At 44.9% G+C, this 162358-nt stretch carries 171 protein-coding genes and 1 riboswitch; of the genes, 79 read left to right on the top strand and 92 right to left on the bottom strand.

Features of this window, described 5'->3' with window-relative positions; translation table 11 throughout:
• Positions 1-60 precede the first annotated feature (60 nt).
• On the bottom strand, positions 61-471 hold the full coding sequence (locus Q0307_RS10350; protein WP_298660210.1) for a type II toxin-antitoxin system VapC family toxin: 411 nt from the start codon (positions 469-471) through the stop codon (positions 61-63).
• On the bottom strand, positions 468-710 hold the full coding sequence (locus tag Q0307_RS10345) for a hypothetical protein (RefSeq protein ID WP_298660208.1): 243 nt from the start codon (positions 708-710) through the stop codon (positions 468-470). Before Q0307_RS10345 ends, Q0307_RS10350 begins: the two co-directional genes overlap by 4 nt.
• 178 nt (positions 711-888) lie before the next feature.
• Between Q0307_RS10345 and Q0307_RS10340 the strand changes: the two genes are divergently transcribed.
• Positions 889-4326 carry a DNA methyltransferase gene (locus Q0307_RS10340; protein WP_298660206.1) on the top strand — a complete coding sequence of 1146 codons (3438 nt, stop codon included), beginning with the start codon at positions 889-891 and terminating at the stop codon, positions 4324-4326.
• 71 nt (positions 4327-4397) lie between these two features.
• Here the strand turns inward: Q0307_RS10340 and Q0307_RS10335 are convergent, their stop codons facing one another.
• Positions 4398-4811 (bottom strand): hypothetical protein, encoded by a 414-nt coding sequence (locus tag Q0307_RS10335; protein ID WP_298660205.1) that lies wholly within the window; start codon positions 4809-4811, stop codon positions 4398-4400.
• Between the two features lie 94 nt (positions 4812-4905).
• Positions 4906-5784 (bottom strand): DMT family transporter, encoded by an 879-nt coding sequence (locus Q0307_RS10330; RefSeq protein WP_298660204.1) that lies wholly within the window; start codon positions 5782-5784, stop codon positions 4906-4908.
• A 245-nt stretch (positions 5785-6029) separates the two neighbouring features.
• Between Q0307_RS10330 and Q0307_RS10325 the strand changes: the two genes are divergently transcribed.
• From Q0307_RS10325 to Q0307_RS10305, 5 genes are read left to right on the top strand one after another with little or no spacing between them, the layout of a single operon-like run.
• The gene (locus tag Q0307_RS10325) at positions 6030-6809 is read left to right on the top strand and encodes an ABC transporter substrate-binding protein (RefSeq protein WP_298660203.1); all 780 of its coding nucleotides are present in this window, start codon (positions 6030-6032) and stop codon (positions 6807-6809) included.
• Complete coding sequence (locus tag Q0307_RS10320; RefSeq protein WP_298660201.1) at positions 6806-7795, top strand: iron ABC transporter permease; 990 nt, start codon at positions 6806-6808, stop codon at positions 7793-7795. Before Q0307_RS10325 ends, Q0307_RS10320 begins: the two co-directional genes overlap by 4 nt.
• Positions 7792-8574: an ABC transporter ATP-binding protein gene (locus Q0307_RS10315; RefSeq protein WP_298660199.1), complete on the top strand. Its 783-nt coding sequence runs from the start codon at positions 7792-7794 to the stop codon at positions 8572-8574. Before Q0307_RS10320 ends, Q0307_RS10315 begins: the two co-directional genes overlap by 4 nt.
• 41 nt (positions 8575-8615) lie before the next feature.
• Positions 8616-9752, top strand: a complete 1137-nt coding sequence (locus tag Q0307_RS10310; protein WP_298660197.1) for a diguanylate cyclase — start codon at positions 8616-8618, stop codon at positions 9750-9752.
• A 26-nt stretch (positions 9753-9778) separates the two neighbouring features.
• Positions 9779-10546, top strand: coding sequence for a DUF1287 domain-containing protein (locus tag Q0307_RS10305; protein ID WP_298660195.1), 768 nt, complete (start codon positions 9779-9781; stop codon positions 10544-10546).
• Here the strand turns inward: Q0307_RS10305 and Q0307_RS10300 are convergent.
• Positions 10535-12085, bottom strand: a complete 1551-nt coding sequence (locus tag Q0307_RS10300; RefSeq protein WP_298660193.1) for a hypothetical protein — start codon at positions 12083-12085, stop codon at positions 10535-10537. The two genes, Q0307_RS10305 and Q0307_RS10300, sit on opposite strands and share 12 nt — an antisense overlap.
• Before the next feature lie 320 nt (positions 12086-12405).
• On the opposite strand from Q0307_RS10300, the gene Q0307_RS10295 reads away from it, so the two are divergent.
• The 3 genes from Q0307_RS10295 to Q0307_RS10285 are packed head-to-tail and all read left to right on the top strand — an operon-like array spanning position 12406 to position 14696.
• Complete coding sequence (locus tag Q0307_RS10295) at positions 12406-13878, top strand: hypothetical protein (protein WP_298660190.1); 1473 nt, start codon at positions 12406-12408, stop codon at positions 13876-13878.
• A gap of 28 nt (positions 13879-13906) precedes the next feature.
• A complete protein-coding gene (locus tag Q0307_RS10290; protein WP_298660188.1) occupies positions 13907-14284 on the top strand; it encodes a roadblock/LC7 domain-containing protein in 378 nt (125 codons plus the stop codon).
• A gap of 34 nt (positions 14285-14318) precedes the next feature.
• Positions 14319-14696 (top strand): CZB domain-containing protein, encoded by a 378-nt coding sequence (locus tag Q0307_RS10285; protein ID WP_298660185.1) that lies wholly within the window; start codon positions 14319-14321, stop codon positions 14694-14696.
• A gap of 1 nt (position 14697) precedes the next feature.
• Here the strand turns inward: Q0307_RS10285 and Q0307_RS10280 are convergent, their stop codons facing one another.
• Positions 14698-15213, bottom strand: coding sequence for an anti-sigma factor (locus Q0307_RS10280; protein WP_298660183.1), 516 nt, complete (start codon positions 15211-15213; stop codon positions 14698-14700).
• A gap of 313 nt (positions 15214-15526) precedes the next feature.
• Positions 15527-16189, bottom strand: coding sequence for a GMP/IMP nucleotidase (gene yrfG, locus Q0307_RS10275; RefSeq protein ID WP_298660181.1), 663 nt, complete (start codon positions 16187-16189; stop codon positions 15527-15529).
• Between the two features lie 133 nt (positions 16190-16322).
• Here yrfG and nudE point away from each other — a divergent pair, with 133 nt between their 5' ends.
• The 4 genes from nudE (at position 16323) to Q0307_RS10255 (ending at position 19724) form a co-directional block, all read left to right on the top strand.
• Positions 16323-16874 carry an ADP compounds hydrolase NudE gene (gene nudE, locus Q0307_RS10270; RefSeq protein WP_298660178.1) on the top strand — a complete coding sequence of 184 codons (552 nt, stop codon included), beginning with the start codon at positions 16323-16325 and terminating at the stop codon, positions 16872-16874.
• Positions 16875-16890: 16 nt separating this feature from the next.
• On the top strand, positions 16891-17691 hold the full coding sequence (locus tag Q0307_RS10265; protein ID WP_298660176.1) for a DUF2279 domain-containing protein: 801 nt from the start codon (positions 16891-16893) through the stop codon (positions 17689-17691).
• A 17-nt stretch (positions 17692-17708) separates the two neighbouring features.
• Positions 17709-18329 (top strand): LysE family translocator, encoded by a 621-nt coding sequence (locus Q0307_RS10260; RefSeq protein WP_298660174.1) that lies wholly within the window; start codon positions 17709-17711, stop codon positions 18327-18329.
• Between the two features lie 123 nt (positions 18330-18452).
• Positions 18453-19724: an O-acetylhomoserine aminocarboxypropyltransferase/cysteine synthase family protein gene (locus Q0307_RS10255; protein ID WP_298660172.1), complete on the top strand. Its 1272-nt coding sequence runs from the start codon at positions 18453-18455 to the stop codon at positions 19722-19724.
• Here Q0307_RS10255 and murI read toward each other — a convergent pair.
• Positions 19687-20529 (bottom strand): glutamate racemase, encoded by an 843-nt coding sequence (gene murI, locus Q0307_RS10250; RefSeq protein ID WP_298660171.1) that lies wholly within the window; start codon positions 20527-20529, stop codon positions 19687-19689. The genes Q0307_RS10255 and murI overlap by 38 nt on opposite strands.
• Entirely contained in the window at positions 20522-21322 is an 801-nt protein-coding gene (locus Q0307_RS10245) for an inositol monophosphatase (RefSeq protein ID WP_298660170.1), read from the bottom strand. Before Q0307_RS10245 ends, murI begins: the two co-directional genes overlap by 8 nt.
• A 35-nt stretch (positions 21323-21357) precedes the next feature.
• Here Q0307_RS10245 and hemH point away from each other — a divergent pair, with 35 nt between their 5' ends.
• From hemH to Q0307_RS10230, 3 genes are read left to right on the top strand one after another with little or no spacing between them, the layout of a single operon-like run.
• Positions 21358-22467 (top strand): ferrochelatase, encoded by a 1110-nt coding sequence (gene hemH / locus Q0307_RS10240; RefSeq protein ID WP_298660169.1) that lies wholly within the window; start codon positions 21358-21360, stop codon positions 22465-22467.
• Positions 22467-23231, top strand: a complete 765-nt coding sequence (locus Q0307_RS10235) for a molybdopterin-binding protein (protein WP_298660168.1) — start codon at positions 22467-22469, stop codon at positions 23229-23231. Before hemH ends, Q0307_RS10235 begins: the two co-directional genes overlap by 1 nt.
• A gap of 8 nt (positions 23232-23239) precedes the next feature.
• Positions 23240-24181 carry a lysophospholipid acyltransferase family protein gene (locus Q0307_RS10230; protein ID WP_298660167.1) on the top strand — a complete coding sequence of 314 codons (942 nt, stop codon included), beginning with the start codon at positions 23240-23242 and terminating at the stop codon, positions 24179-24181.
• Here Q0307_RS10230 and Q0307_RS10225 read toward each other — a convergent pair.
• From Q0307_RS10225 to Q0307_RS10190, 8 genes are all read right to left on the bottom strand, one after another.
• The gene (locus tag Q0307_RS10225; RefSeq protein ID WP_298660166.1) at positions 24158-24568 is read right to left on the bottom strand and encodes a GNAT family N-acetyltransferase; all 411 of its coding nucleotides are present in this window, start codon (positions 24566-24568) and stop codon (positions 24158-24160) included. The genes Q0307_RS10230 and Q0307_RS10225 overlap by 24 nt on opposite strands.
• 47 nt (positions 24569-24615) lie before the next feature.
• A complete protein-coding gene (gene sctJ, locus Q0307_RS10220; protein WP_298660165.1) occupies positions 24616-25221 on the bottom strand; it encodes a type III secretion system inner membrane ring lipoprotein SctJ in 606 nt (201 codons plus the stop codon).
• Between the two features lie 24 nt (positions 25222-25245).
• Positions 25246-25812 (bottom strand): hypothetical protein, encoded by a 567-nt coding sequence (locus Q0307_RS10215; RefSeq protein ID WP_298660164.1) that lies wholly within the window; start codon positions 25810-25812, stop codon positions 25246-25248.
• A gap of 19 nt (positions 25813-25831) precedes the next feature.
• Entirely contained in the window at positions 25832-26197 is a 366-nt protein-coding gene (locus tag Q0307_RS10210; RefSeq protein WP_298660163.1) for a tetratricopeptide repeat protein, read from the bottom strand.
• Positions 26198-26284: 87 nt separating this feature from the next.
• Complete coding sequence (locus tag Q0307_RS10205; RefSeq protein WP_298660162.1) at positions 26285-26488, bottom strand: hypothetical protein; 204 nt, start codon at positions 26486-26488, stop codon at positions 26285-26287.
• Positions 26489-26595: 107 nt separating this feature from the next.
• Positions 26596-26805 (bottom strand): EscE/YscE/SsaE family type III secretion system needle protein co-chaperone, encoded by a 210-nt coding sequence (locus Q0307_RS10200; protein ID WP_078921954.1) that lies wholly within the window; start codon positions 26803-26805, stop codon positions 26596-26598.
• Positions 26805-28142: a type III secretion system inner membrane ring subunit SctD gene (sctD, locus tag Q0307_RS10195; RefSeq protein WP_298660161.1), complete on the bottom strand. Its 1338-nt coding sequence runs from the start codon at positions 28140-28142 to the stop codon at positions 26805-26807. The genes Q0307_RS10200 and sctD overlap by 1 nt, the downstream gene beginning before the upstream one ends.
• A gap of 70 nt (positions 28143-28212) precedes the next feature.
• Positions 28213-28863 (bottom strand): DUF4124 domain-containing protein, encoded by a 651-nt coding sequence (locus Q0307_RS10190; RefSeq protein WP_298660160.1) that lies wholly within the window; start codon positions 28861-28863, stop codon positions 28213-28215.
• A 333-nt stretch (positions 28864-29196) separates the two neighbouring features.
• Here Q0307_RS10190 and Q0307_RS10185 point away from each other — a divergent pair, with 333 nt between their 5' ends.
• From Q0307_RS10185 to Q0307_RS10135, 11 genes are all read left to right on the top strand, one after another.
• Positions 29197-30426 (top strand): hypothetical protein, encoded by a 1230-nt coding sequence (locus tag Q0307_RS10185; RefSeq protein ID WP_298660159.1) that lies wholly within the window; start codon positions 29197-29199, stop codon positions 30424-30426.
• A 164-nt stretch (positions 30427-30590) separates the two neighbouring features.
• Positions 30591-31661: a type III secretion system cytoplasmic ring protein SctQ gene (sctQ, locus tag Q0307_RS10180; protein WP_298660157.1), complete on the top strand. Its 1071-nt coding sequence runs from the start codon at positions 30591-30593 to the stop codon at positions 31659-31661.
• 5 nt (positions 31662-31666) lie between these two features.
• Positions 31667-32326, top strand: a complete 660-nt coding sequence (gene sctR, locus Q0307_RS10175; RefSeq protein ID WP_298660155.1) for a type III secretion system export apparatus subunit SctR — start codon at positions 31667-31669, stop codon at positions 32324-32326.
• Between the two features lies 1 nt (position 32327).
• Positions 32328-32597: a type III secretion system export apparatus subunit SctS gene (sctS, locus tag Q0307_RS10170; RefSeq protein WP_298660153.1), complete on the top strand. Its 270-nt coding sequence runs from the start codon at positions 32328-32330 to the stop codon at positions 32595-32597.
• Positions 32594-33382, top strand: a complete 789-nt coding sequence (gene sctT / locus Q0307_RS10165; protein ID WP_298660151.1) for a type III secretion system export apparatus subunit SctT — start codon at positions 32594-32596, stop codon at positions 33380-33382. The genes sctS and sctT overlap by 4 nt, the downstream gene beginning before the upstream one ends.
• A complete protein-coding gene (locus Q0307_RS10160; protein ID WP_298660148.1) occupies positions 33369-34415 on the top strand; it encodes an EscU/YscU/HrcU family type III secretion system export apparatus switch protein in 1047 nt (348 codons plus the stop codon). Before sctT ends, Q0307_RS10160 begins: the two co-directional genes overlap by 14 nt.
• Positions 34416-34460: 45 nt before the next feature.
• Complete coding sequence (locus Q0307_RS10155; RefSeq protein ID WP_298660146.1) at positions 34461-35042, top strand: NfeD family protein; 582 nt, start codon at positions 34461-34463, stop codon at positions 35040-35042.
• Positions 35039-35362 carry an STAS domain-containing protein gene (locus Q0307_RS10150; RefSeq protein WP_298660144.1) on the top strand — a complete coding sequence of 108 codons (324 nt, stop codon included), beginning with the start codon at positions 35039-35041 and terminating at the stop codon, positions 35360-35362. The genes Q0307_RS10155 and Q0307_RS10150 overlap by 4 nt, the downstream gene beginning before the upstream one ends.
• Positions 35363-35373: 11 nt before the next feature.
• On the top strand, positions 35374-37428 hold the full coding sequence (locus tag Q0307_RS10145; protein ID WP_298660142.1) for an FHIPEP family type III secretion protein: 2055 nt from the start codon (positions 35374-35376) through the stop codon (positions 37426-37428).
• 8 nt (positions 37429-37436) lie between these two features.
• Positions 37437-38768 (top strand): type III secretion system ATPase SctN, encoded by a 1332-nt coding sequence (gene sctN / locus Q0307_RS10140; protein ID WP_298660140.1) that lies wholly within the window; start codon positions 37437-37439, stop codon positions 38766-38768.
• Complete coding sequence (locus Q0307_RS10135) at positions 38765-39205, top strand: YscO family type III secretion system apparatus protein (protein WP_298660137.1); 441 nt, start codon at positions 38765-38767, stop codon at positions 39203-39205. The genes sctN and Q0307_RS10135 overlap by 4 nt, the downstream gene beginning before the upstream one ends.
• Positions 39206-39221: 16 nt before the next feature.
• Here Q0307_RS10135 and Q0307_RS10130 read toward each other — a convergent pair whose 3' ends face one another.
• Complete coding sequence (locus Q0307_RS10130; protein WP_298660135.1) at positions 39222-39896, bottom strand: Fe2+-dependent dioxygenase; 675 nt, start codon at positions 39894-39896, stop codon at positions 39222-39224.
• Positions 39896-40762, bottom strand: a complete 867-nt coding sequence (locus tag Q0307_RS10125) for an SDR family oxidoreductase (protein ID WP_298660132.1) — start codon at positions 40760-40762, stop codon at positions 39896-39898. The genes Q0307_RS10130 and Q0307_RS10125 overlap by 1 nt, the downstream gene beginning before the upstream one ends.
• Before the next feature lie 12 nt (positions 40763-40774).
• On the opposite strand from Q0307_RS10125, the gene Q0307_RS10120 reads away from it, so the two are divergent.
• Positions 40775-41083, top strand: coding sequence for a non-heme iron oxygenase ferredoxin subunit (locus Q0307_RS10120; protein ID WP_298660130.1), 309 nt, complete (start codon positions 40775-40777; stop codon positions 41081-41083).
• Here Q0307_RS10120 and Q0307_RS10115 read toward each other — a convergent pair.
• Positions 41080-41430 (bottom strand): DUF5329 family protein, encoded by a 351-nt coding sequence (locus tag Q0307_RS10115; RefSeq protein WP_298660128.1) that lies wholly within the window; start codon positions 41428-41430, stop codon positions 41080-41082. The genes Q0307_RS10120 and Q0307_RS10115 overlap by 4 nt on opposite strands.
• Before the next feature lie 100 nt (positions 41431-41530).
• Here Q0307_RS10115 and Q0307_RS10110 point away from each other — a divergent pair, with 100 nt between their 5' ends.
• On the top strand, positions 41531-41983 hold the full coding sequence (locus Q0307_RS10110; protein ID WP_298660126.1) for a flavodoxin family protein: 453 nt from the start codon (positions 41531-41533) through the stop codon (positions 41981-41983).
• Here the strand turns inward: Q0307_RS10110 and Q0307_RS10105 are convergent.
• The 3 genes from Q0307_RS10105 to Q0307_RS10095 all read right to left on the bottom strand — a co-directional run bounded on the left by Q0307_RS10105 (position 41980) and on the right by Q0307_RS10095 (position 44592).
• Entirely contained in the window at positions 41980-42789 is an 810-nt protein-coding gene (locus tag Q0307_RS10105) for a sulfite exporter TauE/SafE family protein (protein ID WP_298660123.1), read from the bottom strand. The two genes, Q0307_RS10110 and Q0307_RS10105, sit on opposite strands and share 4 nt — an antisense overlap.
• Entirely contained in the window at positions 42782-44077 is a 1296-nt protein-coding gene (gene bioA / locus Q0307_RS10100; protein ID WP_298660121.1) for an adenosylmethionine--8-amino-7-oxononanoate transaminase, read from the bottom strand. The genes Q0307_RS10105 and bioA overlap by 8 nt, the downstream gene beginning before the upstream one ends.
• 86 nt (positions 44078-44163) lie before the next feature.
• Positions 44164-44592 carry a hypothetical protein gene (locus Q0307_RS10095; RefSeq protein WP_298660118.1) on the bottom strand — a complete coding sequence of 143 codons (429 nt, stop codon included), beginning with the start codon at positions 44590-44592 and terminating at the stop codon, positions 44164-44166.
• Positions 44593-44798: 206 nt separating this feature from the next.
• Here Q0307_RS10095 and Q0307_RS10090 point away from each other — a divergent pair, with 206 nt between their 5' ends.
• Positions 44799-45926, top strand: a complete 1128-nt coding sequence (locus Q0307_RS10090) for a CaiB/BaiF CoA-transferase family protein (protein ID WP_298660116.1) — start codon at positions 44799-44801, stop codon at positions 45924-45926.
• On the opposite strand, the gene Q0307_RS10085 is transcribed toward Q0307_RS10090, so the two are convergent.
• Positions 45923-46843, bottom strand: coding sequence for a LysR family transcriptional regulator (locus Q0307_RS10085; protein ID WP_298660113.1), 921 nt, complete (start codon positions 46841-46843; stop codon positions 45923-45925). The genes Q0307_RS10090 and Q0307_RS10085 overlap by 4 nt on opposite strands.
• A gap of 102 nt (positions 46844-46945) precedes the next feature.
• On the opposite strand from Q0307_RS10085, the gene Q0307_RS10080 reads away from it, so the two are divergent.
• On the top strand, positions 46946-47815 hold the full coding sequence (locus Q0307_RS10080; RefSeq protein WP_298660111.1) for a DMT family transporter: 870 nt from the start codon (positions 46946-46948) through the stop codon (positions 47813-47815).
• Here Q0307_RS10080 and Q0307_RS10075 read toward each other — a convergent pair.
• Positions 47787-49004 (bottom strand): MFS transporter, encoded by a 1218-nt coding sequence (locus tag Q0307_RS10075; RefSeq protein ID WP_298660109.1) that lies wholly within the window; start codon positions 49002-49004, stop codon positions 47787-47789. The genes Q0307_RS10080 and Q0307_RS10075 overlap by 29 nt on opposite strands.
• A 100-nt stretch (positions 49005-49104) precedes the next feature.
• On the opposite strand from Q0307_RS10075, the gene Q0307_RS10070 reads away from it, so the two are divergent.
• Both Q0307_RS10070 and Q0307_RS10065 read left to right on the top strand, forming a co-directional pair.
• Complete coding sequence (locus Q0307_RS10070) at positions 49105-50010, top strand: LysR family transcriptional regulator (protein ID WP_298660107.1); 906 nt, start codon at positions 49105-49107, stop codon at positions 50008-50010.
• A gap of 26 nt (positions 50011-50036) precedes the next feature.
• Positions 50037-50564 (top strand): hypothetical protein, encoded by a 528-nt coding sequence (locus Q0307_RS10065; protein WP_298660105.1) that lies wholly within the window; start codon positions 50037-50039, stop codon positions 50562-50564.
• Between the two features lie 348 nt (positions 50565-50912).
• Here Q0307_RS10065 and gorA read toward each other — a convergent pair whose 3' ends face one another.
• From gorA to purD, 8 genes are all read right to left on the bottom strand, one after another.
• Complete coding sequence (gorA, locus tag Q0307_RS10060; protein WP_298660103.1) at positions 50913-52277, bottom strand: glutathione-disulfide reductase; 1365 nt, start codon at positions 52275-52277, stop codon at positions 50913-50915.
• A 74-nt stretch (positions 52278-52351) separates the two neighbouring features.
• Positions 52352-53089 (bottom strand): glutathione peroxidase, encoded by a 738-nt coding sequence (locus Q0307_RS10055; protein WP_298660101.1) that lies wholly within the window; start codon positions 53087-53089, stop codon positions 52352-52354.
• A 174-nt stretch (positions 53090-53263) separates the two neighbouring features.
• A complete protein-coding gene (locus Q0307_RS10050; protein WP_298660098.1) occupies positions 53264-54832 on the bottom strand; it encodes a HAMP domain-containing sensor histidine kinase in 1569 nt (522 codons plus the stop codon).
• A gap of 62 nt (positions 54833-54894) precedes the next feature.
• Positions 54895-55587 carry a response regulator transcription factor gene (locus Q0307_RS10045; RefSeq protein ID WP_298660096.1) on the bottom strand — a complete coding sequence of 231 codons (693 nt, stop codon included), beginning with the start codon at positions 55585-55587 and terminating at the stop codon, positions 54895-54897.
• Between the two features lie 5 nt (positions 55588-55592).
• Positions 55593-56114: a M23 family metallopeptidase gene (locus Q0307_RS10040; protein ID WP_298660094.1), complete on the bottom strand. Its 522-nt coding sequence runs from the start codon at positions 56112-56114 to the stop codon at positions 55593-55595.
• 127 nt (positions 56115-56241) lie between these two features.
• Positions 56242-56883, bottom strand: coding sequence for a hypothetical protein (locus Q0307_RS10035; protein ID WP_298660091.1), 642 nt, complete (start codon positions 56881-56883; stop codon positions 56242-56244).
• Between the two features lie 298 nt (positions 56884-57181).
• Positions 57182-58246: an MBL fold metallo-hydrolase gene (locus tag Q0307_RS10030; protein WP_298660088.1), complete on the bottom strand. Its 1065-nt coding sequence runs from the start codon at positions 58244-58246 to the stop codon at positions 57182-57184.
• A 70-nt stretch (positions 58247-58316) separates the two neighbouring features.
• Entirely contained in the window at positions 58317-59612 is a 1296-nt protein-coding gene (gene purD / locus Q0307_RS10025; RefSeq protein WP_298660086.1) for a phosphoribosylamine--glycine ligase, read from the bottom strand.
• Positions 59613-59835: 223 nt separating this feature from the next.
• Here purD and Q0307_RS10020 point away from each other — a divergent pair, with 223 nt between their 5' ends.
• The 5 genes from Q0307_RS10020 to Q0307_RS10000 all read left to right on the top strand — a co-directional run bounded on the left by Q0307_RS10020 (position 59836) and on the right by Q0307_RS10000 (position 64371).
• Positions 59836-60183, top strand: coding sequence for a hypothetical protein (locus Q0307_RS10020; protein WP_298660084.1), 348 nt, complete (start codon positions 59836-59838; stop codon positions 60181-60183).
• An 89-nt stretch (positions 60184-60272) separates the two neighbouring features.
• A complete protein-coding gene (gene hemC, locus Q0307_RS10015; RefSeq protein ID WP_298660082.1) occupies positions 60273-61205 on the top strand; it encodes a hydroxymethylbilane synthase in 933 nt (310 codons plus the stop codon).
• 3 nt (positions 61206-61208) lie between these two features.
• The gene (locus Q0307_RS10010) at positions 61209-61976 is read left to right on the top strand and encodes a uroporphyrinogen-III synthase (protein WP_298660080.1); all 768 of its coding nucleotides are present in this window, start codon (positions 61209-61211) and stop codon (positions 61974-61976) included.
• A complete protein-coding gene (locus Q0307_RS10005) occupies positions 61973-63106 on the top strand; it encodes a uroporphyrinogen-III C-methyltransferase (protein ID WP_298660078.1) in 1134 nt (377 codons plus the stop codon). The genes Q0307_RS10010 and Q0307_RS10005 overlap by 4 nt, the downstream gene beginning before the upstream one ends.
• Positions 63103-64371, top strand: a complete 1269-nt coding sequence (locus tag Q0307_RS10000) for a heme biosynthesis HemY N-terminal domain-containing protein (protein ID WP_298660075.1) — start codon at positions 63103-63105, stop codon at positions 64369-64371. Before Q0307_RS10005 ends, Q0307_RS10000 begins: the two co-directional genes overlap by 4 nt.
• Positions 64372-64573: 202 nt before the next feature.
• Here the strand turns inward: Q0307_RS10000 and Q0307_RS09995 are convergent, their stop codons facing one another.
• The 7 genes from Q0307_RS09995 to Q0307_RS09965 form a co-directional block, all read right to left on the bottom strand.
• Positions 64574-64819, bottom strand: coding sequence for a type B 50S ribosomal protein L31 (locus Q0307_RS09995; protein ID WP_298608115.1), 246 nt, complete (start codon positions 64817-64819; stop codon positions 64574-64576).
• A 154-nt stretch (positions 64820-64973) separates the two neighbouring features.
• A complete protein-coding gene (fabA, locus tag Q0307_RS09990; protein WP_298660073.1) occupies positions 64974-65489 on the bottom strand; it encodes a 3-hydroxyacyl-[acyl-carrier-protein] dehydratase FabA in 516 nt (171 codons plus the stop codon).
• Positions 65490-65556: 67 nt separating this feature from the next.
• Complete coding sequence (gene ubiA, locus Q0307_RS09985; protein ID WP_298660070.1) at positions 65557-66420, bottom strand: 4-hydroxybenzoate octaprenyltransferase; 864 nt, start codon at positions 66418-66420, stop codon at positions 65557-65559.
• A gap of 6 nt (positions 66421-66426) precedes the next feature.
• The gene (locus tag Q0307_RS09980; protein WP_298660068.1) at positions 66427-66738 is read right to left on the bottom strand and encodes an NAD(P)H-dependent oxidoreductase subunit E; all 312 of its coding nucleotides are present in this window, start codon (positions 66736-66738) and stop codon (positions 66427-66429) included.
• A 126-nt stretch (positions 66739-66864) separates the two neighbouring features.
• Positions 66865-67074, bottom strand: coding sequence for a hypothetical protein (locus Q0307_RS09975; protein WP_298660066.1), 210 nt, complete (start codon positions 67072-67074; stop codon positions 66865-66867).
• 164 nt (positions 67075-67238) lie between these two features.
• On the bottom strand, positions 67239-67601 hold the full coding sequence (locus Q0307_RS09970) for a polymer-forming cytoskeletal protein (protein ID WP_298660064.1): 363 nt from the start codon (positions 67599-67601) through the stop codon (positions 67239-67241).
• Positions 67602-67650: 49 nt separating this feature from the next.
• Complete coding sequence (locus Q0307_RS09965; RefSeq protein WP_298660061.1) at positions 67651-68040, bottom strand: ABC transporter permease; 390 nt, start codon at positions 68038-68040, stop codon at positions 67651-67653.
• A gap of 207 nt (positions 68041-68247) precedes the next feature.
• Here Q0307_RS09965 and Q0307_RS09960 point away from each other — a divergent pair, with 207 nt between their 5' ends.
• The 11 genes from Q0307_RS09960 to Q0307_RS09910 all read left to right on the top strand — a co-directional run bounded on the left by Q0307_RS09960 (position 68248) and on the right by Q0307_RS09910 (position 76431).
• A complete protein-coding gene (locus Q0307_RS09960) occupies positions 68248-68967 on the top strand; it encodes a hypothetical protein (protein ID WP_298660059.1) in 720 nt (239 codons plus the stop codon).
• Between the two features lie 25 nt (positions 68968-68992).
• A complete protein-coding gene (locus tag Q0307_RS09955) occupies positions 68993-70390 on the top strand; it encodes a hypothetical protein (RefSeq protein WP_298660056.1) in 1398 nt (465 codons plus the stop codon).
• Positions 70391-70395: 5 nt separating this feature from the next.
• Entirely contained in the window at positions 70396-70938 is a 543-nt protein-coding gene (locus Q0307_RS09950) for an ATP/GTP-binding protein (RefSeq protein ID WP_298660054.1), read from the top strand.
• Positions 70938-71588, top strand: coding sequence for a hypothetical protein (locus Q0307_RS09945; protein WP_298660052.1), 651 nt, complete (start codon positions 70938-70940; stop codon positions 71586-71588). Before Q0307_RS09950 ends, Q0307_RS09945 begins: the two co-directional genes overlap by 1 nt.
• An 84-nt stretch (positions 71589-71672) precedes the next feature.
• Positions 71673-72035, top strand: coding sequence for a roadblock/LC7 domain-containing protein (locus Q0307_RS09940; RefSeq protein ID WP_078922466.1), 363 nt, complete (start codon positions 71673-71675; stop codon positions 72033-72035).
• 98 nt (positions 72036-72133) lie between these two features.
• The gene (locus tag Q0307_RS09935) at positions 72134-72580 is read left to right on the top strand and encodes a PAS domain-containing protein (RefSeq protein ID WP_298660046.1); all 447 of its coding nucleotides are present in this window, start codon (positions 72134-72136) and stop codon (positions 72578-72580) included.
• Positions 72577-72768: a hypothetical protein gene (locus Q0307_RS09930; protein WP_298660044.1), complete on the top strand. Its 192-nt coding sequence runs from the start codon at positions 72577-72579 to the stop codon at positions 72766-72768. Before Q0307_RS09935 ends, Q0307_RS09930 begins: the two co-directional genes overlap by 4 nt.
• Entirely contained in the window at positions 72740-73327 is a 588-nt protein-coding gene (locus Q0307_RS09925; protein WP_298660042.1) for a PhnD/SsuA/transferrin family substrate-binding protein, read from the top strand. Before Q0307_RS09930 ends, Q0307_RS09925 begins: the two co-directional genes overlap by 29 nt.
• Positions 73328-74896: a FimV/HubP family polar landmark protein gene (locus Q0307_RS09920; protein WP_298660040.1), complete on the top strand. Its 1569-nt coding sequence runs from the start codon at positions 73328-73330 to the stop codon at positions 74894-74896. It begins immediately after the preceding gene.
• 120 nt (positions 74897-75016) lie between these two features.
• Complete coding sequence (locus Q0307_RS09915) at positions 75017-75766, top strand: OmpA family protein (protein WP_298660038.1); 750 nt, start codon at positions 75017-75019, stop codon at positions 75764-75766.
• Between the two features lie 2 nt (positions 75767-75768).
• Positions 75769-76431 carry a hypothetical protein gene (locus tag Q0307_RS09910; protein ID WP_298660035.1) on the top strand — a complete coding sequence of 221 codons (663 nt, stop codon included), beginning with the start codon at positions 75769-75771 and terminating at the stop codon, positions 76429-76431.
• A 13-nt stretch (positions 76432-76444) separates the two neighbouring features.
• Here Q0307_RS09910 and Q0307_RS09905 read toward each other — a convergent pair whose 3' ends face one another.
• Together Q0307_RS09905 and Q0307_RS09900 are read right to left on the bottom strand one after the other, a co-directional pair.
• A complete protein-coding gene (locus Q0307_RS09905; protein ID WP_298660033.1) occupies positions 76445-76954 on the bottom strand; it encodes a hypothetical protein in 510 nt (169 codons plus the stop codon).
• Complete coding sequence (locus Q0307_RS09900; protein ID WP_298660213.1) at positions 76955-77716, bottom strand: TatD family hydrolase; 762 nt, start codon at positions 77714-77716, stop codon at positions 76955-76957.
• 87 nt (positions 77717-77803) lie between these two features.
• On the opposite strand from Q0307_RS09900, the gene Q0307_RS09895 reads away from it, so the two are divergent.
• Positions 77804-79456, top strand: coding sequence for a mucoidy inhibitor MuiA family protein (locus tag Q0307_RS09895; RefSeq protein WP_298660031.1), 1653 nt, complete (start codon positions 77804-77806; stop codon positions 79454-79456).
• 4 nt (positions 79457-79460) lie between these two features.
• Positions 79461-80252, top strand: coding sequence for a metallophosphoesterase (locus Q0307_RS09890; RefSeq protein ID WP_298660029.1), 792 nt, complete (start codon positions 79461-79463; stop codon positions 80250-80252).
• Here Q0307_RS09890 and tmpT read toward each other — a convergent pair.
• Positions 80249-80905: a thiopurine S-methyltransferase gene (tmpT, locus tag Q0307_RS09885; RefSeq protein WP_298660026.1), complete on the bottom strand. Its 657-nt coding sequence runs from the start codon at positions 80903-80905 to the stop codon at positions 80249-80251. The two genes, Q0307_RS09890 and tmpT, sit on opposite strands and share 4 nt — an antisense overlap.
• Before the next feature lie 70 nt (positions 80906-80975).
• Between tmpT and bioD the strand changes: the two genes are divergently transcribed.
• Positions 80976-81623: a dethiobiotin synthase gene (gene bioD / locus Q0307_RS09880; RefSeq protein ID WP_298660024.1), complete on the top strand. Its 648-nt coding sequence runs from the start codon at positions 80976-80978 to the stop codon at positions 81621-81623.
• A gap of 3 nt (positions 81624-81626) precedes the next feature.
• On the opposite strand, the gene Q0307_RS09875 is transcribed toward bioD, so the two are convergent.
• Genes Q0307_RS09875 through Q0307_RS09865 form a run of 3 tightly spaced genes read right to left on the bottom strand, consistent with a single transcriptional unit; the run spans position 81627 to position 85046 of the window.
• A complete protein-coding gene (locus Q0307_RS09875) occupies positions 81627-82811 on the bottom strand; it encodes a PilT/PilU family type 4a pilus ATPase (RefSeq protein ID WP_298660022.1) in 1185 nt (394 codons plus the stop codon).
• Between the two features lie 3 nt (positions 82812-82814).
• Entirely contained in the window at positions 82815-83975 is a 1161-nt protein-coding gene (locus tag Q0307_RS09870; RefSeq protein WP_298660020.1) for a PilT/PilU family type 4a pilus ATPase, read from the bottom strand.
• Positions 83976-84011: 36 nt separating this feature from the next.
• Positions 84012-85046 carry a type IV pilus twitching motility protein PilT gene (locus tag Q0307_RS09865; RefSeq protein ID WP_298660017.1) on the bottom strand — a complete coding sequence of 345 codons (1035 nt, stop codon included), beginning with the start codon at positions 85044-85046 and terminating at the stop codon, positions 84012-84014.
• A 52-nt stretch (positions 85047-85098) separates the two neighbouring features.
• Here Q0307_RS09865 and Q0307_RS09860 point away from each other — a divergent pair, with 52 nt between their 5' ends.
• Positions 85099-85785 carry a YggS family pyridoxal phosphate-dependent enzyme gene (locus tag Q0307_RS09860; RefSeq protein WP_298660014.1) on the top strand — a complete coding sequence of 229 codons (687 nt, stop codon included), beginning with the start codon at positions 85099-85101 and terminating at the stop codon, positions 85783-85785.
• Here Q0307_RS09860 and Q0307_RS09855 read toward each other — a convergent pair.
• From Q0307_RS09855 to Q0307_RS09835, 5 genes are all read right to left on the bottom strand, one after another.
• Positions 85778-86380, bottom strand: a complete 603-nt coding sequence (locus tag Q0307_RS09855; RefSeq protein WP_298660012.1) for a DUF4124 domain-containing protein — start codon at positions 86378-86380, stop codon at positions 85778-85780. The genes Q0307_RS09860 and Q0307_RS09855 overlap by 8 nt on opposite strands.
• Before the next feature lie 132 nt (positions 86381-86512).
• The gene (locus Q0307_RS09850; RefSeq protein ID WP_298660009.1) at positions 86513-88303 is read right to left on the bottom strand and encodes an acyl-CoA dehydrogenase C-terminal domain-containing protein; all 1791 of its coding nucleotides are present in this window, start codon (positions 88301-88303) and stop codon (positions 86513-86515) included.
• A gap of 2 nt (positions 88304-88305) precedes the next feature.
• Positions 88306-90627: a 3-hydroxyacyl-CoA dehydrogenase/enoyl-CoA hydratase family protein gene (locus Q0307_RS09845; protein ID WP_298660007.1), complete on the bottom strand. Its 2322-nt coding sequence runs from the start codon at positions 90625-90627 to the stop codon at positions 88306-88308.
• Positions 90627-91751, bottom strand: a complete 1125-nt coding sequence (locus Q0307_RS09840) for a thiolase family protein (protein ID WP_298660004.1) — start codon at positions 91749-91751, stop codon at positions 90627-90629. The genes Q0307_RS09845 and Q0307_RS09840 overlap by 1 nt, the downstream gene beginning before the upstream one ends.
• Before the next feature lie 50 nt (positions 91752-91801).
• A complete protein-coding gene (locus Q0307_RS09835) occupies positions 91802-92200 on the bottom strand; it encodes a MerR family DNA-binding transcriptional regulator (protein ID WP_298660002.1) in 399 nt (132 codons plus the stop codon).
• Between the two features lie 340 nt (positions 92201-92540).
• Between Q0307_RS09835 and Q0307_RS09830 the strand changes: the two genes are divergently transcribed.
• Entirely contained in the window at positions 92541-93461 is a 921-nt protein-coding gene (locus Q0307_RS09830) for a porin (RefSeq protein WP_298660000.1), read from the top strand.
• 72 nt (positions 93462-93533) lie between these two features.
• Here Q0307_RS09830 and Q0307_RS09825 read toward each other — a convergent pair whose 3' ends face one another.
• From Q0307_RS09825 to Q0307_RS09770, 12 genes are all read right to left on the bottom strand, one after another.
• A complete protein-coding gene (locus Q0307_RS09825) occupies positions 93534-94715 on the bottom strand; it encodes an O-succinylhomoserine sulfhydrylase (RefSeq protein ID WP_298659997.1) in 1182 nt (393 codons plus the stop codon).
• A gap of 193 nt (positions 94716-94908) precedes the next feature.
• Complete coding sequence (locus tag Q0307_RS09820; protein WP_298659995.1) at positions 94909-95520, bottom strand: L,D-transpeptidase; 612 nt, start codon at positions 95518-95520, stop codon at positions 94909-94911.
• Between the two features lie 16 nt (positions 95521-95536).
• Positions 95537-97042, bottom strand: coding sequence for an amidophosphoribosyltransferase (gene purF / locus Q0307_RS09815; RefSeq protein ID WP_298659994.1), 1506 nt, complete (start codon positions 97040-97042; stop codon positions 95537-95539).
• 105 nt (positions 97043-97147) lie between these two features.
• Positions 97148-97702, bottom strand: a complete 555-nt coding sequence (locus tag Q0307_RS09810; protein ID WP_298659992.1) for a CvpA family protein — start codon at positions 97700-97702, stop codon at positions 97148-97150.
• Positions 97703-97723: 21 nt separating this feature from the next.
• On the bottom strand, positions 97724-98953 hold the full coding sequence (locus Q0307_RS09805) for an SPOR domain-containing protein (protein ID WP_298659990.1): 1230 nt from the start codon (positions 98951-98953) through the stop codon (positions 97724-97726).
• A 59-nt stretch (positions 98954-99012) separates the two neighbouring features.
• Positions 99013-100311 carry a bifunctional tetrahydrofolate synthase/dihydrofolate synthase gene (folC, locus tag Q0307_RS09800; RefSeq protein WP_298659988.1) on the bottom strand — a complete coding sequence of 433 codons (1299 nt, stop codon included), beginning with the start codon at positions 100309-100311 and terminating at the stop codon, positions 99013-99015.
• Positions 100308-101195, bottom strand: coding sequence for an acetyl-CoA carboxylase, carboxyltransferase subunit beta (accD, locus tag Q0307_RS09795; protein WP_298659986.1), 888 nt, complete (start codon positions 101193-101195; stop codon positions 100308-100310). The genes folC and accD overlap by 4 nt, the downstream gene beginning before the upstream one ends.
• 19 nt (positions 101196-101214) lie before the next feature.
• Complete coding sequence (trpA, locus tag Q0307_RS09790) at positions 101215-102018, bottom strand: tryptophan synthase subunit alpha (protein WP_298659984.1); 804 nt, start codon at positions 102016-102018, stop codon at positions 101215-101217.
• Positions 102015-103199: a tryptophan synthase subunit beta gene (gene trpB, locus Q0307_RS09785; RefSeq protein ID WP_298660212.1), complete on the bottom strand. Its 1185-nt coding sequence runs from the start codon at positions 103197-103199 to the stop codon at positions 102015-102017. Before trpB ends, trpA begins: the two co-directional genes overlap by 4 nt.
• Positions 103200-103330: 131 nt before the next feature.
• The gene (locus Q0307_RS09780) at positions 103331-103960 is read right to left on the bottom strand and encodes a phosphoribosylanthranilate isomerase (RefSeq protein WP_298659981.1); all 630 of its coding nucleotides are present in this window, start codon (positions 103958-103960) and stop codon (positions 103331-103333) included.
• Positions 103960-104523: a chalcone isomerase family protein gene (locus Q0307_RS09775; protein ID WP_298659979.1), complete on the bottom strand. Its 564-nt coding sequence runs from the start codon at positions 104521-104523 to the stop codon at positions 103960-103962. The genes Q0307_RS09780 and Q0307_RS09775 overlap by 1 nt, the downstream gene beginning before the upstream one ends.
• Positions 104524-104647: 124 nt before the next feature.
• Positions 104648-105226 (bottom strand): hypothetical protein, encoded by a 579-nt coding sequence (locus Q0307_RS09770; RefSeq protein ID WP_298659976.1) that lies wholly within the window; start codon positions 105224-105226, stop codon positions 104648-104650.
• 421 nt (positions 105227-105647) lie between these two features.
• On the opposite strand from Q0307_RS09770, the gene Q0307_RS09765 reads away from it, so the two are divergent.
• The 4 genes from Q0307_RS09765 to Q0307_RS09750 are packed head-to-tail and all read left to right on the top strand — an operon-like array spanning position 105648 to position 108622.
• Positions 105648-106541, top strand: a complete 894-nt coding sequence (locus Q0307_RS09765; protein ID WP_298659974.1) for a zinc ABC transporter substrate-binding protein — start codon at positions 105648-105650, stop codon at positions 106539-106541.
• Positions 106534-107259 (top strand): ABC transporter ATP-binding protein, encoded by a 726-nt coding sequence (locus tag Q0307_RS09760; RefSeq protein ID WP_298659971.1) that lies wholly within the window; start codon positions 106534-106536, stop codon positions 107257-107259. Before Q0307_RS09765 ends, Q0307_RS09760 begins: the two co-directional genes overlap by 8 nt.
• Positions 107260-107279: 20 nt before the next feature.
• Positions 107280-108131, top strand: coding sequence for a metal ABC transporter permease (locus Q0307_RS09755; protein WP_298659968.1), 852 nt, complete (start codon positions 107280-107282; stop codon positions 108129-108131).
• Between the two features lie 32 nt (positions 108132-108163).
• Positions 108164-108622: a phosphate-starvation-inducible PsiE family protein gene (locus tag Q0307_RS09750; RefSeq protein WP_298659966.1), complete on the top strand. Its 459-nt coding sequence runs from the start codon at positions 108164-108166 to the stop codon at positions 108620-108622.
• Here Q0307_RS09750 and Q0307_RS09745 read toward each other — a convergent pair.
• Positions 108619-110673 carry a molybdopterin oxidoreductase family protein gene (locus tag Q0307_RS09745; protein ID WP_298659964.1) on the bottom strand — a complete coding sequence of 685 codons (2055 nt, stop codon included), beginning with the start codon at positions 110671-110673 and terminating at the stop codon, positions 108619-108621. The genes Q0307_RS09750 and Q0307_RS09745 overlap by 4 nt on opposite strands.
• 63 nt (positions 110674-110736) lie before the next feature.
• Complete coding sequence (locus Q0307_RS09740; protein ID WP_298659962.1) at positions 110737-111339, bottom strand: hypothetical protein; 603 nt, start codon at positions 111337-111339, stop codon at positions 110737-110739.
• A gap of 433 nt (positions 111340-111772) precedes the next feature.
• Between Q0307_RS09740 and Q0307_RS09735 the strand changes: the two genes are divergently transcribed.
• Positions 111773-112243, top strand: a complete 471-nt coding sequence (locus Q0307_RS09735) for a hypothetical protein (RefSeq protein WP_298659959.1) — start codon at positions 111773-111775, stop codon at positions 112241-112243.
• Between the two features lie 15 nt (positions 112244-112258).
• Positions 112259-112909 (top strand): hypothetical protein, encoded by a 651-nt coding sequence (locus Q0307_RS09730; protein ID WP_298659957.1) that lies wholly within the window; start codon positions 112259-112261, stop codon positions 112907-112909.
• A 74-nt stretch (positions 112910-112983) separates the two neighbouring features.
• Here Q0307_RS09730 and Q0307_RS09725 read toward each other — a convergent pair whose 3' ends face one another.
• Both Q0307_RS09725 and Q0307_RS09720 read right to left on the bottom strand, forming a co-directional pair.
• Positions 112984-114390, bottom strand: a complete 1407-nt coding sequence (locus Q0307_RS09725; protein ID WP_298659955.1) for an ammonium transporter — start codon at positions 114388-114390, stop codon at positions 112984-112986.
• Between the two features lie 11 nt (positions 114391-114401).
• A complete protein-coding gene (locus tag Q0307_RS09720; RefSeq protein ID WP_298659952.1) occupies positions 114402-114740 on the bottom strand; it encodes a P-II family nitrogen regulator in 339 nt (112 codons plus the stop codon).
• Between the two features lie 227 nt (positions 114741-114967).
• On the opposite strand from Q0307_RS09720, the gene Q0307_RS09715 reads away from it, so the two are divergent.
• A complete protein-coding gene (locus Q0307_RS09715; protein ID WP_298659950.1) occupies positions 114968-115243 on the top strand; it encodes an accessory factor UbiK family protein in 276 nt (91 codons plus the stop codon).
• A gap of 1 nt (position 115244) precedes the next feature.
• On the opposite strand, the gene Q0307_RS09710 is transcribed toward Q0307_RS09715, so the two are convergent.
• Positions 115245-116816: a flotillin domain-containing protein gene (locus Q0307_RS09710; RefSeq protein WP_298659947.1), complete on the bottom strand. Its 1572-nt coding sequence runs from the start codon at positions 116814-116816 to the stop codon at positions 115245-115247.
• Positions 116817-116916: 100 nt separating this feature from the next.
• Here Q0307_RS09710 and Q0307_RS09705 point away from each other — a divergent pair, with 100 nt between their 5' ends.
• Positions 116917-117693 carry a YdcF family protein gene (locus Q0307_RS09705; protein WP_298659945.1) on the top strand — a complete coding sequence of 259 codons (777 nt, stop codon included), beginning with the start codon at positions 116917-116919 and terminating at the stop codon, positions 117691-117693.
• Between the two features lie 16 nt (positions 117694-117709).
• Here the strand turns inward: Q0307_RS09705 and Q0307_RS09700 are convergent, their stop codons facing one another.
• From Q0307_RS09700 to Q0307_RS09690, 3 genes are all read right to left on the bottom strand, one after another.
• Positions 117710-119689, bottom strand: a complete 1980-nt coding sequence (locus Q0307_RS09700; protein ID WP_298659943.1) for a U32 family peptidase — start codon at positions 119687-119689, stop codon at positions 117710-117712.
• A gap of 86 nt (positions 119690-119775) precedes the next feature.
• The gene (locus Q0307_RS09695) at positions 119776-120774 is read right to left on the bottom strand and encodes a nuclease-related domain-containing protein (RefSeq protein ID WP_298659940.1); all 999 of its coding nucleotides are present in this window, start codon (positions 120772-120774) and stop codon (positions 119776-119778) included.
• Between the two features lie 89 nt (positions 120775-120863).
• Positions 120864-121706, bottom strand: coding sequence for an isocitrate lyase/phosphoenolpyruvate mutase family protein (locus Q0307_RS09690; RefSeq protein WP_298659938.1), 843 nt, complete (start codon positions 121704-121706; stop codon positions 120864-120866).
• Between the two features lie 148 nt (positions 121707-121854).
• On the opposite strand from Q0307_RS09690, the gene Q0307_RS09685 reads away from it, so the two are divergent.
• Positions 121855-124155, top strand: a complete 2301-nt coding sequence (locus tag Q0307_RS09685) for an FG-GAP-like repeat-containing protein (RefSeq protein WP_298659935.1) — start codon at positions 121855-121857, stop codon at positions 124153-124155.
• Positions 124156-124193: 38 nt separating this feature from the next.
• Here Q0307_RS09685 and Q0307_RS09680 read toward each other — a convergent pair whose 3' ends face one another.
• On the bottom strand, positions 124194-126062 hold the full coding sequence (locus Q0307_RS09680) for a TonB-dependent receptor (RefSeq protein WP_298659933.1): 1869 nt from the start codon (positions 126060-126062) through the stop codon (positions 124194-124196).
• A 62-nt stretch (positions 126063-126124) separates the two neighbouring features.
• A riboswitch (cobalamin riboswitch) is annotated at positions 126125-126312 on the bottom strand.
• 212 nt (positions 126313-126524) lie between these two features.
• Here Q0307_RS09680 and Q0307_RS09675 point away from each other — a divergent pair.
• Entirely contained in the window at positions 126525-127226 is a 702-nt protein-coding gene (locus tag Q0307_RS09675) for a DUF3108 domain-containing protein (protein ID WP_298659931.1), read from the top strand.
• A 63-nt stretch (positions 127227-127289) separates the two neighbouring features.
• Here the strand turns inward: Q0307_RS09675 and cysN are convergent, their stop codons facing one another.
• The 6 genes from cysN to Q0307_RS09645 form a co-directional block, all read right to left on the bottom strand.
• Positions 127290-128567, bottom strand: a complete 1278-nt coding sequence (gene cysN / locus Q0307_RS09670; RefSeq protein WP_298659929.1) for a sulfate adenylyltransferase subunit CysN — start codon at positions 128565-128567, stop codon at positions 127290-127292.
• A complete protein-coding gene (cysD, locus tag Q0307_RS09665; RefSeq protein WP_366936775.1) occupies positions 128568-129494 on the bottom strand; it encodes a sulfate adenylyltransferase subunit CysD in 927 nt (308 codons plus the stop codon).
• 226 nt (positions 129495-129720) lie between these two features.
• The gene (locus Q0307_RS09660; protein WP_298659925.1) at positions 129721-130287 is read right to left on the bottom strand and encodes an HD domain-containing protein; all 567 of its coding nucleotides are present in this window, start codon (positions 130285-130287) and stop codon (positions 129721-129723) included.
• Positions 130288-130305: 18 nt separating this feature from the next.
• Complete coding sequence (locus Q0307_RS09655; RefSeq protein WP_298659922.1) at positions 130306-131613, bottom strand: FAD-binding oxidoreductase; 1308 nt, start codon at positions 131611-131613, stop codon at positions 130306-130308.
• A complete protein-coding gene (locus tag Q0307_RS09650) occupies positions 131613-132977 on the bottom strand; it encodes an aspartate aminotransferase family protein (protein WP_298659920.1) in 1365 nt (454 codons plus the stop codon). The genes Q0307_RS09655 and Q0307_RS09650 overlap by 1 nt, the downstream gene beginning before the upstream one ends.
• A gap of 13 nt (positions 132978-132990) precedes the next feature.
• Complete coding sequence (locus tag Q0307_RS09645) at positions 132991-134370, bottom strand: glutamine synthetase family protein (protein ID WP_298659918.1); 1380 nt, start codon at positions 134368-134370, stop codon at positions 132991-132993.
• 352 nt (positions 134371-134722) lie between these two features.
• Here Q0307_RS09645 and Q0307_RS09640 point away from each other — a divergent pair, with 352 nt between their 5' ends.
• The 4 genes from Q0307_RS09640 (at position 134723) to Q0307_RS09625 (ending at position 138801) form a co-directional block, all read left to right on the top strand.
• Positions 134723-135838, top strand: a complete 1116-nt coding sequence (locus Q0307_RS09640; protein WP_298659916.1) for a polyamine ABC transporter substrate-binding protein — start codon at positions 134723-134725, stop codon at positions 135836-135838.
• 113 nt (positions 135839-135951) lie between these two features.
• Positions 135952-137091: an ABC transporter ATP-binding protein gene (locus Q0307_RS09635; RefSeq protein ID WP_298659914.1), complete on the top strand. Its 1140-nt coding sequence runs from the start codon at positions 135952-135954 to the stop codon at positions 137089-137091.
• A gap of 10 nt (positions 137092-137101) precedes the next feature.
• Positions 137102-138010, top strand: a complete 909-nt coding sequence (locus Q0307_RS09630; protein WP_298659911.1) for an ABC transporter permease subunit — start codon at positions 137102-137104, stop codon at positions 138008-138010.
• Positions 138007-138801, top strand: a complete 795-nt coding sequence (locus Q0307_RS09625; protein WP_298659909.1) for an ABC transporter permease — start codon at positions 138007-138009, stop codon at positions 138799-138801. The genes Q0307_RS09630 and Q0307_RS09625 overlap by 4 nt, the downstream gene beginning before the upstream one ends.
• 57 nt (positions 138802-138858) lie before the next feature.
• Here Q0307_RS09625 and Q0307_RS09620 read toward each other — a convergent pair whose 3' ends face one another.
• The 5 genes from Q0307_RS09620 to Q0307_RS09600 are packed head-to-tail and all read right to left on the bottom strand — an operon-like array spanning position 138859 to position 142964.
• Positions 138859-139344, bottom strand: a complete 486-nt coding sequence (locus Q0307_RS09620) for a MarR family transcriptional regulator (protein WP_298659907.1) — start codon at positions 139342-139344, stop codon at positions 138859-138861.
• Complete coding sequence (gene maiA / locus Q0307_RS09615; protein WP_298659904.1) at positions 139331-139987, bottom strand: maleylacetoacetate isomerase; 657 nt, start codon at positions 139985-139987, stop codon at positions 139331-139333. Before maiA ends, Q0307_RS09620 begins: the two co-directional genes overlap by 14 nt.
• Positions 139984-140688 carry a fumarylacetoacetate hydrolase family protein gene (locus Q0307_RS09610; protein WP_298659901.1) on the bottom strand — a complete coding sequence of 235 codons (705 nt, stop codon included), beginning with the start codon at positions 140686-140688 and terminating at the stop codon, positions 139984-139986. Before Q0307_RS09610 ends, maiA begins: the two co-directional genes overlap by 4 nt.
• Positions 140689-140717: 29 nt before the next feature.
• Positions 140718-141767 (bottom strand): gentisate 1,2-dioxygenase, encoded by a 1050-nt coding sequence (gtdA, locus tag Q0307_RS09605; protein ID WP_298659899.1) that lies wholly within the window; start codon positions 141765-141767, stop codon positions 140718-140720.
• A gap of 12 nt (positions 141768-141779) precedes the next feature.
• Positions 141780-142964: a 3-hydroxybenzoate 6-monooxygenase gene (locus Q0307_RS09600; RefSeq protein WP_298659896.1), complete on the bottom strand. Its 1185-nt coding sequence runs from the start codon at positions 142962-142964 to the stop codon at positions 141780-141782.
• Positions 142965-143116: 152 nt separating this feature from the next.
• On the opposite strand from Q0307_RS09600, the gene folB reads away from it, so the two are divergent.
• The gene (folB, locus tag Q0307_RS09595) at positions 143117-143470 is read left to right on the top strand and encodes a dihydroneopterin aldolase (RefSeq protein WP_298659894.1); all 354 of its coding nucleotides are present in this window, start codon (positions 143117-143119) and stop codon (positions 143468-143470) included.
• Positions 143470-143994, top strand: a complete 525-nt coding sequence (gene folK / locus Q0307_RS09590) for a 2-amino-4-hydroxy-6-hydroxymethyldihydropteridine diphosphokinase (RefSeq protein WP_298659891.1) — start codon at positions 143470-143472, stop codon at positions 143992-143994. The genes folB and folK overlap by 1 nt, the downstream gene beginning before the upstream one ends.
• Here folK and Q0307_RS09585 read toward each other — a convergent pair.
• The 3 genes from Q0307_RS09585 to rpmB form a co-directional block, all read right to left on the bottom strand.
• A complete protein-coding gene (locus Q0307_RS09585) occupies positions 143972-144478 on the bottom strand; it encodes an SRPBCC family protein (RefSeq protein WP_298659889.1) in 507 nt (168 codons plus the stop codon). The two genes, folK and Q0307_RS09585, sit on opposite strands and share 23 nt — an antisense overlap.
• 181 nt (positions 144479-144659) lie before the next feature.
• The gene (gene rpmG, locus Q0307_RS09580; protein WP_078920598.1) at positions 144660-144830 is read right to left on the bottom strand and encodes a 50S ribosomal protein L33; all 171 of its coding nucleotides are present in this window, start codon (positions 144828-144830) and stop codon (positions 144660-144662) included.
• A gap of 17 nt (positions 144831-144847) precedes the next feature.
• Positions 144848-145084, bottom strand: coding sequence for a 50S ribosomal protein L28 (rpmB, locus tag Q0307_RS09575; protein ID WP_298659886.1), 237 nt, complete (start codon positions 145082-145084; stop codon positions 144848-144850).
• Between the two features lie 299 nt (positions 145085-145383).
• On the opposite strand from rpmB, the gene Q0307_RS09570 reads away from it, so the two are divergent.
• From Q0307_RS09570 to Q0307_RS09560, 3 genes are all read left to right on the top strand, one after another.
• Complete coding sequence (locus Q0307_RS09570) at positions 145384-145809, top strand: toll/interleukin-1 receptor domain-containing protein (protein ID WP_298659884.1); 426 nt, start codon at positions 145384-145386, stop codon at positions 145807-145809.
• A gap of 94 nt (positions 145810-145903) precedes the next feature.
• On the top strand, positions 145904-146350 hold the full coding sequence (locus Q0307_RS09565) for a hypothetical protein (RefSeq protein WP_298659882.1): 447 nt from the start codon (positions 145904-145906) through the stop codon (positions 146348-146350).
• Entirely contained in the window at positions 146331-147572 is a 1242-nt protein-coding gene (locus tag Q0307_RS09560) for an SUMF1/EgtB/PvdO family nonheme iron enzyme (RefSeq protein WP_298659879.1), read from the top strand. Before Q0307_RS09565 ends, Q0307_RS09560 begins: the two co-directional genes overlap by 20 nt.
• A gap of 146 nt (positions 147573-147718) precedes the next feature.
• On the opposite strand, the gene Q0307_RS09555 is transcribed toward Q0307_RS09560, so the two are convergent.
• The 6 genes from Q0307_RS09555 to Q0307_RS09530 form a co-directional block, all read right to left on the bottom strand.
• Positions 147719-148291, bottom strand: a complete 573-nt coding sequence (locus tag Q0307_RS09555) for a Uma2 family endonuclease (RefSeq protein ID WP_298659877.1) — start codon at positions 148289-148291, stop codon at positions 147719-147721.
• A gap of 21 nt (positions 148292-148312) precedes the next feature.
• A complete protein-coding gene (locus tag Q0307_RS09550) occupies positions 148313-148843 on the bottom strand; it encodes a hypothetical protein (RefSeq protein ID WP_298659874.1) in 531 nt (176 codons plus the stop codon).
• A complete protein-coding gene (locus Q0307_RS09545) occupies positions 148840-149202 on the bottom strand; it encodes a hypothetical protein (protein ID WP_298659871.1) in 363 nt (120 codons plus the stop codon). The genes Q0307_RS09550 and Q0307_RS09545 overlap by 4 nt, the downstream gene beginning before the upstream one ends.
• Positions 149203-149262: 60 nt before the next feature.
• Complete coding sequence (locus tag Q0307_RS09540; RefSeq protein WP_298659869.1) at positions 149263-150114, bottom strand: DUF72 domain-containing protein; 852 nt, start codon at positions 150112-150114, stop codon at positions 149263-149265.
• A gap of 63 nt (positions 150115-150177) precedes the next feature.
• Positions 150178-150555 (bottom strand): Hsp20/alpha crystallin family protein, encoded by a 378-nt coding sequence (locus Q0307_RS09535; RefSeq protein WP_298659867.1) that lies wholly within the window; start codon positions 150553-150555, stop codon positions 150178-150180.
• Positions 150556-150582: 27 nt separating this feature from the next.
• The gene (locus Q0307_RS09530) at positions 150583-151023 is read right to left on the bottom strand and encodes an Hsp20/alpha crystallin family protein (RefSeq protein ID WP_298659865.1); all 441 of its coding nucleotides are present in this window, start codon (positions 151021-151023) and stop codon (positions 150583-150585) included.
• Positions 151024-151229: 206 nt separating this feature from the next.
• Between Q0307_RS09530 and Q0307_RS09525 the strand changes: the two genes are divergently transcribed.
• The 6 genes from Q0307_RS09525 (at position 151230) to Q0307_RS09500 (ending at position 161873) form a co-directional block, all read left to right on the top strand.
• Positions 151230-152174: a DnaJ C-terminal domain-containing protein gene (locus tag Q0307_RS09525; RefSeq protein WP_298659863.1), complete on the top strand. Its 945-nt coding sequence runs from the start codon at positions 151230-151232 to the stop codon at positions 152172-152174.
• 261 nt (positions 152175-152435) lie between these two features.
• Positions 152436-154532 (top strand): elongation factor G, encoded by a 2097-nt coding sequence (gene fusA / locus Q0307_RS09520; protein WP_298659861.1) that lies wholly within the window; start codon positions 152436-152438, stop codon positions 154530-154532.
• A 299-nt stretch (positions 154533-154831) separates the two neighbouring features.
• Positions 154832-158830, top strand: a complete 3999-nt coding sequence (locus Q0307_RS09515; RefSeq protein ID WP_298659859.1) for a ribonucleoside-diphosphate reductase subunit alpha — start codon at positions 154832-154834, stop codon at positions 158828-158830.
• Between the two features lie 14 nt (positions 158831-158844).
• Positions 158845-159801: a hypothetical protein gene (locus tag Q0307_RS09510; protein WP_298659857.1), complete on the top strand. Its 957-nt coding sequence runs from the start codon at positions 158845-158847 to the stop codon at positions 159799-159801.
• A gap of 19 nt (positions 159802-159820) precedes the next feature.
• Positions 159821-161188, top strand: a complete 1368-nt coding sequence (locus Q0307_RS09505; protein ID WP_298659855.1) for a ribonucleotide-diphosphate reductase subunit beta — start codon at positions 159821-159823, stop codon at positions 161186-161188.
• Between the two features lie 238 nt (positions 161189-161426).
• The gene (locus Q0307_RS09500) at positions 161427-161873 is read left to right on the top strand and encodes a hypothetical protein (protein WP_298659854.1); all 447 of its coding nucleotides are present in this window, start codon (positions 161427-161429) and stop codon (positions 161871-161873) included.
• Positions 161874-162358 lie beyond the last annotated feature (485 nt).

Here is a 162358-nt window from a genome sequence, read left to right as displayed (position 1 = left end):
TCGCTTAAGTTACTACCGCTTTAGTGGCTCTTCAACTCCTCTGGTGCATGACCATGGTTTTTAGTGACTGAGTACTTTAATACCTAGCTGGTTTGCTAATTGACTTAATCGCTTATCTTTAGTTAATAAACCAGCCGCACAACGACGCGCTAAGACTAAATAAACAGCATCATATACAGGATGCTTAGTTTGGCTAGCTAAAGATAAGGCTTCTAGCATAAGCGTTTGATCTTGGACAATTTCATCGGGCAATATCATCAATTCCTCTAGGCGATTTACCACCGTATCTAAATCTAGTAATTGATGGCTCACATATTTCCATAAAGCATTGGTGCACTCTGCAAAATACAGATGCGGTACAAAAATACGCTCACTTTCCTCTAAGGCGGCTAAAAATAGCGCTGCATCAGGCTGGCGCAGGACCAAGGACACAGCCGCCGAAGCATCTAATACCCAACGCTGACCGCTCATCGTAAGCGATCTTCAGCAATCAAAAACTCAGGACTAAGCTCTGCTGGTAATGCTGAATGGCTTAACTCATTGCGAATCTTAGCTAGCACTTGCACTCTGGCTGGATTCCGCCCAGTACGTAAAGATTTAATCAGCTCCACTAAAGCCTGTTGGGTCAAGCTACGATGCTCGGAGATAGCTTTGGCGCTTAAAGCTCGATAAATGTCTTCCGGCATATCTCTGATTTGTAAAGAGGCCATTGGAAACCCTCATGCAACACAATGCATGCATTATGCATCAATCTGAAACTTAACGGCAATTAAAACTAATTTAGCACCAAGCCAACAATCCCCCCTGTTAGCTCCACCGAGTTTTCTAGCCCCTCGTGCATAAATCAGTTAAATTCCCTATTTTCTATTTTTTGCGCAAGGGCTATTCATGAGTATTGCAACTGAGGCAAGCACCGCTTTTATTCAACGCTGGCAAGGTAAAACAGGTTATGAAAAAGCCAATTACCAACTGTTTCTAACCGAACTATGCGATCTATTAGCCGTCGAAAAACCCCAGCCTGCCCAAGCGGATAATCAACAGAATGCTTATGTGTTCGAGCGACGGGTGGATCTATTTGATTCCAGTGGCAAATCGAATCCGGGGTTTATTGATTTATATAAGCGCGATAGTTTTGTATTAGAGGCGAAATCCACCGGGAAAAAAGTAGGTTCGGGTGGTTTAGATGTGGCTTTAGAACGGGCTTATAACCAAGCCGAAGGTTATATTAAAAACCTGCCGCAGTTTGAGAAAAAATCACCGTTTTTAATTGTGACCGATGTTGGGCATGTGTTGCAGGTGTATAGCGAGTTTAGCTGCTCAGGTTCGACTTATACGGCGTTTCCCGATCAGAATTCGTATCGGATTAAATTAGAAGACTTAGCCAAAGCTGAGATTCGTGAACGTTTACGCGCCATTTGGCTCGACCCGCATAGCCTCGACCCATCAAAGAAAGCCGCTTTAGTCACCCGCATCATTGCCACGCATTTAGCCGAATTAGCCAAATCTTTAGAACAGCAGCACAGCCCCGAACAAGTGGGTACGTTTTTAATGCGCTGCTTATTCACCATGTTTGCCGAAGATGTGGGCTTATTACCAGAAAAGATTTTCACGCAGCTTTTAGAAAAGCTCAAAGACAAACCAGAAAGCTGTGCACCAGCCTTAAAAAACTTGTGGACTTTAATGGATACAGGGGGCTTTGAAGGCGTGTCCATGGAGCAAATCAAGCGCTTTAATGGTGGCTTATTTGCCGAAGCGAATGCCCTCGCTTTGAATAAAGCACAAATTGCTTTATTGCTGGAAGCTTCCTTGGCCGATTGGCGGTTTGTTGAACCCGCTATTTTCGGCACATTGTTAGAACGTGCGTTAAACCCCAAAGAGCGACATAAATTGGGTGCACATTATACACCACGTGCTTATGTAGAGCGCTTGGTGTTTCCGACCGTGATTGAACCCTTGCGTGAAGAATGGAAAAACATTCAAGCCGCTGCGGTGTTATTGGAACAGCAAAAACCGAGTAAGAAAGGCAAAAAGACCAGCGATGCGATTAAGTTAGTGCAAGACTTTCACACCCACCTGTGCAGCTTGCGCATTCTTGACCCTGCTTGTGGCTCAGGGAATTTCTTGTATGTGACCTTGGAACACATGAAAAAGCTAGAAGGTGAAATCCTCGACTTTTTGCAGCAATTGGGCTTTGTGCAAACCTCTTTGGAAATGGAAAGTGTCTCGGTTAGCCCGCAACAGTTTTTAGGGATTGAAGTGAATCCACGTGCGGCAAAAATTGCCGAGATGGTGTTGTGGATTGGTTATTTGCAATGGCATTTCCGCACACATGGCAATGTCTCGCCGCCTGAGCCAATTTTGCGAGATTTTCATAATATTGAGTGTCGGGATGCAGTGTTGGCGTGGGAGGCGATTGAGCCAGTATTGGATGAATCGGGCAAGCCGGTGACGCGCTGGGATGGGGTGACGATGAAAGTGCATCCGGTGATGGGTAAGGATATACCGGATGAGGCGGCACGTGTACTGATGCAGCGGTATGTGAAGCCGCGTAAGGCGGTTTGGCCGAAGGCTGATTTTATTGTGGGAAATCCGCCGTTCATTGGTAACAAACGAATGCGCACTGCATTAGGTGATGGCTATGTGGATGCGCTGCGGGCGACTTGGCTAGATGTGCCAGATTCAGCAGATTTCGTGATGTACTGGTGGCATCAAGCGGCTGAAATTGTGCGGACTACAGAAACGCAGCGCTTCGGATTTATTACCACGAACAGTTTACGGCAGACGTTTAACCGTAAGATTGTTCAAAATCATTTGGAAGCTCAACCGCCACTTTCGTTGATCTTTGCAATTCCTGATCATCCTTGGGTTGATAGTTATGATGGTGCATCTGTACGAATTAGCTTAACTGTAGGAGATGCCAAACAACCTGCAGTTATAGGAAAAGTACAGAGTATTACTTCCGAAACTGAAACTTCTGAAGAAGCTCCAGAAATAGTGCTAAACAGTAAAGAAGGGATCATACACGCCGATCTTACTGCAGGAGCTAATGTAGCTTCAGCTAAAACACTCCTGTCCAATACCAGCTTGTCTTTCATGGGCGTAATTTTAGTGGGTACAGGTTTCTTAGTTGAAGCTGATAATCCTATTATCAAATCTGAACCAGATTCAGTAAAAAAGTATTTAAATGGTCGGGATTTAACACAAACATCTAGAAATACTTTTGTCATAGACTTTCATGGTTTAACGCAACAGCAAGCTCTCGAAAAATTCCCTAATGCGTACCAAAAAATCCTTACAGAAGTTAGGCCGTTTAGAATGCAAGTGCAACGTTTAGCTCATCAGAAAAATTGGTGGATATTTGGAGAGTCACGCTCCGAGATGCGTGCAGCACTAAATAAGTTGAAATATTACTTTGCTACTCCTATGACTGCTAAACATAGGTTGTTTGTACAAATTTCAACAGAGTACTTAGCTGATCAAGGACTAATATCAGTTACCAGTAGCGATACATGCTTATTGGGTATTTTAAGTAGTCGCTTACATATACTATGGTCACTAGCTCTGGGGGGAACACTTGAAAATAGACCTCGTTACAATAACTCAACCTGCTTTGAAACCTTCCCCTTCCCGAACCCCACCGAAACCCAAAAAACCAAAATCCGCGATTTAGCTGAACGACTAGACAGCCACCGCAAACGCCAACAAGCCGCCCACCCCGAACTCACCCTCACCAATATGTACAACGTCCTCGAAAAACTCAGAACAGGCGAAACCCTCAACGACAAAGAAAAAATCACCCATCAACAAGGCTTAATCACCATCCTCCAAGAACTCCACGACGACCTCGACCGCGCCGTATTTGACGCTTATGGCTGGAATGATCTCGCCGAACAACTCGTGGGCAAAGCCGGAGCCACTAACCCACTCCCCGATAAACCCGAAGCGCAAGCTCAAGCCGAAGAAGAACTGCTTAGCCGTTTAGTCGCCTTAAACACCGAACGTGCCAATGAAGAAGCTCAAGGTCTGATTCGCTGGTTACGCCCCGAATTCCAAGCGCCACACACACAAAGTGTGCAACAAACCGAATTAGCCGTCGACGTGGATGAAACGGAGACAGTGAGCGTGGCGGTGGCGAGTCAGTTGGCTTGGCCGAAAGCCTTACCAGAACAAGTCAAATTAGTGCGTAGCCTCCTAACTCAATCTAGAACCTTAAACGAGTTAAACCAGCAATTCAAAACCAAACCTAAAGCACTCGAAGAAGTCCTCGAAACTTTGTGTGTGCTAGGGAATGTGCAGTGTGCGCAAGGCGCTTACCGCTTGATTTAAGGTGCGTACACCTGCTCAAGCCCTTCCCTCTTTGCGGGGGAAAGGGCTAGGAATGGGGGGAGTCTAAGCAATTATCCCCGCACCGCACGACAACAACCCGTCAATGAAGTCTGGTTAAAATTGCCCTTTGCATGAAAAGTCATGAGCTTGCCGTTCACACTACTGCGGCAATTTTTCGTAAAGGTTAAAGTTAAATCGAGGCGATCCGTTTGATTCCTACTGCGGATTTGAGTTTTGATTGCAACTTTATTCCGGTTACCGTGTGCTTGGCGTTTACTCAAAATCGGGAGCATAGCGTTTTTGCCTGCTACACGGGCTTTTAAGGCTTTGGGGTATACCTCCACACTCCAAGCGGGAGCACGTCCAGCACATTCTAAGCGCCAACCTGCTTGCGCTGAGTTTAGGCTACTAGCCACTAGCACCACACTAATTAGACTGACTTGAGCGATCAGCCGCTTAACTCCTGTTAATTCTTGGGTTTTCATACTCTATCCTTAGCTTATTTATTTTAATTAACCTTCCTAATAGTTGAATTGTAGCTAAGACTACCCCAGAAACCCTGCACCATTTCTAAACAAACTAGCCCTTTAGTAGCTGCCAAATAACCTTCCAGCGGCTCATGAGTACGGCTGCAAAAATTAAGGCACAGCCCATAAGCTGTAAGGCGCTCATACTCTCCCCAAACCATAACGCCGCCATCAGCGCTACCCACACCGGCTCTAAACTCAGAATTAAAATCGCATGACTGGCTGGCGCTAAGCCTTGTCCTTTAATTTGCATCAAAAAGCGTCCGCTGGTTGAAAGCACAATACTTAAAACTAGCCAAAGCCATAAACTAGGCGGCGGCTGAAAATTCCAAGTTTCCAAACCCGCCGAAAGCCCTAAGCTCACCACGCCCACGGTCATTAATTGAATTGCCGTCAAAGCCAACACCGGCAAGCGATACGCGGCTTGGCTAGTTAAAGTAAAACTCAGTGCAAACACAATTGCAGCCGCTATAAAGGCCAGTTCACCCATGCCGAGCGCAAAATGGCTTTCTAAGAATAAGCACGCCATCCCCACCATTGACAATGGTAAGGCTAACCACACCAACATATTTGGACGCTCGCCATAAGCCATGGCAATCACCGGCACCAGCACAATCGCCAAGGTATTTAAAAATGCCCCCACCCCCAAATGCTGCGCATGGGTTAATCCCCACATCCACAGCACCATCCCGAGTGAAAAGATACAGCCCACGCGTAGCATGATTTTAAACTCAAGCAGTTTTAATTGCTTAAGCGCCGGACAAGCAAACGGCAGTAGCAACGCCCCACCTAATAAAAAGCGCACGCCTAAAAATAATAACGGCGGCCAAATCGAAACTACTTCTTTAGAAAAAATCCAACCTAAACCGGCTAAGCCAGTAGCCATAAGTAAATATAAATCAGCTCGCCAAGTATAGGCATGCGTGGGCATAGGAATCCTGTTCTGCGTTTTGGGAAGGGGGCTAGCTTGCTCTTTTCAAGTGCTAAATACTAGCTCCACTAAACTGCTTGCCACTAAGACTTAGCCCATGCCACTATGCTGTGCTCTCCCATGAATACAGGCAAGATTTAAAGTTTATGCGTTCTCGCTGTTTCCCTTATTTTTTCCTTCTTTGGCGCTGGATATTAAGTCTACTACTTTGCTTGGTCTTATCGAGCTATACGGCTGCAGACAAAGTGCCAAAACGCATTGTGTCGATCAATCTATGTGCTGATGAACTCTTATTACTCCTCGCTGATCCTGAACAAATTAGTGCTTTAACCCATCTTTCCCATGATGAAGGCGCATCTTACTTTCAAACCAAAGCGCTGAATTACCCAACTACGACCGGTTTAGCGGAGGAAGTTTTACCGTTTAGGCCGGATTTAGTGATTGCTGGTGAATGGGGTGGGATTCAAACCGTCACCTTGCTGAAAAAGCTTGGCCTACGTGTCGAAACCTTGCCGCTAGCGAATAATATGCAGCAAGTGTTTAGTAATATTGAACTCATGGCCAAGCTTACTGGGCATCCAGAACGTGGTGCTGCTATCGTCAAAACCATGCAAGCTTATCTAGCTAGTTTGCCAGCCGCTGAAGCTAGCGCACCTTTAGCCGCCGTCTATGACCCCAATGGTTATACGGTGGGTGCGGAATCTTTACGTGGGCAAAGCATGACTTTAGCCGGCTGGCACAATGCCGGGGAATTAGCCGGAGTTCGTGATTATGGTGCACTCGATTTAGAAACTATGGTACGCCTACAACCCGATGCCTTGATCGACTCACCCTATACGCTCAACACCTATTCACGCGCTGAAGCCTTAGCTCAACATCCCGCTTTACGGGGTTCACGCTTAAACCCCAAAATGATTAGTGTGCCAAGTAATAGGACGATTTGTGATGGCCCGTGGATCATAGACACGATTGCAAGCCTTCAAAGTGAACGCCTCAAGCTCGAAACCCAAAGGCTACTTCAATGAAGTATCGCACCCTGTTAATGAGTTTGAGCTTGCTGGTTTTCGGTTTGTTTTGCTTATCCTTGGTGGTCGGACGTGACCCTTTACCGATATGGCAAGCAGCGAATGAAGTGTTTACCGATCACAGTTCAGTATTTGCCATTATTCTCACTGAAATTCGCTTACCCCGCACCTTAATTGCTTTATTGGCAGGTGCGACCCTCGGTTTAGGTGGTGCTGCGATGCAGGGTTTGTTACGTAATCCCTTGGCGAGTCCTGATTTAATTGGCAGTAGCAGTGGTGCGGCGCTCTGTGCAGTGATAGTGCTGTACTTCGGCTGGCAAAACGTTTCGTTACAAATGTTACCTCTATCCGCGATGTTAGGCTCTTTAGTCGCCACGGCCTTAGTTTTTGCTCTAGCAGGACGTGATGCGAGTATCACCACCCTTATTCTTGCCGGTGTCGCAGTGAATGCGCTTGCTACCAGTGCGATGTCTTTATTATTAAATCTTGCCCCCAGCCCTTATGCGATGCGTGAGTTGGTGCTGTGGACGATGGGGGATATTACCGACCGCAGTATGGATGATTTCTGGCTAATGTTACCCTTCACCTTGATCGGTTGGGCTTTGATGTTAGGGGTCGGTAAGCAATTAAATGCGCTCACCCTTGGCGAAGAAACAGCAGCTTCTTTGGGGGTTAACCCTAGTTGGATACGCTGGCGAATTTTTATTGCCATCGCCTTTGCAGTCGGTGCTACCGTAGCAACTACGGGTATGATTGGCTTTATAGGTTTAGTTGTCCCCCACTTGCTGCGTCCCTTGGTGAACTATGAGCCGGGTCGTTTGTTACCTGCAGCCGCTTTAGGTGGTGCAGCCATGTTACTGGCGGCAGATATTGGGGTACGTTTAATTCCGACCGATGCGGCGATTAAAGTCGGCGTCCTAACTGCTTTAGTAGGTGCACCCTTTTTCCTGTATTTGATCCTGCGCAATCGCAAGGAGCACCTATGAGCTTATTAGTAGCGACGGGAATTAGCTTTAAGCGTAAGCAACAGTTACTTTTGCAAGATGTACAGCTAGAACTTAAAGCCGGTGAACTGCTTGGTTTAATTGGCCCCAATGGTGCGGGTAAATCAACTCTGTTGAAAATTTTAGCCGGTTTACAAAAACCGACTAGCGGTTCTGTGCAATTCCAAGCGCAAGCCCTACACAAACTTTCGACCCAAGAACGCAGTCAAAAACTCGCATGGCTAGCCCAAGGTGGCATGATTCATTGGCCGCTCACCGTAGAGCGTCTAGTCGCACTTGGACGCTTGCCGCATTTAGCCGCTTGGCAGCAAGCGAATGCAAAGGATCAAGCTGCGATTGATCAAGCCATTCAACAAAACGGTATTGAGCAGTTAAGACATCGAGATGCGACGACTCTTTCTGGAGGTGAACGTACACGCGTCTTATTAGCACGGGCTTTAGCGGCAGAGCCTACTGTTTTGCTGGCGGATGAGCCTATCGCAGCACTCGACCCCGGTTATCAGCTCCAGACTTTAGAATTATTACGCCAGTTTGCTCAAGGCGAACGTGCTTGCATTGTAGTTTTGCATGAACTTTCACTCGCGGCACGTTATTGTGATCGCTTGTATTTATTAAAAAGCGGTTGTATTGTCGACACAGGTAGCGCCGCTACAGTCTTATCATCTGAAAATTTAAAAAATGTTTATCATATAGAATGTGAAATAGGCTGTACCAGTGTACCGTGGATTATTCCAAGCCGTTTTATTAATGATCAAAATTAAAATAAAAAGCTTTGCACTAACGACTAATAATTTGAATAAATATGTTAAAAATTACACGTCATGTTCGAGCTATTTATCAGTGGTCATTAGTACCACTGACTTTAGTACTGATTTATGTCTCTGCGCTGCATGTCGTCTCAACTTTTTTTGCTTTAGAAAAATATCGCCATGAAACTATTTGGAGCTTAGAGTATTTAAATCGTGAAATTGACAGCACCATTCATGAAAGCCGCCTCTATTTAGCGAACGCTAGCACTCGTCATCAACTACACAGTCAATACCAAGCATTGCGCAATCGTTTACTGATAGTACGTAGCAATTTAACTCAAGACCCGAATTTATCTAGTGTACCTAACTTAGACCTGATGTTGCACGAATTAGAAAGGTATGTACAGTCGATAAATGAAGACTTTATCAATGGAAAGGACTTAACTGCTGCACACTTGAAGCTCTGGATTAGTAGTCTTGAACAACATCGTGAAAACATCAGCTATTGTTTAATTAACAATATTTCTGCCAGTAAGGGGGATTATACTAGGGCATTTTGGCAAGATTTACTAAACGCTCTATGGCTTGTTGGTTTAGCAATATTGTCACTATTGATCATTGTGGGTCAGCTTATTTATGTATTAATCCAAGAGCAGAACCGGCAACGTAATCAAATTGAAAAAGATTCCTTGACTGGTTTGTACAGTCGTCAGTTTATGATGAATAAACTCAATGAGTTTTGTCAGAAAAAGTCTGATTTTTGTATTGTATTTTTGGATTTAAATAAATTCAAAAGTATTAATGATAATTACGGCCATCCAGCAGGTGATCAGCTACTGATACAGATTGCCCACCACTTTAAAAGTAGTTTAGAAAAGTTAGGATCTGTAGGTAGAATTGGTGGAGATGAATTTCTTTGGCTAATTCCTTATGCCAGCCCTACTGAAATTAATGAGCATTATCAGCAGATAGTGCATAATTTATCGACACCTTTAAGGTTTAATGACCAACAATTGCCTACTAGTCTAAGTGCGGGTGCAGTATCTGCCGCAGCTTGTAATTATAATCCTAGTCTCATCTTAGAATATGGTGATACCGCTATGTATTGGGCTAAAACAACCCATAGCAGCAGCATTGTCTGGTATGGGGAAATTCATCAATCCAAGACCTTAGCTGCTAGTATCGGTTAAAACTCTCAGATCATTATCATCAGGTTATGCGCTTAATTTCACTATTTTATGACTTGCTGCTGATTTTATTGTTCGCGCTGCTCAGCTACTGGGTGGCTCAACAGCTCTTGCGACCTCTGCCTATAGAAATTCCGCCGCAAACTTCTATTCCTTCGACGCCACCAACACAGATCGAGCCTTTACCCTTTCCTTGGCCGTTTGAACCAAGTCGACCTAAATTACGCCCCAAGCCACCTGAACATATCGCTAAACTCGTTAGTTCAGTTTACGAGCAAACTAAAGTCACCCGTTCCTATGATCCAGCCTATATAAAACTGGCTTATCCGAATGGTGATGTAGATAACAGTACCGGCGTTTGTACAGATGTTGTGATCCGCGCCTTTCGAGCCCAAGGGATTGATTTACAAAAACAAGTCCATGAAGATATGCGCAAAGCTTTTAAAACTTACCCGAAGAAATGGGGGTTGCGCTCACCTGATCCGAATATTGATCATCGGCGCGTACCGAATTTAATGACCTATTTTGATCGCCAAGGTAAAAGTCTAATCATTACCGATAACCCCGATGACTATCAATCGGGAGATTTAGTCGTGTGGGAGTTACCCAGTGGGCAAGAGCATATTGGGGTAGTCTTAGCAGAACGCAGTGCTGATGAAGCTCGACCTTTGATTGGGCATAATGTCGGTGCAGGTACAAATGTTGAAGATGTCTTATTGGCTTGGCCAATTCGTGGACATTACCGCTACTTTGCACCCAAACTAGCGGATCATATCGGTAAGCGCTTAAGTCATTGATTCAACTAAATCTTGCTGACTAGTTTTTTCTTGCCATAGATAACTGCTTAAACCCACACCAATATCGGGTTGTAAACGATCTACTACACGACTAATCGAATAGGTGCAGGTTTTGCAATCACCTGCCTGACAGTGATTGACGAAGCGCCCAAATTGTTCCCAACCGCCTAGATCAGTAAAACCCGCCTCAGTGCTAGCATGGCTAATGTAGCGCCCGCGCCGGAAATAATACAAGCAAGGTACAGCACTTAAAGGGTCAGGATAGCTAAATTCAGCTAAATTGCTTTCTTTGACTAAACGAAAACATTTATCCCAAGCGCGTAAAGCACATAGACCGGTTGCAATTAAACGCTCACAGCCAACATCAAAGGGATTCGATTTGCGCGCAATGTCAATCTCTACCCGCGCTAGCTCCTTCTCACCCCGTGCATAACAATTCACTGCAAAAATCGCATGTGCTAAGGCGTTACCCGGATTAAGCTCTATAGCCGCTAAGGCTTGACGCTGCCATAAATCCTCTAGGCTTTCATCTAACTCACTGTTAAGCATATGTGCATACAAACAAGCAATAGCATAGTGTAAGTGAGCTAAAGCATCATCATGATATTGACGGGTGCGCTTTTGACAAACTTGCCAGAGAGCCTGAAAGCTGCTGTCAGATACTTCCGCCTGTAAAAAACGCACATGCGCTGCTAACACTTGGTAAGCCTCAGGCATGGAAGGTTGCTGATACCAATAGTGACTCCAAAAAGATAAAGCGCTGCCTTGATAGAGACTGAAGACCTCAGTTACCAAACGCCTGTACATCTCATCTAAAAGATGTTCGCCATCACTATTTGTCAGCACAAACTCTGTCGACCAGACAATTTCGCGTGATAGAGTATGAATCAATACGTAACGTAACTTGGGAGCCTCGTTTTGCGAAACTGCCTCAGAATAGAGTAAGAACTCTGCTTGATGCTGACGCCAAGCATATTCTAAGGCATGGTCGGCATAACTAACCGCAAAGCTCGGATCAGCTAAAGCAATCTGTACCGTCTTAAGCTTCCCCAGAATAACGGGCATGCTAGAGCGAATTTTATATACAACACTGCGTAAGCGATCGTCACGAATTGTTGCAGGATTCTGAAAAGCTATATACACCTTAGGGCCTGAAGACTGTACCCGCTTACCCCCTAAACGCCGCCATTGTATACGTGTATGATCAACAGGCTTAAAAACCGGCGTATACCCCCCCACTGGTAAAGTAATGTGGCAGGCGTGTTGACTGCTGATACTTTCGTTAGCGTAATATTCCTCAAGTAATTTTCTGACACGTCCCGCTTCGACCCGCACAGCAGGACTTTCAGTGGGACAATAATCCATGGGCTTACCCAAGGCTTCAATCGCGATACCGTATTGAGTAATACGTTCCCCACGTCCTTCGAGGGTTTCGTTGACAATATACTGAAGGAATTTTCCGGCTTGCTTCTTGCCATCAAATAATTCGCTCGCCAGTATCCGCTCCAATTCCTGTTGGATGCTTTCCTTGCTGACCATATTTCTCTTCTTACACAGGCTTACTGCCCATAAGCTGGACATTGGTTGTTCGACACTTATTGAGAGTGTCATCTTTTAGGTTATTGTGAACAATTCATCAGCACGAGTCACGAATAATTTTGTTACTCTCAAAAAACAGCGTTTTTCTTTAAAAAAAATAAGCTTAGAAAAGACTGATCCATAAAAAAACCATAATAACTAGTCAGCTACATCAACCCTAGCGTTACGGGTAACAAGGTGTGACTTACTTTTTTACTTAGAGAATATTTCTAAGATGAAAATAAACCGAATATGAATAACATGAGCAAAGGGCGAGAGTTATGAGCACATCCGGTAGGGGCTATAAGATACTGGACGAACGTTATGCATTGTTAGACTGCCTAGCGGTATCCAGCATGGGTGAGGTTTATCGTGGCCGTGACCTAGAACTGGCGCAAACTGAACATGCACCTTCACGCGTCTTAATTCATATTTTACCCAGTCACTACAAGCTACCTAGTCTAGCGGCCAGTACACAACAAATTCAGCAGTTGACAAAAACCTTAGATAAAGCGTGGCTCCTAGCTATCCTCGCTCATGGTGACCTCGGGGATCGACAATACTTTGTACTGCAAAGCCCCGAGGGTTTAGGTGCGCATAGTGTCATGAGCCTACCCAACCAGCAGTTGCCTACCCTCAGTAAACTCATGCAGCAATTCGGGAGCCTAGTTAAAAACAAGCAGCTACCTGAGATCATAGACAGTGCTTTACTCATCAGCTTGCCTAATCAACAACTGTATTTATTGGCAACGGCTTTGATTCAGTCCCTACAGACTCTAGGCACGCACGCCACAGGCTTGAGTCTTTACAAACGCCCAACCTTGAAGCTTGCTTTAGCACTCAGCAGCATTATGGTGATTGCGGTCAGCACATTTGCGATTGAATATCGCAACCATACAAAAGCGACAGTAACGATACAGGCTGAGAATGCAAATTTAGCTTTTCCCCAAAGACTACTGGATCAAACAGAAACAAGTGAGAAGGATCGCCCAGCACAGACCGAATTGTTAGCTTTGCCTTTAAACTTGCAGGAACCACTACCTAAAATTGAAGCTAATTTAGTTAAATTGAGCGCAGCCGAACCGATAGAGCGCCAACCCAATACACACACTCAAACAGATCCTAACCACGAGGCTACATCTCAATTAGAATTAGCTGAAGCGGCAACAACTTCTGAAAACTCTGAAAAAAATCGAGTAATAGAAGCTAAAACTTCATTCAAAAAATCAGCCAATCCGCCGCAAGCACCGATTAAAGCTAAGGAAATTGATAAAGCCACTGCTGCAGTGACTCCGAGTAGCTCCGCGCCTAATGTTGTGCCAATCCCTAAACTTGATACCAGTGAAGCGGTCTATTACACAGCCAGCATAGAAACCACACCTGTGGCAGCCCCACCCAAAAAATCAGTTACAGTGGCTTTAGAGTTAAGTATTGAAGACTTGATTGAACGAGCAAATCGCGCTTTAGACCTAAAAAATTTTAGCACAAAAAATGGTGTGCTTTTCTACGCACGCCAAATTAAAATTCGTGACCATTTACACCCACAAGTTGAGCGTTTGGGGCGCTTTGTTGTGATGTATCAGCATGAAATAGCGCGCAATAATCTGAAGTCGAATGAGCTAGTACAAGCGCAGCAGTTACTAACCAATAGTAAAAACTTGATTCAAGAGTTTAACTTGAAAAGCCTTAACGCAGCGCAGCAAGTTCTAGAGCACAAGTCTAATCAATACCATTCAACACCAAGTAACCACTAGTTTTCTCAACGACCATAGGTCTATAACTATGCTAAACCAGCAGTACTTATCTGCATTTGCCCAGCATTTGCAGGCAAATTTACCTGATATTCAAGCGATGCAAATTCTGACAACTGAAGGACTTACACTTTTGTCAGCAGTCAATAAAGCTGATGAAGATCAAATTTCTGCCCTCAGCGCTATGCTCTTAAGTGGCGCAAGTCAACTGACTAAATCTTTAGGCAGCAACCGAAGAACACAAGGCTTGATTGTTTGTTATGAACCTTCTGCTTATGTAGTCACTGCCATGAATGAAGACTGTATGCTAGGCCTACAAATCCCGGCTGAAATGGGGCAGCCGAGTTTATTAACTAAAGTGAGTTTGTTGATTAGTGATCATGCTTCAACTTTAAAAATCACTCACTAAACTTTGCATTAATACAATTTAAGGGCTGTCAACAATGAAAAAACAAGCATTCTTCTTGCAGCGCATGAACGATCATGTGCAATACTTAAGCAAAATTAAAGCAACTTTAAATCATCGGGGTAATTTTCAAGGTACGGATTGCCAACATTGTGCTTTGGGCCGATGGCTCTACGGAACAGGTGCTCAAGAGGTACAGACCTTAGGTGCTGAGGCGCACAAGCTATTTGAGCAATTGCTTGAGCCACATGAAAAATTTCATGAAGCGAGTGCACGTGCTTTAAGTCACTTTCAAGCCGGTGATGAAGTCGGGCAATATCGCGCCATGACCGAAATGCACCAACTCTCTAGCTATCTGATTAAAACCTTATTGGATTTAGACCGTTCGGCACTTAAGCAAGTCCAAACGGCTTAACTCAAAACTGTACCATCAACAAAACTAAAGGGTTAGCGGTTTGCTGAGTATCCACAGGCTCCAGAGTCAATTCAAATTTATAGGGGCTAAGAATTGACTCATTAGCAGTGAGTGGCAAATACCACTCCTGCTGACCCGAACCGCGATCTAAAACTAACACTGAAATTGGTTGATCAGACGGGCGATGTGAATCATAAGCCCAAAGATGATATTGATAACCTACTTTAGGATTAGGCAGATTTTTTAAGCGCAGCATCCCCGTTTGTTGTTCACTATTCCAGAGCAAATCCCCTTGTACTTCTTGCATATTGGTATTTAAGGTACGTAACCAACTCCCCGCCTTAGTATTCACTTGTTGCTTCAGCACTGAATAAGCCTGTGCAGTGCCTTCTGTTAAGGTAGACGAGCGGGGTATCCACCAGCGATAGGCCATTTGCAAAACTAGCAGCAGCAAAATTAAAATCAATCCTGTGATTAAGGTATATTGGTACTTATCGAGTACTTGCTTCCAGCTCACGCCTCATCCTTGCTTAAGTAATAAGTAAATTTTTTATAAATTATAGACATTAACTGCAACAATTTCTCTGAGCTTGCTTTAAAACAGCACGTACACTCACCCCAGAACCTGTTTGCTGATCAAAAGGTGCATTCTGAACTTAAATAGGTGCATAATAGGCGGCTGAAACGCTGATTAACCTGACCGGTCAGCGTGGAGTAAAAGCTATAGCGATGAGTAAGCTGGAAACCATTGTTGCAACCTTGGGGGTGGAAAAGGCAGCGAGTCTTTTCCACTCCATTCTTCCGCGTCAGTTTATCAACCTATCTAAACTTTACTTCATTAACTCCTGATAACAACTGACTGCCGCAAACTCTGCAGTTTCTTTAGGGGGCAGCTTAGAATCAGGCTCACGCACTGCTAACAAATATTTCAAGCCGTATTGTTGAGCGGCGCGTAATACCTGTAAATTATCGTCAATGAACAGACTATGATTTTTGTCAAAATTTTCAGTTGCTAATAAGCGTTCCCAAAATCCACCCTCTTCTTTCGCTAAGCCAATCTCATGTGAGGTAATAATGCGGTCAAAATAGGGCTCTAAATTTACATATTCAAATTTGAGATTAACACTTTTACGGTGGGCATTGGTCAATAGAACAATACGCTTATTGAGTTGCCGCAAATGAGTCAGAAACTCCTCTACATGAGCACGCATAGCAATCCGCTCAGCAATCTCATATTTTAAAGCCACTAGATCCATGCCTAAATGGGCTTGCCAATAATCGAGGCAATACCAGTTAAGTGAACCTTCAATCTGAGCACAATGTTCATTCACCATCTGCTCAACCTCAGTGACAGATAGCTGTTTATGCTCGGCCACCCGCTTCGGTAGATGCTCTAACCAGAAATGATTGTCAAAATGCAGATCCAGCAACGTACCGTCCATATCGAGGAAGACGGTGCTAATTTCTGACCAAGGAACAATGAGACTAGGCATAAGGAGTGGGTTGGCGAGTTGAACTAGTGAATAGCATAAACCGAAATACCTCTAAATGCTTAGGAAAACGGATTATTATCTGTTTAACGCGCAAGCAGTACGCATTCACAGAGCCTAGTGCTAAAATTGACAAATGCCTATTTTACCTATTATTCATAAGACCGAACAGGTCGCGAGTAGCCGCTTGTTTCAAGTGGAAGAAGTTCATCTCGAATTTAGCAATGGCGAGCAGCGCGTATTTGAACGTCTTGTGAGTCGTGGTTATGGTGCGGTACTGATTGTGCCGATGCTGGATAATGAAACCGTATTAATGATCCGTGAGTATGCAGCGGGCACTGAACGTTACGAACTAGGCTTGCCTAAAGGCAAGGTAGAGCTGGGCGAAGATTTATTCGTGGCAGCCAATCGCGAACTGATGGAAGAAGTTGGGCATGGCGCACATCATATTCAATTACTCAAGCGTGTCAGCCTCGCCCCTGGTTATATGGGGCATCATACTAACTTGCTGCTAGCGCGTGATTTATATCCAGCTAGCTATCCGGGTGACGAACCTGAGCCTTTAGAAGTCATCCCCTGGAAACTGAACCGGCTTGATGAGTTGGTAGCAGGTGATGAATGTACTGAGGGACGTAGTCTGCTCGCTCTTTATATGGTGCGGGACTTATTTATGCGTTTGCGCCGCTAATCAAGGATTATTCATCATGCGTTTGCCTGCTCTTGGCTTATCTCTATGCATATTGACCACTTTAAGTGCTTGTACGAGTTTAACTCCACAAGACCGTACAGTAGCCCAAGATTTTGGCTTGGCTGCAGGTGCTTTTACGGCTTGGGGCGTCACCAAATGGGATTGGTTTAAATATTCACCTAAATTTAAACAAGAAGGCTGGTTTGGTGCGGACACCCATGCAGGTGGAGCTGATAAGACTGGGCATCTATACATGTCCTATCTACTAACTGAAGGACTGTTGTGGGATTTCAAGCGTAAGCAAGTGACTGATCCTGAGGATAAAGCAGCATTGGCCGCCCTCAGTGCGATGACTTTGATTGAAGTAGGTGATTCCACTTCTTCTAAATATGGCTTCTCAGGCGAAGATTTAATATCGGATGCATTAGGTGTAGGCGCTTCTTGGTGGCTTTCTAAAAACCCCAAATGGGGGGATCGAATTGATTTACGCATGGAATATTGGCCCTCCCCCGGCTTCAGCGGAAAATTTGATGCGGCCGCTGACTACTCTGGCATGAAACATTTGATTGCTCTTAAGGGCGATGGCTTTGAGCCACTCAAAGGTACACCCCTAGAATATTTCGAGCTGCAAGCAGGCTATTATACTAGGGGTTTTCGTAGCTATGACAAGGGCCATTGGGATAAACCTGAACGACATACTTATATTGGCTTAGGTCTAAATCTGCCACGTATTTTTGGCAAAGAAAGCCTAGCTGGTACTGTATTTAAATACTATCAAGCTCCACATACTTATATAGCAACTGATAATCAGTTTTAAAAGGTAAAGGGATTGGCATGACATTAGCCACTTGGTTTTCTTTGCTGTTGGTTTGCTTAATGGGAGCCATGTTCCCCGGTGCAAGTTTAGCAGTCGTCTTGCGCCAAACTTTAAATAACTCGCCTTTACATGGTGTGGTCACTTCCATGAGTCATGCTTTAGGCGTAGGGGTTTATGCTCTACTATCTGTCTTGGGTTTAGGGCTATTGCTACATCAATCCCCCGTACTCATGCAGATTCTCAGCTATGGAGGTGCCCTTTATTTATTGTGGATTGGGATACAAGGGATTCTGGCTAAACCCACTGGCAGTACTGGGCATGCTGAATTACCAACCAAGCAAACCGCTTCACTGTGGGATGCTGCCCGCGATGGCTTCATGATTGCCCTACTCAATCCCAAAATCGGTTTATATTTCCTAGCGCTCTTCAGCCAATTTATTCATGCCGACATGGGTATCGACGCTAAAGCTATTTTTGTGCTCACGATTATTTTTGTTGATGGACTCTGGTATGTGCTCGTCTCACTTGTATTATCACAAGGCTCTGTTTTAGCTTGGTTAAAGCATAATCAGTTGTGGGTAGAGCGAGCTTTAGGCGTGGTATTAATTGCGATTGCTTTACGGATCTTTTTGACTTAGACCAATTTCGCTATCTATGCTTATTCTAAGAAAAGCTAAGCATCTAGGTGGTAGAACCTCGGTAAACCATGCAAAATCGCAAACGTTATTTGACGTAATTCCCGCCTCTGGAGGAGAAGCTTGATGCAAAAAGAAACCCTATCGATTCATGCTGGCTATGAAACTGACCCCACGACTAAATCAGTTGCAGTACCGATTTATCAAACCGTCGCTTATGAATTTGACAATGCACAGCACGGTGCCGACTTATTTAATCTAGTCGTCCCCGGCAATATTTATACGCGAATTATGAATCCCACCAATGATGTGTTGGAAAAGCGGGTTGCCGCGCTAGAAGGCGGGGTTGCCGCTTTAGCGGTTAGCTCAGGCATGGCCGCAATTAATTATGCGATTCTAACCATTGCTGAAGCAGGTGATAATATTGTCACCACGCCACAACTTTATGGCGGTACTTATACACTATTTGCACATATGCTGCCAAAACAAGGCATTGAAGTACGCTTTGCAGAGAATGACAGCCCTGAAGCGCTTGAAAAGCTGATTGATGCGAAAACTAAAGCGGTCTATTGCGAAACCATCGGTAATCCAGCCGGAAATATTGTGGATATTGAAGCGATTGCTACCGTCGCCCACAAACAGGGCGTAGCCGTGATTGTCGATAATACAGTTGCAACGCCAATCTTATGTAATCCCATCGATTATGGCGCAGATGTAGTCGTCCATGCTTTGACTAAATACATTGCCGGACACGGCACTTCAATTGGTGGGATTATTGTTGATTCTGGCAAATTCCCGTGGGCACAGCATAAAGAGCGCTATCCAACTTTGAATAATCCAGAGCCTGCTTATCATGGCGTAGTTTATACCGAGGCATTAGGGCCAGCCGCTTATATTGGCCGTGCGCGTACCGTGCCTTTGCGTAATACTGGCTCTGCCTTATCACCTTTCAATGCTTTCTTGATCCTGCAAGGCATTGAAACTCTAGGCTTACGCATGGAGCGCCACTGCGATAATGCTTTAGCAGTCGCTAAGTATTTACAAGCACACCCTAAAGTCGAGTGGGTGAATTTTGCTGGCCTTGATACTGATAAGTATCACACCTTGGCCAAAAAATACTTCCAAGGCAAACCTGCTTCACTGTTAACCTTTGGGATTAAAGGTGGCTTTGATGCGGGAGTGAAGTTCTATGATCAACTGCAATTAATCAAGCGCTTGGTCAATATTGGGGATGCTAAATCCTTAGCTTGCCACCCCGCTTCCACAACCCACCGGCAATTGACCGAAGCCGAGCAATTGCGTGCAGGTGTGCGCCCTGAAACCATCCGGATTAGTGTGGGGATTGAGCATATCTCCGATATTATTGCTGATCTTGAGCAAGCTTTTGCAGCGGTATAGTTAAATAAGGCTCAGGCAGCATGGCTGTAGTTAATTCATGCTGCCAAAGCAATTGCATACTTTGCCAATGGTTTGGGTCTGCTTTGCTAGAATAAAAACTCACCAAACCTTGCTGCTCACTATGAGCCGTTAACTTGTGCTTATCCAATATGCGTATTACATGCTGGGCTACCGCATTACTGGTTTCTAAGATTGTCATATCGCAGCCGATGATGTCATACAAACTGTTAACTAGGAATGGATAATGCGTACAGCCCAAGACCAGCACATCGCTACCCTGCTCGATTAAAGGTTGTGTGTAGGCAGTCAACAAAGCGCGTAGCTCTTTACTTGCAAAATCGCCTCGCTCTACATGCTCAACTAAGCCGGGGCAACCTTGGGCTACGACTTTCACGCCATTAGCGTATTCGTGAATCAAGCGTTGCAAGCGCTGACTGTTGACAGTCTGCTGAGTAGCCAAGATTCCAATAACACCTGTACGGGTGATCCGCACGGCGGGTTTAACGGCTGGCTCAATCCCAATCACTGGCACAGTCAACTGCTCACGCATCGTTTCAATGGCATGCGCGGTTGCAGTATTGCAAGCCACTACCAGCATTTTAGCCCCCTGCTCTAGCAAAAACTCACTAAGCTGCAAGCAACGTTGTGTGATATAGGCGCTGGATTTACTCCCATAAGGTGCATGCCCCGAATCAGCAATATAAATCAGCTCTTCTTGGGGCAAAAGACGGTGGATTTCGCGCAAGACCGAAATCCCCCCTAAGCCCGAATCAAAAACCCCAATGGGCTGAACAGATTTAGACATTATCATTATAAGTTTGTAGAAAGCTGAGCCATTGTTTAAACAAGTCTGGATCAGGCGAAGCTACCACTGGGTTATTGGCTAATTTCTTTAAATTCACTGGCTTACCATCGATGCCTGAAGAATAACCACCTGCCTCCGCTAAAATCAAAGTACCCGCCGCTAAATCCCAAAGCTTCATACCACCATGTAAATACACATGCCCACGATTCGTTGCCATCCACACCCACTCTAAAGTACTAGCACCCAAATTACGTTGTGAGCCGTAAGGTGTGTGTTCAAGTAATACCCATTGCATCAACTTCGGTAAGCGCTTGAAATCCACTAAAGCCACTGCATGCGCGAGTTGAAAGCCAATCTGACAGCACTGTAGGCGCTGTCCATTTAAGTAAGCGCCCTGACCACGACTAGCGGTAAATAACTCATCACGTACCGGATCATAGGTAATAGCTAAAACGACTTGACCGTTTTGAAATAAAGCCAAGGAGCACGCAAACAACGGAATACCTGAGGCAAAATTACTGGTTCCATCTAAAGGATCTAAACACCAAAACACAGGCGCTTCTTGCAAAAGCTGTTCCTGTTGCGCTGTTTCCATTTCTTCGCTGAGTAAAGGAATCTCGGGATAGCTTGCTTGCAAATAAGCAGTGATACACTGATTAGCCGCCAAGTCCGCCTCCGTGAGTACACTACCATCGTCCTTGAACTCATAACCGACTCTTTCAAAACGCGAAAGAATTTCTGCACGCGCTATCTCACGTATCTTTTGTGCAATTGCTTGCAGGTCAGGCTGCATGGTGTATCCTTCGTGTCGAAAATAAGGATGATACCATGAGCCGATTTGTCAACGAACAAGACTATTTTCACGGAAAAGCTGATTGTGCCGGGGTGCTCTTAGTCAACTTAGGTACACCGGACGCACCGGATGCGCCCTCATTGCGCCGTTATTTACAGGAGTTTTTATCCGATCCCCGTGTGGTCGAAATCCCGCGTTTAGTCTGGTATCCCATCCTGAATTTAGCTATTTTGCCTAAACGTCCCGCAGCGAGTGCCGAGAAATATAAAAAGATTTGGACGGAGCAAGGATCCCCCCTACTGAGTATTTCTCGCCAACAACAAGCCGCGATTCAAAAAGAATTAGAGCGGCGCTTTCAAGGCCCTGTGAAAGTCGAGTTGGCGATGCGTTATGGCAACCCCTCGATTCATGATGGCTTATTAAAACTTAAAGCCGAAGGGGTGCGCCGCTTACTGATTTTACCGCTCTATCCTCAATATTGCGCCGCGACTACGGCAACTAGCTTCGATGCGACCTTCAAGGAGTTACAACGCTGGCGATGGATGCCTGAATTGCGCACCGTTACGCATTACCACGATCACCCCGATTACATTGAAGCCCTGACACAAAGCTTATTTGACTATTGGAATAAAAACTTACGCGGTGAAGTGTTAGTCATGTCCTTCCACGGTATTCCTAAGCGTAACCTAACTCTAGGTGATCCGTATTATTGCGAATGCCAAAAAACAGCCCGTTTATTAGCAGAAAACTTGAACTTACGCCCGCATGAATATCGTGTCACTTTCCAATCGCGCTTTGGTAAAGCGGAATGGCTACAGCCTTATACCGACAAGACTTTAGAAGCCTTGCCCAAAGAAGGCGTGAAATCAGTGGATGTGATTTGCCCCGGATTCGCAGCAGACTGTTTAGAAACTTTGGAGGAAATTCAGCTTGAAAATAAAGAGTTTTTCTTACAAGCAGGTGGGCAGCACTATCAATATATACCTGCTTTAAATACTAACTATCGGCATATTCAAATGCTTTGTGATGTGATTCAGCAGCATACACAGGGTTGGGCAGAAACTTCTCCCGATTGGAATGGTCAGACCCTGCAAAAGCAGGCAGAATTAACCCAAAAACGCGCACAAGACCAAGGGGCAACATAATGAAAACTAGCGGTAAAGTTGGCTTAATCTTGATTGGAGATGAATTATTAAATGGTTCACGCCAAGATAAACACTTACCCGCTGTCTTAGCCATGTTACAAGCACGCGGGTTGGTTTTAGCTTGGGTACGCATGGTTGGTGACGAATACCCGCTCTTACTTCAAACACTACAAGAAACGCTGCAAACCGCTGAGATAGTGTTTAGTTTTGGTGGGATTGGGGCAACCCCTGATGATTTAACCCGCCAATGTGCCGCTGCAGCCTTGGGGCGGCGCTTAATTCGCCATCCGCAATTACAGGCGATTATTGAGCGTCGATTTGGCGAGCATGCCTATCCTAATCGGATTCGTATGGCAGATTTACCTGATGGAGCTAGTTTAATTCCGAATCCGGTGAATCAAATTGCCGGATTTAAAGTGCTAAATCATCATTTTGTACCCGGTTTTCCGAATATGGCTTGGCCGATGATTGAATGGGTTCTGGACACACACTATCGGCATTTTCATGATACCGAGCCTAATATTGATCAACGTTGGATGTTGGAAAATGCCCCCGAAAGTGAACTAATTCCTATGATGGAGGAGTTGCTGATAACCTTTCCTGAAGTACGCTTATCTAGCTTACCCAGTACAGAGAATCGCTTCCAAATTGATTTTGGCTTAAAAGGCAAACGTGCTGCCGTTAAACCCGCAGCTACTTGGTTTGAAACTCGTATGCAAACCGACCAAGTAAGCTGCGCTCGTATTAACACTGAGGCGTTCTAAGTTCAGCAGTGGCAAGCTCTTATCACCTACCAAAAAATCTCTTACATCCACGTTATTGGCTTAGCTGGTGGGCGGTGGCAAGCTTAAGCTTATTAGCTTTTTTGCCTTGGCAAGTTCGGCATGGTTTAGGCAAACAGCTAGGTAGCTTGATGTATAAGCACAACACCAAGCGCCGCCAAATCATTTTGGTAAATTTAGATATTGCTTTTCCCAAACTGACGCCAGCAGAACGTGAACAATTTGCTTTAGCAAACTTACAAGAATATGCCTGTGCCTTACTGGATTACAGCCTACTGTTCTTCCGCTCAAGAAAGCACTTATATAAAAACATTCACCTCAGTGGCCAAGAACATTTACAGCAAGCCATCGCCAAAAATCAAAATATTATGCTGCTGCTAGGACATAGTGTCTGGCTAGAATTTGCACCTGTGGCTATTGGCGAGCATTTCAAAGCTTATGGTTCCTACAAGCCTTTTAAAAATCCTGTCTTTAATTGGCTTATCATGCGTAGCCGCTTGCGTGATGTGCAATTTGTCGTTTCCCGCGAAGAAGGCATGATCAAGCTGGTTCGCTCTTTAGAGCCAGGTAAGCTTCTGTTTTTCTTGCCTGATCAAGATCATGGTGAGAAGCACTCTGTGTTTGCACCTTTCTTTCAAGCTGAAAAATCAACTTTAGCCACGCCGGCACGGATTGCTAAATTAGGCAGGGCTTGTGCCTTTCCGCTTATGAGTTTTTTTGATCATAAAACGGGTAAATATCAGATCCAAATCGAGCCTGCATTGGAGGGTTTTGGGGCTTTGGATGCTCTGGAAGACGTTACGAATATGAATGCTAGTTTTGAGAAACTGATCCGTCAGCACCCTACACAATATATGTGGTTGTTGAAACTCTTTAAAACTCGTCCCAGACAGGATGAAAATCCTTATTCAAAGCTCACGCGTCATGCGTAAGCCTTCTAACATTTGCCCTTGGAAATTAAAACTGAAGGTTGCTTGCTCATGAAAGCCCAATGCTTCATAGCAAGCACGTGCTGCCAGATTAGACTTCACGATAGAAATACGTAGCTGTTTTTTATGCTTTAATTTTTCCAGCATATATTTAAGTAAACGCAGTCCCACTTTCTGCCGATGAACCTTCGGGTCTACATAGAGCCATGCAATATAATCATGCACATAGCCGCCAAAACCTTTAAGCTCGCCTTCCTCTTCTAAGACAAAAACAGTCGATTGCAAGAAGCGCTTTAAGTTGTCTGGCTCGTCTAACAGGCTATAGAACTCAAACTGACTTGTTTCAAAACCTAATTCATAAGGTCTAGCTCGCCGATATATTTCGGACACATGGGTTAAATCTTCTTTCTGGTAAGCACGAATCATAATATGAGGTATTATTTTTCTATTTTATTCAATTGAGCAGGCACCATGACAACTGAAACCTTATCATAACTCAAGCCTTCAATGCTCTTTTCAACAATTAGTTTAATTTCAGATTTCATACTCTCTAAATCATAAGCAGGATGATATTTAATGAAGACTGAAGCAGAGGAAGGTTTTAATTGTTGACCGGAAGCACTATTTTCTGGCAAAACAACATGCACCCGCGCGACTAATACACCATCGATCTGCGTTAATGTCTCTTGTACACTTTGCGAGAGGGCAAAAATAAAACGGGCGCGCTCTTCAGTTGGCGAGGAAATTAAACCATCTTTTTGGAACATCTCATTAACTGAAAAAACTTTCTCTTTCGGATAACCATGCTCCTGCAACAAACGCACTGCGGATGGAATATTCGACTTATCTACACTTAAGGTGTAAGTATTGGTCTTTTTATCAATGATTTTTTCAGCAGAAATGCCCTGGTTGAGCATAATTGCTAACATATTATTGGCATCTTGCTCGCCTAAACCACTGTATAAATCGGTTTTACACCCTACTAACGCGAAAAGTATAAACAGTAAAAGGGCTGGTTTGCTTTTTATTGTCTTCTTATTCATTGCAACCTTCTTAAGATTTTATGATTAACCACTTGCTCTAAAGAGAGTTTGGAAACCTCTAGAGAGTTGCGACACAATTGATGAGGCTAACTCAACACCTGAAGACCACATCTGGAAATTCATTGCCCATGTATTAATATCGCGCTCGTAATTGAGCATAGCGACATTACCTTTGCGCGTGTTATCAAACATTTCCTGTAGTTGATTAGCTTGATTTCCAGAACTAGTAGATACACTCGGGTAGGTACGTAGGTTTTTAGAACTGCTAGGATTAAACTCATCCATATAAGAAGAGAGCTGTGGGCGATTCTTCAGTTGCTCCATAATGGAATGATAAGATTTATCCATCCCCGTCACACGTTCAATCAAAGCATCACTAAACGCGGGTGTACTTGCTTCTGTTGAGCCAACTCTTTGTAGGACTGGTTGATCACGCATCGAGGGGGAATCGATTTGCCCCCCTTGTCCTATATTAGTTAAGAGATCCTGGAAGCGTGTCGAGTCCATAGCCTCTGGTGTAGGCAAAGGTTGCGGACTAACTTGGGCATTAGGGACGGGTAGTTGAATACCTAATAAGCTCGGATCTACCATGACAATATCCTAGTTTTAATTACTTAGACAAATAAAAATCGGCAATGCCTTTTTCGTCTGAGTTACCACGCAACGATACTTCTTCAAATAGGGTACGCGCTTCATCAGTTTCACCAGAAAGATTTAAAGCGATACCTAAGAAACATTTAGCACTCATGTGCTCAGGCTCTTTCGCTAATACTTGGTTACGGAAAATAGAAATAGCCCCATCCATATCCCCCGCATACATTTTCGCTACTGCTACCCCCATTTTGATTGATGACTGTTCTCTAGCAATTGCATCCACGCCCTCCATAATCATTTGAGAACGTACTGAATCGCCTTTAAAACAGGCCATGTAACCTACCTCAGATAATAATTGAAGAATTTCAGTCGTTGCTTTCATTATTTTCTCTTTATTAATGCAATATTTACTATTTAATTATGGCACTGCACCTATTAGGCACAGTGCCAAGCCTTACTTAATTAGCGATTAGCTAGATGAGTTTCTGGCTAGTGTTTGCATGATACCTTGCATCCGCTCAGTTACAGAGGCCTCATGCTCAAGTGTAGTGCTTTCAATACTAAACCTTCTATTCTCTGCTACAGATTGCTCTTGAAACTGTAACATAGCATTATTGGTTGCTTGCATTTTACTAATAGCATCTGAAAATGAGCTAGTATCAAGTACTGACATTATGAATTAACTCCTAATTAAAAATTATAGAATTCCCGATGATTTTTACATCAAACGCAGGGAACAATAAATAGAGAGGCATTGCGCTCCATGCCAAGTCACATCCCTTATTTCTGGGACCAGACCTGTTCCACTACCTCCGAACCCGCCTCTAGTGCCTGCAGAAATTTATTTAATTTTTCATATTCTGCTGGCTCTACCCCCTGGTTTAACTCAAACCGTACTTCTGATGCTACTTGGCTGAATTTTTCAAGAATTTCATTCTTGTAAATACCTGAAATATCATTTTTGAGGTTTTGCTCTATTTGTAAAATCATTATTTATCCTCTACACCATAATACATTGGTATTTCGATACCATTATTTGAAAGAAGCACATGATCTGGAGTAATTTTCTTAATGAAATAATCATTCCCCAGACTAGAACCCTCCATATACTTCTTACCATCTTTGGAAACTAGGAACGGTGTGTCACCTACGCTAACGCTTCTGATCACTAACTTAAGGCGATCACGCACGTTATATAGGTTCTCAACGATAGTCGGACCTGTTCCATTTGTTTGAGTAAATTCATCATATAAAGTAGCCCAACGTTTTAATTCGTTTTGGGTCAACTCGCCGTCAACTTTAATACGAGCCTTTTCGATAGTAACCTTAACGCGGCTAGACAGGCCTTTTTTCTCGATAAACTGCACCAAAGCTTCCTTGCGCTTGATCAAGGTTTGGACAGATCGATCATCAATCGATTGAATACCACTAACATCTGACATGATATTAGCTTTAATCTGTGCCCAATCCGCCTCATCACTCACATAACCATGTGCTGCTAATTTGCCTTGTTCTAAATTGCTAAAAGACAAATCGTTCTGTCCTAAAGCACGAGCTACTTGGGTGGCATTCGCGACTAAATCCTCGCGTACCCAGACACGATAATTAATCCCACTCCCTGCCAATAAGGCCTGATTCATCAACTTACGCTTATCATCACGAGTTTGCACATAACCAGAGATAGCCGTGCGCCCATCGGGATCACGCACTAGGGTTAAATCAGTGGGTTGTAGCTTTTTGAGCAATTCCTGTGCGCGCTGCTCGGCTGATTCACTTAAACCTACTTTCTCGGCTAGACCACTAAGATAAGGTTTTAAAAATAATAAGTTCGCAAGTAGCAGCAACCCTAAGCCTACCAACAACAAACTCCAACCTAAAGCCTTTGATTTAGGCTTTAACTCCATCGGTTCAGAACGCAAGTTTGCAACAGGTGGTATATTCTCAGTAGGTTTCGTGGCTCTAACCGTTGGGGGTACTACGGATTCAGAAGGTCTAGTTTCAGCTCCGCGCCGTCCGGGCTTACGCACATCTGCAACAAAAAAATCAATACTACCTAAACTCACCACTTGATAGGGTTTGAGAGGATGAGAGCCTAAATCAATTTCTTTGTTATCAATTAATAAGGGTTTAGCCAGCACCTCTAAGTTAATAGCTTCTTCTTCAACTCTTAACTTGATATGTGAGTCAGCAATATTTTCATCGTGCAGAATAATATCGCTAGACATCGACTTGCCGATGACTGTGTCGCCCGTCTTTAAGCGAACTAAAGCACCAGCATTGCTGCCACTAAGCACTTTCAATAAGTAGGGGGTGTGCTGCATGCTCATAGGATTTGGGGCTCTTTTTCAAAAATCGTGGTGAGTTAATAATTTCACAGGAAAAACTCCACACGAAAAATTAGCGATTAATGACATCCACCACGTCGAAACCGGGGAACCGCTCCTTAGTAGCCACATCCTTGTTGACATCAGCATTGGTTGCTTCAGGGCGTTCATTGCTGTAATTCACTCGCCCATTAGCATCGACCCACTTATACACTTGTGGACGCTCTAATTTTTGGGTATCCACGATTTTTGCCATATCTAAAACAGCACTCACAAATCGCTCCGGACCTGTGAAATAAATCATATTATCCACTTCAGACACTTCCCAGTGATACTGACTGTCCAAGACATTCAAACGTTTCATGGCTGTGGTAAAGGTTTGAGGAGTCATTTTTTCTAAACTCACTGAGCCGCGCTGTGCTTCATTTTCCTTATAGACATATAGCGTCTCGCCATCAAAGAACCAAATCAGTCCGTAGGTTTTGACTAAATCACTGAAAATCTCTTTAGGGAGTTGTTGCTTATAGTGCAGGCTCACGACATCTTTAATATTGGGGCTAACTACCACCGGTACTTTCTGCGTAGAGGCTAAGGTCTGTAACAAATCCACTAAAGGTTCTTGGTCAGAAAAGTGCGAATAAGGTTTCTCGCTCCAAGTCAAAGGAGCAGCCCACACCGTTTTTGTTAGTAGCAACAAGCAAACTACTAGTAATCTTACTAACATTATTGAATCCAGCCTAAGTATTTTCTATAAGAACAATCATTTCAAAAACAAGGCCACAGGTCGAATTACACCTAGATGAACGCAACAAAACAACGGCATAGAAGGCAATGTCAGAGAGTCGGGAGGTTTAACAAAATACCTCTCTTTTAAAAAAGCATAGCTAAAGTTATGCCTAAGCTCTAGGCAAGCTATCCGACATCCACTACCAGTTATCAACTTACAGCAGGATAGGCTACCCAAAGAGGATTTAGACTAGAAGTTCACAATAAAAATGTCCTGCTTTTGCGAATGCCGGATTAATAACAACCTTAACAGTGGAGCTGGGAACCAGCTATGACAACCAGTATTGCTTTTAACACTAACTATCAAACCACTAAAGTTAGTAGCACTAACCAAACACATAACGCCAATCACGCTTTCAATTGGTCAAATGCACAGAGTTTATTAGCCTCCCCCAATCAGCATCTGCAAATCGTAATGTTGGTGATGCAATTGTTACAACAAATGATGCAACAGCTTAATCAAACCACGACTCAACAGCCTAGCACGCCGCCACCGACTCCTTTGAGTCTAAGCCAAGCCGAACAAGCTATTTTAGATAGCAGTTTTGCTGACACAACAAGCAAAGTGCGAGTTCTAGATGGTAACAGCCAAGACGGTAAATTAAGTGTTGGTGATACTTTGATAGTCGAAAATCAAAGTGGGCAAGAATTAAAGCGTAGTAGCCTGACCACTGCTGATATTTATGAACTCCGGTTTCGCGAAAGCATGTTGAAAAATGGCTTAGCCATTGAATCTGGTTGGGAATTCACTGATCAGCTCATCAGTATCAAAGCGGGTAGTTTAGCAGAACCTGAAACGCGCTTATTTACGGGCGCTAACGGTCAAACCGGCACAGAACGCGTCTTAGAACGTAACCAATTTTGGGAGGTGGTCGAGCGCGATAACAATCGCTATTTGCTCATGCGTACTACTAATGATCAAGGCCAAACCATTCAAGCTGCCGATGCTTTAAATGATATTTTCAACCATCGCGACCATTATGCTTTCGATTGTGCAAGTCCTATGTCATTGCTTAATTTAAAAAGTAGTTTAGACACAATCGGGGTCGACGACTTTAATCGTAATGCTGGGCAATTAATGATTTCCTCATGGTTTGATCAATATGACTCTTCCAATTTTGATGGTGGCTATCTCGCTAAAGTCAGAACGGCTGCTGCCGGCGAAATTACCATTAATGGCATTCGCAATTTAACGGGGGAAACAGCGCTGTTCGATCCTACTAAAGGAGATAAATTGATTGCGGGTAATGCCTATTATTTTGATTTACCCGGTGATACGAATTCATCCGTTCAAGGTTGGAATGCTTTATATCTAGGTCAAAATGTAGATGGCAGTCATGATTTCTGGAGCAATAGCATTGGCAAGATCACTGTTGACTTTGCTAATAACAGTTATCTAACTGCCGGCCTTCTCAGTGGGTATTACTTAGGGGCGGTCATGTCTGAGCCTAATGCTGGACGCTTACAAGCTTGGGATACTGATCAATCGGTAGTGAGTTAATGCAGATCAACGGTGTAAGTTGCAGCTCAGATTGCTTAGCTATACACTCGGTTTATAAAATAATTTATAAGCTACTTGCGCAATCTTTCACAAATGTGCCAGCAAGCTGTGTTCAAGGCAGCTTGGTATGGGTCTGGACATTGTAGGCCATAAAGATAATAACAATGACTGATGAACACCGTCGTATAAAGCTTAAGTCACTTGCTCCACTCTCATGGACACCTGCAGCGGTGCGCATGAATAATTTACTTCTGAATAAAACGCAACCCTTTGCATTTTTTCTCAGCGAAACTAAAGCTTTCCGTCTGCAAGTTTTCCCGACTGAACCCGATACATCAGCCATTTTACCGATTGGTCTTACCTTAGGTATTGGCGATACGACTGCTGGATTATGGTTATCAGATTGGCCTTTACTTGATCAGATTCGCGCCTTTATCCCTGAGGGAATGCTGTCACGTTTACCAGAAAACTTAGGGATTGCCTTAGCTGAAAATGCTCTCGACCCACTAATTACACGGATTGAAAATGGCTTAGGTAGCAAAATCAAAATTCAATCTTTATCAGCTGATAAAAATAATAAGGTTTATACCTTGCCGCTTAGTTTTGAGCTACTTGAAGGTCGGCGCGATGCCCCTCAACAGGAGCAAATGAATCTAATTCGCGGCTTGTTAATAGTTGAGGAACGTCTCTATCCCTTAATTCAAGAGCGCCTACGTTTTTGGCCTTCCGATACTGAAGCACAATGGGAAAGCTTGGAAGCTAATCTCTTTCTGGAAATTGGCACTGCCACTGTTTCCGTACAAGAGATCAATAATTTTGAAACCTCCGACATCATTTTATTAGATGAGCGTGGTTTCCGCAGTGAGGGCTTAATTCGTCTACGTCTCAGTACCCTACTCTATTGTGGGGCACAACTTATTGCTGAACCCAACCGGCAGATCACTATTACGACGGACTGGAATATTATGAGCGACAATGATCAAAAACAAAGCGTCCAACAAATCAATCAATTGCCTGTGCAATTGTCGTTCGATTTAGGACATAAAACACTGTCCTTTAATGAAGTAAAGCAGCTACGTCCCGGCTATGTGATTGACTTAACTCAAAGCTTACCTGAAGTCGTCCAGATTCGTGCACAGAATAAACTGATCGGTACGGGTGAGTTAGTTGATATTAGTGGGCGGATTGGAGTACGCATTCTTAGCCTATTCGGTAATCGCTCAAAAGCAGGTTAGACAGCATGGATGCGACATTTCCGAATCCCATATTACTAGTGGGGCTGCTGACCTTATTAGCGTTAGCACCCTTCCTAGCAATTTTGGTAAGTTCTTTTATTAAATTAGTTGTCGTCATGCAATTAACACGGAGCGCTTTAGGTCTACAACAAGAACCGCCCAATATGGCTATCAGTGGCATCGCGATAATTCTGTCGATTTATATTATGGCTCCTGTGGCGATGGAGACTTATGAAATCTTTCAGAAACAAGGGGTGCAAATCACCGACATTCAAAATCCGAACTTCACCAGTGCTTTAAGCGAGAGTGCCACCCCCTTACAAAACTTTTTAACTAAGCACTCTTCTGAAGCCGAACGTAATTTCTTTGTTAAAACCACTCAACAAATTTGGCCTGAGAAATACTCAAAAGATGTGACTGAACGGCATTTGTTGGTGTTGATTCCAGCTTTTTTAGTCAGTGAATTGACGCTAGCCTTCCAAGTAGGCTTTCTGATTTACCTACCCTTTATTGTGATTGACTTAATCGTTTCAAATATTTTGTTGTCTTTAGGCATGATCATGGTTTCACCCGTGACGATTTCCTTGCCGTTTAAGCTGCTGCTATTTGTGATGATTGATGGTTGGTCTCGCTTAATTCATGGCTTATTACTGAGTTATACCTGACATGGATGAGAATAGTTTCTTATTTTTCACCGCTCAAGCCATGAAACTGGTGTTGTATTTGTCGATGCCAGCGATTGTGGTCGCGACTTTAGTCGGTTTGATCATTGGGTTATTCCAAGCTTTGACCTCGATTCAAGAACAAACTTTACCGCATGGGTTTAAGTTAGTAGCCGTCATGGTCGCAATTGGTATTACGGTACGTTGGTTAGGGCCAGAACTTTACAATTATACCATTGGTATCTTCGATCAGATCGCCTTGGTGCACCGATGATTGATGTCTGGCATACATGGTCACTCGCTTTGATTCTAACCGCACCTAGAATTTTGGTGGCTTTTACGGTCATTCCCGTTTTTTCTCAGCCGATTTTCCCTGCGATGATTCGGAATGGAGTCATGGTAATCATTTCCCTAAGCTTAGTCCCACTTACCAAAGAACAACTGACGGGTATCACTTTAGATATTCCAATGTTTGCCTTATTGATCTTCAAAGAGTCAGTACTCGGTTTATTATTAGGTTATGCCATGAGTTTACCATTTTGGGCAGCACGTGGAGCGGGTTTAGTCATGGATATGCAGCGGGGTGCTATGGCAGGAATGTTTTTCTCGCCCACACTCGGTAATATGGTATCGCCGTTAGGCAATCTGCTAGGCCAACTCGCCATTACTTTAGTTTTTACGAGCGGTGGCTTTATGTTGTTGTTACAAACTTTGATGCTCAGTTATCAAGTTTGGCCTTTGGATAAATTCTTTCCTGATCTCACTCCTGAAACCGCGAGCTTCTTCGTCAAACAATTAGATGTCTTGATGTATACCACGCTTTTGATTGCAGGCCCCTTCATTGGCATCATGCTTATCATTGATATAGGTACAGGTTTGGTTGGCCGCTATTTGCCACAACTAAATATTTTCCTGCTTTCAATGCCGATTAAGAGTGCCTTAGTATTTTTAATTTTAATCGTTTATATCGGCATTATTGGCCGCTACTTACATGATAGCTTTCTAGATTTTGGTGCCAACTTGAACTTTCTCCATAGGCTAGTCGATGGCGGAAAGTAGTAGCGAAAAAACCGAAAAGGCTACCCCCCAGAAAATTCGCGATGCGAAGAAAAAGGGGCAAGTGCCGAATAGTAAAGACATTCCCGGTGCATTGATTCTATTAACTGCTACCATTTACTTGTGGGTGATGGGTGACTGGATGTTAGTCAAAATGACTGAACTCTATATGATCAGTTACCAACTTCCCACGCTGCCATTCAAACAAGCCTTAAGTGCAGCGCTTAGGATTTCTTTAGAAATTGGCTTATATGCGATTGTGTTGCCCTTCGTGGGTTTAGCTGCTGTCATGGGGATTCTTGGGAATATCGTGCAGTTCGGTATTTTGTTTTCCTTTGACCCAGTGATTCCACGCTTAAGTAAAGTCAATCCGGGCGAGGGTTTCAAACGCATTTTTTCCATGAAGCAGTTTGTTAATACCCTACTCTCTTTAGTTAAAACCTTAGCTATTGCCCTAGCGCTGTATATCGTCATGCATGTCGGTTTCTTTCAATATATGAATGAAATCAAACAATGCGATATTCCTTGCCAAAAAGAAATCACCGTTGAGCTTCTAACAAAGCTGATGATGATGATCTTGCCTTTAATCATCACGCTAGCGACGCTGGATTATATTTTCCAAAAAATTCAATTTGAAAAAGATCAGCGGATGACTAAAGAAGAAATTAAACGTGAGATGAAAGACGCCTATGGTGATCCACATATCCGTGGCGCCCGTCAAGGTATGCGCCGTGAGCTAACTGAGCAAGACATTCATTCAAGGATTAAGACAGCTCGTCTGGTGATCATAGACATCGGTTTGGCTGTTGCTCTTTACTATGAGCAGGATGTTACACCTTTGCCAGTCATCGTTGCGATTGGTAAAGCGGGCATGGCGCGTAAGATGATTGAGATTGCTCAGATTGAGAATGTGCCCATTATTAGTGATGCGCGCTTGATAGCTGATTTGATTGAAGAGGGAAAAATTGATCAGTATATCCCTGCATCTACTATCGACCGAGTCGCTAAAGCTATGCGCAATAATAATAAACGATAATTGATAATTCGGTTACTCCCTACACCTGCAGATTAGACAGAGACGATGGATACTCAGGAACAACAAACAGCCAGTGTTAACAGGGATAATACTCTAGCCAAGGACGGAAACAAAACTAGCCAACTTTTAACGAGTACGCTAGACCGCATTCGCTCGGGTGAACTAAAGGCACGCCTACACTATTTCCTTTTTCAGCAAACCCAACAAGCTAAGGAATCAGACAGCTTACTTTCCAAATACAAGCGGCGCTTATTGGATGATTGGCAATTATGGCTCGGCTTAGGCATGTTCTTAACCGCCTTAATGATGTTTGCCAGTCCGCAAAAAACTTGGGTTTGGCAATTACCTTTAGTACTGCTCTCGGTGGTATTAGCACCAATCTTGTTTGAAATTCCTGCTGCCCTAAACAGCCTATTTGGGCATACAGAGCATCAGCATTTGGTGGGTAAAACGATTACTTTGACCCGTCCGATTGTTGATCGGCATGGACAAACCATTTTAGAAGGCCGTGAATGGTTAGTATCAGGCCCAGATTGCCCAACAGGTGCTGAGGTCAAGATTGTGACTTTAGACGCTAAAACCCTGTATGTGATCCCCAAAGCGGGTTTAAGACGAGCAAACACATGAGTATCGCTGAGAATAGCATTCGTATCGCTCGTCAAACCGACCATACGGTAATTACTTTGCAAGGTGTGTTAGATCAGGAGCTAGCGGGTAACTTGGTGCCTTTAGTTTCAAAGGTCTCGCCACCTATCATTTTTGATTTACGCCAAGTCAGCTATGTGACCGCCGCTGGCTCACGGGTGATTTTGGGCTACTACCAAAGCTTTGGTGTTAAACCACTTTTACGTCATGCGAATCAGCATATCATCGACTTGCTAGCGCTGAGTGGTACTTTGAATTATGTCAGCCTCGCCGAAGACGAGCCTGCCCATACAGGAAATTAAGCGAGGTTTCTATGCAAACGATTCAATCGCAAAGCTTACTTCATAAAATCACTCGACGTAGTGATTTGGCCTTGGCTGTTTTGTTGGTCATGGTAATCTTTATGATGATCATGCCACTGCCTACTATCGTGATTGATACCTTGATTGCTTTTAATATGTCACTAGCGATCATTATGTTAATGCTAGCCATTTATTTGCCTTCACCACTTTCCTTCTCCTCCTTTCCGTCTGTGCTGCTTTTAAGCACACTTTTCCGCTTATCTCTAAGTATTGCAACCACGCGGGTTATTCTCAGCGAGGGGGAAGCAGGCCATATTATTCAGACCTTCGGTGAATTCGTGGTCGCCGGTAATATGATCGTAGGGATCGTGGTCTTCCTGATCATTACCATTGTGCAATTCATCGTGATTACTAAAGGCTCAGAACGGATTGCCGAAGTCAGTGCTCGTTTCTCCCTAGATGCGATGCCGGGTAAACAAATGAGTATTGATAGTGACCTGCGTGCTGGGGTTATTAGCATGGCTGATGCGCGCAAACGTCGCTCTAATCTGGAAAAAGAAAGCCAGCTCTTCGGCTCTATGGATGGAGCTATGAAGTTCGTCAAGGGTGATGCAATCGCGGGCTTAATTATTATTATCGTGAATATTATCGGTGGTATTGCCATTGGTAGCTTCCAACGGGGTATGCCGATTGGTGAAGCCATGCAGTTGTACTCATTGCTCACGATTGGTGACGGCCTAGTATCACAAATTCCCGCCCTCTTCGTATCGATTACCTCAGGAATTATTGTTTCACGGGTCACGGTCGATGAAGAAAGTAATTTGGGTGAAGATATTGGCCGCCAACTATTAGGTCAACCTAATGCTCTCTTGATTGGTGCCACAGTAGTCACTCTGATGGGATTAATTCCCGGCTTCCCAACCATTGTCTTTTTCTTCTTGGGTGCTATTTTAGGCTTAACCGGCTTCCTCTTGAAGAAGGTGCAGAATCGCTTTGAATTCGGTGCAGCCGAAGAAGTGACCGTGATTGGTAATCAACGTGCTGAGCTATTAGCAGGTGGTGGTTCTTCTGCTGAAATGGAGGCGTTGGATGTCATGCAACCCTTAGCCCCTGTATTAGTTGAACTCCCCGAAGCGGCACGTGAGAGTATTTCCTTACCTGAACTCAATACTAACTTTATATCAGTGCGTGAAGACTTCTATAAGGATCTAGGTGTTACCTTGGAAGGTATCAGTATCAGTTTATCTAAGCAGATTGAGGATGACACTTACCGTATTTCAGTGCATGGCATTCCTGTGGGTCAGGGTCAGTTAGGGATTAAAAAACCGCTATTAGCCCAAACTGAGACGAACACGTCTAACCAAAATGCTTTGCCACAAGTATTAAGCCGTGGCTTAGATAAACTTAATCCCAGTCAGATTCTGACTCGCCATGTAGCCTATATCCTGCGTCGCCAAGCCCCTGAGTTTATTGGTGTACAAGAAATTCACGCTCTAATGGGCAAATTAGAAGCGGCTGGTTATGCAACGCTCGTGCAAGAAGCACAGCGGGCTGTGAATAAAACGCGCATGGTTGATATTTTAAAACGACTATTAGGTGAAGGAATTTCAATCCGTGACATGCGTCAGATCTTGGGCACTTTAGTCGAATTTGGTGAAACCGAAAAAGATAATGGTGTACTGACCGAACGTGTCAGAGTTGGAATGAAACGTCAGCTATCTTATACCTATACCAATGGCACTGGACGCTTACCCGTTTATCTCTTCGATCCAGAAAGTGAAAAACTTGCACAATCCAGTGTAAGGCAAACGCCAGCCGGTGTGCACCTAGCCCTTACGCCAGATGTGAACCGCAATTTAGTCAATAATTTACATAGAATAGAAGAGAGTAATCGTCAACTTATTAGTGAAGGCCCGCGCCCGGTCATTCTTACTAGTCTTGATTTGCGTCGACATTTACGCACGCATTTGGCAGCAGAGTTTCCTGATCTACCGATTATGTCCTTGCCTGAACTGACCTCTAATGTCTCAGTGCAACCCGTTGGTGAAATCCGTTTGACACAGTAGCTTAACTTATGTCTTTAGAATACATTCCTACACGCATGAAAGCAGCTATTAAAAGCCATAACATGCTAGTTCTGCATGGGCGAATTGTGCAAGTCACCGGAACCATCGTGCGCGCCATTATTCCTAAAGTGAAACTAGGTGAACTCTGCATGCTGCGCAATGGCAGTGATGAACCGCCCGTCCCTGCCGAAGTGATTGGCTTTGAACAAAATATTGCTTTGCTTGCTCCTATTGGGGATATGCAAGGTGTCTCTGTGCATACTCAAGTCACTGCGACTGGGGAAATGCTACGAGTTGGGGTGGGGGAAGATTTAAAAGGCTGTGTGCTAGACGGTATTGGGCGTATCCAAAGTATGGGCGGCAAATCAGATATTGCCATTCAAGAATACTATCCTTTATATGCCTCACCGCCTGATCCCCTGACTCGGCAAATGGTGCATGAGCCTTTAGTTTTAGGTATTCGCGCCTTAGATGGCTTAATTACCTGTGGAGTCGGTCAGCGTATTGGTATTTTCGCGGGTGCAGGTGTGGGAAAAAGCTCACTCCTCAGTATGTTAGTCAAACATGCTGAGGTAGATGTTTATGTGATTGCTTTAATTGGTGAGCGTGGCCGTGAGGTGCGCGAATTTATTGAAGAGTCCTTAGGCCCTGCAGGGATGGAACGCACCATTTTAGTAGTTGCGACCTCCGACCGCCCACCGATTGAACGTTTAAAAGCCGCGTATGTTGCCACGGCAGTCGCCGAATTTTTCCGTGATCAGGGCAAAAAAGTCTTATTAATGATGGACTCACTCACCCGCTTTGCACGCGCCCAGCGTGAAATCGGTTTAGCGGCAGGTGAAGCCCCAGCGCGGCGTGGCTATCCACCATCGGTCTTCTCGGAACTACCTAAATTAGTTGAACGTGCTGGTTGTGGTGCGCAAGGTTCTATCACTGCTTTTTATACCGTGCTGATTGAGGGTGACGATATGTCTGATCCGGTGGGTGACGAAGTGCGCTCCCTTTTGGACGGGCATGTGATTTTATCGCGTGATTTAGCCTCCTCGAATCATTATCCAGCGATTGACTCTTTAGGAAGTCTAAGCCGTTTAATGCAGCGAATTGCAGCTCCGGGTCATCGACAAGCCGCTGCCCATGTGCGCAAGCTGTTAGCTAAGCATAAAGAAATCGAATTCTTAGTGCGTGTTGGTGAGTATCAACGCGGGGCTGATCCACAAGCGGATGAAGCATTGGATAAAATTAATGCAATCCACCAATTTTTGAAGCAAGACCCCGATGAACACTCCAGTTTTCAAGAAACCGTTGGACGTTTAATGCAAATTGCTGGATTTACGGGATGAGCCTTGTTGAGCTACAAAAGATTCGTGAACGCCGCTTGGAAAAAAAGCAAACTGAAGTCATGCAGTGTAAACAAGCGGTAGTAGACGCTGAAAGAAACTTGGCTCAAACCATTGTCAAAGTTGACCAATTTCGGCAGTTTCGCCTGACTCACCAAGAAGAATTATTCAAAAGCCTACAATCACAAACTTGCACTTCCCAAGCGATGCAGGAATATCAAACCAAACTAGTTGCACTCGCGCAACAAGAAGAACAATTACGTGCCGCTATCCCTAATGCCCAAAAATTACTGGAGCAAGCTAATCAAACCCTTGCTAAAGTACGTGCTGAGATGAATGCTTTGGCCATTAAGAATGAGAAAACTAAAGAAATTGTCGAAACTCAGCATAAAGCTGAAGTGCAATTAGCGCTTTATACCGAGCAAAATCAAGACCCTTAATTTAGTACATTCACTCTTAAACCTCACTCCACATTCTTACTAAGTTACTATAAGCGGTGCTGAGTTGAGCAAGCTCTTCACTAACGGGCATTTTCGTCAATAGCCCTTCACGTGCTTGTGCTAATTGATAGAGTAATTCACGCTGCTCTGCATTTTTCACTAAGCTTTGCGCCCAAGTTACCGCCACTAACCGCTCACCTTGAGTGACTGGTGTAACTTGATGCCAAGTATTGGAAGGATAAATTACTGCAGAGCCTGCAGGAGCTTTAATAACTTGTTCACCAAAAGAATTGCGAATCACTAACTCCCCCCCCTGATAGTCTTCAGGGTCATTTAAAAAGATAGTGGTCGATACATCACTCCGATAGCGCCCCGACATGGGACCCATCACAGGATCATCAATGTGAAAGCCATAGCCCATGCCAACTTGATAGCGCACATAAAAGGCACTGGCTACACGCAAAGGCAAAACCGCTGCTTGATAGTGCGGATGCTGAACTAAAGCCGCCATCACAATTGCATCTAAGCGGCGGCGCTGCGGACTATTCGTGGATAATTCTTGATTGTGCTTCACCTGTTGCGCTTCTTTGCCAGCAGATAATTTACCATCTAGAAAATCAGCATGACGCAATAAACCCTGTACTTCCTGTAAGCGTGCTACATCTAAGAGCTTAGGAATCACTAATAACATTAGACCCTCCTCATCGCCTTTAAGCCATCGGCTAGGCTTGGATACAAAAGCTGTATATTTAACTCTTTTAGCAGCTTAGCATTATGAATCCGGCGCGACTCTTGTAAATACGTTAGCATCCCTGCACTCACCGCACGACTTGCCTCAGCTAAACTCACTTGTGGTGGTCTTGCTAGCTGGGCAAAGTCTGCAATCTGATTAAAATAATCTGTCATCGTGGAAGGATGTCCATCACAGGCATTGTAGATGCTGCGTTGAGGAGCAACTTGCATAGCTTGCACACAAATCCGTGCTAAATCATCAGCATGAATCCGATTCGTATACGGCGCCTCAGCTTCTAATAAAACTGGCTCAGCACCTTGCAGACGCTTTAAAGGTAAGCGCTCGGCTGAATAAATCCCTGGAACCCGTAAAATTACCCAGTCACCTTGATAGGTTTCACCCCATTCTTGTAATGCAAGCTCAGCATCCAAACGACGTTTGGCTCGATCAGCCGTAGGCTTAAGCAGTTCAGACTCATCAATCCAACGTCCCTCACAATCGCCATAGACGCCGGTGGTCGAAATCAGCACAATTCGTTTGGGAGCTGTTTGCACGGCTAATAGAAAGCGACGTAAGCGACTATCAATCAAACCCTGATTCGGTGGTGGCATTAACCAAAAAATCTCTGCACCTTCAAAAGCATTGCGCGGGAAAAAACAACCTTGATCCAAATCGCCAAGGCGCATTTCAATACCTTGCTGCTCACCTAAAACCAAAGACTCTTGCCCACGCACCCAACCAGTAGCCTGTACGCCCTGAGTTTGATATAAACGAGCGACGCGGCGGCCTATATCCCCGCAACCCATTATCCATACTCTATTCATGAGCATCCCCCAATGATTGATGTAGGCAGTATAAACGAAATCCCTTTAGGCAAAACTAAGCGTGTAGAGCTAGACCAAGGGCAACGCGTACTGATTTGTAATGTGAACGGTGAATTATTTGCAGTCGATGATCACTGCACCCATGAAGATTCTTCCTTGTATTTAGGCTGTTTGAAAGGTGAGGTTATTCATTGCTCATTGCATGGTGGACAATTCAATGTAAAAACGGGCGCAGCCGTAGCTGAACCCGCCGAAGGTAAACTAAAAACTTATCGCTTGACCCTCAAAGACCAGCGTATTTATCTTGATCTGGACACTTAAAGCTTACGAAAGTTTTTTAGCTCAGTTAATAACCAATCTGCACTCGTTTGCTTAGCCTCATTGGGGCATTGCACTTGATAAGCTAATCCGGTTAATTCACTTTTGGTGGCACATAAACGCACGAAATCTTCAGCGGTTTTAATCTTGTCTTTAAAATAATCGTATTTGCGCTGCACATGCACAACCGCTTCGCTACCCTTATATTTCAGGCCATTGCGCTCATACTCACAAGGCGTAGCTCTGATGTAACTCAACAGATGCTGGATTTCTGTGTTGGCATCGCCCGCCCAAGCCTGCACAGCAAATAAGCTCCACAGTCCAACTAAACCTAAAAAGATACGCTGCATCGATGAAACTCTTATGATTAATAATCTTACACTTAGAAAGTTGCATTTTCGATAAAGTTCAGTACAGGACAGGGTAAATATTTACAGCTAAACTGAAAGTATGAAACCACTGCTGGTTATTGCCAATATACCCTCGCCCAATACCTTACAACTGCGCACTGCAGTTGCTGTGGGTGCTGCCTCCGCAGAAATTGAGCCGATCGTATTGACGCCGTTTGAAGCGCAGCCTGAACATATTTTGCAAGCAGGCGCCTTGATTTTAGGCACGACCGAAAACTTCGGGTATATGAGTGGTGCAGTCAAAGATTTCTTTGAGCGCATTTATTACCCTTGTCTGGAATCTACTCAAGGACTACCGATAGCGCTGTATGTGAAAGCTGGCAATGATGGCACTGGGGCTTTGACCAGTATGGAGCGAATTATTTTAGGTTTGCGTTGGCGGCAAGTCCAAGCGCCCTTAATTATGAAAGGTGAAGTGAAAACCGAATTTTTCGAGGCCTGTACCGAACTAGGCGCAGGCATGGCGGAAGGCTTGAAATTAGGGATTTTCTAGCGAGTTAAAATAGTGTGCAGCATCTTTAAGCTTAAGCCAATCAATAAAACTGCAAATACTTTTTTCAAAGTTGTCACTGGCAATTGATGCGCCAGTTTAGCACCTAAAGGTGCGGTGAAGACACTGACCAAGGCAATCGAAGCAGCAGCGGGCAAATAAATAAAACCGAAGGTGTATTTCGGCAAACCCTCAACCCCCATTCCACTCACTAAATAGCCTAGCGTGCCGGCTAGCGCAATCGGCAAGCCAATCGCAGCCGAGGTAGCAATCGCTTGCTGAATCTTCACATTACACCAAGTCATAAACGGTACTGACAAGGAACCGCCCCCAATCGCCACTAAAGCCGAGACCCCACCAATGATTAAGCCGACTCCACTTAGACCTAACGGGCTTGGTAATTGGCGTGAAGGTTTAGGTTTCACATTCAGCCACATTTGCACAGATACATAAGCCATAAAGACAACAAAGAAAATCGCCAACGGCAAAGAAGGAATATAAGCCGCAAGTAATGCCGCACCAAATGTACCCAGCAAAATCCCGGGGGTAATGCCTTTAACAATAGACCACTGAATCGCACCATGCTTTTGATGCGCCCGCAAACTTGACGCCGAAGTAACCACAATCGCTGCCATCGAAGTGGCGAGGGAAACATGTACCAAATGCTCAAAGGGCAAGCCTTGGACGGCAAACATGGCGGTTAAGGCAGGTACCATAATCCCACCACCGCCAACACCCAACAGACCTGCAAAAAAGCCAACTACTGCGCCCAAGGCCAAATAAGCCATAAACCATTGAACATCAATCATTTAAAATACTCTTCATTCCACGGGTTAATTGGCGTAAATCGACCTCAGACATTAAATAGGCAGGCATGATGTAAACTAATTTCCCAAAGGGGCGAATCCATACCCCCTCTTCGACAAAACGCGCTTGGACTTCAGCGACTTTGACTGGCTCATGCAACTCAATCACCCCAATCGCACCCAGCACACGCACATCCACAACTTTCGGATGATTTAAAACCGGCAATAATTCTTCCTGCAAAATCGCCTCAATCTGTTGAACTTGAGCCTGCCATGGCGACGCTAGTAGTAATTCAATGCTGGCACAGGCCACCGCACAAGCTAGCGGATTCGCCATAAACGTCGGGCCATGCATCAACATTGGGGCTTCACCTTGAGAAATCCCCATCGCGACTTTGCGGGTAGCTAAAGTCGCAGCCAAGGTCATATAGCCTCCTGTCAGCGCTTTACCCACACACATAATATCCGGGCTAATTCCTGCATGTTCTGAGGCAAATAATTTGCCCGTGCGCCCAAAGCCGGTAGCAATTTCATCCAGAATCAACAGTACTTCGTACTCATCACATAAGCACCGCACTTGGCGTAAATACTCCGGCGAGTAAAACCACATCCCACCCGCGCCTTGGACAATGGGCTCTAAAATCACCGCGGCAATTTCCGCTTGATGCGTTTTTAGTAATCGTTCGAATTCGATTAGATCCGCCGGATTCCAAGGCTCTGCAAAGCGAGTTTGTGGACGGGGTGCGAATAGCTGTTTGGGCAGAATACTTTGGAAAATATGGTGCATCCCATTCACAGGGTCGCAAACACTCATGCAGGCAAAGGGATCACCATGATACCCCCCGCGAATCGTAAGTAATTTTTGCTTATGGGCTTGGCCTTGCGAATACCAATACTGCAGTGCCATTTTGATCGCCACTTCAATTGAGATCGAACCCGAATCAGCTAAGAACACATGCTGCAGCGGTTCTGGGCTTAAATCGACTAGGTATTTACCTAAACGCGCCGCCGGTTCGTGAGCAAGGCCGCCAAACATCACATGGCTCATTTTACCCAGTTGAGTTTGGATAGCTGCATTCAAATAGGGATGATTATAGCCATGAATCGCACACCACCAAGAGCCCATACCATCAATCAGTTCGCGCCCATCTGCAAGCTTTAAGCGTACCCCTTGCGCAGACTCCACAGGATAACAGGGCAAGGGATTATGCATAGAGGTATAAGGATGCCAAAGATGCTCACGGTCAAACTTGAGCCAATCCTCGACTGTGTTAAATGTCGATGTATTCATAACAAACTACTGGGTGAGCCACAAAAAAACGGGGAGCAACCTGCTGGTTCTCCCCGCTTAGACTATAACCAAGTTTTAGCTGAGCGTCACTCTTGGCTAGTTGCTTGCCCAGTCACCATCGGTTGAGTGACAGCACCAGCCGCTTCAGGTTCAGCTTCTTCAATCGCTGGCACACCACTTTCTACAGTTTCAATCGCATCGGTTTCTTCTGCAGGCATATTTTCAGCAACACAAGCATCAACGAACTCAGGGATTTTTTCTTCTGCCACTTTTTCATCAGTCGCGAATTCTTCACAAGCAATCCGAATCTCTGCTTGCAGCTCAGCTAGATCCATTTCTGGATTCGCAGCCTCTAACGCATCGGCTGTTTCATCCGTGATTTCTGGCGCTTCTAAAACTTCTGCTGTGGCCTCAGTAGCTACGGGTAGATTAGTCGCACCCGCTGCGAACACGGGTGCTGTGCTTAGGCAAAAGAAAACTGCCGCGAGGACTAAGTTTGTTTTTGTTAATTTCATAATCGGTTTCCTGAATAATATATTTTCTAAATCTAATTAAAGCCCCAATCGGCGTAAAACTGCTACTGGATAGACTGAACCGCTGAGCTTAAGTTCCACACTGTGCTGGCTCTTATACGCCAGTCTATACAGGCTCGCAACAAGATTTCTGCACAGCAAATGCGCTAAACTTTAGGCTTTCCATTCTCTAATAAAAGGCGAAATTTATGACCGCAGCACTGTATCAGCTCAAAGTGATTGAAATGGCAGGCATTGGCCCTTGCCCTTTAGCTGGGCAACTACTGGCTGATTTAGGTGCTGAAGTCATTGTCATTGACCGCGCCTCAACACCCGTTGACCCTACTGAGATTAATCGTCGCCATAAACGCTCCATCGCCCTCAATTTAAAAAGCCCTGAAGGTTTAAAAACCGCCCAACAACTGATTGCCCAAGCGGATGTTTTAATTGAAGGCTTCCGCCCCGGTGTGATGGAGAAACTCGGTTTAAGTCCCGATGTTTGCCTAAGCGCTAATCCGAAACTAATTTATGGACGTATGACCGGCTGGGGTCAAACCGGCCCTTTAGCCCAAACCGCAGGACATGACCTGAATTACTTAGCCATTACAGGTGCGCTACATCCGATTGGAGTAGCCGATCAGCCGCCCGTTCCACCCTTGAATTTAGCCGCTGATTACGGTGGTGGCACGATGTTTTTATTACTCGGCATTTTAGCCGCTTTGTATGAGCGCAATACTTCAGGGCAAGGCCAAGTAATTGACGCAGCAATGGTGGATGGTGTCCCTGCGATGATGGGTTTATTGCATACTTGGTTTGCGCGCCAATGGTGGACAACCCAGCGCGAAGCTAATTTCCTCGACGGCGGTGCACCTTTCTATCGGTGCTATACCACGGCGGATCATAAATATCTGTCGGTTGCCCCCTTAGAGCCACACTTCTTTAAAGAACTACTCGCCAAAGCAAGTATTCCGGCTGAACACCATGCTAGCCAATATCACAAAGATAATTGGCCAGCACGCTCACAAGAATATGCCACTATCTTCCGGCAAAAAACGCTAGCCGAATGGCTGGCAATTTTTGAAGGTAGCGATGCTTGTGTAGCACCGGTTCTGGATTTTAACGAAGTGGAAGCGCATCCGCATAATGCGGCTCGCGGTAGCTTCGTGCGTGTGGAGAATGTCTTGCAATCTGCGCCGGCCCCACGTTTTAGTCGTACACCCGCCAAAGCACCGATTGCGCCGACTGCAGCGGGTGCTGATACTGATAGCATATTAGCAGAGCTAGGCTATAGCCCTGAGCAAATCGCCACTCTGCGAGCAAATGCCGCACTCACCTAAACAACAATAAACGCTGCAGCAAAGCGCTGCTTAATCACAACCTCAATCGCTTGCTGCAGGACTTGTTTAAATACACCAGCTTGTGGGCTAGGCAGATAGCTTAAATATAAAGAAGTTGTGAGTTTCTCTGTGAATTGAGGCAAAACACGCACGAGCTGCCCTGATTGCAATGCCTCTTTTATCGCAAAATCGACTAGTAGTGCTAAGCCCAAACTGGCTTTAGCACCCTCTTCTAAAGCAAAAGTGTTGCCTAAGACAAGTGTGCGATAGTCATTAGTGAGGCTCAAACCCTCACTCGCTAATAACTGATTCCAACTAAAATATTGCCCCAGTCCGCGTACCAATACTTGATGAGATTTTAAATCACTCAAACTATGCGGTGTTGGATATTGAATTAAATAAGTAGGACTTGCAACCACTGACTTATGTGCCTGAGCGAGTAGCTCATGTTGCAAACGCTCAGCATGGCTCACAGTACGAATTGCAAAATCAAAACCATCGGCAAGCAGATCGACCACGGCATCACTGACATCCAGATCAATTTTTAGCTTGGGTGCTTGCGTTTGTAGCTCTCTGAACACATAAGGCAGCACTTTACTCGCAAAATCAACAGGGGCGGTTAACCGTAACGTGCCGGTTAGAGTTTGCGGTTGCAGGCTTTGCAAAACAGACTCTAGGCGCTTTTCACAGGTTTGATATTCAGCTGCTAACTGTAAACCAGCATTCGTCAGGTAAACCCGACTCCCTGATTGCCGCACCACTAACAACACATCCAGTTTCATTTCTAATTGGCGAATTTGATAGCTCACTGCTGCTTGTGAAACGAATAAGCTTTCTGCGGCTAAGGTAAAGCTTTGATATTTCGCTACTGCAGCAAAATAAGGTAAATGCGCAATCAGATGAGCGGGAATCGCCATAAAATAAAATTTCTTTGTTTTTAAAATGAAAAAGATTCGTTTCATTTATTTTAGAGTAACTTGCACACTCGCTGCTATCAATTTTAGTGAAAGAGATAAGTCATGTCTGCTGTAGGTTTAGCCCTGTTAGGGTTTTTTAGTTTTACTTTGATGGATTTAAGTATTAAGTGGTTATTGCACAGCTACAGCCTGCTGCAAGTCACTTTTTTTAACTGCTTATTTGGTTTGTTTGGGTTATTAATTTGGACCTACCCAAACTTTGAGCTATTAAAAACTCGGCATCCGCGCATTCATATTTTGCGGGCTGTACTCGTGCTAATTGCAGATCTCCTAGCCTTTTATAGTTATGGAGAACTGCCACTGGCTGAAGCTTATACCTTGATTTTAACCATGCCATTATTTACGGCCTTGTTTGCTTTCTTACTTCGCCAAGAGCGCACCAAACCACGAGCCTTACTGTTCACTCTATTAGGCTTTATTGGCGTGTATATAACACTGAATCCCAGCTTTGGGAACTTGAAGTTAGCCCTGTTGACTGCTTTGGGTTGTGCAATTATTGAAGCCACTAGCTTTCTATTAATTGCACGCTATCGAGAGCAAGAAACACCACAAAGCTTCGCAGTGTATAGCCTGAGTCTAGTGGTATTAGTAACAGGCATTTATACCCTTTTCCATTACCAAGTTATGAGCTTAAGTGCATTGTCGATTAGTTTGGGTGGTGGCTTTTGCTATGCATTAGCTATGGCATTGGTGGTTTCCGCTTTTCATCGTGGCTCGCCCACAGCGGTCAGTAGTATGCAATATACCCAATTGCTCTGGGGCATGCTGCTGAGCTTTCTCATCTGGCATGAGCTGCCCAGTTGGCATGCCCTATGGGGTGGTTTACTGGTGACACTGGCAGGTTTGGGCCTACTGTATACGCAGCGTTCAAATACTAAAAAGATTAAACAGCAGCCACTACCGGACGCATGACCTTCACTTCTCGAATCGGTAAATTAGCCATCGCCGCCATCGCTGCTAGGGCAATATCCGCATACCACATCCAAGTAAAATCGCCGAAGTGGGTGATTGCCCAACCACCTAAATAAGCGCCGAGGAAGCCACCGATTTGATGAGTAAAAACGGTTAAACCAAATAGAGTTGCCAAATAACGCACTCCGAATAATTTACTCACAATTGCTGCGGTCGGTGGCACGGTTGCAAGCCAAGTGAAACCTAGGCCTATCGCAAAAATATAAAATGTCCACTCAGTGCGTGGCATCATTAAATACCAAGCCACTAATAAAGCCCGCGATCCATACATCGCTGCTAACACATATTTACTACGGTAGCGTGAGACACAATAACCTGCGTATAAACTGCCAAAAATATTCGACAGACCAATGATGGCTAAGGACCAACTCGCGACTGTTGCTGGCAAACCACATAAATTCACCTCACCGGGTAAATGCGTCACCAAAAAAGCGATATGGAAACCACAAGTGAAAAAGCCTAAATGCAACAGCAAATAGCTGGGATCTTTCATCGCTACTTTGATCGCTTGCCAGACACCTCCATCATTAATTTTTGGCGCAGGCACAAACTTCTCTTTACCCATTAAACGCGCAATCAGAGGTAAAGCAGCTAAGGTCAGCAACATCATCATCCACATCGCACCCATCCAGCCGAAGACTTGAATACACTTCTGCATAATCGGGGCGAAGACGAATTGACCGAAAGAGCCACCCGCATTAATCACCCCTGAAGCTTCTGCGCGTGCTTCCACTGGCAGACGTTGTGCGGCCGCACCAATTAATACAGAGAAACTCCCCGCTCCTGAGCCAATCGACATTAACAACCCTAAGGAGATAATTAAGCCAAACCCTGAACTCATGAAGGGGGTAATTCCTACGCCAATTGCTAAGAGAATTAACGCAAACACCAAAATTGCTTGTGGGCCATAACGATCTGAAAGTGCGCCTGCCACAGGCTGAATCGCGCCCCAAGTGAATTGACCAATCGCTAAAGCCAAGCTAATCGTGGTGATTGCCAAGCCCGTGCTGCTAGTAAGTGGATCAACAAATAGCCCTAATGATTGGCGTGTCCCCATCGTGACCATCAAAATCCCGGCTGCTGCTAAAGTCGTGAGTAGGACATCGGGTCTGCGTAAAGCCTGAAACATGGCTAATCCTGCGGTGTGCTTTAAAGTGCAGTTATTTTAGAGAGACAAGTGCGAAGAACATAGCTCATAATCAGCGTCACTCAGTCAACGGATTATTGACATGCAATGGCTTAGTAGTTGGGATAGTTTCGTAAAAACCGTCGAAACCGGCAGTATGAGTGCCGCAGCCTTACGCTTAAATTGTACACGCGCGCAAATTAGTAAACAAATCGGTGACTTAGAGTGCAGCTTCGGCGCGAAACTATTTGAGCGCGCGCATCGAAAATTACAGCTTACACCCGCAGGCGAAGTGTTTTATCAGCAAGCCCGCCAAACCTTAGTGGCAGTGCGCAATACCGAAGTGGCGATGCAAAATTTGGGGACGACTGAGCCGCAAGGCATTTTGCGGATTAGTGCAACGATAACTCTGGGCCGCAAATACTTAACGCCGTTGTTGCCACAATTCACTGAGCGTTATCCGCGCTTACAGTGTGAATTGATTTTGACCGATCAAATCTTGGATTTAGTGGAGCATAATCTCGACATTGCCTTACGCATTACCCGCCAACCGCCTGAAGATGTCGTTGCCAAGCGCTTAGGTGCACTCAGGCGCGCGATTTGCGCAACCCCAGACTATTTTCAACGCTATGGGATTCCCCAAACCCCGCCAGACTTAAGTGAACATCGCTGTTTTAGTTATCTGCTCATGGATAACTATCGTTGGCACCTTACCGATGCAGCGGGCTATGAATTTCATATTCCGATTCAGAATCGCATTCAATTTAATGAGTTGAGCAGCATTTTTACTGCAACGCTTGCGGGCGAAGGGATTGCGATCCTGCCACGCTATCTGTGTGGTGATGCGCTCAAGCAAGGATTGTTACAAGAAGTACTTAGTGACTACACGCCGCATCTGAATTTTGGTCAGTATCTGTATGCTTGTTACTCACCGAGCCGGGTACGTGTACCGAAAGTACAGATATTCTTAAGCGAGATTGAACATTTATTTAAGATAGCGCTCGAATAAACAAGAATAACTAGCGAGGATTTTTCATGTTTAAACCCACTTCCCTATTACTCAGCTGCGTCTTAGTGCTAACGGCTTCAATGGCACAAGCTGAAGCGTCTAACTCAGACAGCAAACTTGAAACTATTCTCACTGATGTCTTGCGCTATGATGCTATTAAAGCCGAGCGCGTTGGTAATTCAGGCAAAGCGATTCAAGCCTACATGCGCGCAGGTATTGTGAATAAAAAGCCGAATATCCGGGTCGATTACACCGACTATTATTTAGTGAAAAAACCTATAAGCTTCATGGGGCACGAACTCTTTATGATCGAAGAAGAGTATATGAGCAAATATATTGGTTGCTGTGTAAGTGAAGGGGCAGGTATTACTGTGCGCTTAAATGGCGATGATAACGCACTGAAACACTTTGCAAAAAACAATGCCTGCTCAGTAGAAAGCAAAGTGGATATGCCCGCGCAATTGAAGTATTTAGGACTCAAAGCAAAAGTCCCAATGGGTGATTATGTGACCCTAAGCTGCCGCGATCGGGATGTAGTCTTAAAAAGCGAATAAGTCTGAGCATTTAAAAACACCAAAGTCACAGACTCTGGTGCGACGGGTATTATCCTTACCACCAAACCTTCGTGGGTTGTGATGATTTGGTTTCAGGATTTTGGTTTTGTTTTAATTGCGGAAGAATCACTGCAAACAATTTTAAGCGGATCTAAGCCAACGTCCAGTTACGGATAAGCAAGGGTTTGGTAATCAGAAGGTAATGTTATGTGTGCTTGGTGACTATTAATTAAACTTTAAGAAAGTTTAGTTAGACCAGCTAGCTGAAGTGTTACTTTACAAAAATGCATAAAAAAAGACTGCGTTTTTAAGGCAGTCTTCTTTTCAAATCCCTTACTAGCGACACCCCTACCTCATCGTCACCATTTCTTCCGCACTCACCGGATGAATAGCAATGGTGTCATCGAAATCTTTCTTAGTAGCCCCCATTTTTAAGGCAACTGCGAAACCCTGCATCATCTCATCCACACCTTTACCCATCGCGTGGCAACCGACAATTTTCTCGTCTTCACCGACCACAATCAGCTTCATATAAGTTTTCACTTTATGCTTCACAAAGGAGTAATACATAGAATTGAAATCGGTTTGATAAACTTTGACTGCATCGCCATATTGCTCGCGGGCAGCCTCTTCAGATAAACCAATCGTGCCAATTGGTGGATGCGTGAACATCACGGTAGGAATTAGATTGTAATCCACTTTGCGCTCTGGCATACCACCGAATAAACGATCTGACAAACGCCGACCAGCAGCAATTGCAACGGGCGTTAATTGCACACCACGCTTATTAATAATATCGCCGATGGCATAGACACCTGCGACTGAAGTTTCCTGATAGTCACTCACATCAATCAGGCCATTTTTGGCAGGTTTCAAGCCAATGGCGTCTAAACCTATATCGTCGGTATTGGGAACACGGCCAATCGCCCACAATAATTGATCTAAGTCCGTCAAGGTGTCGCCACTAGCATAATGCACCGTTATTTTGCCATTCGCTTGCTTTTCAACGCTGGCTATTTTGTCATTATCATGGAAGATCAAACCATCGGCTTCCATTTGCCGCCGTAAACCGCGTTGGATCATTTCATCAAAACCAATCAACACCGGAAAGCCTTGATGCAGCACATAAGTTTCTGTGCCTAAAGCATTTAGCACACCCGCCAACTCCAAAGCGATATAGCCACCACCAACCACAGCAACTTTTTGCGGCTGTTCTTCTAATTTAAAAAAGCCATCGGACGTAATCCCCAACTCTGCCCCCGGAATATCCTTGGGTACAATCGGGCGGCTGCCGGTAGCAATGACGATATGGTCAGCCGTATAGCACTCACCCTCCACTTCAAGCGTATGCGCATCCAGAAAGCGCGCTTGGCCGTGAATTAAATCAATGCCTGCTTTAGCTAGAAAATCATCTTGATACCAGTCATTGATACCACTGATCATGTTTTCGCGCTTCATGACCAACTTAGCCCAATCCAGCTTGCCAGTTTTAATCTCAAAACCATAATCCAGCATCTGCTCTTGCGTATGCGCTAGCTCAGCCGCATACCACATGACTTTTTTCGGCACACAACCACGGTTGACACAAGTGCCTCCTAGATCGTCATTCATTTCAATGACGGCTGCTTTTTTTCCATAAATTGCAGCTTTTTCGACCACGGACAAACCGCCGCTACCTGCGCCAATCGCAATTACATCATAATGCTGGCTCATAAAACTCTCTCGACTGAATCGATGGACATTGTGGCTAGCCTGTGCCACTCGAACAACAGGCTAGCACTCATTGATTAAGCTTTGGCCGCGAACCAAGCTTCTAACTTGTCAGAACCACCAATGTATTCACCATTGATAAAGACTTGTGGAACTGAATCTTGACCCGCCACCGCACGCAGAGTCACGTTGCGATAGTCTTTGTTTAAAATCAGCTCATCGAACGCAATGCCTTTTTCTTTCAGCAGTGCTTTTGCTTTAGCGCAGAATGGGCAACCTAAACGAGTGAATACCGTCACATCTAATGGCTTATTAGCCTTAGGAGCGACATAGTTCAACATGGTGTCAGCGTCAGACACTTCAAAGGGGTCACCCTCTTTTTCAGGCTCGATGAACATTTTTACCACAGTGCCGTCTTTCACCAGCATCGAGTAACGCCATGAACGCTTGCCAAAACCTAGGTTATCTTTGTCCACTAACAAACCCATGCCTTGGGTGAATTCACCATTACCATCGGGAATGAAAGTGATCTTGTCTGCTTCCTGCGCGGCTTTCCACTCATTCATGACGAAAGTATCGTTCACGGACATACAGATAATATCGTCAACGCCATTCGCCTTCAGTGCTTCCGCCAATTGGTTATAACGTGGCACATGGGTAGAAGAACAAGTTGGCGTAAATGCACCGGGCAACGAGAACACGACAACGGTTTTGCCTGTAAATAATTCATCCGTAGTAACATCTACCCACGCATTATCTTTGCGTGTGTGGAAAGTGACCTTAGGAACTTTTTTGCCTTCACTATTCGGTAACATGAGTTTCTCCTTAAAATTAACAACTGAATGTTTTAGTACTTAAACTTGAACAAGTTCTGATGCAGCGCAGTATAGAGATAGTTATCAATAAATAAAAATAAATTGTTTAACTTAAAACATTCTATAAAAACGATTAAACGACGCTCTAAGAAAACGGCCTAGACCCTAGCGAACTTAAGAAGCTAAGGCTAATTCCAGTATAAATTCTGCACCTGTCTGTGCAGAACCTAGCTGGATACGGGCGTTATAAGCCTTCAGGAGTGAGGTGACAATTTCTAAGCCTAAACCTGTGCCACCTGCATTGCGACGGGTTGTAAAGAAGGGAGTAAAGATCCGTTCACGATTGGCTGGTGAAATCCCTTCGCCATTGTCATGGACTGAAAGCACTAGACTATCTTGCCTAGGACTTGGCTGCGCCCTTAAGCGCACTGCTGACGCACCATGATGTAGGCTATTATCAAACAGATTGCCTAGGACTGTTTCCAAGGTATCAGGCGCTATGGCTAAGGGCACATACGGTAAAGCGTCTGCTTCAATCTCTAAACCGCGCTCGTGATAGCGATTTTGCATAGCACGAACTAACTCAGGGAGCTGACTTGTTTGCTTACTCGGCTCTAAAGCGTCCGCGCGGGCTAATTCGAGTAAGCGATTGACCAGATTTTTTAAGCGCTGGGTATCACTGAGTAAATTATCTAAAAACCGCTGCCGACGCTCTGGCGGCATGGAATCGATGTGCTCATTTAATAACTCTAATGCACCCTGCATCGAAGTTAGCGGTGTTTTAAACTCATGTGAGACATGCGAAGCAAAACGACGAATATAATCCGAGCGCTCGGCTAGTGCTTGTGACATGCTTGCGAAACTTTCCGAAAGTTGCGCTAACTCATAGGTCACGGGGCTTTTTAGCGGCTGTACATAAGGCAGCTCACCTTCTGCCACTTGCTGCGTTTGGCGGATCAAATCACGAATTGGACGCGAGAGGGTTGAAGACAAAAACAACACTAATAGTACCGCCAAACTTAGCAAAATACCCGCTGCAAGATAAAGCTTGTCTTGGACTAAATAGAGATGCTTGAGGATATTCTTAGGAGTGCGTGAGATATACACCACGCCCTGTAAGCGATTCCCCTCAATAATCGGAAAAGCAGCAAACACCCGAATATGTGTCCCACGGCTTAAAGAATACAAAGGCGGTGGTGGTTCATCGGAAATGCGCTGGCGAATCACGCTCGAATAATAACCTTTTAGTGCTTGTTTTACCTCAGGTACATGCGCTAAGGACATCCCCATTTCTTCTTTACCCGCAACCACTAAACCTTTCATATCTAAAATACGCACGCCAGCTAGCATGACTTGTTGGGTATTTAAAATCACCGGTGTTAACAAAGCACCGGCTTGCTGAGCAAATTTATCAGCCACTTGCGGTGTAGGAATTGCGTCGGGACGCGGAGCATAAACAGGTTTGACTAAATCTAATTCAGGGGTAATGGGTGTATAATAAGGATCAAGGGTTTCATCACGCATATAAGAACGTCGCTGCCCCGGAATCAAGGGCGAATACCCCAAGACATAGCCATAGTCGACACTTTTAGGATTGGCCAAGCGCATAATCTGCCGATAGCTAGCGGCTAAAGTAGCACCTTGCGCAATCAACTCTAACTCGGTCTGCCGAACTAATTCATTTTCATAAATCCGAAAAAAATACAAAGTGGCTAGCGGCAAGAGTAGCAGCGTCAACATCATAATTAGCAGAATGCTACGCAGACTAAAACGCAGTTTCCTTGGAGAAGATAAACGAGTCTTGGCTAACATGGTGCGAGTTTGTAACCGACCCCATGCACCGTATCAATAATATTCGCACAGCCTACATCCACAAATTTTTGGCGAATATGCCGTATATGGCTATCAATTGTGCGGTCGCTGACATACACATTATTATCGTAGGCTTGCTGCATAATATGATCACGGTTAAATACCCGATTCGGATGGCGTGCGAGCAACATTAAAATCCCGAATTCTGTAGCGGTTAAATGCACCGTTTGCTGATCCCAAACAGCTAAATGTTGTTGTGGGCTAATGTTTAGTTTGCCGCGCACTACATCATCCGATTGTACTACTGGTGCTGCTTGTGTCGGCTGCAAACGCTTCAAAATGGCATTAATCCGTGCAACTAATTCGCGAGGGCTAAAAGGCTTAGTCACATAATCATCGCCACCGATTTCTAAACCTAGAATCCGGTCGATTTCATCATCCCGCGAGGATAAAAATAAAATAGGTACATTGGAAGTTTTGCGTAGTTCACGACAGACCTCCAAACCATCCATTTCTGGCATATTAATATCCAGTACTAATAAGTCAGCGGCTTGCTCACGAAAGCTTTGTACCGCCTCGCGTCCATCACTTGCTTGGCGCACCGTCATCCCTGCTTTTTCGAGGGCAAAACTAATCACTTCACGAATATGCAGATCATCATCTACGACTAAAATTTGCTTGCTCATACTCTTTAGAATGCTATGTGCTGAGTTAGAAACTGATGTGGATTAATATAAAACAGTCTATTCCAAGCTTGGGGCTGATTGGGTTGATACTGCGCTAATTGCGGAAAAAGTGTTTGAATTTGGTAATGTAGATGCGGTGGTTTACCTTTTGCATTTCCCGAATCGCCGACCTTACCTAATACGTTACCGGCTTTTAGCCAATGTCCGCTACTTGTGTCGATGGACTGCAAATGGGCGTAATAGTGAAAGCGCCATTTTGCCCCAAGCACTAAAACATAATTACCGCCTAAGCTATCGAAGCCTGTGCTCAGCACTAAACCATCGGTCGCGCTCAATACTGGAGTACCTAGTTTGGCAAAAATATCAATGCCTTTATGCGTACCGGAACGCCCCCAAGGATAATACCAAAAGGATTGGGGATTCCAGTCAGCGGCTGTTGCTCCACTGACTGGAACCCTTGAAGTCTCTGGGATAAACCACCCCACCATGAAAACGGACAGTAACATTAAAGCAATTATTTTTCTCATCCTCGCGTTTCCAGGCTTTCGGTTGGAGTCAAGTAGTCTCAGGCGCTAAGATTAACGCTTTAGTGTGCAGACCCTACCGATAGCTTGCGGAAACTTCACGAAGATATTTTGCAAAAACCGTGCAGTGTTAAGGCTCGAAATTGAGGGGGTCATCAATCCGGCAAGGCGTCCAAGTTTGGCTGGCTTTAAACTGCTCGACCTTTTTCAGATGCCGTGGACTCGACATGCTCCCTGAAGTGAACTCGCGTTCACCTTGATCTAAATTGATCACTGTTTCATTGAACATGCCAGTCGCCGATTTTACCTTATAACGCTGAAAATGGCTTAACACAAAGCGCCGCCCTTCTGGTTTAAAGGTATAATTCACATAGGAACGCCCTGCATTCGGCGGCTTAAATTGCACCTCAATCAAGCCCTTATTGATAGCCAAATACGCTAGAGGGTCTACGCCTTCATCGCTAGGCAGCGGAATAAAGCGCCAGTATTGTTGGGCAATCTTTAAGCCACCTTCGACTTCTGGATCACTCACCATGATTAATAAGCGACGTTGAGCCGGTTTGGTTTTTGAAGCTGCACGTTCTATCGCAACCGCATAGTCAAGTTTTCCGTCAGTATTTAAGTCACCAGAAGCAAGGCTAAGAACGTTGAAGTTTTTTGGTAGTAAATGCTGGATGGCAGCAAGTTCTACCGTTGCGGGACTTTGCAAGTGTTGTAATTGACTCGCAGCGATTAGACAAGGTAATAAACCGACAATAACTAGAATACGCATGGATTGAATATAGCATAAGCTGTTATTTATGCAGTCTATTCAAATCAACCTCTCTAGCCTGAAGCATTTATCCGACCATCTCTAATCATCCTAGACAACCTGAAACACAGCGTTTTTATCTTGGATCGCTTATCGAAGCTAGAAAATCTGGTAATAATCGAAAAAAGCTTTGAGAAACTTGGGAGAAACGCTAGTAAAGGAATGCGTGACGGAGCAGTATGAACTGATTAGATTCAACTCTGGTGTTCGCCCCTATGAGCATAACAAATATCTGCGTCAGATAGGATTAAGTAATTAGCTAGCGCACGCCAGATGAAACTTGCCGATAATACCCCACGCCTTGCTCATCTAAACTTACCTGCAATTTGCCAGCCTGTACTAAATAATTCAAATGCGCCCGCGCCTCACCAGTTGCAAAAATCAAGGTACGCTTGGTCACGGGATTTTTAAACAACACCGAAAACACATCGACTACACGCTTAGGTTCAGCACAAAATTCATATAAATCTTGTAACGCTTGTTCATGCTCGGCAATCAAGCGTTCTAAGCGCGGATGTGCGCCATAGAAAGGTTTGCCGTGGGCGGGTAGTACTAACACATCTTCCGGCAATCGTTCACGCAGCAGATGGCAGGAATCAATCCAATCTTTCAGTGGATTAGCATTTGGTTCAAGCGGCCAAACGCTCACATTGGAAGAAATGGTTGGTAGCAGTTGATCACCTGCAATGAATACTTTTTTCTCAGCACAATACAGACAGACATGCTCAGGGCTATGACCTTGGCCAATAATCACTTCCCAGTCGACACCATCAATCTTAAACTTATCGCCGTTCACTAAACGTTGATAAGAGTCCGGCAAAGCACCAACAAAGCTGCCATAGCCACCAAAATGAGCGCGATAAATACCAATCGACTCATCATCAAATCCAGCCTGCCGATAAAAATGGATAGCCGCTTCGGGGACTTCTTTATGGGTATCAGAGAGCAAAGTGCGGCAGAGTAAATACTCCGTGCGCGACATATGTAAAGTCGCGCCCCATTGATGCGTCAACCAACCAGCCAAGCCCACATGATCAGGATGGAGGTGAGTCACAATTAAGCGCCTGACGGGAGCATCCCCTAAATAAGTTTCAAAGAGAGTACGCCAATACTCGATCACACTGGTTTCAACTAAACCCGTATCCACCTGTACCCAACTGTCACCATCTTTTAATAACCACAGATTGATATGATCAAGTGCAAAGGGCAGTGGCATGCGCACCCAGTAAACGCCTGCAGCAACTTCAACCACTTCTCCACCCGCAGGTATAGGTAGATCCGGGTAACTGACTGCTGAAGTTGTTTTAGGGTCTGCTGAGTTCATATTGATTTACCTTTACGTTAAGGTTAAAGCATTAAATTAACATGCCTCTAGTCACTCGCTAGTAAAAACCCTATAAACCTTGTGCCTGTTCGCGTGCTATCGCTCGATGACCAATATCCGTCCGGTAGTAAACCTGATCCCATTGAATGACTTTCACTAATTCATAAGCTTGGGCTTGTGCTACGGTGACTGAATCGCCTAAGCCCACTGCACACAAAACGCGGCCACCATTAGTTAGCACTTGTCCCTCTGGATTGGCAGTGCCTGCATGGAATACCTTACCGGCCAGTTGTGCGGCTTGCTCTAAGCCATGAATCACTGCACCCTTCGCATAAGTCTCTGGATAACCACCTGCTGCTAATACCACTCCAACCGCAGCACGACTATCCCAAGCAGCATTAACTTGATCTAAACGCTCATCCAAAGCGGCTTCGAGTAAATCGACGAAATCCGATTTTAAGCGCACCATAATTGGTTGGGTTTCTGGGTCACCAAATCGGCAATTAAACTCTAAAACTTTTGGAGTGCCATCGGCGGTAATCATCACACCTGCATACAAGAAGCCGGTATAAGGAATACCATCGGCCTCCATACCACGTACTGTAGGGTAAATCACCTCCTGCATAATGCGCTCATGCATAGCCGCTGTGACGACAGGCGCAGGCGAATAAGCCCCCATACCGCCCGTATTTGGGCCTTTATCCCCATTATCCCGTGCCTTGTGATCTTGGGAACTCGCCATCGCTAAGACATGCTTACCATCCACCATCACAATGAAACTGGCCTCTTCACCGACTAAAAAATCTTCAACTACCACCCGACTACCCGCAGCACCAAAGGCATTCCCTGCGAGCATATCTTGCACAGTCGCTATCGCCTCACCTTCAGTCTGTGCCAGAATCACGCCCTTGCCTGCCGCTAAACCATCCGCCTTGATCACAATCGGCGCACCCTTAGCCCGAATATACGCAAGTGCAGGCTCCACCTCGGTAAAGTTAGCGTATTCAGCCGTCGCAATCTGATGCCGCGCTAAGAAATCTTTGGCAAAGGCTTTAGAGGACTCTAATTGTGCGGCTTGTTGCGTAGGACCAAAGCAGCGCAAACCGACTGCACGAAAACGATCCACAATGCCTTTGGATAAAGGTGCTTCAGGGCCAACTACGGTTAGGTCAATCTCTTGCTCTTGTGCGTAATACACCAAAGCATCAATATCTTCCGCTGCAATCGGTAAGTTCCGCATTTTGGATTCTCGAGCTGTACCCGCATTGCCCGGAGCAACCAGTACCTCAGTGACACGCGGTGATTGGGCTAATTTCCATGCTAAGGCATGCTCACGCCCACCACTTCCCACAACTAGAACTTTCATATTGGCTCCTGTTTGACACCCAAACTTAAATTGGGCTCATTAAAGCCAGAATGCCAGAGGGTTTCAACCATGAATGACCGATAAGAGGTAAAAACATCGCTTCCATTCCAAAAGCAATTGCCGAAACTCAGCCTCTGAGCCAAATAGAGAAGAAGACTTAGGGAACTGCCCAAAACTTTGTGGTGACCAGCAGGTATATAGGTAAAAAACAAGCGAGTACCGCATGCGAGGCATATTTTATCTCTTCATTATTTTTAGTACTGCCCTACTGACTGCTTGTGCAGATAATGGCAATATTCTAACCATTGCTGATTTGAGTAGCCGCCCAATAGCGACTGTGTATAAAGTCAATACTGCCGCAATCAATTATGCACCCATTGAATGTCGGCGTAGTCCTACAAAAAATGCCGATGTGATGATTCGTTTATATAATGGCAGTTTAGTCGATCTGGTTGCCATTGAAGAAGGTATGCTCAAACGTGATAATCTTTATTGGCTGCATGTTTATCCACCTTTATCCCATCGACCCTCTTGTTATATTGATGTGCGCTATTTAGTACCCCACGCCTAAATCCTTCCCCTTGTCCTTGACGGTGCTGCTGGAAGTCTCAAATTATTTACCGTAAAGTGCGAAAGTTTTAATGGCTTCCCCACGACTTTATGGCTGAACTTATCCGCATTGCCACACGTACTAGCCCACTTGCTTTATGGCAAGCTGAGCATGTCGCTGCCCGCTTACAAGCTTTACATAGTGATTTACACATTGAATTAGTAGGTATGACCACCCGTGGTGATAAAATTCTCGATAGCCCCTTATCCCGGATTGGCGGCAAGGGCTTATTTGTTAAAGAGCTTGAACTTGGCATGTTGGAAGGTAGCGCTGACATTGCCGTGCATTCCATGAAAGATGTACCGATGGAATTTCCTGAAGGCTTGCATCTTGCTGTGATGATGGAGCGGGAAGATCCTCGCGATGCCTTTGTGTCTAATAATTATCAATCTTTAGATGAATTGCCAGCAGGTGCAGTGATCGGTACTTGTAGCTTACGCCGCCAAATGCAATTGCTAGCACGTTATCCTCATCTAAAAACTAAAGATTTACGCGGCAATATTAATACCCGTCTCGCTAAATTAGATAAGGGTGAATACGACGCGATTATTCTGGCAGCGGCTGGACTCATCCGTATGCAATTTGAAGCGCGGATCACCAGCTATTTATCACCTGAACAAAGCTTACCTGCGGTCGGTCAAGGTGCGATTGGGATTGAGTGTCGAGTAAATGACCCACGCATCGAGCCGCTATTAGCACCTTTGATTCACCCAGAAACTTTAATTCGCGTCCGTGCGGAACGTGCCATGAATCATCGCCTACACGGTGGCTGCCAAGTTCCGATTGCAGGCTTTGCTGAACTGGAAGGTGAAACATTGCGTATGCGAGGTTTATTGGGTTATCCAGATGGTTCGGCGCTGTTTAGAGCAGAAGCGGTTGGTGACCCTCAAGACCCAGAAGCTTTGGGCATTTTAATTGCTGACTCTTTACTTACTCAAGGTGGGGGTAAAATCCTGAGTGTTTTAGGTTTAGCTCATCACTGATCTATGAACTTGCCGCTTGCAGGTCTCCAAGTACTCGTCACCCGCCCAGCGCATCAAGCTGGGTGCTTTCATGAACTCTTATTGAATGCAGGCGCTAAACCACAGCTTTTCCCCGTGATGGCGATTGAGCCAGCTAAACAAGCTCCAGATAGTTTACTAGCCATTCACCAGCAAGCCTATGATTGGATTATTTTCATTAGTGCTAATGCGGTGGCATGTGGCTTAAGTTTTTTTCAAGACTTTAGCAGTCTGCAAGCAACTCAACTGGGGGCAATTGGTAAGCAAACGGCAGCCGCTTTAAATAAATATGGTTTACAACCTAGCCTCGTCCCTGAACAGGGTTTTACCAGTGAAGATTTTTTAGCCTTACCGCCAGTACATGATTTGACAGGAAAGAAGGTTTTAATCGTGCGTGGTGACACCGGACGTGAAGTCTTAGCCGAAACCCTTAGTGCTAGAGGAGCTAAGGTGAGCTATGCCAAGGTGTATCAGCGTCGTGTGACCGGATCGGCGTCAGCCTTAAAACAACTCCATGATACTCACAGTATTGATATAATCTGTATAACCAGTAGTGAGACTTTGCGTAACCTCTTGCAAGTTTTAGCAGCAGAAACATGGATATATCACTACCCTATCCTTGTAGGCAGCGAGCGCATCGCTGCTGATGCTCAGCAACGCGGCTTTAAACATAAAATAATTGTTGCCAAAAGCCCAGCCGATGACGCGATGCTGGCGGCCTTAATCCAGTGGCAACAGGACAACGAAGCATGATCGAAAAATCTGAAACCACAGCTTTTACTGAGTCACACTATCTAAGCTCACATCCCAAAGCCAAAAGCGCAAGCTTTGCTTTATTTATAGCTTTTTTAGCTTTATTTTTCACCGTGGTGGGCATTGCTACGGGCTACAAACATTGGCAACGCATGAATACTAAGGCTAATGACAGCCAAGTCCGCATCACTAAGTTAGACAAAACACTTAGCCAAAAAGCGGACAGCAGCGCTTTAGGGTCTTTACGCAAGGACGTGAATCAAACAGTAGAGAAGTTATCTACCGAAGCCAATACAAACTTACAAAAAATGGCACAAATGAATCATGAAACCCGCCAATTTGCTGAAACAGTGACCACACAAGTTCAACAAATCACTACCCTCCAAGCACGTCTACAACAAACGGTAGCACCCAAAACCGGACATGATTGGCAGATTGAAGAAGTTGCCTTTCTGTTACGCATGGCAAATCAAGAGTTGCATCTAACGGCTACCAAAGGCGCTGCTTTAGCAGCCCTAAAAGAAGCCGACTTATTATTAGGTAAATTAGGTTCAGTCAGCTTTTTACCAGTGCGCCAACAATTAGCTAAGGATATTGCTAGTTTAGAAGCCTTTGCAGAGCCAGACTTAATCGACTTATCTCAACGCATTAATACTCTAAGCTTGGAATTGTCTACCCAACTTGCGAAATCATTACCCAGCCCAGCTTCAAGTCCCGCTAAGACGAATGAAGCTAATACGAATGAAGATCACTCACTTTGGCAAGAATATAAACGAAAAGCGCTTAATACCTTGAATGAAGCCGTGATTGTACATCAAGTCGATCAGCCTTTAGCCAATGCCCTAGATACCGAGTCACGGCAAAGCTTGCACCAATTGCTTTTGTTGCGTTTAGAGAATCTACGTTTGATGGCACTGCAACGCCAAGATCAGAGCTATCATCAACAAATCGCTTTGATTCGTGATACTTTGCAAGCTTATTACCCCAAAAACCAAGCCACTACTTTAATAGAACCTCTACTGCAGCTAGATCAATTGAATCTACAGCCTGCTTTGCCCGATATTTCAGCGAGCTTGGCACAATTGGAAAAAGCACGCAATGCTACTTTAGCCGGAGAGCGTAAACCATGATGCGCTTCATTCTCTTATGTGTTTTACTGGGCTTAGGTGGATTTTGGGTCGCTCAGCAAATCTTAGCTCACTCTGGTCCAAGTTTTATTAAATGGGGCAGTCAAGTTTATGAACTCACCACCGCTACCCTAGCTCTCTTAGTATTAGGTGCTTGTACTGTGTTTTATTTAGGCGTCACTTTAGTGCGTGAAGTGCTGGGTTTACGGCAGCGCTATTATCGTTTACGCAATCATCGTTTGCACACCAAAGCCAACCGCTGCCTCAATCAGGGCTTAATTCAATTAACTGAAGGGCATTGGGATAGGGCAGAGCAATTGCTTACCGAACATGCTGAGTATAGTGAAACGCCTTTATTAAACTACTTAGGTGCAGCGAGGGCTGCACATATGCAGGAAGCGCCTGAGCGCCGTGATGAGCTTTTAAGAAAAGCGATTGAAAGTGACCATAGTGCACAAATTGCGGTAGGCGTTTCGCAAGCAGAGATGCAATTGTCGGCCGAACAATTAGAACAAGCCCAAGCTACCCTCTTAAACCTGCGTAGTCTTGCTCCTAAAAATGCCTATGTGACCAAACTACTGGCCAAAGTTTTGTATAAGCAACAAAACTGGGAAGCTTTACTCGACTTACTACCTGATTTACAAAAGCTTAATCTCTTAAACAGTGAAAGCATGGGTCATGTACAAGCAGCTACTTTGATCGGTTTATTTAGTCAGTATGCGGGGCAAAAAAACACCGAAAAGCTGCAAACGCTTTGGAAAAAATTACCCACTGCAATTCGTGATCAAACTGAAGCCATGACAGTATACACTAAAGCTTTACATCAGGCCGGTGGTGACCAACTAGCTGAGCAGTTTATTAGTAATGCGCATGCAAACGCTTGGTATCCCCAATTAGCTGACCTATATGGACGGCTCGATCACCTTAATCTGGCTTTAGCGGTGCGTAAAGCTGAGACATGGTTAGCTCAACAGCCCTCAAATCCAGTTAGTTTATTGTTATTAGCGCGTTTACATCGCCAGCAACAACTCTGGGGAGTTGCTAAATCCTATTATGAAACCAGTTTAAATCAAGCTCCTGACCCAGAAGGCTATTTAGAGCTAGCGGAACTTTTAGAAATCATGGGTGAAACCCGTAATGCCGAACATTGCTATAAACTAGGCTTGCGCTATTGTATTCGCCAACAAGGTGAGCGCCTAGTACTAGCCGCCTCACAACATCCGAAAAAAGCGGTGGAAGGTCGTTATCAACCAGCTCCAACTTTTTAGAAACTAAACTCTACTAGCGAGGAGGATCTGTGATTTGTATCGATAGAAGGCATTTTTAAATTTAAAGGTAACTGCAATTTGAGCAAAAACTTGCCCAGAGCTATTTATCCAGAAACAAAAACGCCCCTAAATTGGGGCATTTTAGAAGCTTAAGTTAAATACTTTGTGTCTTTACTCCTGAAACCTCAGGCAAAACTCGTATTTACTTGCCGCGTGAAAAACGGCGATTAAACTTATCGATCTGACCGGCAGTACTCTTCACAGCTTGTTTGCCAGTGTAGAAAGGATGCGATTGGCTAGAAATCTCTACTTTCAGTAAAGGATAAGTAGCACCTTCATACTCGATAGTTTCACGAGTTTCTACGGTAGAGCGGGTCAGAAAAGTGAAGCCGCTGGCGAGATCTTGGAATACGACTTCTCTATAATTAGGGTGAATTTCGGGCTTCATGCCGAGCGTCCTCAAAATTTATCGGTTAATACGAAAAGGGCGCTATGGTAGCAAACCCCACGCCCTCACCGCAAACACTATTTATGAAACTAACTAAGTGCTGACAAGTGAGATTCATAAATCCAAATTAACTTTATCTAGCTGTTCTGCGTGCTCAGAAATTATCGGTACTCGTAAATAAACCGACCCGTAAGTCTTGCGCCGTATAAATTTCACGGCCATCGACTTCTAGACTACCATCTGCGATTCCCATTACCAGCTTGCGGGTAATCACGCGCTTCAGATTAATTTTGTAAGTGACTTTTTGCGCCTTTGGTAAAACTTGCCCAAAAAATTTCACTTCACCAACGCCCAAAGCACGTCCATGCCCGGGATTGCCTAACCACGCCAGATAAAACCCGACCATTTGCCACATGGCATCCAACCCTAGACAACCCGGCATTACCGGATCACCGGGAAAATGGCAGTCAAAAAACCAAAGCTCCGGTTTAATATCTAGTTCGGCAAGAATTTCTCCCTTGCCATGAGTACCGCCCTCATCACTAATATGCACAATGCGATCCATCATCAGCATGTTAGGTACGGGCAATTGTGCATTCCCGGAACCGAACATTTCTCCACGCCCGCATTGCAATAGCTCTTCGCGGTTAAAACTAGATTGTCTGGACATAACAGGCTCTAAAGCTCCGAACATAAAGATGCCGATTGTAGCGGAATTTACTCAGTGCAGAAAACCGTTAAGCCACGCTATAACTCAAGACAATCCCAATAAACAAGATCAGTCCGACCCAGTTATTGTTCAAAAAGGCACGCAAACTTAACCAACGATCACGATTCCGAATCAAATACTGCTGATAAACAAAAAATCCAGCTGCTACCACAAGACTTAGCCAGAACCAAAGATCTAAGTCAGCCAAGAGGCCTGCCCACAGCAATAAAACTAAAGTGGCTACTTGTAGGACTCCCACTATTAAGCGGTCATGCTCACCAAAGATAATTGCTGTTGATTTGACACCAATTTTTAAATCATCTTCGCGGTCGCACATGGCATACATCGTGTCATAAGCGGTTGTCCAAGCCACATTAGCCAGCAGTAATACCCAAGCGACCAAGGGCGGAAACTGATTTTGGATAGTAGTAAATGCCATCGGAATCCCCCAAGCAAAGGCGACCCCCAAATAGACCTGTGGCCAGTGATGGTAACGCTTCATAAAAGGATAGCTAGCCGCAAGCAGCACCGCTATTAAGGAAAAACCTATCGTCAGAGCATTAAGCTGCAGCACCAACAGAAAAGCTAAGAACACTAAGCCACCAAAAACTCCTAAAGCTTCTTGTACCGAAACAGCACCCGTCGCTAGCGGGCGTAGCTTAGTGCGCTCCACATACCCATCGACTTTACGGTCTGCAATATCATTGATAGCACAGCCTGCAGAACGCATCAGGAAAGTACCCAGACTGAAAATAATAACTAACTTCCAACCTGGAAAACCTTGTTCCGCTATCCATAAAGCCCAATAGGTAGGCCATAATAGCAACAACGAACCAATAGGCCGGTCGAAACGAATCAAGCGACCATAGTGCTTTAAACGCTCAGTTTGCATGCCGGCTTAATCCAATAACAAACGTTCTACTGGCTTACCATTCACTAGATGGCTTTCAATGATTTCATCGATATCAGTTTTATCGACCCAAGTGTACCAAGTAGCCTCTGGATAGATAACTACGACCGGCCCAAGCTCACAACGATTCAAACAACCTGCACTATTGATACGCACTTGCTGATCCTTATGCAAACCTAACTCTTTACAGCGTTGTTTGGCGTAGTCACGCATCTCAGCCGCGTGAAAATCCTGACAACTCGTGTCCCCATTGCTGCGTTGATTAGTACAGAAAAACACATGGTGTTTGTAGTAAGACATAGCATGATCCTTGATAAGCAATTAAGGAATTATGCCAGAGCTGAAAATAAATGCGGGATTTCAAATAAAAACAGGGTGGAAATCCACCCTGCTATTAAGACTCAAGCAAGCTCAATAAACTTAAGCTTATTGTGGCTTTGGAGCTTCGCCAGCGGCTGGAGCAGTTGTTGCAGCAGGAGCCGCTGCTGGAGCAGTTGCGGCTGCATCAGCAGGAGCGGCCGCTGGAGCAGTTGTCGCAGCAGGAGCTGCTTCAGTTTTCGGTGGCTCTTCTTTCTTACCACAAGCAGTCAAAACAAAAGCAGCCATTAAAGTAGCTAAAACAACACGATAATTCATTTTTAATCTCCACAAAAGCAAAAAAACATCAGGAAGAAACTTAATTGATGCACTGCCGCATCATAACTGTTTTTTTTTCACAACACCATGTATGTATAACAGTAAAACCTCATCAAAATAGAGGCTAGCACTATTTTGGTGACATGATGTATTTTTTTAGCTTTTTATAATTTTTGCTCGGTTTGCCCTAAGGATACTAGCATACCATTCACGCTTGCGCCCTGTTCAACCAAAATTTCTGCATAATGAATGTTGCCTACGACATCAGCACTGGATTTTAAAGTAACCCGCCGAGTGGAGTAAATATCTCCAGCAACTCGCCCAGAAACTACCAATGTAGGCGCGCGAATCTCACCATTGACCTCGCTATGCTCCTGCAAAAAGAGAGAGGCTCCTGACTCGCCTGAAGCCATAATATTACCGTTTACGCGTCCCTGCAGATATAGCTCACCTGCAAATGAGATATCACCTACTATCTCGATATCAGCTTCAAACAGAGAAGCTGCGCCCGCTCCCTTTTTAGCCATATAAAATTCCTCAATGTTAAATGTTATGTTATTAGTTCATGTTAATTAATTATGAGCGGGCACGTAAGGTATCAAGCTCTTTTTCAAGTACCGCAATAGTGTCATCACGTACCTGTAAATCATCCAATAACGCCTGAACCCGCCCCTCGGCAGCCTGCAAGCGACCCACCATATCACCCTCACGAGTGAGTTCCTTCGCTTTTTGCAATTGCTCTAGCTGTTCTTCAGTTTCGCGCAAATCGCGACGTAATGCAGCATTATCCCGATGACATTGCTCTAAGCGTGAGCGCGCGCCAAAAGGATCTATTTCCTCTTCATTAGTCGTCGTCGCTTGTGAACGAAAATCTGCCATGAGGCTTCTTGACCACCAACCTAAGCCCAAACCAGCAAAAGTTGCAACTAAAACAATAACTAATATTTGTCCAATTAGATATAACACGCTCCACCCCAGTTTCCGCTATTTGCCTGCCATGCTGACTTAATAAAGCTGTAACATCAAGCTCTGTACCTTAGACCTTAACCTTAGCTGCCATTGATCCAAAAAAATTTTCTGTGACATTTTATAGGTTATTATTCAAAAAGCTGTATCGTCTTTATAGTTAAACACTATAAAATATTAGAGTTTTTTAGCTGCCCTTGGCCTGATATGCTTGAAAAAATTTTTCCGGGTGGAAGTTCGGTTACTTCTGTTGCCTTATCTTTGGCCTTTCGTATTCTGGATGAAAAAACCTTAAGACTCTCGCCAAACTATGATGCTTTACAAACTTGGCGTTTTTTATCGCATCAAATTCGCCGCTACCCTTTAGATCTGCGTGCTCATGTTCAAAGAATTCTATTGACTCATAGTGAGGATCTGACAGACCGCATGGAAGGTAGTTTAATGGACTTGTATCTTGCTTTAGGCAACGAAGCAGGTTTAATGCTCAAAGAGCGTATGCTGGAACAATGCAGCCCTTACCTGTCTCCAGAAGCAGTACAATTTTTTAAGCAATTACAAACTGAAGACTTTTATCAAGGTTTAGATCGAGAGTGGCGTTTAGGCTCTGTATTAGCAACTGGCGAAAACCAAAAAAACCACTCGCTGATTACAGTAGAGCGTCAAGTTGAAACGAGCCATTACGGTTCGGTACTAGAAGAAGCACAGGCTTGTTTAGAATATGGGCAGATCGATATTGCACAGGAGCTGTTAGAGCAAGAAATATTGGCTGGTCACAACAACCCTGCTGTTGAACAAGAACTCTTAAATATTTACCAATATACGCGCAATAAGGATAAACTGAACCAATTGACTTCTGAATTAATAGCAGCAGGTATTGAGCCTTCAGAGACTTGGAAAGCTCAGCAAAGCGAGGCCAACAATTGGTGAGGACTAATTATAACGGGCAGGACGTATGCTGAATTCATCAGGAAATCCTCTACGGATTGCATTGCTTAGTATTAGCCCGCACAACCGTGCAATACTGGAGTTTTTCTTTGCAGGAGCTGGCAAGCAACTGTTTAAAGTCACCTCAATAGCAGATGCTGAAACCTTAATTATTGATTTTGACCATCCAGGTGCTGACCTTGAATGGCATGGACGCACCGATACTAATAAGCTAGGCATTGTCTTATCAGTACGTGAAGTCCAACTGCCCAATACTATTTGGGTACCTAAACCCTTGACTTCGCAAGCACTGACCCATGCCGCTGAACAAGTACGTGCTTTATTACCGCAAGGTAGAGCGTCAGAATCTGAGAGAGAGTATAGTGTTGCTACGCCTCTACACCAATCCTTAGCACAAAAGTCTAATACAGCCGCACAACCTTTTGGTTTAGGCCAACGCAAAGCTCGTCCGTCACTGCTAGTAGATTTTGATAAAGATGACGCAGATACAATCATTCAAGCCAAACAGCCTATGGCTGAAAAGCCGCTGATACCATCCATTCCTAAGGAACCACCTAAACCAATATTCCCTGCGAAAGCTTTAATTCGTGATATTTCTGAACCAGTACTTACAGAAGAAGCAGACAATCATAGCTTCTTACATTTTGGGACTATTGCCACTCCAGAAAAAAATCAAGAACAACAAGAACAGCGCTGGAAACTACTCTGTGGTACACAAGCTGATGTTAATCCCGCCAATGCACAAGCAGCCATACAGCGCTTTACACCCGACAACTATTTACTGAAATTACTGCTGAGTGCTTTACAACAAGCCAAGCAATCAGGTACTGCTATCCAGCTTAAATTTGACACTTATGATCAAATCTTATTGTTGCCTAACTCTAATCTAGCTTATAGCAGTTTTGACCTGAACTCTGACGCCTTTGCAACCCTTTGCAATACTCCCATTCAGGCAGGCAAGATACACTTGTATACGCCAACTGTTGCTGAAATGCCCACGTTAGAACAAACCTATCAAGCTGATAAACAACATACCCACAATTTAGAAAGCCTCCTATGGACTGTAACCCTGTTAGCTGCGCATGGACGCTTGAATCGTGATGTCAATCTTAATCAGCGATGGGTGTTAAAGCATTGGCCAAATTTAACACGAGTTGAAACTATTCCGCATATGATGCGTATTGCGGCAATTTGGCAGCAACGTCCGGGAACTGTGTTTGAAGTCGCGCAAAGGCTCGATATACCACAGCGCCATGTTTTTGCTTTCTTCACGGCAGCTAGCGTATTAGGCCTAATGGCAATGGATGAAGGCAAAGTCGAAATTCAAGAGAAAGAGACACCTAAGAAAAATCGTGGCTTATTCTCACGGCTGTTGAAACGCTTACTCGGAGGGGGCGGAAACTAAGGTTTATGAGTACAACCAACAAAAAGATCATCTTTACTGGACCAGTAGGAGCAGGTAAAACCACTGCGATTGCGTCGATTAGCGATATTGCCATCGTCACTACAGATGAACAAGCCTCTGATATGACCAAAAGCCGTAAACCGCAAACTACGGTAGCAATGGATTATGGACTCATTCACTTAGGTGAGAACGAGCGTATCCATTTATATGGTACACCCGGTCAAGAACGTTTTGATTTTATGTGGGACATCCTGACTAAAGGAGGCATTGGCCTCATTCTGTTGCTAGATAATACCCGTAAAGATCCGTTCCAAGATATGCGCTTTTACACTAATGCGTTTCGTCGCTTCATTGAACAGCAACAGATGGTTGTCGGGATAACACGCATGGACATTCAACGTGCGCCTAATCTATATGACTACCGCCAATGGCTGGATCAATTATCACTGAAGGCTCCGATTTTTGAAGTGGATGCCCGCAGCCGAGCTGATATTACAGCTTTGGTGCAAGCGCTCCTGTACTCACTCGACCCTGGGATTAATACCTGATGAGCGAATACATTCTTAATGAAAATCTCTATCTTGGGGCGACACCGGGTGGTGTTTACTATGCTGTCCAAGATAATACGCCCGAGTCAGGGCGTGATTTCATCCATAAGTTACTCCAGTATCCGCAGACACCGCTATTTAACACCGAAGTTGCTTGTGAGTTAAGCAATCTAAAGAAAAAACGCGCTCTCGAATTTGTACATTGGCTGCAGGAAGCAGGTTTAATTATTGGCTTGGAGCATAGCGAACAAGCTCCACCGGAGACGCTAGAGCGTTTACTACCACAACTACTTCGCACTTTATCTGATGAGGGTAAAGCAGTCTTAGCGGAAAGTCGTGGACTTTATCTAGGAAGTGCTGGATTTCCGCATGAGGCTGCTGAGGAATTAGCGGCTTTAAGCGCGAATCTTACTGCAGTCTATGCACGTCATAAAGAGTTGTTACAAGGTAATCTAGGCTATCGACAACGCGCTTGGGGATTGATTGACGCCAGCGGTAATAGTGAAGTGGGCTTTTGGCCTATTTATATTGGGCAAAATCGTTTCACTTTAATTATCGGCGGCATCCCACAGTTGAACCAACCCGCTTTTAAACAGTTGGTTTGGGCTTTGGAGATGCGTTATGGGAGCAGTGAGCTAGGCTCCTTATAAAAATTAGACGGTTTGCTCAAAAAAACACAAAATATTACAAATTATTGCATATACTTTTAATTAATTACGACTGGAGATTTATCAATGCGCTCTGAAATGCTGCATTCTATACTCAGTGATTTAAATGGCTCGTCTGCAGATATTGAAGCATCAGCAGTCTTATCCACCGATGGTTTAATGATGGCCTCTATGTTGCCTGCTGGCATGGATGAGGATCGCGTAGGTGCGATGAGCGCGGCAATGCTATCTTTAGGGGATCGTACCGCTGAAGAGTTGGCTCGTGGTGGACTCGAACAAGTACTAATCAAAGGCGGCCATGGCTACATTCTAATGACCCACGCAGGCAAAGACGCGGTAGTCACTGTATTAGCTAAACCCAATGCACGTCTAGGTTTAATTTTCTTGGACGTAAAGCGTGCTTCAGAAAGTATTGCGAAGCTTATCTAAAGGATAAGCTTTTTCCTTGGATAGCTTCTAACTATAAGCCATAACTAAAAATAGCATCCATTTCGACTTAGAGAGTCATATCAATGATAAGTCCATTCGTGCAATTGATATATCACGATGGCACTATGCGACAAGTGCTCATCAAAAATGAAGAAGTGCCCTTCCCTGAGGGAAAACTCATTGTGTCGCGAACTGATCTAGCAGGAATCATTACCCATTGTAATCCTTCATTTGTGGAAATGTCTGGTTACGAACAAGCAGAGTTGATTGGTCGTCCACATCATATTCTACGCCATCCTGATATGCCTGCCGCCGCCTTTCAAGATCTTTGGGACACGGTTCAGCAAGGCAAACAGTGGCATGGATATGTCAAAAACCTACGCAAAGATGGTTGTTTCTATTGGGTTTATGCCACTGTTATTCCCAATATCCGTCATGGCATCATCACCGGTTATACCTCAGTACGGCGTAAGCCTTCACGGGCAAAAGTACAGGAATGTATTCAACTTTATGCACAAATGAATACCGAAGGAACTGCCGTATGATGCGCACAGTCATGACGATAAGCCCTGATATTGGTCCTGATCGGATTGCAGGGTGGTATATTTTTAATACTTGGTTACAAAAACAATGGGGTCACCCCATCCGTTTAGAGTTATTCCCTAGCTTCCAAAAGCAACGAGAAGCGATTCAACGCGATCAAATTGGTATTATCCTATGCCAATCCTTTTGATGCAGCCATGTTGGTGCGTGAAAAAGGCTTTAAGGCTATTGCCGCCGCTGTTGGCAAATCTGATGAGGCAGTGATTGCAGTCAATATTGATTCGCCAGTGAAATGTATTGAAGATTTGCCAATGACTTGCCGAGCCGCTGTGACAGAGGCCCCAGATGTAAATACAATAAGTTCTATTCTGTTAGAGCCAGCTGATATCACACGCCAAACTCTACAAAGTGTCACTGCTGATACTTATGTAGTAGTCGCTAAATTAGTTCTACAAGGCAAAGTAGATGTCGGCTTTTTCTTAGCAGAAGCTTATGATGGCTTGTCTCGGGTCGTGCGTAGTCAGTTACGGGAGTTACTTCGTAGCCAAATTCACGACATTCGACATGTTCTGCTGGTAGACTCTCATTTACAAGTAGAGCATGAAACCCTGAAAACAATACTGGCCAATATGAGCTCCGATCTAAAAGGTCGCGACGCCTTGCATAATCTAGGCTTCACCGATTGGGAAATCCTCCAGCAGGAGGATACGGAGTTCATGATCGACTTAATGGATACTTTGGTGACTTAAATGAATAGCCCGCTGCGTGTTCCTGCTTTAACTTTAACAATTAGCTTGCTTGCCTTTAATGCTGTTAATGTAGTGCAGGCTGCAGAAAAAAGTATTGAAGTCAAAGCAGGCGATACCTTAAGCACAATTCTTGCGGAGCATTATCCTAACTATAAAACTAGCAAAGTTTTAACCCAAGCCATTTTTGAAGCTAATTTGGCTAGCTTTAAAAATCAAAGCGTACACCAACTAATCGTTGGTAAAACCTTGCTCTTACCTGATCCGCTTACGATTCCCAACCTACAGACCCCTGAACTAAAACCTGAAACGGCTAGTACCAGTACCCCTAATGATGATAAAGAGCTAGCTAAGTTACAAAGCCAGCTCAAAACCTTAGAAGCAGAAAAAGAACAATTAGCTAAAGAGCTTAAAGACCTAGCTACAACAGCAACCACTACAGCACAAAACGTACAGACAGATGCACCTGATCCAGCGATCTTGATGCAGCAATTAGATGAAATTGAGAGTGCCAACGAACAAATACTAGCTGATAAAAACAAACTGCTGACAGAACAAGAGGAGCTAAAAAAGCAACTACAAACACTTGAAGCTGACAAAAAGCAATTAGAAACTAAGCTCGCTAGCCAAGAGACTTCTACTGTAAATAATGAAACAGCTAGTACCAGTCCAGAAGCCACCTCAACGGACACGTTAGATCCGACAATTCTACAACAACAATTAGATGAAATTGAAAGTGCGAATGAGCAGATTCTTGCTGATAAAAAACAATTAGAACAAGAACGAGATCAATTAAAACAACAACTACAAACTCTGCAAGCGGGTCAGCCGACCGAAGTAACGGCATCATCCCCACCGGTTGCTGCAACTCCTGACACTGCACCTGCCAATTCGGATGCGCCTGATCCTGCCATTTTGCTGCAGCAATTAGACGAGATCGAAGCAGCCAATGAGCAACTCCTTACTGATAAAAATAAGCTCCAAGCTGATTTAGAAACCGCGCAACAACAATTAAAAGAGCGTGATCAAACCATGGCGGCCTTAACAGGACAAGTAAACGAAACTAAAATACAATTAGAAAGCTCTCAAAAAGAATTATTACTTGCTAATGCTGCACGTGCTAATGCTGAACTTAATAAAGCCAGTTTAGAAAAACAGCATGGTTCTTGGTTACCTTGGTTATTAGCTCTTTTCATGCTACCAGTAGGTTGGCTACTGGGACGCCATAGTAAAAATCTAACTACGCCAACTCATGAAACAAAGCAGACAACGACTAATCCACCAATAGTAACGCCAGCTACTGTTGCTGCTACCGATATGCCAATACAGGCTAGCTTTACTGAGTTATCGACTACTAGTGAATTTTCACCTTTAGCACCTAGTGTAGCGGCTCAATCAGTCGCTGCAGCCAATGACGATAACCTTGATGCCGCTATCAAGTTGGATATTGTTCGTGCCTATTTAGACTTGCGTGACTCTACGGCAGCCAGCTCTTTATTAAAAGAAGTGTTACGTGAAGGCGGACAGCGTCAACAACAGGAAGCACGGGAAATTCTCTCATTTTTAAGTTAAATACCCTCAAAGTTGCGATCACAAACCCAGCTTTGTAACCAACCTGACTCAACTGATGGCAAGCTGCTTGATCAGGTTGTTTTGTCTGTCTTCAATAAAGGCTACTTAGTGGAGTTGTTTATGCCTAGCAAGAATGACTATAAGCACCAAATTTTTATGCGCTTATCTATGCGCTTATCTATTTTGGCGCTATTAATGGCTTTTAGCTTGACTGGACTGACTTTACTGTGGAAACAATCAACCATTGAGAATGATTTAGCACAAAAAGCAAGAACCGCTTTAGCTGAAGCTAATTTACCTACGGTTAACGTCTACTTTCAAGGCCGTGATGGCCATATCAGTGGCATTTTAACTCAAGAAACCTCCTTAGAAGCCATTTTAGAAATTGTGGGCGGTGTTGATGGCGTAAGGACTATCCATAATCAAGTGACAATTGCTCCTGCTCCTAAAACTAGTCAAACCACTCAGCCTAAAACCACTGACTTGGCTTTAGGTAAACTATATACACCCTCGAAGAAACATGTACTCGAACAACTTGATTTAAGTAAAGTTTCTTTCATACCTACACAGGCAGTATTAACCGAAGACTCCTATCCGATTCTGGATCAATTAGCAGAGTTGCTCAAAACATACCCGCAAGTACTCGTAGAAATATCCGCACATACCGACAATCAGGGGACTGCGCTCGGTCAAACAGCACTCACTCAGGCAAAAGCAGAAGCTGTGCTTCAATATCTCTTAACAAAAGGTATTGATTTGAATCAAATTAAAGCCCAAGGTTATGGAGCAAGCCGCCCTGTTGCCAGTAATGAAGATGAGGCAGGACGCATGCGTAATCGGAGGGTTGAATTGACCGTCCTAAAGGAGTAAGCATGCATGCGCTCAGTTTCCAGCTCTCAGCCCTTGGTATTGGATTATTTTTACTAGGTTTGGGTCTAGGATGGTGGACAGCACATTTCTTCCAACAGCACTCCCGCACCGCCTGCTATCAACAACTTGTCCGTTTGCGCTATGCACACCAACGCTTACAGCAAGACTTCGCTGAACTCAATCAACACGCTCATTACTGTGAAGTTGAGAAAGAACAAGCACTCAAGCAATTAACCCAATCCGCTGATTTAAAAAATTTTGAGCAGCTACGTTTACAATTAATGCATACCCGTAATCAACTGCGAGAAAGCACTGATTTACTAGCAAAACGCGAACAACAATTACGCCGATTAAGTGACTTAACTCGATTGCTCAAGAAACACGTGCGTATACCTGTCCTAGTTGCTAATCAGGCGAATATCACCCACTTAACTACTCAAGCCCATGACTTAGCTTGTCTCGAGGGAATTGATCAGAGTAGTATCCAAAAGATGCATATGCTCGGTATTCTAAACTGTGAGCAATTAGCCGCTTGCAGTACTGAGCAATTGAAGCTGATTCAACGTCTAATCAGCGAAGAGAGTATTGTACCTGTAGCAAAATGGGTTAAAGCAGCACGTCTATTAGCCCAAGTTCCCCAAACGCCCAATAGTATGGCGAATTAATTTTAGGAGACTGTCAAAAACTATTTTTAGTTTTATCATTGGCCGTCTCTGTAGACTTAACCATTAAGTAGCCTTTTTGCTGTTCCTCATTGTAAATCAATGTCAGGGTACGGTTTTCTGTTTTACCAGAGAAGTAAGTTTCACGCTTTAACTCGGCCGGTTGCCACCAAATGACTGGGGGAGGATTACTGAGCCAAATTGATTGCAGCGCTGTTTGATCCAAATTAGCTTGCTGTAAACGAGCACTCATTACAAATTGAGCAACCGGCTCCCTGTTAGCCTCAAACACTAGCCAACTGGTATGACCCTCATTGGTACGACGGCGAATGGCTTGAGCAGACTTAATTTGCTCCGGCTTCACATCAAACCAGTCAGCCACAGCTTGACGTGCATCATTTGGTTTAGCTTGCTGATAATTAGCAGCATTGACCGGTAATAGCCAATCAGCAAGATACGGTGTCAGTGTCAAACCAAGCCCTAATAAAATGACAATTCCCATTAAGACTGGAAAAAAATATTTCATCTAATTAATTCCAAATAAATTTTGTGCGTTTGTAGTCGTTACTTTCGCTATAGACTCTACAGAACAAGACCGCAATTCTGCCAAAGCCTCTGCAATCACTGGCAAGCGTAAAGGAGTATTACGCTGTCCGCGCCATTGGCTATCTGGCTGATCCGGCGCATCGGTTTCTAGCAGCAAAAACTCTAGGGGGACTGTTTTTAACACATATCTAAGGCGATGGGCACGCTCATAAGTCAAAGTTCCCCCTGCTCCTAGGTAAAAACCTTGCGCAATCAGCTGTTCGGCTTGCTGTAGGCTACCTGCAAAACTATGCACGACTCCCCGTAAACCACCCACCCGCCGAATACAACTCAAAACGGCATCCACTGAACGCCGTGCATGAATAATCACTGGTAAATCAAACTGCTTGGCTAGTTTTAACTGCGCGTTAAAGAATTCAGTTTGGCGCTGCACATCTAAGTCTGGCAGAAAAAAATCTAAGCCACACTCACCTACTGCAATCACTTGCAAACGATTTCCCTGAATAAAATCAGCTAAAATAGTGAGATGCTGCTGAGTGTGTTCTGCCAAATAAAGCGGATGTAGGCCATAGGCTGCATGCAGTCCAGCCTGACTTGTGCATAAAGTTTGAATAGCATCCCAGCTTGCTTGGGTAATCGCCGGAATAATCAAATCACTTACACCTAAAGTTTGCATCTCCTTTAAAAGCTGCAGACGATCAGGCGCAAAACTGTGATCATCGAAATGGCAGTGAGTATCAATTAACTGGATGATTTTCCAAGTCCTATTTTTGTTGCTATGCTAGCAATATCCATTAATGAAGAAAAAATACCTCGGAGTTTTGACAAAATGCGTATTAGCTTAGCAGTGATTAGTGGTCTTTCAGTGGTGTTGTTTTTCCCGCAAACTGCTTATGCCGATCTACAAGCTAACTCCACTATTAGTGCGGTTACAGTATACCCAAATAGCGCACGAATTACGCGTACCGCCACGCTTAACTTAGCTGCTGGAGAGACTAAAATTATTTTGCCCGGACTACCTTTACAAATGGATGCCACATCCTTACGAGTGTCTGGTGCTGGCTCAAATCCAATAAGTTTGGGCAGTGTACAACTCACTGAACAATTAAGTTCAGATGCGGTACAAGTTAAAGAGCGCCAATTAAAAGAAGAAATTCGTCGCTGGCAAGAAAAGCGTCAGGAGGTGGCTGATGCCAAAACTCGTGCCGAGCAACAATTAGCCTTTATTCGTGCCACTGGTATGCAACAAACTAACAAAGATAATTCAGCACAAGGTACAACTGCCCTACCCCTAACTCAATGGCAGCAAGCTTGGCAGACTCTAGAAACAGCAACGGCTGAAGCGCAAGCCAAAGTACGTGCTGCTGACAAAACGCTACAGGACTTTGATAAAGGTTTGACTCAACTCCAAGAGCAGTTAGAGCAAATTGCTACTGGCGAAACGAGTAACCGTACTGCAAGCTTATATGTAAAAGCTACACAACCTAGCAATCTGACTCTCAACTTGAGTTATCAAATTCCGGCCGCTAACTGGTCTCCCGTCTATGAAGCTGAATTAGACAGCAGTACTGGTAAGCTCCAATTTAAAACCCAAGCCGCTATCCAACAGAGTACTGGTGAAGACTGGTCAAATGTCAACGTGAATCTGTCCACTTTACGCCCAACAGCGAGTGCAACCCTGCCTGAACTTAATAGCTGGGTAATTTCTTTGTATGCACCACCCGTCATTTCTGAAGCCTCTGCGGATACGATGCGCAGTATGGTTGCTGCTGAAGCCATGCCAGCGGCTGCTCCTGCACCAACGATGGTAAAAGAGCGGCCTGCGATGAAAATGCTTGAAGAAAACAGCACTTTAGTGACTGGCAGTTATAATGCTGAGTATCAAGTTCCCGGTACTTTGACACTCGCTTCAGGTAGTGATACGCGGCGTGTCACTTTAGAAAATCAAACCTTGGATGCTAAACTGCAATTAAGCAGCGTTCCTCGCCTAGATCCAAGAGCTATTTTAACAACGGAAGCAACTTATTCAGGCCAAGCCCCTCTCATTCCGGGATCAATCGCCTTATATCGTGATGGCAATTTTATTGGTAACTCACAATTAGCTGAACTAAAAACCGGTGAGCTCATAAAACTGGCGTTTGGTGAGGACGATCGAGTAAAAATTCGCTTTCAACCGACCCCTGAAAAAACCACTCAACCCGGCTTATTAAGCAGCCGCAAGCGTTTGGACTACAGCTATCAAGTCACCATCCAAAATGAACATGCGGATACACGTAGCATCAAACTATATGACATGATTCCCGTAGCGAATAACTCAGATATTAGCGTGACGCTAACCGGCGATATTCCAAGTGCAAAAGATGTGGATAATAAGAAAGGTGTGAATACTTGGGTGCGTGAGCTAGCGGCAGGTGCTAAGGTAGAGCTTAACTACGGTTATAGCATTAGCTATCCGCAAGATCAGTCTTTATCTGGGCTTTAAATCAATGGCTGAAACGACTCCGCTACGCATTTGGCAGCTCAGTGATACCCACTGCTATGCTGATGACTCTTCTCATCTTATTTGGTCACCTTTACCGGTCTATCCAAATCAAGCATTGATCCGCGTTCTTAATCATCTTAAGCAACAATCACCCTGTAATGCCTTAGTGCTGAGTGGAGATTTAGCACAAGAAGAAACGGCAGCCACTTATCAGTGGATTAATTGCCAGTTAGACAGCTTCCCAGCGCCTGTCTACGTATTACCCGGCAATCATGATCACCCTGAATTGATGCAAGCAAAGCTCAGCAGTCCCAATATCCATCTGGTAGACCATAAACAATTGGGGGCTTGGCACTTACTCTTTTTAGATAGCAGCCGTCCACTACATGGAGAAGGTTATTTAACTACAGAAAAGTTAGACATTTTAGTCCACAAACTCAAGCAACTGCCCGTTGAAGCACATGCCCTGATTTTTCTACATCATCATCCATTACCCATTGGGAGTGCTTGGATGGATAACATGGGTTTACAACAGCCTGAGCAGTTTTGGGAAATTTTAACTCAGTTTCCACAAGTCAAGGCGGTGGCTTTTGGGCATATTCATGCTGAATTTGTTGGTGCAGTCGCCAATAATCAAAACCAAGCTATTGCTGTGTATGGGACACCAGCAACTTGTGTGCAGTTGACCCACGATGAAGCGCGCTTAGGGTTTAAACACGCCAAACCGGGCTGGCGTGAAATAAGTTTATACGCAGATGGACGTATTGCCACACAAGTGCATTACCTAGAAGCCTAGAATTTGGGTTTCAACAAATAGACCCCCTCATATAACTCTTTAGCCCCTTTAGCCATAATGCCATGTTGAGTGTGGCTAATATCGACGCGCGCTAACAGCTCAATGTAATACTGAGCAGCATAATAGGACTGCACTTCTGCAGGCGTTACTGAAAAGGGTGGCCCACCGGTGATGGTCTGATCGTATTCTAAGGTGATTAAGAGGTTCGGTTTACCAGTTGCGATCTGTTGAAGATGCCCCGCATACTGCTCACGCATATCCGGCGGCAAAGCAATTAAGGAAGCACGATCATAAATAGCCTCGCACTCTGCCAAATCAGTAGTTGTGAGTTGAAAGAAATCACCGAGTAGAATTTTTAAGCCCTCTACTTCCCACAACTCAAAAGCACCTTGTTGAGTAACTTCTGGCTCTAATCCGTGCTCTGCAAAAAAATCTTTGACCGCAATTGGGCTTAGTTCAACTCCTAACACTGGATAGCCTTGTGACCGCAACCAGAGCATATCGCTACTTTTGCCACACAAAGGCACAAATACGCCCCTCCCTGTAGCTAGCTTGAGCTTTGGCCAATAAGTTTGTAGATAAGGATTAATTTCATCTTGGTGAAAACCAATTTGGTTTTGCTGCCAACGCTCATGCCAAAATCGGGCGCGCATCTTAAAGCTCGCTATGCAGTTGAAGAGCCTACAGTATAATAGAAAATTTTCGCGACTCAGAGCTTCTCAATTGAATTCCAGTGTTTTTGCAACATGGCTAGAGCAGATTAGTCAATTACCCGGTCTTTTTATGACAGGCACGGATACAGGTGTCGGTAAAACTTGGATTGGTACTCGGCTGTTACAGCATTTGCGACAACTTGGTGTACAGATTACTCCACGTAAGCCTGTAGAGTCGGGCTGGTCAACTGAGCAAATCACTGAAACCGATACGTGGAAATTAGCCTTAGCGGCTAGCGGTTTTCAAGCCTTAAACCAAGTCTGTCCCAATCGCTTGTTAGCGCCACTCTCACCGCCGCGTGCAGCTCAGTTAGAAGGTAAGCAGTTAAGCATTCAACAACTGGCTGAACAATGTCACAAGAACTACAAACCACCTAGCTTTCTATATGTAGAAGGCGCTGGTGGTTTTTACTCGCCCTTAGCCAATGATGGTTTAAATGCCGATTTGGCGGCTACTTTAAAGCTACCGATTGTCTTAGTGAGTGAAGATCGGGTGGGTTGTATTAATCATATTCTGCTAAGCGTTGAAGCTATTCAAGCACGTCACCTAGACTTAGTCGGTATTATTCTCAATCCGCTTCAACCCGCACCACTGGGGATGGATAACCAGCAAGATTTGCAAGCCTTGCTGGATTTACCCATTATTCGTTGGACATAAACTTTAAGCATCTGCAGAGCCAGTAATTTTATTTTTCGTCGATTCCAGTACTTTTTCATAGACGCTAGGTTCAGCGTGCTTAGTTTTATCGGGGGCGAAACTGCCATTTCCAAAGCTAATTTGCCATTCAAGGTTGTTACGTGAAGTGGCATACTCTAAAGCATGTGCTTTAGTAATCTTCTTATCCCGCAATAGTCGGTATAAGGATTGATCAAAGCTCACCATCCCATCCGAAGTGCCCTTCTCAATAATCTCAGGCAGATCATTGAAATGGCCTTTTCTAATCAACTCAGTCACATACGGGGTATTCACTAAAACTTCTGCTGCTAAGTGAATACCTTCACCATTGGAGGCAGGAATCAAACGTTGAGCAACAATCGCACGTAAGTTCAGCGATAAATCCATCAACACACGGTTTTTATCTTCAGAACTAAACAGGTATAAAATCCGCTCTAGAGCTTGTACAACATTGATCGCGTGCAGGGTTGAAAGTACCAAATGACCGGTATCTGCAAAGCCCAAGACTGCTCCCATTGTGGCACTATCACGTGCTTCTCCTACCATAATCATATCGGGAGCTTCGCGCATCGCTTCACGCATAGCATTAGCATAGCTTAAGGTATCAAAACCGACCTCACGTTGGCCGACAATCGACTGACCGTGACGAAAGGTATACTCAATAGGATCTTCAATCGTCAAAATATGCCCGCAATGGCGCTCATTGCGATATTGAATCAGGGAAGCCATAGAGGTTGATTTGCCGGAGCCTGTCGAGCCTACGAATAAAATCAAACCATCTCGACGCATCACCAATTCTTTCAAAACCGCTGGCAGATCGAGATCATCAGGATTAGCGATATTGCTGCGAATATGCCGTACCACCATTGAAACTTCGCCACGTTGGAAATACAAATTCATCCGAAAGCGGCCAATCCCTTTTAAGGCAATCCCTTTATTAAACTCTCGAGAACTATAAAAGGTTTCCATTTCACTACCGGTCAAAACTTCTTCCGCGAGTTGGCGAATATTACCGGGTTTCATCGGCTCTCTGCTGATTTTGCGCAAAGAGCCACGCACTTTGACTGAAGCATGCGCACCGGTGGTTAAATAAATGTCTGAAGCCTGTTGCTTTACCATCATGTGTAATAATGGTGACAGGCGCATATCCTCTTCAATTAGATTAGCCATGGTTTACCTTCTTACATTATTCGCCACAGGTTCGATTTCAAGCTGATCCGTACCACGGAAGAAATCGTTCTCTTTAGAGAAGCGGCTTTCCAGCTTCAGACGCAAACGCAGATCATTGACTGAATCCGCATTGCGTAAACCTTCTTGTACAGTGATTTTTCGCTTTTCAATCAAGTCAAACAAGGCTTGGTCAAAAGTGCACATGCCATACTCACGTGACTTAGAGGCTAAGGTCTTCATTCCTGAAACATCGCCCTTAAGAATCAGATCAGCCATCAAGGGTGTATTGATAATGACTTCCACCGCTGGAATCCGCGATTTTTCATCCACCGAGCGGACCAAACGTTGAGAAATGACTGATTTAAGATTGAGCGACAAATCCATTAATAACTGCGGATGACGCTCTTCCGAGAAAAAGTTAAGAATCCGCTCGATTGCCTGATTAGCACTATTTGCATGTAAGGTAGTTAAACACAAGTGCCCTGTTTCCGCATAGGCAATCGCATATTCCATAGTCTCTTTATCACGCACCTCACCCATCAAGATCACATCGGGTGCTTGGCGCAAAGTATTTTTTAGCGCTACTTCATAGCTAGTGGTATCTAAGCCAACCTCACGCTGGGTGAGTAAACAACCCTTATGTTGATGAATAAATTCAATAGGATCTTCAATCGTGACAATATGTCCACGGGAATTTTCATTCCGATAATCCAACATAGCAGCCAAGGACGTGGATTTACCTGAACCTGTTGCACCCACAAAAATAATTAAGCCGCGTTTAGTCATGGATAGGTCACGTAAAATCGGCGGTAAATCTAAATCCTCGAATTTAGGAATTTTGGTGGGAATATGCCGCAGCACCATGCCAGAACAACCGCGCTGGGTAAACGCATTGACACGGAAACGCGCAGTACCCGGCAGGCTAATCGAGAAATTACACTCCATCTGCGATTCAAACTGTTGTAGCTGGTAGTCATTCATAATCGAACGTACCAACATACGTGTATTCATTTCTGACAAGATATTCTGCGTGAGCGGAATCATTTCCCCATTCACTTTTACCGAAGGGGCTGCATCGGCTGTAATAAATAAGTCTGAACTACCTTTATCAAGCATGCCGCGCAGTAGCTTCTGCACATAGCCCATTGCATTATCGCGATCCAAGAACATTACTCCTTCTAATCATTCAGACCTGTGTGCTTAAATCGCATCAGGGTTATCGGCTTTACGGCGTGCAGTTTCTTTATCAATAATACCTTTCATCACCAAGGCTTGAAGTGACTGATCAAGGGTTTGCATTCCATCCCCTTGACCAGTTTGAATGGCAGAGCGCATCTGGGCGATTTTGTTTTCACGGATCAAGTTACGAATAGCCCGTGTACCAATCAAAATCTCATGTGCCGCAACTCGACCACCATTGCGCTTACGCAATAAGGTTTGGGAGATAACTGCTTGCAAAGACTCAGAGAGCATCGAGCGCACCATTTCTTTTTCCGCAGCAGGGAACACGTCAACAATACGATCAATAGTTTTAGGTGCACTGGTGGTATGCAAAGTACCAAACACTAAATGCCCAGTTTCAGCCGCCGTCAAAGCTAGACGAATCGTTTCAAGGTCACGCATCTCCCCGACGAGAATGGTGTCAGGGTCTTCACGTAACGCTGAACGTAAAGCAGCCTCGAAGTTACGTGTATCTCGATGCACTTCACGCTGGTTGACTAAGCTTTTTTTGCTTTGATGGACGAATTCGATGGGGTCTTCGATGGTCAGAATATGCCCATATTCACTATCGTTTTTATAATCAATCATCGCCGCTAAGGTAGTTGACTTACCCGACCCTGTAGGTCCTGTAACTAAAACTAAGCCACGCGGATTATCTGCAATCTTTTTAAAGCTGGTCGGTGCATTCAACTGCTCTAAGGTGAGCACCTTACTTGGAATCGTCCGAAAAACTGCTCCTGCGCCACGCCCTTGATTAAAAGCATTCACACGGAAACGTGCAATACCGGGAATTTCAAAGGAGAAATCACACTCCCAGAATTCTTCATAGGCTTTACGCTGGTTATCATTCATGATGTCATACACCATGCCATGGACTTGCTTATGCTCTAATACCGGTAAGCTGATGCGGCGCATTTCGCCATCAACTCGGATCATAGGGGGCAAACCTGCAGACAAATGCAAGTCAGAGGCATTATTCTTCACACCAAAGGCTAAGAGCTGAGTAATGTCCATCGTTACTAAGTTTTTTATAATTTTTAGGATTTAATCAAAGTTAACACAACGTATGACCATTAAGGACAATCTTCTGATAATCGGAGAACGCATTCGCGCGGCTGAAGCTAAATATGGACGCCCCGCAGGTAGTGTTAAATTATTAGCGGTCAGTAAGCATCAAGCATTAGCTGCTTTGCAGGAAGCTTTGCAAGCCGGGCAATGGGCTTTAGGCGAAAACTACGCTCAGGAAATGGCCGAAAAAGCTCACCAATTAGCGAACTATCCGGTCGAATGGCATTTTATCGGCCCTATTCAGTCCAATAAAACTCGGCAAGTTGCAGAGCTTGCCACCTGGGTTCACGCTGTAGACCGTTTGAAAATCGCAGAGCGTTTGAGTGAGCAAAACCCTCAAGCGGATAGGCCTCTGCAAATTTGTTTGCAAGTGAATATCAGCGTTGAAAACAGCAAGTCTGGTGTGCAACCGGAACAAGCTTTTGAACTGGCCAGCGCTGTTCAGAAACTACCCAATTTACAATTACGAGGGCTGATGGCCATTCCCGCCCCTGAAGCAGATTTTGCTAAACAACGCCAAGCCTTTGCGGCAGTAAGAGGTTTGTTAGAAAAGCTAAATAGTGAAGGCTTCCAGCTTGATACTCTATCGATGGGGATGACTAATGACTTAGAAGCGGCGATTGCTGAGGGTGCTACTATTGTGCGTATTGGTACTGCTATTTTTGGCGCTAGAATGGTCAATTAACTCTTGAGATGACAGAATTACGCATCATAGTAAAACTCACTGCCTCGGTATTGCCTAAAACTGCATCTTTTGCATCATGTAAGACTGCAAATACGCTATGTTCACCGCGTTCGATACCGGTGACATCAAAGCTATCATTTGTCGTTTCACCGACTTGGCGGCCATCAACATAAATAACGATACCATGCCCTTGCTTTAGGGCAGGTTGCAGATCAATTTTGATTTTGACATTACCACCATTAGAACGCACCACCTCGTCACGACCCGGTACTAAGATGCTGAAGCTTGCATAACCCGTAGCGGCGGTTGACTCATCAGCAGACTTTGCGACTTGGCTTGAGCTAACGGACACACGAGCTGTAGCCTCTGCAGTAGAGGGTTGATTAGCCGTAGTCTGAGCTTCCACAGGTTTCGGTTTACCCTTGAAGCTTTCTGCTACAGTTAACACAGGTAACTCAACGGCTTGTATAGAACGTGCATTGTTTGGAGGCTCATCACCATACACTTGCTTACCGTTTGCATCGATCCAATGATAGATTTCAGCAGAGGCTGAACTCATAGCACACAAGAGACTGAGAATGACTAAGGTTCGCACAATTGACACTTCGCGTAGGGTTACATGAAGTTTTATTCTAGGGAGAGCGAATTCGCTTGTATAAATAGATCAGATGAATGGACACGAAAGGATTATAAGCTCCTCACCCTGCGATGAGGAGCTCAGTAGAACTTAAAATGCCTCTGCATTAAAACTCATTAAACTGCCACAACCTGACATAATAATGCTCATTAAAGCACCTGTTTGTGGCAATAAGCGTTCATAATAAAAGCGCGCCGTGTCCAATTTGGCTTGATAAAACAACGCCTCATCGCCTGAGCGTTTTTCTAAAGCAATTTCAATAGCACGTAGCCAGAGATAAGCCAAGGTTACTAAAGCAAACAAACGCAGATAATCGGTCGCCGCAGCTCCCCCCTCTTCTGGATTAGATAAACCTTTTTCAGCCAACCAACCCGTGACCGTTTGCAAGCGCCCAAACGCTTTGGCTAAACCTTGTACGAACGGCTGAATTTCAGGGCGGGTATCAGTTTGCTTATCGCTTAGATATTGGCTCACTTCATGGAAGAAAGGCCGTAAATTCCGCCCTAGATGCGCAGGCATTTTCCGCCCTACTAAGTCCAGAGCCTGAACACCATTGGTGCCTTCATAGATTTGCGAAATGCGCGCATCCCGCACAAATTGCTCCATCCCCCATTCACGAATAAAGCCATGACCGCCATAAACCTGCATACCTAAATTAGCAATCTCTGAGCCACAGTCGGTCATAAATGCTTTTACAATAGGCGTCATTAAAGCTACAAAGTCTTCAGCCGTTTGTTTTTGCACAAGATCAGTGGCATGCAAAGAAATATCCAACTGACGCGCCATCCATACTGCCAGCATCCGATTGCCTTCGGTATAAGCGCGCATCGTCAACAGCATTCGGCGAATATCTGGATGCACTACTAAAGGATCAGCCGGCTTATCCGGTTGCACAGCCCCCTTTAAAGATCGGCCTTGTAAACGCTCTTTGGCATAAACCACTGCATTCTGATAAGCGACTTCAGAGATGCCTAAACCCTGCATCCCCACACCTAAGCGGGCAGCATTCATCATTACGAACATCGCCTGCATGCCTTTATTCGGCGTACCGACGAGATAGCCGGTGGCAGCATCAAAATTCATCACACAAGTGGAGGAGGCTTTGATCCCCATTTTATGTTCAATCGCACCACAAACGGCAGCATTGCGCTCGCCTAAAGACGCATCTGCATTAACTAAAAACTTAGGCACTAAAAATAGGCTGATGCCCTTAATTCCAGCAGGCGCATCCGGCAGACGCGCTAAGACTAAATGCACAATATTTTCTGTCAGATCATGCTCACCGGAACTAATGAAAATCTTAGTGCCTGTGATCCGATAACTACCATCGGCTTGTGGCTCTGCTTTAGTGCGTAACAAACCAAGGTCTGTTCCACAATGCGGCTCAGTCAGGCACATTGTACCGCTCCACACACCCTCGACCATTTTCGGCAGATAGAGTTCTTTCATGGCTTCTGTGCCGTAATGTTCAATGGCGTTATAGGCTCCATGCGTCAAACCGGGATACATACCGAAGGACATATTGGTTGCACAGATAATTTCTTCAACCATTGTGCCCACCGTATTGGGCAAACCTTGACCGCCATATTGCGGGTTAGTCGTCAATGCTCCCCAGCCGTTCTCGCAATAAGCTTGATAAGCCTCTTTAAAGCCTGTAGGTGTCGTTACAGTGCCATTATCGAAATGACAGCCCTCCTCATCTCCAGAGCGATTCAGAGGCTGTAGGACGTTTTCACAAAACTTGCCAGCTTCTTCAAGGATGGTTTCCACCAACTCATGATTTACCTCCTCAAAACCGGGTAGTGCTTGAATATCCGCTGGATTAAACAGTTCACTGTAAGCAAAACGCATATCGCGTAAAGGGGTTTGATAAGTTGGCATGATTAGTTCCTCAGCGGTTTACCGGTTTCCAGCATAGTTTCCATACGGGCTAATGTATTATTATTGCGCACTAAGTTCATAAAGGCGTTACGCTCTAATTGCAGCAACTGATCTTCATTCACCTTATCAACCATATCGGTATTGCCACCACTCAATACATAAGCGAGTTCATTAGACACCACCTCATCATGTGGCGTGGCTTTACCCATCGCACGGAAATCACTCACAGCCATTTTCATGGCGGTACGTGCTGTAGGCCCAGGTAAATTCAGCTCAATTGGCTCAGGCACTTGATAGCCATCTACCATCGCTAAGGCTTTAGCTTTAGCATCTGCCAATAAACGGTCACGATTCATTGTAATCGCATCAGATGGGCGCAAGAATAAATAGTCTTGAGCTTCCTGTGCAGATTTAGAAACGGTTGCGGTGCTAATCATTTCAAACACTTTTATTACTGCAGGCATCAAACCACTGGGACGCTTTTTATTGGTAACCCAGCGTTGCAGCATTTCTTTACACCCCCCCCAGCCCGGAATAACACCAACTCCCACCTCCACTAAACCCATGTAGGTTTCAGCATGGGCTTGCAGCGCTGAGCAATGCAGTAAAACTTCACAGCCGCCTCCTAAAGCCATTCCTGCAGGCGCACCCACAATCGGGAAAGGTGCATACTTCATCGCTTTATAAGTGTCTTGCCCACCTTTGACCATGGATTCGATTTGCTCCCAAGAAGCGATATTCGCTGCAAATAACAGCAAGCCTAAATTAGCACCTACCGAGAAATTACTGCCTTCGTTATAAATCACTAAAGCTTTATAATCTTTGGAAACAATGCCAATTGCTTGCTGAATCATTGCGAGGATTAATGGATCCATCGCGTTCATCTTGCTAGTGAACTCTAAGCAAATTACGCCATCACCAATATCCCAAAGACTGGCAGAAGCATTCTTCGCCACCGACTTACTCGTGCGCTTAATATCCTCAAGTAATAAGATCCCAGCGGGGCGTTGCACAGTTTGATACTGACCGTTGGTAGTTAAATACTCTAATTTGCCGTCTTGAACCCGATAGAAACTACCGACTTCAGCAGCCAATTTGAGTAAAGCTGGGACAATAGAACCTTCGGCCGCTAAACGATCAGCAAAATCTTTAGCCCCTAATTGATCGATTAATTCAAACGGACCGTATTTCCAGTTGTAACCTAAACGCATCGCCGTATCGACGGAGTGAATATCATCCGCAATTTCTGGTACTAAAGACGCAGCATAGCTCAGAACTTGTGCCAGCACTTTCCAAGCATATTCACCACCTTTGTCCTTATAGCTAACCAAATCGGCTAATTTGCGGGTATTAGCCACACTATCTAAACGCCCTTCGCGGGACTTGCTGTATTCGCCGGTTTGCAGATTAATCGATTCTTTAATCTTTTCGCTACCCACGCGATTCAGGCGATAGAATCCCCCCTTACCCTTGCGCCCCGTGTAACCGTCTTGAATCATTTTGCCAATGACTGGCGGAATAATCGCTTTAGCATGGAAAGCATCCGCAGCAGGTAAAGTACGCTTCAGGCTTTCCATTAAATGGGGCATTAGATCAATCCCAACTAAATCGGATAAGCCAAACACACCGGTTTTAGGAATACCCATAGGTTTACCAACCACAGCATCCGCCTCTTCAACCGTCAGCCCTAAATTCATGGCTTCTAAAATCGCGGTCTGAATCCAGTAAATGCCAATCCGATTAGCAATAAATCCGGGGCTATCTTTACAACCGACAACCCCCTTACCTAATTTAAGGTCACAGAATTGACTCACTTGCTCTACGACCTCAGGCTTAGTTTGTGAGCCAGCAGCAACTTCCAGTAAACGCATGTAACGCGGCGGATTAAAGAAGTGCGTAATCATGAATTGCTCAGCAAAGCTTGCTGGCAATCCGGCCACTAAATCATGCAGTGGAATCGTGGAGGTATTAGAAGACACCACCGCATCTGCACGACGCACAGCATCAATCTTCTTATACAAACTTTGCTTAAGATCTAAGCGTTCAATAATCGCTTCAATAATCCAATCACAATCGGCTAGCAGATGCAGATGATCTTCAATATTTCCAGTCGTTACTAAACGTGCATTGCGCTTGTGCATGAAAGCAGCCGGATCAGACTTTAAAAGCTTTTCGACCGCTGCTTCTGCCACTACGTTACGATTCGTCGCACCTTGAGGCACAATATCGAGTAACACAACAGGAACACCCGCATTGGCAATGTGCGCGGCAATGCCAGTACCCATGACACCCGCGCCGATGACAGCAACTTTACGAATTTCCATTACACCGCCTCCAAGATGGTTGCGATACCTTGACCGCCCCCAATACATTGAGAAGCTAACGCGAACTGTTTACCCTCGCGCTTTAATAAAGATGCGGCCTTACCAGTAATACGTGCACCGGTTGCCCCCAAAGGATGTCCTAAAGCAATCGCCCCCCCATCTAAATTGATTTTGGCTAAATCTAAATTCAGATCACGAATACAGGCTAAAGATTGAGCTGAGAATGCTTCATTCAGCTCAATAATGTCTAAATCATTCACACTCAAACCGGCACGCTCTAAGGCTTTTTGGCTCGATAAGACGGGTCCAATCCCCATGATCTCAGGTGCACAACCAGAAACTGCGATGCTTTTAATTCTGGCTAAAATCGGCAAGCCATGAGCTTTAGCGAACTCCTCACTGCAAACTAAAGTTGCAGAAGCACCATCGGTTAAAGGTGAAGAAGTACCCGCTGTGACTGTACCTTTTTCATCAAAGGCGAGCTTTAAGCCTGCTAAAGTTTCAAGGGTAGTTTCTGGACGGATACAGCCATCTTTGGAAACTGCACCAACGGGGATGATTTCTTCTGTTAATTTACCCGCTTGCTGAGCTGCGGCTGCTTTTTGATGGCTAGCCACCGCAAAAACTTCTTGATCAGCACGCGAAATGCCATATTTCTTTGCAAGATTTTCAGCAGTAATCCCCATACTCACATAAGCATTGGGTGTTTCTTCATAAAGTTGGGGATTAGGTGATGGATTAAAGCCTGCCATGGGCACACGAGTCATAGACTCAACACCCGCACAAATAAAGGCATGACCTGCATTCATTTGAATTGCACCAGCAGCTTGATGAATGCCTTGCATAGAAGAGCCGCAGAAGCGATTGACCGTCACACCACCAACAGAAATCGGTAAGCCTGCTAAAAATACCACTAAACGTGCTACGTTCAAGCCTTGCTCACCCTCAGGGAAAGCGCAGCCCATGATCAAATCTTCGATGTCTTTACCGTCAATGCCAGTTTTAGCAACTAAGCCTTTAACTGCAGTAGCAGCTAATTCATCAGGACGAACTCTGGCTAGTTCACCTTTATTCGCTAAAGTAAAGGGGGTGCGCGCATAACCTGCAATCACAACTTGTTTCATCTCTGCTCTCCATCCATTAGTCAATTAATGAGGAGCCACGGGTTTAATCTTCAGCTAACTGTGAGCGAGTCATCCTCCAAACGACTTAAACACTCTGATTCAATTTTCATTAACTCATCCAGTGTCATCGCTAGGTCTAACTGTTGCTGTTTTAATACACTGACCTTTTCCCGAACATTTTTTAGCAAAAACTGCAATTGACCAGTTTGCTCAGGATCAAGCTCAGTGTTATATAAACCAATGAACTCCTTGATCTCCTCCAAGGAGAAACCTAAACGTTTACCGCGCAAGATCAACTTCAAACGTGCGTGATCTTTATAACCATAGACTCTATTAGCTCCCACACGCTGCGGCTCTAATAGCCCTTTGTCTTCATAAAAACGTATGGTACGAGCACTAATTTCATACTCATCAGCTAATTCAGAAATAGTCCAAAGTTTTTGCTGCATAAACACCTCTTAACGCATACTAGAATAAGTTAACGTATACGTCAATAAGGATTAAATTTAAGCAATAACTACAAAATCTTACGTTCATCAGGAAAGTAGGGCTTTTACAACAGTGTCATTTATGCTACATAGTGTTACGCTGGGTAAGATAACTTAAAGGCGAGTTTTTAACGAATAATCAAGCTAGCCGAAAAGCCTTGAAGTGGTGGAAAGACTGAGGTTTTTTCGTAAGTTAGATTACCAAATCGAAAAAACTATCTGGATAGCAATTGTGTCTCGATAGTGTTGGCTTTATAATACAGTTCGCTGCGTTTATGCAACGGTGGAATGGGAAATTACTATGAAATTGAAAAATCTGACAATCGCCATCGCAATGGCAAGTTTGGCTGCGACCTCTTTCGCTGCTCAGGCTGAAGATGGTACTTCTTTCTATGGCTCTGTACGTATTGGTATCAATAACACTGACAATGGTGTTACTTCTACTACACAATTCCAAAACTGGTATTCACGTATGGGCTTTAAAGCTGAAACTGAAGTCGCTGACGGCTTAAAAGGTTTCGGCCATTATGAGTTCAGTGTTGACACTGACTCTGCTGACAATGCAAACGGTGCATTAGGCACTCGTAAAGCTTATGTTGGTTTGAAAGGTGGTTTCGGTCGTGTCCGTATCGGCCAAGACTATCACACCTTCTATAACACCGTTATCGCGCCAATGGATATCGCTTGGGATGCTGGCGGTACAGGTGCAAGTTTCTTAGGTACCTACACTGGTCGTACTGGTGAAGCCTTAACTTATGACACAACTGTGGGTCAAGTTGGCTTAGGCGCTACTATGTATCAAGGTGATGATACGTATAACGACGGTTACGAAATTGGTGCTAGCTTCGACGCCGGTCCTGTGAAAGTTGGCGTCGGTTATAAAGATGCAGACTTCAGCGGTACTGCTGAAGAGACTAGTAAGGCCTATGGTGTTGCCTTAGGCGGCAAAATGGGACCTGCAGAATATGGCTTTGCTTACACAGACCGTGACAACACTGGTAACTCCATCGATTTACATTTGGGTTATGCGGGCGCTTATTTAGCTTACGGTCAAGCTGACTTAGATGCTGGTGCAAAACCAACTAGTATCGCTGTTGGTTATACTCTGCCAATCGGCAAGAAGACTTCTGCATGGTTCGAAGCACAACAAACTGATGATGATTTGGGTACAGCTACCAGCGAAGTTACTAAGCTGAAAGCTGCTCTGAAATACGACTTCTAATTTAGAATTAGTATTTAAGATTATAAAAAAGGATGCTCAAAGCATCCTTTTTTTATACTTGTCCGCTAGCTTCTAATTATCTAACCCACGCCCTAGATCACGTTGAATATCAGTGACTGACTCCAAGCCTACTGATATACGAATCAAGCCATCTTCAATCCCAACAGATGCACGCTGTTCTGCGGTTAAACGACTATGGGTTGTGGTTGCCGGATGGGTAAGCGTACTGCGGGTATCACCCAGATTAGCAGTGATTGAGATCATTCTAGTCTGATCAATGACGTGCCAAGCAGCTTTCTGTCCACCTTTAACTACAAAAGAGACCACTCCACCAAAATCACTTTGTTGTTTTTTTGCCAATTCATGCTGTGGATGACTCGGTAAACCGGGATAATAAACGCGTTCAATGTTAGGCTGCTCACTTAACCATTGCGCTAGAACTAGAGCTTGCTGGCAATGTGCTTGCATTCTAATCTTTAAAGTTTCTAAGCCTTTTAGAAAAATCCACGCATTAAAAGGACTCATGGCTACTCCACCAGAGCGCAAAACCCCAAATACATCTTTACCCACTCTTTCAGAGTCACCTACAACTGCACCACCTAAAGCACGCCCTTGCCCATCTAGATACTTGGTTGCAGAATGCACAATAATATCAGCACCTAATTCCAACGGACGTTGTAAAGCCGGCGTACAAAAACAATTATCAATCACTAACAAACTATGATTACGATGAGCTAAATCAGCGAGTGCATGAATATCAACAAGCTCAGTTAAAGGATTTGATGGCGTTTCTGCAAAAAGCAAGCGTGTATTACTTTGCAAAGCCTGCTCCCAAGCGCTCAAATCGGTGAGCGAGACAAAACTGACCTGTACTCCAAATTTTTGAATATAATTCTGTAGCAGTACTGTAGTAGTTCCAAACACTGAATTAGAGCAAATCAGATGATCACCCGCTTTTAGAAAAGCCAGCATCACCGCAAGAACCGCAGACATGCCTGAAGAGGTAGCAACACAACTTTCTCCGCCCTCTAAAGCCGCTAAGCGATCTTGAAAATAACGCACGGTTGGATTGGTCATTCGTGAATAAATATTTCCCGGCTCAGCCCCACCGAAGCGTGCAGCAGCTTCTGCAGCACTTGTAAACACAAAGCTTGAAGTTGGAAAAATTGCTTCTGCATGCTCTCCTTCAGAAGTACGCTGATGGCCTGCCCGTACTGCTAAAGTCTCAAACTCCCAATCACCAATTTCATACATAGTTTAAATCCCTAAATAAAAAAGCCGGGACGAGTTCCCGGCTTAGAATTTGAACCCCTCAACTCCCTTAGGATTGACTCATTCGCTGTTGGTTAGCAATAAGTATTAGCTCAGATAAATCTGCATTTTGGTTACAACATACATGAAAGACAGGTATAAATTGCCAATTAGCTAACACAGTTAACATCTCAATTTATCTACGCTCTGCAATGAATACTAAAGTATCTTCGCGGACTCGATCATATAAATCAATCACATCCTGATTACGCATCCGAATACAGCCATGCGATGCGGGAGCACCTAACCGCCCTTCCTCATCTGTACCATGAATATAAATAAAGCGCTGATAAGAATCGACCATATCACCTTTATTCAAACCCGGTTCTAAACCATCTAACCACATGATGCGCGTCGTGACATTGTCTTCGCCACTACGCGCCCCAGGAGCTGTCAAAATTTTCGCAATGCGCCCAGTATTTTGACGGGCTTTAAACACCGTACCTAAAGGTGCTCCGTCACCTATCTTTTGCGCCAAACGATGAGCTCCTAAAGGGGTTTGATTGCTGCCTTTACGACTACCTAAACCTGCTTCAGCAGTAGAAATTACCCAACGATGAGTCACTTGACCTTTTTCAATTAGCAAGAGCTTCTGATTACTAGCGTCAATCACGACTACTTGTTCTGTAGAGTAATTTGGAAAACGGCCTTGTAAATCCCTTAACAAACCAGCAATATTGCCATCTTGGACTTGAGCCTGCTCAAAAGTCGGTACTGGCTGATTATAAACCTGGTTGTCTGCACTCACATTAATGTTAAATAAGCTAATCGCTATCGCGCAGGTCAATGGCAGCATCGCGCAGCGAAGTTTTTTGTTTTTGTTGATCATTACGTTGTGCCTCTAATTCGACAAAATAATCAGCCGTTTCACCGGTCACATACTCACCAGTAAATACGGAGCAATCAAAATTCCGCAGGCGCGGATTTCCTTTTTGAATGGATGCCACTAAGTCCTCTAGGGGCAAATAGAATAGACGATCGACCCCAATCACTTTAGCCACTTCTTCTTCGGTACGCTCATGGGCAATTAACTCTTTCGCCGCCGGCATATCTATCCCATAAATATTGGGATAACGAATCGGGGGCGATGCAGAAGCAAAATAGACCTTTTTAGCCCCAGAATCACGTGCCATTTGTACGATTTCCTCTGAGGTGGTACCACGTACAATGGAGTCATCGACTAAGAGTACGTTTTTATCTTTAAACTCGACATGAAGTGGATTTAATTTCTGCCTAACTGATTTTTTCCGCAGCTTCTGACCCGGCATAATGAAAGTACGACCGATATAGCGGTTCTTCATCAAGCCTTCGCGGTAGGGTACACCCAAGGTATAAGCCATTTCTAAAGCAGACGTTCGGCTAGTATCTGGGATCGGCATAATCACATCAATATCATGCTCAGGCCAGATGCGCTGAATATACTCCGCTAGCTTATGCCCCATGCGCATGCGAGTTTTGTGCACGAAGACATTATCAATGATTGAATCAGGACGGGCGAAATAGACATATTCAAAAATACAGGTATTGTATTGTGGATGATCACTGCATTGCTGAGTAAAAACTTTGCCATCCTGCGTGATGAAGATCGCCTCACCCGGTTCAATGTCGCGGACTAAACGATAGCCTTGTGCATCTAAAGCCACACTTTCGGATGCTAGCATATACTCATTGCCTTGCACGGTTTCACGTATGCCATACACTAGTGGGCGAATCCCATTAGGATCGCGAAAACCGACCAAGCCATCGCGGGTAAGCATGGTCACCACAGCATAAGCCCCTTTGCAACGTCGATGCACTCCTGCTACTGCAGCAAAAATATCCTCAGGCCGCACATGATAAGCATCTTGTTTCAATAGCTCTTGAGCAAATACATTTAACAGGATTTCAGAATCAGAATTAGTATTAATCTGCCGCCGATCCTGCATATAGAGATCTTTGCGTAACTCAACCGCATTGGTGAGATTACCGTTATGCGCCAGTGATATTCCGTAAGGGCTATTCACATAAAATGGTTGCGCTTCCGCAGAGGAGGAAGAACCAGCAGTTGGATAGCGTACATGCCCAATCCCCATCGTACCAAGCAGGCTGCGCATATGTTGCTCAAGGAAAACTTCTTTAACTAAACCATTGTCACGTCTGAGATAGAGTTTGCGACCGTCACTAGTGACAATACCCGCTGCATCTTGACCTCGGTGTTGTAAGACAGTTAAGCCATCATAGAGCGCTTGATTCACTGGCTCTTGACTAACAATCCCAATAATTCCACACATACGCAGTTGACCCAACTACAGAAACAAAACGGCATTTTACCCTTCTGGCTAATAAAAGCCATGCACAGCGCTGTCCTGCTATTAAATCAAGTTAACTTGCTTGAGTTATTGAGCAGGCTCTGTAGGTGCAGACTGTTGGGTAGGTAAATGATTAGCAGCACCTTTTTCTAAGAAATTAGACACATCAGCCGGAATATAGTTTTTTAATTTTATTGCAGCTAACTCAAAAGAAGGCAATAAACGAGAATTCTTCCACCAAGCATTAGCTGGCAAACTGGTTAAGCTTAACAAAACGACTGAGAGTGTAACTAATAAAGCGCCACGGAAAGCACCAAACAAACCACCGAAAAAACGGTCTACTCCACCTAAACCAATCGCAGAAATGGCTGCATTAAACAGATAATTAATAATAGCTCCAGCAACCAAAACCCCAAAAAAAATAATGGCAAACGCAATACCTAACCGTAATACCTCACTCTGTACGGCAAAGGGTAATTGAGCCGCCAAGGGGCGGACATAGAGAAAAGCAAAAGCAGCGGCGGCGATCCAAGTTGCTAATGACACCGCTTCACGCACAAAGCCACGTATTAAGCCAATCAATGCAGATAAAATAATTAAAACAAGAATACCTAAATCTACAAGATCAGCAGAAGGTTGCATACGTGGCTTAGCCTTTACAACTTAATTTTTAGTCACAAAACTATTTTGCACATATTGGTTTTGTGCATAACGCGCCTTCATTCTAGCTTGCACGGCTGCTGCATCACCTTTACCCGGATAAGTACCCACTCGTACCCGATAAACTGTTTTACCATCAACTTTTGCACTAGTAACAAAGACTGGATACCCCTCACCACTCATGGTGCTCTTAATACCCTCTGCCTTAGTCTTATCTGAAGTTGCTAATACTTGAATCACATAACCACTGGCTGAAGAGCTAGCTGCGGTAATAGTTGGTACTGGTTTTTCAACCGGTTTAGTAACAGTAGTAGCCCGCTCAACCGTGGCAGTACGTGTATTCACTGTAGCATTACGTGGTTGTGCAGATGGAGGGGGAACTGGTCGTTCATTCACCAAGCGTGGATTTTCAGGTTTAAGCTCACCTGAGGCCGCTACTGGACGATCTCTAGTACTGGTATTCACCGTTGTATTACCACTAGAAGCGGGTCTACTAGCCCCTACGTTGGAACCAGCAGCAGCTACTTTTGCAGTTTCACTACCACTTGCAGATTTAGCAGCATCACCACTTGTAGATCTAGCAGCGGTTGCCGTTGCATTGGCTCCCATACTGCCAACACCCGGTTGTTTTTCACCATTTTCTACTACTTCGCGTACTTCACCTTTTTGTGGATCACGCACTTGGAAACCCGTAGTATCACTTTGCATTTGGCTCGTCATACCTTGGATAGCCTGCTTACCAGACTCAACTGCCCCTGCCACTGCTCCAGTGGCTGCAGCTATCGCACCTGCTCCAGCACTTGTACCTTGATCATTAGCAGCGGTTGTACCGGCTGAATTATTAGCGGAAGCATTAGGGTCTGCGATGGGCAGACTAGCATTAGGATCTTGTGCACCTAATACACTTTGCGCTTGCTGTTGAGCTGGGTCTACTGTATTAGCACCTGCATTGGTCGAACCAATAGCGTATTCTTGATTAGCACCTGCTTGTTGTACAGCAGGATCCGTAGTACCAGAGCCAGCAGCTAAACTGCCTTCCCCATTTTGTGCATTCTCCTCTTTAACCCCTGGGAAACCTAGGATAGGTGTTGATTCCTGAGTTTGTTCAGCGATCAGATCTTTCTGTTCGGCTGGCCGATTTTTACCTTTTAGCAACCACGCTAATAATAAAGCCGCTATTAATACTAATACGACTGCACCAATCATGCGTTTGGTCGTTGACTTGTTGTCCATTGTCCCGATACTCCTTAATTAATACACTCAAATGCGCCGAGGGTTTGCGCTCGTAGCACTTAAAAAATACCGTCTAACGCTTGGGATACTACCAGAAATGATCCGAAAATCACCACTCTATCTATAGACGCAGTCTTCGTAGTTAAGGTTTTCCAAGCATGACTAATATCAGAATAAACTTGAAAATTATGCAAACTAACAGAGGCAAACGCTGATTCAAGGGTAGAAAGAGATGCGGCTCTGGGAGAATCTAACGGAAATATATGCCATTCGTCTACTTTGTCTCGCAAAGATTGAATAACACCATCGATATCCTTATCAGCTAATATAGAAAAGATCACAAAAGTTTTCCCAGCGATTGGATTATTTTCCAACCAATTCGCTAAATTTTCCGCCGCATGCGGGTTATGGGCGACATCAATCCAAACATCTGGCTGGCTTTGTAACTTTTGTAATCTACCGGCTATCGTGGCATTGAGAATGCCTTTTTGTAAAGCCAAACCATTTATTCGAGGCAGGCGCTTAGCTAAACAATGTAAAGCCACAACTGCACATGCTGCATTATTTAACTGAACTTGGCCTTGCAAACTAGGGCGAGGTAGATTTTGCCAAGTATGCTCAATGACTGCCTCTGTCGACCTCAAACTGATTGAAAAACTTTCAGCAGTCACTGGCTCTAACAGAAAGTCATCACTCAATTGAAGAAGTTGAGCACCCTTTTCTTGAGCGATCTCACGAATACTTTGGGGGGGATTGGGGTCACCACAAACTAAAGGTTTACCCGCTCTAGCAATCCCTGCTTTCTCGCGCCCGATCACTTCACGGTTATGCCCAAGCCATTCAACATGATCAATACCAATTGCCGTAATAATCGCGGCATCGGCATCCCAGAGATTAGTCGCATCTAAACGCCCTCCTAAGCCTACTTCCAGCACTGCAACATCAACTTTAGTCTCAGCAAAAATCCACAAGGCCGCTAAAGTACCAAACTCAAAATAGCTTAGAGAAACCTGTTCACGAGCTAATTCAATCGCAGTAAACGCCTTAACTAATAGACTATCTTCAACGGGTAAGCTATTTAAAGTGATGCGTTCGTTATAGTGTAGAATATGCGGCGAGGTATACGAGCCAACTTGATAACCAGCACTCTGAAGTATGCTGGTTAGCAGCGCTACCGTTGAGCCTTTACCATTAGTACCCGCCACGGTAATGATAGGAAAATCTGGCTTGAGGAGCTGCATGCGTGTCGCTACTTGAGCAATGCGCTCTAAACCTAAGTCAATCGTGGACACATGCAAATTTTCTTGCCAAGCCAGCCACGCTGCTAAACCCTGACCGAATGGAGCTGAATTAATCACGCGGGTACAGGCTGCGGATTAGGGTTAGGACGATGCTGCAAAATAGCGAGTAAATCGGCGATAGTTTCACGCAGCTTATTTCGATGCACAATAAGATCAATTGCACCTTTCTGCAACAAGAACTCACTACGTTGGAAACCATCGGGCAAGGTTTCACGCACGGTTTGCTCAATGACACGGGGCCCTGCGAAACCAACCAGTGCTTTCGGTTCAGCAATATGAATATCACCTAACATTGCAAAACTCGCAGAGACTCCACCCATCGTTGGATCCGTTAAGACTGAAATGAACGGCAAGCCCTTTTCACTTAACTTAGTCAACACTGCGCTAGTTTTTGCCATCTGCATTAAAGAGAACAGGGCTTCCTGCATACGCGCCCCACCGCTGGCAGAAAAGCATATAAAGGCTGTCTTTGCCTCCATTGCCGCTTGCGCACCACGCACAAAACGCTCACCCACAACCGATCCCATAGACCCGCCCATATAACGGAAATCAAAGGCAGCGACAACTACCGGAATGCCACAAACACTGCCTTTCATCACAATAAGAGCATCTTTCTCGTCGGTTTCTTTTTGAGCGGCAACAATGCGATCTTTGTATTTTTTAGTATCACGGAATTTAAGCATATCCGTAGGGCCAACTGAGGCGCCAATTTCCTCACGCCCGTCTTTATCTAAGAAAATGTCTAGGCGCTTGCGTCCATAAATACGCATATGAAACTCACATTTTGGGCAGACTTCATTATTGCGCTCTAATTCTGCTTTATACAGCACCGACTGACATTCAGGACATTGACGCCATAGCCCTTCTGGAATGGATTTTTTTTCTGCTGACCCAGATTCAGTACGAATCCGCGAAGGTAACAATTTTTCAAACCAACTCATTGTTTCATTTACCTTTTATTCAAGCATCTAAAGCACTACGCATCGATGCCAGCAAGCCACTAATGTTTTTTATAATCGCGGTATGATCATTAGGGGTTGTTTCCACCTGCTTAATCAAGGCACTCCCTACCACCACAGCATCAGCGACTTGGCCGATTGCCTTTGCAGTCGCTGCATCTTTAATCCCAAAACCTACACCCAAAGGCAACTGCGTGTATTCGCGCATTTGCTGCAAACGCGCAGCCACCTCTGTTGTATCCAAGGTATTCGCACCAGTAACACCTTTCAGAGAGACGTAATAGACAAAACCACTCGCTGCTTCGGCAATCGCTTGCATTCGATGTGCTGGTGTTGTGGGGGCAACTAGGAAAATAGGGTCTAAGCCATGCGCTTTAAACAGGGGTAATACAGATTTACCCTCTTCCGGCGGCAAATCAACGGTTAATACCCCATCAACACCAGCCTCTTGCGCGGCTTTAGCAAAAGCCTCATACCCCATAATTTCAATAGGATTTAAGTAACCCATTAACACCACGGGAGTCGTTTGATTGGTTTGGCGAAACTCACTGACCATTGCTAAAATATTAGCCAAGCTAGTGTTATGCACGAGGGAGCGTTCATGCGCTAACTGAATCGTTGGGCCATCGGCCATTGGATCGGAAAACGGCACGCCCAATTCAATGATACTAGCACCCGCCTCTACCATTTGATGCATGAGTGGTACGGTAATACTCGGGTGCGGATCACCTGCCGTCACATAAGGAATGAGGGCTGTTTTACCCTGCGCTTTGAGCGCTTGAAAACAGGCTGCAATCCGACTCATAGTGTAATCCCCTCTAAGCGCGCAATCGTATTAATATCTTTATCACCACGACCAGATAAGCACATAATAATACTTTGGTTTTTAGCCAGTGTTGGTGCTAGTTCCATCACATAAGCCATCGCGTGACTGCTTTCAAGTGCAGGAATAATACCCTCTTTGCGAGTCAAGGTATGAAAACCCTCCATCGCTTGCGCATCCGTTACTGCTACATACTGAGCACGACCTAAATCCTTTAACCATGAATGTTCCGGCCCTACTCCTGGATAATCTAGACCTGCTGAGATTGAGTGAGTTTCAATAATTTGTCCATTAGCGTCTTCCATTAAATAGGTGCGATTCCCATGCAAAACACCTGACTTGCCTGCGGTCAAAGGAGCAGCGTGTTTGCCGGTAGAAATCCCTGAGCCAGCCGCCTCTACCCCATAAATCGCAACCGATTCATCGGCTAAAAAAGGATGAAATAAGCCAATCGCATTTGAGCCACCACCGACACACGCAACCAGTGCATCTGGTAAACAACCATCCTGCTCTAAAATTTGCTGGCGAGCTTCCCGCCCAATTACTGATTGGAAGTCGCGTACCATCGCAGGATAGGGATGAGGGCCTGCTACTGTGCCAATAATATAGAAGGTGTTATCAACATTCGTGACCCAATCACGCATCGCTTCATTCAAGGCATCTTTTAGGGTTTTAGAGCCAGAATGGACGGGGACGACGGTAGCACCCAACAACTTCATCCGGAATACATTGGGGGCTTGACGCTTGACATCTTCCGCCCCCATATAGACGACGCACTCTAAGCCTAAACGTGCTGCAATCGTGGCCGAAGCTACCCCGTGCTGCCCTGCACCCGTCTCAGCAATAATCCGAGTTTTACCCATATGTTTAGCGAGGATAGCTTGACCAATCGTATTATTGATCTTGTGCGCGCCGGTATGATTAAGGTCTTCGCGTTTAAGAAAAATCTTCGCACCGCCTAATTCACGGGTTAGGCGCTCGGCAAAATATAAAGGACTAGGGCGACCGACATAATGCTTCAAGTCTCGATCAAACTCAGCTTGAAAAGCGGGGTCATTTTTCAGAGAACTATAAGCTTGCTCTAGTTGATAAATTGGCTCCATCAGCGTTTCTGCGATGAAACGCCCGCCGTAAGCGCCAAAATGCCCGGTTACGTCCGGCATGGCATTCCAGTTAAATTCGCTGAACTTCACGAGCTGCTCCTAGGAAATCGGCAGAAATTAAAGAAAGGAACTTAAGTTACCATAAGAGTGACTAGCCTGCTATGTTGCAAGCTAGCTATCTGCACTAAGCTTTAAAACCTAGCATTTTGTATAAAGGCTTGAACCTTAGCCGCATCCTTAATACCCGAACTAATCTCCACCCCACTACTCACATCAACCGCGTAGACACGACTAACCCGAATCGCTTCAGCAACATTTTCCGGACTTAAACCGCCCGCTAAAATAATAGGTTTTGGATAGTTTTGTGGTACTCGTGTCCAATCGAAGGTTTCACCAGTCCCCCCTGCTGCACCGGGTGCATGACTATCCACTAAAAAACCTTGCGCTTCTGGATATTGATCTGCATAGGCTTCAAAACCACCTGAAGCCGCGATGCCCTGCATGCCGACTGCTTTTAAATAAGGATGTTTGAACTGCGCACAATAACTTGGGGATTCTGAGCCATGAAACTGCAATAAACTTAAAGACATCGAGGCTAATACATCATGCACAAAGCCTGCCTCCGCATCCAAAAATAAACCAACAGTAGTCACAAAGGGGGGAGCAACTTTACAAATTTCTGCCGCCTGTTCGATACCTATATTGCGTTTACTTTTTGGATAAAACACTAAGCCTAAAGCATCAGCTCCAGCCGCTGACACCATTAAGGCATCAGCCACTGAAGTAATTCCGCAGACTTTAACTCGACAACGAGCTGTCACTAACCGCCCCCCAATAAAGCACTCTTCAAATTAGCTTGGACAGGTTTAGCACCTAACCAAATCCCGAAGAAAGCTTGTTTGAAATCAGCTCCAGCAATAGTTGCTGCATTTTTACCATTTTTAATAATGATGGTATTCTGAGGTTTATAGACAAAATCGTAGACATCGCCTTCTTTAATCGGTTGTTTAAAGACTTGGATCAAACTTTCGATCTTTGGTTGAAGTGCAGTTAAATTAGCACCTGCGGACTTCTGGAAGCCCTCACGTACTGCCTCTTCCATATTTTCGCTAGTGATCATGCTGGAAGTAATTTCCATACGCAAAGCTAAGGGCTGCTTCGCCTCTAACAGAGCATTGGCGTCTTTACTCGGTGCAGTCACATATAAACCAGCGGTATACAAATTAAAAACTAATTTGCTGCGTACCCCTTTGCCATTCAAGGTTAGAGCTTGACCTGCAAAATTTTGTTTGGCAGGAAAATTATCAGCTGCATGGCTAGTAAGGGGTAATAAAAGCAACAGCATGAACGCTGCGCTGAATAAACGATGCAGTACTGTGTTCATAGGTTCTCCTCCTTATGGTAATCAAGCTTATCTATAACATGTTGGAGAACAATTTGACTAGCCCATCCTCCAAAGGTTCAGCACACTAAACCTTTAGGAGAAATAGGATATAAACGGCATCAACTCAGGCAGGTAACCAATTGCGAATACGCCCTAACCAAGGGTTATTCTTGGGGTTGAATTCATTGAGACCCGTATTTAAAACTGGTTTAGCTCCAGTAAATTGTGCTAATTCTTTTTCTAAGGCAAAACGCTCGTCTTGCATTAGCTGTATTTGTTTAGCTAGTTCAGCAAGCTGGCTAGCGCGCTCATCGGTCTCTAACTCAGGACGAGCACGTAATTCTTGTAAGTCTAGATTAAAAGTTTTTAAGGCTTGACCCGCTTTTCTTAAAAAAGCCACTAAGCGCATTTCATATAAATGCAAAGTATTATAAGCCTGCTGTAAAGTTAGATCTGTTTCAGGTTTTAAAGCAGCAAGTCGAAAGCGTAAATGAATCTTTTTTGCAACCACTTCGGTAAGCTGCAATTTGCTATGTTGCACCCCCGCTTCGAAGGCTTCCAACTGAGCAGAGAGCGCATAAAAGCTACGGGCTTGTGCTAAGCGCTCACTACCTGCCTGCATTTGTGCACGTGCACCGATTTGCAAATCCGTGAAAGCTTTAGAGACCTTAGGTAGAGGCAGATATCGAGTAATGGCGTTCATAGCATTTCTCCGAGTTATAATGTAGCTATGCTTTGTATATAGCCACAATATCACTCCTTCGCTTAAAAACTTCTGTGGTTCAGATAATTGATGTAATCATTATGACAAACGTGCGGGACATTTGTTCAGCACCCAAATAGGGGATAATCTTTTATTTGGAATAAAAAAACCCCTTAAATAAGGGGTCTAATTTAGGACAACTTATATAGCTATACGCCAATAAAGGTGGTTGGGAGGTAATCAATATAAGGTATGGCCTATTATCCAGACTCACACTCTAAAACACAGTACATAAATCACTGTACTAGTGTGATCTGTGCACCCCTCGCGTAACTATCCTTCAATTGAGAAAAATCGCCAAGTTGACAGGTTTCAGCTACTATCAAACGCCCTTCATTTTTGTATCCGCTGATTAGTTAGTATGAACTTAGTCTCACCCTTAAATTTTAAGCAATTAATCACCATCGGCTGGTTGCTCACTGTATGTGGACTCTCGCCAGTTTGGGCTACTGAACCCTTACAAGTCTTCGTGAGTGTCTTACCTCAAAAGCATTTCGCCGAAAAAGTAGGTGGCGATCAGGTCAAAGCTGAGGCGATGGTACAACCGGGCTTTAGCCCGGAAACGTATGAGCCAACCGCCCAACAAATTAGTGCACTGTCCAAAGCACATCTCTATGTGCGAGTCGGCATGCCTTTTGAGGATGCTTGGATGAAACGTATTCAAGGGGTGAATCCAATTATTTTACTAGTAGATGCAAGGGATGGTGTTAAATTACGCAGCTTAGAAGCGCACTCACATCAAGGCCATGCGGAGCATCAAGGAGCTATGTTTGACCCACATTTATGGGTAAGCCCACGCATTGCCAAGCAAATGGCTAAGCAAATGGCTGATACCTTTAGCCAACTACGCCCAGAGCAAAGCGCACTATTTAATAAAAACTACGCTAACTTTGCTGCTGAACTTGATCAACTTGACCAAGAGTTAGTGGAGTTATTTAAAGATAAGCAAAACCTCAAATTTATGGTCTTCCACCCTGCTTGGGGTTATTTAGCTGATGCTTATGGCTTACAGCAAATACCGATTGAAGTTGAAGGCAAAGAGCCGGGCGCAAAAGCCTTAGCTACCTTAATTGATGAAGCTAAACATGAACAAGTAAAAACTATCTTTGTACAGCCACAATTTAGCCAACGTGCTGCTGAGCAAGTCGCCAAAGCGATTGGTGGTCAAGTGGTTTCCATTGATAATTTAGCTGAAGACTATATTCCTAATTTACGTAAAACCGCGCGCTTAATTGTGGGTGCTGAGCGTGAATAAGGTGATTGAGCTACATAATGTCAGCTTTTCTTATGGACTTGTGCCAGTGCTGCAACATATCGACTTTAGTGTGGAACAAGGCGAATTCTTAGGCATTGTTGGCCCCAATGCAGGCGGCAAAAGTACAATGCTCAAGCTCATTTTAGGCTTAATTAAACCTCAAACTGGTACGGTGACTGTGCTCGGCAAAAAACCTGCCCAACAGCGCACCCAGATTGGTTATGTGCCACAATATCCGGGCTTTGCCCGTGACTTTCCTATTACTGTAGAACAAGCTGTTTTGTTAGGACGTTTGGGTGCAGGTAGGCAGTTTGGACGTTATAACGCTGCCGATTACGCAGCCGTTCAGCAAGCTTTAGCGGAGTTGGAAGCGCAAGATTTAGCCCAGCGCCCGATTAGTGCCTTATCTGGCGGGCAATTACAGCGGATTTTATTAGCACGGGCTTTAGTCAGCGACCCCAAAATCCTGATTCTGGACGAACCAACTGCCAATATTGATATGCGCATCGAAAGTGATATTTTCGATCATTTGCGCGAGTTAAATAAGCGTTTAACCATTTTGGTAGTCTCGCATGATATTGCTTTCATTTCCGATTATGTCAGTCGGGTCGCTTGCTTAAATCGCACTTTAGTTTGCCATACCACTGATGCGATTAATGGTCATTTGATCCAGCATCTCTATGGCGAGCCAATTCGGCGCGTTGCCCATGTTCATTAATTTTAGCTGCTTTTGCCACCATGAATGAGTTTTTAAGTGCTTTAATCAGCCAACCTTTTTTACAAATGTCTTTGCTCGCTGGCTTATTAGCCAGTTTAGGCTGCGGGGTGATAGGGACATTTGTCGTGGTGAAGCGCATCACCTTTTTAGCGGGGGGTATCGCTCACTCCGTGTTAGCAGGGATGGGCGCAGCCGTTTATTTCGGCTTTGATCCTCTACTGGGTGCTCTAATTGCCGCCATTGTCTCTGCACTCTTGATTGGTTGGATTCGTCTCAATTGGAAGACTCAAGAAGACACCCTTATTGGTGCAATCTGGGCGATGGGTATGGCAGTAGGCCTACTCTTTATTGCCCAAACGCCGGGTTATACCAGCAGCTTAACTAGCTACTTGTTCGGTAATATTTTATTAGTACCTGAACAAGATGTCTGGTTTATGGGGATTTTAGATTTAGTACTACTGCTGATAGTTGGCTTATTTTATCGGCAATTTTTAGCTGTCATCTTTGACGAAGAATTCGCCCGCTTGCGGGGCGTGCCGGTGAGTTTCTTTTATTTACTGCTACTCTGTTTGATCGCAGTGACTGTCGTGTTATTGATTCATGTGGTGGGGCTAATTTTAGTGATTGCACTTCTTACTCTACCGGCTGCAATTGCTGGGCATTATGTGCACTCGCTGGGTTGGATGATGCTGATTGCTACTTTGTTGGGTAGCAGCTTTACCATTGGCGGCTTAGCAATTTCTTATAGCCCTGATTTACCGGCTGGCCCAACTATTATTCTACTGGCAGGTAGTGCTTATGTAATATCTGCGATCTTCAGTCACTATCGCTTAAAGCGTAGGGCGCATCAGAGTCTATCTATGTCATTATAGCTACTTCGTTGTGCCATCTAGAGGAGGACTAGATGAATAAACAGCTCAATGCATGGTTAGAGCGCTTTGGTAATTTCGCGGTCGATACTTTTCATCTGTTAGGTCTATTCGTGATCGGTGCCACCATTGTCTGGTCGGCCATTCACACCTATCTGCATGAAATTATGACCAAACCCTACGCAACCCTCGATGATATTCTGCTACTTTTCATTTATCTAGAACTGGGCGCAATGGTAGGTATTTTCTTTCGCACTCATCGTTTGCCTGTCATTTTTCTGTTGTTTATTTCTATGACAGCACTCACCCGTTACTTAGCAATCGATCTAAAAACGCTAGATGACCACAAGATCATTACGATTGTAGCCGCCATTTTGTTATTAGCTATCGCTGCTTTCGTATTACGCTTTGGTGAAGCACGTTATGCCTCGCCCCATGAAAAAATATCCTCACGTGAAGATTTAAGCGATCACCAGACCACGAATATTTCTTAAGCGATCTGCACTTCGACCAAGCAATCATAGAAAGTAGCTGCTGCGCCTAAATCAGTGAGCGCTTGGCTGGCAACTTCATTGCAATTCTTGCCATCACTAGATATTTTCTTCCACCAAATCGAATAGGCTAACACCACCCCTTGCTTGACCCGATCTGTGACAACCGCCTTAACCTGAAATGCTCCTCGTGCATTAAACACCTTCAACATTTGCCCGTCTTGAATCTGGCGAGCCGCAGCATCAATAGGGTGAATTTCTAAGCTTGGCTCAGGTAGTTGTTTGCGTAAGCTATCCACGTTCACAAAGCTACTATTCAAAAAATGCCGTGCGGGGGGAGAAATAAGCTGTAAAGGATAGCGTGCTGCTAATGCTGGATTACTCGCAACGGATTCATAAGGTGGTAGATAATTCGGCAAAGGATCTAAACCCACCGCTGCTAATTCAGAGGATGAAAATTCACAACGACCTGAAGGAGTAGGAAAACCACCTGTGGCAAAGGGCGCATCAGCGACATTTAATTTTTGCCAACCTTGTTTCTGCAAAGTTTCCCAACTGATATTAGCGGCATAAGGATGCTGCCAGTCAAAAGCCGCTTGCGCTAAAGCCCTATCATCATCTTGGAAACAACTTTCAGTAAAGCCCATTCTAGCCGCTAACAGGCGGAAAATTTCAGAGTTTGATTTACACTCACCAAGCGGTTGAATCGCTTGCTGACTTAGTAAAATATAACGATGGCCGTAAGATTTGTGAATATCGCTATGCTCCAACTGAGTGGTCGCTGGAAGCACAATATCCGCATAATCGACAGTATCGGTTTGGAAGTGCTCTAAAACCACAGTAAACAAATCTTCACGAGCAAAACCTTGGGCCACTTTGCTACTTTCAGGAGCAATGGCAACTGGATTGCTGTTATAGACCAGTACGGCCTCCACACCATCATTCAGCAGATGATCCCCTACCGTACTCATATTCAATAAACGGGGCGTACCCTTTGGATATAAATCGGGGCGCTCTAAACCAAGAGGATTCATCGGATAGAAACCCGAACTTGATAGCAGCAAACCACCCGCTGCCTGCCGCCAAGCACCAATCAATGAGGGTAAACAGGCCACTGCTCGAATCGCGTTTGCACCACCCCGCACCCGCTGTGTTCCATAGCCTAGACGGAAAGCCACAGGCTGCTGATCTTGTAAAGCCGTTTTAGCAATCAAAGCCGCTAAGTCTTCGATCTCATGCGCAGTAATGCCACAAATTTTTGCTACATAATCGGGCGTATATTGAGTTGCACGTTCTGCTAACTCAGCAAAGCCGAGGGTGTAACGCTCAATATAATCCCGATCCAGCCATTGTTCACGCATAAAGATATGCATCAAGCCAAAAGCTAATGCAGCATCAGTCCCCGGTAAAAGGGCGATATGTTGCTGACATTTTTGTGCCGTCAGTGAACGATGCGGGTCAATAGCAACAACGGTAGCGCCCTGACGCTGAGCCTCTTGTACTTTGCGCCAAATATGTACGCCTGTGGTGATCGGATTACTACCCCAAATCAGAATCAGTTTGGCTTGATCAAGCTGCTCTACATCCATGCCTACACCAGCACCATAAGTGGCACGCATCGCTGCTGCCCCAGCCGAAGCACAAATGGTACGGTCTAAGCGCGAAGCCCCCAGCTTATTGAAGAAACGTGCCGCCATGCCCTCTTTCTGCACTATCCCCATCGTGCCACCATAACTGTAAGGCATAATGGCTTCTGGATTGCGAGCAGCAATGGCTTTTAGGCGTGTGGCAATGGACTCTAAGGCTTCATCCCAGCTAATACGCTCGAATTTGCCCTCACCTTTACGCCCAACACGTTTCAGTGGATACAGTAGACGATCAGGATGATAAGTCCGCTCTAGGTAACGCGCCACTTTGGTGCAAAGTACCCCATCTGTAGTCGGATGCTGAGCGTCGCCTTCGATTTTAATTGCGCGCCCAGCCTCATTCACAGTGACTCGCATCGCGCAGGTATCGGGGCAATCATGGGGGCAAGCAACTGGAACAGTAAACATAAGCAGGATCCTTTAAAACTAACTAGCCGCAATAAGCATACAACTGCCAGCTAGCATAAGTCATTAAGGGAGGCGGCGTAAGTCCAGTAACTTTTGTTTCATTGCAGGCCACTCGGTTTGATCAACACCTAATAAACGGACATCAATGCTCGTACCTGCACGTACATAATGCAAGGTTAGATCATTTAAGCCGCTATCCGTCATATTCCATTGTGCTTTATCCGGATCATTTGGCACGGCCTCTAAACTACCCGCCAAAAACTGTTCCATCCCTTCAAGCATCTTCGGATCTTGCATCACTAACTTATTTACCGTGATGGTCGCAGGCGGCTCACCGGTATATTGGCAACTGAGCTGCGTTCCACCTGCAAATGGGACTTGAACTGCATTAACAATACTGAGTTTTAAGCCTAAGCCTTGATTAAGCTCCTCTACAGAATAGGGGCAGGTAGCTGGGTCAGTAGGCGGACTATTGGTCGCCGCTGCATTCGCGGGAGCACCTTCACTAGCCAAGACTGGAGTGGATGCAGACGCTGGCACAGGTGTGTCGATTACAGGGGTTGAAGCTTGGTCAGTGGATGCTTTTGAGGCTTGGTTTTCTTCAGAACCTGAGCAAGCTGCTAGGGCTAGACAAGTAGCAGCAATTAAAACAACACGATAAATCATGGAGGCTCTCGTTACTGGTTAGAATAATAATTAAGTAACCTTAACTATCACAAGAGCCTACTCACACGAATCAATTTCCGACGCAGCGTTTAGCCTCTCGGACAGGCCGCAAACTCACAATTTGGCCCAGTACGACCGACGGAAGTACGTCTATCAGGACATATGCGTGCATCCATAGGACATATAGTCATGTCACCTTTACCTTTAGGGGTAGGCAGAGGACTCTGACCACTATCTGAGGAGGTAGGAGCCTGACAGCCTGCTAGTGTCAAGCTTATAATTATAACTAATCTATTTAAACCTAGCTTCATCGGTGCTTCTCCTGAGCTAATTGAGTTTTACTGCTGCACTTTTTTCATAAGCAATACAGAAATCTTTATAATTTGAATAACGACTTTGCGCTCTAAATTCAAATTATGTATTTAGAGCAATTATGAGCAATCTCGTCTTCTATTATCGACATTCCGGCTTGTGCCCTGCGTTTAAGCTTCTCGACCAAACGCTGGCACAGCAACAGTTGCATAGTTTAACGGCTGAATTCGATGAATTCCGCGTTGATATTTATGCACTGGCCGACTCACCGACTTCACGTCGAGTTGCTTTTGATTTCGACTGCACTATCACCGCTGATCCTAAATTTTTCCGCTCTCTAATTGCAAGCTACCATACACAAGGCTGGGAACCCTTTATTTGTACTTTACGTGCAGATGATAAGGATGGCATTAAAGAAATCAGAGAAACTCTTAAGGATGATAGTATTCCTATCTATACTACCGACGGTCAACTAAAACGCGCATACTTATATGAGCAAGGCATTGATGTAGGTCTGTGGATAGATGATTATTTTCCGGGCATTGCGCATCCGGGGGCGTGGATCTTGCAAATCAATGGGATCGATTATTAATATAGATAAGCAATCATGGATGCCAGCCAGCAAATTCTGCAATGTTTTCTTGAGGGACAATATGAACGCATACAGTGCCCTCAATGTGAAAATACCTTCCTCACCAATGTGTACGCCATGCACTGTGATGGCAAAAATATTTCTCTCAATTGCAAAAAATGTCATCGTGATTTTTTCGCTGAAAACCAACTAGGTGAGTGGAACCACTATGTACTGCTCGAAAAATTTTCCCTTGGCCTAGAGTATTTCTGCGATGCGATTCAGCAGCAGCAACTGACAGAAATCCCGTTCATTCGTCGTATTGGCCCACTGTCCGAAACCGATGAAATATTACCTTTAGAACACATTGAAATCTTCACCGAAAATGAATTGGATTATCGCATTATCTATGTAATGGAACGATTAGAACATCTGAATGAGGAAGATAGTGCTTTTTTCACTGTACATGTGCATGAAATTGATTGGCTGGAAGAAAAAGACCGTCTTGAAGTTTGGACTTGGGTTAAAGAGCGCTATGGTGAAACTTTAGCCAATGATTTACGCCAACTCTGCCGCTATTACCGTGAGCATCAAGATTTTATTAGCTGGGATTTGCATGGCGATAATTTAATGCGCACCCACCAAGGTAGAATTGTAGTAATGGATCCGTTCACACCTAAGTTTTAAGCCTAAATCCTGCAATAAAAAAGGCGGGTAAACTACCCGCCAATTCCTAGAGAACACACAGATCTAAACTGATCTTACATGGTATAAGCACGCTCACCATGCGTTACCGTATCTAAACCTTCACGCTCTTCATCTTGCGTCACGCGTAAACCGATGGTGTATTTGAGCAGAACTAAGATCACTAAACTGACCACACCTGACCAGACAATCGCGACCGCTACACCCCAGAGCTGGCTAAAGATTTGTGCAGTGCTATAAGCAGCCACTGTACCCGTAGCATAGTCAAATACGCCTGAACCACCCAAGGCTGGATTGACCACAATCCCTGTACCAATCGCACCAATAATACCGCCAATACCGTGCACACCGAATACGTCCAAAGAGTCATCATAACCGAGCATATGTTTCAGACCAGTGACACCCCATAAACAAGCAGCACCCGTTACTAAACCTAGGGCAATCGCCCCCATAGGGCCTGCAAAGCCGGCTGCTGGAGTAATCGCCACTAAGCCAGATACAGCACCAGATACCACACCGAGTAAGGAAGGTTTACCACGTAATAACCACTCAGCTGCCATCCATGATAAACCTGCCGCCGCAGTAGCCACAATCGTGTTCAACATCGCTAACACTGCTGTACCTGTGGCCTCTAAGTTAGAACCAGCGTTGAAACCGAACCAACCGACCCAGAGTAAAGAAGCACCAATCATGGTCATCACTAAGTTGTGGGGAGCCATCGAATCACGGCCATAACCGACACGTTTACCCACGACAATCGCACCGACTAAAGCTGCCATGGCTGCATTAATATGCACTACCGTACCCCCTGCAAAATCTAAAGCCCCTTTAGCAAATAAAAAGCCCGCAGGAGCATCATAAGCAGAAGGACCACCCCAGAACCAAACCATGTGCGCCATCGGCAGATAAGAGAAGGTAAACCACAGTACGCAGAAGACTAATAAAGCTGAGAATTTAATCCGCTCAGCAAAACCACCTACGATAAGGGAAACAGTGATCGCCGCGAAAGTCAATTGGAAGATAGCAAAGACCATTTCATGAATCACGACACCTTTACTAAAGGTTTCGACAGTGACTGAAGTATCCACGCCTTTGAGGAATAGCTTGTCAAAACTACCGATAAAGCTATTTAAACTACCACCATCAGTGAAGGCTAAGCTGTAACCATAAATAACCCAGAGTAAAGCGATTAAACAGAAAATACTGAAGACCTGTGCGAGCACCGACAGCATATTCTTGGCACGTACTAAGCCACCATAGAATAAAGCTAAGCCCGGAATAACCATCATGATGACAAGTATAGTAGAGATCATCATCCACACGGTATCGCCTTTATCCGGCGTTGGTGCAGGAGGTGTAGTGGCGGCGGCATCAGCAACTGCCGTAGTCGCCTCTTGTGCTCCTGCCAGACCTGATAGACCTAACAAAGCCCCTATTAGCATTAAAGTAAACTTTAAATTCATTCCATCCCCCTTTAGAGCGCTTCGCTACCCGTTTCACCCGTGCGAATCCGCACAACTTGTTCTAGTGGCATCACAAAGATTTTGCCATCACCAATTTTCCCTGTATTAGCTGCCTTGCTAACAGCCTCAATCACACGATCCACTAAGCTGTCATCAATCGCAATTTCGACTTTAATCTTTGGCAAGAAATCAACCACATACTCTGCACCACGATATAATTCAGTGTGCCCTTTCTGCCGTCCAAAGCCTTTCACTTCAGTCGCAGTGATTCCCTTAACCCCCATCTCACTGAGCGCATCCCGCACATCGTCGAGCTTAAATGGCTTGATAATGGCTGTTATCATCTTCATCAGTAGCACTCCTTTTCTAATGCCATAAAACTTTAAAAATTGCAGCTTTAAAACTTAAGGCTTGTCTAGCAAGGGATGTGCCAACTTTAAAAACCACCTAAAATCCCCAGATTGTTCTAAACTGGCGTTGAGTAGTAAGCACTGCTAACTAGTAATGCACCATAAAAGTGCTTACAAAAAATCACTATGCACCAGTATTTTCGGCTAAGCCTTTAGGAGTCACAGCAATGAGCAACCCTTTGGATGACATGATGAAAAAGTTTTCAGACCTCTTGCCTGAACCTGTCCGCAATTTGCAGGAGGATTTTGAGAAGAATATGCGCGGTGTGATGGAAACAGGTTTACAAAAAATGAATTTAGTGACCCGCGAAGAATTTGATATTCAGACTGCTGTACTACAACGCACTCGAGAAAAATTAGAAGCGCTAGAAGCCCGTTTAAAGGAATGGGAAAATAAACAGGCTTCCGCGACCAGTCAAAACGAACAAGGTGGTGCTAATTAAATTAGGCCGCATCAGGGTTGTCTTCAGCCTCAGTTGAGTTACGTGCTGGACGTTGCGCTCGTTCGGGAGCGATCTGTTCCCGAATAAACCCCGTTAAACCATCACTACTATCGCCTTTCAAATCAACTTCGCGCAGCAAACTATCAATCAAAGGGACTTGGGCACGATAACGCAGAGCACTGTCCACAATTTGATCGGCTAAACCACTATTATTACCACCACCCTTCAGATTAGCAGAAGATGAACTGGATACAGCACCTAAACCGTCAATATGCATGATTTTAATACCATCGATATTTTCGATCGGTTTTACGCTTTCACGAATAATTTGTGGTAACTGCCGAACAATTTCCATTTTGACCTGCATATCAATCTGGCTCTGCCCGAGAATGTTGGCAGCTTCATTTAAAGTACGCTTACCAATCGCTTCTACTTGATAACGAACTTCAGCAGCTTTCGCTGCTAAGCGCTCCACCTCTGCATTCGCCTCCGCAATGATAGTTTGGCGCTGAGCTTCTTTTTGTGCACTAATCACTTCGATTAATTTTTTACGCTCGGCTTCGGCTTTTTCACGCGCTGTCGCAATTTCTTCCGTTAAGCGTGCCGCCTCAGCTTTCATTTTATCAGTTGCCATCCAAGCCTCAGAAATACCCTTTTCAAATTCTGCACGAGCTACTTCCATATCACGCCGAGCCATTTCAATCGCGGTTTCTTTAGCAATGCGAATTTCTTCTAATTCACGCTCCACCCTTAATTTATTTTCTTCAATATCCTTAGCCGTCTGTGCCTGTAAATCAGCTAAATAACGCTCTTGTTTTTTCTGTGATTCGATCTGTTGTTGCTCAATCTGCAAGCGCCGCTGCTCAGATTCTTTATTTTTTTCTTGAATCTTAATTTTATTTTCTTGCTCAATATCGTTACGGCGCTTTTTACTTTCCTCAGTGATCTCATCCAGCTTAATTAAACCGCGTGCGTCGAAAGCATTATTTTCATCTAAATACTCACGCGCTGTTTGGTCTAAGCGCATTAAAGACACGGACACTAGTTCCAAACCATTCTTTTGAAACTCAGTATTTAAGTTATCCTCAACATTTTTTTCAAAATCAGCACGCTTTACATGCAACTCATCCAAAGACATGCTGGATGCAACCGAACGCAGCGCTGCGACGCATTGGGCTTCGACGATTTCTTTCATACGCTCTTGATTTAAAGTCCGATCCCCTAAAGTACGTGCCGCAGTCGAAATCGCTGCATGATTTTGTGCCACCCGTAAAAAGAACTCTGCTACCACATCTACCCGCAAGGAGTCATGGGTAATCAAGGCATCATGGTTAGAGCGTTCTACTTCCACACGCATGGTTTGCATATTAATGGTCATCATGTCATGTAAAACAGGGAGCACTAACGCACCATTGTTCATGACTACACGTTCTCCCCCAAAGCCGGTACGCACAAAGGCACGGTCTTTAGTAGAGCGTCGATAAAAGGTAGAAAATAAAGCAATCACGATCAACACTAGGGCGAGCGCAACCACCCCCCCTGCGTATACGATGGAGTTATTTGAGGAGTCCATACTGGTCTAGCCTAGGCAAAGATGAGTGAAATCAAGTATAAACCCTTCCGAATCGACATGCGCTATTTAGACACTAATTCCCCCTTAGACCAATGAGCCTATGATGGATAATGCCTTACTCAATCGCAGCCTTGAGTTTTTACTCCTGCCCCCCGGCCAATTACTAGTTTTAGCCTTAATCGCTCTGATCTGGAGAAAACGTAAAATGCTAGTTTGTAGCCTATTCGCTTTCGCTGCTCTGCAAATCCTTATCCTAAGTTTACCGATTACCGCTAGTTGGCTACTAGGGCAATTGGAGAATCAACACCCACCCCGCTTCGAGCTTTGGAAACAAGTACCTTTACCAGAAGCCATTGTGGTTTTAGGTTCAGGGCGAAATCTAAACGTTCCCGAATATGCAGGGGGAGAAAGCACCTCTTTAGCAGGGATTGAGCGCTTACGTTATGCCGCCCATTTACATCGTGCTACTGGTTTGCCGATTCTGGTCACTGGGGGCAGTCCTTTAGCTGAAGCGCGTAGTGAAGCCGAACTGATGCGTGCTGTATTAGAAGATGAATTTCGTGTACCCGTGAAATGGCTAGAAACCCAAAGCCATACGACTTGGCAAAATGCCCAATTTACCGACGAAATCTTAGCCACTGCAGGCATTCAATCAGTTTGGTTAGTCACTCAAGCTTGGCATATGCCCCGTAGCTTATATGCCTTTCGGAATCGGAAAGTCCAGTATCTACCAGCCTCAGTCTCTTATAGCGGCTCGATTCAATGGACAGATTACCATATGAAATTTGTACCCCAAGCAACAGCACTCGTGCGTAGTTCGATTGCCCTACACGAATGGATCGGCTTACTCTGGTATGGACTGCGTGAAAAGCTGTAATAGTTAGGCCTTGAATTTAGGTATTGGGTCGCTGCTTGTAAAAGGTCAAAGGTATCGCTGAAGCCACTGCACTAGGTGGTAACTGCTTTAAAATATGTTTTTTCATTTTGCCCATTACATGCATTTCACAGGGGCGACATTCGAATTTTAGGGTATAGGTTTCATCCCCATTTTTGAGAATTAAGGGGTCAGCACGCACTTGCCCCATGACACCTTGCACACCTTTGGCTTGTTTCGGGCAGAGATTGTATGAAAAGCGCAGACAATGTTTGGTGATCATCAAGCTTACCTCAGCTTCCTCTTCATGCGCTTCATAGGCTGGCTCAATCACTTCCACCCCATGCTTGCGATAAAATTGCCAAGCCAAGGAGTTATAGACATTCGCTAAATAAGAGAGCGATGTTTCCGGATAGACTACTGGTGGCTCAACCGCAGTTTTACGCGGTGGACGTTGCCAAGCCTTTAAACGTGCTTGCTCCAAAGCAGCCACTGCATCACGGCGCAATTGATTTAAGCTCGAAGCGGGCACAAACCATGGTTGACTCAAGTTCAGTTGAATCGCTTGCGCGGTGAAAATAGTATTGCCTAACTTGCCCAGATTATCGCGCAAACTCGCCCATGCCTTATCAGCTTGACGTGCTGGCTCTAAAACTAGCTCAAGCTCCATCGTGGCACTAATCATATCCACATCGGTGAGCGTCAAACTCAAACCGCTAGACGTTTCATTCAGGCTTATCCAAACCGGAATTAAGCGCTCAGCGGATTTTTTCAATAACGCCAATTCCCAAGCATGATCACGATTACGCGAGACTTCTGTGCCTATTTTCAAACCCACCAAGACACTGGGATCATTGGGTACAATCCGCCAAATCGTTTCACCGTCTTTCGTTTTGCCGCGCTGTTCCACGGTATTGGCTTGCAAGCCAACTACTTCACGTTTACGCATGAAATTGAGGCCATCGCCATTCGCCATCGGCTCTGAACTGGCTAGCTCAAGCCAATCTTTGCTGACTTGCTGCACGCTACCTAAGCGTAAGCCGACAAACTTAGGTGAATCGAAGGCGCCAATATCAACTTTGCGCCCTGTAGCAAAATAATCGGTACTGCCACGATGGAAGGTTTTATCTGGATTGGGTTGGAAGAAAATCTCACTACTACCAGAACTTGCACGCACCCACTCTGGGCGACGCTCCAGAACTTCATCGAGCAACTGACGATAATGCGCGGTGATATTTTTCACATAGGACACATCTTTATAGCGCCCTTCAATTTTCAGCGAGCGCACACCTGCATCCAGTAAAGCCTCTAAATTCGCCGATTGATTATTGTCTTTCATCGACAATAAATGCTTATCAAAGGCAATGACTGCGCCATTTTGCTCGGTGAGCGTATAAGGCAAACGGCAAGCTTGCGAACAATCCCCTCGATTCGCACTCCGCCCCGTTTCTGCATGGCTGATATAACATTGCCCTGAAAATGCGACACACAACGCACCATGAATAAAGTATTCAACCGTCGCGCCCTCAGCCACCGTTTGCGCAATCTCGCGAATTTGCGGCAAGCTTAATTCACGCGCTAACACGATCTGCGAAAAACCTACATCTGATAAAAACTTAGCTTTAGCTGCCGAACGAATATCGCATTGCGTGGAAGCATGTAATTGAATGGGCGGAATATCCATTTCTAACAAGGCCATATCCTGCACAATCAACGCATCTACACCAACATTATATAAGTCCGTGACCAGACGACGCACAGGCTCCAGTTCAGCCTCATGCAAAATGGTGTTTAAAGTCACAAAAATACGTGCGTGAAAGCGATGTGCGAACTGCACCAATTCGGCAATGTCTGCAATGGTATTACTTGCATTATGTCGCGCCCCAAAATCAGGCCCGCCGATATACACCGCATCGGCACCATGCAGAATGGCTTCACGGCCAATCTCAACCGTTTTAGCAGGGGAAAGAAGTTCGATTTGGTGGGGCTGAAGGCTCATGGTGCTTGGCTAACTAAGGATTAAGACTACGAAGTATAACATTTCATATTCTCCAAGCAGCAGAATCCTTCATGAGCTGAGTAGGATTAAGCAGGTACTGTGGCCGTATTAGTGAAATACAATTTACTAGATTTGCAGGCGGTGCATTCACGGAAAAACTGACTTCCTTCTTTACGAATCCGTGCGACACAGTTTTCTTGATCACATTGTGGTTTTATAGCGATATTGCCTTGGCAATCTTGACACTTGAAATAATAACCGTATTTACCATGTAAAACGGTCAGGTGACTACTATTGCAATGACGGCATAACTGCGATGACTTGGTTAGCATGGGTTCACGAATATCAAATTTAGCGTTGTAATCAATACGGATGGGCTTATGTAAGGCAACTAGTTTTTTAGCCAAATCATCCACTGTGTCAGAAGCAACAATTCGAGAAACTGCGCTTAAAGTACTGAGAGGATTCTTGAGAGCTGAAGTTGCAGAGTCATCATAAAACTCCATAATATAGCGCTTTATACTATCCGCTTTAATCACAGAGCTCGTATCGAATTTAGCCGGTCGATCAATGCGTGCATTAGGCGAAACCAGCACCACGGGAATGAGCTTTGGCGTTAAGCGAAAACCTAAACGCTTTGGCAAATCAAGGTGTTCTAAGACCTCTTGTAATACTTTTAAATGGCGTTGATTCTGCTCGATAGGTGACGCCATCCCCTCAAACGTTTTCTTATAGTCATTCCATCGCAAGAACTCACCCTTATCATTAATTTTCAGACCTGCGTGAAATGACTTGGTTTCTAATACAAAAATGTCTAAGGTACGATTAATTAACAAATGATCAATCTGCGCTACTCTGCCATTCACCTCTAAGCGTAGATCATGAATTGCTGCATAATTCTTAGAGTCTTTGAAATCGAAGTCGATCAAGTACTGTACATCCGCTTCTGTTTTCAACCCTGCTTTTAGAAAACGCAACTCTTGCTCAATATTCTTTTTTTGAATATCCGTTAAATTAGGATAAGCGAGTAGCTTTTCTAGTAGCACTAAATCAGTGTTTTTATCATCAGCAGTTTTGATCAACATTATTATTATCCTTATCGAAGTTCATGATTTGCCTCTAAACTTAGCACACCCTCTAACAAACTACTCAATAAGACGACATAAGGAAACACTTAGGTTGCATAAGTTTTAGCAAAAAACTCACACAGCTCGCTATCTGGAATCTGTTCTTCTGCATAAGAAAACTGTCCGCTCACCAGCATTTCCTGAGCAGCTTTACGAATCAAAGCATAGGTAGCACGCGCTAAACTCCCACCAATAGTAATCCGACACACACCAATATTGGCTAACTGCTGGACACTAAAAGGACTACCCTTTAAGCCAACAACTACAGATAGGGGCTTGGGAATCTGCCTTACTAACTGTTCAATAGTGTTTAGATCTTTCACACCCGGCACGAAAATACAATCTGCGCCAGCCTCGCAATACAGTTGCGCCCGCTCTAAAGCCTCGGCAAAAGGATTAGCATGCTCCACTAAATAACAATCTGTACGTGCGGTTAAAACAAAAGGCCATTTAAAATTATCAGCAGCCAAACGTGCAGCTCGAATCCTGTCTCTAGCTAAAGCTCTATCGAACAAAGGCTTCTGCTTATCACTGGTGAAATCCTCAATATTTCCACCCACGGCTCCTGCTTTAATGGCTAGTTGAATGGTTTCAGCCACTACTTCGGGCGTACGACCAAAACCAGCCTCTAAATCAGCACTTACTGGCAAACTTACTGCCTGAACAATCCTTTGAATAGACTGTAACATTTCATCACGACTCACGGCATTTTCACTATCGGGTCGCCCTAAAGAAAAAGCAATACCTGCACTGGTAGTAGCAATTGCTTTAAAACCTGCTGAGGCTAACATCTTAGCGCTACCGGCATCCCAAGCATTAGGCATTACAAAAGTGTGATTTTGCTGGTGTAAACTCAAGAATATTTGGGCTTTTTTGAACTGATCTTGCATGAATCACTACCTGTAAATAAGTCTTATGAGAAAGATTAGCATAAGCGCTAGTTTAGGGATAAAGTTACAACCAACTCCTCGTTAGGTTCGGCTCTCAAGGTATTGATTAGAGCTTAATTCTTTATCAAATTTCAAAGGTATATATTTCATGAGCTTTGCTAAATCGCTCTTGCGTCTAATGTTTTGGGCATTGGCAGTGAACCTCATTTCAAAACCCCTCTTCGCTGTTGAAGTACTCAACTTTAACCAAGCCAATTTGGCGAGCGCACTCTATCAGGCTGAACAGGCTCAGTTACTTGCAAGTCCTTTAGACCCTAGCAAAACAGCTAATCTCCAATTAACAAGATTCCACGCTTTCACCTCAGATACCAAAATCACCGTGAAAAGCAAGACGGGTACGCAGAGCCTAGCACTACCACAGACCCATTATTTCTATGGCGCAATCACCGACCAAGCCAACTCGTCTGCCTTCATGGCGGTCGATGCAGATGGCAAGACGCGCTCTATTGTACAACTCGATGGGCAAATTTATGTGAGCGAGCATTCTAAAGCGCAGACCAAGGAGTTTAAGGCACGCGCTTTAGCTCCAGAGCAAGACTTTAAACAGAAGGATTTTAGTTGTGGGGTGGATGGGACTAACAAGTTCAAACCACCCTTACCAGCTGGGGTAAAAGCTAAATTAAGTTCACCACACCGCGCTGAACTTGGCAATGGTATAAGTTATTCTGCTGATTTAATCATCGAAACAGATTATGAGTTTTACACTTTATTCAACAGTGCTAGCGCCGCCGCTCAATATGTCGTTGATCTAATCGCTTATGTCTCTAGCATTTATGAAGCCGAAATTAAAACTAGCCTACGTCTAAAAGAAATCGTCTTATATACTAGCCCTGCCGATCCTTGGGATGCATTAAGCACTGATAGTGCGCTTTATGAACTTCAGGCCTATTACTTAACCAAGCGTGCTAGTGTTCCCCGTACCACAGTTCACTTGTTAAGCGGCAAAGACACAATGAATGGTGGGATTGCCTTTATAGCCAGTGTTTGTACTGCGCCTGCTTATGCGGGTGCGAGCCAAGGTTCTTATGATTATGGCGTCAGTGGCGGCATGAGTGGTAGTTTTACACCTAACAGCCCCCTTATTGTTTGGGACGCTTATGTCGTTGCACATGAGTTAGGCCATAACTTCGGTAGTTCTCACACCCATGCCTACGATGTTGATCATGGTTATAATCTGCCTGTTGATTGCTGCTATGCAACTGCAGGTGGAGCATGCCAAAACTACCAACCAGCCACGAATTTGCCCGGCCTAGGCTCACTGACAGGTGGTAGCACCGCCACGCATCCGGGTACAATTATGAGTTATTGTCATTTAGTCAGTGGCGGCTCACAAAATCTCTCCATGAGTTTTGGTACTAATCATCCTTATGGCATTGAAGCCTCCCGGGTACCTGAGCAAATGCGCCATACTGTTGAATCTTATGCAACATCTTACCCTCAATGCTTAGTACCCAAAACAGTCAGTCCAACAGAATTTGGTTTTGCTTCTGTCAGTAAATGGTATGAATCCTTTGTAGCACAACAAGCTATTCCATTCATTGGTGATTTCAATGGCGATAATTTGGATGATGTAGCTAGCTTTGCCCAATACAGTAGTCATAAAGTCTTTGTAGCACTGTCGACTGGAACGAGCTTAGCACCCAAAACTTTATGGAAAACCCAATTTGCTTTAGGCAATGAAGAAGCTGCAGTTGGTGATTTTAATGGCGATGGCAAAACAGATTTGGTGAGCTTAACGCATAATCATTTACGGCAAATCTATGTTGCACTCTCGAATGGCACTAGTTTCGATGCGCCTAGTTTATGGTTTAGCCTGAAAACTGCTCAAGATGGAATACCTCTAGTCGGAGACTTTAATGGCGATGGTAAGGATGATATGGCTACTATTAAACGTGGTAAGCGCTTAATCTTAGTGAATTTATCGAGCGGCAACGCGTTTGGAACTCAGAATCAATGGAGCAGTGAATTACCTTCAAACGTGCAGCAAATCGTGGTTGGTGATTTCAATGGTGATAAACAAGCTGACTTAGGCTTTAGCTTTAGCAATGGTGAACTTAAGGTCAGCCTTTCTACCGGTGCTAGCTTCACGACTACGACCGTTTGGCATAGCACCTTAGCCACCGGAGTTAGCCAACTCGTAGCAGGTGATTTTAATGCTGATGGTAAAGACGATATAGCCAGTTACCTGCCCACTGAGACGGGCGGTATTTATCTAGCACTGGCTGAAGACGGTAAATTCGGTACTAATCAGAAAGCACATGCTTGGTTTTCACCTTATGATCAAATCATTAAGGCTGGGCGATTTACCAGTGACAATGCCAGCGATGTAATTAGTTTTACCCGTGGCTCTACTGCTGATGTATGGGTAGCCACTGATTTAAAGCAGTAGTTCAGAAGCGGCGACTATTAAATGCCGCCGCTTTTTCTTTACTTCGGCTGATACTCCAACGTCAGCATCCCATTTACACCGGGCTGGTTATAACCCTTGCGTAGTTCATAATCTTTATCTAAGACATTAGCTAGTTTTGCACTGACGGCTAAATCACGATTAAGTGCATATTTCGCACGTAAATCTAAAGTACCAAAACCCGCTAAAGCTTCGAGGTTAGCCGTATCATTATAACGACGTCCCTCAGCATGGATCGCAGCCCCTACGGATATGCGCCCTAATTGACGCTCTGCATCCAGATTAAAAATTTGCTTGGGGCGGTTAATCAATAAATCACCCGCTTGCTCGCCACTGGCTACTTCTGGCTGTTGGAAGGTGGCATTACCTGAAACTTGCCAATCACCTAACCGCTGGGCGGCGGATAGTTCTAAGCCATTAATTTTCGCAGCAGCCACGTTCATTGGTTTCCAAATACCAGCACCCGTATCACGCCATTGAATTAAATCATCAATCTTGTTTTGGAAAGCAGCAATTGCCCACTCACCACGGGCTAAACGTCCTGTGATCCCCAACTCTAGATTTTTGCTATTTTCTGGTTTTAAATCGGCATTACCACTGAAAGGATAATACAGGTCATTAAAAGTAGGCGCTTTAAAAGCCGTGCCATAAGAAGCCGTTGCCCGCAAACCTTCTGAAAACTCATGGGCCAAGGCAATGCCACCCGTGACTTTTTTGCCAAACTGCTCATTGTCGTCTTGGCGAGCAGAAATATCGAATTTATTGTCACCTACAGTGAGTTGGTAACTCGCAAATAAACCCGTGTTTTTGCGTGAGGTGACAGCATAGTCGGTCGTGCCACTGACTGTATCTTTAATTTGATCTAAACCTGTAGTCACATTACCCGCTGCTCCTAATTGCATATCGGCTTGTAGTGTGGCACTGCTGCGCTTGGTCTGGAAGCGCTCTTGGAAGACGCTATCTTTATAACTATCTTGCTTATCAAGTGAATGCCCAAGTTGCGTCGTTACTGTCGTACTTGAACCTATAGGGGCACTGAATTTGCCGTGGGTGACTTGCTGCTTAAAGCGGTTTTCGTTTTGATACTGGCCATCAAAATCACTTTCACCTTGAGCTTGCATCACCCCTGCTTCGGCACGCATCCCATTTTCAAAGCGATTACCTGCCCGTAATGAGAAGTTATTGTTTTTATAGCCATCTTTATCCGACTCATAAACTTTAGCAGTGGAGAAATCCGGCAAATAAGTCGTGTAGAAATCCTGCGCATTAATCCCATCCGTGCGCTCGGTTGCTACGTTTAGATTGAACCAAGCCCCCTCGCCCGAACCACTACCAATCCCTGCACTAGCTTTTGCAGTATTGAAGCTACCGTAGGAAGCTGAAGCTTGGGGCTGAATGCCTTTGCTGCCGCTACCTTTACGAGTAAAGATCTGAATAACACCACCGATCGCTTCAGAGCCATACAGACTAGAACGTGGTCCACGCACGATTTCAATGCGCTCTACTTGAGCTAAAGGAAACAACTCAAGGGGTGTAGTGCCTAAAGTTGCCGATCCTACCTTCACCCCATCGATGAGCACTAAAACATGGTTGTCATTCGTACCACGCAAATGGACTGAAGTTTGTTTACCCATATAACCGCTGCTGGTTAAAGATAAACCGGGGGTTTGCTCTAAGACTTCCGCAATACTACTAGCTTGGGTTTGCTCGATTTCTTGGCGGGTGATTATGGTAACAGGTGCTAAATTTTCATCAGCGGTTTGTGCTTTACGCCCGGCGGTGATGATGATTTCAATTTCATTATTGGCTGGTTCAGCCCAGACGAAACTAGGGAAAGAGACTACGCTTAGGCTCACACTGCCTAATACAGCCAGAATAGAGGTTTTCATAATATGAATTCCTATTTGCCACGCCCACCGCGTAGCTGCTTGGGAAAAATGACATGCAGTTGCAGTCACCACACGAGCTAGGCCGGTATCCGGGCTTGTAAGTGACTGTATGTCGAATACTGCACCTTCCCATGCATTAAGCACAGTGGCGTATAGCAGCAAGCTTACTGACCGTTGCGGGGGCAGCGCTGGCTTATACCAGCTTCCCGTTTAACACTTCAAAAAGTGCACCTAGACGCGCTGGACGTTACGTGATTGCTCACGGACTGTCAAACGGCTTTGCACCTAAGTGTGCTGCTTTTAGATTTACAGGGTGATTCGACGGTAAAACCAGATAATTCTTCAAGGATCATGAAGAGGGCTGCTATGCATGCTAAGTTAAAAAGGTCTCATTTGAACTGAGCCTTAGAGCTTCGGTCAAATTATCTAAGTAAACACAATTACAAATACAGGATATGTAGTATGTTTAAACAAGCAGGTGTTTGCGCACTAGCGGGTTTCTTGAGCCTTGTGAGCTTGCCGGCTGTAGCGGCTTTGAAGGCTTATCAAGCCAGCTACAGTGTGTCCAATTCTGGTTTAACCGTGGGCGATACCACTGTAACTTTGAGTTATAGCAACAATGGCTATACCTTCCTCAAGCAAACCAAAGCCAATGGCATGGCCGCTTTATTAAGCGGCGATGTCTTAACTGAGCGCAGTATTGGTGTTAAACAAGGCAATAAATTACAAACTCAGCAGTATCTCTATCAGCATAAAAGTCGGCGTAAATCTAAAATCGATCAATATAGCTTCACCAATCCTAATCAAGTAAAAGGCAATCTCAACGGTCAAGACTATAGCTTGAATGTCCCCACGGGAACGATTGACCCAGCAGTGGTTGAACTATGGGTTAGAGAAGATTTAGCGGCGAATCGCTCACTTAAATACAATGTGACTGAGCGCGGCAAATTAAAAAATTACCAGTTTCAACGTTTAGGCAAGGAAACTGTCGAAACCCCTTTCGGGCAATATCAGTGCGAAAAAGTACAAATTAACCGCGATGGTGGCGAGCGCCAGACTACCTTATGGATCGCCCCTGAATTAAATCAGCTAACCGTAAAAATGCAGCATAATGAAGAAGGCAATGTGACTGAAGTTATTTTGACTAAGTATCAAGCTCAATAAACCTGCTACAAAAACGAATCGCCACAACAGTGGCGATTCAGCATCCTTAAGTAAGCTGCTCGTTTAAGCGGCTAACTTAGTGATCATTCCAGCACCGACGGTATTATTGGTACTTTCATCAATAATAATAAAAGCACCTGTACCACGGTTATCTACATACGGATCAGTCAATAAAGGCTGAGCCAATTTGAAGCTCACTTGCGCAATATCATTCATCTGCAAGCGTTCGGCTGCTTGACGCTCTAGCGTATTAATATCCACACGCCATTCAATCGCAGCTACTTTCGCTTTGGTTTCACGCGTCGTGTGACGAAGCAGATAAGTACGGGCACGGTCTAGAGGTGCTTCGGCTAACCAGCAAACGGTCGCATCAACTTGCTTAGTTTGAGTTGGTAAGGCATCAGTTTTTACGATCATATCGCCACGGGAAATATCGATTTCATCGGTGAGTAGCAGGGTCACTGATTGCTCAGTAATCGCTTCCCGCAGTGGCTCCCCCCCTAATTCAATCGCCTTCACGATACTGGTGCGTCCCGAAGGTAATACCGTCACTGCATCACCGACTTTAATGCTACCGGACTCAACCCGCCCCATGAAGCCACGATAATCATGTAGCTCTGGATTAGTCGAATCTTGTGGGCGGCAAACATACTGCACAGGGAAACGGAAAGGCTCATCATGCTCGGTATGCGCAGCCGGAGCAGCTTCCAAAATCTCCATTAAAGTATCGCCATCGTACCAAACTAGGTTCTCGCTACGATCCACCACCATATCGCCTTTCAGAGCTGATAATGGGATAAAACGCACATCTTGAATGCCTAATTGGGCGGCAAAGGCCAAATAATCCGCCTTAATTTCTTCAAAGCGTGCTTGGCTGTAATCCACCAAATCCATTTTATTTACAGCAACTACTAAGTGCGGAATTCCGACCAAATGCGCTAAATAAGAATGGCGGCGCGTTTGTGGCTGTACGCCTTTACGTGCATCAATCAAGATGATGGCTAAGTTTGCGGTTGATGCCGCTGTCACCATATTACGGGTGTACTGCTCATGACCGGGCGCATCCGCAATAATATATTTGCGTGTACCCGTCGAGAAGTAGCGGTAAGCGACATCAATAGTAATGCCCTGTTCACGCTCAGCTTGTAAGCCATCGGTCAGCAGTGATAAATCTACATCTTGCATGCCACGCTTGAGTGAGGTTTTCTCAATCGCACTCAAAGTGTCCGCAAGAATCGCTTTAGAATCGAACAATAAACGTCCAATTAAGGTACTTTTACCATCATCCACACTGCCGCAAGTTAAGAAACGCAGCAAGCCGTGATCTTCAATCAGTTGCATTTAGAAGTACCCCTCTTTCTTGCGTTGTTCCATCGCTGCTTCACTCGCCTGATCATCTAAGCGGGTGGCACCGCGCTCAGTAATGGTCGTTGTCGCCGTTTCAGCAATAATCTTTTCAACGCTATCGGCATCCGACTCTACGGGTGCAGTACAAGTAATATCACCAACCGTACGGAAGCGAACTTGTAGATCAATAATCTGTTCGCCTGCTTTCGCTGGAGTTAACTCAGTCACAGGCACAATCGAACCTTGGCGACGCACGATAGGGCGTTGATGTGCAAAATAAATACTGGGTAATTCTAAACCTTCGCGCTGGATGTATTGCCATACATCTAATTCAGTCCAGTTAGAAATCGGGAAAGCACGAATATTTTCACCTTTGTGAGCGCGTGCATTGTATAAGTCCCATAACTCAGGACGCTGGTTTTTCGGATCCCACTGACCGAACTCATCACGGAAGCTCATGATACGCTCTTTAGCACGCGCTTTTTCTTCATCACGCCGTGCACCGCCGATACAAGCATCAAAACCGAATTCTTCAATCGCCTCTAATAAAGTCACGGATTGATGCTTATTGCGGGATTCGTTTGCATGTTTGAGCACCACCGTGCCACGCTTCATGGAATCCTCAACCGAACGCACAATTAAACGCTCGCCTAATTCAGCCGCACGTTTGTCACGAAAATCTGTCACTTCTTTATAGTTGTGACCCGTGTCAATATGCATTAACGGGAAAGGAAAACGCCCCGGACGAAACGCTTTCTCAGCAATCCGCAACATACAAATTGAATCTTTACCACCCGAGAACAACAGAACAGGGTTAGAACATTGCCCAGCGACCTCACGCATAATATGAATTGCCTCTGCTTCTAACCAATCGAGGTGCGGTAAGGTTTTTAATTGTGTCTGTTGTCGATTGAACAGCATCATGCTAATCCTTCAAAACTTCTTAATGCGGTGTAGTATCCGCGATCTTTTAAAGCGAAAAAAGTGATATATTCCGATATGAAAATCTCTAAAAAAGATATTCACAGCACTAACTATAGCCTACTCTATTTCCTATTTTGTTGCTATGCACAATAATCTGAGACCTAAGTAGACTTAAGCAGATTTTTAGATATTCTAAGCAAAACAGATACCTACTATGGACTTTTTAGTATGATTGTAAGTACTGAGCATACTCTGTAATTTTTTGCCGTAAGCGGGCAGCTAATAAGGTATGTGCAGGATGCAAATGATCATAAATAACTTGTGCTTCAGCTCGATACGCTAATTTGCGTTCAACTGTCCAATGTGCGGGGGGAGCTGATAAATTATTGATACGATCTGCTAATTTCACCGCCCATACTTCTTTAGGTTGCTGCTGAATGCGTTTGAGCGAGTCCAACATCTGCACAGTACGGGGCAAATCAGGATTTTTACTTAAGGCAGCAACCCCATCGGCAATCTTGCTGCCAAACTTAGCAGCCAGTTCAGGATAAGTCCGAGGTGTATCTTCCAATACATCATGCAGTAAGGCACATTGCAGCGCATAATCAAAGTCCAAACTCTGCTGATCTAACGCTAAACCATGCATTAGTTCCATCGCGACTGCACCGATATGCGTCAAGTAATCTAAGCGTATTTCTGCAACAGGGGTAGAATAGGTTTGACCCTGATGGGCGAGGGAGGCATATTCCCAAGCTTTAATGAAGAGGTCTTGTGACCATAAGGTTGACATGAGTTTAACTCCTTAGAGTTATAGTTTGTCTCTAAGTGAATAATATAACATTGCTGTCACCAGTAAGGGCCAACGGAATAAAGTGCCCCCCGGAAAAGGCCAATTTGGTAATCTTGTCATGACATCAAAACGCTCAGCCGTACCTGAAACGACTTCAGACAGTAACTTACCAGCCAAAGTCGCCAAAGCCACCCCATGCCCCGAATAACCACTCACTGAAAAAACATTCGGCTGTAAGCGTGTAAAATAAGGCAAACGATTGGCTGTCACTGCCAAAGTCCCTCCCCAAGCATAATCAATTTGGGCATCTGCTAACTGAGGGAAAACACTGAGCATTCTTGGACGAACTAAAGCTGGAATATCTTGCGGAAACTTGAAGCTATAACTCTCACCGCCACCAAACAACAAACGATTATCAGCACTCAAGCGGAAATAATTCACTACAAAAGCTGAATCAGCCACTGCATAACGGTTAGGGATTAACTCTTGGACTTGAGCCAAGCTTAAAGGCTCGGTAGCGACAATATAATTATTAATTGGCATGACACGTGCCGCAACTTTAGGTTCTAAGTTATCTAAATAACCATTGCAAGCCAAAATCAGATAGCTAGCTGTCACTTTCCCGCATGCGGTACTGACTTCAACCTGACTTCCAGCACGATAACTTAGAACGGGCGAGCGCTCATAGATAGTCGCACCGGCTTGTTGCGCGGCTTGTGCTAAGCCCAAAGCATAATTGAGGGGATGTAAATGCGCAGCACCTAAATTCAGTACGCCCCCGTAATAGATTGGTGAATGCAACTCCTGTTGAAGCGCAGCTTGATCTAAGAAACGAATCGCCTGATAGGCATAATCACGCTGAAGTTTTTCTGCAAACTCGCGGCTTCCTTTGACGAAGCGTTGGCGATGATCCGCATGAATAATACCAGCTTGCAGATCACATTGAATTTTGTGCTTATGAATTAAATCTTTACATAGTTGCACCGCTTCTAAAGACAAATCCCAGAGTGCTCGGGCTTGGATTTTACCCAACATCGACTCCAGTTCAGCTTGGTCTTTATTTAATCCCGTACCGACCTGCCCGCCATTGCGTCCTGAAGCGCCCCAACCGACTCGATGTGCTTCTAAGAGCACGACTCGATAGCCCGCTTCAGCTAGATGCAAGGCAGCAGATAAACCCGTGTAACCTCCCCCCACAATACAAACATCAGTAGTCGCTTTGCCCGCTAGCGAAGGAAATGCAGGGAATGAATTAGCACTTGCGGCGTACCAAGAAGCCGGGTGTTGCCCCGGCTGATCGTTTGCATAAAGGACACTAGCAGACATTAACTTAAGAGACCTTGATCCTTAGCTTGCTGATAAGTTTGATCTAAAGTGCGTGTCGCTTTTTCAATCAGCTCATCGACCTCAGATTCACTAATTATCAGTGGCGGCGAGATAATCATGGTGTCACCCACGTGGCGCATGACTAAACCATTATTAAAGCTGTTTTCGCGGCACATTAAACCAACCGTACCTTTCTCAACCTTGAAAGGCGCACGCTTCGCTTTATTAGGTGTCAGCTCAATCCCACCAACTAAACCGACCATACGTGCCTCACCAATGAGTGGATGCTCGGCTAATTTTAACCAGCGTTCTTGCATATACGGGCCAATTGCAGATTTAACCCTCCCCGGCAAATTCTCCCGCTCTAAAATATTCAACGTTGCTAAAGCCGCTGCACAAGCAGCAGGGTGTCCTGAGTAGGTATAACCATGATAGAACTCACCATGATTCGCCACCACGTCGAATACACGATCACTCACCAACACCCCACCCATCGGCAAGTAGCCAGCGGTTAGGCCTTTGGCAATCGTCATTAAATCCGGCTTGATCCCGAAATACTCTGAGCCAAACCATTCGCCTGTGCGTCCAAAGCCAGTAATCACTTCATCTGCAATCAAAAGAATGTCATATTTGCGACAAATACGCTCAACCTCTGGCCAATAGCTAGCCGGAGGAATAACAACACCACCAGCACCCTGAATCGGCTCACCAATGAAAGCAGCGACTTTATCGGCACCCACTTCTAAAATCTTCGCTTCTAATTCACGAGCGCGGTGCAGACCAAATTCATTCGGGTCAAGATCACCACCTTCGCCATACCAGTAAGGTTGGTTAATGTGCACAATGCCCGGAATCGGCAAACCGCCCTGCTCGTGCACCACACTAAAACCACCTAAGCTTGCACCCGCTACGGTTGAGCCATGATAAGCATTTTTACGCGAGATAATCACACTACGTTCTTTCTGACCTTGTGCCGCCCAGAAATGCCGCACCATCCGCAAAATCGTATCATTCGCATCGGAGCCAGAACCGGTGAAAAACACATGATTCATTTGCTCGGGTGCCAAACTCGTCAACCGTGCTGCCAGCTCTATAACGGGCGGGTGGCTGGTTTGGAAAAAGGTGTTGTAGTACGGGAGTTCACGCATTTGTGTAGCGACGGCTTGGACGATTTCTTCCCGCCCATAGCCGACCCCGACACACCATAAGCCTGCCATGCCATCAAGAATGCGATTGCCTTTGCTGTCATAAATATAAACGCCTTCCGCGCGTGTAATGATCCGCGCCCCTTTTTGATTCAAATGCGCAGTATCAGTGAATGGGTGAATATGATGAGCTGCATCTTGTGCTTGATAATTTGTCATCGTCATTCCTTCCTTAAACGGTCAGTAACAAGTGCTCACGCTCCCAAGGGCTGACAACTTGCATATACTCTTCAAATTCACAGGCTTTGAGTGCTTTATAAATATCCGAGAATTGATGACCTAATAAATCCTGTAATTCTTCACAATCATCAAAGGCAACCATCGCTTCCTGCAAACCACGGGGTAAACCGTATTTGGTATCCTGCTGAGCATTACCTAAGAACTCAGTACTCGGTTCCAAACGATGAGCCATGCCTAAATAGCCAGTCGCTAGGCTTGCCGCAATGGCTAGATAAGGATTGGTGTCCATCCCTGCAATCCGATTCTCTACTCGACGCGCTTCTGGCGGACTACGTGGAACACGCAAACCCGCTGAGCGATTGTCTACGGACCATTCCAAATTAATCGGTGCCGAATAGCCCGGCATTAAGCGGCGGAATGAATTGACATAAGGAGCCATAATGCAGGTAGCGGCTTCTAAATACGTCTGTTGACCTGCAATGAAATTGTAGAACAATGGGGTTGGCTCACCTTTTGCATCAGAGAAAATGTTTTTGCCAGTTTTGGCATCGACAACACTTTGATGAATGTGCATGGCACTACCGGGTTGCAACTCCATCGGCTTAGCCATAAAGGTGGCATAGCAGTTGTGGCGCATAGCCGCTTCGCGAATTAAGCGTTTGAAGATGAAGACATGATCTGCCAATAACAACGGATCACCGTGCATGAGGTTAATTTCAAGTTGTGCAGGGCCGCCCTCTTGGATAATCGTATTGATTTCCAAACCTTGGGCACTGGCAAACTTATAAATATCTTCAATAATCGGTTCGTACTCATCCAAAGCCATCATTGAAAAGGCTTGGCGGCCAACACTTTGACGACCTGAGCGTCCCACCGGTGGTTTAAGAGGAATATCGGGGTCAATATTGCGTTCGGTGAGATAAAACTCTAATTCGGGCGCAACAATGGCTTTCCAGCCTTTATCCGCATATTTATTGATGACACGGCGTAACACATTCCGTGGTGCACAAGGAACCGGCATACCATTTTGATAGTAGAGATCATGAATCACCATCAAACTAGGATGACGCGCCCAAGGTAAAGCCCGTACGGTCGATAAATCAGGAACTAAACGTAGATCAATTTCGGTGGTGTACTCTTCGGAATCAAACTCGAAATACTTACCTGTAATGGTTTGGAAGAAAATACTAAACGGCAAAAAGGCTGGCTGTAATTCGCCAAAACGTGAGGCTGGCATGACTTTGCCACGGGCAACACCGTGAATATCGGCCACAACACATTCAACTTCATCGATTTGATAACGGCGAATGAGGTCTTTTAAATCGTCTTGAGAGTCTGATTGGAGAGAGATATGAGTGTTTTGATCGCTCATGATTGCACGCTTCGGACTAGTTTCTAGTCGGTTATTGAGATTATGTGATCACATTTTCCGAGGTCGTTGTTAAAAAGTCAACTCTAGCTTGTTAAATAAGTACAACTAGACATGCTGCAGAGCAGCAACTCCTAGCAGAGAAGTTAGACTATCTAAGCTATTGGTGATCTTAGGAATTTTTTTAGGAATAAACAGTCATAATGAGGTCAAATGACTTGACCTACTAGGGTACAAAAGCCATATTGTGATCACATTCACATAAGTGAAAAAAGTGTTCATCAAAATTAGGCTTAATCCCTATAATGAAGCAGTCTTTTGAGGAATTAGTTTAAATCTAAGGGGAAAATTTCAGATGAAGGAAACATTGGCTCATTTCAAAAAGTTGGCAATGTCAGTCATGGTCGCTACGACCTTAGCTCTTAGTACTACCGCAGCCAGCGCTGCAGATCGTAGCTTGAATGTCTACAACTGGTCTGACTATGTTGATAACGATGTACTCAAGGAATTTACCGAGAAAACTGGCATTAAAGTCAACTATGATGTATTTGATACTAATGAACTGCTAGAGACCAAACTATTGGCAGGTGCTTCAGGTTATGATCTAGTCGTACCTAGTGCTAACTTCCTTGGCCGCCAAATTGAAGCGGGTGTCTTCCAAAAATTAGACAAATCCAAAATCCCTAATCTGAGTAATAGCTGGGATATGATCAACGAGCGTATCGCTGCGTATGATCCGGGTAATGAATACTCAGTTAACTATCTTTGGGGCACTATAGGCATCGGCTATTCTGAAGAGAAGGTGAAAAAGCTGTTACCCGATGCACCAGTTGATTCTTGGGATATGGTGTTCAAACCCGAAGTGGCTAGCAAGCTCGCCGAGTGCGGTATTTATGTTTTAGACTCACCCTCTGAAATTATTCCACCTGCTATGAAATATTTAGGTTTAGAACCTAAAGACTTAAGTGCTGACAATTTGAAAAAAGTTGAAGAACTACTGCTGAAAGTGCGTCCTTACATTAAAAAATTCCACTCTTCTGAATACATTACTGCCCTCGCCAATGGCGATATTTGCGTAGCGATTGGCTATTCTGGCGATATTTTTCAAGCAGAATCGCGCGCAGCAGAAGCGAAAAACGGCATCACTGTAAAATACAGTGTGCCTAAAGAAGGTAGCTTAATGTGGTTTGACCAAATGGCTATCCCTAAAGATGCCAAGAATGTCGCTGAAGCTCATGAGTTCATTAACTTCTTAATGGAGCCAAAGAACATGGCTCGCATTTCGGATGCAGTCTCTTATGCAAACGGCAATAAAGCCTCTCAAGAGTTCATCAAGAAAGAGATCACCAGTAATCCAGCGATTTATCCTACTGAAGATGTGCTGAAAAATCTCTTTACCATGCTGCCTTTTGATAGCAAAACGCAACGTTTAGTCAATCGTACTTGGACTACTGTGAAGAGTGGTCAGTAAGGTTGCGTTAGTTTTCTCTTAACTTGCACCGGTTTCAAAGTGCTTAGAGCCGGTGTTTCAAACTGCTAGTCAGCAAATCTCATTACTGTTGGGTGTCGGAAGGAGTACCACAGATGGCAGATGCACCGGAACAGCGCAAAATCTTTGCGCCGTGGTTGGATACCACTCAAAAACCACTCATTCGTTTTGAAAACGTCACGAAACGCTTTGGCGATTACACAGCTTTGGATAATTTAAACCTCGACATCTACGAGCGTGAATTCTTCGCTCTGCTTGGTCCTTCAGGCTGTGGTAAAACCACTATGTTGCGCTTATTAGCCGGATTTGAAACCCCTACCAGTGGGCGTATTTTAATTGGTGGCGAAGATATTAGCCATGTACCACCCAATAAACGCCCCATCAATATGATGTTTCAATCGTATGCACTCTTCCCGCATATGACCGTGGAAAAGAATATTGGTTTCGGCCTAAAACAAGAAGGCCAAAGCGCTGAGGCGATTAATGAGCGAGTCAAAGAAATGCTCGCCTTAGTCCAGCTTGAGCCCTTTGCCCAGCGTAAGCCGCATCAACTATCCGGCGGTCAACGTCAACGGGTCGCCTTAGCCCGCTCTTTAGCCAAGCGCCCTAAACTCTTATTACTTGATGAACCATTAGGGGCTTTAGATAAAAAACTGCGCGAAAAAACCCAATTCGAACTCATGACCCTGCAGGAAAAATTGGGGATGACCTTCATCATCGTTACCCACGATCAAGAAGAAGCCATGACCATGGCTAGCCGGATTGCAGTGATGGACAAAGGCGTAGTCATGCAATTAGATACACCTGCAGATATTTACGAAGCTCCGAACTCGCGCTATGTGGCTGACTTCATCGGTAATGTGAACTTCATTGAATGCACCGTTGAAAGCTACCATGGTCAGGAATATCAATTAAAGGATAAACAAGGTAATCAATTCAGCTTGGTCAGCGAGACACCACTAGAAACTGGCTCAACGGTGTGGCTAGCGATTCGTCCCGAAAAAGTGATTGTCAGCAAAGACCAACCGCAAGGTGATGTGAATAGGATTCAAGGTATCGTGTGGGACATTGCTTATTCAGGCGATACCTCCACCTATCATGTGCGCCTACCCGATGGTAGTACTTTAAAATCGGAAATGGCTAATCTACGTCGTGTGCGTAATCGCCCGATTACTTGGGAAGATACCGTGTGGTTATCTTGGTCATTAACCGCTGCAGTGCCTCTCAAACGCTAAGGAGGATGCTATGCAACGCCAATTTGATTGGGGACGGTTTTTATTAATAGCAATCCCTTTCTTGTGGTTGCTGATTTTCTTCCTCCTACCCTTTGCCATCGTTGTTAAAATTTCGCTATCTGATACCGCTAATGCCTTGCCTCCCTATGTTCCGACACTAAATTTATCGGAGGGCTGGTCGGGGATTACTAGCTTTATCAGCCAACTCGACCTTGAAAGCTTTGCTTGGTTATTGGATGACAAAATCTATTTTTTGTCTTACCTGAATAGTTTAAAAATTGCCTTTATTTCTACGCTATTGACCTTGCTGATTGGCTATCCCATGGCCTATGGTTTAGCAAAAGCCCCACAACGCTGGCGGACGGTCTTACTCATGCTAGTCATTCTGCCCTTCTGGACTAGTTTCTTAATTCGGGTGTATGCATGGATTGGAATTCTTAAACCTGAAGGTTTGCTCAATATGGGCTTGATGAGCTTAGGGTTAATTGATCAGCCACTCGCGATTATTAATACCCCTACAGCGGTCTATATCGGAATTGTTTACTCCTACCTACCTTTCTTAGTGCTACCGCTGTATGCCACTTTAGAAAAGCTTGATCAGACTTTAATTGAAGCTGCACTCGACTTAGGTTGCTCACCGATTCAAGCATTCTGGAAAGTGACTTTTCCTTTGTCCTTACCGGGTGTGGTGGCAGGCTGTTTCTTAGTATTTATTCCGGCAATGGGTGAGTTTGTAATCCCCGATTTATTGGGTGGCTCAGACACGATTATGATCGGTAAAACCCTTTGGAGTGAGTTCTTTGGTAATCGTGACTGGCCAGTGGCTTCTGCGGTTGCGGTAGTCTTATTATTGTCATTAGTCGTGCCGATTGTTATTTTCCAACGGATGCAAGAACGTCAACGGGAGGCTGAAGCATGAATGTAAGTCGTTTTAGCTGGTTTAATTTAACTAGCCTGATTATTGCTTTTTCCTTCCTCTACCTACCGATTCTGCTGCTGATTTTGTTTAGCTTTAATGCTTCAAAATTGGTAACGGTTTGGGGTGGTTTTTCAACCAAGTGGTATGTGAGCTTATTTCAGAATGAGATGTTCATGACTGCAGCTTGGGTCACGCTCAAAGTTGCCGTAGTAAGTGCGACCTTAGCAACGATTCTGGGCACGATGGCTGCTATTGTTTTAACACGCGTCGGGCGCTTTCGTGGGCGTTTATTATTCTCAGGGATGGTTTATTCGCCACTGGTCATGCCTGAGGTTATTACTGGCTTAGCCCTACTCTTATTATTCGTAGCGATTGGCTTAGATCGGGGTTATTGGACAATTACGTTGGCACATACCACTTTGACGATGTGCTTCGTAACCGTCGTTGTCTCTTCACGCTTGGTGAGCTTTGATAAATCCTTAGAGGAAGCTGCCTTAGATTTAGGCTGTACTAAACTTTCTGCTTTCTTCCAAGTGACTTTACCCATCATTCTGCCAGCGATTATTGCAGGTTGGTTGCTGGCTTTTACCTTATCACTGGACGATTTAGTCATTGCCTCCTTCACCTCTGGCCCCGGTTCGACTACGTTACCAATGAAGATTTATAGCCAAGTACGCTTAGGCTTGAATCCGGAAATCAATGCACTTTCCACCCTATTAATTCTCTTGGTATCGGTTGGGGTGATTGTAGCTTCTTTAGTCAGTAAGCGGGCTGAAGAGCAGCAGGTCTAATCATCAATAGACAGGTGGCTTACAAAAAGCCACCTGCACTTACTTACACTTACAAGCTTATTGGGGACGCGCTTTACGTTTGCGTACTGGCGCTCGACTCAACTCATTATTGCCTTCTGCTAATTTCTCTAACAGCTTTAAAAGTTGTGCACCTTCTTCAGCAGTAAGTGGAGCCATAATGCGTGTTTGCGCGTGCTGAACTACAGGCAAAACCACACCTAGTACAGCTTGGCCTTGAGCGGTAATACTGACAATTTTTGAGCGTTGATCACGCCCTGATTTATCACGCACAATTAAGCCACGCTCCTCTAGATTACGCACCACCACCGTAATGGTTGTGCGATCTAAAGCGATTTCCCCGCCTAAACTTACTTGGTCTTGCGGCCCCTGTTCAGACAATACAATCAAGACTGCGAATTGCAGTGGAGTCAGATCGTAAATACTGCACTCATCTAAAAAGATCGCTACCGCAATTTGATGACAGCGGCGAAGAAGATGACCGGGTAAGCCTGCAAAACTACTCGTCATATTAGGCCACTGCATCAGGCTGCTTAGCAGGGGCAGCTTGTTGGAAAGACTCAAGCTGATTTAAAGCAGCAAAAATCCGTTCAAGTGTTGGATAAGCTGAGGTATCAACTTTGAAACGCTGATTATTAAACATCTGTGCAAATAGACAGACATCTGCCATCGTGGGTGTATCCCCATAGCAGTATTTGCCAGTATTCGGGCTGGTTGCCAGCATCTGCTCAAGCGGTGTGAAAGTCGTATGTACCCATTTGTGGAACCAAGCAGTAACACCCTCTTCATCCTGCCCATAAGAGCGCACTTGATCAAGTACGCGCAAATTATTCAGCGGATGAATTTCACAAGCAATCATGTAAGCCATCGCCCGTACTTGCGCCCGCCCTACTGGATCAAGCGGCAATAACGGCGGGTTTGGATGTGTTTCTTCGAGCCACTCAATAATCGCTAAGGATTGAGTCAGCACCGTGCCATCTACCAACTCCAAAGCCGGCACTAAACCGGCTGGATTCTTGGCCAAATACTCAGGCTTGAAGTTTTCATTAGTCCGCAGATTATGCGCTACATAGTCGTAATCAAAGCCTTTGTAATTCAGCGCTGCCCGCAACCGAATCGAAGTAGAACTACGGAAATAGTTGTGCAATAGCGGTTTTTGCTCACTCATGCAACTGCTCGCTCGCCGATAGTAGTAGTAATCGAACCTAGCCCCGCAATTTCAATCACACAGACATCACCCGGAACTAGAGGGCCAACGCCCGCTGGAGTGCCAGTATATACCAAATCACCCGCTTTAATTTCCATCGTGCGCGAAAGAATTGCAACAATTTCTGGCACTGACCAAATTAACTCGGTTAAATCGGCATCTTGCTTCACAGCTCCATTCACGCTCAAGCGAATTGAACCCTGATCTATATGCCCAACTGCACTCACGGGGTGAATCGGCCCACAAACAGCAGAACGATCAAAGGCTTTACCCCAGTCCCAAGGGCGGCCTTGCTCACGCGCAACTAATTGCAGATCGCGCCGAGTTAGATCATTGCCAATTGCATAACCCCAAATGTGATCCCGCGCTTGTTCTTCTGGAATATTCACGCCACCTTTGCCAATGGCTAACACTAACTCCGCTTCATAATGGAAGTTATTGGTTTCCGGTGGATAGGCGACTGTTTGCTGATCATCGACCACCGCATCCGCAGGTTTTGTGAAGAAAAAGGGTGGCTCACGATCAGGATCTCGTCCCATTTCGCGGGCGTGTGCTGCATAATTGCGGCCTACACAGAAGATCCGCCGCACCGGAAAACGTGCCTCTGAGCCAGCCACTGCGACTGAAGCCACCGCAGGTGGATTAATTACGTAATTGGTCATGAAAATTTCTCCGTCCTCGTTTTATTAATTCAAGCAAGACCGCGCTGTTCACGCCACAAGCCTAATTTCTGTTGCGCTACACGATCTGAGTAACTAAATAATACTGCTTCGCCCTTCGCTTCGTGGGTAATCCATTTCCAGCTTGGTGCGATAAAAATATCTTTCGGCCCCCACTCGAAAACTTGCCCATCAATCATGCTGCGTCCAGTGCCTTCTGTCACCACAAATACAGTCGCATCTGTACTGCGATAAGGTGCTGTCTTAAACCCTTCTGGCAAAACTTGTAAGAAGGGCGCAATCGTTGGCATGGCAAAACCACCATCAACGGGATTGATATAGCGCATCTTCAAACCATGGCATGGATCCCACTCTTGCTGGCGCTGCATGTGATATAGAGCTTCCCGCGAACGTGCATACGGATAATTGAAAATCGGCGAAGCTAAACGGTCTTGTTTAAAATCCACTGGCAGCATATTCGCGCCATAACGGGCTAGGCTATCGCCAGTCTCACGAGTGATTTCCTGCTCATCTGCCCCCAAACCTTCCGCAAACGAAGCATCAAAGAACGACACCATGGGAATATCCAAGCCATCTAACCAAATCATTGGCTCTTGAGTTTGGTTACCATGATCATGCCAAGCTTGAGGCGGCGTAATTACGAAATCCCCAAACTCCATCAAGGTACGTTCGCCATTTACACTGGTATGCGCACCCGCTCCATCCATCACAAAACGCAAAGCCGATTGGCTGTGGCGATGCGCTGGTGCAACCTCGCCGGGCATGACTAATTGTAAACCAGCATATAAAGAGGTCGTGATTTTTGACTGTCCACGTAAGCCGGGATTTTCCAAAATTAATACACGGCGTTCAGCTTCTTTAGCAGTAATTAGGCTACCAGCTTCTAAGAGCCATTGCTTAGCCAACTCGAATTTCCATAAATTGGGCACACAAGTACTTTTCGGCTCTGGCGTAATAATATCCGAGAGCACTGCCCACAACGGCGTAAAACCTTGCGCATCAATTTTCGCGTAGAAAGCTAAACGCTCCGGCGTTTCAACTGGTTTTTCAGTTAATGACATACTAACTCCTCCTCAAGCCTCTAAGCCCGTGCCGCCATATAGCCACGCTAAACTATTGTAATACTCTTCTGGAGTCCGTTTGGACATAACGCTATTGCGTACCGCTGCCTTAGCTCCATCAGGGTGGTAAATATATTCGCCAATCAAGCGCGAGCTAAGTTGCACACGGGCAGTGCGTGCCAGGCGCTGATCCAGATATTGCTGCAAAGCCTGCTCAACATTTGCACCATTCACTTCAAACATATGGCTCAAGCAGACTGCGTCTTCCATCGCCATACAAGCCCCTTGAGCAAAATATTGCAGCATCGGATGCGCTGCATCACCCAACAAAGCCACTCGTCCATCCACCCAATTCATAATTGGATCCCGGTCACAAAGTACCCACAGCTTCCAATTTTCGCCATGCTCAATAATCTGTTGCGCGCGTGGATGGATGTGTTCAAAACCTTGGCGCACTTCCTCTTTACTCACCGCTTTACCCGCAACGGCCTCTTTCACATCATTGTGATAAGTCACGACGAGGTTGAAAACTTTCCAACCTTTGAGTGGATAATGCACGATATGGCATTTGGGGCCAGCCCACAGCGTGGCCGCATTCCAACGTAAATCCTCGGGCATTTGTTCGGTGGGAATGACTGAACGATAAGTCGTGTGCCCTGAAACGCGTGGCTCGCCATCGCCGACTAATTGCTGGCGAATATTAGAGCGTAAGCCATCCGCACCAATCAGGGCTTGGCCTTCGAGTATGCCTTGTTCTTTGCAATACACTCGTACTGTTTGCCCATCTTGCTCATAGCGCTCCACAGCATGTGAAGTACGTAATTCAATTAAATCATTAGCACGGCACGCCTCCAGTAAAACACCATGCAAATCAGCTCGATGCACCACCGCATAAGGATTTTTAAACCGTTCACGGAAAGGCGCATCTAAAGGAATCGCCGCAATCTGTTCACCTTTAACTGCATCCATCAAGCGCAGACTGTCGATATACACCGCTTTCGAGCGGGCTTCATCACCCACCCCTAAATAGTCAAAACAATGGAAAGCATTCGGGCCGATTTGGATACCAGCGCCAATTTCACCGAGTTCAGCAGCACGCTCTAACACGATTGAGCGTGCACCTTTGCGAGCTAAGCCTAAAGCGGTTGCGAGGCCACCAATGCCGCCACCGGCAATGAGAACGGGTTGTGAATTCATACATCTCCTCCTGATGTGTGCTCACGCTTAGAAAATTAATCTTAATACTGATTATAATACTGAGCACTATAATGCATGTCAACTCTGTACTAGGCTTTTTACTCACCTCGTTTACAATAAGCCTCCCGTTCAGCAGCAAGGCAAAACTTATTATGGACATCGTTTACATCCGCGATCTACGCATCAGAGCCCACATTGGTATTTACCCTTGGGAAAAAAGCATTCAGCAGCAAATACGAGTTGATATAGAAATGGCTTGGGATAACCGTATTCCAGCAGCGAGTGATAAGATTGAGGATACCTTGAATTACAAAACCGCTGCACAGCGCGTGGTGCAATTAGTGGAGGCAGATCACTACGATTTAGTTGAGCGGCTGGCCGAAACCATTGCTCAAACCTTGATGAGTGAAATGCAGGTTCCTTGGATTCGTGTCACTGTCGGTAAGCCTTTCGCGGTCAAAGGCTCGGCAGAAGTTGGGGTACAAATCGAACGTGGGCAGCGCTAATGCCGCAGGTTTATGTGAGTTTAGGCAGTAATATTGAGCCTGAAACCAATCTTTGTACTTGTCTAAGCACGCTGCAACAAACCTTTGGTCACTTGCGTTGCTCGACGATTTATCGGAGTGCTGCGATTGGTTTTGAAGGTGAAGCCTTTTTAAATGCGGTCGTGAGTTTCTATACCGACCTGTCTAGCACAGAACTCAAGGCTTGGCTGAAACAATTAGAAGCTCAACAAGGCCGCAGACAAAGCCACCAGAAATTCAGTGCTCGCACTTTGGATCTCGATTTATTGCTGTATGCTGATCTTATCAAGCCCAGCCATAAACTACCGCATCCCGATATTTTAAATTACAGCTTTGTCCTGCAACCCTTAGCTGAATTAGCACCTGAGTATCAACACCCTATTCTGCGCAAAAATATCGCAAGTTTAGCGGCTAAACTCGCGCAAACAAATGAACAAGCATCATTAACAGCCGTCGAGCTAAGTTGTGCCAAGCCGTGGCAAATTAACGAGCGAAGCGTGCCTTAAACTGCTCGATATAGGCTTGCAAATGCTTATCGACTTTTGAACCCATATGCATACTTAAACGCTGCAATGGATTTTTGGTCACAGCAGTTTGTGTAAAGGTAATTCGTGTTCCACCCGGAACAGCGCTTAAAGTAGCTTCACGCGTACCAATTACCTGCGAACCTTTCGAGAGCTGGATGATAATTTCTTTATTAGGCACTTCTTTTTGTTTACGTGCGGTGATTTTGCCACCATGCGCGAGATGCTCGACCCAGCGCATCCCCTCATCATCATCTTTGAGCTGCACACTTTTTAAGTCAGTCCGCCATTCAGTTTGACGCGAGAGATCACTCAAAGCTCCCCACGTGGCATCAATGGGCGCTTTCACTAATTCAACACGAGTTGCACGTTGATAAGGAGATAGCATTAAGCCAATCAGAAACGGAACTACGATGAGCAACGCTAACACGCCCACCAAAATCCATAACAGCAAAGGTTCCATCATTCATCCCGGAATTTATTTTGGAAGACCATAATTATTTATTATGAATGGTCTATCTTTACTAATAATATCGTTAAAAGGCTCTACCTACCCGATACGGGCTTTTGAGTATAATGCAAAAAAGCCCGCAAGTGCGGGCTTTCTCAAGCAAGAATCATCACAATACACCTGATAGACAGGATAATTATTTGATTTTTGCTTCTTTAAAAATAACGTGCTTACGTACAACCGGATCGTACTTTTTAAACTCCAATTTATCAGGAGTGGTACGTTTGTTTTTGGTTGTGGTGTAAAAGAAACCTGTTTCTGCAGTAGAAACTAGCTTAATTTTTTCACGTCCGCCTTTCTTAGCCATGTTTTTCTACTCCAGAACTAAACTTTTTCGCCGCGCGCGCGCAGCTCTGCTAATACCACATCGATACCTTTCTTATCGACGGTACGTAAACCTTTAGTAGTAACACGCAGAGTCACAAAGCGTTCTTCAGCTTCTACCCAGAAACGGTGCGTATGTAAATTGGGTAAAAAACGACGTTTAGTCTTATTATTGGCGTGCGAAACGTTGTGACCGGACATCGGCCGCTTACCTGTTACTTGGCATACACGAGCCATGTGATTTCTCCAAAACTGCGATTCAAACACTATAAGGCGCGAGAGGATAACAAAACTGCTTTTGTCAAGCAATGAAATTTTCTAGATTTTTCACTGTGGCTTAGTTGGTAGCTTGCTGAAAAGAGTGCAACGAAAATCGCTCCGCAATGGCTGCATTCATTGCTTCAACGGTCACTGGCTTTTGTTTAGCCTTACGGTATTTATCAAACACCAGCCCGCAAGGATTCAATTTTGTGCCTAACCTTTAATTCGGGTTATCATGCCGATTATCAGAAATACTTGCAGACCTACACAGCCCCATGAGCGATATTTTTATTAGCTACAGCCGCCACGATCAAGAGTGGGTCGGGACATTAGCCAAAGCCTTGGAGGATGTGGGCTATTCGATTTGGTGGGATACTCGTTTGCTCGCAGGGGATGATTTCCATGAGGTGATTCCTGCTGCGTTAGAAGAAGCAAGCTGTGTGATTGTTGTTTGGTCGAAAGTATCCGTGACTCGCAAATGGGTCAAGGCTGAAGCGGCGCGGGCGAGTGATAGAAATGTGCTGATTCCGATTCAGTTGGAGCCGGTAGCTATCCCCATGCCCTTTAATTTACTGCAAGCGGATAATTTAAAAGATTGGAATGGGAAAACCAGCCATCCGGCTTTTCAGCGTTTGGTGAAGTCTATTGATCGGTTTTGTGCTAAGCCTTTAGAGCCATTAAACGATAACCACTTTACCTAAGGAGCCCTCTCAGCTAAAGCCAATAGCTCGCTTAAGGCTATTTTTACCAGTATTCACTGTAGTATTAGTAGCCTCAGTCGGTATTTACATTGACTTGCAAAGCTTAATCACTGCTAAAACAGAACAACCCGCTCCCACCGAACAGCCTATTCCGGCTAGCAGTGCAAACATAACAACAAATGAAGCTCTATCTACATCCACTACTGCTGATCAACCGACTCCGGCTAAAGCTGCGCAAACTACAACAACTGCACCCGCACCCATTGAGCCAGCTCCCAAAAGCCCCACCCCTGCAGAGCGTTTACAACAAGCAGAAGCTGAATTTGTTAGTGAAAAGGCGGCTGATTGGAAAAACGCGGTCGAGCAGCTACAGGTTTTAGCTAATGAAGGTAATGTGGAAGCTTGGCGCTTATTGGGTTTTGCGTATTATAAAGGACGCGGTGTAGCCACCGATAAAAAGCTCGGCTGCTCGTGGTATCAAAAAGCCGCTCAAGCAGGCAATGTGCCCGCAAAGGAAACTTATGCAAAACTATGCTCCTAAACCCAGTTACCTAAAATCTTTAGTGTTGCTCGGCTGTGCCTTGAGTTTATGCTTTGCCAGCACGGCTAGCTTGGGTCAGAGTATTGAAGAACTAGAAGCTGAAGCGATTCGACAAAAGCAGGCAACACAAGCAGCCGAAGAGGCCAAGCGAAAAGCCGCTAAAGCGGAAGCTGAACGTAAAGCCATTGCACGTGAAACCGCCAAACGCCAAGCAGCCTTGGCAACTTACCCGTTAACCATTAACACGGTACCCGCAAATGCCAAGGTCAGTATTCGCAATATTGAGCCTAAATATCGAGATGGTATGCATTTACCAAGTGGGCCATATCAAGTGCGTGTCGAAGCAGCCGGTTATGAAACCGAGGATAAATGGGTAGAACTGGGTAAGGCCGCTAAAACACTAACAATTAAACTGAAGGCCAAACCCAAACAGACTACAACCCAAATCAATAATTGGGTTGATGACTTGATTAACAAACCTTCGGCATCTGCTGCTATCCTTCAAGCTATCGAGCCAGAGATGGTGTCCATTCCAGCGGGCAGCTTCACGATGGGCTGTGTAGCAGGGCGCGATGAGGTGGAAGGTGGTTGTGAAGAGGATGAAAAACCGCCCCACACCGTCAGCCTACCTGCCTTTCAAATCGGCAAATACGAAGTGACTTTTGATGAATGGGATGCCTGTGAACGTGCGAAGGCTTGCCCGCATGCGGAGGATGAAAGCTGGGGACGCGGACGGCGACCCGTGATTAATGTCAGTTGGAATGACATTACCCAAAAATATATCCCGTGGTTAAACCAACAAACGGGCAAACGCTATCGCTTACCGACGGAAGCGGAATGGGAATATGCGGCACGGGCGGGGGGCGAGTCGGCCTATCCTTGGGGCAAAAAGATTAGCTGTGCTCAAGCGCGTTATGGTGGTTTTTTAGAAGAATGTAAAGATTCCGACGAAACCGTGACGGTCGGTTCGTATGCAGCCAATGCTTGGGGCTTATATGATACCAGTGGAAATGTGTGGGAATGGGTACAAGACTGGCATGGCTCAGATTACTACCGCACTAGCCCTGCTAGTGCCCCGGAGGGGCTTTCTTCTGGGACTGACCGCGTGTTGCGTGGTGGTTCTTGGCTCTTTAGCGACCAGTTCTTGCGTTCTGCCTACCGGTACCTCAACGCGCCTGTTAATCGGGACAACCTCATCGGTTTCCGCTTGGCTCTAGGTTAATGCTGCTCAAGGGCGGCGGAGCCGTTGAGCGGGGGTCGTGTAGGCGACGGCAGGCGCGTTACGGAGTAGCGCGAGCGAAGGCTGGAGGCGTTCACGCAGGGGTGCAGGGGCTAGCCACTGCTCGAAATTTTTTTGCGACCCGACACTTACAACACCCGCCGATAAATCTCCGCCAGCTTCAGCTCACAACCCAAACTAGGTAAGCTCACCACATCTTCCAAACGGTGATATTCCGAATACACCCACTGCTGATCAGCTTGCCGATAATAATGCTCTACTCGGCAATAAGCCTGTGCAACCAATAAATACTCACGTAATGAGGGAATCAGTTGGTAATGAAAAAACTTCAAGCCACGGTCATAAGCCTCTGTCGAATCTGACAGCAGCTCAATAATCAGCAGTGGATTGAGCAAAACGGTCGTATTTTCATCCTCGAACTGCTCTTTGCCGCAAGTGGCAACTAGATCAGGATAACTATACTTACTGATTGACTCACTCAAGGTATGTACTTTCATATCACTGGCATAGACCGAGCAGGGCTTATCCAACAATTGAGAACCCAAGGCGACGACTAGATTGGAAGTCAATTGATTATGGACGCGACTCGCCCCCGCCATCGCAAATACCTCACCATTGAGAAATTCACTCTTCTCCATAGCCGTTGCTTCATGTGCTAGATAAACAGCTTCACTTAATTGAGCTTTAGATTGCGCTGACATAAAACACCTCTTTGCAATCAATCACACCGAAAATTCTGGTGGAAAACGTAAGCTTGAAAAAGCTCGACCCGCTTGCAGAGCTTTGTGCTCAAGCGCTTGCGCAGATTCAATCAAACCTTGTTGCTGCAAAAATAATAAAAAAGCACGCGTGCTCACTTTTTGGCAGGTATCGGGCAGGGTAAATTGTAGTTTAGCAATTTTATGATCTTCAAACAGAAATACACTGTGAGGAGGCTTAGACTGTTGAGCAAAACCCGTCATTACCTCCTGAATCGCCCATTCACCTAAATGGGCTTTACGTGGGGTTTCGCCAGCAGTCAAGGCCGCTTGGTAGCGTTGAAAAACCTGCGTTGTCACTATCGGTAATTGTTGCTTGCTCACCCAAGCGGCTATTTTTTCGCTGGTGGGTGTGTGACTACGGCTGAGTTCATGTAACACCATATCGACCATCTGCACCGTCCAGCGTGGCAGGAATAAAGCATCTAAAGCATCCGCATACGCCAGTGTGATTAAAGGGCCTGCATCAGCAATCAGAATAACCGCCGGACTCATGGCTGTTGACTAACCTGCATTAGCTGGGTTAAAGAGCTGACCATCGCTTGTGTTATTTTTTCCGGCAAACGCGGCATAGGTAAATGCGCTTGTGCCATCAACAGGAATAAATCTTCTTCATGCTCTAAATTTAAAGCAGCTAACACACTGCTACTGTCACTACGCCCCAAAGAAAAATCCAATAATAACTGAAAATTTTGATTATTCGCTTGTTCAGCCGCTTCAAACGTTTCAACTAAGTAGCGTAATTCAGCATTAAATAAGGCATTCACTGAGGTATCTGTTTTAGCAGCGATCACCTTAGCGCGCCGCAATAAATCACGGTCAATCGAGCTGGTAAAATTGACGGTATTAGACATCCCTCAAACTCCTGCGGTTGCTTAACACAGCCCTCAGTGTAACACATAATTATGTGTTATTTATATGAGGGAATCACAAGGAAACACCGGCAAATCCACCAATCCCTCCACTCTCTTCTGCAACATCGCATGAAATTGCCGTGCTAGCATCGGCACTTGCACATTAGTCGGTGTATGCAGATAAATATAAGGCTTCATGCTCGCTTCCAGCCAACGCGCCGTTTGTGCCACCCAAGGTTCTAGGAATTTTTGATTTTCTTCGAGGACGGGATGCCCAATATATCTAAGCATAGGTGCTTGCGCGGTAGCATCTAACTGCACCGGTAGGCGCGGCTTTTTGTGTTGAGCCTCTTTAGTCGCTTTATCTAGCGCGGGTGCAGAATGTACCGGGCGGCTGTCAAAGATCACTCGATCCACCTGTAGACTTTTTAGCAACTCATTATAATGTTGGCGGATACTCGTATCGGTGAAAAAGGCTGGATGACGCACCTCAACCGCGTACTTATAAATAGGTGGTAAACTTTGAATAAATTCATCTAAAGCCCCTAACATCGCTGGCGTAAACGAAGCAGGGAGTTGAATTAAAAAACCATTTAAGCGTTGCCCCAAAGGCTGCATCCGCTCTAGAAATGCTTTGGTTTCGGCAGTTACGCCTTGCAGCTTATATTCATGAGTGATGACGCGCGGAAATTTAAAGCTAAAGCGGAAAGTTTCTGGAGTGGATGCTAACCAACGTGCCACCATCGCTTCGGAAGGCGTCGCATAAAAAGTGGTATTGCCTTCCACTGCATTGAAGAATTGCGCGTACTGCTGGAGAAATTCAGCGGGTTTGGCCTTTTTAGTATAAAAATCGCCTTTCCATTCATTCACTGCCCACAGCGGTGCACCTAGATAATAAGGAATTGAAGTCACGAAAGGCTCCTTTTTAAAAAGAAAAAGGTCTGACCGCAGCCAGACCTTCACTATAAGGCGAGTTTAGCCTACTTGCACTTCAATCTTCCGTGGCTGTGCATGTTCAGCCTTGGGAATGTGCAGGGTTAAAACCCCATCGCTTTGACTGGCTTCAATCTTGCTTGAATCCAATTCGCGACTGAGCGTAAAAGCACGCTTGTATTTAGCCGTACTGACTTCCGCATGGGTCGACTCCATCTGCTCTGGTATCTGTAAGAGAATCTCACCTTCTAAGGTTAGGATATGATTTTCGACTTGTACCTTTACATTTTCCTTAGGTACACCCGGCAATTCTGCAGTTAGAGTAAAACCACTTTCCTCTTCAATAATCGTTACTAAAGGACGCAAGGTTGCAAGCTCCGTGGTTTTAGTTGCAGTGGTTTGCTTAGCTAATTCTGTCATGATTGTTTACTCCTTAATCTTTAAGCCTTATTGGATTTCGATGCGTTTAGCTTGAGCTTCTTCGCGACGTTGAATACTGATGTGCAAGACACCTTCTTTATAAGTCGCGCTCACCTTGCTGACATCGACATCATCAGGCAGAGTAATGACCCGCTTAAACTTACCGGAGAAGCGCTCTTGAGCGTATACGGTCAATTTGCTGTCTTCTTTCGGTAGCTCTAAAACACGTTCGCCTTGTAGGGTAAGTAGATTCTTATCAATCTGAATATCCAAACTTTTCGCATCTACCCCCGGAACAAAGGCATACACCTCCACCGAGTTGGGGGTTGAACCTAAATTAATTGCTGGGAAACTACCGCGCGCAACGGGGCGAATATTTGATAGAATGTTCCGCCCTACCCAATGACGCTGCAAGTTCTCTAATTCGTTAAAAAGATCATCTGAAAAGTTAAATAAGGTGCTGTACATGTTATATCTCCATTTTATTAGCTTGGGCTGTATCGCCTATATCGCAATGAATAGGGTCAACCTTTGCAGAGTTCAAGAGTGCAAAAACAAAAAACTTGACAAACAGCAAATTTTTTTAATTTGTACTTTTTAGGCTCTTGTAAAGTGTTTTTTTGCCCATACTTAGCCGTCCAGAGAACCTGAGATTTGCAGGCAAGGAGATTTCTGTGGAATACAAAGATTACTATAAAACCTTAGGCGTGGAGCGCTCGGCAACAGCCGATGAAATCCGTGCTGCTTATCGTAAATTGGCACGTAAATATCATCCGGATGTGAGCAAAGAAAAGGATGCTGAAGAGCGCTTTAAAGAAGTGGGCGAAGCCTATGAAGTGCTAAAAGATACTGAAAAACGCGAAGCCTATGATCAACTCGGCTCGAATTGGAAACAAGGTCAAGAGTTTCGCCCACCTCCGGGCTGGAGTCCAAGTGGTGGAGCTGGTTTTGAATTCCGCTCTGGACAGGGAGGACAAGCTGATTTCAGCGATTTTTTTTCGTCAATCTTTGGCAATATGGGTGGCAACTTTGGCGGCGGTGGCTTTAACCAGCAAGGTTTTGGACAGAACGCAGGTACTCGCCAAAATACTCGTGGCCAAGACCAACAAACCAAAATCCAGATTGACTTGGAGGATTCATTACAAGGTGCTAAACGGAGTATTTCCCTCCGCAGTGCCAGCGGTGATCGCACTTTAACCGTGAATATTCCGAAAGGGATTAAATCGGGGCAAAAAATCCGTTTGAATGGACAAGGCCAAAACAGTTTAGGCGGTGCGGGGGATTTATTGTTAGAAGTCGAGTTCAATCCCCATCGTTTGTATAAAGTGGAGGGTAGTGACTTAACGATGAATCTGCCTGTCACTCCGTGGGAAGCCGCTTTGGGCGCAACCGTGAAGATACCCTTGCCCGATGGCAGTCATGCGGATGTAAAAATTCCAGCCAATTCACGCTCTGGACGGAAAATGCGATTGAAGGAACGGGGTCTACCGAGTAAACCCGCAGGCGACTTGTATTTGATCTTAGAAATAGCCTTACCCACTGCAGATACGCCACGGGCGAAAGAACTATATGAGCAGATGGCTAAGGAGTTAGCTTTTAATCCACGCGCACATTGGTGAGACGGTTTATACTAAACTCAGCAATATCCTCTTAAATCAGCGCAACGGATGGTGTATAGTATTGCACCGCATTAAAATGCATAAAAGGTATTCCAAATCAAGGGGCAGTCGCTTAAAATTGCCAACCTTTGTGAGCCTGCATGAAGCATAGGCGTTGCAGATAAGATCGGCAGAACACTCCTGTTGGTGAATCAAAGCCCAAGACTTAAAGGTTGGGTAGCGCACCAGCAGGTTATTGTATTTAAATGAGACACTAAACAAATGACGGACTTAAGCAAATACCGGAACATAGGTATCTTCGCTCACGTTGACGCGGGCAAAACGACTACCACAGAACGTATTCTGAAATTAACCGGTAAAATTCATAAAATCGGTGAAGTGCACGAAGGGGAGTCCACGATGGACTTCATGGTGCAGGAAGCAGAACGCGGTATTACGATTCAGTCTGCAGCAACCACTTGCTTCTGGAAAGATCATCGCTTCAATGTTATCGACACCCCCGGGCACGTTGACTTCACGATTGAAGTTTATCGTTCCTTAAAAGTTCTGGACGGTGGTGTTGGTGTATTCTGCGGCTCTGGAGGCGTCGAACCCCAATCTGAAACGAACTGGCGCTATGCGAACGACTCTAAAGTTGCCCGTTTGATTTATGTAAATAAGTTAGACCGTATTGGTGCTGACTTCTATCGCGTTGTGAAACAAGTTGAAGAAGTCTTAGGTGCTAAGCCTTTAGTCATGGCTCTGCCGATTGGCTTTGAAGATACCTTCGTGGGTGTGATTGACTTATTGACTCGCAAAGCGTGGATTTGGGACGACTCTGGGGATCCATTGAAGTATACCCTCGAAGATGTTCCAGCCGACATGGTCGAGAAAGTTGAAGAATGGCGTGAAAAACTCATCGAAACTGCGGTTGAGCAAGACGATGAAGCGATGGAAATGTACTTAGGTGGTGAAGAACCCTCTTTAGAAACTATCAAAGCTTGTATCCGTAAAGGTACAATCGCGATGGATTTCTTCCCAACTTTCCCCGGTTCTTCTTTCAAGAACAAAGGCGTGCAGTTGGTATTAGATGGTGTGGTTGATTATCTGCCGAATCCAATGGAAGTTAATCCACAGCCTGAAACGGATATCGAAGGTAATCCTACTGGTGAAGTAGCGATTGTTGACCCTAAACGTCCATTCCGTAGTTTAGTCTTCAAAATCATGGATGACCGTTTCGGTGCCTTGAACTTCGTGCGTATCTACTCCGGTACGATCAAGAAAGGCGATACAGTTCTAAATACCTTTACAGGTAAAACAGAGCGTGTAGGCCGGATGGTAGAGATGCATGCGAACGACCGTACTGAGATTGATAGTGCTCAAGCGGGTGACATCGTTGCTTTGATCGGTTTGAAAAACGTACAAACCGGTCACACTTTAGCAGATCCAGATCACCCTGCGACGCTGGAACCCATGGTATTCCCTGACCCAGTTATCTCGATTGCCATTGCACCGAAGAACAAAGCTGCGGCTGAGAAGCTAGGTGTTGCACTGAACAAAATGGTTCAGGAAGATCCTTCCTTCCGCGTTGAGACTGACCAAGAAACCAATGAAACCATCCTGAAAGGGATGGGTGAATTGCACTTAGATATTAAAGTTGACATTTTACGTCGTACTCATGGTATCGAAGTGGATGTGGGTAAACCTCAAGTCGCTTATCGTGAATCGATCACTAAAGTGGTTGAAGATAGCTATACCCATAAAAAGCAATCCGGTGGTTCTGGTCAATACGGTAAAATCGACTACACCATGGAACCTAACGAGGCGGGTGCTGGCTTTACCTTCCAATCGGTGGTGGTTGGCGGTAACGTACCTCGCGAATTCTGGCCTGCGATTGAAAAAGGCTTCCGTGATAGCATGGGTAAAGGCGTATTGGCTGGCTATCCAGTCGAAGACGTAAAAGTAACCTTACGTGACGGTGGTTTCCACGCGGTTGACTCGTCTGCGATTGCCTTCGAAATTGCGGCCAAAGGTGGCTATCGTCAAACAATGGCAAAAGCTGGCCCGCAAATTCTCGAACCCATCATGAAAGTGGACGTATTCGTTCCTGATGCACATGTCGGTGACACTATCGGTGACTTGAACCGTCGTCGTGCGATGATCAAATCACAAGATACCGCTCCTATCGGCGCGCGGATCAAAGCAGAAGCTCCCTTGTCCGAGATGTTCGGTTATATCGGTGACTTACGTACCATGACTTCGGGTCGTGGTCAGTTCTCGATGGAGTTCTCACACTATGCTCCATGTCCGAAGAACGTCGCTGATCAAGTGATTAAAGAAGCGGCTGAGCGCAAAAAAGCGGCAGACGAAGCTCGTTAATCATTCGTAATGATCAACAAAACCTCATCCTGTTGGATGGGGTTTTTTTTCGCCTAAAACACGGTTAGCAGCGCCCCCACTTCGACAAACTTATCCACAAACAAGCCTTGCTTTGGCACAGTTATCGGCCAATTTATGCTAGCTTATCCACAGCTTGCTAACAATATATAGTAGATACTTATAGAATCATAATACAGCATCTAGTAGATAGACCTTTATTAGACTGCTATACTTAATCTACCCCCCAACGATATTTTTTAAACAATTTGCCCCCAACTCTGCATGGGGTAGAGGTATTTATGCACTCAGCCAATTTAAAAGTACAAAAATCTGGTAGCCTTGAAGACATAAAAGTACCGCAATTTTCTACTCCTAAGTGCAAGGTGATCCGCCGGAATGGTGAAGTCACTGACTTTAATGCCTCAAAAATTCATATCGCTTTAACCAAAGCTTTTCTAGAGGTGGAAGGTAGTTCTGCTTCTGGCTCCGCACGGATTCATGACACGGTAAAAAATCTCACTGAACAAGTGATCGAGGGTTTATTCCGCCGCATGCCTGATGGCGGCATGATTCATATTGAAGATATTCAAGATCAAGTGGAATTAGCGCTCATGCGTGCGGGTGAACATAAAGTCGCACGTAGTTATGTGCTCTATCGTGAAGAACGCGCTAAGTTACGGGCTAAAAAGGATAAAAAAGGCAAAGCCAAGGCCGATTTAGCCATTAAAGTTAAATTAGATAATGGTGAGTTGCGCCCACTCGACGAAGAACGCTTACACAAAATCATCGCTGAATCAGTCGAAGGACTTGACGGCGTTGATGCAGCGCAAGTCACCCAAGGGGCTTTACGCAATTTATATGATGGTATTTCTGAGAAAGAAGTCGCTACCGCGCTGATTATTAGTACCCGCGTACTGATTGATCATCACCCTAACTATTCACAAGTGGCAGCACGGATGCTGATGGATAGCTTGCGCCGTGAAGTTTTGAGCTTTTTAGAAGGCCAAACCACCGAAGCGACGCAACATGAAATGCAAGATTTGTATACCGAAGCGCTCAGCAAAGCCATCAAGCGTGGCATTGAAGTGAATCTGCTTGCGGATGAATTAGGCCGTTATGACCTGAAAGCTTTAGGTGCTGCACTCAAACCTGAGCGTGACCTGCAATTCAGTTATTTAGGCTTACAAACCCTCTACGACCGTTATTTCTTGCATCATCAAGGTACACGTTTTGAACTGCCGCAAGTGTTCTTTATGCGGGTAGCCATGGGTTTAGCCATTAATGAAGTCGACCGTGAAACACGTGCAATTGAGTTCTATAACTTACTCTCCAGCTTCGACTTCATGAGCAGCACACCCACCTTGTTCAATTCCGGCACCCTGCGCCCGCAATTATCCTCCTGCTATTTGACGACTGTTCCCGATGATCTGGATGGGATTTATGGCGCGATTAAAGATAATGCGCTCTTGTCAAAATTCGCGGGTGGTTTAGGTAATGATTGGAGCCGCGTGCGTGGGATGGGCTCGCATATCAAAGGCACAAATGGGCAATCGCAAGGTGTTGTCCCGTTCTTGAAAGTGGCGAATGATACGGCGGTCGCGGTGAATCAATGCTTTGCACCGGATGCCTTATTGCATACCGCCGATGGCACTAAAGCGATTCGCGAAGTGAAAGCGGGTGATTTAGTGCTGGGCATTAGTGGTACTTACCGCGAAGTCAAACAAGTAATGACTTATAATCAGCATGATCCTATGGTGGCACTCGAGGTGAAACATGCCATTGAGCCAGTCAAAGTCACCGCAGGGCATCCGCTCTGGGCGATTAAAGGTATACCGATGGAGCAAGCGGTTGCTCGCACGCGCAAGTGGTTGGAAAATGGTAAGGTCGCAGCAGCTTGGATCGAAGCAGGTCAATTACAAGCAGGCGATTATGTAGCACAAGTGATTCCAACTGAAACCAGCGTGGTGGATGGTTTCAGCGCAGAAGATGCTCGTCTTTATGGCATTTTGCTCGGCGATGGTCACATGAGCAAAGATGGCATGGAATGGGGTGTTTCCGGTAATCCGCAAAACGATAGCCATTTGCAATTTGTACGCGATTATTTAGCAGCTCGTGGCATTCATTGCTGGGAAACCGGCCATAGCGAAACTTATTTACAAATCTGTTGGGCAAGTGGTCAAGGTGTAGTGCGTGATGGCACAACAGGACGCATTGTCAGTGCGGGTGCTGCCACTTTGCCCTTCACTTATAACGATCTTTATAATGCCAAAGGTGAAAAGCGCATTGCACGCCAATTCGCCCATTTACCACGCCCACAAACTTTAGCGCTGATTCAAGGCTTGCTCGAAACCGATGGCGGTGTAAGTCGTGGCAAAGAAATCTATTTCACCAGTACTTCACGTACTTTAGCAGAAGGTTTGCGTTATCAGTGCTTGCGTTTAGGCGTTCCAACCGCCGGGCAATACCGTGAACGTGACAATGCACATACAGATACACGTTCTGATGGTTCGCAAATTCACTTCACCGGAACGACTAAAGCCTACGATATTCGCATTCCATCCGTGGCAGAAATCGCTCAATTAGTGAACTGCAAAGCTATCACTAAGCAAAACTGGATTACCCATAAGGGCTGCGTGTTCAGCCGATTACGGAGTGTTGAAACTATTCCGACTGTGCCTTTCGTGCTCGATTTAATCGTGGAAGGCGATGAATCGTATATGACTACGGCTGCGTTAGCCCATAATGGCGGCAAACGCAAGGGTGCGGTCTGTGCCTATCTCGAAACCTGGCATATCGACATTGAAGATTTCTTAGAGTTACGCAAAAACACCGGCGATGAGCGGCGGCGTACTCATGATATGAATACCGCGAATTGGATTCCTGATCTATTCATGAAGCGGGTCGCAGAAGATAAAGACTGGACGCTGTTCTCGCCGGATGATGCACCGGATTTGCATGATCTCACCGGTCAAGCCTTTGAACAGCGTTATGAAGAATACGAAGCCAAAGCCGCACGCGGTGAGCTTAAGCTCTCCCGCAAACTGCCTGCGAATCAGCTCTGGCGGAAGATGTTGGGGATGCTGTTTGAAACCGGTCATCCTTGGATTACGTTTAAAGACCCTTGCAATATTCGCTATACCAATCAGCATGTGGGTGTAGTACATAGCTCGAATTTGTGTACCGAAATCACGCTGCATACCAATGACAGCGAAATTGCAGTGTGTAATTTGGGTTCGATCAATATGGTCTCGCATACCACGGCTGCTGGCTTAGATATGGAAAAGCTTGAACGCACCGTAAATACCGCGATGCGTATGCTCGATAACGTGATCGACTACAACTATTACAGCGTTCCACAAGCGCGTAAATCGAATTTGCGTCATCGCCCGGTGGGTATGGGCATCATGGGCTTCCAAGACGCGCTGTATAAAATGAATCTGGCTTATGCCTCGGAAGCAGCTTTGGAATTTGCGGATCGCAGCATGGAAGCTGTGTCCTATTTTGCGATTCGTGCTTCCAGCAACTTAGCCGCAGAGCGTGGCAAATATCCAAGCTATAACGGTTCGTTGTGGAGTAAAGGGATTCTGCCAATTGACTCCTTAAGTTTACTGGGCGAAGAGCGCGGTGCTTATTTCAATGTCGACACCACGCAAACTTTAGATTGGGATGCTTTACGCAATCTGATTAAGCAACAAGGCATGCGCAACTCGAACACCATGGCGATTGCCCCCACTGCTACGATTTCGAATATTTGTGGTGTCTCTCAATCCATCGAACCGACTTATCAAAACCTATTTGTGAAATCGAATCTGTCCGGTGAATTCACGGTAATCAACCCTTATTTAGTGGAAGATTTGCAAGCACTAGAGATGTGGGACGAAGTAATGATCAACGATCTGAAATACTTCGATGGCTCAGTGCAAAAACTCGACCGTGTGCCCGAGGACTTACGCCGCAAATATGCAACCGCCTTTGAAATGGATGCCCGTTGGTTAGTCGAAGCAGCCAGCCGCCGCCAAAAATGGATTGATCAAGGCCAATCATTGAATCTGTATATGGCAGAACCGAATGGCGCGAAGCTGGATAATTTATACAAACTGGCTTGGGTACGTGGCTTAAAAACCACTTACTACCTGCGTTCGATTGGTGCAACTGGCGTCGAAAAGCTAAATGATGCTTCTGAGCCAGCCGTTGAGAAAAAGCCCAATGTGAAAATGGCAACGAATTTACTAGAAGTCGGTTCGGCTGCACCGAAAGCGTGCTCGCTGCTTGATCCTGATTGTGAGGCTTGTCAGTAATTGAGCTATTAATTATGACTAATGAAAATTTTTTAGCATTTTATCCTACCCTACCTTATATGGCTGTTGATAAGGGTGACTTGGAAAACAATCCTAACGAGCAAACTTTTAACAGTCAAATGGCTGAAGTAGTTTTTGAAGATATTAAGCCAGAATATACTTTAAGATTTTGGCGTGATGGACGAATACTACTTCGACTTCATAATTTAGAGATACCTGAAAATAGTGAAACTTTAGAAAGAAATCAAACTGAATCGATAATAGAACATTATATCAATCTACTTAATATACTTAACTTATTTCTAGACTCAGCTCTTATAGAAATAGAGCGAGTTCATTATTTTCGAGTAAATGAAATTACTATAAATCACTCATTTATCTGCTACAGTCGGGGTGAAGATATTGCCACACAAAGTTGGTCTAGACACTACCAAGAGCGTAGATTTTGGAGTACTCACAATCAATGCGTACCTATTGGAATAAGCGCCGAAATTTACATAAGTAGAGTGGTCTCAAGAAGTACTTTAGAAAGAGTTTCTTCAAATTTTGAAAGAGTTTTTTCAGATTCAAACTTAACTAAAGATATAGCCTTATTAAGTAGAAGCCTCTCAGCTTATCAGTCTTTATCAAATGAGACATCATTCACAATAGCGTGGTTTATCATTGAGGGTAAATGTAGGCAAATTGTACGGGATAATCAATTACTAGCAACTCCTTGTAATATTAATGATGAGTCTCGGATATACGAAATCATTAATTTCCTTAACAACCAAAGATTAATTAGCAATGAGGTATCAGATCAAGCACATCAATGCCGAATAATCAGAAATGATATTTCTCATAGAAACTCTAATTTTAGTCTTCAGACAACAAACACACTAAACTGCCTACAGTTAGCTCATACTTTGATACAAAACTATTTTAACTTTCAATTTCGGATAGGACTATCCCGTCACGCATTACCGTTCTAAGTTATGAAGGAAAAATTTTATGACACTCAACTGGGATAACCCTTTAGCTCTGCCAAACACAAGTGTACAATCGCGCCCCGAACTGGATAGAAATAAAAGTGTCACATTGATCACGGATAAAGCTGTTGATCAGGGTGAGGCTGTCGAACAAGTAGAAAAAAACAATACCGAGCCAAGCTTGGAGTATCCCGCTAGTGATACACATTTTGTTCAATCTTTAACTTTTGGGGACAGTGCAAATGACTCAGACTCCGGCTCGCAACGACGTGCAACGCATCCAACGCAAGAAACAACAAGTCTTGCGCAGACGCCGCCAGCAACGTTAAAGGCGAGCTTATCGGCTCGTCGGCGTGAAGTAGGTGAACAACAGCCCTTCACGCCGATGAAGCCGATTAACTCGGAAGACAAACGAGTCATCAATGGTCTTGGGGACATTAATCAACTCGCGCCTTTCAAATACCCTTGGGCGTGGGAATTCTTCATTAATGCCAACAAAAATCACTGGACACCGCTCGATATTAATATGGCGCAGGATGTCAGTGATTATCACCACAAGCTCAAACCCGAAGAACGCCACGTTTATGAAAACGTATTGGCTTATCTGACCACCTCTGACATTCTCGCGATGCGCAATATTGGTTTAGCTGTCATGGAAAAAATGACCGCGCCCGAATTGCAGATTTACCAAGCGCGTCAAGTCTATGAAGAGGCTTTGCACACGTGGACTTACCAGCATTGCATTGAAACCATTGGTTTAGATCAAAGCGAAATCTACAACCGCTATCGGGTTGTGCCAGAAATCAATCAAAAGATTCAGATTGCCAATCGGCGCTTAAATGCGGTGATGCGCTCGGACATTGATCTGCGCCAGCCGGATGATTTGCAAGAGTTTGTCCTGTCTTATGCGTTCTTCTCTGGCATTTTCGAGGGCTGCTGGTTCTATAACGGCTTTTCACCCGTATTCGCGCTACAACGTCGTGGTCTCATGAAAGGTACGGCAGAACAATTGCAATACATAATGCGCGATGAAGTGATGCACTGCTCCTTCGGTATCCGTGTTGTGCGCCAAATCATGCAAGAAGAAAACGTGATCCTCGACCCGCGCGACATCCGCGATATGTGGGATGAAGCCGAAGCTGCTGAAGTCGCTTATTCTAAATTCCTACTCCCTACCCCTATCTTGGGCTACAGCCAACAAGACCACCATGAACAGTTCCGCTTTATCGCCAATCGCCGCGCCCGTAGTTTAGGCATGGAAGAACCCTTCCCCGGTGCAAAAAACGCCCTGCCTTGGTTGGATGAGCAATCGAATATGCGCAAAGAGAAGAATTTCTTTGAAACACGGGTGACGGAGTATCAGACGGGTGGGGCTTTGAAGTGGGAGTAGATAGCCAAAAAAGATAATAAATGAGTAGGAAAAGAAAAGAAAAATGGAAATAGCTACTTATCTCAAGGTATTTGAAAGATTGAAATGGCCTGCTGGCCTATTTTTACAAGGTTCTGCTATTTTAATATTTTTTTCTATATGCCTTGCAAAGAAACTTTGTTCATGCTCTTCTGTCTTGCTATTATTTAGACATAAGTGCTAAAATCAGTCATCTATTCTAATAAGGAGTTTTTTTGTTTTGTTTGATAAATACCGTGAATTAATAAATAGAATCATCGATGTTCTTTCTAAAGAAGACCAAGAGCTATTTAACAATTTACTATCTGAACTACACCTTTTCACTACACCTTCAGAGCGGAGAGATTTTGATCCTATACATTTGTCTCCTCATGAGCTACTTGATTTGCCACCCGAACTCATCAAGCAATTAGCTCTGAATGAGAGTGACAATTACGAATTGGAGTTGATTAGACTCATTGACTCAGTAGGTGGGATTATTTCTTTAGACAAATTAATAGTTCTTTTATATCGCGACAAAGGAGAGATTGCTGACAGGGTACAACTTAACGCACGCCTAAACCGTATGATGCGTAAAGAAACAATTTTTAGCGTCCCAAAGAAAAAAGGCGTGTACCGCACAACGAGAATAAAAGGAGAACAAGACGATAATGAAGGGATTAAATAAACAAAAACCCTCAATAGTTGGCGCTATTGAGGGTTTTATTTGTTTGTTTAGTCTGACTTAGAGAAGCCCAGAGGGCGCTTACTCGCTGTCCAGAACTGCAACAAAATGGTCGGAACAAACCCAATTGTAGCAGATCCGAACGGCAAAAGTCACTTTATCTGATAGATAAAGCTATAACCAAGATCCTCTCAACCCTAAAGTTTAAGAGGTATCTAGATGAGCACTTTTTCCTGTATTTGCAAAGACTTACGTCTAGTGCATGTTACTAGCTATGTCCGTGTACGCAAAGGCCGCATAGAGCATGTCTGCGAGCATTGCCGCCCTTACCAGTCTCGCTAGTAAGTCATCAATGATCTGTTGTCCACAAGATTCTGTCTTGTGGACATTTACAATTTAAGAGGTTTTTATGCACAATTATCTAATTCATTATACGGTCATGCACCAGAGGAGTTGAAGAGCCACTAAAGCGGTAGTAACTTAAGCGA

The organism is uncultured Thiothrix sp., assembly GCF_937873765.1.
Lineage (GTDB): Bacteria > Pseudomonadota > Gammaproteobacteria > Thiotrichales > Thiotrichaceae > Thiolinea.
The sequence above is the reverse complement of the archived record's forward strand: the minus strand, read 5'-3'. Positions and strand labels throughout refer to the sequence as shown.

Excerpts from the sequence above, each read along its gene's own strand:
- Q0307_RS10350 (WP_298660210.1), bottom strand. The coding sequence starts at position 471 with ATGAGCGGTCAGCGTTGGGTATTAGATGCTTCGGCGGCTGTGTCCTTG.
- Q0307_RS10345 (WP_298660208.1), bottom strand. The coding sequence starts at position 710 with ATGGCCTCTTTACAAATCAGAGATATGCCGGAAGACATTTATCGAGCT.
- Q0307_RS10340 (WP_298660206.1), top strand. The coding sequence starts at position 889 with ATGAGTATTGCAACTGAGGCAAGCACCGCTTTTATTCAACGCTGGCAA.
- Q0307_RS10335 (WP_298660205.1), bottom strand. The coding sequence starts at position 4,811 with ATGAAAACCCAAGAATTAACAGGAGTTAAGCGGCTGATCGCTCAAGTC.
- Q0307_RS10330 (WP_298660204.1), bottom strand. The coding sequence starts at position 5,784 with ATGCCCACGCATGCCTATACTTGGCGAGCTGATTTATATTTACTTATG.
- Q0307_RS10320 (WP_298660201.1), top strand. The coding sequence starts at position 6,806 with ATGAAGTATCGCACCCTGTTAATGAGTTTGAGCTTGCTGGTTTTCGGT.
- Q0307_RS10315 (WP_298660199.1), top strand. The coding sequence starts at position 7,792 with ATGAGCTTATTAGTAGCGACGGGAATTAGCTTTAAGCGTAAGCAACAG.
- Q0307_RS10310 (WP_298660197.1), top strand. The coding sequence starts at position 8,616 with ATGTTAAAAATTACACGTCATGTTCGAGCTATTTATCAGTGGTCATTA.
- Q0307_RS10305 (WP_298660195.1), top strand. The coding sequence starts at position 9,779 with ATGCGCTTAATTTCACTATTTTATGACTTGCTGCTGATTTTATTGTTC.
- Q0307_RS10300 (WP_298660193.1), bottom strand. The coding sequence starts at position 12,085 with ATGGTCAGCAAGGAAAGCATCCAACAGGAATTGGAGCGGATACTGGCG.
- Q0307_RS10295 (WP_298660190.1), top strand. The coding sequence starts at position 12,406 with ATGAGCACATCCGGTAGGGGCTATAAGATACTGGACGAACGTTATGCA.
- Q0307_RS10290 (WP_298660188.1), top strand. The coding sequence starts at position 13,907 with ATGCTAAACCAGCAGTACTTATCTGCATTTGCCCAGCATTTGCAGGCA.
- Q0307_RS10285 (WP_298660185.1), top strand. The coding sequence starts at position 14,319 with ATGAAAAAACAAGCATTCTTCTTGCAGCGCATGAACGATCATGTGCAA.
- yrfG (WP_298660181.1), bottom strand. The coding sequence starts at position 16,189 with ATGCCTAGTCTCATTGTTCCTTGGTCAGAAATTAGCACCGTCTTCCTC.
- nudE (WP_298660178.1), top strand. The coding sequence starts at position 16,323 with ATGCCTATTTTACCTATTATTCATAAGACCGAACAGGTCGCGAGTAGC.
- Q0307_RS10265 (WP_298660176.1), top strand. The coding sequence starts at position 16,891 with ATGCGTTTGCCTGCTCTTGGCTTATCTCTATGCATATTGACCACTTTA.
- Q0307_RS10260 (WP_298660174.1), top strand. The coding sequence starts at position 17,709 with ATGACATTAGCCACTTGGTTTTCTTTGCTGTTGGTTTGCTTAATGGGA.
- Q0307_RS10255 (WP_298660172.1), top strand. The coding sequence starts at position 18,453 with ATGCAAAAAGAAACCCTATCGATTCATGCTGGCTATGAAACTGACCCC.
- murI (WP_298660171.1), bottom strand. The coding sequence starts at position 20,529 with ATGTCTAAATCTGTTCAGCCCATTGGGGTTTTTGATTCGGGCTTAGGG.
- Q0307_RS10245 (WP_298660170.1), bottom strand. The coding sequence starts at position 21,322 with ATGCAGCCTGACCTGCAAGCAATTGCACAAAAGATACGTGAGATAGCG.
- hemH (WP_298660169.1), top strand. The coding sequence starts at position 21,358 with ATGAGCCGATTTGTCAACGAACAAGACTATTTTCACGGAAAAGCTGAT.
- Q0307_RS10235 (WP_298660168.1), top strand. The coding sequence starts at position 22,467 with ATGAAAACTAGCGGTAAAGTTGGCTTAATCTTGATTGGAGATGAATTA.
- sctJ (WP_298660165.1), bottom strand. The coding sequence starts at position 25,221 with ATGAATAAGAAGACAATAAAAAGCAAACCAGCCCTTTTACTGTTTATA.
- Q0307_RS10215 (WP_298660164.1), bottom strand. The coding sequence starts at position 25,812 with ATGGTAGATCCGAGCTTATTAGGTATTCAACTACCCGTCCCTAATGCC.
- Q0307_RS10210 (WP_298660163.1), bottom strand. The coding sequence starts at position 26,197 with ATGAAAGCAACGACTGAAATTCTTCAATTATTATCTGAGGTAGGTTAC.
- Q0307_RS10205 (WP_298660162.1), bottom strand. The coding sequence starts at position 26,488 with ATGTCAGTACTTGATACTAGCTCATTTTCAGATGCTATTAGTAAAATG.
- Q0307_RS10200 (WP_078921954.1), bottom strand. The coding sequence starts at position 26,805 with ATGATTTTACAAATAGAGCAAAACCTCAAAAATGATATTTCAGGTATT.
- sctD (WP_298660161.1), bottom strand. The coding sequence starts at position 28,142 with ATGAGCATGCAGCACACCCCCTACTTATTGAAAGTGCTTAGTGGCAGC.
- Q0307_RS10190 (WP_298660160.1), bottom strand. The coding sequence starts at position 28,863 with ATGTTAGTAAGATTACTAGTAGTTTGCTTGTTGCTACTAACAAAAACG.
- Q0307_RS10185 (WP_298660159.1), top strand. The coding sequence starts at position 29,197 with ATGACAACCAGTATTGCTTTTAACACTAACTATCAAACCACTAAAGTT.
- sctQ (WP_298660157.1), top strand. The coding sequence starts at position 30,591 with ATGACTGATGAACACCGTCGTATAAAGCTTAAGTCACTTGCTCCACTC.
- sctR (WP_298660155.1), top strand. The coding sequence starts at position 31,667 with ATGGATGCGACATTTCCGAATCCCATATTACTAGTGGGGCTGCTGACC.
- sctS (WP_298660153.1), top strand. The coding sequence starts at position 32,328 with ATGGATGAGAATAGTTTCTTATTTTTCACCGCTCAAGCCATGAAACTG.
- sctT (WP_298660151.1), top strand. The coding sequence starts at position 32,594 with ATGATTGATGTCTGGCATACATGGTCACTCGCTTTGATTCTAACCGCA.
- Q0307_RS10160 (WP_298660148.1), top strand. The coding sequence starts at position 33,369 with ATGGCGGAAAGTAGTAGCGAAAAAACCGAAAAGGCTACCCCCCAGAAA.
- Q0307_RS10155 (WP_298660146.1), top strand. The coding sequence starts at position 34,461 with ATGGATACTCAGGAACAACAAACAGCCAGTGTTAACAGGGATAATACT.
- Q0307_RS10150 (WP_298660144.1), top strand. The coding sequence starts at position 35,039 with ATGAGTATCGCTGAGAATAGCATTCGTATCGCTCGTCAAACCGACCAT.
- Q0307_RS10145 (WP_298660142.1), top strand. The coding sequence starts at position 35,374 with ATGCAAACGATTCAATCGCAAAGCTTACTTCATAAAATCACTCGACGT.
- sctN (WP_298660140.1), top strand. The coding sequence starts at position 37,437 with ATGTCTTTAGAATACATTCCTACACGCATGAAAGCAGCTATTAAAAGC.
- Q0307_RS10135 (WP_298660137.1), top strand. The coding sequence starts at position 38,765 with ATGAGCCTTGTTGAGCTACAAAAGATTCGTGAACGCCGCTTGGAAAAA.
- Q0307_RS10130 (WP_298660135.1), bottom strand. The coding sequence starts at position 39,896 with ATGTTATTAGTGATTCCTAAGCTCTTAGATGTAGCACGCTTACAGGAA.
- Q0307_RS10125 (WP_298660132.1), bottom strand. The coding sequence starts at position 40,762 with ATGAATAGAGTATGGATAATGGGTTGCGGGGATATAGGCCGCCGCGTC.
- Q0307_RS10120 (WP_298660130.1), top strand. The coding sequence starts at position 40,775 with ATGATTGATGTAGGCAGTATAAACGAAATCCCTTTAGGCAAAACTAAG.
- Q0307_RS10115 (WP_298660128.1), bottom strand. The coding sequence starts at position 41,430 with ATGCAGCGTATCTTTTTAGGTTTAGTTGGACTGTGGAGCTTATTTGCT.
- Q0307_RS10110 (WP_298660126.1), top strand. The coding sequence starts at position 41,531 with ATGAAACCACTGCTGGTTATTGCCAATATACCCTCGCCCAATACCTTA.
- Q0307_RS10105 (WP_298660123.1), bottom strand. The coding sequence starts at position 42,789 with ATGATTGATGTTCAATGGTTTATGGCTTATTTGGCCTTGGGCGCAGTA.
- bioA (WP_298660121.1), bottom strand. The coding sequence starts at position 44,077 with ATGAATACATCGACATTTAACACAGTCGAGGATTGGCTCAAGTTTGAC.
- Q0307_RS10095 (WP_298660118.1), bottom strand. The coding sequence starts at position 44,592 with ATGAAATTAACAAAAACAAACTTAGTCCTCGCGGCAGTTTTCTTTTGC.
- Q0307_RS10090 (WP_298660116.1), top strand. The coding sequence starts at position 44,799 with ATGACCGCAGCACTGTATCAGCTCAAAGTGATTGAAATGGCAGGCATT.
- Q0307_RS10085 (WP_298660113.1), bottom strand. The coding sequence starts at position 46,843 with ATGGCGATTCCCGCTCATCTGATTGCGCATTTACCTTATTTTGCTGCA.
- Q0307_RS10080 (WP_298660111.1), top strand. The coding sequence starts at position 46,946 with ATGTCTGCTGTAGGTTTAGCCCTGTTAGGGTTTTTTAGTTTTACTTTG.
- Q0307_RS10075 (WP_298660109.1), bottom strand. The coding sequence starts at position 49,004 with ATGTTTCAGGCTTTACGCAGACCCGATGTCCTACTCACGACTTTAGCA.
- Q0307_RS10070 (WP_298660107.1), top strand. The coding sequence starts at position 49,105 with ATGCAATGGCTTAGTAGTTGGGATAGTTTCGTAAAAACCGTCGAAACC.
- Q0307_RS10065 (WP_298660105.1), top strand. The coding sequence starts at position 50,037 with ATGTTTAAACCCACTTCCCTATTACTCAGCTGCGTCTTAGTGCTAACG.
- gorA (WP_298660103.1), bottom strand. The coding sequence starts at position 52,277 with ATGAGCCAGCATTATGATGTAATTGCGATTGGCGCAGGTAGCGGCGGT.
- Q0307_RS10055 (WP_298660101.1), bottom strand. The coding sequence starts at position 53,089 with ATGTTACCGAATAGTGAAGGCAAAAAAGTTCCTAAGGTCACTTTCCAC.
- Q0307_RS10050 (WP_298660098.1), bottom strand. The coding sequence starts at position 54,832 with ATGATGTTGACGCTGCTACTCTTGCCGCTAGCCACTTTGTATTTTTTT.
- Q0307_RS10045 (WP_298660096.1), bottom strand. The coding sequence starts at position 55,587 with ATGAGCAAGCAAATTTTAGTCGTAGATGATGATCTGCATATTCGTGAA.
- Q0307_RS10040 (WP_298660094.1), bottom strand. The coding sequence starts at position 56,114 with ATGAGAAAAATAATTGCTTTAATGTTACTGTCCGTTTTCATGGTGGGG.
- Q0307_RS10035 (WP_298660091.1), bottom strand. The coding sequence starts at position 56,883 with ATGCGTATTCTAGTTATTGTCGGTTTATTACCTTGTCTAATCGCTGCG.
- Q0307_RS10030 (WP_298660088.1), bottom strand. The coding sequence starts at position 58,246 with ATGAACTCAGCAGACCCTAAAACAACTTCAGCAGTCAGTTACCCGGAT.
- purD (WP_298660086.1), bottom strand. The coding sequence starts at position 59,612 with ATGAAAGTTCTAGTTGTGGGAAGTGGTGGGCGTGAGCATGCCTTAGCA.
- Q0307_RS10020 (WP_298660084.1), top strand. The coding sequence starts at position 59,836 with ATGCGAGGCATATTTTATCTCTTCATTATTTTTAGTACTGCCCTACTG.
- hemC (WP_298660082.1), top strand. The coding sequence starts at position 60,273 with ATGGCTGAACTTATCCGCATTGCCACACGTACTAGCCCACTTGCTTTA.
- Q0307_RS10010 (WP_298660080.1), top strand. The coding sequence starts at position 61,209 with ATGAACTTGCCGCTTGCAGGTCTCCAAGTACTCGTCACCCGCCCAGCG.
- Q0307_RS10005 (WP_298660078.1), top strand. The coding sequence starts at position 61,973 with ATGATCGAAAAATCTGAAACCACAGCTTTTACTGAGTCACACTATCTA.
- Q0307_RS10000 (WP_298660075.1), top strand. The coding sequence starts at position 63,103 with ATGATGCGCTTCATTCTCTTATGTGTTTTACTGGGCTTAGGTGGATTT.
- Q0307_RS09995 (WP_298608115.1), bottom strand. The coding sequence starts at position 64,819 with ATGAAGCCCGAAATTCACCCTAATTATAGAGAAGTCGTATTCCAAGAT.
- fabA (WP_298660073.1), bottom strand. The coding sequence starts at position 65,489 with ATGTCCAGACAATCTAGTTTTAACCGCGAAGAGCTATTGCAATGCGGG.
- ubiA (WP_298660070.1), bottom strand. The coding sequence starts at position 66,420 with ATGCAAACTGAGCGTTTAAAGCACTATGGTCGCTTGATTCGTTTCGAC.
- Q0307_RS09980 (WP_298660068.1), bottom strand. The coding sequence starts at position 66,738 with ATGTCTTACTACAAACACCATGTGTTTTTCTGTACTAATCAACGCAGC.
- Q0307_RS09975 (WP_298660066.1), bottom strand. The coding sequence starts at position 67,074 with ATGAATTATCGTGTTGTTTTAGCTACTTTAATGGCTGCTTTTGTTTTG.
- Q0307_RS09970 (WP_298660064.1), bottom strand. The coding sequence starts at position 67,601 with ATGGCTAAAAAGGGAGCGGGCGCAGCTTCTCTGTTTGAAGCTGATATC.
- Q0307_RS09960 (WP_298660059.1), top strand. The coding sequence starts at position 68,248 with ATGCTTGAAAAAATTTTTCCGGGTGGAAGTTCGGTTACTTCTGTTGCC.
- Q0307_RS09955 (WP_298660056.1), top strand. The coding sequence starts at position 68,993 with ATGCTGAATTCATCAGGAAATCCTCTACGGATTGCATTGCTTAGTATT.
- Q0307_RS09950 (WP_298660054.1), top strand. The coding sequence starts at position 70,396 with ATGAGTACAACCAACAAAAAGATCATCTTTACTGGACCAGTAGGAGCA.
- Q0307_RS09945 (WP_298660052.1), top strand. The coding sequence starts at position 70,938 with ATGAGCGAATACATTCTTAATGAAAATCTCTATCTTGGGGCGACACCG.
- Q0307_RS09940 (WP_078922466.1), top strand. The coding sequence starts at position 71,673 with ATGCGCTCTGAAATGCTGCATTCTATACTCAGTGATTTAAATGGCTCG.
- Q0307_RS09930 (WP_298660044.1), top strand. The coding sequence starts at position 72,577 with ATGATGCGCACAGTCATGACGATAAGCCCTGATATTGGTCCTGATCGG.
- Q0307_RS09920 (WP_298660040.1), top strand. The coding sequence starts at position 73,328 with ATGAATAGCCCGCTGCGTGTTCCTGCTTTAACTTTAACAATTAGCTTG.
- Q0307_RS09915 (WP_298660038.1), top strand. The coding sequence starts at position 75,017 with ATGCCTAGCAAGAATGACTATAAGCACCAAATTTTTATGCGCTTATCT.
- Q0307_RS09910 (WP_298660035.1), top strand. The coding sequence starts at position 75,769 with ATGCATGCGCTCAGTTTCCAGCTCTCAGCCCTTGGTATTGGATTATTT.
- Q0307_RS09905 (WP_298660033.1), bottom strand. The coding sequence starts at position 76,954 with ATGAAATATTTTTTTCCAGTCTTAATGGGAATTGTCATTTTATTAGGG.
- Q0307_RS09895 (WP_298660031.1), top strand. The coding sequence starts at position 77,804 with ATGCGTATTAGCTTAGCAGTGATTAGTGGTCTTTCAGTGGTGTTGTTT.
- Q0307_RS09890 (WP_298660029.1), top strand. The coding sequence starts at position 79,461 with ATGGCTGAAACGACTCCGCTACGCATTTGGCAGCTCAGTGATACCCAC.
- tmpT (WP_298660026.1), bottom strand. The coding sequence starts at position 80,905 with ATGCGCGCCCGATTTTGGCATGAGCGTTGGCAGCAAAACCAAATTGGT.
- Q0307_RS09875 (WP_298660022.1), bottom strand. The coding sequence starts at position 82,811 with ATGGCTAATCTAATTGAAGAGGATATGCGCCTGTCACCATTATTACAC.
- Q0307_RS09865 (WP_298660017.1), bottom strand. The coding sequence starts at position 85,046 with ATGGACATTACTCAGCTCTTAGCCTTTGGTGTGAAGAATAATGCCTCT.
- Q0307_RS09860 (WP_298660014.1), top strand. The coding sequence starts at position 85,099 with ATGACCATTAAGGACAATCTTCTGATAATCGGAGAACGCATTCGCGCG.
- Q0307_RS09850 (WP_298660009.1), bottom strand. The coding sequence starts at position 88,303 with ATGCCAACTTATCAAACCCCTTTACGCGATATGCGTTTTGCTTACAGT.
- Q0307_RS09845 (WP_298660007.1), bottom strand. The coding sequence starts at position 90,627 with ATGGAAATTCGTAAAGTTGCTGTCATCGGCGCGGGTGTCATGGGTACT.
- Q0307_RS09840 (WP_298660004.1), bottom strand. The coding sequence starts at position 91,751 with ATGAAACAAGTTGTGATTGCAGGTTATGCGCGCACCCCCTTTACTTTA.
- Q0307_RS09835 (WP_298660002.1), bottom strand. The coding sequence starts at position 92,200 with ATGCAGCAAAAACTTTGGACTATTTCTGAATTAGCTGATGAGTATGAA.
- Q0307_RS09830 (WP_298660000.1), top strand. The coding sequence starts at position 92,541 with ATGAAATTGAAAAATCTGACAATCGCCATCGCAATGGCAAGTTTGGCT.
- Q0307_RS09825 (WP_298659997.1), bottom strand. The coding sequence starts at position 94,715 with ATGTATGAAATTGGTGATTGGGAGTTTGAGACTTTAGCAGTACGGGCA.
- purF (WP_298659994.1), bottom strand. The coding sequence starts at position 97,042 with ATGTGTGGAATTATTGGGATTGTTAGTCAAGAGCCAGTGAATCAAGCG.
- Q0307_RS09810 (WP_298659992.1), bottom strand. The coding sequence starts at position 97,702 with ATGCAACCTTCTGCTGATCTTGTAGATTTAGGTATTCTTGTTTTAATT.
- Q0307_RS09805 (WP_298659990.1), bottom strand. The coding sequence starts at position 98,953 with ATGGACAACAAGTCAACGACCAAACGCATGATTGGTGCAGTCGTATTA.
- accD (WP_298659986.1), bottom strand. The coding sequence starts at position 101,195 with ATGAGTTGGTTTGAAAAATTGTTACCTTCGCGGATTCGTACTGAATCT.
- trpA (WP_298659984.1), bottom strand. The coding sequence starts at position 102,018 with ATGAGTCGGATTGCAGCCTGTTTTCAAGCGCTCAAAGCGCAGGGTAAA.
- trpB (WP_298660212.1), bottom strand. The coding sequence starts at position 103,199 with ATGCCGGACGTAACCGGGCATTTTGGCGCTTACGGCGGGCGTTTCATC.
- Q0307_RS09775 (WP_298659979.1), bottom strand. The coding sequence starts at position 104,523 with ATGAACACAGTACTGCATCGTTTATTCAGCGCAGCGTTCATGCTGTTG.
- Q0307_RS09770 (WP_298659976.1), bottom strand. The coding sequence starts at position 105,226 with ATGAACGCCATTACTCGATATCTGCCTCTACCTAAGGTCTCTAAAGCT.
- Q0307_RS09765 (WP_298659974.1), top strand. The coding sequence starts at position 105,648 with ATGAACTTAGTCTCACCCTTAAATTTTAAGCAATTAATCACCATCGGC.
- Q0307_RS09755 (WP_298659968.1), top strand. The coding sequence starts at position 107,280 with ATGAATGAGTTTTTAAGTGCTTTAATCAGCCAACCTTTTTTACAAATG.
- Q0307_RS09750 (WP_298659966.1), top strand. The coding sequence starts at position 108,164 with ATGAATAAACAGCTCAATGCATGGTTAGAGCGCTTTGGTAATTTCGCG.
- Q0307_RS09745 (WP_298659964.1), bottom strand. The coding sequence starts at position 110,673 with ATGTTTACTGTTCCAGTTGCTTGCCCCCATGATTGCCCCGATACCTGC.
- Q0307_RS09740 (WP_298659962.1), bottom strand. The coding sequence starts at position 111,339 with ATGATTTATCGTGTTGTTTTAATTGCTGCTACTTGTCTAGCCCTAGCA.
- Q0307_RS09735 (WP_298659959.1), top strand. The coding sequence starts at position 111,773 with ATGAGCAATCTCGTCTTCTATTATCGACATTCCGGCTTGTGCCCTGCG.
- Q0307_RS09730 (WP_298659957.1), top strand. The coding sequence starts at position 112,259 with ATGGATGCCAGCCAGCAAATTCTGCAATGTTTTCTTGAGGGACAATAT.
- Q0307_RS09725 (WP_298659955.1), bottom strand. The coding sequence starts at position 114,390 with ATGAATTTAAAGTTTACTTTAATGCTAATAGGGGCTTTGTTAGGTCTA.
- Q0307_RS09720 (WP_298659952.1), bottom strand. The coding sequence starts at position 114,740 with ATGAAGATGATAACAGCCATTATCAAGCCATTTAAGCTCGACGATGTG.
- Q0307_RS09715 (WP_298659950.1), top strand. The coding sequence starts at position 114,968 with ATGAGCAACCCTTTGGATGACATGATGAAAAAGTTTTCAGACCTCTTG.
- Q0307_RS09710 (WP_298659947.1), bottom strand. The coding sequence starts at position 116,816 with ATGGACTCCTCAAATAACTCCATCGTATACGCAGGGGGGGTGGTTGCG.
- Q0307_RS09705 (WP_298659945.1), top strand. The coding sequence starts at position 116,917 with ATGATGGATAATGCCTTACTCAATCGCAGCCTTGAGTTTTTACTCCTG.
- Q0307_RS09700 (WP_298659943.1), bottom strand. The coding sequence starts at position 119,689 with ATGAGCCTTCAGCCCCACCAAATCGAACTTCTTTCCCCTGCTAAAACG.
- Q0307_RS09695 (WP_298659940.1), bottom strand. The coding sequence starts at position 120,774 with ATGTTGATCAAAACTGCTGATGATAAAAACACTGATTTAGTGCTACTA.
- Q0307_RS09690 (WP_298659938.1), bottom strand. The coding sequence starts at position 121,706 with ATGCAAGATCAGTTCAAAAAAGCCCAAATATTCTTGAGTTTACACCAG.
- Q0307_RS09685 (WP_298659935.1), top strand. The coding sequence starts at position 121,855 with ATGAGCTTTGCTAAATCGCTCTTGCGTCTAATGTTTTGGGCATTGGCA.
- Q0307_RS09680 (WP_298659933.1), bottom strand. The coding sequence starts at position 126,062 with ATGAAAACCTCTATTCTGGCTGTATTAGGCAGTGTGAGCCTAAGCGTA.
- Q0307_RS09675 (WP_298659931.1), top strand. The coding sequence starts at position 126,525 with ATGTTTAAACAAGCAGGTGTTTGCGCACTAGCGGGTTTCTTGAGCCTT.
- cysN (WP_298659929.1), bottom strand. The coding sequence starts at position 128,567 with ATGCAACTGATTGAAGATCACGGCTTGCTGCGTTTCTTAACTTGCGGC.
- cysD (WP_366936775.1), bottom strand. The coding sequence starts at position 129,494 with ATGCTGTTCAATCGACAACAGACACAATTAAAAACCTTACCGCACCTC.
- Q0307_RS09660 (WP_298659925.1), bottom strand. The coding sequence starts at position 130,287 with ATGTCAACCTTATGGTCACAAGACCTCTTCATTAAAGCTTGGGAATAT.
- Q0307_RS09655 (WP_298659922.1), bottom strand. The coding sequence starts at position 131,613 with ATGTCTGCTAGTGTCCTTTATGCAAACGATCAGCCGGGGCAACACCCG.
- Q0307_RS09650 (WP_298659920.1), bottom strand. The coding sequence starts at position 132,977 with ATGACAAATTATCAAGCACAAGATGCAGCTCATCATATTCACCCATTC.
- Q0307_RS09645 (WP_298659918.1), bottom strand. The coding sequence starts at position 134,370 with ATGAGCGATCAAAACACTCATATCTCTCTCCAATCAGACTCTCAAGAC.
- Q0307_RS09640 (WP_298659916.1), top strand. The coding sequence starts at position 134,723 with ATGAAGGAAACATTGGCTCATTTCAAAAAGTTGGCAATGTCAGTCATG.
- Q0307_RS09635 (WP_298659914.1), top strand. The coding sequence starts at position 135,952 with ATGGCAGATGCACCGGAACAGCGCAAAATCTTTGCGCCGTGGTTGGAT.
- Q0307_RS09630 (WP_298659911.1), top strand. The coding sequence starts at position 137,102 with ATGCAACGCCAATTTGATTGGGGACGGTTTTTATTAATAGCAATCCCT.
- Q0307_RS09625 (WP_298659909.1), top strand. The coding sequence starts at position 138,007 with ATGAATGTAAGTCGTTTTAGCTGGTTTAATTTAACTAGCCTGATTATT.
- Q0307_RS09620 (WP_298659907.1), bottom strand. The coding sequence starts at position 139,344 with ATGCAGTGGCCTAATATGACGAGTAGTTTTGCAGGCTTACCCGGTCAT.
- maiA (WP_298659904.1), bottom strand. The coding sequence starts at position 139,987 with ATGAGTGAGCAAAAACCGCTATTGCACAACTATTTCCGTAGTTCTACT.
- Q0307_RS09610 (WP_298659901.1), bottom strand. The coding sequence starts at position 140,688 with ATGACCAATTACGTAATTAATCCACCTGCGGTGGCTTCAGTCGCAGTG.
- gtdA (WP_298659899.1), bottom strand. The coding sequence starts at position 141,767 with ATGTCATTAACTGAAAAACCAGTTGAAACGCCGGAGCGTTTAGCTTTC.
- Q0307_RS09600 (WP_298659896.1), bottom strand. The coding sequence starts at position 142,964 with ATGAATTCACAACCCGTTCTCATTGCCGGTGGCGGCATTGGTGGCCTC.
- folB (WP_298659894.1), top strand. The coding sequence starts at position 143,117 with ATGGACATCGTTTACATCCGCGATCTACGCATCAGAGCCCACATTGGT.
- folK (WP_298659891.1), top strand. The coding sequence starts at position 143,470 with ATGCCGCAGGTTTATGTGAGTTTAGGCAGTAATATTGAGCCTGAAACC.
- Q0307_RS09585 (WP_298659889.1), bottom strand. The coding sequence starts at position 144,478 with ATGATGGAACCTTTGCTGTTATGGATTTTGGTGGGCGTGTTAGCGTTG.
- rpmG (WP_078920598.1), bottom strand. The coding sequence starts at position 144,830 with ATGGCTAAGAAAGGCGGACGTGAAAAAATTAAGCTAGTTTCTACTGCA.
- rpmB (WP_298659886.1), bottom strand. The coding sequence starts at position 145,084 with ATGGCTCGTGTATGCCAAGTAACAGGTAAGCGGCCGATGTCCGGTCAC.
- Q0307_RS09570 (WP_298659884.1), top strand. The coding sequence starts at position 145,384 with ATGAGCGATATTTTTATTAGCTACAGCCGCCACGATCAAGAGTGGGTC.
- Q0307_RS09560 (WP_298659879.1), top strand. The coding sequence starts at position 146,331 with ATGCAAAACTATGCTCCTAAACCCAGTTACCTAAAATCTTTAGTGTTG.
- Q0307_RS09555 (WP_298659877.1), bottom strand. The coding sequence starts at position 148,291 with ATGTCAGCGCAATCTAAAGCTCAATTAAGTGAAGCTGTTTATCTAGCA.
- Q0307_RS09550 (WP_298659874.1), bottom strand. The coding sequence starts at position 148,843 with ATGAGTCCGGCGGTTATTCTGATTGCTGATGCAGGCCCTTTAATCACA.
- Q0307_RS09545 (WP_298659871.1), bottom strand. The coding sequence starts at position 149,202 with ATGTCTAATACCGTCAATTTTACCAGCTCGATTGACCGTGATTTATTG.
- Q0307_RS09535 (WP_298659867.1), bottom strand. The coding sequence starts at position 150,555 with ATGACAGAATTAGCTAAGCAAACCACTGCAACTAAAACCACGGAGCTT.
- Q0307_RS09530 (WP_298659865.1), bottom strand. The coding sequence starts at position 151,023 with ATGTACAGCACCTTATTTAACTTTTCAGATGATCTTTTTAACGAATTA.
- fusA (WP_298659861.1), top strand. The coding sequence starts at position 152,436 with ATGACGGACTTAAGCAAATACCGGAACATAGGTATCTTCGCTCACGTT.
- Q0307_RS09515 (WP_298659859.1), top strand. The coding sequence starts at position 154,832 with ATGCACTCAGCCAATTTAAAAGTACAAAAATCTGGTAGCCTTGAAGAC.
- Q0307_RS09510 (WP_298659857.1), top strand. The coding sequence starts at position 158,845 with ATGACTAATGAAAATTTTTTAGCATTTTATCCTACCCTACCTTATATG.
- Q0307_RS09505 (WP_298659855.1), top strand. The coding sequence starts at position 159,821 with ATGACACTCAACTGGGATAACCCTTTAGCTCTGCCAAACACAAGTGTA.